The organism is Microbacterium sp. W4I20, assembly GCF_030816505.1.
In the GTDB taxonomy this organism is placed as follows: domain Bacteria; phylum Actinomycetota; class Actinomycetes; order Actinomycetales; family Microbacteriaceae; genus Microbacterium.
In genome coordinates, this window is the sequence record NZ_JAUSYB010000001.1 from 2,765,792 (window position 1) to 2,991,867 (window position 226,076).

211 protein-coding genes, 1 tRNA gene and 4 pseudogenes (1 of these 216 cut by a window edge) are annotated in these 226,076 nt (G+C 69.7%); 135 read left to right on the forward strand and 81 right to left on the reverse strand.

All coding sequences use genetic code 11. From position 1 onward, the window contains the following. Positions 1-131: 131 nt before the first annotated feature. The gene (locus QFZ21_RS13510) at positions 132-941 is read right to left on the reverse strand and encodes an alpha/beta fold hydrolase (protein WP_373426022.1); all 810 of its coding nucleotides are present in this window, start codon (positions 939-941) and stop codon (positions 132-134) included. Between the two features lie 97 nt (positions 942-1,038). Here QFZ21_RS13510 and QFZ21_RS13515 point away from each other — a divergent pair, with 97 nt between their 5' ends. After that, the gene (locus QFZ21_RS13515) at positions 1,039-1,326 is read left to right on the forward strand and encodes a type II toxin-antitoxin system Phd/YefM family antitoxin (protein WP_307378688.1); all 288 of its coding nucleotides are present in this window, start codon (positions 1,039-1,041) and stop codon (positions 1,324-1,326) included. Continuing rightward, complete coding sequence (locus QFZ21_RS13520) at positions 1,323-1,745, forward strand: PIN domain-containing protein (protein WP_307378690.1); 423 nt, start codon at positions 1,323-1,325, stop codon at positions 1,743-1,745. The genes QFZ21_RS13515 and QFZ21_RS13520 overlap by 4 nt, the downstream gene beginning before the upstream one ends. Positions 1,746-1,893: 148 nt before the next feature. On the opposite strand, the gene QFZ21_RS13525 is transcribed toward QFZ21_RS13520, so the two are convergent. From QFZ21_RS13525 to cycA, 13 genes are all read right to left on the reverse strand, one after another. Further along, positions 1,894-3,375: a catalase gene (locus tag QFZ21_RS13525; RefSeq protein WP_307378692.1), complete on the reverse strand. Its 1,482-nt coding sequence runs from the start codon at positions 3,373-3,375 to the stop codon at positions 1,894-1,896. 68 nt (positions 3,376-3,443) lie between these two features. Beyond that, a complete protein-coding gene (locus QFZ21_RS13530; RefSeq protein WP_307378693.1) occupies positions 3,444-3,866 on the reverse strand; it encodes a Fur family transcriptional regulator in 423 nt (140 codons plus the stop codon). A 75-nt stretch (positions 3,867-3,941) separates the two neighbouring features. Then, positions 3,942-4,598: a histidine phosphatase family protein gene (locus QFZ21_RS13535; RefSeq protein ID WP_307378697.1), complete on the reverse strand. Its 657-nt coding sequence runs from the start codon at positions 4,596-4,598 to the stop codon at positions 3,942-3,944. A gap of 154 nt (positions 4,599-4,752) precedes the next feature. Further along, positions 4,753-6,789 carry a hypothetical protein gene (locus QFZ21_RS13540; RefSeq protein WP_307378698.1) on the reverse strand — a complete coding sequence of 679 codons (2,037 nt, stop codon included), beginning with the start codon at positions 6,787-6,789 and terminating at the stop codon, positions 4,753-4,755. Positions 6,790-6,962: 173 nt separating this feature from the next. Then, on the reverse strand, positions 6,963-7,952 hold the full coding sequence (locus QFZ21_RS13545) for a glycoside hydrolase family 130 protein (RefSeq protein ID WP_307378700.1): 990 nt from the start codon (positions 7,950-7,952) through the stop codon (positions 6,963-6,965). Positions 7,953-7,982: 30 nt separating this feature from the next. Further along, on the reverse strand, positions 7,983-8,825 hold the full coding sequence (locus QFZ21_RS13550) for a carbohydrate ABC transporter permease (protein WP_307378701.1): 843 nt from the start codon (positions 8,823-8,825) through the stop codon (positions 7,983-7,985). After that, positions 8,822-9,718: a carbohydrate ABC transporter permease gene (locus QFZ21_RS13555; protein ID WP_307378703.1), complete on the reverse strand. Its 897-nt coding sequence runs from the start codon at positions 9,716-9,718 to the stop codon at positions 8,822-8,824. The genes QFZ21_RS13550 and QFZ21_RS13555 overlap by 4 nt, the downstream gene beginning before the upstream one ends. Positions 9,719-9,722: 4 nt before the next feature. Beyond that, positions 9,723-10,994, reverse strand: a complete 1,272-nt coding sequence (locus QFZ21_RS13560) for an extracellular solute-binding protein (protein WP_307378704.1) — start codon at positions 10,992-10,994, stop codon at positions 9,723-9,725. Next, the gene (locus QFZ21_RS13565) at positions 10,991-12,037 is read right to left on the reverse strand and encodes a LacI family DNA-binding transcriptional regulator (RefSeq protein WP_307378705.1); all 1,047 of its coding nucleotides are present in this window, start codon (positions 12,035-12,037) and stop codon (positions 10,991-10,993) included. The genes QFZ21_RS13560 and QFZ21_RS13565 overlap by 4 nt, the downstream gene beginning before the upstream one ends. Positions 12,038-12,147: 110 nt before the next feature. Further along, the gene (locus QFZ21_RS13570; RefSeq protein WP_307378708.1) at positions 12,148-13,116 is read right to left on the reverse strand and encodes a squalene cyclase; all 969 of its coding nucleotides are present in this window, start codon (positions 13,114-13,116) and stop codon (positions 12,148-12,150) included. Between the two features lie 43 nt (positions 13,117-13,159). After that, positions 13,160-14,086: a DnaJ domain-containing protein gene (locus QFZ21_RS13575; protein WP_307378710.1), complete on the reverse strand. Its 927-nt coding sequence runs from the start codon at positions 14,084-14,086 to the stop codon at positions 13,160-13,162. 127 nt (positions 14,087-14,213) lie between these two features. Beyond that, positions 14,214-15,200: an aldo/keto reductase gene (locus QFZ21_RS13580; RefSeq protein WP_307378711.1), complete on the reverse strand. Its 987-nt coding sequence runs from the start codon at positions 15,198-15,200 to the stop codon at positions 14,214-14,216. A 111-nt stretch (positions 15,201-15,311) separates the two neighbouring features. Further along, a complete protein-coding gene (cycA, locus tag QFZ21_RS13585; RefSeq protein ID WP_307378713.1) occupies positions 15,312-16,775 on the reverse strand; it encodes a D-serine/D-alanine/glycine transporter in 1,464 nt (487 codons plus the stop codon). A gap of 143 nt (positions 16,776-16,918) precedes the next feature. Here cycA and QFZ21_RS13590 point away from each other — a divergent pair, with 143 nt between their 5' ends. Beyond that, positions 16,919-18,418 carry an MATE family efflux transporter gene (locus QFZ21_RS13590; RefSeq protein ID WP_307378715.1) on the forward strand — a complete coding sequence of 500 codons (1,500 nt, stop codon included), beginning with the start codon at positions 16,919-16,921 and terminating at the stop codon, positions 18,416-18,418. 128 nt (positions 18,419-18,546) lie between these two features. Next, complete coding sequence (locus tag QFZ21_RS13595; RefSeq protein ID WP_307378717.1) at positions 18,547-18,942, forward strand: hypothetical protein; 396 nt, start codon at positions 18,547-18,549, stop codon at positions 18,940-18,942. 113 nt (positions 18,943-19,055) lie between these two features. Here the strand turns inward: QFZ21_RS13595 and QFZ21_RS13600 are convergent, their stop codons facing one another. Next, a complete protein-coding gene (locus QFZ21_RS13600; protein ID WP_307378718.1) occupies positions 19,056-19,532 on the reverse strand; it encodes an Lrp/AsnC family transcriptional regulator in 477 nt (158 codons plus the stop codon). Between the two features lie 112 nt (positions 19,533-19,644). Here QFZ21_RS13600 and QFZ21_RS13605 point away from each other — a divergent pair, with 112 nt between their 5' ends. Next, complete coding sequence (locus QFZ21_RS13605; RefSeq protein WP_307378720.1) at positions 19,645-20,904, forward strand: PLP-dependent aspartate aminotransferase family protein; 1,260 nt, start codon at positions 19,645-19,647, stop codon at positions 20,902-20,904. Positions 20,905-20,919: 15 nt separating this feature from the next. Here the strand turns inward: QFZ21_RS13605 and QFZ21_RS13610 are convergent, their stop codons facing one another. After that, positions 20,920-21,390 (reverse strand): acyl-CoA thioesterase, encoded by a 471-nt coding sequence (locus tag QFZ21_RS13610; RefSeq protein WP_307378721.1) that lies wholly within the window; start codon positions 21,388-21,390, stop codon positions 20,920-20,922. Between the two features lie 134 nt (positions 21,391-21,524). On the opposite strand from QFZ21_RS13610, the gene QFZ21_RS13615 reads away from it, so the two are divergent. Together QFZ21_RS13615 and QFZ21_RS13620 are read left to right on the forward strand one after the other, a co-directional pair. Then, positions 21,525-22,139 (forward strand): ClpP family protease, encoded by a 615-nt coding sequence (locus QFZ21_RS13615; protein WP_307378722.1) that lies wholly within the window; start codon positions 21,525-21,527, stop codon positions 22,137-22,139. Further along, a complete protein-coding gene (locus tag QFZ21_RS13620) occupies positions 22,136-22,732 on the forward strand; it encodes a ClpP family protease (protein WP_307378724.1) in 597 nt (198 codons plus the stop codon). The genes QFZ21_RS13615 and QFZ21_RS13620 overlap by 4 nt, the downstream gene beginning before the upstream one ends. 13 nt (positions 22,733-22,745) lie before the next feature. Here the strand turns inward: QFZ21_RS13620 and QFZ21_RS13625 are convergent, their stop codons facing one another. Beyond that, entirely contained in the window at positions 22,746-23,102 is a 357-nt protein-coding gene (locus tag QFZ21_RS13625) for a helix-turn-helix domain-containing protein (protein ID WP_307378726.1), read from the reverse strand. Between the two features lie 311 nt (positions 23,103-23,413). Here QFZ21_RS13625 and QFZ21_RS13630 point away from each other — a divergent pair, with 311 nt between their 5' ends. Both QFZ21_RS13630 and QFZ21_RS13635 read left to right on the forward strand, forming a co-directional pair. Beyond that, positions 23,414-28,564, forward strand: a complete 5,151-nt coding sequence (locus QFZ21_RS13630; RefSeq protein WP_307378728.1) for an Ig-like domain-containing protein — start codon at positions 23,414-23,416, stop codon at positions 28,562-28,564. Further along, positions 28,489-29,019 (forward strand): FxLYD domain-containing protein, encoded by a 531-nt coding sequence (locus tag QFZ21_RS13635; RefSeq protein WP_307378729.1) that lies wholly within the window; start codon positions 28,489-28,491, stop codon positions 29,017-29,019. Before QFZ21_RS13630 ends, QFZ21_RS13635 begins: the two co-directional genes overlap by 76 nt. Before the next feature lie 34 nt (positions 29,020-29,053). Here the strand turns inward: QFZ21_RS13635 and QFZ21_RS13640 are convergent, their stop codons facing one another. Together QFZ21_RS13640 and ribA are read right to left on the reverse strand one after the other, a co-directional pair. Beyond that, a complete protein-coding gene (locus QFZ21_RS13640; protein WP_307378730.1) occupies positions 29,054-29,524 on the reverse strand; it encodes a MarR family winged helix-turn-helix transcriptional regulator in 471 nt (156 codons plus the stop codon). Continuing rightward, the gene (gene ribA / locus QFZ21_RS13645) at positions 29,524-30,183 is read right to left on the reverse strand and encodes a GTP cyclohydrolase II (RefSeq protein ID WP_307378731.1); all 660 of its coding nucleotides are present in this window, start codon (positions 30,181-30,183) and stop codon (positions 29,524-29,526) included. The genes QFZ21_RS13640 and ribA overlap by 1 nt, the downstream gene beginning before the upstream one ends. A gap of 121 nt (positions 30,184-30,304) precedes the next feature. Between ribA and QFZ21_RS13650 the strand changes: the two genes are divergently transcribed. Then, entirely contained in the window at positions 30,305-31,156 is an 852-nt protein-coding gene (locus tag QFZ21_RS13650; RefSeq protein ID WP_307378733.1) for a sulfurtransferase, read from the forward strand. 30 nt (positions 31,157-31,186) lie between these two features. Here the strand turns inward: QFZ21_RS13650 and QFZ21_RS13655 are convergent, their stop codons facing one another. Next, a complete protein-coding gene (locus tag QFZ21_RS13655; protein ID WP_307378734.1) occupies positions 31,187-32,116 on the reverse strand; it encodes a hypothetical protein in 930 nt (309 codons plus the stop codon). A 305-nt stretch (positions 32,117-32,421) separates the two neighbouring features. On the opposite strand from QFZ21_RS13655, the gene QFZ21_RS13660 reads away from it, so the two are divergent. The 3 genes from QFZ21_RS13660 (at position 32,422) to QFZ21_RS13670 (ending at position 34,980) form a co-directional block, all read left to right on the forward strand. Then, on the forward strand, positions 32,422-33,126 hold the full coding sequence (locus QFZ21_RS13660; protein ID WP_307378735.1) for an acyl-CoA synthetase: 705 nt from the start codon (positions 32,422-32,424) through the stop codon (positions 33,124-33,126). Further along, positions 33,123-33,476 carry a hypothetical protein gene (locus QFZ21_RS13665; protein ID WP_307378737.1) on the forward strand — a complete coding sequence of 118 codons (354 nt, stop codon included), beginning with the start codon at positions 33,123-33,125 and terminating at the stop codon, positions 33,474-33,476. Before QFZ21_RS13660 ends, QFZ21_RS13665 begins: the two co-directional genes overlap by 4 nt. Positions 33,477-33,546: 70 nt before the next feature. Then, positions 33,547-34,980, forward strand: a complete 1,434-nt coding sequence (locus tag QFZ21_RS13670) for an MFS transporter (protein ID WP_307378738.1) — start codon at positions 33,547-33,549, stop codon at positions 34,978-34,980. 208 nt (positions 34,981-35,188) lie between these two features. Here the strand turns inward: QFZ21_RS13670 and purB are convergent, their stop codons facing one another. Together purB and QFZ21_RS13680 are read right to left on the reverse strand one after the other, a co-directional pair. Next, positions 35,189-36,538 carry an adenylosuccinate lyase gene (gene purB, locus QFZ21_RS13675; RefSeq protein WP_307378739.1) on the reverse strand — a complete coding sequence of 450 codons (1,350 nt, stop codon included), beginning with the start codon at positions 36,536-36,538 and terminating at the stop codon, positions 35,189-35,191. 29 nt (positions 36,539-36,567) lie between these two features. Continuing rightward, complete coding sequence (locus tag QFZ21_RS13680; protein ID WP_307378740.1) at positions 36,568-37,107, reverse strand: low molecular weight protein-tyrosine-phosphatase; 540 nt, start codon at positions 37,105-37,107, stop codon at positions 36,568-36,570. Between the two features lie 145 nt (positions 37,108-37,252). Here QFZ21_RS13680 and QFZ21_RS13685 point away from each other — a divergent pair, with 145 nt between their 5' ends. Genes QFZ21_RS13685 through QFZ21_RS13700 form a run of 4 tightly spaced genes read left to right on the forward strand, consistent with a single transcriptional unit; the run spans position 37,253 to position 39,471 of the window. Next, entirely contained in the window at positions 37,253-37,516 is a 264-nt protein-coding gene (locus tag QFZ21_RS13685) for a hypothetical protein (RefSeq protein ID WP_307378741.1), read from the forward strand. After that, the gene (locus QFZ21_RS13690; protein ID WP_307378742.1) at positions 37,513-38,802 is read left to right on the forward strand and encodes a hypothetical protein; all 1,290 of its coding nucleotides are present in this window, start codon (positions 37,513-37,515) and stop codon (positions 38,800-38,802) included. Before QFZ21_RS13685 ends, QFZ21_RS13690 begins: the two co-directional genes overlap by 4 nt. Before the next feature lie 49 nt (positions 38,803-38,851). Next, a complete protein-coding gene (locus tag QFZ21_RS13695) occupies positions 38,852-39,070 on the forward strand; it encodes a type II toxin-antitoxin system VapB family antitoxin (protein ID WP_307378743.1) in 219 nt (72 codons plus the stop codon). Then, positions 39,067-39,471 (forward strand): PIN domain nuclease, encoded by a 405-nt coding sequence (locus tag QFZ21_RS13700; RefSeq protein WP_307378744.1) that lies wholly within the window; start codon positions 39,067-39,069, stop codon positions 39,469-39,471. Before QFZ21_RS13695 ends, QFZ21_RS13700 begins: the two co-directional genes overlap by 4 nt. Positions 39,472-39,477: 6 nt before the next feature. On the opposite strand, the gene QFZ21_RS13705 is transcribed toward QFZ21_RS13700, so the two are convergent. The 3 genes from QFZ21_RS13705 to QFZ21_RS13715 are packed head-to-tail and all read right to left on the reverse strand — an operon-like array spanning position 39,478 to position 40,513. Next, the gene (locus tag QFZ21_RS13705) at positions 39,478-39,885 is read right to left on the reverse strand and encodes a phage holin family protein (RefSeq protein ID WP_307378745.1); all 408 of its coding nucleotides are present in this window, start codon (positions 39,883-39,885) and stop codon (positions 39,478-39,480) included. A 52-nt stretch (positions 39,886-39,937) separates the two neighbouring features. Next, positions 39,938-40,303 (reverse strand): type II toxin-antitoxin system death-on-curing family toxin, encoded by a 366-nt coding sequence (locus QFZ21_RS13710; RefSeq protein WP_307378746.1) that lies wholly within the window; start codon positions 40,301-40,303, stop codon positions 39,938-39,940. Between the two features lie 3 nt (positions 40,304-40,306). Beyond that, complete coding sequence (locus tag QFZ21_RS13715) at positions 40,307-40,513, reverse strand: ribbon-helix-helix protein, CopG family (RefSeq protein WP_307378747.1); 207 nt, start codon at positions 40,511-40,513, stop codon at positions 40,307-40,309. 61 nt (positions 40,514-40,574) lie between these two features. On the opposite strand from QFZ21_RS13715, the gene QFZ21_RS13720 reads away from it, so the two are divergent. The 4 genes from QFZ21_RS13720 to QFZ21_RS13735 all read left to right on the forward strand — a co-directional run bounded on the left by QFZ21_RS13720 (position 40,575) and on the right by QFZ21_RS13735 (position 45,322). Beyond that, positions 40,575-41,642 (forward strand): histidinol-phosphate transaminase, encoded by a 1,068-nt coding sequence (locus QFZ21_RS13720; protein ID WP_307378748.1) that lies wholly within the window; start codon positions 40,575-40,577, stop codon positions 41,640-41,642. A gap of 105 nt (positions 41,643-41,747) precedes the next feature. After that, on the forward strand, positions 41,748-42,875 hold the full coding sequence (gene pdhA / locus QFZ21_RS13725; RefSeq protein ID WP_307378749.1) for a pyruvate dehydrogenase (acetyl-transferring) E1 component subunit alpha: 1,128 nt from the start codon (positions 41,748-41,750) through the stop codon (positions 42,873-42,875). Positions 42,876-42,886: 11 nt separating this feature from the next. Then, on the forward strand, positions 42,887-43,852 hold the full coding sequence (locus QFZ21_RS13730; protein ID WP_307381307.1) for an alpha-ketoacid dehydrogenase subunit beta: 966 nt from the start codon (positions 42,887-42,889) through the stop codon (positions 43,850-43,852). Between the two features lie 126 nt (positions 43,853-43,978). Further along, positions 43,979-45,322 carry a dihydrolipoamide acetyltransferase family protein gene (locus QFZ21_RS13735; protein ID WP_307378751.1) on the forward strand — a complete coding sequence of 448 codons (1,344 nt, stop codon included), beginning with the start codon at positions 43,979-43,981 and terminating at the stop codon, positions 45,320-45,322. A gap of 146 nt (positions 45,323-45,468) precedes the next feature. Here the strand turns inward: QFZ21_RS13735 and QFZ21_RS13740 are convergent, their stop codons facing one another. Next, positions 45,469-46,689 (reverse strand): ROK family protein, encoded by a 1,221-nt coding sequence (locus QFZ21_RS13740; protein ID WP_307378752.1) that lies wholly within the window; start codon positions 46,687-46,689, stop codon positions 45,469-45,471. 101 nt (positions 46,690-46,790) lie between these two features. Here QFZ21_RS13740 and QFZ21_RS13745 point away from each other — a divergent pair, with 101 nt between their 5' ends. The 18 genes and pseudogenes from QFZ21_RS13745 to QFZ21_RS13830 all read left to right on the forward strand — a co-directional run bounded on the left by QFZ21_RS13745 (position 46,791) and on the right by QFZ21_RS13830 (position 64,482). After that, positions 46,791-48,134 carry an ABC transporter substrate-binding protein gene (locus QFZ21_RS13745; protein WP_307378753.1) on the forward strand — a complete coding sequence of 448 codons (1,344 nt, stop codon included), beginning with the start codon at positions 46,791-46,793 and terminating at the stop codon, positions 48,132-48,134. After that, positions 48,131-49,102, forward strand: a complete 972-nt coding sequence (locus QFZ21_RS13750) for a carbohydrate ABC transporter permease (protein WP_307378754.1) — start codon at positions 48,131-48,133, stop codon at positions 49,100-49,102. The genes QFZ21_RS13745 and QFZ21_RS13750 overlap by 4 nt, the downstream gene beginning before the upstream one ends. After that, entirely contained in the window at positions 49,102-49,977 is an 876-nt protein-coding gene (locus QFZ21_RS13755) for a carbohydrate ABC transporter permease (protein ID WP_307378755.1), read from the forward strand. Before QFZ21_RS13750 ends, QFZ21_RS13755 begins: the two co-directional genes overlap by 1 nt. A gap of 127 nt (positions 49,978-50,104) precedes the next feature. Further along, on the forward strand, positions 50,105-51,787 hold the full coding sequence (locus QFZ21_RS13760) for a glycoside hydrolase family 13 protein (RefSeq protein ID WP_307378756.1): 1,683 nt from the start codon (positions 50,105-50,107) through the stop codon (positions 51,785-51,787). A 63-nt stretch (positions 51,788-51,850) separates the two neighbouring features. After that, entirely contained in the window at positions 51,851-52,864 is a 1,014-nt protein-coding gene (locus tag QFZ21_RS13765) for a metal ABC transporter solute-binding protein, Zn/Mn family (RefSeq protein ID WP_307378757.1), read from the forward strand. 167 nt (positions 52,865-53,031) lie between these two features. Next, a complete protein-coding gene (locus QFZ21_RS13770; protein WP_307381308.1) occupies positions 53,032-53,832 on the forward strand; it encodes a metal ABC transporter ATP-binding protein in 801 nt (266 codons plus the stop codon). Beyond that, entirely contained in the window at positions 53,829-54,686 is an 858-nt protein-coding gene (locus tag QFZ21_RS13775) for a metal ABC transporter permease (protein ID WP_307378759.1), read from the forward strand. The genes QFZ21_RS13770 and QFZ21_RS13775 overlap by 4 nt, the downstream gene beginning before the upstream one ends. 90 nt (positions 54,687-54,776) lie before the next feature. After that, positions 54,777-55,193: a Fur family transcriptional regulator gene (locus QFZ21_RS13780; RefSeq protein ID WP_307378760.1), complete on the forward strand. Its 417-nt coding sequence runs from the start codon at positions 54,777-54,779 to the stop codon at positions 55,191-55,193. Further along, a pseudogene (locus QFZ21_RS13785) lies at positions 55,190-56,212 on the forward strand (permease); the annotation flags it as partial. The gene QFZ21_RS13780 and the pseudogene QFZ21_RS13785, both read left to right, overlap by 4 nt. Positions 56,213-56,367: 155 nt before the next feature. Next, positions 56,368-57,027 carry a TIGR03943 family protein gene (locus tag QFZ21_RS13790; protein ID WP_307378762.1) on the forward strand — a complete coding sequence of 220 codons (660 nt, stop codon included), beginning with the start codon at positions 56,368-56,370 and terminating at the stop codon, positions 57,025-57,027. Beyond that, complete coding sequence (locus QFZ21_RS13795) at positions 57,017-58,990, forward strand: hypothetical protein (RefSeq protein WP_307378764.1); 1,974 nt, start codon at positions 57,017-57,019, stop codon at positions 58,988-58,990. The genes QFZ21_RS13790 and QFZ21_RS13795 overlap by 11 nt, the downstream gene beginning before the upstream one ends. Positions 58,991-59,005: 15 nt before the next feature. Further along, positions 59,006-59,734, forward strand: coding sequence for a DNA-3-methyladenine glycosylase (locus tag QFZ21_RS13800; protein ID WP_307378765.1), 729 nt, complete (start codon positions 59,006-59,008; stop codon positions 59,732-59,734). Between the two features lie 136 nt (positions 59,735-59,870). Next, positions 59,871-60,107, forward strand: coding sequence for a 50S ribosomal protein L28 (gene rpmB, locus QFZ21_RS13805; protein WP_042540533.1), 237 nt, complete (start codon positions 59,871-59,873; stop codon positions 60,105-60,107). Beyond that, the gene (rpmG, locus tag QFZ21_RS13810) at positions 60,107-60,277 is read left to right on the forward strand and encodes a 50S ribosomal protein L33 (protein WP_046014935.1); all 171 of its coding nucleotides are present in this window, start codon (positions 60,107-60,109) and stop codon (positions 60,275-60,277) included. Before rpmB ends, rpmG begins: the two co-directional genes overlap by 1 nt. Positions 60,278-60,280: 3 nt before the next feature. Next, on the forward strand, positions 60,281-60,586 hold the full coding sequence (rpsN, locus tag QFZ21_RS13815; protein WP_017829734.1) for a 30S ribosomal protein S14: 306 nt from the start codon (positions 60,281-60,283) through the stop codon (positions 60,584-60,586). Positions 60,587-60,927: 341 nt separating this feature from the next. Continuing rightward, a complete protein-coding gene (locus QFZ21_RS13820; RefSeq protein ID WP_307378768.1) occupies positions 60,928-61,752 on the forward strand; it encodes an endonuclease domain-containing protein in 825 nt (274 codons plus the stop codon). 316 nt (positions 61,753-62,068) lie between these two features. Continuing rightward, positions 62,069-62,356, forward strand: coding sequence for an HU family DNA-binding protein (locus QFZ21_RS13825; protein WP_247624225.1), 288 nt, complete (start codon positions 62,069-62,071; stop codon positions 62,354-62,356). A 113-nt stretch (positions 62,357-62,469) separates the two neighbouring features. Beyond that, the gene (locus QFZ21_RS13830; RefSeq protein ID WP_307378769.1) at positions 62,470-64,482 is read left to right on the forward strand and encodes a cytochrome c oxidase assembly protein; all 2,013 of its coding nucleotides are present in this window, start codon (positions 62,470-62,472) and stop codon (positions 64,480-64,482) included. Positions 64,483-64,488: 6 nt separating this feature from the next. Here QFZ21_RS13830 and QFZ21_RS13835 read toward each other — a convergent pair whose 3' ends face one another. Further along, positions 64,489-65,559 (reverse strand): hypothetical protein, encoded by a 1,071-nt coding sequence (locus QFZ21_RS13835; protein WP_307378770.1) that lies wholly within the window; start codon positions 65,557-65,559, stop codon positions 64,489-64,491. Positions 65,560-65,673: 114 nt separating this feature from the next. Between QFZ21_RS13835 and QFZ21_RS13840 the strand changes: the two genes are divergently transcribed. Further along, the gene (locus QFZ21_RS13840; protein ID WP_307378771.1) at positions 65,674-67,095 is read left to right on the forward strand and encodes an ATP-dependent RecD-like DNA helicase; all 1,422 of its coding nucleotides are present in this window, start codon (positions 65,674-65,676) and stop codon (positions 67,093-67,095) included. A 57-nt stretch (positions 67,096-67,152) separates the two neighbouring features. On the opposite strand, the gene QFZ21_RS13845 is transcribed toward QFZ21_RS13840, so the two are convergent. After that, positions 67,153-67,800 (reverse strand): heme oxygenase (biliverdin-producing), encoded by a 648-nt coding sequence (locus QFZ21_RS13845; RefSeq protein WP_307378772.1) that lies wholly within the window; start codon positions 67,798-67,800, stop codon positions 67,153-67,155. 51 nt (positions 67,801-67,851) lie between these two features. Continuing rightward, positions 67,852-68,166 carry a DUF2470 domain-containing protein gene (locus tag QFZ21_RS13850; protein WP_307378774.1) on the reverse strand — a complete coding sequence of 105 codons (315 nt, stop codon included), beginning with the start codon at positions 68,164-68,166 and terminating at the stop codon, positions 67,852-67,854. A gap of 97 nt (positions 68,167-68,263) precedes the next feature. On the opposite strand from QFZ21_RS13850, the gene QFZ21_RS13855 reads away from it, so the two are divergent. The 9 genes from QFZ21_RS13855 to QFZ21_RS13895 all read left to right on the forward strand — a co-directional run bounded on the left by QFZ21_RS13855 (position 68,264) and on the right by QFZ21_RS13895 (position 77,661). After that, positions 68,264-69,454, forward strand: a complete 1,191-nt coding sequence (locus QFZ21_RS13855) for a serine hydrolase (protein ID WP_307378775.1) — start codon at positions 68,264-68,266, stop codon at positions 69,452-69,454. Positions 69,455-69,583: 129 nt separating this feature from the next. Then, positions 69,584-70,600, forward strand: coding sequence for a magnesium/cobalt transporter CorA (gene corA / locus QFZ21_RS13860; protein ID WP_307378776.1), 1,017 nt, complete (start codon positions 69,584-69,586; stop codon positions 70,598-70,600). 154 nt (positions 70,601-70,754) lie between these two features. Then, positions 70,755-71,924, forward strand: coding sequence for an N-methyl-L-tryptophan oxidase (gene solA / locus QFZ21_RS13865; RefSeq protein ID WP_307378777.1), 1,170 nt, complete (start codon positions 70,755-70,757; stop codon positions 71,922-71,924). Between the two features lie 7 nt (positions 71,925-71,931). After that, a complete protein-coding gene (locus QFZ21_RS13870) occupies positions 71,932-72,882 on the forward strand; it encodes an ABC transporter permease (protein ID WP_307378778.1) in 951 nt (316 codons plus the stop codon). Continuing rightward, positions 72,879-73,886: an ABC transporter permease gene (locus tag QFZ21_RS13875; protein WP_307378779.1), complete on the forward strand. Its 1,008-nt coding sequence runs from the start codon at positions 72,879-72,881 to the stop codon at positions 73,884-73,886. The genes QFZ21_RS13870 and QFZ21_RS13875 overlap by 4 nt, the downstream gene beginning before the upstream one ends. Then, on the forward strand, positions 73,883-75,460 hold the full coding sequence (locus QFZ21_RS13880) for an ABC transporter substrate-binding protein (protein ID WP_307378781.1): 1,578 nt from the start codon (positions 73,883-73,885) through the stop codon (positions 75,458-75,460). Before QFZ21_RS13875 ends, QFZ21_RS13880 begins: the two co-directional genes overlap by 4 nt. A gap of 91 nt (positions 75,461-75,551) precedes the next feature. Further along, a complete protein-coding gene (locus tag QFZ21_RS13885) occupies positions 75,552-76,421 on the forward strand; it encodes an ABC transporter ATP-binding protein (RefSeq protein ID WP_307378783.1) in 870 nt (289 codons plus the stop codon). Beyond that, positions 76,418-77,233, forward strand: a complete 816-nt coding sequence (locus tag QFZ21_RS13890) for an ATP-binding cassette domain-containing protein (RefSeq protein ID WP_307378784.1) — start codon at positions 76,418-76,420, stop codon at positions 77,231-77,233. The genes QFZ21_RS13885 and QFZ21_RS13890 overlap by 4 nt, the downstream gene beginning before the upstream one ends. A gap of 2 nt (positions 77,234-77,235) precedes the next feature. Then, positions 77,236-77,661: a cupin domain-containing protein gene (locus tag QFZ21_RS13895; protein ID WP_307378785.1), complete on the forward strand. Its 426-nt coding sequence runs from the start codon at positions 77,236-77,238 to the stop codon at positions 77,659-77,661. A gap of 139 nt (positions 77,662-77,800) precedes the next feature. Here the strand turns inward: QFZ21_RS13895 and QFZ21_RS13900 are convergent, their stop codons facing one another. Together QFZ21_RS13900 and QFZ21_RS13905 are read right to left on the reverse strand one after the other, a co-directional pair. Next, positions 77,801-79,711, reverse strand: coding sequence for a GAF domain-containing protein (locus QFZ21_RS13900; RefSeq protein ID WP_307378786.1), 1,911 nt, complete (start codon positions 79,709-79,711; stop codon positions 77,801-77,803). Between the two features lie 33 nt (positions 79,712-79,744). After that, positions 79,745-80,596 carry an alpha/beta fold hydrolase gene (locus QFZ21_RS13905; protein WP_307378787.1) on the reverse strand — a complete coding sequence of 284 codons (852 nt, stop codon included), beginning with the start codon at positions 80,594-80,596 and terminating at the stop codon, positions 79,745-79,747. Positions 80,597-80,784: 188 nt separating this feature from the next. Here QFZ21_RS13905 and QFZ21_RS13910 point away from each other — a divergent pair, with 188 nt between their 5' ends. From QFZ21_RS13910 to QFZ21_RS13970, 13 genes and pseudogenes are all read left to right on the forward strand, one after another. Beyond that, positions 80,785-82,089 (forward strand): hydroxymethylglutaryl-CoA reductase, degradative, encoded by a 1,305-nt coding sequence (locus QFZ21_RS13910; RefSeq protein ID WP_307378788.1) that lies wholly within the window; start codon positions 80,785-80,787, stop codon positions 82,087-82,089. After that, a complete protein-coding gene (locus QFZ21_RS13915; RefSeq protein ID WP_307378789.1) occupies positions 82,086-83,063 on the forward strand; it encodes a hydroxymethylglutaryl-CoA lyase in 978 nt (325 codons plus the stop codon). The genes QFZ21_RS13910 and QFZ21_RS13915 overlap by 4 nt, the downstream gene beginning before the upstream one ends. Further along, positions 83,060-84,289 (forward strand): CaiB/BaiF CoA-transferase family protein, encoded by a 1,230-nt coding sequence (locus QFZ21_RS13920; protein WP_307378791.1) that lies wholly within the window; start codon positions 83,060-83,062, stop codon positions 84,287-84,289. Before QFZ21_RS13915 ends, QFZ21_RS13920 begins: the two co-directional genes overlap by 4 nt. Continuing rightward, complete coding sequence (locus QFZ21_RS13925; protein WP_307378792.1) at positions 84,286-85,134, forward strand: MaoC family dehydratase N-terminal domain-containing protein; 849 nt, start codon at positions 84,286-84,288, stop codon at positions 85,132-85,134. Before QFZ21_RS13920 ends, QFZ21_RS13925 begins: the two co-directional genes overlap by 4 nt. A gap of 79 nt (positions 85,135-85,213) precedes the next feature. Beyond that, entirely contained in the window at positions 85,214-85,852 is a 639-nt protein-coding gene (locus QFZ21_RS13930; protein ID WP_307378794.1) for an FMN-binding negative transcriptional regulator, read from the forward strand. Continuing rightward, positions 85,849-86,877, forward strand: a complete 1,029-nt coding sequence (locus QFZ21_RS13935; RefSeq protein ID WP_307378795.1) for an ornithine cyclodeaminase — start codon at positions 85,849-85,851, stop codon at positions 86,875-86,877. Before QFZ21_RS13930 ends, QFZ21_RS13935 begins: the two co-directional genes overlap by 4 nt. A 40-nt stretch (positions 86,878-86,917) precedes the next feature. Then, positions 86,918-87,652, forward strand: a pseudogene (locus tag QFZ21_RS13940) (amidohydrolase family protein); the annotation flags it as partial. A 101-nt stretch (positions 87,653-87,753) separates the two neighbouring features. Continuing rightward, positions 87,754-88,389, forward strand: a complete 636-nt coding sequence (locus tag QFZ21_RS13945; RefSeq protein WP_307378797.1) for an amidohydrolase family protein — start codon at positions 87,754-87,756, stop codon at positions 88,387-88,389. Between the two features lie 7 nt (positions 88,390-88,396). After that, positions 88,397-89,977, forward strand: coding sequence for an amidohydrolase (locus tag QFZ21_RS13950; protein WP_307378799.1), 1,581 nt, complete (start codon positions 88,397-88,399; stop codon positions 89,975-89,977). Positions 89,978-90,032: 55 nt separating this feature from the next. Next, positions 90,033-90,290, forward strand: coding sequence for a type II toxin-antitoxin system Phd/YefM family antitoxin (locus QFZ21_RS13955; protein WP_307378801.1), 258 nt, complete (start codon positions 90,033-90,035; stop codon positions 90,288-90,290). Further along, complete coding sequence (locus QFZ21_RS13960) at positions 90,287-90,541, forward strand: type II toxin-antitoxin system RelE/ParE family toxin (protein WP_307378803.1); 255 nt, start codon at positions 90,287-90,289, stop codon at positions 90,539-90,541. Before QFZ21_RS13955 ends, QFZ21_RS13960 begins: the two co-directional genes overlap by 4 nt. 127 nt (positions 90,542-90,668) lie before the next feature. Next, positions 90,669-91,202, forward strand: a pseudogene (locus QFZ21_RS13965) (CaiB/BaiF CoA transferase family protein); the annotation flags it as partial. A 19-nt stretch (positions 91,203-91,221) separates the two neighbouring features. Further along, the gene (locus QFZ21_RS13970; protein ID WP_307378805.1) at positions 91,222-91,809 is read left to right on the forward strand and encodes a CoA transferase; all 588 of its coding nucleotides are present in this window, start codon (positions 91,222-91,224) and stop codon (positions 91,807-91,809) included. A 255-nt stretch (positions 91,810-92,064) separates the two neighbouring features. On the opposite strand, the gene QFZ21_RS13975 is transcribed toward QFZ21_RS13970, so the two are convergent. Further along, complete coding sequence (locus QFZ21_RS13975) at positions 92,065-93,543, reverse strand: CdaR family transcriptional regulator (RefSeq protein WP_307378807.1); 1,479 nt, start codon at positions 93,541-93,543, stop codon at positions 92,065-92,067. Positions 93,544-93,616: 73 nt separating this feature from the next. On the opposite strand from QFZ21_RS13975, the gene QFZ21_RS13980 reads away from it, so the two are divergent. The 7 genes from QFZ21_RS13980 to QFZ21_RS14010 all read left to right on the forward strand — a co-directional run bounded on the left by QFZ21_RS13980 (position 93,617) and on the right by QFZ21_RS14010 (position 102,736). Beyond that, entirely contained in the window at positions 93,617-94,720 is a 1,104-nt protein-coding gene (locus tag QFZ21_RS13980) for a DUF917 domain-containing protein (RefSeq protein WP_307378809.1), read from the forward strand. Beyond that, on the forward strand, positions 94,717-96,291 hold the full coding sequence (locus QFZ21_RS13985) for a hydantoinase/oxoprolinase family protein (protein WP_307378810.1): 1,575 nt from the start codon (positions 94,717-94,719) through the stop codon (positions 96,289-96,291). The genes QFZ21_RS13980 and QFZ21_RS13985 overlap by 4 nt, the downstream gene beginning before the upstream one ends. Before the next feature lie 69 nt (positions 96,292-96,360). After that, positions 96,361-97,950, forward strand: coding sequence for an ABC transporter substrate-binding protein (locus tag QFZ21_RS13990; protein ID WP_307378812.1), 1,590 nt, complete (start codon positions 96,361-96,363; stop codon positions 97,948-97,950). 4 nt (positions 97,951-97,954) lie between these two features. After that, positions 97,955-98,998 (forward strand): ABC transporter permease, encoded by a 1,044-nt coding sequence (locus tag QFZ21_RS13995; protein WP_307378814.1) that lies wholly within the window; start codon positions 97,955-97,957, stop codon positions 98,996-98,998. A gap of 5 nt (positions 98,999-99,003) precedes the next feature. Beyond that, positions 99,004-100,770 (forward strand): dipeptide/oligopeptide/nickel ABC transporter permease/ATP-binding protein, encoded by a 1,767-nt coding sequence (locus QFZ21_RS14000; RefSeq protein ID WP_307378815.1) that lies wholly within the window; start codon positions 99,004-99,006, stop codon positions 100,768-100,770. Beyond that, positions 100,767-101,555, forward strand: a complete 789-nt coding sequence (locus tag QFZ21_RS14005; protein ID WP_307378816.1) for an ABC transporter ATP-binding protein — start codon at positions 100,767-100,769, stop codon at positions 101,553-101,555. Before QFZ21_RS14000 ends, QFZ21_RS14005 begins: the two co-directional genes overlap by 4 nt. Beyond that, positions 101,552-102,736: a M20 family metallopeptidase gene (locus QFZ21_RS14010; RefSeq protein ID WP_307378817.1), complete on the forward strand. Its 1,185-nt coding sequence runs from the start codon at positions 101,552-101,554 to the stop codon at positions 102,734-102,736. Before QFZ21_RS14005 ends, QFZ21_RS14010 begins: the two co-directional genes overlap by 4 nt. A 153-nt stretch (positions 102,737-102,889) precedes the next feature. Here QFZ21_RS14010 and QFZ21_RS14015 read toward each other — a convergent pair whose 3' ends face one another. Then, on the reverse strand, positions 102,890-103,054 hold the full coding sequence (locus QFZ21_RS14015) for a hypothetical protein (RefSeq protein WP_307378818.1): 165 nt from the start codon (positions 103,052-103,054) through the stop codon (positions 102,890-102,892). Positions 103,055-103,059: 5 nt separating this feature from the next. On the opposite strand from QFZ21_RS14015, the gene QFZ21_RS14020 reads away from it, so the two are divergent. The 5 genes and pseudogenes from QFZ21_RS14020 to QFZ21_RS14035 all read left to right on the forward strand — a co-directional run bounded on the left by QFZ21_RS14020 (position 103,060) and on the right by QFZ21_RS14035 (position 108,451). Next, positions 103,060-104,418, forward strand: coding sequence for an MFS transporter (locus QFZ21_RS14020; protein ID WP_307378819.1), 1,359 nt, complete (start codon positions 103,060-103,062; stop codon positions 104,416-104,418). Further along, positions 104,415-105,680, forward strand: coding sequence for a CaiB/BaiF CoA-transferase family protein (locus QFZ21_RS14025; RefSeq protein ID WP_307378820.1), 1,266 nt, complete (start codon positions 104,415-104,417; stop codon positions 105,678-105,680). The genes QFZ21_RS14020 and QFZ21_RS14025 overlap by 4 nt, the downstream gene beginning before the upstream one ends. Further along, a pseudogene (locus QFZ21_RS14030) lies at positions 105,680-106,216 on the forward strand (enoyl-CoA hydratase/isomerase family protein); the annotation flags it as partial. The gene QFZ21_RS14025 and the pseudogene QFZ21_RS14030, both read left to right, overlap by 1 nt. Before the next feature lie 52 nt (positions 106,217-106,268). Further along, on the forward strand, positions 106,269-106,457 hold the full coding sequence (locus QFZ21_RS21115; RefSeq protein WP_373426046.1) for a hypothetical protein: 189 nt from the start codon (positions 106,269-106,271) through the stop codon (positions 106,455-106,457). 71 nt (positions 106,458-106,528) lie between these two features. Beyond that, complete coding sequence (locus tag QFZ21_RS14035; RefSeq protein ID WP_307378822.1) at positions 106,529-108,451, forward strand: helix-turn-helix domain-containing protein; 1,923 nt, start codon at positions 106,529-106,531, stop codon at positions 108,449-108,451. Between the two features lie 36 nt (positions 108,452-108,487). On the opposite strand, the gene QFZ21_RS14040 is transcribed toward QFZ21_RS14035, so the two are convergent. After that, positions 108,488-110,209, reverse strand: a complete 1,722-nt coding sequence (locus QFZ21_RS14040) for an endo-1,4-beta-xylanase (protein ID WP_307378823.1) — start codon at positions 110,207-110,209, stop codon at positions 108,488-108,490. A 125-nt stretch (positions 110,210-110,334) separates the two neighbouring features. Between QFZ21_RS14040 and QFZ21_RS14045 the strand changes: the two genes are divergently transcribed. After that, positions 110,335-110,961, forward strand: coding sequence for an MSMEG_1061 family FMN-dependent PPOX-type flavoprotein (locus QFZ21_RS14045; RefSeq protein ID WP_307378825.1), 627 nt, complete (start codon positions 110,335-110,337; stop codon positions 110,959-110,961). Further along, positions 110,962-111,906, forward strand: a complete 945-nt coding sequence (locus tag QFZ21_RS14050; protein WP_307378826.1) for a PDR/VanB family oxidoreductase — start codon at positions 110,962-110,964, stop codon at positions 111,904-111,906. A gap of 9 nt (positions 111,907-111,915) precedes the next feature. Here QFZ21_RS14050 and QFZ21_RS14055 read toward each other — a convergent pair whose 3' ends face one another. Further along, positions 111,916-112,128, reverse strand: a complete 213-nt coding sequence (locus tag QFZ21_RS14055) for a multidrug transporter (RefSeq protein ID WP_307378827.1) — start codon at positions 112,126-112,128, stop codon at positions 111,916-111,918. After that, a complete protein-coding gene (locus QFZ21_RS14060; protein WP_307378829.1) occupies positions 112,115-113,488 on the reverse strand; it encodes an APC family permease in 1,374 nt (457 codons plus the stop codon). Before QFZ21_RS14060 ends, QFZ21_RS14055 begins: the two co-directional genes overlap by 14 nt. A gap of 219 nt (positions 113,489-113,707) precedes the next feature. Here QFZ21_RS14060 and QFZ21_RS14065 point away from each other — a divergent pair, with 219 nt between their 5' ends. Then, a complete protein-coding gene (locus tag QFZ21_RS14065; RefSeq protein WP_307378830.1) occupies positions 113,708-114,355 on the forward strand; it encodes an MIP/aquaporin family protein in 648 nt (215 codons plus the stop codon). 115 nt (positions 114,356-114,470) lie between these two features. Beyond that, the gene (locus tag QFZ21_RS14070; RefSeq protein WP_307378831.1) at positions 114,471-115,142 is read left to right on the forward strand and encodes a GPP34 family phosphoprotein; all 672 of its coding nucleotides are present in this window, start codon (positions 114,471-114,473) and stop codon (positions 115,140-115,142) included. Positions 115,143-115,156: 14 nt separating this feature from the next. Here the strand turns inward: QFZ21_RS14070 and QFZ21_RS14075 are convergent, their stop codons facing one another. Beyond that, positions 115,157-116,122, reverse strand: coding sequence for an NADP-dependent oxidoreductase (locus QFZ21_RS14075; RefSeq protein WP_307378832.1), 966 nt, complete (start codon positions 116,120-116,122; stop codon positions 115,157-115,159). A 123-nt stretch (positions 116,123-116,245) separates the two neighbouring features. Between QFZ21_RS14075 and QFZ21_RS14080 the strand changes: the two genes are divergently transcribed. Together QFZ21_RS14080 and QFZ21_RS14085 are read left to right on the forward strand one after the other, a co-directional pair. After that, positions 116,246-117,862 carry a LuxR C-terminal-related transcriptional regulator gene (locus tag QFZ21_RS14080; protein ID WP_307378834.1) on the forward strand — a complete coding sequence of 539 codons (1,617 nt, stop codon included), beginning with the start codon at positions 116,246-116,248 and terminating at the stop codon, positions 117,860-117,862. Positions 117,863-118,152: 290 nt separating this feature from the next. Further along, the gene (locus tag QFZ21_RS14085) at positions 118,153-118,758 is read left to right on the forward strand and encodes a hypothetical protein (protein WP_307378835.1); all 606 of its coding nucleotides are present in this window, start codon (positions 118,153-118,155) and stop codon (positions 118,756-118,758) included. A 50-nt stretch (positions 118,759-118,808) separates the two neighbouring features. On the opposite strand, the gene QFZ21_RS14090 is transcribed toward QFZ21_RS14085, so the two are convergent. From QFZ21_RS14090 to QFZ21_RS14110, 5 genes are all read right to left on the reverse strand, one after another. Further along, on the reverse strand, positions 118,809-120,548 hold the full coding sequence (locus QFZ21_RS14090; protein WP_307378836.1) for a glycoside hydrolase family 9 protein: 1,740 nt from the start codon (positions 120,546-120,548) through the stop codon (positions 118,809-118,811). 2 nt (positions 120,549-120,550) lie between these two features. Further along, positions 120,551-121,486: a carbohydrate ABC transporter permease gene (locus tag QFZ21_RS14095; protein WP_307378837.1), complete on the reverse strand. Its 936-nt coding sequence runs from the start codon at positions 121,484-121,486 to the stop codon at positions 120,551-120,553. Continuing rightward, positions 121,486-122,400 carry a carbohydrate ABC transporter permease gene (locus QFZ21_RS14100; protein WP_307378838.1) on the reverse strand — a complete coding sequence of 305 codons (915 nt, stop codon included), beginning with the start codon at positions 122,398-122,400 and terminating at the stop codon, positions 121,486-121,488. The genes QFZ21_RS14095 and QFZ21_RS14100 overlap by 1 nt, the downstream gene beginning before the upstream one ends. Positions 122,401-122,460: 60 nt before the next feature. Next, a complete protein-coding gene (locus tag QFZ21_RS14105) occupies positions 122,461-123,744 on the reverse strand; it encodes an ABC transporter substrate-binding protein (protein WP_307378839.1) in 1,284 nt (427 codons plus the stop codon). 119 nt (positions 123,745-123,863) lie between these two features. Then, complete coding sequence (locus QFZ21_RS14110) at positions 123,864-124,817, reverse strand: zinc-binding dehydrogenase (RefSeq protein WP_307378840.1); 954 nt, start codon at positions 124,815-124,817, stop codon at positions 123,864-123,866. 179 nt (positions 124,818-124,996) lie between these two features. Here QFZ21_RS14110 and QFZ21_RS14115 point away from each other — a divergent pair, with 179 nt between their 5' ends. The 11 genes from QFZ21_RS14115 (at position 124,997) to QFZ21_RS14165 (ending at position 136,875) form a co-directional block, all read left to right on the forward strand. Then, on the forward strand, positions 124,997-126,079 hold the full coding sequence (locus QFZ21_RS14115) for a Gfo/Idh/MocA family protein (RefSeq protein ID WP_307378842.1): 1,083 nt from the start codon (positions 124,997-124,999) through the stop codon (positions 126,077-126,079). A 36-nt stretch (positions 126,080-126,115) separates the two neighbouring features. Next, positions 126,116-127,099 carry an ABC transporter permease gene (locus tag QFZ21_RS14120; protein ID WP_307378844.1) on the forward strand — a complete coding sequence of 328 codons (984 nt, stop codon included), beginning with the start codon at positions 126,116-126,118 and terminating at the stop codon, positions 127,097-127,099. Beyond that, positions 127,096-129,012: a dipeptide/oligopeptide/nickel ABC transporter permease/ATP-binding protein gene (locus tag QFZ21_RS14125; protein WP_307378845.1), complete on the forward strand. Its 1,917-nt coding sequence runs from the start codon at positions 127,096-127,098 to the stop codon at positions 129,010-129,012. Before QFZ21_RS14120 ends, QFZ21_RS14125 begins: the two co-directional genes overlap by 4 nt. Beyond that, the gene (locus QFZ21_RS14130) at positions 129,009-129,968 is read left to right on the forward strand and encodes an ABC transporter ATP-binding protein (RefSeq protein ID WP_307378846.1); all 960 of its coding nucleotides are present in this window, start codon (positions 129,009-129,011) and stop codon (positions 129,966-129,968) included. The genes QFZ21_RS14125 and QFZ21_RS14130 overlap by 4 nt, the downstream gene beginning before the upstream one ends. An 83-nt stretch (positions 129,969-130,051) precedes the next feature. After that, positions 130,052-131,695: an ABC transporter substrate-binding protein gene (locus QFZ21_RS14135; protein WP_307378847.1), complete on the forward strand. Its 1,644-nt coding sequence runs from the start codon at positions 130,052-130,054 to the stop codon at positions 131,693-131,695. Between the two features lie 72 nt (positions 131,696-131,767). Then, positions 131,768-132,415: a ThuA domain-containing protein gene (locus QFZ21_RS14140; protein WP_307378848.1), complete on the forward strand. Its 648-nt coding sequence runs from the start codon at positions 131,768-131,770 to the stop codon at positions 132,413-132,415. Then, the gene (locus tag QFZ21_RS14145; protein ID WP_307378850.1) at positions 132,412-133,182 is read left to right on the forward strand and encodes a sugar phosphate isomerase/epimerase; all 771 of its coding nucleotides are present in this window, start codon (positions 132,412-132,414) and stop codon (positions 133,180-133,182) included. Before QFZ21_RS14140 ends, QFZ21_RS14145 begins: the two co-directional genes overlap by 4 nt. Beyond that, the gene (locus QFZ21_RS14150; RefSeq protein WP_307378851.1) at positions 133,179-134,162 is read left to right on the forward strand and encodes an NAD-dependent epimerase/dehydratase family protein; all 984 of its coding nucleotides are present in this window, start codon (positions 133,179-133,181) and stop codon (positions 134,160-134,162) included. Before QFZ21_RS14145 ends, QFZ21_RS14150 begins: the two co-directional genes overlap by 4 nt. A 1-nt stretch (position 134,163) precedes the next feature. Next, positions 134,164-134,898: a sugar phosphate isomerase/epimerase gene (locus QFZ21_RS14155; protein WP_307378852.1), complete on the forward strand. Its 735-nt coding sequence runs from the start codon at positions 134,164-134,166 to the stop codon at positions 134,896-134,898. Beyond that, positions 134,895-135,998: a Gfo/Idh/MocA family protein gene (locus QFZ21_RS14160; RefSeq protein ID WP_307378853.1), complete on the forward strand. Its 1,104-nt coding sequence runs from the start codon at positions 134,895-134,897 to the stop codon at positions 135,996-135,998. Before QFZ21_RS14155 ends, QFZ21_RS14160 begins: the two co-directional genes overlap by 4 nt. 109 nt (positions 135,999-136,107) lie before the next feature. Further along, positions 136,108-136,875 (forward strand): GntR family transcriptional regulator, encoded by a 768-nt coding sequence (locus QFZ21_RS14165; RefSeq protein ID WP_307378854.1) that lies wholly within the window; start codon positions 136,108-136,110, stop codon positions 136,873-136,875. Between the two features lie 36 nt (positions 136,876-136,911). Here the strand turns inward: QFZ21_RS14165 and QFZ21_RS14170 are convergent, their stop codons facing one another. Further along, complete coding sequence (locus tag QFZ21_RS14170) at positions 136,912-137,871, reverse strand: alpha/beta fold hydrolase (RefSeq protein ID WP_307378855.1); 960 nt, start codon at positions 137,869-137,871, stop codon at positions 136,912-136,914. Positions 137,872-137,935: 64 nt separating this feature from the next. On the opposite strand from QFZ21_RS14170, the gene QFZ21_RS14175 reads away from it, so the two are divergent. Further along, positions 137,936-138,886, forward strand: a complete 951-nt coding sequence (locus QFZ21_RS14175) for a YafY family protein (protein WP_307378856.1) — start codon at positions 137,936-137,938, stop codon at positions 138,884-138,886. 72 nt (positions 138,887-138,958) lie between these two features. Here QFZ21_RS14175 and QFZ21_RS14180 read toward each other — a convergent pair whose 3' ends face one another. From QFZ21_RS14180 to QFZ21_RS14195, 4 genes are all read right to left on the reverse strand, one after another. Next, on the reverse strand, positions 138,959-139,873 hold the full coding sequence (locus QFZ21_RS14180; protein WP_307378857.1) for an N-acetylglucosamine kinase: 915 nt from the start codon (positions 139,871-139,873) through the stop codon (positions 138,959-138,961). Next, positions 139,870-140,910 carry an SIS domain-containing protein gene (locus tag QFZ21_RS14185; RefSeq protein WP_307378858.1) on the reverse strand — a complete coding sequence of 347 codons (1,041 nt, stop codon included), beginning with the start codon at positions 140,908-140,910 and terminating at the stop codon, positions 139,870-139,872. Before QFZ21_RS14185 ends, QFZ21_RS14180 begins: the two co-directional genes overlap by 4 nt. A 22-nt stretch (positions 140,911-140,932) precedes the next feature. Continuing rightward, positions 140,933-142,879: a primary-amine oxidase gene (locus QFZ21_RS14190; RefSeq protein ID WP_307378859.1), complete on the reverse strand. Its 1,947-nt coding sequence runs from the start codon at positions 142,877-142,879 to the stop codon at positions 140,933-140,935. 68 nt (positions 142,880-142,947) lie between these two features. Further along, positions 142,948-143,985 (reverse strand): Gfo/Idh/MocA family protein, encoded by a 1,038-nt coding sequence (locus QFZ21_RS14195; RefSeq protein WP_307378860.1) that lies wholly within the window; start codon positions 143,983-143,985, stop codon positions 142,948-142,950. A gap of 323 nt (positions 143,986-144,308) precedes the next feature. Between QFZ21_RS14195 and QFZ21_RS14200 the strand changes: the two genes are divergently transcribed. The 5 genes from QFZ21_RS14200 (at position 144,309) to QFZ21_RS14220 (ending at position 149,209) form a co-directional block, all read left to right on the forward strand. Further along, positions 144,309-145,442, forward strand: coding sequence for an ABC transporter substrate-binding protein (locus tag QFZ21_RS14200; protein ID WP_307378861.1), 1,134 nt, complete (start codon positions 144,309-144,311; stop codon positions 145,440-145,442). A gap of 64 nt (positions 145,443-145,506) precedes the next feature. After that, entirely contained in the window at positions 145,507-146,391 is an 885-nt protein-coding gene (locus QFZ21_RS14205) for a carbohydrate ABC transporter permease (RefSeq protein WP_307378862.1), read from the forward strand. Positions 146,392-146,400: 9 nt separating this feature from the next. Beyond that, the gene (locus tag QFZ21_RS14210) at positions 146,401-147,300 is read left to right on the forward strand and encodes a carbohydrate ABC transporter permease (protein WP_307378863.1); all 900 of its coding nucleotides are present in this window, start codon (positions 146,401-146,403) and stop codon (positions 147,298-147,300) included. A 41-nt stretch (positions 147,301-147,341) separates the two neighbouring features. Beyond that, positions 147,342-148,718, forward strand: a complete 1,377-nt coding sequence (locus QFZ21_RS14215) for an aldehyde dehydrogenase family protein (protein ID WP_307378864.1) — start codon at positions 147,342-147,344, stop codon at positions 148,716-148,718. Beyond that, complete coding sequence (locus tag QFZ21_RS14220; protein ID WP_307378865.1) at positions 148,706-149,209, forward strand: hypothetical protein; 504 nt, start codon at positions 148,706-148,708, stop codon at positions 149,207-149,209. Before QFZ21_RS14215 ends, QFZ21_RS14220 begins: the two co-directional genes overlap by 13 nt. A gap of 17 nt (positions 149,210-149,226) precedes the next feature. Here the strand turns inward: QFZ21_RS14220 and QFZ21_RS14225 are convergent, their stop codons facing one another. The 3 genes from QFZ21_RS14225 to QFZ21_RS14235 all read right to left on the reverse strand — a co-directional run bounded on the left by QFZ21_RS14225 (position 149,227) and on the right by QFZ21_RS14235 (position 151,959). After that, positions 149,227-149,589 carry a hypothetical protein gene (locus QFZ21_RS14225; protein WP_307378866.1) on the reverse strand — a complete coding sequence of 121 codons (363 nt, stop codon included), beginning with the start codon at positions 149,587-149,589 and terminating at the stop codon, positions 149,227-149,229. Positions 149,590-149,598: 9 nt separating this feature from the next. Further along, a complete protein-coding gene (locus tag QFZ21_RS14230; RefSeq protein WP_307378868.1) occupies positions 149,599-150,609 on the reverse strand; it encodes a winged helix DNA-binding domain-containing protein in 1,011 nt (336 codons plus the stop codon). 99 nt (positions 150,610-150,708) lie between these two features. Beyond that, positions 150,709-151,959 carry an epoxide hydrolase family protein gene (locus tag QFZ21_RS14235; RefSeq protein WP_307378869.1) on the reverse strand — a complete coding sequence of 417 codons (1,251 nt, stop codon included), beginning with the start codon at positions 151,957-151,959 and terminating at the stop codon, positions 150,709-150,711. Positions 151,960-152,020: 61 nt separating this feature from the next. Here QFZ21_RS14235 and QFZ21_RS14240 point away from each other — a divergent pair, with 61 nt between their 5' ends. After that, positions 152,021-152,980: a YafY family protein gene (locus QFZ21_RS14240; protein WP_307378870.1), complete on the forward strand. Its 960-nt coding sequence runs from the start codon at positions 152,021-152,023 to the stop codon at positions 152,978-152,980. 49 nt (positions 152,981-153,029) lie between these two features. Here the strand turns inward: QFZ21_RS14240 and QFZ21_RS14245 are convergent, their stop codons facing one another. After that, positions 153,030-153,347, reverse strand: a complete 318-nt coding sequence (locus QFZ21_RS14245; RefSeq protein WP_307378871.1) for an NIPSNAP family protein — start codon at positions 153,345-153,347, stop codon at positions 153,030-153,032. 106 nt (positions 153,348-153,453) lie between these two features. On the opposite strand from QFZ21_RS14245, the gene QFZ21_RS14250 reads away from it, so the two are divergent. From QFZ21_RS14250 to QFZ21_RS14275, 6 genes are all read left to right on the forward strand, one after another. After that, on the forward strand, positions 153,454-153,666 hold the full coding sequence (locus QFZ21_RS14250; RefSeq protein WP_307378872.1) for a heavy-metal-associated domain-containing protein: 213 nt from the start codon (positions 153,454-153,456) through the stop codon (positions 153,664-153,666). Further along, positions 153,663-154,583: a heavy-metal-associated domain-containing protein gene (locus QFZ21_RS14255; RefSeq protein ID WP_307378874.1), complete on the forward strand. Its 921-nt coding sequence runs from the start codon at positions 153,663-153,665 to the stop codon at positions 154,581-154,583. The genes QFZ21_RS14250 and QFZ21_RS14255 overlap by 4 nt, the downstream gene beginning before the upstream one ends. Next, on the forward strand, positions 154,580-156,853 hold the full coding sequence (locus tag QFZ21_RS14260) for a cation-translocating P-type ATPase (protein WP_307378875.1): 2,274 nt from the start codon (positions 154,580-154,582) through the stop codon (positions 156,851-156,853). Before QFZ21_RS14255 ends, QFZ21_RS14260 begins: the two co-directional genes overlap by 4 nt. Before the next feature lie 114 nt (positions 156,854-156,967). Further along, positions 156,968-157,798, forward strand: a complete 831-nt coding sequence (locus QFZ21_RS14265) for a hypothetical protein (protein ID WP_307378877.1) — start codon at positions 156,968-156,970, stop codon at positions 157,796-157,798. Between the two features lie 55 nt (positions 157,799-157,853). Beyond that, positions 157,854-159,020, forward strand: coding sequence for a MalY/PatB family protein (locus tag QFZ21_RS14270; RefSeq protein ID WP_307378879.1), 1,167 nt, complete (start codon positions 157,854-157,856; stop codon positions 159,018-159,020). A gap of 45 nt (positions 159,021-159,065) precedes the next feature. Next, entirely contained in the window at positions 159,066-160,067 is a 1,002-nt protein-coding gene (locus QFZ21_RS14275) for an aldo/keto reductase (RefSeq protein ID WP_307378881.1), read from the forward strand. 27 nt (positions 160,068-160,094) lie between these two features. Here the strand turns inward: QFZ21_RS14275 and QFZ21_RS14280 are convergent, their stop codons facing one another. Continuing rightward, on the reverse strand, positions 160,095-160,763 hold the full coding sequence (locus QFZ21_RS14280) for a FadR/GntR family transcriptional regulator (protein ID WP_307378883.1): 669 nt from the start codon (positions 160,761-160,763) through the stop codon (positions 160,095-160,097). Positions 160,764-161,040: 277 nt separating this feature from the next. Here QFZ21_RS14280 and QFZ21_RS14285 point away from each other — a divergent pair, with 277 nt between their 5' ends. Next, positions 161,041-162,741: a 2-isopropylmalate synthase gene (locus QFZ21_RS14285; RefSeq protein ID WP_307381310.1), complete on the forward strand. Its 1,701-nt coding sequence runs from the start codon at positions 161,041-161,043 to the stop codon at positions 162,739-162,741. A 7-nt stretch (positions 162,742-162,748) separates the two neighbouring features. On the opposite strand, the gene QFZ21_RS14290 is transcribed toward QFZ21_RS14285, so the two are convergent. From QFZ21_RS14290 to QFZ21_RS14305, 4 genes are read right to left on the reverse strand one after another with little or no spacing between them, the layout of a single operon-like run. After that, positions 162,749-163,432, reverse strand: a complete 684-nt coding sequence (locus tag QFZ21_RS14290; protein WP_307378884.1) for an SGNH/GDSL hydrolase family protein — start codon at positions 163,430-163,432, stop codon at positions 162,749-162,751. A 58-nt stretch (positions 163,433-163,490) separates the two neighbouring features. Beyond that, on the reverse strand, positions 163,491-164,042 hold the full coding sequence (locus tag QFZ21_RS14295; protein WP_307378885.1) for a hypothetical protein: 552 nt from the start codon (positions 164,040-164,042) through the stop codon (positions 163,491-163,493). 56 nt (positions 164,043-164,098) lie between these two features. Then, a complete protein-coding gene (locus QFZ21_RS14300; protein WP_307378886.1) occupies positions 164,099-164,785 on the reverse strand; it encodes an anti-sigma factor in 687 nt (228 codons plus the stop codon). Next, positions 164,782-165,294 carry a sigma-70 family RNA polymerase sigma factor gene (locus QFZ21_RS14305; protein WP_307378887.1) on the reverse strand — a complete coding sequence of 171 codons (513 nt, stop codon included), beginning with the start codon at positions 165,292-165,294 and terminating at the stop codon, positions 164,782-164,784. Before QFZ21_RS14305 ends, QFZ21_RS14300 begins: the two co-directional genes overlap by 4 nt. A 361-nt stretch (positions 165,295-165,655) precedes the next feature. Between QFZ21_RS14305 and QFZ21_RS14310 the strand changes: the two genes are divergently transcribed. Then, on the forward strand, positions 165,656-165,829 hold the full coding sequence (locus tag QFZ21_RS14310) for a CsbD family protein (RefSeq protein WP_307378889.1): 174 nt from the start codon (positions 165,656-165,658) through the stop codon (positions 165,827-165,829). Between the two features lie 63 nt (positions 165,830-165,892). Here the strand turns inward: QFZ21_RS14310 and QFZ21_RS14315 are convergent, their stop codons facing one another. Both QFZ21_RS14315 and QFZ21_RS14320 read right to left on the reverse strand, forming a co-directional pair. After that, on the reverse strand, positions 165,893-166,573 hold the full coding sequence (locus QFZ21_RS14315; protein ID WP_307378890.1) for a histidine phosphatase family protein: 681 nt from the start codon (positions 166,571-166,573) through the stop codon (positions 165,893-165,895). A gap of 9 nt (positions 166,574-166,582) precedes the next feature. After that, the gene (locus QFZ21_RS14320; protein ID WP_307378892.1) at positions 166,583-167,527 is read right to left on the reverse strand and encodes an SDR family NAD(P)-dependent oxidoreductase; all 945 of its coding nucleotides are present in this window, start codon (positions 167,525-167,527) and stop codon (positions 166,583-166,585) included. A 92-nt stretch (positions 167,528-167,619) separates the two neighbouring features. Here QFZ21_RS14320 and QFZ21_RS14325 point away from each other — a divergent pair, with 92 nt between their 5' ends. Continuing rightward, complete coding sequence (locus QFZ21_RS14325) at positions 167,620-168,159, forward strand: TetR/AcrR family transcriptional regulator (RefSeq protein WP_307378893.1); 540 nt, start codon at positions 167,620-167,622, stop codon at positions 168,157-168,159. A 119-nt stretch (positions 168,160-168,278) separates the two neighbouring features. Continuing rightward, positions 168,279-169,493: a cupin domain-containing protein gene (locus tag QFZ21_RS14330; protein WP_307378894.1), complete on the forward strand. Its 1,215-nt coding sequence runs from the start codon at positions 168,279-168,281 to the stop codon at positions 169,491-169,493. A gap of 13 nt (positions 169,494-169,506) precedes the next feature. Here QFZ21_RS14330 and QFZ21_RS14335 read toward each other — a convergent pair whose 3' ends face one another. Both QFZ21_RS14335 and QFZ21_RS14340 read right to left on the reverse strand, forming a co-directional pair. Next, entirely contained in the window at positions 169,507-171,741 is a 2,235-nt protein-coding gene (locus QFZ21_RS14335) for a helix-turn-helix domain-containing protein (RefSeq protein WP_307378895.1), read from the reverse strand. 68 nt (positions 171,742-171,809) lie between these two features. Beyond that, positions 171,810-172,529, reverse strand: a complete 720-nt coding sequence (locus QFZ21_RS14340; RefSeq protein WP_307378896.1) for an alpha/beta fold hydrolase — start codon at positions 172,527-172,529, stop codon at positions 171,810-171,812. 210 nt (positions 172,530-172,739) lie between these two features. Between QFZ21_RS14340 and QFZ21_RS14345 the strand changes: the two genes are divergently transcribed. The 5 genes from QFZ21_RS14345 (at position 172,740) to QFZ21_RS14365 (ending at position 178,255) form a co-directional block, all read left to right on the forward strand. Then, positions 172,740-173,855 (forward strand): helix-turn-helix domain-containing protein, encoded by a 1,116-nt coding sequence (locus tag QFZ21_RS14345; RefSeq protein ID WP_307378898.1) that lies wholly within the window; start codon positions 172,740-172,742, stop codon positions 173,853-173,855. A gap of 75 nt (positions 173,856-173,930) precedes the next feature. Further along, positions 173,931-174,905, forward strand: coding sequence for a Dyp-type peroxidase (locus tag QFZ21_RS14350; RefSeq protein ID WP_307378900.1), 975 nt, complete (start codon positions 173,931-173,933; stop codon positions 174,903-174,905). Continuing rightward, positions 174,902-176,137 carry an MFS transporter gene (locus tag QFZ21_RS14355; protein WP_307378901.1) on the forward strand — a complete coding sequence of 412 codons (1,236 nt, stop codon included), beginning with the start codon at positions 174,902-174,904 and terminating at the stop codon, positions 176,135-176,137. Before QFZ21_RS14350 ends, QFZ21_RS14355 begins: the two co-directional genes overlap by 4 nt. Before the next feature lie 18 nt (positions 176,138-176,155). Then, positions 176,156-177,307, forward strand: a complete 1,152-nt coding sequence (locus QFZ21_RS14360) for an FAD-dependent monooxygenase (protein WP_307378902.1) — start codon at positions 176,156-176,158, stop codon at positions 177,305-177,307. A gap of 111 nt (positions 177,308-177,418) precedes the next feature. Then, a complete protein-coding gene (locus QFZ21_RS14365) occupies positions 177,419-178,255 on the forward strand; it encodes an alpha/beta fold hydrolase (protein ID WP_307378903.1) in 837 nt (278 codons plus the stop codon). A gap of 109 nt (positions 178,256-178,364) precedes the next feature. Here the strand turns inward: QFZ21_RS14365 and QFZ21_RS14370 are convergent, their stop codons facing one another. After that, the gene (locus QFZ21_RS14370) at positions 178,365-180,848 is read right to left on the reverse strand and encodes a X2-like carbohydrate binding domain-containing protein (RefSeq protein WP_307378904.1); all 2,484 of its coding nucleotides are present in this window, start codon (positions 180,846-180,848) and stop codon (positions 178,365-178,367) included. Positions 180,849-180,981: 133 nt separating this feature from the next. Here QFZ21_RS14370 and QFZ21_RS14375 point away from each other — a divergent pair, with 133 nt between their 5' ends. Genes QFZ21_RS14375 through QFZ21_RS14385 form a run of 3 tightly spaced genes read left to right on the forward strand, consistent with a single transcriptional unit; the run spans position 180,982 to position 185,613 of the window. Then, positions 180,982-183,408, forward strand: a complete 2,427-nt coding sequence (locus tag QFZ21_RS14375) for a glycoside hydrolase N-terminal domain-containing protein (RefSeq protein ID WP_307378905.1) — start codon at positions 180,982-180,984, stop codon at positions 183,406-183,408. Positions 183,409-183,415: 7 nt separating this feature from the next. Continuing rightward, positions 183,416-184,408 carry an acetylxylan esterase gene (locus tag QFZ21_RS14380; protein WP_307378906.1) on the forward strand — a complete coding sequence of 331 codons (993 nt, stop codon included), beginning with the start codon at positions 183,416-183,418 and terminating at the stop codon, positions 184,406-184,408. A gap of 38 nt (positions 184,409-184,446) precedes the next feature. Beyond that, the gene (locus QFZ21_RS14385; protein ID WP_307378907.1) at positions 184,447-185,613 is read left to right on the forward strand and encodes an ROK family transcriptional regulator; all 1,167 of its coding nucleotides are present in this window, start codon (positions 184,447-184,449) and stop codon (positions 185,611-185,613) included. A 166-nt stretch (positions 185,614-185,779) separates the two neighbouring features. Here QFZ21_RS14385 and QFZ21_RS14390 read toward each other — a convergent pair whose 3' ends face one another. The 4 genes from QFZ21_RS14390 to QFZ21_RS14405 form a co-directional block, all read right to left on the reverse strand. Next, entirely contained in the window at positions 185,780-187,411 is a 1,632-nt protein-coding gene (locus QFZ21_RS14390) for an extracellular solute-binding protein (protein WP_307378908.1), read from the reverse strand. A gap of 51 nt (positions 187,412-187,462) precedes the next feature. After that, entirely contained in the window at positions 187,463-188,440 is a 978-nt protein-coding gene (locus QFZ21_RS14395) for a carbohydrate ABC transporter permease (RefSeq protein ID WP_307378909.1), read from the reverse strand. Next, complete coding sequence (locus tag QFZ21_RS14400) at positions 188,437-189,411, reverse strand: sugar ABC transporter permease (protein ID WP_307378911.1); 975 nt, start codon at positions 189,409-189,411, stop codon at positions 188,437-188,439. The genes QFZ21_RS14395 and QFZ21_RS14400 overlap by 4 nt, the downstream gene beginning before the upstream one ends. Before the next feature lie 77 nt (positions 189,412-189,488). Next, on the reverse strand, positions 189,489-191,654 hold the full coding sequence (locus tag QFZ21_RS14405) for an alpha-galactosidase (protein WP_307378912.1): 2,166 nt from the start codon (positions 191,652-191,654) through the stop codon (positions 189,489-189,491). Between the two features lie 96 nt (positions 191,655-191,750). Here QFZ21_RS14405 and QFZ21_RS14410 point away from each other — a divergent pair, with 96 nt between their 5' ends. Further along, positions 191,751-192,437: a helix-turn-helix domain-containing protein gene (locus QFZ21_RS14410; RefSeq protein WP_307378913.1), complete on the forward strand. Its 687-nt coding sequence runs from the start codon at positions 191,751-191,753 to the stop codon at positions 192,435-192,437. A 270-nt stretch (positions 192,438-192,707) separates the two neighbouring features. Next, positions 192,708-192,965 carry a hypothetical protein gene (locus QFZ21_RS14415; protein ID WP_307378915.1) on the forward strand — a complete coding sequence of 86 codons (258 nt, stop codon included), beginning with the start codon at positions 192,708-192,710 and terminating at the stop codon, positions 192,963-192,965. Positions 192,966-193,003: 38 nt separating this feature from the next. Here the strand turns inward: QFZ21_RS14415 and QFZ21_RS14420 are convergent. From QFZ21_RS14420 to pdhA (QFZ21_RS14435), 4 genes are all read right to left on the reverse strand, one after another. Beyond that, positions 193,004-193,077: transfer RNA gene (locus QFZ21_RS14420), tRNA-Gly, on the reverse strand. An 82-nt stretch (positions 193,078-193,159) separates the two neighbouring features. Further along, complete coding sequence (locus QFZ21_RS14425; protein WP_307378917.1) at positions 193,160-194,422, reverse strand: dihydrolipoamide acetyltransferase family protein; 1,263 nt, start codon at positions 194,420-194,422, stop codon at positions 193,160-193,162. Between the two features lie 12 nt (positions 194,423-194,434). Then, a complete protein-coding gene (locus QFZ21_RS14430) occupies positions 194,435-195,430 on the reverse strand; it encodes an alpha-ketoacid dehydrogenase subunit beta (protein WP_307378919.1) in 996 nt (331 codons plus the stop codon). Next, positions 195,427-196,551 carry a pyruvate dehydrogenase (acetyl-transferring) E1 component subunit alpha gene (gene pdhA, locus QFZ21_RS14435; protein WP_307378920.1) on the reverse strand — a complete coding sequence of 375 codons (1,125 nt, stop codon included), beginning with the start codon at positions 196,549-196,551 and terminating at the stop codon, positions 195,427-195,429. The genes QFZ21_RS14430 and pdhA (QFZ21_RS14435) overlap by 4 nt, the downstream gene beginning before the upstream one ends. A gap of 131 nt (positions 196,552-196,682) precedes the next feature. Between pdhA (QFZ21_RS14435) and QFZ21_RS14440 the strand changes: the two genes are divergently transcribed. The 3 genes from QFZ21_RS14440 to QFZ21_RS14450 are packed head-to-tail and all read left to right on the forward strand — an operon-like array spanning position 196,683 to position 198,441. After that, positions 196,683-197,297, forward strand: a complete 615-nt coding sequence (locus tag QFZ21_RS14440) for a TetR/AcrR family transcriptional regulator (protein WP_307378922.1) — start codon at positions 196,683-196,685, stop codon at positions 197,295-197,297. Between the two features lie 9 nt (positions 197,298-197,306). Next, on the forward strand, positions 197,307-197,912 hold the full coding sequence (gene dcd, locus QFZ21_RS14445; protein WP_307378924.1) for a dCTP deaminase: 606 nt from the start codon (positions 197,307-197,309) through the stop codon (positions 197,910-197,912). Between the two features lies 1 nt (position 197,913). Beyond that, complete coding sequence (locus QFZ21_RS14450; protein WP_307378926.1) at positions 197,914-198,441, forward strand: hypothetical protein; 528 nt, start codon at positions 197,914-197,916, stop codon at positions 198,439-198,441. On the opposite strand, the gene QFZ21_RS14455 is transcribed toward QFZ21_RS14450, so the two are convergent. Next, complete coding sequence (locus tag QFZ21_RS14455; RefSeq protein WP_307378928.1) at positions 198,425-199,363, reverse strand: alpha/beta fold hydrolase; 939 nt, start codon at positions 199,361-199,363, stop codon at positions 198,425-198,427. The genes QFZ21_RS14450 and QFZ21_RS14455 overlap by 17 nt on opposite strands. Before the next feature lie 73 nt (positions 199,364-199,436). Here QFZ21_RS14455 and QFZ21_RS14460 point away from each other — a divergent pair, with 73 nt between their 5' ends. Beyond that, on the forward strand, positions 199,437-200,084 hold the full coding sequence (locus QFZ21_RS14460) for a TetR/AcrR family transcriptional regulator (protein WP_307378929.1): 648 nt from the start codon (positions 199,437-199,439) through the stop codon (positions 200,082-200,084). 106 nt (positions 200,085-200,190) lie between these two features. Here the strand turns inward: QFZ21_RS14460 and QFZ21_RS14465 are convergent, their stop codons facing one another. Next, positions 200,191-201,000, reverse strand: a complete 810-nt coding sequence (locus QFZ21_RS14465; RefSeq protein WP_307378930.1) for a hypothetical protein — start codon at positions 200,998-201,000, stop codon at positions 200,191-200,193. Positions 201,001-201,103: 103 nt separating this feature from the next. Between QFZ21_RS14465 and QFZ21_RS14470 the strand changes: the two genes are divergently transcribed. Next, a complete protein-coding gene (locus tag QFZ21_RS14470; RefSeq protein WP_307378932.1) occupies positions 201,104-201,670 on the forward strand; it encodes a MarR family winged helix-turn-helix transcriptional regulator in 567 nt (188 codons plus the stop codon). 7 nt (positions 201,671-201,677) lie between these two features. Here QFZ21_RS14470 and QFZ21_RS14475 read toward each other — a convergent pair whose 3' ends face one another. The 3 genes from QFZ21_RS14475 to QFZ21_RS14485 form a co-directional block, all read right to left on the reverse strand. Next, positions 201,678-202,595: a cation diffusion facilitator family transporter gene (locus QFZ21_RS14475; RefSeq protein WP_307378934.1), complete on the reverse strand. Its 918-nt coding sequence runs from the start codon at positions 202,593-202,595 to the stop codon at positions 201,678-201,680. Between the two features lie 19 nt (positions 202,596-202,614). Next, the gene (locus QFZ21_RS14480; protein WP_307378935.1) at positions 202,615-204,021 is read right to left on the reverse strand and encodes an MFS transporter; all 1,407 of its coding nucleotides are present in this window, start codon (positions 204,019-204,021) and stop codon (positions 202,615-202,617) included. A gap of 143 nt (positions 204,022-204,164) precedes the next feature. Next, on the reverse strand, positions 204,165-205,061 hold the full coding sequence (locus QFZ21_RS14485) for an Lrp/AsnC family transcriptional regulator (protein ID WP_307378936.1): 897 nt from the start codon (positions 205,059-205,061) through the stop codon (positions 204,165-204,167). 223 nt (positions 205,062-205,284) lie between these two features. Between QFZ21_RS14485 and QFZ21_RS14490 the strand changes: the two genes are divergently transcribed. The 4 genes from QFZ21_RS14490 to speB are packed head-to-tail and all read left to right on the forward strand — an operon-like array spanning position 205,285 to position 210,843. Then, positions 205,285-206,622 carry an MFS transporter gene (locus QFZ21_RS14490; RefSeq protein ID WP_307378938.1) on the forward strand — a complete coding sequence of 446 codons (1,338 nt, stop codon included), beginning with the start codon at positions 205,285-205,287 and terminating at the stop codon, positions 206,620-206,622. Beyond that, on the forward strand, positions 206,619-208,286 hold the full coding sequence (locus tag QFZ21_RS14495) for an amidohydrolase (RefSeq protein ID WP_307378940.1): 1,668 nt from the start codon (positions 206,619-206,621) through the stop codon (positions 208,284-208,286). Before QFZ21_RS14490 ends, QFZ21_RS14495 begins: the two co-directional genes overlap by 4 nt. Continuing rightward, positions 208,279-209,889: a thiamine pyrophosphate-binding protein gene (locus QFZ21_RS14500; RefSeq protein ID WP_307378941.1), complete on the forward strand. Its 1,611-nt coding sequence runs from the start codon at positions 208,279-208,281 to the stop codon at positions 209,887-209,889. Before QFZ21_RS14495 ends, QFZ21_RS14500 begins: the two co-directional genes overlap by 8 nt. A 3-nt stretch (positions 209,890-209,892) precedes the next feature. After that, positions 209,893-210,843 (forward strand): agmatinase, encoded by a 951-nt coding sequence (gene speB, locus QFZ21_RS14505; protein WP_307378942.1) that lies wholly within the window; start codon positions 209,893-209,895, stop codon positions 210,841-210,843. A gap of 137 nt (positions 210,844-210,980) precedes the next feature. Here the strand turns inward: speB and QFZ21_RS14510 are convergent, their stop codons facing one another. Beyond that, positions 210,981-211,826 (reverse strand): serine protein kinase RIO, encoded by an 846-nt coding sequence (locus QFZ21_RS14510; RefSeq protein ID WP_307378943.1) that lies wholly within the window; start codon positions 211,824-211,826, stop codon positions 210,981-210,983. A gap of 327 nt (positions 211,827-212,153) precedes the next feature. On the opposite strand from QFZ21_RS14510, the gene QFZ21_RS14515 reads away from it, so the two are divergent. Then, positions 212,154-213,344, forward strand: a complete 1,191-nt coding sequence (locus QFZ21_RS14515; protein WP_307378945.1) for an MFS transporter — start codon at positions 212,154-212,156, stop codon at positions 213,342-213,344. On the opposite strand, the gene QFZ21_RS14520 is transcribed toward QFZ21_RS14515, so the two are convergent. Continuing rightward, complete coding sequence (locus tag QFZ21_RS14520; protein WP_307378946.1) at positions 213,334-213,855, reverse strand: 2'-5' RNA ligase family protein; 522 nt, start codon at positions 213,853-213,855, stop codon at positions 213,334-213,336. The two genes, QFZ21_RS14515 and QFZ21_RS14520, sit on opposite strands and share 11 nt — an antisense overlap. Before the next feature lie 163 nt (positions 213,856-214,018). Then, the gene (locus QFZ21_RS14525; RefSeq protein WP_307378948.1) at positions 214,019-214,930 is read right to left on the reverse strand and encodes a helix-turn-helix domain-containing protein; all 912 of its coding nucleotides are present in this window, start codon (positions 214,928-214,930) and stop codon (positions 214,019-214,021) included. A 157-nt stretch (positions 214,931-215,087) separates the two neighbouring features. Here QFZ21_RS14525 and QFZ21_RS14530 point away from each other — a divergent pair, with 157 nt between their 5' ends. After that, on the forward strand, positions 215,088-215,549 hold the full coding sequence (locus QFZ21_RS14530; protein ID WP_307378950.1) for a DUF3817 domain-containing protein: 462 nt from the start codon (positions 215,088-215,090) through the stop codon (positions 215,547-215,549). Between the two features lie 15 nt (positions 215,550-215,564). Here the strand turns inward: QFZ21_RS14530 and QFZ21_RS14535 are convergent, their stop codons facing one another. From QFZ21_RS14535 to QFZ21_RS14545, 3 genes are read right to left on the reverse strand one after another with little or no spacing between them, the layout of a single operon-like run. After that, positions 215,565-216,239 carry a hypothetical protein gene (locus QFZ21_RS14535; protein ID WP_307378951.1) on the reverse strand — a complete coding sequence of 225 codons (675 nt, stop codon included), beginning with the start codon at positions 216,237-216,239 and terminating at the stop codon, positions 215,565-215,567. 10 nt (positions 216,240-216,249) lie between these two features. Then, positions 216,250-216,972 (reverse strand): uroporphyrinogen-III C-methyltransferase, encoded by a 723-nt coding sequence (gene cobA, locus QFZ21_RS14540; protein ID WP_307378952.1) that lies wholly within the window; start codon positions 216,970-216,972, stop codon positions 216,250-216,252. Continuing rightward, the gene (locus tag QFZ21_RS14545; protein WP_307378954.1) at positions 216,969-217,640 is read right to left on the reverse strand and encodes a sirohydrochlorin chelatase; all 672 of its coding nucleotides are present in this window, start codon (positions 217,638-217,640) and stop codon (positions 216,969-216,971) included. Before QFZ21_RS14545 ends, cobA begins: the two co-directional genes overlap by 4 nt. A gap of 173 nt (positions 217,641-217,813) precedes the next feature. On the opposite strand from QFZ21_RS14545, the gene QFZ21_RS14550 reads away from it, so the two are divergent. The 6 genes from QFZ21_RS14550 (at position 217,814) to QFZ21_RS14575 (ending at position 225,324) form a co-directional block, all read left to right on the forward strand. After that, positions 217,814-219,088 carry an ABC transporter substrate-binding protein gene (locus QFZ21_RS14550; protein ID WP_307378955.1) on the forward strand — a complete coding sequence of 425 codons (1,275 nt, stop codon included), beginning with the start codon at positions 217,814-217,816 and terminating at the stop codon, positions 219,086-219,088. Continuing rightward, positions 219,085-220,011, forward strand: coding sequence for a carbohydrate ABC transporter permease (locus QFZ21_RS14555; protein WP_307378956.1), 927 nt, complete (start codon positions 219,085-219,087; stop codon positions 220,009-220,011). Before QFZ21_RS14550 ends, QFZ21_RS14555 begins: the two co-directional genes overlap by 4 nt. Then, complete coding sequence (locus tag QFZ21_RS14560; RefSeq protein WP_307378957.1) at positions 220,008-220,835, forward strand: carbohydrate ABC transporter permease; 828 nt, start codon at positions 220,008-220,010, stop codon at positions 220,833-220,835. Before QFZ21_RS14555 ends, QFZ21_RS14560 begins: the two co-directional genes overlap by 4 nt. A gap of 6 nt (positions 220,836-220,841) precedes the next feature. Further along, positions 220,842-222,062, forward strand: coding sequence for an acyl-CoA dehydrogenase family protein (locus tag QFZ21_RS14565; RefSeq protein WP_307378959.1), 1,221 nt, complete (start codon positions 220,842-220,844; stop codon positions 222,060-222,062). Next, positions 222,059-223,426: an NtaA/DmoA family FMN-dependent monooxygenase gene (locus QFZ21_RS14570; protein WP_307378960.1), complete on the forward strand. Its 1,368-nt coding sequence runs from the start codon at positions 222,059-222,061 to the stop codon at positions 223,424-223,426. The genes QFZ21_RS14565 and QFZ21_RS14570 overlap by 4 nt, the downstream gene beginning before the upstream one ends. Positions 223,427-223,596: 170 nt before the next feature. Beyond that, on the forward strand, positions 223,597-225,324 hold the full coding sequence (locus QFZ21_RS14575; protein WP_307378961.1) for a heparin lyase I family protein: 1,728 nt from the start codon (positions 223,597-223,599) through the stop codon (positions 225,322-225,324). A 43-nt stretch (positions 225,325-225,367) separates the two neighbouring features. Here the strand turns inward: QFZ21_RS14575 and QFZ21_RS14580 are convergent, their stop codons facing one another. Then, positions 225,368-226,076 carry the 3' portion of a MerR family transcriptional regulator gene (locus tag QFZ21_RS14580; RefSeq protein ID WP_307378962.1) on the reverse strand. 98 nt of this gene lie beyond the right edge of the window, so the window shows 709 of its 807 coding nt (coding positions 99-807); its start codon lies off the right edge, out of view; the stop codon is at positions 225,368-225,370.

A 226,076-nucleotide genomic window follows, 5' to 3' on the forward strand; every position in this document is an offset into this window, starting at 1 on the left:
GCCGCGTGTCGTGGCGGCGGCGCGGCGTGGGGAGGCGAACGCCGCGTGGGGAGGAGCGGATGCTGCGGATCCTCAGCCCATGCGTGCGATCTCAGCCCGACGCTGCGGCCCGACCCGGCAGGCACCGTGCGTCAGCCCTCCGCGAGGAACGCCAGCGCGGCCTCTTTGAAGTCCCTGGAGCCGGGGGCGTTGAAGTGGTTCCGGTTCGGGATCTCGAAGAAGCGCCCGTCGCGGGCCGCGGATGCCAGTGCGCGCGAGCCCTCGATGATCGCGTCCTTCGAGCCGGTCGCGAAGAGGATCGGACGGGTCGGGGCATCGTCCGGGTCCGGGTCGATCGTTCCCGATGCCCGCATCCCCTCCGCCAGGGCGACGAGCGCCTGCAGGTCGTTGCCGGGAACCCGCTCGGTGAGGGCGATGTAGTTCTGCGTGGTCTGATCGGCGACCGGTGTCCCGTCCGCGATGTAGGCGCGCACCTGGTCGAGGTCGAGGCGGGCGAGCGGGATGCCGTCGGGCACGCCGCCGAGCACCGCCCGCCCGATTCGATGAGGCAGGTCGCGCACGACCTCCCAGCCCACCCGCGCACCGAGCGAGTATCCGAGGTAGAAGGCGTCGTCGACGAGATACGCGTCCATGACGGATTCGACGTCGGTCGCCAGCGTGCGGATGCCGTAATCCTCGGGCTGATGCGGCTTCGCACTGTGTCCGTGACCGCGCTGATCGAGCGCGAGCACCCGGTACCCGGCTTTCGTGAGCTCGCGCACCCAGCCGGTGAGCACCCAGTTGTCGCGCGCGTTCGACGCGAATCCGTGCACGGCGACGACGACCGGCGCATCGAGGTCGCCCCAGGTGTAGGTCGCGAGGCGGGTGCCGTCGGCCGCGTACACCTGCTGCGGTTCGGGCATGCTGGTCAGGTCGGAGAGAGGGACGGCCACGGCATCCATTCTGGCCTTGTTCGAGTGGCGAGCGGTCGAGGTCGACCGGGCGCGACCGTCCGAGCGCACGTTGTACAGCCATGTACAACGGCGTACAATTCACGGCATGTCGACTGTCAGCGCGAGCATCGCCCGCCAGAGCCTGCCGGCCCAGCTCGATCGCGTAGAGGCCGGAGAAGAGGTCTCGATCACCCGTCACGGCCGGGTGGTTGCGGTGCTGGTCCGTCCCGACGTGCTGGCCGCACGAAGAAGTACTCCGGCCTGGGAGGCCGCGGATCGCATCGACGCGCTGCTCACGCGGGCGCGCAGCGAACCGCTGAAGACGGCAGCCCTGAGCCCTGAGCGGGCTGAAGAACTGATCGAGTCGGTCCGAGCCGACCGGGCGGATCGGTGATCACGGCGCTCGACGCCGATGTGCTGATCTATGCGGCCATCGACGGGCATCCGCTCGGGGTCCGAGTCTCAGCTCTCCTCGCCGAGGCGGCGTCCGGCTCATCGACGACTGACGCCATCGGCTCTGTGCTTCTCCTGACCGAAGTGCTCGCCAAGCCGCTGCGCGAGGATCCCGACTCCGATGAGGCATCCGCGCTCATCAGCCTGCTGAGCCGTCTCGATCTCCGACCACTCGATGCGGCGACAGCGCGACTGTCCCTGGCGCTGTCCGTCGCTTACGGGCTGCGAGCAGCGGATGCCGCGCACCTCGCGACCGCGGTCACCGCCGGAGCCGCCCGCTTCGTGACGAACAACCGCAAGGATTTCCCGAAGACGATCGCCGAGATCGACATCGTCTATCCGGACGAGCTCCCCGGCTGAACTCGCAGCCCCGGGAGGAGTCATCCGGCCGAATTCTCCGCCCGAGAGCGAGAACTCCTCCCGTGCGGGCGGCGACGAAGAGCGGATGCCGGTGGCACCGGCATCCGCTCATCGTGCGCGGGTCAGAGCCCGCAGGTCGTACCCGCGGTCAGACCGCCGCGGGCACCGTGCGGCGCAGCGCCTCGCCGAGCGAAGCGTCCACGTTCGTCCAGTACTGGAAGAACCGCTCGCGGATCTCGTCGATCGTGATCGACTGGCCCTGGCCCGTGAGGGTCTCGAGGAACCGGGCGCGCTGCTCGTCGTCGAAGACCATGCGGTACAGCGTTCCGGCCTGACCGAAGTCGTCGTCGTCGAGGTGCAGGGTGGCCGCGGCGCGCATCAGCTCGCCGTCGCTCTCCCAGCTCGCCTCGACGCCGGCCACCGGGTCGGCCTCGGGTCCACCGGCTGCGCCGAAGGAGTTCGGCGTGTAGACGCGGTGCTCGGCCGGGTTGGCCTTGTACTGCATCTGACCCTCGTGCATGTAGTTGCGCACCTCGGCCGCGTGCGGCTGGTTCACCGGCAGCTGGTTGTAGTTCGCGCCGATGCGGTAGCGCTGCGCGTCGGAGTACGCGAAGACGCGGGCCATGAGCATCTTGTCGGGCGAGATGCCCGTGCCGGGAACCTGGTTGCCCGGCGAGAACGCGGCCTGCTCGATCTCGGCGAAGAAGTTCTGCGGGTTGCGGTTCAGCGTGAACGTGCCGACCTTGATGCGCGGGTAGTCCTTCTTCGACCAGGTCTTGGTGAGGTCGAACGGGTTGAAGCGGTACTCCTTCGCCTCGTCGTACGGCATGACCTGCACGTAGACGTCCCACGACGGGAACTCGCCCGTGTTGATGGCGTCGAACAGGTCGCGACGGTAGAAGTCGGCGTCGGACCCTGCGAGCTCCTGTGCCTCGGCGGCGCCCATGGCCTCGACGCCCTGGTTCGACATGAAGTGGTACTGCACCCAGAAGCGCTCGCCCGCGGCGTTGATCCACTGGTAGGTGTGCGAGCCATAGCCGTTCATGTGCCGCCAGCTGCGGGGGAGTCCGCGGTCGCCCATCAGGTAGGTGACCTGGTGGGCGGTCTCGGGGGAGAGCGTCCAGAAGTCCCACTGCATGTCGGCGTTGCGCAGGCCCGAGTCGCCGAGGCGCTTCTGCGAGTGGATGAAGTCGGGGAACTTCATCGCGTCGCGCAGGAAGAACGTCGGGGTGTTGTTGCCGACGATGTCGAGGTTGCCCTCGGTCGTGTAGAAGCGCAGCGCGAAGCCGCGCACATCGCGCCAGGTGTCGGGGGAGCCCTGCTCGCCGGCGACGGAGGAGAAGCGCAGCAGCGTCTCGCTCGTCGCGCCCGGCTGGAAGGCCGCCGCGCGGGTGTACGCCGAGACATCTTCGGTCACGACGAACTCGCCGAACGCGCCGCCGCCCTTGGCGTGCGGGTTGCGCTCCGGCACACGCTCGCGGTTGAAGGAGGCGAGCTTCTCGACGAGGTAGCGGTCGTGCAGAACCGTGGGTCCGTCGGCGCCGACGGTCAGCGAGTGGGCGTCACTCGGTGCCGGCGTGCCGGTCTGGGTCGTGGTGGCGGGCTTCGCCGTGTCGTGCGGATTCGTCATGTTTCTTCTCCTTCTGCGCGCAGGCGCGACGAGTACCCCTGCCCGGGTGGGCAGGCGGGCGCGTCGGACTACTGCGCGACGTTCTGGCAGCTGGGGCAGAGGCCCCAGAAGGTGACTTCGGCTGTCTGGACGGTGAATCCCCCGGCGGATGACGGGGTGAGGCACGGCGCATCACCGGTGACGCAGTCCACATCGCCGACCGCACCGCAGGCGGTGCAGACGATGTGGTGGTGGTTGTCGCCGATGCGCCGCTCGTAGAGGGCTGCGGAGCCTGCCGGTTCGATCCGGCGGATGAGTCCCGCCGTCGTCAGGTCCGCGAGGATGTTGTGCACCGACTGGATCGACGTCGTCGGAAGCACGTCGGACACGGCGCGGTAGAGCCGCTCCGCATTCGAATGAGCCATGGAATCCAGTGCCGCGAGCACCGCGAGGCGGCCCGTGGTCACCCTCAATCCGGCGTCATGCAACACCGTGTCGAGTGTGGTCTCCATGTCTCCGACCCTACACCTTGTTTTGAATGATTCAAATGAAGGATGCTGGCATATCGGATGGATTCCGGGTGAACGTCAGGACTCCGACGGCGCCAGCGGCAGCTCGAGTCCGTAGTTCCACGACAGGATCGCCGGCTGCTCGCGGTAGAAGCTCAGGACCGAGACGGATCCGGCATCCAGGCTGATCTGCGCGCCGAAACGCGGAGCCAGCCTCAGGTACACGGCCGTCAGGATGCGGAGGAAATGGCCGTGCGCGACCAGCGCGACATCGCCGTGCGACATCGCCGGGAGCACGCGGGTGAGCACGCGCGAAGCGCGCGCGGCGACCTCCTCCACGGTCTCCCCGGGCGTGTCGCCGCGGATGACGCCGTGGGTGAAGGCGCTCCAGTTGTAGCCGAGTTCCTCGCGGATGTCCTTCGTCGTGCGACCCTCGTACCCGCCGTAGTCCCACTCGACGAGGAGCGGATCCACCTCGGCGTGCAGCCCCGCGAGCTCGGCGGTGCGCCGTGCGCGCTGCAGCGGCGACGACAGCACGAGCGAGAAGTCGTAGTCGGCGACCAGGCGGCCGGCGCCGCGGGCGAGATCCTCTCCGCGGGCCGTGAGCGGGATGTCGGTCAGGCCGGTGTGCAGGCCCGCTCGCGACCAGTCGGTCTCGCCGTGGCGCAGCAGCACCAGCTTGCCGGTGGGGTTGTCGGGCGTCGGGCGGTCGGGCAGCGGATCGTTCAGGGGCACACCGCCACCGTAGTCGGGAGGCCGCGGCGCGGGACAGAGGTGCACGATCGGCGGAGGTGTGCACGATCAGCGGACCTATCCGCCACATTCATCCGCGAATCGTGAACGTGTCCGCAGATCGTGACCCGCCGCGTCCGCGCAGACCCCCCAAGCCTCACCGCGTGATGGTGAAACCCTCCCCGCGCACGCGCACCTTGCCGCCCTGTGCGGCCTGCCCCCGCGCCGCACCATCCGCGTCATACGCCTGGCCGGCGCCTCGGGCGAGAGCACGCACGCGCTCCTCGCGCCGCGACCCGTTGGCGTAGAGCACGGCGGAACCGGTCTTCGTCGCGTACACCGCCGTCACCACCCGCGGCTGGATCACCAGCGCGTCGAGCCGCACGTCGCCGCGGCTGGTGCAGCGTACCGTCACCGGCCCGTCGGGCAGGTCGCCGCCGAGCAGCTGGGGCACCAGCATCCCGTCGGCCTCGGTCAGGCCGCGGTCGCCGGTACCGCCCGCCGGCGTCTTCGTGCTCCATACCTTCTTGCGACCGCGGAACACCTCCCACACGGCATCCCCGACGTTCGCGGCCTGCCGCCAGATGAGCCCGTGCAGGATGCCGCCGGCCTCGGTCACGTCGAACTCGGCCCACTCGCCCTTCGCCAGACGCACGAAAGCTCCGCCGGACAGGTTGCCTTCGCCGGTCCACGCGCCGCCCGCCGGGGTCTCGACCACCGCTCCGGGCGATAGGCGCGCCTTCTCGGCGTCGAGCACGCGCAGCCCCGAGAACGAGGTCAGGCCGGTGATCGAGGTCGCGATCTTCGCCACGTCCCGGTTCGCATCGAGCAGCAGCATCGTCAGCAGGCCGTGGATCGTCGACTCCGCTCCGGAGTTCCGGTTCACCCGCCCGTCGGTCTCGACGCCGTCGAAGGTGACTCCGGTCGCCGGGTCGTACACCGGGACGCCGGCGGTGTTGGCCCCGAAGAACCACCCGGCCGCGAGCCCCGCGAGCACGCGCAGCCCCTCGCCGCCCACCGCCGCCGCGGCCAGCGCTCCCGCGACGCGGCCGTGCGCGCCGTACGCGATCTGCGCCTCGGCGGGGAGCGGTGCCCACGCGTTGTTCGGCCCGCCCGACGCGAGCACCTGCGGCGTGAAGCGCCCGGCATCCGCCTTGGCCGCCGCCGTCCAGTCGCGCCGCCGCAGCAGTGCTCCGCCGCGGGCGAGCGCCTCGGGAGCCGCGGCACCCCACGCATGCCAGAAGCCGAGCGATCCGGTCCACGGCAGCACGGCGCCGAACGGCCAGCCCTTCGACGGGTCGGTCGCCATCGCCGCGACACCCTCGCCGTACGTCTGCAGCGCCCGGCGACTGCGGGAATCACCGACCCCGGCCGCGGCGGCGAGGCCGAGCATGGCCTCAGCTGTGGCATCCGCTCCTCCGGCGATCAGCCAGGCGGGCAGCTTGCGTCCGTCGCTCTTCACCCATTGGCCCGCACGCCCGAGCGACTCGCGGCCGAGCGCGTCGAGGCAGAGGTGCAACCGGGCGAGCAGGAAGGCGGCGAACTCGGGGTCGTCGCGCCGGAACGCCGCGTACCCCTCGCCGAACGCCCACACCGAGCGGGCGAGCCAGTACGACTCCGCCGAGTCCGACGGATCGGGCAGCTCGACCGGGATCGCACTGGGGTTGAGCGTGCCGTCCTCCTGCTGCCACAGCACCACGCGGCCGGCGTTCGCACCGCTCGTCGTCTGCAGGAATGCGAGCGAACGCAGCACGTCCCGGGCCTCATCGCGGCTCTGCGCCTCGCCGGTGGCCTTCCAGTCCCGCAGGAACACGATCGCCGCGCGCGCGATGTCGTCGGCGTTGTACGCGCCCTGCGTCCAGTAGCCGGTGACCGCATCGCGCGTGCCGCCGCCGACCGGGCGGTAGCCGCCCGCGCCATCCGTGTCGGCATACGTCCAGGGCGCCCGCACCGTCGGCTGCGTGTCGATGCCGAACGTCGTGTGCGTCGCGCTCGCCGCGACCGGCACCTCGGCGAGCAGGAACCGCAGGTGGGCGAGGTTCGTGAGCCGTGTCCGGCGGGCCGCCTCGAGCGGCAGCGGCCTCACCGCGCCCTGGGTCGTGGTCGTCGCGCCGACGGCGGCATCGACCGGGATGAGGGCGAGAGCGGATGCCGTCGCCGCAATGGTCAGGAATGAGCGTCGTGAGGTGTCCATGTCATCACTTCTTCGTGCTGTCGGTGGATCGGGGGTGGGTAGGTGGAGTGTCGGTGCGACGAATCGCGGAGGTGATGACGAATCACGGAGGAAACGCCGGTGATTCCCCCGTGATCCGTCCGGGCCTCCGTCATTCGTCGGGTCGGTTTCGGGGGTGGGCCGAAGCCCCGGGGTCAGGCGGCTCCGGAACCGGGCTCGCGCAGCGCGCGACCCCAGGGCTCCGCCGGGTCGTGGATGGCCACGGCCAGCGTCGTGTCGGACTGCCCGTAGTAGGCGAACCACTTGTCCTGGAACTTCACGAGACCCTCGACGAAGGTCACGTTCGAGACGAGGCCGTGCATGTCCTCGAAGGTCTGCGGGCGCAGCCACGGCTCCTGCAGGCGCGCGATGACCTTCGTGGGCTCGTCCGGGTCGATCGCGATCTGGCCGCAGCGGTAGTCGACGTCGACTGATCCGTCCTCGTGCACGACCCTGGTCGCTCCGTTGGTCAGGAAAAGCAGCAGCCCGTTGTCGGTGACGACCGGCGAGGTGCCGATCTCAACGAGCGCCTCGTCCCAGGTGCCGGGGGTCGGCGAGTACATCGGGTCGGTGTCGGCGGTGCCCGGCGTCCAGTGGATGAGGTCGTCGCTGGTCGCCCAGTAGATCGCCCCCTCGCCGAAGTACATCCACCATTTGCCGTGCATCTGCTGCGGCACGATCACCCCGGCCTTCGACCAGTTGAAACCGCGGGGATCCATCGTCTTGAACGTGTCGAAGTCGTCGAACAGCGGGCCGTGCTTGGTCCAGGTGCGCAGGTCGGTCGAGGTCGCCAGGCACAGCTGCGCGCTGCGGCGATCCCAGCCGGTGTACGTGAGGTAGTAGGTGCCGTCGATTAGTGCGATGCGCGGGTCTTCGCAGCCGTACGTCTCGTAGTCCTCGGACGGCGAGAGGATGGGCGCATCCTCGCGGGTGAAGGTCACGCCGTCGCTCGAGCGGGCGAGTCCGATGTGGGAGATGATGTCGTCGGCGTGCGCCCGGTAGAGCAGCACGATCTCGTCGCCGTCGACGATCGCCGCCGGGTTGTAGAGGTTCGCCGACTCCCAGCTGTCGCCGCGGGGGCGCAGGATCGGGTTGCCCTCGTAGGGGGTGAACGGTCCGAGGGGGAAGGATGCTCCGGTGAACATGGAAGCCCTTTCTGATGTGGCGGCGCGGGGTCAGCCCTTGACGGCTGCACCCAGGTCGGTGGCGCGGAAGAACCGCTGGAAGACGATGAACAGGATGACGACGGGGAAGGCCAGCGCGGTGGCACCGGCGAGGATCGCCCCGTTGGGGTTGGCGGTGGACTGGGCGACGTTCGAGATGTAGTTCGCGAGAGACACGGCGAGCGGCTGCAACGTCGCATCCTTCGTGATCAGGAACGGCCAGAGGAACTCGTTCCACGGGCCGATGAACGTCACCAGCACCACGGTGACCAATACGGGCTTGATCAGCGGGATCGCGACCGACGTCAGCAGGCGGATCTCGCCGGCTCCGTCGATGCGCGCGGCCTCGAAGATCTCGACGGGCAGCGCCTTGAAGAACTGCACGAAGATGAACACCGCGGTCGTGTTGATCAGGAACGGCAGGATCATGCCGAGGTACGAGTCGCCGAGTCCGTAGCTGCGCGTGATCTGCACGTACAGCGGGATCATCAGCAGCTGGAACGGCACCATCTGCACGAGCAGCATGAGCACCCAGACCACGCCGCGGCCGCGGAAGTCGAGCCGCGCGATCGCGTACCCGGCCAGCAGCCCGAACACGACGGTGCCGAGCAGCACGCCCGCCGTGAAGATCAGCGAGTTCAGCAGGGAACCGGCCAGGTCGATGCGGGAGTCGATCGCGACGAAGTTGTCGACGGTCCAGCCGCTGGTCGGCAGGAGCTCGTTCGGCGCATTCGTCGGGTTCTCCTGGAACGCCCCCACGAGCATGAAGTAGAACGGGAACGCGAATCCGATCGCCGCCACCGTGAGCAGGACGATGCTGAGGATGCGTGGAGCCTTGCTTCTGCGTTTCATCATCGCTCCCTGGTCGCGCGGTTGGCCATGAGCGACAGCATCCCGACGAGGATCACGAGGATCATGCCGATGGCTGCCGCGGTGTCGGGGTTCTGCTGCTGGATGCCCAGCTGGTAGATGAGCAGCACCGGCGTGGAGGACGCCCCGTCCGGCCCGCCGCCGTTCGTGAGCAGGTACGGCTCGGTGAAGAGGTTGGCGCCGGTGATGATCGACAGGATCAGCACGAGCGTGGTTGCGCTGCGGACGCCGGGGACGGTGACGTGCAGGAACCGCTTGAAGGCTCCGGCCCCGTCGGTCTCGGCCGATTCGTACAGCTCCTTCGGCACGTTCTGCAGCGCCGCGAGGTACAGCAGGATGTAGAACCCGAGTTGCTTCCAGGTGACGTAGAGCGCGATCATCGGCATCGCCAGCCCGCTGTTGACGAGCCAGGACGGGTCGGGCGCGAGCGGGCCGAGGATGGTGTTGATCAGTCCGTTGCCGGAGAACAGCAGCATCCAGACGCCGACGAGCGAGACGCTCGCCGTCAGGTACGGCACGTAGAACGCCACGCGGTAGGCGGCCACCCAGCGGATGCCGGTGTTCAGAGCCGCGGCCAGCACGAGCGAGAGCACCGCGGTGAGCGGCACGTTGATCACGAGGAAGATCAGCGTGTTGCGGAACGATCCGAGCACCCGCGGATCGGTCAGCACCGTGACGAAGTTCTCGAAGCCCACGAAGGGACGCTCGGGCTCCGTTCCCGGCGCGGTGAAGAAGTAGTCGTGGAAGGCGATGTAGATCGCGAACGCCAACGGGTAGGCGAAGATCGCGATCACGAAGACGAAGTACGGCAGCGCGAACAGGCCGCCGATCGGTTGCGCACCCAGCCATCGGGTGCGCAACCGTCGGTTGTCGGTCATCAGATCACTCGGCGACGAGCTCGTCGATCTTGGACGAGGCGTTCTTCAGGAAGTCGTCGATGGAGTCCTTGCCGAAGATCACCGCGGGCGAGTAGGCGTCGCGGAACGCCTGCCATGCCTCGACCGAGTTCGGGATGCTGGGCACGTCGGCCGTCGCCTCCGCCTGTTCGGCGAACGAGACGTAGTTCGGGTTGGCCTCGAAGTAATCGGCGAACGTGCCGGTCAGGTCGGTGCGCATCGGCATCTGCCCGGTGGCCTCGAGGAACGCCCCGTCGTTCTCGACGCTGGTCGAGAACTTCAGGAACTCCCACGCCGTGCCCTGGTTCTCGCAGGCCGTGAACATCGAGACGCTCTTCGAGTCGGCGAAGGTGACCGGGTTCTCGCGGCCGTCGCTCGTCGGAACCGGCATGAAGCCGACGTCGACGGTCTCGGCGTAGGACGGGATCGCCCACGGGCCGGCGAGCTGCATCGCCGTGTTACCCGAGGACATCGCGTCGTCGGTCGCGGCCTCGTTCGGGGCGAGCTTGTCCTTGTAGATCGTCGCCCAGAATTCGGCGACCTCGCGTCCGGCATCCGAATCGATCGTGGCCTTGCCGTCTTCGACGAGCATCGTGCCGTCGGTCTCGGCGAGATAGAGCGGATAGAAGTCGAACCACGGCTGGTAGAACTCGCTGGTCGGCGCCGGCCAGATCGCGCTCTGCACGCCGGAATCGACGATCTTCTGCGCGCCCTCGAGGAACGCGTCGTAGGTGTTCATCTGCGGGTCCTCGGGGTCGATGCCCGCCGCGGTGAACAGTGCCTTGTTGTACATGACCATCACGGGGTTCGACTTCCACGGCAGCTGGTAGTAGCTGCCGTCGCTGGAGTACGACTCGACGTCGCCGCCGCGCTCGGTGATGTAGTCGGTGCCGCCGTCGATCTTGCTGAGGTCGACGAGTCCGCCCTGCTTGACCCAGCCCGAGACAGCCGCGGGCGCCACGTTGTAGACCAGGCAGGGGGCGGTGCCTGCGGTGATCGCGGCGGTGATGGCCTCCTCCGACGAGGATCCTGCGGGGATCTCCTGGGCGGTGACCTTCTCGTCGGGGTGGTCGGCGTTCCAGGCATCGACGACGTCCTGACCCCAGCCGACCTCCTGCTCGTTGTTCGAGAGCCAGACGTCGATGGGGCCGGTGCCTTCTGCGCCGCCTTCGCCGCCCCCGCCTCCGCCGCCGGCGGAGCATCCGGTGGCGACGAGTGCGACAGCGCCGATGAGTGCGATTGCACGGATCTTCTTCATGGTGTCCTCCTCGACACGGTGGGTGAGTCTGATGCGGATGATGCGGATGCCGATGACGCGGTGCTCTCGCGGAAGTGCACGACGTTGCAGTCGACGACCTCGGTGCGCGGCTGCGCTCCGAGGATGACCTCGCGCAGGATGCGGGCGGCCGCGCGACCGCGTGCCGCCGGATCCGACGAGACGCTGGTCAGCGCCGGAGAGAGGTGGGCCGACAGGTGGTCATCGTCGAACCCCGAGATCGCGAGGTCGCGCGGGATGGACAGGCCCTGTGAGCGAGCGAACGAGAGCCCGGCGATCGCCATGGTGTCGTTCGAGTACAGGATGGCGGTCGGGCGGCCGGGCAGGGCGAGCAGCTCTTCGGTGAGGTCGCGGCCGCTCGCGGCGGTGAAGTCGCCCTCGCGGAGCAGTTCGTCGGTGCCGAGCTCGCCGATGTACGCGTCGGCCCTGGCGCGGGAGTGCACGTAGTCGAGGGGGCCGGAGACGTGCGCGATGCGTTCATGCCCGGCGGCCCGGAGGTGGGCGACGATCTCACGCACGGGGGCCGCGTCGTCGGTGCGGACGCAGGAGAACGCGGTCGGCTGGTCGTACGCGCCGACGAGGACCGTCGGAAGCGCGAGCTCTTCGAGGAGCGGGACGCGCCAGTCGTCGCTGCGCAGGTCGAGCAGGAGGGCGCCGTCGGCGCGGCCGTGGCTGAGGGTGCGGTAGGCGCGCTCCTCGGCCTCGCGACCGGGGACGACCTGGAGCAGCAGCGCGGTCTCGGTCTCGGCGAGCACGGACTCGACGCCCGAGATGAAGGCCGGGAAGAACGAGTCGTTCGCGATGACCTCCGGGTCGCGGGCCAGCACGACGGCCACGGCGTTGGCTCGGCTGGTCGCGAGGGCGCGGGCGCTCTGACTCGGCACCCAGTTGAGCTTCTCGGCGGCGGCGCGCACCTTGGCGCGGGTCTCTTCCGAGGTCGGGCGGTTGCCGCTGAGGGCGTGCGAGACGGTGGCCTTCGTGACGCCGGCTTCGCGGGCGACATCGGCGATCGTCGTGCGGCTCATGCCACCTCCTCGTGGGTACGTGCCGGCGCACTCACGGGGAAGTTGAACCGGTTTGCACGAGTGTAAACCGGTTTGCGTGGCGCTGTCAACGACCCATTCGAGCGCTCAGGTCAGTGCGCGGCGTCCCACCAGTCGAGAACACGGGTGCCGAACAGGGTCAGCCATCGTGACGGCTCGCCCTCGGGGGCGTCGACGTCGAACCACGTGCGGCCGAGGAGCGGTGCGCCCTGCGTCCAGGCTCCATCGGGCCCGCGGGCCGCCCTGACCAGCGCGACGGCATCGGCGAGCCGAGGATCGGGCTCGGTCCCCTCGGCGAGCGACGCCTCGCGGAAGTGGTCGAGCGCGGTCAGCGCGCTGTACTGGTGCCGGTGCGGGTACGTGAAGTGCGCCACGAAGTCGCCGACCCGCTCGCCGGTCGACTCGCGATACAGCAGCCGCCGCCGCAGGAGGTACTCCTCGCCGCCGTGGCGCGCGTCGCGCACGGAGGTGTCTCCCGTCAGCTGCTCGTAGGCGACCAACCCGCGCAGCGCATTGAGAGTCGAGTGGAACGACGACCTCGTCGAATCGCCCTCCTCCGCCTCGCAGTTCCAGCCGCCGTCGGCGAGCCGGTGAGTCACGAACCACTGCGCGAGCGCGCTCATGTCGAGCCCGAGCCAGGCGCCGGCGGCGAGCGTGTACGAGTTGATGCACACATCGACCTCGCCGCCCCAGAAGGGCAGGTCGTCATACTCCCAGTGGCAGTTCGCGGCGAGCTTCTCGGCCGTCCCGTCGAGGGCTGCCGGGTCCGCACCCCACTCCCGGAGGTCTTTGAGCGACCAACTGGTCGCGACCCAGGGCTGGCCCGGTGTCTCCGCCTCGGCGCTGTCGAAGAAACCCGCGGGAAAGTGTGCGCCGCCGGCCCATTGCCCGTCGGCATCCTGCCGAGCGAGCAACGCCGCGCCGAACCCTTCGGTCGTCACCCGCGCCCTGGTCGCCTCCCAGACCTCGGGCGGCGCGCCGAGCAGATCGCGTTCGACCTGCCATCGCAGCGAGGGGTCGGAGTCGAGCAGCCAGTCCCGCAGTGCCGTCGTGAGCGCCATGACCGCACGCTACTCGCGGGTGGCGACATGCGGAACCCCGAATTCAGGCGAACGTCGTCCGCTGGGTGAGCCGGGTGCGGATGTCGAAGAGCTCGTTGCCGCCGATGACCCGCGCACCCGGCATCCCGCGTCGCAGCAGCAGCGGGAGCGCACTGCGGCGGACCACGACCACCGGCATACCGCGGATGCTGCCGAGCGGCGTGACCGCCTGCGACAGGTCGTCGTCGGGCAGGGCCACGATCGCACCGCTGAAGCGCACGCGGGCGAGCCGGGCGACCGCGTTGATCTGGGCCAGAAGCGTCGTCACCGGCGCGCGGTGTCCGAGACTCGGACCCGTGATCTCTCCGCGCCGGAAGCCGACCACGCCGCCGAAGTCCGCCGACATCACGCCGTACAGCCCCGACGGTCCGAGCACGACGTGATCGAGCCGCTCCGCCGCATCCGTCGCCTGCCCGCCCGAGGCCGCGACCGAGATGCCGTGCCACAGCGTGAAGCCCATGCCGAGTCCTGCGACGACCTGGGCCGTGCCCTCCTCGGCGAGGGCATCCGCGAGCAGGCGCTTGAGCTCCCGCGGCGCGGCGCGCACCAGGGCGGGGGCGTAGGGGTCGGGCACCTCTTCGCCCGTCCATTCCTGCAGCCGGGTCACGTACTGCGCTCGCCGCCAGGCGCCGGGCTCGCCGTACGACTTCGGTCGCGGGCGGCCGTCGGGGCGCGCGGTCGGCGCCCGCCATCCGCCCCACTCCGTCTCGACGCCGATACCGTGACTGCGGTCGTACGCGGCCCGCCCCTCGGGCGTGCCGACCAGCTCCCACGCGCGCTGCACCCGGATGAACACCGCCGCGTCGCCACCGGTGTCCGGGTGCGTCTGACGCAGGCGCAGCCGATACGCGCGCCGAAGCTCCTCGTCATCCGTGGTCGACGCGACGCCGAGCACCTCGTACGCCGAGGCCGAGAGCGGGCTGTCGAACATCGCGCTCCCTCCGTCGCCGCAGCATCCAGGCTATTGCCTGTTCTCCCGCGCTCCGGTCGCAGTTCGTGCTGCTTCCCGGCTGCCCAACCGGCAGCAACTGCGACCGGAACGACGCAAGCCGACACGCTCAGCGGTCGACGTAGCTCATCTGCTGCGGGTTGTACCGGTCGCCCGCCACACCGATCCGGTCCGCGAGCCGGTCGAGGTCGGCGACCTCGTCCGCCGACAGCGCCACCGCCGTCGCCCCGGCGTTCTCGGCGATCCGCGAGGTGCGGCGGGTGCCGGGGACCGGCACGATCCACGGTGCGCGAGCGAGCAGCCAGGCGAGGGCGATCTGCCCCGGGGTGGCCTCCTTGGCCGTCGCGAGGTCGGCGACGTGTCGGACGAGCGCCTGGTTCACCTCACGGTTCTCCGCACTGAAGCGCGGGATCGTGCCGCGGATGTCGCCGTCGCTGAACGCCGTGCTCTGGTCGACCGTGCCCGTGAGGAATCCCTTCCCGAGGGGACTGAACGGCACGAAGCCGATGCCCAGTTCGCCGAGCACCGGCAGGACATCCGCCTCGGGATCGCGTGTCCACAGCGAGTACTCGCTCTGCAGGGCAGTGACGGGGTGCACCGCGTGCGCCCGGCGGATGGTGGATGCCGACGCCTCGGACAACCCGAGATGGCGCACCTTGCCCTCGGCGATCAGTTCGGCCACGGTGCCGGCGACGTCTTCGATCGGCACCTCTGGGTCGACGCGGTGCTGGTAGAAGAGGTCGAGCACGTCCGTCCGCAGACGTCGCAGCGACTCCTCGGCGACGCGGCGGATCTGCTCGGGTCGGCTGTCGAGTCCGACGCTCTTCCCGTCCTCGATCCGCCAGCCGAACTTCGTGGCGATGACGACCTGGTCGCGGATCGGCTCGAGGGCTTCGCCGACGAGCTCCTCGTTGACGTAGGGGCCGTACACCTCGGCGGTGTCGAAGAACGTGACGCCGTGATCGAGTGCGGATCGCAGCACCCCGATCATCTCGCCGCGGTCGCCGGGGTTCGGCCCGTAGCTCTGCGACATCCCCATGCAGCCGAGTCCGACTGCCGAGACCTCGAGGCCCTGTCCGAGAGTGCGTACGTGCATGAGCTGTCCTTCCGTCCGGCGGCCCTCCGTGCGACCGTGCCTTCGACGCTACGCGCGGCCGCGCCGGCGAGGGAGGCCCTGGCGGAACCCCGTTCGGATGCCGCGGCCCGACTAGTGCGCCTCGATCGAGTCGTCGCGCAGGTACCGGATGTGCGCTTCGTGCCGCTTCAGATGGTTCTGCGACTTCCGCACGAACAGCCACGCCACGATCAGCAGCACGAACCAGATCGGCGTCACGAGCAGAGCGGTCAGCGTGTCGGGCTGGGTCGTCAGCGCCCACAGGATGAACACGAAGAACGCGAGCACGACGTAGACCATGAACACGCCACCCGGCATCCGGAACGTCGAGGCGGCCACCTTCTCCGGCCGCCGACGCCGGTAGACGAGGTAGCTGCAGAGGAAGATCGTCCACACGAACATGAAGCACACGGCCGACACCGTGGTCACCATGTCGAAGGCGGTGCCGATGTCGTCGCCCGCATACAGCAGCACCACTCCGGAGAGCAGCAGGATGCAGGAGAGGAACAGGGCGTTCTGCGGGACGCGTCGCCGCGAGAGGCGTCCGAACAGCTGCGGAGCGTCGCCGTCCTGCGCCAGGCCGAACACCATGCGAGAGGTCGAGTAGATGCCGGAGTTCGCGCTCGACATGGCCGAGGTCAGCACGACGAGGTTCACCACGGTCGCGGCGATCCCGAGCCCGGCGAGCGCGAACATCGCGATGAACGGGCTCTCGCCGGCGACATACTCGGTCCACGGCGTCACTGCCATCAGCACGACCAGCGCGCCCACGTAGAAGAGCAGGATGCGGATCGGGATGGCGTTGATCGCCTTCGGCAGGTTGCGCTTCGGGTCCTTCGTCTCGGCGGCGGCCGTGCCGACGAGCTCGATGCCGACGAACGCGAACACCGCGATCTGGAACCCGGCGACGAAGCCCAGGAAGCCGTGCGGGAACATGCCGCCGTGGTCCCAGAGGTTCGAGAAGCTCGCCGTGCCGGCATCGTGCTGGAAGCCGGTGAAGATCATCACCAGGCCCGTGACGATGAGCGCGACGATCGCGATGATCTTGATCAGCGCGAACCAGAACTCCATCTCGCCGAACGCGGCGACGGTGGGCAGGTTCAGGGCGAGCAGGATGACGATCACGAGCAGGCCGGGGATCCACAGCGGCACTCCGGGGATCAGGGCGTCCGTGTACCCGGCGATCGCGATGACGTCGGCGACGCCCGTGACCACCCAGCAGAACCAGTAGGTCCACCCTGTGAAGAACCCGGCCCAGGGTCCGAGCAGGTCGCTCGCGAAGTCGCTGAACGACTTGTACTTGAGGTTCGACAGCAGCAGCTCGCCCATCGCCCGCATGACGAAGAACAGCATGAAGCCGATGATCATGTAGACGAAGATCACCGAGGGCCCGGCGACCGAGATGGTCTTGCCGCTGCCCATGAACAGGCCGGTGCCGATGGCCCCGCCGATCGCGAGCAGCTGGATGTGGCGGTTGCTCAGCGCTCGCCGCAGATGCTGGTCGTCTCCTGCGGATCCGTCCACCCCGACGGACCCGTCCGTGTCGTTCTTCGTCACTTTCTTCCTCCGGTTGTCGTCGACGCCGACGCCGCGGCATCCTCTCGACCGTAATGGGGCGATCGGGTATTCCGTTGCGCCGAATCGATTCGATAAACTGGTCGCTCCCCCGATCACCCCCCAGTTCTGCGAGCCGCTCCTTCATGGCCACCTCTCTCACCACGGGTCGTCCGTGGCGTGTCATCCTCGCCTTCTCCCTTCCGCTTCTCATTGGCAACGTGGTGCAGCAGCTGTACCACTTCGCCGACGCGATCGTCGTGGGTCGCCACCTCGGCGTGAACGCTCTCGCCGCGGTCGGCGCGACCGGACCGTTGCTGTTCGTGCTGCTCGGCTTCGCCTGGGGGCTCACCAGCGGCTTCGCGATCCCGATCGCCCAGGCCTTCGGGGCCCGCGACGATCCGGCGGTGCGACGCTCGGTCGCGACCGGCGTGCTGCTCTCCGGTATCACGAGCGTGCTGCTGACGGTGGTCGCGCCCCTCATCGCCGCGCCGCTGCTCGTCGTGCTGCAGACGCCGCCCGAGCTGATGGCCGAGGCGACGATCTTCACGCAGATCAGCTTCCTCGGTGCGGGTGCGACGATGTTCTTCAACTACCTCTCGGCGATCATCCGCGCGATCGGCGACTCTCGCACGCCGCTGGTGTTCCTCACCGTCTCCTGCGTTCTGAACGTCGGGCTCGTCGTCCTCATGGTCGGACCCCTGGAGTGGGGAGTGGGCGGCGCCGCTCTCGCGACCGTCGTGGCGCAGGCCGTCTCGGTCGTGCTGTGCCTCGAGTTCGTACGTCGCCGCCTCCCGATGCTGCACCTGCGACGTGCCGACTGGCGCATCACGCGCGCCGACCTCGCCGAACACCTGCGGCTCGGGCTGCCGATGGGCTTCCAGGCGTCGATCATCGCGATCGGCACGCTCACCGTCCAGGTGGCGTTGAACACCCTGGGAGCGGATGCTGTCGCCGCGTACACGACCGCGTCGCGCGTCGACAGCCTCGCGGTGGCGCTGCTGTCGTCGCTCGGCCTCGCGGTCTCGATGTACGCGGCGCAGAACCACGGCGGTCGTCGGCCCGACCGCATCCGTCGGGGAGTGGTCGAGGCGACCTGGATGGCGATCATCGCCGGCGTCGTGCTGGGCGGCATGCTGATCGCCTTCGGTGCTCCGATGGTGCGGCTGTTCATCGGCGAGGGCTCCGATGACGTCGTCGACCTCGCCCACCTCATGCTCATCGTCAACGGATGCGGATACTGGGCGCTCGGCGTGCTGTTCGTGCTGCGCGGCGCCCTGCAGGGTCTCGGACACACGCTGGTGCCGACCGTGACCGGGGTCATCGAGCTCGTGATGCGCGTGGGGGCGGCCGTCGTGCTCGGCGCGCTGATCGACTTCACCGGCGTCGCGCTCAGCAATCCGCTCGCCTGGGTCGGCGCGATCGTGCTGCTCGTGCCCGCCTACATCCGCGCCCACCGGGCGCTCGGTCGGCTGCCCATCGAGCCGGCCGAGGCGACCGAGACCTCGGCGATCGCGATCGTCGGCCCCACCGACGGCTCGATGGTCGTCGACGCGGTCATCACCCAGCCGATCACCACGATCCGCGCCTCGCGGCTGCGCCGTCTCACGCTGGGGCGCCGCCGCTCGCACTCCACCCGTCGCTGACGCCCCGGCATCCACCGCCCTGAAAGATCGTCCTGGAGGATGATGCGGATGGGACCTGAGACGGATGGGCCGCCGTCGACACTTGCTTAGTGTCGAAGGGTGCGGAGATTCCGCGGACGGGGGGCGTCATGACCACTTTCAGATTGGCCAGTGATCTCGCGGGAGTCATGCTCCCGATCGGGATCGTCGGTGCGGCGCTCGCCGCCGTCTGCGCGATCGTGGCGGGGATCGCGGTCATGCGCGGCGCCGGAGGGCTCACCGGAGGTGCCGTGGGGCTGTGGATCGTCTTCGCGCTCCTGAGCTTCACGGCATCCTTCGCGAATCAGTGGCTGCCGCTGATCGCCGCGGGCGCCGCCCTGGTCGCGATGCTGACCATCGGCGGCGTCGTCCGCGCGATCGTGGGTGCGACCGAGCACGGCCGCGAGCCGCGGCATCGCACGGCCCGCGTGCCCGCCGCCGCGGTCCAGAAGGCGACGTCTTCACCGGTGCCGGTGTCGACGAGCACCATCGCCGTCGTCCGCTGAGGTGCGGTTGGGTCTCGGGGGCGTTGCCGTACAACATGCGCGTCGCCCACCGCCGAGAGGTCTACCGCTGATGTCGGGATCGAGCGCGCGCGTCTGATCCGTACGCAACGGATTCAGCGCGGGAGCAGCCCGCTCCCGTCGCGCAGCTCGAAGACCAGCTGCGTCTCGGTGCCCCGCACGACCGCGTGCACGGTGATGTGCTCGAGCACGATGTCGCGGAGCGCCGTGGCGTCCTGCACCGCGACGTGCACGAGGAAGTCGTCGACGCCCGCGACGTGGAACACCTGCAGCACCCGCGGGATGCTCACCAGCGCGTCGAACAGGGCGGTGACCTTGGCGCCGGTGTGGTTGGCGAGGCGCACCTTGATGATGGCCTGCAGCGGGAACCCGAGCGCTGCGCCGTCGACGCGGATGCGCGTGTCGCGGATGACCCCGCGCTCCCGGAGCGACCGCACCCGGTGGGCGCAGGTCGATTCGGCCAGACCCAGGCGATGAGCGAGCGCCTTGTTCGTGACCTCGGCGTCGCGGGTGAGGACGGCGAGGAGTTCGAGGTCGATTTCGTCGAGCGGAGTGCCTTGTGCTTTCGACAACGAATGCCTCCCCCTATGGTGTGATCTCGCCCAGAATAGCGAATCAGGTCCGTTTCATGGCGGATGCTGTCGCAGATCAGCGCCGCGTTCGTGTTTCCGGCAACGTGGAGGGATGACTGCATCGCTGCATCCTGACACCGTCGCCGTTCACAGCGGCCGCGCCGACCTCGAAGCTCTCGGGGTGCATGCACTGCCGATCGACCTCTCCACCACGAATCCGCTGCCCGACATCGAGCGCGGGGGCGACTCGTACGAGGCGATGGCCACCGGGGGCCGGCCACCCGCCGACGGAAGCATGGTCTACACCCGCCTGTGGAACCCGACCGTGGCCCGCTTCGAAGACGCGCTCGCCGAACTGGAGCACGCCGAGGCGTCGGTCGCCTTCGCCTCGGGCATGGCGGCGATGACGGCCGTGATCCTCGCTCACACCAACGCGGTCGGCAAGCGTCACGTCGTCGCGGTGCGTCCGCTCTACGGCGGCACCGACCATCTGCTCGCCTCTGGACTGCTCGGCGCCGAGGTCACCTACTGCCATCCGCACGAGGTCGCCGAGGGCATCCGCCCCGACACCGGGCTGGTCGTGGTCGAGACGCCGGCGAACCCGACACTCGACATCGCCGACATCGCCGAGGTCGTTCGTCAGGCCGGCGGCGTGCCCGTGGTGGTCGACAACACCTTCGCCACCCCGGTGCTCCAGAACCCGCTCGATCATGGTGCGGCGATGTCGCTGCACAGCGCCACCAAGTACCTCGGCGGGCACGGCGACGTGATCGCCGGCGTCGTGGCGTGCAGCGAGAAGACCGCGCAGGCGCTCCGGCGTGTGCGGGCGGTGACTGGCGGTCTGCTGCATCCGCTCGGCGCCTACCTGCTGCACCGCGGGCTCACGACGCTGCCCGTGCGCATGCGCCAGCAGCAGGAGAACGCGCGCCGCATCGTGCAGTGGCTGATCGACCGGCCCGAGGTCGCCGAGGTCTTCTACCCCGGACTCGACGGTGATCCGCGCGGAGTCCTCCAGCGGCAGATGCGCGGGACCGGCGCCGTGATCGCGATGCGGATGCGCGGCGGGTATGCCGCAGCATCCGCCATCACGTCGAAGACGGACTTGTTCACGCATGCCGTCTCGCTCGGCGGGGTGGATTCGCTGATCCAGCATCCTGCTGCGCTCACTCACCGGCCGGTGCCGCCCGAGGCGCGCCCCGCCGCCGACGTGCTCCGTCTCTCGATCGGGCTCGAGAACGCCGACGACCTGATCGCCGACCTCGCTCAGGCCTTCGCGGTGGCTTCCGCTCCGTCCGCCCCCTCCGCCGAGCCGCCCCTCCTTGTGCGAGCCGCCCCCGTGAGTGACGCGCTCAACGGGGCGGCTCGCACATAACGGGGCGGCTCGGCGTCAGGTCGGCAGGCGGATCGTTCCGGTGGCGATGCGCTCTGTGGGCATGCGGTCGCGGTTGTACGTGATCTCGCGATAGCCGTGCGGGGTGGGGACGCCGTCCTCGTCGAGACTGACGAACACGATCTTCTCGATGGTGAGGAGGCGTTTCCGCGTGATCATGTTGCGTGCGATCGCGCGCATGGTCAGCGACGTGTGACCGAAGTGGGTCGCCTGCAGGCCGATCTCGACCAGGTCTCCCTGCACGGCCGACGACTCGAAGTTGATCTCCGAGATGTGCTTGGTGACCGCGCGGTAGTTGCCGAGCTGCACGATCGCGTAGATCGCCGCCTCCTCATCGATCCACTTCAGGAGACTGCCGCCGAACAGCGATCCGTTCGCGTTGAGATCCTCGGGCCGCACCCATTTCCGGGTGCGGAAGTTGATTCCGTCTTCCGACCACTGCCACGCCGGAGCATCCTGTTTCGCCATGCCGCCGAGCGTACGAGGGCCGTGAGTCGCGCGTGTTACAGCAGGTTTCGTTCTTCCCCCGCCCTCTGCTCACGGCGGATCTGCCGCAGGCGGATACGGCACCGAGAGCGTGAGAGGCGGCGGATGCTGGGGACATGAGCGAAGACAACCCCATCCCGCAGTTCGGCCCCGAAGCCCGGCGCGCGCTGTTCCACGAGCGGGTGCTCGTGCTCGACGGCGCCCTCGACGACGACAACGGCACGCTGCTCATGACGCAGCTGCTCGCGCTGTCGGCCGAGGATCCGGCCACCGACATCGCCCTCTGGATCCACTCGCCCGGCGGCTCCGTGCCGTCGATGCTCGCGATCCGCGACCTGATGAAGCTGGTGCCGAACGACGTCTCGACGCTCGTGCTCGGCATCGCCTACAGCGCCGGGCAGTTCCTCCTCTCGGCAGGCACGAAGGGCAAGCGGCGGGCCCTGCCGCACGCCCGCATCCTGATGCATCAGGGGTCCGCCGGCATCGGCGGCTCGGCGGGCGAGATCGAGACCCAGGCCGACGACCTCCGGCACATGCGCGACACCGTGCTCGGCCTGATCGCCGCCGACACCGGGCAGCCGATCGAGCGCATCTTCGAGGACTCCCTGCACGACCGCTGGTACACCGCCGCCGAGGGCCAGGCCTACGGCTTCATCGACGAGATCGTCGGCTCGATGGCCGACATCATGCCGCGACGGCGCGCCCGCGTCGGACTGGGGGTCAGCGCATGAGCACCTACTCGATCCCGAATGTGATCGTGCAGCATCCGCGCGGCGAGCGCATCATGGACGTCTACTCGCACCTGCTCGCCGAGCGCGTCATCTACCTCGGCACCGGCATCGACGCGGGTGTCGCCAATGCGCTCATCGCGCAGCTGCTGCACCTCGACGCCGACAGCCCCGAGAGCGGCATCCAGTTCTACATCAACAGCGAGGGCGGGGATCCGGGCGCGGCGCTCGCGATCTACGACACCATGCAGCACATCCGTCCGCGCATCGCCACGACGTGCGTCGGCCAGGCGATCGGACCCGCGGCGCTGCTGGTGGCGGCGGGAGCCCCGGGGGAGCGGTCGGCGCTGGCGCACGCGCGCATCGTGCTGCACCAGCCGGCGGGTCAGTCCCGCGGGGCCATCCCCGACCTCATCCTGGCGGCCGATGAAGTGGTGCGCGTGCGGTCCGACATGGAAGAGATCCTCGCCAGGCACAGCGGGCGCACGGTCGAGGCGCTGCGCGCCGACACCGATCGCGACCGCGTGTTCACGGCATCCGCAGCGCTCGATTACGGACTCATCGACACGGTGCTCGCCCGACGCACAGCCGGCTGAGGGATTCCGCGGCTCAGGCGGCCAGGGCGAACGCCGCGCGTCCGGCGGAGACGAGGGCGGATGCCGGCGCCATGGCCGTCCGCAGCTCGTCGGCGACCGCGCTGGTGAGTTCGATCAGCGACGTCTCGAGGGCGCCGCTGATCGCCGCGATCATCTCGCTCGACGGCTCCTTGAGTCCGCGCTCGACCTCGGACAGATACTGCGGGGAGACGCCGGCCTTCTCGGCCGTCTCGGTGAGGGTCTCTTCGCGTTCATGACGCCGGCGGCGCAGCTGGTCGCCGAGAAGCTGGCGCCACAGCGGCTCGGGGTCGCTCGGCTGGGGACGGCGGTCGGGACGGGGTGCGCGCGGGAACGGGACGATGTCGGCCATGCCTCACGATAGGCCGCGGCATCCGCCCGCTTCGAGGCGTTCTGCTCAGAGCAGAACGCGCAGGCGCGCGTCCGGACTTCCACAGCTGGCTGGAAAAGCGTGAACGCCCGGTTGATAGGTTTCTGCGCGCTGGCGTCACGGCTTTCCTGCTGACGTCCGGCACATGGCCCTGAGTGGGGACGTGGGGGGTAGGGCGGGGAGTGAAGCGATCTGGGGTGGATTTCACTCCCCATCCCTTCGCCCGACAACGAAGAGTGCGGAGTCGACTGGTGATCAACGGGTTCAGAGGGTTCATCCGAAACGCGGGCATCGTGCCTGCGAACACCGAGGATTCGACGGGCCCGCAGGTTCTGCCGTCGCGCAGCATCCGGCGAGGGAAGGCGTCCCGCCCGGTCGCAGTGGTCGCCGCCGCCGTGCTGCTCGCCACCGGGCTGACGGCTGTCGGTGCACCCTCCCCGGCGGCGGCCGCGGCGCCGCTCGCGTGCCTGAACACGGTGTACTTCTCGAATGCCACCGCCGGTAACGTCGGGCAGCTCGACCTCACCACCGGCACCGTGGCCCCCGCGCCCGTCTTCGCGACGCCGGCCGGGGCAGGCGCCGCGACCAACCAGCTCGGCATCGGGGCGGATGGCGCTCTCGCGATCACCGGCACCAGCACCAGCGTCATCGAGTACGCGCCTGCGGCGAGTGCCGAGGGCACGGTCACCTTCGCTCCGAAGACCACCGGCGTCGGCGGCGGCACGATGGGTGCCGTCAATCCGCTCACCGGTCTGTACTACTACGGCGGCTTCGCCGGCGCCACGGTCAACATCTACGTCTATGACCCTGCGACGGATGCTGCACCGGCAGGGCCGGTCGCCTCGTTCGCAGCGGTGAATCCGCCGGGCGCCAACGGCGACATGGCCTTCGACAAGACCGGACGGCTCTACTTCGTCGCCGGCGGCGCGACCGAGGCGGCGCTCTATGTGGTCGACGGAGCGATCCCGACCTCCGGCACGGGGACGACGCTGACGTCCCGCGAGATCTCCCGCGGCTCGACCACTGTTCCCACCAACGGCATCGCCTTCGGCTCCGACGGCTTCCTGTACCTCGGCGGCAGCACCGTGCTGCAGAAGACGAACCCGATCACGGGTGCGCCCACCGGCACGTCGTTCACGCTCACGGGTGTGACGTCGACCGACCTCGGTTCCTGCGCCAACCCGTCATCCGCCACGGTGGTCACCGGATTCGACGGCCCCCGCGCCCAGGACTCCGACCAGGTGCAGGTCACCGTCGACGGCGGTTCGTACGGTCCGCACGGTTCCACCCCCGACTTCCCGGTGAGCACCTCCGGTGGCGACGGCAGCGGGGTTCCCAGCGAGCCCGGCCTGATCCTGCCGGGCGAGACGTACACGGTCCGCCAGACGCCGGTCGGCACCACTGACCTGAACGACTACCGGACCACCTGGTCCTGCACCGACGCGGACGGCACGGTCGTCGCGAGCGGCACCGGCAACACCGCATCGTTCACGGCCCCGGCCGGCACGGACGGCGCCAACATCGTCTGCGCCTTCGTCAACGAGCTGCCGCCGCCCGTGGCTGTTCCGGATGCTGCGCCGGGCCCCTTCGGCTCCCCGATCACGGTTCCCGGTGCGACGAACGACGAGCCGGGCACCGGCACGATCCTTCCCGAGCAGACCGTGTTCACGTCTCCGGACGCGACCGACGGAGGCAAGCGCCTCGTCACCCCGGACGGTGTCTGGACCGTCGGCACCGACGGGCGCATCACGTTCACCCCGGCACCGGGATTCAGCGGCGACGCCGTCACCGAGTACCGGATCGTCGACGACAACCGGCAGACGTCGACCACGACCGCGACCGCCACGGTGCGCCCCGGCCCCTCCGCCGCCGCCGACACCGCGACGACCACGCAGGGGACCAGCATCCAGATCCCCACCCTCGGCAATGACGTGCCCGGGCAGAACGCCGACGGCACGCCGGGGACGATCCCGCCGGCACCCGTCCTCTTCCCGACGACGGGACGGCCGGCCGGAGCGACGGTCAGCGCCGACCGGCGGCGCCTCGAGGTTCCCGGCGAGGGCGTCTACACGATCGACTCGGCCACCGGCGTCGTCACCTTCGCGCCGGTCCCGACCTTCGATGGCCCGACGACCACCCCGGTCGCCTACGGCTTCACCGACAACCACGGCAACCCGGCATCTTCGACCATCACCGTGTCGGTCACCGCGGTGACCCCCACGGCGGTGAACGACTCCGCGAACACTCCCGCCGGCACCCCGGTGACCGTCGATGTCGTCGACAACGACCTGGCGGGCCCCGGCGGCGCGATCGTGTCGACCTCGACCGTGTTCACCGGCACGGGTGCGACCGACGGCGGCAAGACCCTCGTCACCCCGCAGGGCACGTGGCGCGTCACGTCCGGGGGCGAGGTCGAGTTCACGCCGGCCGACGGCTTCTCCGGCACGGCGACGACCCCGTACCGCATCACCGACGAGAACGGCCAGCAGAGCACCGCGAACGTCTCGGTCACCGTGCGCCCGGGCCCCGTCGCCGAGGCCGACGTCGCGTCGACCCCGCAGAACGTCGACGTGGAGATCCCGGTCCTCGGCAACGACGTGCCCGGTACCACGGCCGACGGAGGCCCCGGCGCGTTCGACCCCGACACGCTGCGGTTCTCCGTGACGCCGGGACTCCCGGCCGGCAGTGCCGTGAGCGACGGCGGGCGCGGGCTCACCGTGCCCGGTCAGGGTGTCTACACGTTCGATCCCGCGACCGAGAACGTCACGTTCGACCCCGAGCCCGGGTTCACCGGCCCCGCGACGCCGGTCACCTACACGGTGACCGACTCGTTCGGGAACGACGCCTCCACGACGGTCGGCGTCTCGGTCATCCCGATCACGCCGACGGCGACCGGTGACGCGGCGAAGACCCCCGGCGGGGTCGCCGTGACCATCGATATCCTCGAGAACGACGACCCGGGCGCCCCGTCGGCCCCGCTCGTGCCCGGCTCGGTCGTCTTCCCCTCTCCGGACGCGACCGCGGGCGGCAAGACCCTCGTCGTCCCCGGCGAAGGCACCTGGACCGTCGGCGACGACGGATCGGTGACCTTCGATCCCCTGCCGTCCTTCGAGGGCGAGACCACCCCCGTCCCGTACCGCGTCGCGGATGAGAACGGCAGCACGACCACCGCGGAGATCCGGGTCGTCGTCGGAAGCGGCGCGATCGCCACTCCCGATTCGGCATCCACCCGGCAGAACACCCCTGTCGAGCTCGACATCCTCACCAACGACTTCGCCAGCGATCTCGGCAACCCGTGCGATGCCGGCGAGACCGATGTCCCGGCAGGATGCGACACCGGCGTGCTCGACCCCGCCAGCGCCGGGTTCCCGACGGGTGGCCAGCCGGCCGGCGCGGTCGTCTCGAACAGCGGCCGCACCCTCACCGTGCCCGGGGAGGGCGTGTACACGGTCGACCCCGCCGACGGCACGGTCACGTTCACGCCTGAGCCGGCGTTCACCGGCACCGGCACGAGCGTCGTCTACACCGCGGACGACTCGCTGGGCGCCTCGGTCTCCACGACCATCACCGTGACGGTCACCGCCGTCACACCCGTGGCCGCAGACGACAGTGCGAGCACGTCGTTCGGTGTGCCCGTCACGATCGAGCTGCTCGAGGACGACAGCGCGGGCGACGCCTCGGCGCCTCTGGTTCCGGCCGACACGATCTTCCCGGCCGCGGGACAGCCGGCGGGCGTCACGGTCTCGGCCGACGGCAAGACGCTCACCATCGACGGCCAGGGCACCTTCGTGCTCGATGCCGCGGGTGCGGTCGAGTTCACGCCTGCCGACGGCTTCAGCGGGACCACGACCCCGGTGGTGTACCGCATCAGGGACACGAACGGCACCACCGACGATGCGCGCGTCGAGGTCACGGTGCGCCCTGGTCCCTCGGCGACCCCCGACTCGGACTCGACGCTGCAGGGCGTGCCGGTCACGGTGTCGCCGCTCGGCAACGACGAGCCGTCGCGCACCGCTGACGGTTCGGCCGGCGAGTGGGACCCCACCACCCTGCGCTTCCCGGCGACCGGGCAGCCCGCGGGCGCGCAGGTGCTCGACGGCGGCACGCGCCTCGTGGTGCCGGATGAGGGCACGTACACGGCTGCGGCCGACGGAACGGTCACCTTCACGCCGCTCCCCGCCTTCAGCGGAGTCGCGAGCGTGGTGTCGTACTCCGGCACGGACGAGGTCGGCAACACCGTCACCTCGACCATCACGATCGACGTGACCGCCGTCGCGCCGACGGCGGCGGATGATTCGGCGGTGACGCCGTACGCCACCGCGGTGACCTTCGAGTTCGTGGGCAACGACGAAGAGGGTGATCCCGAGGTGCCGCTCGACGTCGCGTCAGCGGTGTTCCAGGAGACCGGCATCCCCGACGGGCTGACCGCCGAGATCCGCGACGGCGGGAAGACCCTCGATGTCGAGGGCGAGGGCGTGTACTCCCTGCGCGCCGACGGAACGGTCACGTTCACCCCCGCTGACGGATTCAGTGGTGCGACCACCCCGGTGCGCTACACGATCCGCGACGAGAACGGCTCGGCGGCGACCGCGGCACTCCGCGTGACCGTGCGCCCGGGGCCGGATGCGGCTCCCGACGCCGAGAGCACGCCGCAGGACGTGCCGGTGACCGTCGACCTGCTGGTCAACGACCGGCCGGGTCAGCTCGCCGACGGGGAGGAAGGCGAGCTGGATCCGACCTCCGTGGTGTTCACGGTCGCGGGGGCTCCCGACGGCGCGACCGTGGGGGCAGGCGGCAAGTCGCTCAGCGTCCCGGGCGAGGGTGCGTACTTCATCGGCGCCGACGGCCGCGTGACCTTCACCCCCCTCCCGACGTTCCGCGGCACGGCCACCCCGGTCGGCTACGCGGTGACGGATTCGCTCGGGAACTCGGCCGAGTCGACGCTGACCATCACGGTCGCCGGCGTCGATCCGATCGCGCGGGACAACTCCTCGACGACTCCGCCGGGAGTCCCGGTGACGATCGACGTGCTCGGTGATGACTCGCCCGGCACCGGGGGTGCCCCGCTCGACCGCGATTCCCTGCGGATCGTCGACGCCGACGGTGACCTGATCACCGAGCTCACCGTTCCCGGCGAGGGGATCTGGACGGTCGTGGACGGCACGATCGTGTTCACGCCCGAGCCCGGCTTCGCCGGGACAACCACACCGATCACCTACTCGGTCGCCGACGAGAACGGCACGCGGGTCACCGCCACCGTGACGGTGACCGTGGTGGATGGCGCGGCCCCGCCGACGAACCCGCCGACGGACGGCTCGCCGACGACCCCGCCGGGAGGCGCACTGCCGACGACCGGTGGCTCCGTGCCATGGCTCCCGCTGGGTGGCGGTCTCCTCCTGCTGCTCGCGGGAGTCGTGCTCCTGATCCGGCGGCGGTCGGCCTGAACGCCGTCGCCGCCTGCCGAATCCCAGGAGACGGCGTCGGGACCGGCCCACTCGGCCGGTTCCGACGCCGCGGACAGCGGGGGCGCCGCGGAGCGGTCGCCCTCGGCGCCGCGCTGCTGGCGGTGATGGTGCTCGGCGGATGCGCTCCCGCGCAGGGCCCCGCTCCCGCCGTGACGGGTGGGACGAGCGCGCTCGCGGAGCTCACCATCGATGCCTGTCCTCCGGGGAACGGGCCTCTGACTGCTCGCGGCAGTGTGCGGAACAGCGCCGACTCCGCCGCCGACTATCTCGTGCGGGTGAGCTGGCTCGACGCCGACGGCTCGGTGATCACCGCGGGCTGGGATGCGATCGAGGGCCTCGAGGCCGGTGACTCCGCCGAGTGGTCGGTCGATGTCGATCTCGGCGACGTCGACGCGAACAGCTGCACGGCGGCGGTCACGCGCGGCCGTCTCTGACGCTCGGCCCGCATCCGCGGACCACGGCCGACCGCTACAGTGCCGCCGTCACCCCGGGGAGCAGCTTCGACAGGATGCCGCGGAGCTGCATCCGCTCCTCCTCGCTGAGCGGGTCGAGCACGAGCTCCCTGATCTGCGCGACGTGGACCGGCGCGGCAGATCGCAGCAGCTCACGGCCGGCCGGAGTGAGCGTGGCCGAGAGCGTGCGCTTGTCGCTGCTGCACGACGTGCGCGCCACCCAGCCGCGTTCCTCGAGCGAGTCCAGCGCGTGGCTCAGGCGCGACCGGCTCAACCCGGCGATGCGGGCGAGCTCGGTCATCGACACCGTGCCCCCGCTGTCGCCGCCGACGGTGCCCGCCAGCGTCACGAGGATCGCGTAGTGGGCGTGGTTCAGGCCGGTCTCCTTCTTGAGCGCGCGATCGAGCACCTGGGGCAGCAGCTGCACGAAGCGGATCGTCGGCAGCCACGTCTCCATCTCGGAGTCGTCGAGCCGTCGGTCGCTCATCACGCGGCGGACAGGTCGAGTGTGTGGGAGGTGTGATCGCGCTTCGCGCGCAGGTACCGCGAGTTCGCGTCCGACAGGTGCACGCCCGTGGGGATGCGGTCGGTGACGCGGATGCCGAGGGCCTCGAGCTGCAGCGCCTTGTCGGGGTTGTTGCTGAGCAGACGGATGCCGTCGACCCCGAGGGTACGCAGCATCTGCGCCGCGACGGTGTAGTCGCGCTCGTCCTCGCCGTGGCCGAGGGCGACGTTCGCTTCATAGGTGTCGAGTCCGGCATCCTGCAGCGCGTAGGCGTCGAGCTTCGCGTACAGGCCGATGCCGCGCCCCTCCTGACGCAGGTACAGCAGGAAACCGCCCTCGTCGGAGATGCGCTCGACGGCTTCGCGCAGCTGAGGACCGCAGTCGCAGCGCTCCGAGCCGAAGACGTCGCCGGTCAGGCACTCGCTGTGCGGGCGCACCAGGGGTGCGACGCCACCGGCATCCGCTCGCTCCATCGCCGCGCGCCAGTCGCCGAGGCCGAGCAGCAGGTGCTCGCGGCCGTCGACAAGGCCGTCGAAGGTGACCACGTCGGCGGTGGTGGCGAAACCGTCCGGGAACCGCATCGGCACCCGCACCCGGGTGCGCTCGGAGGCGACCGGAACGACCGTTGAAGTTTCAATCATGTGTGGTGCAACGCACGACCACGGATGCTATTCCCCGCCGCCGCGCACGACCGGCGCTCCGCAGATGACGAATGTGTCGCCCCGGAAGCGTTCGCGATCGGCGACTGGGTAGCCTCTCAGGATGAGCAACTTCGTGAGCGTCGACGAACTGGATGAGCTGCTGACCCGCGGTGGTGCGGACGGCGGGGCCCCGGTGCGCGTGATCGATGTGCGGTGGCGCCTCGACCGTCCCGACGGCCATGGCGAGTACCTCGCCGGGCACATCCCCGGAGCCGTGTTCGTGCCGCTCCATACCGAGCTCGCGACGCACGGCGAGCCGTCGGAGGGGCGGCATCCGCTCCCCTCCACCGAGACGCTGCAGGCGGCCGCCCGTCGTTGGGGCGTGAACCGGGGGGACATCGTCGTGGCCTACGACGACGCCAAGGGCCTCGGCGCCTCCCGCGCGTGGTGGCTGCTGCGCCAGGCCGGCGTCGACGCCCGCGTGCTCGACGGCGGCGTGCGCGCCTGGTCGGCGGCCGGGAAGGATCTCGCCACCGACGACGTCGTGCCCGAGCCCGGCGACGTCGTGCTCGAGGACATCGGCGCGCAGGTGCTCAGCATCGACGAGGCCGCCGCGTTCCCGGCATCCGGCATCCTCCTCGACGTGCGTGCTCCCGAGCGCTACCGCGGCGAGACCGAACCGCTCGACCCGGTGGCGGGGCACATCCCCGGCGCGCTCAACGTGCCGATGGCGGCGCACCTCGCCGTCGACGGCACGATCCTCGATGTCGAGACCCTGCAGCGCACGTTCGCCGAGGCGGGCGTGACGGCCGGGACTCCCGTCGCCGCCTACTGCGGTTCCGGGATCACCGCCGCGCACACAGCTCTGGTACTCGCCGAGATCGGCATCGACGCGAAGGTGTTCCCCGGATCGTGGAGCCAGTGGTCGAACACCCCGGGGCGCCCGGTCGCCGTCGGCGATCAGCCGGGCTGACCCGCGCCGCCGGCTACGCTGACTCCGCGATCAGTCGGGCTGGCCGGCTTCGTCCCGCGGGCCGTATCCCCATCGCAGCTCGACCACCCCGGGACCGAACGCCCGGTAGAGCTGGTGCACCGATCCGCTGCGGTTGACCGACACGGGCGTGATGGTGACGCCCGCTGGGGTCTCCACTCGCTCCTCGCACCAGTCCGGGAGGGCGTCGGGGTGGAATCTCGTCCACACCAGCAGCTCGCGGCACTGGCGGGACACCGCATGCCCGGTCTCATGCGTCGGCGGATACCCGGGCGGGTAGGCCACCGACCACTCGACGATCGTCGTGTCCGGCGCGGTCAGCGGTGCGTCCAGCTCGAACAGCACGCCGTGCACCTCACCGCTGGAATGCGAGTACTTCCCGGTGATCCGTCCGCCCGACACCGCGGAGAAGATCGGCGACGTGGTGCGCACCCCGGGGGTGAGTTCGAGGAACGGCGTCGCCCGCACGGTTCCGCTGGTCGCCTGGATCACGCTCCTGGTCACGCTGTACGACAGATTGCCCTCGGCGTCGACGTCGGTCACGGAGTGCGTGGTCACCTCGCGCGTCGGGTCCGGGTAGGCCGTGTCGAGGGCGGCGAACGCCTCCTTGACGGCCTGTTCGACACCCTCCTCGTCGATCGGGAACTGGCTCGGCCCGAGCGGCCCCGTGCGCTTCGTGGACCGCAGGCGCTTGGTGAGGTGCCCGTCCTCGAGCCCGAGGAGCTCTTCGATGTCGGAGAGTGCGGCGAGCGACTGGGCGCCTTCGGGGCGCCGCGCCCCTGAGCGCCAATAGCTGAGCGTGGCCATCGAGACGCGGTTGCCGCGCCGCTTCAGACGCTGCTGCAACCACGACAGCGTCACCTTCTTCGCGTTGATCGCGTCGCGCAGCGCAGCCGCGAAGGCGTCGGCGACGGCCCCGTTCTCGTCATATTCGAAAGTCATCACACGCCTCCTCCGGTATGTGAAGCAAACATCCTTAGAGTGAGCATACGGCCGCACACGCGCACCTCAGGGGACCGGGTGGGCGAGTGAGGTCTTCCAGCTGTGTCGTCGAAGGGCAGGGTGCCCGACCTTGCGGACGACCAGTTCACACAGTGGAGCCCCCCTCGCTGTGTACGTCGTGAAGCCCGGTGATCGATCTGGGGAGATCCACCGGGCTTCACGAACACCTTCGGCACCTCCCGACGCGACGGCTCCTTGCCCCCGCGTAGACTGGAGGCAACACCCCCGGAGGACTCTGGATCGTCATGTCTGCCCCTGCTCGCGCATTCACCATGCGACACGTTCAGCTGCTGCGCGCGCTGTTCGCCGCCGTCGCGGCGCTGATGATCACCTTCTCCTCCGACCACTCCGCTCCCGTCGGCCTCTCGGTCTTCAGCGGCTTCGTGCTGGTCACGGCTCTCGTGCAGGTGCTGGCCGCCTGGCTGGTGCTCCCGGCGGGTTCTCGCTGGTCGTCCGTGCTCCTGGCCGCGATCGGCATCGTCGCCGGCATGGTGAGCGGCATCCCTATCTGGCGCAACGACGACGTGTTCTTCGTCGTCGTCTCGTCCTGGGCGATCCTCAGCGGCGGCGTCGAGCTGCTCTCCGGCATCCGCTCGCGCCGCACGGGTGATCAGCTCTCCCGCGACGCGATCACGGTGGGTGCCTTCGGCATTCTGCTCGGCGTCGTGCTCCTGCTGATCCCCGCCGGGTTCGTCCAGGAGTACACGATCGACAAGGCCGGCACGTTCCTGCTCTCCGGCATCATCCTCGGCGTCGGCATGCTCGGCGGCTACGCGGCGATCGTCGCCGTCTTCCTCGGCATCGCGGGACTCACTCCGCAGCGCGCGGATGCCGTCGGCGGCACGACCGGAACCGTCGGCGGAGCCGACGGCGATGAGGCGGCGGGCGCCGCCGCGGCATCCGGTTCAGATCACAGCGCAGCCTCGGCGGAGCGCGGAGGAGAGCGATGAACGACGAGAAGCCGACCCGTCGGGACATCCTGCGACCGCTGCACCTGCTCGGCATCGCGCTGGGCTGCGGGATCTTCGCGATGATCGTCACCCTGGTCACGACCGGAGCGTTCACGTCGCGCGTCAACATCGCGATCGCGAACGGTTCGTACGACGGCCTCACGCCGGTCGCGCTCGGCCTCGTCGTCGGCGGCGGCGCCTTCATCGCGACGCTGCTGATCCTCGCGATGCTGATGCTCGCCGTCGACCCGGCCGACGTCACGAAGACGATCGACCGCCCCGTGCTGTACGACCCGGAGTCCGACGACGACGCCGGTTCGGAGAAGCCGGGTCCGGTCGCCTCGTCGTGATCCGGCATCCGGCATCGCGGCCGGAAGGCCGATCCGGAATAGTCCAGGCCACGACGGGCTTGTGCCAAGAATGACTGCCTCCGTCGACCGCGCCTCCATCGGACTGCGGTCGGAGCGCGGTCCGGTGCTCGGTGCCCTGATGCTCGCCACGGGGCTGATCGCGGTCGACGCCACGATCCTCGCCACCGCGGTCCCGAGCATCGTGCGGGATCTCGGCAGTTACCAGCAGTTCCCGTGGCTGTTCTCGGTCTATCTGCTGGCGCAGGCCGTGAGCGTGCCGATATACTCGCGGTTCGCCGACACCATCGGTCGCAAGCCGATCATCATCCTCGGCATCGCCCTGTTCCTCCTCGGCTCCGTGCTCTGCGGGTTCGCCTGGAGCATGCCGGCGCTGATCGTGTTCCGCGTCATCCAGGGCCTCGGCGCCGGTGCGGTCGCGCCGATGTCGATGACGATCATCGGCGACATCTACACGGTCGCCGAGCGCGCCAAGGTGCAGGGATACGTCGCGAGCGTCTGGGCGGTCTCGTCGGTGGTCGGCCCCGCCCTCGGCGGTATCTTCTCGCAGCTCGACGCCTGGCGGTGGATTTTCTGGGTCAACATCCCGCTCTGCCTGATCGCCGGATGGATGCTGCTGCGCAACTACCACGAGAAGAAGCAGACCCAACGGCACCGGATCGACTACGCCGGCGCTGTGCTGCTCACCATCGGACTCACCGGAATCATCCTCGGGATGCTGGAGGGCGGTAATGCCTGGGCCTGGGTCTCGGTGCAGAGCGTCCTCTGCTTCGGCGTCGGCATCCTGGCGCTGGCGGGGTTCGTGCTCGTCGAGCGCCGCGCCCCGGAGCCGATCGTCGACCTGCGGCTTGCCGCCCGGCCGCTGATCCTCACGACGACCCTCGTCTCGCTCGGGGTCGGCGCGCTGATGATCGGCGTCACCAGCTTCGCGCCCGCCTACCTCGAGGGCTCGATCGGCATCGCGCCGCTGCTGTCCGGCCTCGCCGTGGCGGCATTGACCCTCGGCTGGCCGCTCTCCGCAGCGAACGCCGGCCGCCTGTATCTGCGGATCGGCTTCCGCCGCACCACGCTGATCGGGATGAGCATCGCCACGGTGGCGGCCATCGCGCTCGCGGCGGTCTCGCCGTGGCCGAACCCGTTCACCGTCGCCGCGGTGGCCTTCCTGTTCGGCTTCGGCCTCGGGTGGAGTGCCGCTCCCACTCTGATCGCCGCGCAGGCCTCGGTCGGCTGGGGCGAGCGCGGCGCGGTCACGGGGATGAACGCGTTCGCGCGGTCGGCCGGCAGTGCGGTCGGCGTCGCCGTGTTCGGGGCGATCTCGAACTCGGTGATCGCGCAGGGGCGCGGCCCCGACGATCCGGACACCATCATCGCGGCATCCGTCTGGGTCTTCGTCGCGGTGGCGGTGACTGCGGTGCTGACTCTGCTCGCGGCGGCGTTCATGCCGAAGGACTCGGTGCCGGAGCGGTCGGGCGAGGTCGACGAGTAGCGGTTCGAGTCGCCCTCGCCCTGCATGACTCAGCAAGAATCGGTCGACGGCTGGCGGTTCGAGCCGCCGGCGCCGTGCACAACTCAGCAAGAATTCGGCCGGAAGGTGCGCGGCGTCGCGGAACGACGCGGACCCCGGTTCCCGACGAGGGCAATCTTGCTGAATTGTGCACGCACGACCGGCGCGACCGGCGCCGCCCGGACCGGGTTCAGCGCGCGAGCTGCTCCGCGATGCCGGTGTACGTCGCGGGCGTCAGGGCGAGGAGGCGCTCCTTCGCGGCATCGCCGATCTCGAGACCCTCGACGAACGCGGCAAGGTCGGCCCCGCCGACGCGGTGTCCGCGGGTGAGCTCCTTGAGCAGCGCGTAGGGGTCGCTGATGGTCGAACGCCCGGCCACGACCTCGGCGCGGATGACCGTCTGGATCGCTTCCGCGAGGACTTCCCAGTTCACGTCGAGGTCGGCGAGCAGCACGTCGCGAGACAGCGAGATCGCGTTGAGGCCGCGGCGCAGGTTGTCGAGGGCGAGCTGCGAGTGCCCGAAGGCCACGCCGATGTTGCGCTGCGTGGTCGAGTCGGTGAGGTCGCGCTGCAGGCGGCTCGTGACCAGTGTCTGCCCGAGCGAGGCGAACAGCGCCCCGGCGATCTCGAGGTTCGCCTCGGCGTTCTCGAAGCGGATCGGGTTGATCTTGTGCGGCATCGTCGACGAGCCGGTGGCCCCTGCGACCGGGATCTGCGCGAAGTAGCCGAGCGAGATGTAGGTCCAGATGTCGGTGGCGAGGTTGTGCAGGATGCCGCCGGCGTGACGCACGCGGTCGTAGAGCTCGACCTGCCAGTCGTGCGACTCGATCTGCGTGGTGAGCACGTTGAAGCCGAGCCCGAGGCCCTCGATGTACTCGCGGGCGATGGTCGGCCAGTCGGCATCCGGATCGGCGGCGAGGTGGGCCGACCAGGTGCCGGTCGCGCCCGAGAACTTCGCCAGATACTCGGATGCTGCGATCTGACCGCGCACGCGCTCGAGACGCCACGCGAAGACCGCGATCTCCTTGCCCATGGTCGACGGCGTCGCAGGCTGGCCGTGCGTGCGGGAGAGCATCGCGGCGTCCGCGTGCTCGACGGCGAGTTCGCGGAGCTTCGCGATCACCGTGTCGAGCGCCGGCAGCCAGACCTGCTCGACGGCGCGCTTCACGGTGAGGGCGTAGGAGGCCGAGTTGATGTCCTCGCTCGTGCAGGCGAAGTGCGTGAGCTCGGCGATGGAGTCCAGCCCGAGGGCCGAGAGCCGGTCGCGCACGAGGTATTCGATCGCCTTGACGTCGTGCTGCGTGACGGCTTCCTTCTCGGCGAGCCAGTCGATCTCGTCCTGACCGAAGTCGCGGTAGAGGGCGCGGAGGCGCTCTTTGTCGGCATCCGGCAGCGGCGTTGTCTCGAACAGCGACCGGTCGGTGAGGGCGATCAGCCACTCCACCTCGACCTCGACACGTGCGCGGTTGAGGCCCGCCTCGGAGAGGAAGTCGGCGAGTCCGGTGACGGCGCCGCGGTAGCGACCGTCAAGCGGGCTCAAGGGCTGCGGCGGGAGCGAAGGCTGGAAAGTCAGGGGAGTCCTCCTGATGAGGCCCCGGAGATTCGGGGCGAGCGGGGGAGACGAAGAGCGGGTTGGAGCTGACGGAACAGGCCCTGAGTCGCCGCCTCAATCATACCGAGCACGGAATCGAACATCTCCGCCCCGGCGTAGTAGGGATCGGGCACGTCGTGCGTCGATGCGTTCGGGTCGAACGCGAGCAGGAGCGTGACCTTCCCCTCTTCATCCTCGTCGCGGGCCCACTCGCGCAGGATCCGTTCGTGGGTGCGATCGAGCGCGACGACCAGGTCGTTGTCGGCGAAGGAGGCCTCGGTGAACTGCCGGGCCCGGTGCTGGGATCCGTCGTACCCGCGTCGCGCCAGGGAGTCGATCGTGCGGTGGTCGGCGCGCTCGCCGAGATGCCAGTCGCCGGTGCCGGCGCTGCGTGACACGATGCGGGACCCCAACCCGTGCCGATCGGCGAGATCACGGAAGACGACCTCGGCCATCGGCGAGCGGCAGATGTTCCCCGTGCAGACGAAGATCACGCGGAAGGGAACCGGGGACGTCACTCATCCATTGTGCCCGCCCGCGGGTGTCCTGCACAGCGCGAACGCGTATCCCGGTTCCTCTCCACAGGGCGGGGATGCCGTCCGCTGTCCACGGGTCGCGGGAATCGGCGCCGGTGGGGGCGTGCGGACGACGGATGCTGGAGCCATGTACTCCTTCGCGAACGTGGACACCGTGTCGACCGACGAACTGCTGGCGTGTTTCGCCGCCGCCCGACTGATCGAGGCGGCCATCGGGGCGCTCGAGAGGGCGGGGGCCGCGCTGGTCCCGCTCATCGACGACTCCGACTGGCAGTCCGAGGCGGTGCGATCGCTGCACGGCATCCTCCTCCTTTTCACCGACCGCACGAGGGTGGAGATCGGCGGTCTGCGACTGCGCCAGAGCGAGTTGGAAACGGTGGAAGTCGCATGAGCGGCGACCTGGAGATCGATCACGGCGGGGTCATCGCGGTCGACTCCGATCAGCTGCGGGATGTCGGGCAGCGTGTGATGGCGCTGGCGTCGATGTATGCGGACGCACGTGACTCGATCGAGCGGGCGCACGAGATCATCAGCGGTCTGCCGACGCTCGGCGGGTATGTCTACCTGGATGGTCTGCGCGTCAACGGACAGCGAGCCGACGAGCTGCGGGTCGACGCCGAGAAGGCGGGGGCGGCGACGCTGCTCACGGCCGATGTGTTCCACGTGGTCGAGCTGCGCGCGCGAGCCGACGCGCTGGAGCTCACCGACGCAGCGGCGGCAGCGGCTCTGCACGCGCGCGTGGATCGGCTCCTCGCGGCCGATGAGCGCCTCGGGCCCATCGCTGACGATCTCTTCGCCGAATGGGAGGCCGAGCGCTTCGAGGGCCTGGGAAGCCAGTGGGACGTCGGCGGCCTGCTGGCTCCCTTCTTCACACTCGGCGCATTGGTCGGCGTGGCGTCGAGGCACGGGCTGATGCTGCCCGGCAAGCCGATGACGGGAACGGCCGATCCGGTGAAGGTCACGCCCGTGAAGACGTCGCATCCCTCCAGTCCGCTGGCGAGTGCCGAAGGAGCATTGAAGCGGATGCCGACAGCGCCCGGGGCGCAGGTCGCGGTCGAGAAGTACACGATGCCCGGCGGCGGGGTCCGCTATTTCGCGTATCTCAAGGGCACGCAGAACTTCCTCCCCTGGGAGGCGGGCGGATCGGAACCGTGGGACATGAAGTCGAACGCCGAGCTGTACACCGGTGCGACCTCGGCGTCGTATCAGGCGACCGTCGAGGCGTTGGAGGCGGCGGGTGCGGGGCCGGGCGATCATGTCGACCTCATGGCCCACTCGCAATCCGGGCTCATCGCCGGTCGCCTCGCGATGGAGAGCGAGTTCGACGTCAAGCTGGTGATGACGGCGGGGAGCCCGGGCGCCCCCACGCTCGAAGAGGATCAGACTCTCGTCCAGCTCGGCCACACCGATGACATGGTCGTCGGCTTCGCCGGTGGCGGGTGGCCGAGCGGAACCGGTTCGCCCGACAGCTTCATCGCCACGCGCGTGGGGGACCCGACCCCCGGGTTGCAGGATGTCATGCTGCGCAGCCACCACGTCGACACCTATCTCGAGACGGCGAGGATGGTCGACGAGTCGAATGACCCTCGGGCTGAGGCGCTCGACGCCTATTGGACTGAACTCGGCACGGCCGTCGACGTCGAGCGCACCGAGTACCACGCCGAGCGGAAGGGGTGACGCGATGGTTCTCTCCGCGGACGGTGTACACAAGGTGTATAACTGGTGTATGGCTCGTACCAACATCGACATCGACGAAGAACTGGTCCGCGAGGTCATGCGTCGCTTCGACCTCTCGACGAAGAAGGAGGCAGTCGACCTCGCACTCCGCCGGCTCGTCGGTGTGCCGCTCACGACCGAGTTCCTCCTGAGCATTCGAGGCAGCGGCTGGAGCGGTGACCTCGATTCCCTGCGGAACGACGCCCCCGCGGCGTGGGGCGCCGAGTGATCCTGGTCGACTCGTCCGTGTGGATCGGGTACTTGCGCGACGATGCGACGCCGGCGGTCGAGGCTCTGGCTTCGCTGCTGTCTGAACCGGCCCAAGTGGGCATCACCGAGCCCGTGATGATGGAGCTGCTCGCCGGGGCGCGACGATCGAACGAGTTGAGGATCGTTGAGGCGGTCGTCAACGGACTACCGCGAATCCCGCTCGCTCCCGCGACCGACCTCTTGGACGCCGCGAGTCTCTGCCGTGCCTCGGCGATGAACGGACATCCGATCCGCAGCATGGTCGACTGCATGATCGCTGCCGTGGCGATCCGGCGCGCGGTGCCGCTTCTGCAGCAGGATCGTGACTTCACGTTCCTCGCCGAGATCAGCCCGCTGCGCCTTCACCCGATCCCGGGCTGAGGCACGTCAGTCCCGGCGACGGGCCTTCTTGCTCTGCGGGCGGAGAATGAAGCCGAAGATGCCGTTGATCACCGAGATGATGAGGGCTGCGAGCACGCCCCACCAGAAGTCGCCGACGGTCAGGCCCCAGCCGAAGCCGCTGGTGATCCACGCAGTCAGCCACAGCAGGAACCCGTTGATGATCAGCCCGATCAGGCCGAGCGTGATGATGTAGAGCGGGAATGCGACGATCTTCACGACCGTGCCGATGATCGTGTTCACGAGCGCGAAGATCGCGGCGACCGCCAGCAGCGTCAGCACGAGCTGCAGCGTCTCGCCGGGCGGGAACGCGGTGATCACCACCTGCAGGGCAGGGATCAGCGTGACCACCCAGAGGGCGAAGGCGTTGACGACGACTCGGATGATGAAGCGCATGGTGCGTCCAGTGTCGCACGGTCACCCCGGCTTGTCAGGGAGGAGGCGCAGGTCAGCGAATGTGCTCGGCGATGAGGCGGGCGATCTCGCTCAGGTCGATCCGGCTCTGCGCCACATCGAGGACAAGATCGAACGCCTCGTCGTTGGTGAATGTCACTTCGTACCCGTTGAGCTCGATGAAGATGAACGTCAGATACAACGAGATCCGCTTATTGCCGTCGAAGAGCGCATGGTTCTGCGCCACCGAACTGATGAGAGCGGCGGCCTTCTCCGGAAATGTCGGGTATGCGTCGACTCCGAACATCCCTGCGGACGGCCGGGCGAGTGCCGAGAAGAGAAGCCCTTCGTCGCGAACATGCAGTCCGAGCTTCGCGATCAGGGCGAGGGCCTGCTCTGGCTCGATGTACTCCGTCGCCATGGGTCAGGCGTCCTCGAGACGCGTGATCGTGTCCGCATACCGTTCGGTGATCCGGTCGGCGATGGAGAGCACGCGATCAGTCTTGCTCTCAGTGTTCGCGAAGCGCGCCGCAGCCTCGATGATCACCGCGTGCTTCGAGATGTGCCGCGCGCGCGCGATCGCCTCGAGCTGAGCGTCGAGTTCTGCCGGGAGCCGCACCGTCATAGCCATACCAGAATGGTACCACCAGGCCCCTGACGCGCGCCATCGCCGCCCTCGTAGAATCAAGCTCGTGACCGACCCGATTCTTCCCCGCATCCGCCCCGCCATCGCCGCCCTCGCGCCGTACCGCCAGGGCAAGCAGGCCGGTCCCGATGCGTTCAAGCTGTCGAGCAACGAGAACCCGTTCGACCCGCTTCCCGCGGTGGCCGCGGCGCTGCAGCACACGACGCCGATCAACCGCTACCCGGATGCGACAGCCGGGCGGCTCCGCGCGCGCCTCGCCGAGCGCTACGGCGTCGAGCCCGACCAGGTGCACGTCGCGGCGGGCAGCGTCTCGATCCTGCACCAGCTGATCCTCGCGACAGCATCTGCCGGCGATGATGTCGTCTACGCCTGGCGCTCGTTCGAGGCGTACCCGAGCCTTCCCCTGGTCGCCGGAGCGACCGGCGTGCAGGTGCCCCTGACCCCCGATTCCCGTCACGACCTCGACGCGATGGCGGATGCTGTCACCGACCGCACCCGCGCGATCATCCTCTGCACCCCCAACAACCCGACCGGTCCGATCATCGACAGCGCCGAGTTCGCGGCGTTCGTCGCGCGCGTTCCGGCCGACGTGCTGATCATCCTCGACGAGGCGTACGCAGAGTTCGTGACGGCACCGGGTGCGGTGAACGGCCTCGCGGAGCGCGCCTTCGAGCAGCATCCGAACGTCGTGGTGCTGCGCACGTTCTCCAAGGCCTACGGGCTCGCCGGGCTGCGGATCGGCTACGCGATCGGACACGAGAAGGTGCTGGATGCCGCGCGCACCACCGGCATCCCCCTCTCGGTCACGTCGGCCGCAGAGAACGCCGCGATCGCGAGCCTCGACGCCGAGCCGGAGCTCCTCGAGCGCGTCGCCGTGATCGTCGAGCGCCGCACCCGTCTCGTCGAGGGCCTCCGCGCCCAGGGCTGGGATGTGCCGGACGCGCAGGCGAACTTCGTGTGGCTCCCGACAGGGGAGCGCACCGACGAGGTCGCGGCCGCCTTCGTCGAGAACGACCTCATCGTCCGGCCGTTCTCGGGCGACGGCATCCGCATCTCCGTCGGTGAAGAGGCCTCGATCGAGCGCGTGCTGGAGGTCGCGGCCTCGGTCCGCTGACCTGTCGCCTGTCGCGGGAAGCCCGGGATTCTCCGGTTTCCCGGCAGATACAAGGGCGTCCTAGGTATGCGTGACCGGGCATGCCGGCGCAGGTAGCGTGTACCCGTGACCTCGTCAGAGACTGAACTCGTCCGCGTCCTGGATCAGGACGGTCGCTTCGCGCCCAGCCCTGCCGCCGAGCAGTATCTGCCGCTGATCGAGGCGATCAGCGATGCGGAGCTCGAGCAGCTCTATCGCGACATGGTGATCATCCGCGCGATCGACACTCAGGCGACGAACCTGCAGCGTCAGGGGCAGCTCGCGCTCTGGCCGCCGAGCCGCGGGCAGGAGGCGGCGCAGGTCGGCTCCGCTCGTGCCGCACGCACCCAGGACACGTTCTTCCCGTCATACCGCGAGCACGCCGTCACCCGCATCCGCGGCGTGGATCCGGTCGACATCATCAAGCTCATGCGCGGCGTCTCGCACGGCGGCTGGGACCCGACCGACCCGAAGAACGGCAACACGCGCCTCTACACCCTCGTGCTCGGATCGCAGGTGCTGCACGCCACCGGCTACGCGATGGGGCTGTCGTTCGATGGACGCACCGGCACGGGCGACCCCGACCGCGACGAGGCCGTCGTCGTCTACTACGGCGACGGTGCGTCCAGCCAGGGCGACGTGCACGAGGCGATGGTCTTCGCCGCCAGCTACCAGGCGCCCGTCGTGTTCTTCCTGCAGAACAACCACTGGGCCATCTCGGTGCCCGTCACCACGCAGTCGCGCGTGCCGCTCGTGGAGCGGAGCGCCGGGTACGGCATCCCCAGCATCCGCGTCGACGGCAACGACGTGCTCGCCAGCTACGCCGTGTCCCGGGTCGCGTTGGAGGAGGCCCGCAGCGGCCAGGGCCCCCGGGCGATCGAGGCGGTCACCTACCGGCTCGGCGCGCACACCACCAGTGACGACCCCACGAAGTACCGGCACACCGACGAAGAGGACATCTGGGCGCTGCGCGACCCGATCGTGCGGATGCGCACCTTCCTCGAGGGCCGCGGCGCCGCGGCATCCTTCTTCGACGATGTGGATGCCGAGGGGGCGGATGCCGCAGAGGACCTGCGCGCCCGCACGGTCGAACTCGGGCCACCCCCGGTGAGCCGGATGTTCGACCACGTGTACAGCGAGCCGCATCCGCTGATCGAGGAGCAGAAGGCCTGGCAGGCGCGATACGAAGCGTCATTCGAAGGAGACAGCAAGTGACCCTCGAGACGATGCCGCTCAGCAAGGCCATGAACGCGGGCCTGCGGAAGGCCATGGAGAACGACCCGAAGGTCCTGCTCATGGGCGAGGACATCGGCAAGCTCGGCGGTGTGTTCCGGGTGACCGAGCACCTGCAGCGCGACTTCGGTGAGAAGCGGGTGCTCGACACTCCGCTCGCCGAGTCGGGCATCGTCGGCACCGCGATCGGCCTCGCCATGACCGGGTTCCGGCCCGTCATCGAGATCCAGTTCGACGGCTTCGTCTTCCCGGCGTTCGATCAGATCACCACGCAGCTCGCGAAGCTGACGAACCGCCACGAGGGAAAGCTATCGCTGCCGATCGTCATCCGCATCCCCTACGGCGGACACATCGGCGCGGTCGAGCACCACCAGGAGAGCCCGGAGGCGTACTTCACGCACACGCCGGGACTGCGGGTGGTGTCCCCGTCGACGCCCAACGATGCGTACTGGATGATCCAGGAGGCGATCGCCTCGAACGACCCCGTGATCTTCATGGAGCCGAAGAGCCGCTACTGGCCCAAGGGCGAGGTCGAGCTCGACGCCTCGGCCGCCCCGCTGCACGCGTCGCGGGTCGTGCGCACCGGCACCGACGTGACACTGGTCGGTCACGGCGCCATGGTCACGACGCTGCTGCAGGCGGCCGCGCTCGCCGAGGCCGAGGGCACGAGCTGCGAGGTCGTCGACGTGCGCTCGCTCTCGCCGGTCGACTACGCCCCGATCCTCGACTCGGTCCGCAAGACCGGGCACATGGTCTACGCCCAGGAGGCGCAGGGATTCACGAGCCTCGGCAGCGAGATCGCCGCGACCGTGATGGAGCGCGCCTTCTATGCCCTCGAGGCGCCGGTGCTGCGCGTCTCGGGCTACGACACCCCGTTCCCGCCCGCGAAGCTCGAGGGCGTGTACCTGCCGGATGCCGACCGCATCCTCGAGGCCGTCGACCGCTCCCTGGCCTACTGACACCGGCTCGCCCATGTTCACAATTCAGCACGAATCAGCGCGGAACCCACGATTCCGCGGTGCGAAGGCGTCCGCCGGAGAATTCTTGCTGAGATGTGAACGCAGCACCTTCCGAAAGGCACGCTCATGAGCACGCAGAACTTCAACCTCCCTGACGTCGGTGAGGGTCTGACCGAGGCCGAGATCGTGGCCTGGAAGGTGGCGCCCGGCGACACCGTCGCGATCAACGACGTGATCTGCGAGATCGAGACGGCCAAGTCGCTCGTCGAGCTTCCGTCGCCGCACGCCGGAGTGGTCAGCGAACTGCTCGCCGCAGAAGGCGCGACGGTCGAGGTCGGGTCGCCGATCATCACCTTCACGACGGCGGATGCCTCGGCAGCGCCGGCGGTCGCCGTGGTCCCGGCTCCCGAGGAGGGCGGCGGCTCCGTGCTCGTCGGCTACGGCACCGGGGGAGGAGCGACCTCGCGCCGCAAGCGTCCAGCCGAGCGGGCTGTGCGCTCGTCGGTCGGCGTCATCGCGAAGCCTCCGATCCGCAAGCTCGCACGCGACCTCGGGGTCGACCTCACCGCCGTCGCCCCCACCGGCGCCGACGGCGAGGTCACGCGCGACGACGTCGTCAAGCATGCGTCGCAGGCGAGTGTGTTCCGCAACATCGAGACCCCGGAGTGGGGCGAGGTGCGCGAGGAGACGGTCCCCGCTCCGCAGAGTGCCCCCGCCGGACTCGCCCGCGGCTTGGCACCCGCGACCGCTGCCGGCACGTCGACCGACGGCCGCACCGAGTCCATCCCGGTCAAGGGCGTCCGCAAGGCCACCTCGTCGGCGATGGTGCAGAGCGCCTATTCCGCCCCGCACGTCACGGTGTGGAAGGAGATCGACGCGAGCCGCACGATGGAGCTCGTGAAGCGCCTCAAGGCCTCGCCCGACTACGCCGACATCCGCGTCTCGCCGCTGCTGATCATGGCGCGCGCCGTGATCTGGGCGGCCCGCCGCACGCCGATGGTGAACGCCGCGTGGATCGAGACGGATGCCGGAGCCGAGATCTCCGTGCGCCACTACGTGAACCTCGGCATCGCCGCCGCGACTCCACGCGGCCTGCTCGTCCCGAACATCAAGGACGCCCAGGACCTCGGCATGAAGGACCTGGCGCGGGCGCTCAACCGCCTCACGCTCACGGCGCGCGAGGGCAAGACCTCGCCGGCCGACCAGCAGGGCGGCACCATCACGATCACCAACATCGGCGTGTTCGGGATGGATGCCGGAACCCCGATCATCAACCCCGGTGAGGCCGGGATAGTGGCCATGGGCACGATCAGCCAGAAGCCGTGGGTCGTCGACGGCGAGGTGCGCCCCCGCTGGGTGACCACGGTCGCAGGGTCCTTCGACCACCGCGTGATCGACGGCGACGGCATGAGCCGGTTCATCGCCGACGTGGCATCCGTCCTGGAAGAGCCGGCGCTGCTGGTCGACTGAACGGCGAGGCTGCGCTCCGTCACCCGGAACGGAGGAGATCTCGCGCTTCGGAGGAGAGAATTCGGCGGATGCTCATCCCATCCGTGAGATCTCCTTCGTTCCTTGCGACCCCTGAGCGGATGCTGCGCCTCCGGACTGCCGCGGGCCTACGCCCGCAGGCTCAGCCGGTGCTCCGCCAGCCGCGGCACGGCCCGTTCCCGCGCGGCTTTCCGCGCGGTCGCCACGGCCCCGACCGAGACGACCTCAGCGCCCAGCGTCGAGGCGAGGATCTCCGGTGCCGGCAGGTGCAGCTCACCCGGCAGGATGCGACGGGCCGCGGCGAGCACGGGTTCGATGCTCTCGGCGACCGCCCCGCACACGATGACGCGCGAGGGGTCGTACATGCTGCCCAGCACGCCGACCACGCGGGCGAGCGTCGCCCCGACGCGCTCGGTGATGAGCACGGCATCCGGATCGCCTGAGGCGGCCAGGGTCAGCACCAGTCGGGGATCGATGCGGTCCTCCGCGGTGAGCCGTCCGAGGGCGCTGTCCGCGTCGATCTCTCCGCTCTCGACGGCGGAGCGCGCCTCGTCCTGCACGGCGTACCGCAGCCCGAAGGCCGAGCCGACGCCGACGATGTGGTCGAACACCACGCCTTCGCCGACGCCGCCGTGGGCGCCATGCAGCACGTGTCCGTCGACGACCACCCCGCCGCCGAACCGTTCGCTCGCGAGCAGGGCGACGTAGTCCCGGCATCCGATCGCGGCCCCGACCGCTCCCTCCGCGACCGCGGCCAGCTGCGAATCGTTCTTGATCTCGACGACGGGAGCCCAGTCGCGCAGCGCCTCGGCGAGGCCCGGGTTGGTGCGTTCCCAGAAGCCCTCGGGATGCGGCGGCGAGATGCCGTTGCGATTCACCGGTGCCGCGACGCCGACGCAGAGCGCGAGCACGTCCTCCCGCGCCACCCCCGCTTCGTCGAGTGCCGCGCCCAGGGCGGCGATGATCGTCGCGCGTCGATCGTCTGCTGTGTGCGTCGGATCCACCTCGACGCGGTGATGCACGAGGGTGCGCTCGAGCGGATCGGCGACGGTGACCGCGAGGTGCGTGTCTCCGGCATCGATGCCGACCACGACGCCCAGATCTTCCGACAGTGCGAAGCGGCGCGCGGGTCGACCGGAGCGGTAGCTGCCCACGGCTCGAGCGTTGGGGAGTTCCCGCAGCACCTCGGCGTCGAGCAGCGTGTCCATCGCGTCGATCGCGGTGGAGCGGGTGAGGGAGGTGCCGGCCATGACCTCGGTCGCGGTGAACTCGCCGGCCGCCCAGGCGAAGTCGAGCACCGCTCCGACGCTCGCGCGTCCGGTACCGAGATCCGCTGAGACCTGTGTCACTCCCCTTGACCTTTCTGTCGTGCCAATGAGAGAGTACCTCTCGACGAAGTAAATTCGCTCACTAGATTTAGTAACCGGATATACGGATCGGAAGGACGATGATGTCTGCGAGACGAACACGTGCGGTGCGGATGGTTGCGGGAGCCCTCGGGCTCACGCTCGTCGGCGCCGCCCTCACGAGCTGCGCTGCCGGCTCGGGAGCGGAGACGATCCGCTTCACCTTCAGCAAACGCGAGGCCATCGAGTTGATGACCGAACTCGTCGCCGAATACAACTCGTCGCAGGACAAGGTGAAGGTCGAGATCGACACCTCGGGCGTCGACGTCGTCTCCGCGAGCTTCGTCCGCGGGAACCCGCCCGACATCATGCTCGCGAACTACAACTACGAGATCGCTCGGTTCGTGCAGCGCTGCGCGCTCACCGATCTCTCCGAGACGAAGGCCGCGGACAGCATCCGCGACGATCTCGGACCGCTCCTCGACCAGTACGGCTCCTGCGAGGGGCGCACCAGCGCCCTGCCGTACTCCGTGATGGCGGCATCCGTCATCTACAACAAGGAGATCTTCGACGAGCAGGGCCTCGAAGTCCCCCAGACGTGGGATGAACTCCTCGCCGTCTGCGACCAGCTGAAAGAGGCGGGCATCGACCCGTTCTACGGCACCTTCAAAGACGACTGGACCGTCGCGCAGGGCTGGTACGACTACACCGCCGGCGGATCGGTCGACGTGATCGAGTTCTTCGACGCGCTCGCCACCGAAGGCGCCGACGTCGGCGCCGACTCCCCGGTCTCGTTCCAGCAGGACTTCGCCGAGCCGATGGAGCGGATGAAGAAGCTGGTGAGCGAGTACACCAATGCGGATGCCGCGAGCCGCGGCTACGGCGACGGCAACCTCGCGTTCGGCAAGGGCGAAGCGGCGATGTACCTGCAGGGGCCATGGGCGTTCAGCGAGATCGAGAAGACCGCGCCCGACCTCGACCTCGGCACCTTCCCGCTGCCGATGACCGACGACCCGGCCGAACTCGGCGTGCGCGTCAACATGGACCTCGCCGCGATGATCCCCGAGGAGTCGAACCACCCCGAGGCCGCCCGCGACTTCCTGGAGTTCCTGTACCTGCCGGAGAACATCCAGGCGTACAACGACTCCCAGCTCGGCTTCACCCCGACGACGGATGCCGCACCCCCGGACGATCCCCGCGTCGAGGGAATGATCGAGTACTACGAGAACGGTCAGATCTACCAGGGCCCGTCCGTCCTCGTTCCGAGGACCCTCCCGGTCTTCAACTACGCGCAGGCGATGGTGCTCGGCGCGTCGACCGAGTCCACCCTGCGGACGATGGACGCCGACTGGGCGCGCATCGCCTTCCGCGCACCGATCCCCACCACCGAGGATTCCGCATCCGGCGAGACACCCACATCCGGCGAGACGGAGGAGTCCACGCCATGACCAGCACCGCTGCGCCGAATCCGGCCGCATCCAACCTCACGAAACCGAACAGCGCGACGACCGACACCACCGCGATCGTCACGGGTGCCTCTCGGAAGCTTCCTCGCAAGAGCAAGCGCGTCGAGCCGATCTACTATCTGTTCCTGCTGCCGACCCTTGTGATCTTCACTCTCGCGATCACGGTCCCCGCGGTGATGGGCATCTTCTTCAGCTTCACCGACTCGATCGGCATCGGCGCGTGGAGCTTCAACGGGCTCACCAACTACGTCGCGATGTTCAGCGACCCGGCGATCCTGCAGAGCTACCTGTTCACCTTCGGCTTCTCGATCGCGACCGTGATCGTGGTCAACGTCGTCGGGTTCCTGCTCGCTGTCGGGCTGACCTCGCGCATCCGCTTCAAGACCGGTCTGAGGACGATCTTCGTGATCCCGATGGTGATCTCGGGCATCATCATCGCCTACGTCTTCAACTTCCTGTTCTCGAACTCGATCCCGGCCGCGGGTGCGGCCACCGGCATCCCGTGGCTCACGACGAGCCTCCTGGCGAATCCCGACCTCGCCTGGGTCGCGATCGTGATCGTGACGGCCTGGCAGGCCGTGCCCGGCACGCTGCTCATCTACATCGCCGGGCTCCTGTCGGTGCCGGGTGAGGTCTACGAGGCCGCCAGCATCGACGGCGCCAACAAGACGCAGCAGCTCTTCCGCATCACACTCCCGCTCGTCGCCGGTTACGTCGTGATCAACGTGATCCTCGGATTCAAGGGCTTCCTGAACGCCTACGACATCATCGTCGGACTCACCAACGGTGGCCCCGGCACCTCGACCCGCAGCGTCGCCATGACGATCATCGCGGGCTTCAACGGCGGCGACTACGCCTATCAGATGGCCAACGCGACCATCTTCTTCATCGTCGCCGTGCTCATCTCCCTCCTTCAGCTCTCGCTGACGCGCGGAAGGAACGCCCTCTGATGTCGACGCAGACCATCACCACCCAGACCGCGGGGAAGAAGCTCCGCATCAAGATGGAACGGCCGAACTGGTCGGGCACGATCATCCTGATCCTGTGCGCGGTCACCGTTCTCCTACCGCTCTACGTGACCATCTCGATGGCGTTCAAGACGACGACGCAGGCGGTCGACGGCAATGCCTTCTCGCTTCCGGCGCCGTTCAGCATCGACGGATTCGTCCAGGCCTGGAACCTCACCAAGTTCCCGGTCGGCGCCGGCATCTCGCTGCTGGTCACCGCCGGCACCGTGATCGCGACGATCGTCCTCGCGGCGTTCGCGTCGTACGCCATCGTGCGCAACTGGGACCGCAAGCTGTTCCGCTGGTCGTTCTTCTACCTGCTGGCGGCGATGTTCATCCCGTTCCCGGTGGTCGCGCTGCCGCAGATCCAGCTCACGGGTCGCGTCGGGCTCGACAACCCCTTCGGCGTGATCATCCTCGCGACGATGTTCCAGTTGAGCTTCAGCGTGCTGCTGTTCACGGCGTTCCTCCGGTCGATCCCGATCGAACTGGAGGAGAGCGCGCGCATCGACGGAGCCACGACCTGGCAGACGTTCTGGCAGCTGATCTTCCCGCTGCTCGCGCCGATGAGCGCGACGGTCGGCATCTTCGCGTTCCTGTACGCCTGGAACGACTTCATGATGCCATCGTTGATCATCTCGGATCCGGCGATGCAGACGCTCCCGGTGCGGCAGAACCTGTTCCAGAGCCAGTTCAGCAACAACTACAACGTCTCATTCGCCTCGTACCTGATGGCGATGGCCCCTGCGATCCTGGCGTACCTGTTCACGCAGCGCTTCGTCATGGAGGGTGTCACGCAGGGCGCCGTCAAGGGTTAGACCCTTCGTCTCGCGGGCTCGCTCAGGGACCGGATCTTCAGCGGGCTCGCTCAGGGACCGGTTCCTGAGCGAGCGAAGCGAGACGAAGGACCGCAAGACCAACGCAACAAGAAGGAGTTCTCCCCTCATGACCGACGCGCTTCTCGTCGAGACCCGCAAGGCCGATGCCGCCGCATGGTGGCGACAGGCCGCCGTCTACCAGATCTACCCGCGGAGCTTCGCCGACGCGAACGGTGACGGGCTGGGGGACATCCCCGGCATCGTCTCCCGCGCCGACTACCTCGCCGACCTCGGCATCGATGCGGTGTGGCTGAGCCCGTTCTACCCGTCTGCGCTCGCCGACGGCGGCTACGACGTGGCCGACTATCGCAACGTCGACCCGCGCCTCGGCACGCTCGACGACTTCGACGCCATGGTCGAGGCGCTGCATGCCCGCGGCATCCGCGTGATCGTCGACATCGTGCCGAATCACAGCTCCGACCTGCACGAGTGGTTCCAGGAGGCGCTCACCGCCGGACGCGGTTCTGCCGCCCGCGAGCGCTACATCTTCCGCGAGGGGAAGGGTGTCGACGGCTCCGAGCCGCCCACCGATTGGGGCGCGGCGTTCGGCGGCGCTGCGTGGGAGCGCGTGGAAGACGGCCAGTGGTACCTGCACAGCTTCGCCGTGGAGCAGCCCGACCTGAACTGGGATCATCCCGAGGTGCGCGCGGACTTCCTCGACACCCTGCGCTTCTGGTCGGACCGCGGGGTCGACGGCTTCCGCATCGACGTCGCGCACATGCTCACGAAGGATCTCACCGAGCCGCTGCCCAGCCAGGCGGAGCTCGACGCGATGGACCGCACCTCGGGGCGGCATCCGCTGCTCGATCGTGACGAGGTGCACGAGATCTACGCTGAATGGCGGGCGGTGTTCAACGAGTACGACCCTCCGCGCACCGCGGTGGCCGAGGCCTGGGTGGAGACGCCCGAACGTCGCGCGAAGTACGCCTCCGCCGACGGCCTGGGCCAGGCGTTCAACTTCGACCTGCTGGTGGCGGAGTTCTCGGCGGAGGAGTTCCGCACCGTCATCGCCGACAACCTCGAGCAGGCGCAGGCCAGCGGATCGTCGACGACGTGGGTGCTGTCGAACCACGACGTGACCCGTCACGCCACCCGCTACGGACTGCCGTCGCTGCGCGGTCGCGCGGTCAAGCAGGGCACGGAGTGGGTCGCGGCGGGCGGTCCTGCCGAGCAGCTCGATCGTGAAGGCGGGCTGCGCCGGGCGCACGCCGCGACCCTCATGCTGCTCGGGCTCCCCGGCAGCACCTACCTGTACCAGGGCGAAGAGCTCGGGCTGCACGAGGTCGCGCAGATCGCGGCCGAGCAGCGTCAGGACCCGGCGTTCCTCCGCGAGGAGGCGTTCGACGGTCTCGGGCGGGACGGATGCCGCGTGCCGATCCCCTGGACGGCATCCGGCTCGTCGTTCGGCTTCGGTTCGGGTGACGCGCACCTTCCGCAGCCGACGTGGTTCGCCGAGTACGCGGTCGATGTCGAGGAGTCCGACCCGTCGTCGACGCTGTCGCTGTACCGCGAGGCGCTGAGGCTGCGGCACCTGCTGCAGAGCGAGGAGCGCCTCGAGTGGGTCGAGACCGGTCGCACCGACGTGCTGCGCTTCGCGCGGCCGAACGGCTGGCAGATCGTGACGAACTTCGGTGCGGAACCGTTCGACCTGGGTGCGGATGCCGATGACGTGGTGCTCGGCACGGTCGTCGACGGTGCTGTGCCGGCGGAGAGCACCGTCTGGATCGCGCCGGCGGGTCTCGTCGACTGATCCCCGTACGAGCGGCGAGGGGCCGAGTTGATAACGGTTCTCATTAGCACGTAGAGTGAGAGCATGAACAAGCCCCTCGCCGCTCTCACCCTCGCCTCCGTCGCTGCACTGGCGCTCGCCGGGTGCGCGGGCACCCCTGCGTCGGGCGGCAGTGACGACGGCAAGGTCCAGGTCGTGGCGAGCACGAACGTCTACGGCTCGCTCGCCGCGCAGATCGGCGGCGACCGCGTCGATGTGACCTCGATCATCACCTCTGTCTCGCAGGATCCGCACTCGTACGAGGCATCCGCACGCGATCGCCTCACTCTGCAGAAGGCCGACCTGGTCATCGAGAACGGTGGCGGATACGACGCCTTCATCGAACCCCTGCTCGAGGGGGTCGAGGGGGCGGCTGTCGTCACGGCTGTCGAGTACGCCCACGACTACCCCGGAGGCGATGCCCACGATGAGCACGCCGACGAGGAGCATGCCGACGACGAGCAGGCGGAAGAGGGCGGCGAGGCGAGTGAGGAGCACGCCGACGAAGGGCACGAGGGTCACGACCACATCGAGGGCTTCAACGAGCACGTCTGGTTCGATCCCGACGCGATGATCCACGTCGTCGAGGAGATCGCCCACGAACTGGGTGAGCTCGACCCGGACGGCGCGGCCGACTTCACCGCTTCCGCTGACGAGATCATCACCGAGCTGGAGGGCTTCGAGGCCGATCTCGACACGATCAAGACCGACGCCGACGGCGCGAACGTCGTCATCACGGAGCCACTGCCGGGCTACATCTCCGAGGCGGCCGGTCTGACCGACGTCACCCCCGAAGGATTCGCCGAGTCCGTCGAAGAGGGCTCCGATGTGGCGCCCGCCGTACTGCTCGGCACCCTCGAGGTCATCGCCTCGGGCGATGTGGCCGCGGTGCTCACGAACGCGCAGACCGGTGGGACCGAGACGGAGCGCGTCGAGCAGGCGGCGAAGGATGCCGGCATCCCGGTCGTCGGATTCACCGAGCTGCTCGAGGACGGATCGTCGTACTCTGAGTGGATGCGTGACGCGATCCAGAGCCTCGCCGCCGCCGTCCAGCCGTGAGCGGGGCGGTCCCCGAGCGGCCGACGCCCCCCTCTCCGGTTCCTGAGCGAGCGCAGCGAGACGTTCCGGTTCCTGAGCGAGCGCAGCAAGACCTTCCGGTTCCTGAGCGAGCGCAGCAAGACCTTCCGGTTCCTGAGCGAGCGCAGCGAGACGAAGGACGCCCTGTCCTGGAGATCGCCGGTGCCTCTCTGCACCGGAACGACCGCGAACTGTGGTCGGGGCTCGACCTGACCGTGCAGCCCGGCGAGTTCATCGCGGTGCTCGGGCCTTCGGGGTCCGGCAAGACCACGCTGCTGCGCAGCATCCTGGGCCTGCAGCCCTTGTCGTCGGGCACCATCCGGGTCGCGGGATCGCCCGTGCATCGGGGCAACGCGCGCATCGGGTACATCCCGCAGCAGCGCTCGCTCGCTCCCGACACCAGCATGCGGGCGCGCGACCTCGTGGCGCTGGGCGTGCAGGGGAGCCGCTTCGGGCTGCCGATCCCGCACCGCGGCGACCGAGCCAAGGTCGACCGTCTGCTCGAATCGGTCGGAGCCTCGCATTTCGCGGATCGCCGTGTCGGTCTGCTCTCCGGCGGGGAGCAGCAGCGGCTGCGCGTCGGACAGGCGCTCGCCGACGAGCCCTCCCTGCTGCTGTGCGATGAGCCGCTGTCGAACCTCGACCTCGCGAATCAGGTCGCCGTGACCGACATCATCGATCGGCAGCGGCGCGAGCGCGACGCCGCGGTGCTCTTCGTGACGCACGACATCAACCCGATCCTGAACCGCGTCGACCGCATCCTGTACATCTCCGGCGGTCGATTCCTGCTCGGCACACCCGAAGAGGTGCTGCAGACCCGTGTGCTCACCGACCTCTACGGCACTCCGGTCTTCGTGCTGCGCGCCGGTGATCGCCTGGTCGTCGTGGGTGTGCCGGATGCCGAGCCGCATCACGATCACGGCGACCACGAGCACGGAGGCGACGCATGATGCCGATGGTCGACTGGAGCGACGTCTTCTCGTTCCAGGACTACGGCGAGCTCGTCGCCCTGCTCGCGAACTCGATCATCGCCGGCGCGGTGCTGGGCATCGTCGGCGGACTGATCGGCGTCTTCGTGATGCAGCGCGACCTGGCCTTCGCCGTGCACGGCGTGAGCGAGCTGTCGTTCGCGGGTGCGGCGGCAGCCCTGCTGCTCGGCGGGAGCGTGGTCTTCGGCTCCCTCGGCGGCGCGCTCGTCGCAGCGATCCTGATCGGCGTGCTCGGCGCCAAGGCCCGCGACCGCAACTCGATCGTCGGCGTGCTGATGCCGTTCGGCCTCGGCCTCGGCATCCTGTTCCTGTCGTTGTACGACGGCCGCAGCGCCAACCGCTTCAGCCTGCTCACCGGGCAGATCGTGTCGGTCTCGAGCCCGAACCTCACCTGGCTGATCGGCATCAGCGTCGTGGTGCTGCTGGGCCTTCTCGTGATGTGGAATCCGCTGCGATTCGACTCGCTCGACCCCGAGTCGGCCGCCGCGCGCGGAGTGCCGACGCGCGCCGTGAGCCTCATCTTCATGGTGCTGCTCGGACTCATCGTCGCCGTCAGCGTGCACATCATCGGGGCGCTGCTGGTGATGGCTCTGCTGGTGACCCCTGCCGCCGCCGCGATGCGGATCGCGGCGGGGCCGGTGTCGGTGCCACTCCTCGCCGCGCTGTTCGGGTTCGTCTCGGCGGTCGGCGGCATCCTGCTCGCCCTCGCAGGCACCCTCCCGGTGAGCCCGTACATCACGACCCTGTCGTTCACGATCTACGTCGTGTGCTGGATCGTGCAGAAGGCGCGAGCGCGTGTGCGGCGGGTGGGCTGAGCGGGTCTGCCCGGCTGTCGGCGGGAACGAAGGATGCGGATGCCGCGATGCTCCCAGCCCTCGCCAACCCCCGCCGCCTAGACTTGACCCATGGCTCAGCGGAACACCTGGCAGCGCGAACGCGTGCGCGAAGCACTCGCCGACGCGCGCGGTTTCGTGAGCGCGCAGAACCTGCATGCCTCGCTGCGGGACGACAACACCGGCATCGGCCTCGCGACCGTGTATCGCGCGCTCGCCGGGCTCGCAGCATCCGGAGACGCCGACTCGCTGCAGAGCCCCGAGGGTGAGGCCCTCTACCGCGCCTGCACCACGCAGGGCCATCACCACCACCTGATCTGCCGATCCTGCGGGCTGACCGTCGAGATCGAGGCTACCGACGTCGAGCAGTGGGCTCACCGGACCGCCGCGCTCCACGGATTCACGGAGGCCGCCCACGTGGTCGACATCTTCGGGCTGTGCACCCCCTGCACCAACAAGCGCGACGCCGAACGGGCAGCGACGGCGTGAGTTCCCCCGCAGGCACGGCGACCCGGCCGGGTCAGCGGCACTCGCATCGCCCGACCCGATCTCCACGCTCCGCCTGGGTCGGGGTGAGCCTCGGCGTCGTGATCATCGCCGCCCTGTTCCTGGTCGATCAGTTCCTGCCCGCGCTGTTCCCGGCGTCACTGCCGTCTCGCGCGCAGGACGGCCTCACCCTCGCCCTGAGCGTGCTGATCGAAGCACTGCCGTTCGTGATCCTCGGCGTGCTGCTGTCCATCGTGGTGCAGGTCTGGCTCCCGGCCGATGTCATCCACCGGTGGCTCCCGCAGCGGGCGTGGGCTCGTCGCGCCGTGCTGTCGCTGCTCGGAATGCTGATCCCGGTGTGCGAATGCGGCAACGTGCCGTTCGCCCGCGGACTCATGATGCGCGGGCTCGCCCCTGCCGAGGCGCTGACGTTCCTGATCGCCGCGCCCATCGTCAACCCGATCGTGATCCTCACCACGCATGCGGCGTTCGGCTGGGACGGCGGCATCCTCATCGCCCGCCTGGTCGGCGGCTATCTGATCGCCAACCTGATCGGCTGGATCTACAGCCTGCACCCCTCGCCCGATGCGCTGCTGACCCGGCGCTTCGTCGACACCTGCGACCGCGTCGCTCACGAGCCGGGCACGCCCGTCAAGCGCAGCCTCACCCAGTTCCTGATCGAGCTGCGCGCGGTGATGCCGGCCCTCGTGATCGGATCGGCGCTCGCCGGAGCGGTGCAGGTGCTGATCCCGCGAGACATGCTGCTCGCGATCGGCTCCAACCCGGTGCTGTCGATCGTCGCCATGATGGTGCTCGCGATGACCGTCGCGATCTGCTCCAATGTCGACGCCTTTTTCGCGCTGTCCTTCGCGTCGACGTTCTCGTCGGGCGCGCTCGTCGCCTTCCTGCTGGTCGGGCCCCTCGTCGACATCAAGATGCTGGCGCTCATGCGCACGACCTTCACCGGCCGCACGCTCGCCGGGATCGTCGGCGTCGTCGTGGCAGCGGCCTTCGCGATCGGGATCGGGGGTGAACGTCTTTGTCTGATCAGGCTCCTTCCCGCGCGCGGGCGCTCGGCACTCGCTGGCTCGGCGTCGGCCTGGCGACCCTCATCGCCGTGGTCACGCTCGGCCTCGGCGTCACCGGACGTCTCACGCTCTACATCAGCCCCGAGTCGGTGTGGTTCGCGTGCGCTGCGGCTGTGGTCACGCTCGCCGGCGCCATCTGGTCGTGCACCCTGCCGCTCGGCGAGGAAGTCGACCACGGGCACGATCACGGAGACGTGGCGGATGCTGCGGACGACGGGCATCCCGCCCGTCGCTCTCCCCGCCGCACCCTCACCGTCGTCGGCGCCGTCACCGGCGGTGTCGTGGCCTCGGGTGTGGTGGCCGCTGCTCTCGTGCTGCCCCCGGCATCCCTCTCGGTCGAACTGGCGATGTCGCGCGCCGGAGAGCAGACCGCGCTCTTCGCCGGGGCCGACACGGTCGCGCTCGGCGTCGCCGACACCTCGACGTTCGGCGTGGGCGACTGGGCGAGCGTGTTCGCTACGGCGACCAACACCACCGCCTACGACGGCGCCGAGGTGAAGCTCATCGGCTTCGTCACGCCCGAGGAGTCGAGCGACGACGGGGTCAACCTCACGCGACTGGTGATCACGCACTGCGTCATCGACGCCCAGACCGCGGCGCTGCCGGTCGCGGTGGATCCGGGTGACTACAAGACCGGCCAGTGGGTCGAGGTCACCGGCACCGTGAAGGCGGATGCCGACGGCGAGCTCCGCATCGATCCGACCGACGTCGTCGCGATCGATGAGCCGAAGGACCCGTATGAGTACTGACGACGACCGCCCCGAGGTGCCCGCCGTCCCGCGCACCCGCGCGGAGATGCGCGCCGCCCGCGAGGCCGCCGAGGCGGAGGAGGCGGAGCGGATCAGTCGCGCGGCCGCACCCGCCGAGCAGGCCGCAGAGCCCGTGGATCAGACGGATGCCGGGCAGGACGAGACTGCTGCCCGTGAAGCTGCTGCCCGTGAGGCTGCTGCCCGTGAAGCTGCTGCCCGTGAGGCTGCTGCCCGTGAAGCCGCCGTGCGCGAGGCCGGCGACCGCGAGATCGCGGAACAGGAAGCTGCCGCGCGAAAGATGGCCGCCTTCGAGGCGGCCGCGCGGGAGGATGTCGAGGCGACCGCGGCTGCTGAGGCCCGCGTCGTTTCCGAGGCTCCTGTCGTTCCCGAGGCCCCCGTCGTTCCCGGGGCTCCCGTCGTTCCCGAGGTCCCGGTCGCCCCCGAACCCGTGCTCATCGGGGCCGAGCCGGCCGCACAACCCGCAGCCGCACGTCCCATTCCGGGGGCCGACACGCCAGATGTCGGACCGGATGCCGCGAAGCGTCCGACATCCGGCGTGTCGTCCGGCGCCGGAACGCCGGCCCCTCGGAGCTCCGCCCCGTCCCGCCGCTTCCTGCTCACGCTGACCGCGGTGATCGCCGCCCTCGTGGTCGTCGGCACGGGCCTCGGCGTCGCGAGCCTGCTGCAGGGACCGCGGCTCTCGGAGGTGCAGGTCGAACCCCGCCAGGCGATCGAGTCTTCGGGCAGCAGGGTCATCCTCACCGCCAACCAGGCGCTCGCCGAGATCGACCCGGAGCAGGTCACGGTCGAACCGGCGGTGCCCTTCACGGTCGATGCCTCCGGCCGCGGCATCGGCGTGCGCTTCACGGTGCCGCTCGACGATTCGACGAAGTACACCGTGCGGGTCAAGGGCGTCACCGGAGCGGGCGGCGGGCCGACGACGGCCCTGACCACGAGCTTCACGACCCCCGCCTCGAGCTTCTTCCTGCTGCGCCGCGACGTCGACGGCGAGGACAAGATCTTCCGCACCGATCTCGCCGGGGACGGGAAGGCGGTGTTCGCGCACGAGCAGATCAACGACTTCCGCGCGACGTCGACGCAGCTGGTGGTCGCGGTGGCCGACGACGACGGCTCGCGGCTGCTGGTGATGGACCGCGACGGCGGGAACGAACGCGAGCTCGAGCTTCCCGGCGACGGATACGTCGGCGCGATCCAGGTCTCCGAGCGTGGCGGACTCGTCGGCTACAACTACTCCGACCGCGAGCTCAGCGACACCGAGGGGCGCGCCAGCGTGCTCGTCACCCAGTCGCTGAGCGGCAAGGACGAGCCGCAGATCATCGAGGTCGGCGACGCCGAGGCGAGCGTGTTCGCCTGGCAGTTCGTGCCCGACAGTTCAGCCGTGCTGTTCATCGACTTCGACGGCGCGCTGTCGCTGGTCGACCGTTCCACCGATGCCGGCGTGCAGTCACTCGGCCTCGCGGCGACCATCCAGGGGATCTCCCGCGGCACCTACACCGCGATCGTCGAACGACTCGACGGGGCCGTGGTCGAGTTGAACCTGGCCGACGGATCCGAGGAGCCGCTCGCGGCATCCGATCCCGACTACGGCACGGCCACCTCGATCACCCCCTACCCGGGCGGCACGCTGCGCCACGTGGTCGCCCGCGACGATTCCGGCATGCCGGTCGGCCAGGCCGTCGTGCGCGTCGACGACGACGGTGCCGCGACCCCGCTGGTCGAGGTGGGGTCGACCGACTCGATCCTCCAGGCGTGCGCGTCTCCGAGCGGTCAGTATGCGGCGGTCGTCGTGGCGCCCGACCTCGCGAACAACCCCTATGACGGCATGCTGCTGCCGCTGCCCGAGTCGGTGGAGACGCACCTGATCGACATGGAGTCCGGCAAGGAGATCGTCGCCCTGACCGGGTTCGACGCCTCCTGGTGCCAGACGGCTCCCCGGTTCTGAGCGACGGGTGATCGGATGCCGCAGCACGAGCTCCTGCGCCGGGCGACCCGCGCGGACCTGAACCACTCGGCCGTCGAGGTCGCCCCGCGGCTTCTCGGCGCGGAGCTGCGCACCTTCGTCGTGCCGGACGGTGTCGCACCGGATGCCGCGCCCGTCGAGGTGCGGCTGCGTGTCACCGAGGTCGAGGCGTATCACGGGCAGGGAACCGGCGAGTTCGCTGACCCGGGCTCGCACGCGCGGATGGGGCCGACGGCGCGCAACGCGACGATGTGGGGCGAGCCGGGGCACCTGTACGTGTACCTCAGCCACGGCATCCATTCCTGCGTCAACGTTGTGGCGGGTCCCGAGGGGCAGGGCGATGGCATCCTGCTGCGGGCCGGCGAGATCGTCTTCGGGACGGATGCCGCGGCTCGGCGTCGCGGTGCGGCGCTGCCGCTCGGCCGCATCGCTCTCCGCGACCTCGCCCGCGGGCCGGGGCGCCTCGGTCAGGCCGTCGGCCTCCGGCATCCGCTGCACGACGGGATCGACGCGATCACCGGGGAGAAGCGGCACGGAGCGCGCGCGGAGCTGTGGCTCGGGAGCCCGCGCAGCGATGTCGCGACAGGTCCTCGGGTCGGCGTCGCGGGGATCGCAGGAACTGCGGCGTTCCCCTGGCGATTCTGGATCGACGGCGACCCGACCGTGTCGCCGTTCCGGTGGGGTCGCGGAGCGGCCGAAGCGGCAGCATCCGCCGTGCTAGACTGACTCTTTGTCTGCGCACACTCCTGTGCGCAGTTCGCATGCCGTGTGGGTTCCTGAGCTTGTCGAAGGGCCCGTGGCGTGCAGACAAGGGATCTTGGGTGGGGCCGTCCGGCCTCACGGTATAGAAGGAGTCACCATCATGGCAGCAGTGTGCCAGGTGACCGGAGCTGTTCCCGGTTTCGGTCACAACGTCTCGCACTCGCACCGCCGGACGAAGCGCCGCTTCGACCCGAACGTGCAGAAGAAGACCTATTTCGTCGCTTCGCTCGGTCGTAAGATCACGCTCAACGTGTCCGCCAAGGGCATCAAGGTGATCGACGTCCGCGGCATCGAGAACGTGGTCAAGGACCTCCAGGCGAAGGGCGTGAAGCTCTAATGGCTAAAAAGGCTCAGGATGTACGTCCGATCATCAAGCTGCGTTCGACGGCAGGAACGGGATACACGTACGTGACCAAGAAGAACCGCCGCAACACCCCCGACCGCCTCGTGCTCAAGAAGTACGACCCGGTCGTCCGCAAGCACGTCGAATTCCGAGAGGAGCGTTGATCAATGGCTAAGAAGAGCAAGATCGCTCGCAACGAGCAGCGCAAGGTCATCGTGGAGCGTTACGCCGAGCGTCGCGCCGAGCTGAAGAAGACCCTGGTCGACCCGAACGCGACCGACGAGGCCCGCGAGGCCGCACGCGTCGGACTGCAGAAGCTGCCGCGCAACGCGTCGCCGGCTCGCGTGCGTTCGCGCGACGTCATCGACGGCCGCCCCCGCGGTGTCCTCACGAAGTTCGGCATCTCGCGTGTCCGCTTCCGTGACATGGCACACCGCGGCGAGCTGCCCGGCGTGACCAAGTCGAGCTGGTAAGCACCCGTACGACGAAAGGGGCGAGGATCTTCGGATCCTCGCCCCTTTCGCGTACCCCGGGGGATGTGCCTGTACCCGGGGGTTGTGCGCCCGCAGCATCCGGGCCTCGCAGCATCCGGGAGGAGAACGCGCCGTTGGGCTGAGTCCTGAGCCCGCGGCCTCAGCCCCAGCGCGCGAAGTCAGCCCGACGATGAGACGGGGGCGGATGCTGCGGAGGGGCCCCCGCGCGAGCGTGATCTGTCGTGCACACCGGGTGCCGGTCGTGCTGCTGTGCACACATCGTGCGGTTCACGGCCGAAGGCCCGGCGGGAGAGCGGTCGAGTCCTGCAGCATCGGTCGGCATGGATGCGATATCTGCCCTGAGGGCGCGCGACGGCGTGGCGAGGATCAACACTCTGCGGCGGGCCGGCGTGAGCGATCACGCACTGCGTTCGGCACGCGAGCGAGGGATGATCTTCTCGGTGTGCCGCGGGTGGGTGGCGCTGCGCGGCGCCGATCGGATGCTGGTCGCCGCGGCACGCCGCGGTGTGGTGCTCAGTTGTGTGACGCTCGCAGCGCGGAGGGGGCTGTGGGTGACCGAGGACTCTCAGCCTCACCTCGCCGCGCCGCCGAGTTCCGGGCACGCGTCCGCTGCGCGGGGAGTCCTGCACTGGAGCAAGCCGGTCTTCCCGCGGGACCCGGACTCCTGCGAGGACTCGCTCGAGAACGCCCTCGTGCTCGTGGCGCGATGCCAGCCGCAGGAGAACGCTCTGGCGACGTGGGAGTCGGCGCTGCGCCTGAAGCTCATCGATCCGGGTGTGCTCGCGAGGGCTCCGCTTCCCGCTGCCGCTCGGCGGATGCTGATCGAGGCGCGACCGTTCGCGGACTCCGGCACCGAGACCATCTTCTTCACGCGGCTCGCCTGGCTCGAGGTGGCGATCACCCCGCAGGTGTGGCTCTTCGGACATCGGGTGGACTTCCTGATCGGGGATCGGCTCGTGGTGCAGATCGACGGCGGGCATCACGTCGGCAGTCAGCGGACGAGCGACATCGCGCACGACGCGTTGCTGAAGCTGCACGGGTACCACGTGATCCGGATCGGGTACGAGCAACTCATGAACGGGTGGCCCGAGGTGCAGCGCGTGATCCTGGCTGCCATCGGTCAGAGACTGCACCTGGCGGGCTGAGGTGCTCGCAGCGTGGGGCTGAGATCGCCTCGTGGGGAGGATCGTCGGCCCCGAATCCTCCTCCCCACCCCGCGAAGTCAGCCCCACACGGGGTGCGGCAGCCCCGAGCGCCCGACGCCGTCGACCTCTGAAACCGGCTGAAATCTGTGACTGGAGTGACGAAAGTGACGTGACACGCCCAGTAATTGCCCAAAACCCGCGAAATGACGCGGAAATGTGGGTGGTGGTTGATACATTCGAGGCGGTCGTAAGACCAGGAGCATCCGCTCCGAACACCCACAACGATGCGACGGGATCTCGTCGCTGGAGGAGTGACATGGCTGACAAGTCCATCACCAAGACCGAGCTCGTCGCGAGCATCGCAAGCGCCACGGGCCAGAGCCAGGCCACCGTCTCCGGTGTCCTCGACGCGCTGTTCTCCACGGTCTCCGACGCTGTTGCCAAGGGCAGCAAGGTCTCGATCCCGGGCTGGATCTCGTTCGAGCAGGTCGACACCGCAGCCCGCACGGGCCGCAACCCGCAGACCGGCGCCGAGATCAAGATCCCGGCCGGCAAGCGCGTCAAGGTGACCGCTGGTTCCAAGCTCAAGGCTGCCGTCAAGTAATCAGACGCACCTTCACGAAGGCCGCCGCCCCCGTATTCCGATACGGCGGGCGGCGGCCTTCGGCGTTCTCCCGCCGGTCGGCCAGGACGGATGCCGCGGCTTAGGCTGGAGGGGTGACCTCCCGCGCCGAGACGACGACCCGGTCCTCGGCGTATCGTGTCGCCGGGATCGCGATCCTCCTCGTCGCGGCGGTGATCGCCGTCGTGGTGGCGCTGCTCGTGGGCGGGGGAGCGAAGGCGCCGCTGCTGCAGGACCCGGGTGTCCTCGTGCTCTGGGGCACGCCCCTGGCGCGGCTGATCATGAACCTCGCGGGCGCGGCGATGCTCGGATCCCTCGTGCTCGCCCTGTTCGCCCTGCGAGCCGGCGAGCGCTCGTTCGACGCCGCACTCAACATCGCCTCCGTGGGCGCAGCCGTCTTCACCGTCGCATCGGGCCTGGCCGGGTTCTTCGCCTTCATGGCGGCGTTCAACCCGAAGCTCAGCATCGAGCGGGAGTTCGGCGCCCAGCTCGGACGCTTCCTGCTCGAGCTGCCGATCGGCCAGTCGTGGCTCATCACCACCATCTTCGGCGCTGTGATCACGGTGCTCGCATTCGCCTGGCGCACCTGGACCCCGACCCTCATCACGGCGGGGCTCGCCGCGGCATCCTTCCTCCCGCTGGCCACGCAGGGCCACGCGGGCGACCTCGCCGGTCACAACATCGCCGTGAACTCGATCCTGCTGCACACGATCGGCGCGGCCGTCTGGCTCGGCGGTCTGCTGCTTCTGGTGCTGCTGCGCGGCCGCGACGACGTCGACGTCCCGCGGCTGGTGGCACGGTACTCGACCCTCGCGATCGCGGCCTTCGCGGTCGTGGCGGTCTCCGGCGTCACCCGCTCGTTCGTCGCCGTCGGTACCTGGGACGCGCTCTGGACGACCCCGTACGGCGCGATCGTGCTCGCGAAGGTCGTACTGCTCGTCGGCATGGGTCTGCTCGGCGCCTGGTATCGCACCCGCCTCATCCCGAAGCTCGAGGGCGCACGTGCGACGCGCTGGTTCTGGATGCTGGTGCTCGGCGAAGTCGCACTCATGGGCCTCGCGTCCGGGGCGGCCGCGGCACTCGCTCGCACGCCACCCCCGACGGGTGAGAGCGCGACGTTCGCGCAGACGCCGGCACAGATCCTGACCGGAGCGACCCTCCCGCCGGAGTTCACCCTCGACCGCTGGTTCTCGGCGTGGAACATCGACGTGCTCTGGCTCGTGGCCGCAGGCTTCGGCCTCTCGTTCTACCTGGTCGGCGTCCTCCGCCTGCACCGCCGGGGCGACCGCTGGCCGATCCACCGCACCGTCTTCTGGGTGCTCGGCGTGCTGATGCTGTTCTGGGTGACCAGCGGCCCCATCAACGCGTACCAGGAGTACCTGTTCAGCGTGCACATGATGGGGCACATGATGCTCTCCATGGCCATCCCGCTGCTGCTGGTCTCGGGGGCTCCGATCACCCTCGCACTACGCGCCATCCGCAAGCGCGACGACGGCACGCGCGGCGGTCGTGAGTGGATCATGTGGGCGGTGCACTCCCCGTTCGCCCGCGTCGTGACGCATCCGTTCGTGGCGGCGGCGATCTTCATCCTGTCGCTCTGGGCCTTCTACTTCACCGACCTGGTGCGCTGGTCGATGTACGAGCACCTGGGTCACGAGTGGATGGTCGTCCATTTCCTGCTCTCGGGCTACCTGTTCGTGATGAGCCTGATCGGCATCGATCCCGTCCCCTACCGGCTGCCGTACCCCGGTCGACTCATCACCCTCATCGCGATCATGGCCATGCACGCGTTCTTCGGCATCGCGATCATGATGCAGGAGGGACTCATGGTCGCCGACTGGTTCGGCGCGATGGGCCGCGACTGGGGACCCTCGCCGCTGGAGGATCAGTACATCGGCGGCGGCATCGCCTGGTCGATCGGCGAGATCCCGACACTGATCCTGGCGATCACCGTCGCCATCCAGTGGAGCCGCGACGACACGAGGCTGCAGCGCCGCAGCGACCGGAACGCCGACCGCACGGGTGACGCCGAGCTGGAGGAGTACAACGCCCAGCTCGCCGCCCTCGCCGAGCGCGACCGGCGCTCCGCCGAGCGCCAGGCCCGCTAGCGCCGGTCAGTCCTCGCTGGGATCCCCCGGGGATCCCACCCGAATCGACGCCGATCCGTCGGGCAGGATCGTGATGGTCCCGTTCACCTGGAACGGCACGTCTTCCGCGACCGGTTCGATGGACCCGTCGAACAGCGACTGGATCTCCACCTCGACGTGCGCCACGGCATCCGCCGCCGGGATCTGCCAGTATCCGCCGTCCGGGGCGACGGTGACCTTCGGCTGCTTCGCGATCGACCACTTCGGCGGTGACGTGATGCGGTTCACGACCTGCAAGCCGAACGGGCAGGCGGTCGGCTGCAGGACCTCCTGGGTCGTGCACTGCGTGAGGAACTCCTCGACCCGCTTCTGCACGACGTCCACGAACTCGTCGGTCGGGGTCGTCTGCACGTCGAGCGGTGTGACGGCGAGCGGGGTGTCGGCCAGCACGCCGGTGCCGGACGATTCCGCGATGGGGGTGTCGACGGTGACCGAGTAGAGTCCCGGCGTGAAGACCAGCAGGGGCAGCGGGTCGAGCGGGGCAGCGGTCGCCCCCGCGGCCGACACCTGACGGCGATCCACCTCGAACCCGTTCACCGCGAAGCGATCCGCGCCGCGCACCGTGAGCTCGACGACCGCCAGCGGGCTGTTCGTGAAGCGCCAGTTCGGAGTCACACCCGCCCAGCCGTCCTGCTCGATCAGGAAGGTGGTGGTGCCCGCATGGCCGCTCGCCTTGTAGCTCACGGTCACGGCGGTCTTCCCGTCGGCGGGCTTCTCGGACTCGACCTTGACGTCGGTCAGCGGGGCGAGCGCGTCGTGGCGGAGCATCGCCTCGGATGCCGCGACGTCGATGTCCGCCTCGTCGAGCGTCTCGCGGTCGACGGCGACGCCAGGCACCCGCAGCGCATCGGCCGCGCGGCCCGAGGAGAGCAGATCGAGGTACCGGGACACGAACGCGGAGGGGCCGTAGAACTGCTGGTAGAGCGTGATGCCGCCGGCGCCGAGAGCGGCGATCAGCAGCACGCCGATGACGGCGAGCATGGCCAGGTCGGCGCCGAGACGGGCGCGTCGTGGCGCCTTCGTCTCCACCTGCAGCATGGCGTCAGTCTAGAAGGGCGTCCTGGGATGACGCCGAGCGTCGGCGATCGTGAACGGATGCCGGGACGTAGCATGGGTGGGCGCCCGTGTCCGACCGCTGCCCCTGTGAGAATCGTGTCCCTTCCCGCCCTGTCCGAGGAGCAGCAAGAGCTGTTCCGGCTCATCGAGGACACCGGCGAGCATGTGTTCATCACCGGCCGCGCCGGAACCGGCAAGTCGACGTTGCTGCAGCACTTCGCGTGGAACACGAAGAAGCAGATCGCGATCTGCGCCCCGACCGGCGTCGCTGCGCTGAACGTCGAGGGGCAGACGATCCACTCGCTCTTCCGCCTGCCGATCGGGCTCATCGGCGATGCCGACATCGATCAGAACGATGCCACCCGCCGCATCCTGAACGCGATCGAGACGCTGGTGATCGACGAGATCTCGATGGTCAACGCCGATCTGATGGATGCCATCGACCGTTCGCTGCGCCAGGCGCGGGGGCGCCGCGGTGAGCCGTTCGGCGGCGTGCAGGTCGTCATGTTCGGCGACCCGTATCAGCTGGCGCCGGTCCCGCCGCGGGGCGATGAAGCGCGCTACGTGCAGGACCACTACCGCTCGTTCTGGTTCTTCGACGCGAAGGTGTGGGCGGGTCCGTGGACCGGGTCCGGCACGAGGGCGGAGGCCCACGGCTACGGCTCGTCCGATCAGGCCGGGCTGTTCGAGGTCGACACCAGGGCCGAACTGCACGTGCGCGAGCTCGTCAACATCCACCGGCAGTCGGACGACGGGTTCAAGGCGATGCTGAACGCCGTCCGCTACGGACGGGTGACCGCCGAGATCGCGGGCGTGTTGAACGCGCAGGGCGCGCGCACACCTCCGGATCCGGAGCCGGGCGAGGTGCCGATGATCACGCTCGCGACCCGCAACGACATCGTGAACAAGATCAACAGCCAGCATCTCGCCGCCCTGCCCGGCAAGGAGCAGACGGCGAGGGCCGAGGTCAGCGGCGACTTCGGTCGGGGGGAGGCCTCGCTGCCCGCGGAGTCGGAGCTGAAGCTCAAGGTCGGCGCCCAGGTGATGTTCCTGCGCAACGACACGGCGATGTCGGGGGAGCCGCCGCGGTGGGTGAACGGCACGATCGGCACGGTGATCCGCATCCTCGGGGGAGCGGTGCGCGTCGATATCGACGGCGAGGAGGTCGACGTCGAACCCGCGGTCTGGGAACGGTTCCGCTACGCCTACGACCAGAACACCAAGAAGCTCTCCCGCGACGTGGTGGCCGAGTTCACCCAGTTCCCGTTGCGGCTCGCGTGGGCGGTCACGATCCACAAGTCGCAGGGCAAGACATACGAGCGCGCCATCATCGACCTGGGATCGGGCGCGTTCGCCCCCGGTCAGACCTACGTGGCGCTGAGTCGGCTCACGTCGCTGGAGGGGCTCTACCTGTCGCGGGCGCTGCGCCCCACCGACATCCGCGTGGACGAGGACGTGCGCCGGTTCATGCGCGAGGCCTGGCTCGCGAAGACGACGCCGGAACTCCCGACGGGCTGAGGCACGGCACGCGCAACGACCGTCCCGGTTCCTGAGCGAGCGCAGCGAGACGAAGGGCTAGGCGGCCGCGCGCGCCCGGTCGAGGTCTTCGAAGAGTTCGGTGTTGAAGCGGTAGGCGAGGAGCACCTCGGCGATCACGCGCTCCCGCTCGGCGTCGTCCCACGGCGCGGCGTCGAGCTGCTCGCGGTATACGTCCTTGAACGCCGACGGGTCGGCGATGTCGTCGAACAGGTAGAAGCCGATGCCGTTGGTCTCGAAGCCGAAGCGGCGTGCCATCACGCGGCCGATGAAGATGCCGCCGGAGAGGTCGCCGAGATAGCGCGTGTAGTGGTGGGCGACGAAGCCGCCGGCCCAGGTCGCCCCGACCTGGCGGATGCGCTCGACGTAGCGCTGCGTGGTGGGGAGGGGCGTGATCCGCTCCCGCCAGTCGGGCCCGAGGAGGAACTCCAGGTCGGCCTCGAGTGCGGGCAGGCGCGTGAGCTTGTCACTGAGGAAGACGGATGCCACCGGATCCTGGCGCATGCGCTCGCCGGCGCCTTCGAGGGCGTCGTAGATGAAGTAGTGCTGCGCGACCAGCGAGATGTAGTCCTCGCGCGACCCTTCGCCCTTCATCAGGTCGGACATGAAGCCAGCGCCCTCGCTGCGGGAGTGCGATCCGGAGGAGCGTTCGCGCAGGGCAGCGGAGAAGGAGAGGATCTCGGACATGAGATCAGTGTAAGGGTTACCTAACCTTGCGCGGAAGTCCCGCGAGGCAGGTCACGCGTGCGGACGCGGCTCGATTCCCAGCCGCGCACACGCCGCGTCGTACACGGCGACGACCTCGCGGCGCACTGCGGGGCGGTCGGAGATGGGGCCGCCCGGCCACTCGACGCGCAGCTCGGAGACCGCGCCGCCGCGGGTGACGTTCCACACCCCGGTTTCGCCGTCGAACCCGGTCATCTCGGCATCCGTGATCTCGGCATCCGAGGACTCGGCGAAGGCACGAGCGATGAGGAGGTTGTCGTCGGTGTGATCGCCGTTCATGTGTCGCAGGACGGCGGTGATCACGTCGGCATCGAAGATGTGGGGCACCCTGTCACCCTAGGACGAGACGGCGGCGGTGGGCACAATGCCGACTTTCAGCATCCGCGTCTTAGACTCGGGAGACACGTCTTCGGGGGTTCTTTCCATGCAACTTCTCTCGTCGCGCCGCTGGCGCGCCGCAGCGGCCGGTGCGGCGCTTCTCGGTCTGGTCCTCACCGGCTGTGCCGCCGAGGACTCGTTCAGCTACCAGCCGCCTGCTCAGGTCGACGGTGCTCTGCCGGATGACACGGTCGCCGCGATGCAGGCGGCGGTCGACAACGCGCTGGTCTCGTCGGGCGCCTCCGGCGCGATCGTGGGCGTGTGGGTGCCCTGGAGCGGCAGCTGGGTGACCGGCGTCGGAACTCAGGGTCGCGACGGCGGCAAGGTCGACACCGACATGTCGTTCCGCATCGGCGACGTGACCCGCCTGATGACTTGCGACGTGCTGTACGCCCTCGCCGACGAGGGCACGATCAAGCTCGACGCGAAGGTCACGAAGTATGTCTCGGGCGTCGCCGACGCGCAGATGAAAGAGGTCACGCTCCTCGATCTCTGCAACGGCACCAGCGGTGCCGGCTCCTCCGAGCCGACGGTCAAGTCGGCCTGGCTGAACACGCCCGAACGCGTCTGGGCGCCGCTCGAGCTCGCCGGCTTCGGACTGGGCCGGGATCGCGTGGCTCCGCACACCACGTTCCGGGACTCCGACGCCGGCTACCTCGTCCTCGGGCTCGCACTGGAGCGAGCCACCGGGAAGACGGCATCCGAACTGATCGCCGAGTACGTGACCGAGCCGCTCGGACTCACCGCGACCGCACTCCCCGGGGCGACTCCCGCAGCGCCGTCGGATGGTCCCGTGCTCGACGGGCACTATCTGCCGGCCGTCGAGGGCGGCTACAGCTGCGCCGCGCCGGTCGACATCACCACCCTGTCCGCGAGCTCCGGATTCACCGACTCCGGCGTGGTCTCGACGATCTCCGACCTGGGTCGCTACATGCAGGCGGAAGCAAAGCAGGTGCTGCGCACCGAGAAGACGCCCGACCGCTTCGGAGCCCCACTCCCGGGTGAGCGCCAAGTCGCCGTCCTGGTATCAGGCCACGGGTGGCGCGTACCTCGTCGGCTCGATGGTCGGCCAGCACGGCTGGACGCCCGGCTACGCCACGGCCGCCTACTCCGACCCCGCGACAGGGTTCACAGTAGCCGTCGTCCTGAACGACTCCACGGGCGGCGCCTCCTTCGCGCAGAAGCTCTCGTGGGAGCTCGCGGCGATCGCGTCGAAGTCGCCGGCGGCGTCAGGTGAGACGGTTCCGGAGTTCGGACTGCCGTTCACGGCCGAGGAATACCGCGATTCGATCACCAAGGCAGCGGTCGCCTGCGTGGCCCCTCCGGTGGAGTGAGCCCGCCGGACGGCGACAACGAAAGAGGCACGATGGCCATCATCGACAACGCGATCTACGTCGACGGCCACCGCACGGAGAACCCGCAGAGCCTGAGCGAGACGTTCGAGCGCATGCGCGAGCGCGGGGGGATGAGCTGGATCGGCCTCTATCGCCCGAACGAGGACGAGATCCGCGAGGTCGCCGACGAGCTCGGCATCCACGCCCTCGTCGTGGAGGACGCGCTCTCCGGTCATCAGCGCTCGAAGCTCGAGCGCTACGGCGACGTGCTCTTCATGGTGCTGCGACCCGCGCGCTACCTCGACGACGTCGAAGAGGTGGAGTTCGGCGAGGTGCATGTGCTCGTCGGGCCCGACTTCGTCGTCACCATCCGGCACGCCGAGGCGCCCGATCTCGGCCGGGTGCGACGCCGGCTGGAGGACGACCCCGACCTGCTCCGGCACGGTCCGGAGGCGGTGCTGTACGCGATCCTCGATGAGGTCGTCGACGAATACGCCCCGGTCCTCGCCGGCCTCGAGAACGACATCGACGAGATCGAGAGCCAGCTGTTCGAGGAAGACGTGGACGCCACGCAGCGCATCTACGACCTCGGCCGGGAGGTCATCGACTTCCAGCGTGCGACGCAGCCGCTGTCGGGGATGCTGGAGGCGCTGCTGCGCGGATCCGACAAGTACCGTGTGAGCGAGGAGCTGCAGAAGTACCTGCGCGATGTGCTCGACCACACGCTGCGGGTGACCGACCGGGCGACGACGTTCCGCACGGTGCTGGACAACGCCCTCACGGTGGAATCGACCATCGTCGCTCGCCGGCAGAACGAGGAGATGCGGCGGATGACGGAGCTCGGCATCCGGCAGAACGACGAGGTGAAGAAGATCTCCGGGTGGGCGGCGATCCTGTTCGCCCCGACGCTCGTCGGCACCGTGTACGGCATGAACTTCGATCACATGCCCGAGCTGCACTGGGCGCTCGGCTACCCGATGGCGATCGGTCTGATGGTCGTGATGGGCGTCGGTCTGTACGCCGTCTTCAAGCGCAAAGGCTGGCTCTAGACCGCCCGACGTCCGCGCGACCGTGGAACGTTTGCACATTCCCGCTCCGTCACTGTGGACGATCGCCCCATGGTCGTGACTTCCTCGCCGCCCGCACACTGACAGCAGCGAGCCGGTGGCAGACGCCGGACGCCGCGAGAGAAGCGGAGCATCCATGGAGTCGTTCGAGGTGGCTGTCGTCGGGATGGGGGCGATCGGGAGTGCGACCGCGTACCATCTGGCACGCCGCGGCGCGAAGGTGGTGGCGCTCGAGCAGTACGAGCTCGGCCATGTGCGCGGGGCCTCGCACGACACCTCGCGGATCGTCCGCACCTCGTACGGCGCCTCCGCCTACGTGCGTCTCGCGCAGTCGGCCTACCGCGACTGGGCCGACCTCGAAGAGGAGTCCGGCGAGCGGCTGCTGACCGTCACCGGCGGCGTGATCCTCATCCCGACGGACGGGCCGTACTCGGCATCCGACTTCACCGTGGCGCTGACCGAATGCGGCGTCGAGCACGAGCTGCTCTCGCCCGCCGAGGTGCAGGCGCGTTGGCCGCAGTTCCGGGTGCCGGAGAACGTCGAGACCGTGTACACGGCCGACACCGGCATCGCCCACGCCTCGCGCACCGTCGCGACACTGCAGATGCGCGCCCGGATGCACGGCGCCGACATTCGCGACCGCACGGCGGTGCTGTCGCTGACCCCGGATGCCGAGGGCGTCGTCGTGCACACCGCGAACGGCGATATCCGCGCCGGCAAGGTGATCGTCGCCGCCGACGCCTGGACCAACACGCTGCTCGAGCCCCTCGGCGCCGCGATCCCGCTCGACATCATGCAGGAGCAGGTCACCTACTTCCACCCGGAGGACCCCGACGACTACGACCGCGCGCGCTTCCCGGTGTGGATCTGGGAGGACGACGAGTGCTACTACGGCTTCCCCACCTTCGGTGAGCCGAGCATCAAGGCGGCTCGCGACGTGTCCGAGAACCGGATGACCCCGGAGCAGCGGTCGTTCGTCCCGTCCCCTGAGCTCACGGCCCAGCTGTCCGAGTTCATGGACGGCCTGATCCCCGGGAAGGGACCGGAGCTGCGCACCGTGACCTGCCAGTACGCGCTGACGAAGGACCGCCGGTTCGTGCTCAGCGCGCTGCCGCAGCATCCCGACATCATCGTCGGTCTCGCCGCAGGTCACGGCTTCAAATTCACGCCGACACTGGGTCGGGTGCTGGCCGAGTTGGCCCTGGACGGCGAATCGACCGACGACCTCAGCGAGTTCGACGCGGCGGATTCGATGGTCCGCGAGCTCGCGGGCGGCGCCGTCAGCCCGTTCCACACCGAGGGGTGACCCGCGGATGACCCGATACATCATCTCCCGCGTCTTCTCCTCGCTCTTCGTCCTGCTCGTCCTGTCGGTCCTGGTCTTCTCGATGGTCCGGATCATCCCGGGCGATCCGCTGGCCGCCTTCGCGGACCCGGCGAACCCCGACCCCGAGAAACTCGACGCGCTGCGGACGCAGCTGGGGCTGGACCAGCCGTGGATCACGCAGTACTTCGTCTGGCTGCTCGGCGTCGTCCAGGGCGACTTCGGCCGCGCGATCACGATCCCCGGCGAGGTGTCCGGCCTGATCGCCACCCGGCTTCCGCTGAGCCTCACCCTCGCGGTGATGGCGACGGTGATCGGCACCGCGCTCGGCATCCCCGCGGGTGTGCTCGCCGCGACGCGGTGGCGCCGGCTCCCCGACACGGTCGTGCGCGGACTCTCGTTCGTGCTCCTCGCCACGCCGCCGTTCGTGCTCGGAACCGTGCTGATCCTGGTCAACTCGCTCACCCTGCGGCTCCCGCTCGTCGGGTACGCCGGCGCCGCGAACGATCCCCTCCGCGCGTTCGGGGTGCTGCTGCTGCCCGCGCTCCTGATCGGCATCGTGCTGGCGGCGATCATCGCCCGGTACACCCGCGGCACGCTGCTCGACACGCTCGGGCAGGACTTCGTGCGCACGGCCAGGGCCAAGGGCGCCTCGCCCGGGCGCCTCGTCACGCGGCACGCGCTGCGCAACGCCCTCATCCCGGTCACCACGGTCATCGGCATCGAGCTCGCAGCGCTCGTCGGCGGGACGGTCGTGATCGAGGCGGTCTTCTCACTTCCCGGCATGGGCTCGCTGCTGCTGACCGGCATCCGCTCGTCCGACTACCCGATCATCCAGGCGACGGTCCTCCTCATCGGCGTCGTCTACGTCGTGATCAATTTCGCCGTCGATCTGCTCTACCCGCTGATCGACCCCAGAGTGAGGGTGCACACGCGATGACCGTCACACGAGAACTCGCCCTCGCGAAGGTCGCGGGCAAGCGCCCGGCCCGCCGCCGCTTCGGCCCCGCGTTCTGGGGCGGCGCCGGCATCCTCGGCGTCATCCTGATCCTCGCCGGCTGGATGAGCTTCTGGCCGATGCACGATCCGTTCGCGGCCTCCGGCCTGCCCCTCACCGGACCCTCGGCCAAGCACTTCCTCGGCACCGACAACCTCGGCCGGGACACCTTCACCCGCCTCGCGCTCGCCGCCAGGACCAGCCTCATCATCTCGGGTGCTGCGGCTCTGCTCGGCGCCGTGATCGGCACGTTCTTCGGCCTGATCGCCGGCTACGTCGGAGGGTGGGTCGACGCGGTCATCATGCGCGTGGTCGACGCCATCCTCGCCCTTCCCGCCATCCTCGTCGCGCTCGTCGTCGGCGTCGTGATCGGGAACGGGCCCTGGCCGCTGATCCTCGCCCTCGGTCTGGTGTTCGCTCCGGGATTCGCCCGGGTCATGCGGGCGCCGGTCATCGCGCTGCGGGAACGCGACTTCGTGCTCGCCGCCACCCTCAGCGGGGTGCGGCCCCACCGGGTGATCGCCGAGCACCTGCTGCCCAACGTGCTCACACCGCTGTTCGTGCAGTTCGCGTCGGTCGCCTCGCAGGTCGTCCTGATCGAGGCCGCCCTCAGCTACCTGGGCCAGGGCGTGCAGGCGCCGGAGCCGTCGGCCGGTCGCATGATCAGCGAGTTCACCCGCTTCATGCAGCTGCAGCCGCTGCTCATCATCCTCCCGTCGCTCGTGATCATCCTGCTCTCGGCGGGGTGGAACCTCCTCGCCGACGGGATGCAGGACTACCTCGCGCCGCGCCGCGAACCCGCGTTCTCGCTCGGCGGACGCTCGAAGCGCCGTTCCGCGCGCCGATCGACGTCCGCCGCATCCGACCGCTCCACCCCTTCCGCGCACGACACCCGAACCGAGCAATCCCGAACACAGCAGTCCCGAACCGAGAAGAGGCCCTCATGAACAGACGATCCTGGGCAGGGACGGCGGCAGCACTCGCCGTCGTCACCCTGACGATCTCCGGATGCTCCGCCGGTGGCGGCGGCAACGGTGCCGAAGAGCCCGCGGGCGATCCGGTCGCCGGCGGCACCCTCACCTGGGGAGTGCCCGCGGAGCCCTCGGCCGGTGGCGTCGACCCGATGGTCGCCTCGGCCATCGCCGCTGAGGTCATCTACTCGATGGCCTACGACACGCTCCTCACCCGCGACGACGACAACAAGATCGAGCCCGCGCTCGCCACTGAGTACGAGCAGGTCGACGAGCTCACCTGGGTGTTCCAGCTGCGCGACGACGTGACGTTCTCGGACGGCACGCCCTTCGACGCGGGAGACGTGGTCTACTCCTTCGAGACGCGCAAGGACGGCGGCACGAACGCCACCTACCTCAGCCTCATGGAGAGCGTGGAGGCGACCGGCGACCACGAGGTCACGTTCCACTTCAGCGCACCGGACGGCACGTTCCTCGACGCGGTCTCGGCCCGCCAGACGTTCCTCATCGTCAGCGAAGAGGGCTACGGCAACGCGACCGAGGAGGAGCGTCAGACCACCAGCTTCGGCACCGGCGCCTACCAGGTGACCGACTGGAGCCAGGGCGTCTCCGTCACGATGGAGAAGAACGAGGACTACTGGGGCGAGGAGCCCTACCTCGACGAGATCGTCTTCGAGCTCTACCCCGACGAGAACACGCTCCTCGCCGCCGTGCAGCAGGGCAGCGTGCAGGCCGCGTCGTTCATCGACGGCAGCCTCGCCCAGCAGGCCGAGCAGTCGGGCTTCACGCTCGGCGACGCCGCGTTCCGCCAGAACCTCGCCATCTACGTGAACCCCGAGGCGGGTCCGCTCGCCGACGTGAACGTGCGCCGCGCCTTCTCGCTCGCGCTGGACCGCCAGGCCCTCGTCGACACGGCCATGCTGGGCAATGCGGGCGTCTCGTTCGTGCCCCCGGCCGGCGACCCCGGAGCGACCGACGCGACGAAGCTGCCGTACCACCAGCGCGATGTGGATGAGGCGAAGCGCCTGCTCGAAGAAGCCGGCCAGCCGAACCCCGAGATCACGCTGAGCTACATGGGCGACGTCGCCCAGGCCCACCACCCGGTCTACGAGATGATGCAGCAGCAGCTGGCCGAGGCGGGGATCACGCTGAACCTCAAGTCGACGCCGCTCGCCGAGATCGCGCCGATCTTCACCACGGGCGAGTCCTGGACCGACCTGGTCGCCATCCCCGGCAGCCCGCGTGCCTCGGCCGCGTTCTACCTGGAGCCGGTCCTGCTCGAGGGCGGCGTGTACAACCACTGGGACGGCAACCCCGACGCCGACAAGGCGCGCGAGCTGCTGAAGGCCGCGAAGTCCGCGGCATCCCCCGAGGAGTACACCGACCTCGTGGCGCAGCTCGCGACCGAGGCGGCCGACCAGGCGCTCGAGTTCGTGCCCGCCGCGGTCCCGGTGTACTTCGAGGTCTGGGACGCGAACAAGCTGCACGACTACGAGAACGACGCGTTCTACTCGCGCTCGGCTCTCGATCGCGCCTGGCTGTCGCAGTGACACCCCGCCCGGGCGTCGGCGCGAACATGCGCGCCGGCGCCCGGGCATCCACTACTTCTTCTTCCGCACCAGAGAGAAAGCCGGGTCGCGCATGACCGACGACGTCGACGCCCTCCGCGTCGAAGACCTCAGCATCTCCTACGGCACCGCCCCGCCGTCGGTCTCCGGTGTGTCCCTGCGCGTGCGCAAGGGCGAGATCGTCGGAGTGATCGGCGAATCCGGCAGCGGCAAGTCCAGCATCGCGCTGGCGATGATGGGGCTGCTGCCCGACTCGGCCCGCGTGACGGCCGACCGTATGACGGTCGCCGGCGCGGAGATGCAGGATGCGACGGAGCGTGACTGGGGGCAGGTGCGCGGCGTGAAGGCGTCGATGGTCTTCCAGGAGCCGATGGCGGCCCTCAACCCGTGCATGCGCATCGGCGCCCAGATCGCCGAGGTGCTGCAGATCCACGGCAAGGCCGACAAGAAGCAGGCCAGGGCGCGCGCCCTCGAGATCCTGCAGCTGGTGCAGATGCCGGATGCCGAGAAGCGGCTGAACTACTATCCGCACCAGCTCTCCGGCGGTCAGCGTCAGCGCGTCGTCATCGCGATCGCCGTGGCCGCAGGCCCCGATCTGCTCGTGGCCGATGAGCCGACGACCGCGCTCGACGTGACCGTGCAGGCGCAGATCCTCGAGCTCATCAAGAGCCTCCGCGACGAGACCGGCATGGGCGTGCTGTTCATCAGCCACGACCTCGGCGTGATCGGACAGCTCTGCGAACGGGTCGCAGTGATGTACCGCGGCCGGGTCGTCGAGTCGGGCTCGGCGCGACGCGTGCTGGAGGATCCGCGGCATCCGTACACCCGCGCGCTGCTCGAGAGCATCCCCCGCCCGTCGGTGCCGGTGCGCTCACCGCTCGCGGTGATCCCGGCGCTCAATGACTTCGCCGAGGCGCCCGCCGAACTCGAGGAGGCCTCATGAGCGGCGTGCTGACCGACGGCGTGCGGACCGACGACGTGCGGAGCGATGACGTGCTCCGGGTGAAGAACATCACGCAGCGCTTCGGGCACGGCGACAACGCCATGATGGCGCTCGACGACGTGAGCCTGTCCGTCCCCCGGGGCGAGACTCTGGGCCTGGTCGGCGAGTCGGGCTCGGGCAAGAGCACGCTCGCCCGCGCGATCCTGCTGATGCGCAAGCCCACGTCCGGAACCATCGAGTTCGACGGTGAAGACGTGACCGGGCTGCGCGGCCGCGCGCTGCGCACCCACCGCCGCCGCATCCAGATGGTGTTCCAAGACCCCAACGACTCGCTCGACCCGCGGTTCACGGTCGCCCGGTCGATCTCGGAGCCGCTCGTCGCCGCCGGTATCGGAGCCAAGGAGCGTCGCCGCCGTCTCGCGGATGCGCTGGATCGCGTCGGACTCCCGATGGACTCGGCCGAGCGCTACCCGCACGAGTTCTCCGGCGGACAGCGTCAGCGCATCGCGATCGCCCGCGCCATGGCCGCCGAGCCCGAGTTCGTCGTGCTCGACGAGCCGACGTCGGCCTTGGACGTCTCGGTGCAGGCGCAGGTGCTGAACCTGCTCGTGCAGCTGCAGAAGGACACCGGCGTCACCTACCTCTTCATCACGCACAACCTCGCCGTCGTGCACCACCTCGCCCATCGCGTCGCGGTCATGCACCAGGGCAAGGTCGTCGAGGAGGGCACCGGCGCACAGGTCATGAACGCGCCGCAGCATCCGTACACCCAGCGTCTGCTGGAATCGATGCCGGTGCTGTACCGGACCTGATCATGAGGATTCAGCGAGCGGGCGACAACGCCCACGTCTGGGAGCTGTACGACGGTGCGGGCCGCATCGGCATCGAGTGGTACTTCCAGGAGACCTCTGCCCTGCCGATCTCGGTCATGCGGTACCACCTCGAACCGGGCGCGGAGGAGGGGCAGCACCACCACCTGGAGGGGGACCCGGACAGCTGCTCGACGAACAGCTCCGACGAGATGTACATCGTGACGCGGGGTGAGGTCGTGATCACCGCGGGCGAGGATCGGCGGACGCTGCGCGCAGGTGATGCCTTCTACGCCCCGGAGGGCATGCAGCACGGGGTGCGAAACGAGTCGGATGCCGTCGCCGAGCTCGTGCTCGTGTTCGGCCCGCGCGGGCAGCATCCGTTCTCCCAGACCGGGGTCGAGGCCTTCGACGCGGAGGCGGAGCGGTAGGGTTCCGCTGCGTCGGGCTGAGAACTCTTCGTCGGGCTGAGGTCTGCGGCTGGATCCTCAGCCCACGCGTGCGTTCTCAGCCCGACGCTGTGGGCGCACAAGGCCACGACCGACCGCCCGACCGACGCAGAACCCGCGCTCAGCCCTGCCCGCCCTGCAGCCTCTCGCGCAACTCGTCGAGTCGCACGGCGATGCCGAGCCGGAACATCCGCTCGTCGTCGCGCCAGTCCGCGCCGAGCACGTGGTCGAGGCGGTCGAGCCGCTGCAGGATCGTGTTGGTGTGGAAGTTGAGGGCTCTCGCGGTGCGGGTGGGGCTCGCGTTGTTGCGCACGAACGCGCGGAGCGTGCCGATCAGGTCGGCGTTGCGCTCGGCGTCGTACTGCCGCACGGCGCCGATCGTGTCGCGCAGGAACGACGACAGCCCGTGGGCGTCGGTGTCGAGCACGGCCGAGTAGGGGAGGAAGTCCTCGACGTGCGCGGTGAGGTCGGTGAGTTCGAGCGCCGCGAGCAGACGAGCCGTGCGCCGGGCGGACAGGAACGCCGCGGGCAGCGGCCCCTTCGCCGGCGGGGGCACGACGACCGCGACCGATCCCTGGATGGCGGATGCGACCTGCGTGCGCAGCCGGTCGGGCTGGACCTCGCCGCGCCCGCCCGCATACGCGGCGACGACGAATCCGCGGTACTCGCCGACCAGGACGCGATCGTCGAACTGCCGCATGACCGCTCGCGCCGCGGGGGTCTGCTGGTCTCCCGCGACGGCCAGTACCAGGAGCGAGTCGAGCGCGGCGAGGTCGACGCCGAGCCGGCGGGCGCGTCGCTCGACGTCGGCCCGCCGCTCCGGGACGTCGTCGAGGATGTCGGCGATCAGCTCGCTGCGCACGCGATGATCGGCACCGGATGCCGCCTCCTGCTGCAGTTCGAGCAGGGCGCCGACCTGGGCCGCCCGTTCGATCGTGCGGAGGTCGACCGCACCGAGCTCGAAGTCGCCGTCGCCGAGCAGCAGCGCCCCGAAGTGGCGGCTGCCCGCGGTGAGGGCCGACACCGCCCGGACACCGCTCCCGGCGACCGGCACGCAGTGACCGTGACGGCGGCTCTCGGCGAGGGCGTCGCGCACCGGCTCGTCGAGCGACAGCATCCCGGGGGAGAGGGGCAGCCCCGCCGCGGCGATCACGTTCTCCTGCGCGTCGATGATCGCCACCGCGCGGCCGAGCGCCGAGGCGAGCGTCTCGGCGACCGGGCCGAAACCGCCCCCGGCGAGCACGGCCTGCACGAGCTCCTGATGCACGGTGTTCGCGCGATCGCGCTCGACCAGGTGTGCCGTGAGGCTCTCGAGGGTGCGACGGCTGGCGTCTTCGGAGAGCTGCAGGTCGCGCAGCGTCTGGGTCGTCTGCAGGATGACGGACGCGTGGTCGGCGACGGCCGACAGCAGTGCGACCTCGTCGGGGGAGAAGCTCTTCTTCTCGCGGTTCGCGACGAAGAGCACGCCGAGCACGTCGTCGCTGGTCAGCATCGGAACGCCCAGCAGTGAGACCAGGCCCTCCGCCGAGACCGCGTCGTCGATGCCCGCGTCGTGCCGGTCGGCGGCGTAGGCGGTGTAGTCGGCGACCCAGTGCGCGGTGCGCGACTCGACGACGACGCTGGCGAGCCCGCGTCCCGGCGGCACCCGGAGCGTCTGGAACGACGCGCTCACCGACCCGCTCGTCTCGCGGACCCGCAGCTCCCGCGTGTCCGGATCGAACTCCGAGAGGTAGGCCAGGTCGACGCCCATCATCTCCCTGGCGCGCTGTACCAGCCGCGCGAGCACGGCGTCGCTGTCGCGCAGCTCGGCCAGCTCCCTGGCGCTGGAGAACAGCGCGGTCAGCTCGTGCTCGCGGCGCCGCAGGCGCGACAGCTCGCGCTGCGCACGCCCGACCCGCTCCGCCAACGCGGTGGCGGCATCGTCGGTCGCGCCCAGACGCTGCAGCGCATCGCTGACCGCGGTGGGTCCGACCAGCTCGGGGTCGTACGCGGCGTCGAGCAGCGCGGCGATCGCTTCGGTGTCCTCGGGCATCACTTCACTGTACGGCGCGATGTGCGACCCGCGTCAGCGGGCGGCGACGGCATCCGCTCTGGCGGCCGTCCGCAGGAGAGCTGCGGCGAGGTCGGGCCACAGCTCGTGCGGGATGAGGTGCCCCATGTCGGCGTGCACCTGCAGCTCGGCGCCGGGGATCGCCTCGGCGATGTCGACGGCCGACGCCCAGTGCAGCACGTCATCCTCCCGGCCGTGGAAGACGACGGTCGGCACGGTCACGGCCGTCAGCGACTCCAGCCGTTCCGGCGCGCGGAACAGCGCCGCCCACTGCCGCCAGAAGCCCTCGGGGAAGTACCCGCGGTCGTACGCTTCGCCGGCGGCTGCACGGTGCCACTCGACCTGCGGATCGAAGGAGCCGAGCCGGGTCGACTCGGCGTAGAGCCCGGCGAACTCCACCGCCTGCTCGCGCGAGACGCGCATCGGAGGAGTGCTCAGGTCGGGCCGCTCGTGCAGCACGTACCGCGGCGACTGCCCGGGGATGGTCGAGAGCAGCCCGAGGCTCAGAACGCGCTCCGGATGCTGGATCGCCAGCATCTGCGCCATCATCCCGCCCATCGAGTGCCCCGCGACGTGGGCCGCGGCGACGCCGAGGTCGTCGAGGATCCGCAGCACGTCCTCCGCCATGTCGGACAGGTCGTACCCGCCGTCGAAGTCATCGTCGCCGCCGAAGCGCGCCGAGAACCCGGTGTCGCGGTTGTCGAAGCGCACCACGCGCAGGCCGCCTTCGGTCAGCATCCGGATGAATCGCGGGTCCCACGAGAGCAGCTGCGCGCCGCCGCCCGAGATGAGCACGAGCACCGGGGCGTCGTCGTCGCCGAACACCTCGTAGTAGAGGCGCACATCGGCGGCTTCGGTGTAGGGCATCGGATCTCCTCACGCGCAGCGGACGCGAGCGACCGCGGTCCGGGATGTGGTGCGAGTCTAGGTCGGCCACCGCCGCAGGCGGATGTGTCATCCGCATACAGCGAGACGCATGCGGTGAGCTTTCCACCCATCGTCGCTCGCCGGTGGCCGCTCCTAGTGTCGAGGTGACCACAGCGCCGAGGATCCGGATGCTGTCACGAAAGAAGGTGGCGATGTCGACCAACAGCCGAATCTCCGGTCTGCGTGACCACACGCCCGACGAGCGGCTCGCTCTCGTCGCGCGCAGCGCGGAGCTCGACCCCGACGTGCTCGACGCGCTCCGGCCCGACGGTGGGCTCGGCCTCGCCCAGGCCGATCACATGATCGAGAACGTCGTCGGCATGATCGGCATCCCCGTCGGCGTCGCCACGAACTTCACGATCGACGGTCAGGATCGCCTGATCCCGATGGCCACCGAGGAGCCGAGCGTCGTCGCGGCCGCCTCGAACGCGGCCCGCATGGCGCGGGCGCACGGCGGTTTCACCACCTCGTACACCGGCGATGTGATGATCGCGCAGATCCAGGTGCTCGACGCGGTCGACCCGCACGGCACCCGGTTCGCGCTGCTCGAGGCGAAGGACGAGCTGCTCGCGCTCGCGAACGAGCAGGACCCGATGCTGGTGTCGGTCGGCGGCGGCGCCTTCGACATCTCGGTGCGCGTGCTCCCCACCCGCGCCGGGGTGCAGGTCATCCTGCACTTGCACGTCGACGTGCGCGACGCGATGGGCGCGAACGCCGTGAACACGATGGCCGAGGCGATCGCGCCGCGCATCGCCGAGGTCGCGGGCACGCGCACGCTGCTGCGCATCCTGACCAACAAGGCCGAGCTGCGCGTCACCCGCGCCCGCGCCGTGTTCGACGCCGAACTGCTCGGCGGGGCGCAGGTGGTCGACGACATCGTCGCCGCGAGCGCCTTCGCCGAGGCCGACCCGTACCGGGCGGCGACCCACAACAAGGGCATCATGAACGGCATCACCGCAGTGGTGCTCGCGACCGGCAACGACACCCGCGCGGTCGAGTCGGGCTGCCACTCGCACGCCGCCCGCAGCGGGCAGTACGCGGCGCTGTCGCAGTTCGAGAAGGATGCCGACGGCAACCTCGTCGGCACCCTCGAGGTTCCCCTCGCGGTCGGTCTCGTCGGCGGCGCGACCCGCGCCCACCCGACGGCCCAGGCATCCGTGAAGCTTCTCGGCGTGCAGACCGCGCGGGAGCTCGCCGCCGTGATCGCCGCGGTCGGGCTCGCGCAGAACCTCGCCGCGTGCCGGGCGCTCGCCGCCGAGGGCATCCAGCGCGGCCACATGACCCTGCACGCCCGCACGATCGCCGCGAGTGCCGGCGCCGAGGTCGACGAGATCGGCGCGGTCGCCGCGCGCATCGTCGCCGACCGCCGCATCCGCGTCGAGTACGCGAAGGAAGTGCTCGAGGAGCTGCGGGCCGGCGGAGCGGGCGCATGAGCGTTCCCGCCCCGACCGTGATCCGCCAGGACGGCCTGCCCTCCCGGGTGACCGTGTTCGAGGTCGGTCCGCGCGACGGTCTGCAGGCCGAGACCGACATCATCCCCGCCGACATCAAGACGCAGCTCTGCCGCCGGCTGTACGCCGCGGGCAGCCGCGACCTCGAGGTCACGAGCTTCGTGCCGCCGACCTGGATCCCGCAGCTCGCCGACGCCGAGGAGGTCGTCGCCGGCCTCGAGGTGCCGGAAGGTGCCCGCGCGGTGGGCCTCGTGCCGAACCTCCGCGGCCTGCAGCGCGCGATCGACGCCGGCATCCGCGAGGTCTCGGTCGTCGTCAGCGCCACCGAGTCGTTTGCGCAGGCGAACCTCAACACCACCAGGGCGGGCGCGATCGACCGGGCCGTCGAGGTCATCGGCGCGGCGACCGCGCAGGGCATCCTGGTGCGCGGCTACGTCTCGATGGTGTTCGGCGACCCCTGGGAGGGGTCGGTCTCTCCGGATGCCGTCGTCGAGGCGGCCGCCGCGCTCCACCAGGCGGGCGCGCGCACCATCGCCCTCAGCGACACGATCGGCGTCGCCACCCCCGGCCACACCGTCGGGGTGATCGAGGAGGCCCTCGCCGTCGGCATCCCCGTCTCGGCGATCGCCCTGCACCTGCACGACACCTACGGGCAGTCGCTGGCCAACGTGCACGCCGCGCTGCAGTACGGCGTCGCCGAGTTCGACGCGTCGGTCGGCGGTCTCGGTCGGTGCCCGTACGCGAAGGGCGCGACCGGTAACCTCGCCACAGAGGACCTCGTGTGGATGCTGCACGGGCTCGGCATCGAGACCGGACTCGATCTCGGTGCCCTGGCCGCGACCACGCTCTGGCTCTCACGCATCCGCAACGTGCGCCCGGCGTCGAATGTCGCCCGGGCGTTCGCGGCGGCCGGAATCGATGCTCCCGAACCCGCCCAGGAGGTCACGCCCGCATGATCGACACCACGCTCCCCGCACCCGGTGCGCTCGCCGGGGTCACCGTGATCGACCTGTCGCGCGTGCTGGCCGGCCCGTACGCCGCGCAGATGCTCGCCGACCTCGGGGCGACCGTGATCAAGGTCGAGAACCCGCGGGACCCCGACGTGTCGCGCGGCTTCCCGCCGTACCTCACCGACGGCGACGAGGAGTTCAGCGCCTACTACGCCCAGTACAACCGCGGGAAGCTCGGCATGGGACTCGACCTCGCCACCCCCGAGGGCAAGGAGGTGCTGAAGGACCTGGTCCGGAACGCCGACGTGCTGGTCGAGAACTTCCGCCCCGGCACCATGGAGAAGCTCGGCGTGGGATACGAGGTGCTGCGCGAGGTCAACCCGCGGCTCGTCTACACCGCGATCTCCGGCTACGGCCGCACCGGGTCGCGCAGCAAGCGCCCCGCCTTCGACAACACCGCGCAGGCGGCGGGCGGCATCTGGTCGATGAACGGCTACGCCGAGCATCCGCCCGTCCGCGTGGGCGTCACGATCGGCGACCTCTCCGCCACCCTGTTCGCGGTCGTCGGCACGCTCGCCGCGCTCCGTCACGCCGAGGCGACCGGCGAGGGTCAGGTGGTCGACGTCGCCCAGGTCGACAGCATCGTCGCGCTCACCGAGACCGCGGTCGTCGACTACACCGTGAACGGTACGGTGGCCTCACCGCAGGGGAACGCGCACGCGTGGGTGCGGCCGTATGAGCTGTTCGACTGCGCCGACGGGCAGGTCTTCTTCGGCGCGTACACCGACAAGCTCTGGAACGCGAGCTGCGACCTGTTCGGCACGCCCGAGCACAAGGACGACCCCGAGATCGACACCATGCGCAAGCGGTTCGAGACCGAGGTGTATGAGCGCCGGGTCAAGCCGATCGTGGCGGGCTGGCTCGCCTCGCGCACCAAGAAGGAGCTCGAGGAGCTCGCCGGCGACGTCGTGCCGCTCACCGCGGTGAAGACGATCGGCGAGGTGGTCGAGGACCCGGGAACCGCCGAGCGCGACATGATCGTCGAGGCCGACTACGGCGACCTGGGCGTGCTGCGCATGTTCGGCCAGCCGATCAAGCTCTCGGCGACGCCGGCGATCCCGTCCCGCACGGCCAACCGCTTCGCCGAGCATGCCGACCAGGTGCTCACGCAGTTCGCCGGCTACGACGCCTCCCGCATCGCCGAGCTGCGTGCCGCAGGAGCACTTCCGTGAGTGCTCCCACGAGCCCGTCCGCCAGCGAAGTCCGTACCGAGCGGATCGCGGCATCCACCGTCGAGGCCTATCGCGGCACCTTCGCCGCCGTCGATCCGGCGCTTGCCGACGGCGATGTGCTGCCGGCCGGCTGGGAGGGCGTCTTCTTCCCGTTCGATGCCGCGCTCGCCGACCTGCGCGCCGACGGCACGCCCGCCCGCGACGGCATCATCCCCGAGATCGACCTGCCGCGGCGGATGTATGCGGGCGAGACGACGGAGTTCCTGCGCCCCATCCGCGTGGGTGACGACGTCACGCGCACCGCGTCGCTCGGCAGCATCGTGGAGAAGAACGGTGCCCGCGGACGCCTGGTCTTCGTCGACGTCGAGCGCGAGTACGCGGTGGGCGGCGAGACGGCCGTGAGCACGGTCTGGCACGACGTCTTCCTCGAGGCGGCGGATCCGGATGCTCCGGCGCGGACGCCCCGGCCCGACCCGGCCGTCGTGGCCGAGGCCGACTGGCAGGAAGAGCTGACTCTCGACGCGCGGCAGCTGTTCCGCTTCTCGGCGCTCACGTTCAACACGCACCTCATCCACTACGACCGCGCCTGGGCCCGCGATGTCGAGGGGCTGCCCGACCTCCTCGTGCACGGCCCGCTCACCCGCATCCTGCTGATGGATGCTGCGCGGCGGAACACCCCGGGCCGCGTGCCCGTCCGTCTCGACGTGCGGGCGACCGCGCCGGTGCTCGTCGATCGGCCTCTGCGCATCGTCGGTCGCACGACCGGCGACACGACCCGGGTGACCGCCGTCGACTCGGACGACGTGGTGCTGGCGACCGCCGACATCACTTTTCGAATCGCGTGAATGGGGTGAAGATCGCCCGTTTAGCCCCCATTCACGCGATTCGAAAAGCTGTGGACCCCACCGACGACCTGGAGCAGTGATGAGACACACCCCCGACTACGTGCTCGACGATGTCGAGGCGATCCGCGCGCTCGTGCGCGAGAACCCGTGGGCGACGATCGTGACCCACGTGCCCGGCGAGGGCCTCGTCGCCTCGCACTACCCGATGCTGCTCGATGAGGATGCCGACGGCATCGTGCTCCTGAGTCATGTCGGCCGCCCCGACGAGCGGCTGCACCGCCTCGGAGATCACGAGACCATGGTCATCATCTACGGACCGCAGGGCTACGTCTCACCCGGCTGGTACGACGTGTCACCGGCCGTGCCCACGTGGGACTTCGCCGTGGCGCACCTGCACGGCACCCCCGAGATCCTCTCCGACGCGGAGAACCTGCAGGTGCTCGACCGCCTCGTCGCGTGGTTCGAGACCCCGCTGCCCGAGCCGTTCCTGATGCATCGCACGCTGGAGAACACCGCGTACGCGGAGCGGATCGTGCACGGCACGGTCGGATTCCGCCTGCGCGTCGACCGGTTCGAGGCGAAGAACAAGATGAGCCAGGACAAGCCCGCCGAGGTGATCGCGAAGATCGTCGCGGCGCTGCGGCGGCCCGGCCCCTACGAGAACCCGAAGCTCGCCGATCGCATCGCGAGCACCAATGGACAGGAGGTGACGGCATGACCGCATTCGTGGGAGTGGCCGACATGGTGGAGTGGATCTCGCGCCGCGGCGCGGAGACGATCATGACCGAGATGGCCGACACGATCGAGGCCGACTTCCGTCGCTGGGAGTCGTTCGACAAGAGCGAGCGCGTCGCGAACCACACGCCCTTCGGTGTGATCGAACTCATGCCGATCAGCGACCCCGACATCTACGCGTTCAAGTACGTCAACGGCCACCCGTTCAACCCCGGCCGTGGGTACCAGACGGTGACGGCGTTCGGTGTGCTCGCCGACGTGCACAACGGCTACCCGGTGTTCCTCGCCGAGATGACGCTGCTCACGGCGCTGCGCACCGCGGCGACGTCGGCGATGGTGGCGCGCAAGCTCGCACGTCCCGAATCGACCACGATGGCGATGATCGGCGCGGGCAGCCAGGCGGAGTTCCAGGCGCTCGCGTTCCGCGGCGTGCTCGGCATCCGCACCCTGCGCATCTACGACGTCGACCCCGCGGCATCCGAGAAATTCGTCCGCAACCTCGGCGCGCGCGGCTTCGACATCACGGTGTGTGGTTCCGCATCCGAGGCGGCATCCGGTGCCGACATCGTCACGACCTGCACGGCTGACAAGGCGGTGGCCCAGGTGCTCACCGATGCCGACGTCACCCCCGGCATGCACATCAACACGATCGGCGGCGACTGCCCGGGCAAGACCGAGCTGGACCCGCGCATCCTCGACCGGGGTCCGGTTTTCGTGGAGTACACACCGCAGACGCGTGTCGAGGGCGAGATCCAGAACGTCGCGGCGGACTTCCCGGTGACCGAGTTCTGGCAGGTGCTCGCCGGCCTCGCGCCCGGACGCACCTCGGCCGATCAGGTGACGATCTTCGACTCGGTCGGGTTCGCGATCGAGGACTTCTCGGCACTGCGGCACCTGCGCGCCGACCTCGCAGGCTCCGGCCTCGACACCGAGATCGACCTCGTCGCCGCGCCCGAAGACCCGAAGGACCTCTTCGGCTTCGCGCACTCGCCCGTGCCCGCGCTCTGACACGCGCCCTTCTGCCGTCCATCCGATCGATCGGAGCACCATGACCGAGCCCGTCACCCTCGCCGGCGTCCGCCCGTACGACGGCGGCGAGCCCGTCGATCTCGTGCTGCGCGACGGGCTCATCGCGTCGATCACTCCGGCGGGTGCCGCCCCGCATGAGGGTGAGGTCGTCGACGCCGGTGGCCGCTGGGTGGGTCCGGGCCTCTGGGACGCGCACGTGCATTTCACGCAGCACGTGAACCGCCGTCGCCGGCTCGACCTGACCGAGACCCGCAGCGCCGACGACGTGCTCGACATCGTGCGACGGGCGCGGGCGGCGGATGCGCCGCTGACCAACGGGATGCTGATGGGCTACGGCTTCCGCGACGGCCTCTGGCCGGTACCGGCGACGCTCGATGCGCTCGATGCGGCGGTCTCCGACATGCCGGTCGTGCTGGTGAGCGGCGACCTGCACTGCGGCTGGATGAACCGCGCGGCGGCGCGCCGGTTCGGTCTCGCGCTCGACGAGACCGGACTCCTGCGGGAGGGCCCGTGGATCGAACTGCTGCACTCGTTCGACGAGGCCTCGTCGCTGCCGCTCGACGCCTACCGCGAGGCTGCCGACGCGGCATCCGCTCGGGGAGTCGTCGGGATCGTCGAGTACGAGAAGACCGACAACGTCACGGAGTGGTCGGAGCGCACCGCGAGCGGGCTCACGAACCTCCGCGCCGACATCGCGGTGTGGCCCGATCTGCTGGAGGCGGTCATCGCCGACGGTCGCCGCACCGGCGACGTGGTCGACGAGCACGGGCTCATCACCTTCGGCCGCCTCAAGGTCGTCGTCGACGGCTCGCTGAACACGCGCGCACCGCGTGGTGCTGGGATCCGTATCCGGGCATGGACCCCGGTCACCCGCACGCGTGCGGGATGGAGAGCGTGCCGATCCCCGAACTGCGGCGACTGCTGGAGCGCGCCCGGGGCGCCGGGATCGAGGCCGCCGTGCACGCGATCGGCGACCGCGCGAACACCGAGGTGCTCGACACGTTCGAGGCGCTCGACATGAAGGGCGTGATCGAGCACGCCCAGCTCGTGCGCGACGACGATTTCGCCCGGTTCGCCGCTCTCGGGCTGATCGCCAGCGTGCAGCCCGAGCACGCGATGGACGACCGCGACGTGGCCGACCGGCACTGGGCCGGGCGCACCGGTCGAGCCTTCGCGTTCGGCTCGCTGCACCGTTCCGGCACCGCGCTGCGCCTCGGGTCGGATGCACCGGTCGCCCCGCTCGACCCGTGGGTCTCGCTCAGCGCCGCGACCGCGCGCAGTCGCGGGGAGCGCGAGGCATGGCATCCGGAGCAGCGTCTGCCGTTGAATGTCGCGCTCGCGGCATCCGCTCGCACCACGGTGGAGGTCGGCCAGCCGGCCGATCTCGTGATCACCGAACGCGACCCCTACTCGAGCGATCGCGACGAACTGCGCGCGATGCCGGTCGCCGCGACCCTGCTGGGCGGCCGATTCACCTGGCGAACGATCTGAGGAAGACATGACCACGACAACCTTCACCAACGGCCGGGTGTTCACCGGCGAGTCCGAGACCGCGTTCGCCTCGGCGTTCCGGATCACCGACGGGCTCGTCGAGTGGGTCGGCGAGGCGGCCGACGTGACGGATGCGGACGCCGTCGACCTCGGCGGCCGCACCGTGCTGCCCGGCCTTCTCGACAGCCACACGCATCCCGCGCTCCTCGCGGGCACCGCGCTCGCCGCTGAGTGCTTCCCGCCCGCCGTGCTCTCGCCGGATGACCTGGTGGCCGTGCTGGAGCAGCATGCGGCCGGCGTCGCCGCGGACGCCTGGGTGCTCGGCCGCGGGTTCGATGACACGAAGTTCCCCGAGGGGCGGATGCCGACGGCGGCCGACCTCGATCGCGTGAGCACCGACCGGCCGGTGCTGGTGTGGCGCTGCGACGCCCACTCGGCGGTCTGCAACACGAAGGCTCTCGAGATCGCGGGCATCACTGCCGACACCCCCGACCCCGACGGCGCCCGCTTCGAGCGCGACGCCGACGGGAAGCCGAACGGGGTGCTGACCGAGCTCGCCGCCGTCGACGCGGTAGTGTCGTTCGTCGCCGCTCCCACCCGTGAGGAGCAGCTCGCGGCGATCGTGTCGATCGGCGAAGAGCTCGCCACCCGCGGCATCGTCGCGGTCTGCGACCTGTTCTCCACGCGGATCGATCAGCCGCTCGCGACCTTCCGCGCCGCGGTCGAGCGGGGGCTCCGCACGCAGGTGGCCCTATACCCCGCCTGGGACCCCGCCGCGCCGCTCGCCGACCTCGACGCCGGCGACCGCGAGGGGCAGATCCGGGTCGCGGGAGTCAAGGTCGTGCTCGACGGCGCCTACTCCAACCGCACCGCATGGGTGCACCAGGCGTACCCGGACTCGTGTGACCACGGTCTGCGCCTGGTGGACGACGCCGATGTGCTGGCCGCGGGCGACTGGGCGCGCCGCAACGGGGTGCAGCTCGCCGTGCACGCGATGGGTGACCGGGCGCTCGACCGGGTCGTCGAGCTCTTCGAAGACGCGGAGCCGTGGCTCGACGGCATCCCGTCAGTGCGCATCGAGCACGCCACGATCGTGAGCGATGCCTACCTCGCACGGCTCACGTCGGCGCGCATGTCGTTCGGCATCGCCACGCACACCGTGTTCTTCTTCGCCGAGTACGACGGGTACGAGAAGGCGCTGCGCGTCGAGCAGGTGCCGGATGCCTACCCGATCGCCCGGCTGTACGCGGGCCTCGGTCCACTCGCCCTCTCGTCGGACCGGCCGGCCACGGCGTGGAGCGGGGCGGACGATGTGATGCTCTCGGTCGAGGCTGCCGTGCGCCGCCGCACCTACAACGGCATCGAGTTCGGGGCCGAGGCCGCGATCACGGTCGCGCAGGCACTGCTGCTGTACACCTCGCGCGCCGCGACGCTCTCACCGCTGACCGGCGTCGGCACGCTCGCGCCGGGCTTCGACGGCAGCTTCGCCGTGCTCGACCGGGACGTGTTCACGGTGCCCGATGACGAGATCGCCGCGGTGCGGGTCGCCGAGACCTGGGTTCGGGGCGAGCGGGTGTTCGTGCGGTGACGCCGTGATCTGAGGATAATCGGCTGTAACGTACATATCCGGGTAGAATGGCGTGATGAGCCAGATCGCCATCACCGATGCTCGAGACCACCTGTCGGAGGTCGTCGACCGCTCCCGGTCCGAGACCGTCTTCCTGACGCGTCGCAATCGTCCGGTGGCGGCGATCGTCAATCCCGATGTCCTGCGTCAGCTCCTCGACGATGCGGAAGAACTCGACGACATCCGAGCGGTCGACGCGGCCTGGGAGGAGACGCGGCAGCTCGATGAGACGCCGATCCCGTGGGACGAGGTCAAGCGCGAGCTCGGCCTGTGACCCACAGGGTCCAGCTGCTCCCGGTCGCCGCTCGCGAGATCCGTAAGCTCCCGCCGGAGGCCAAACGACGAGTCCAGGCCGTGATCGAACTCCTCGCCGAGGAGCCGCGCCCTCCGGCCGCGAAGAAGCTCACAGGGCGACCGGAGTGGCGCGTGCGCACAGGGGACTACCGCATTCTCTATCGCATCGAGGATGACGTGCTGACGGTCGTCGTCGTCGGGGCCGGTCATCGGCGCGAGATCTATCGCTGACCGCGCTGGGCATCGTCATGATGGGGCGATCGCTCATCGGACGCGTCGTCGGGTGTGCGCAGCATCCATCGTCGGCGGATGCCGCGGGCAATAGCCTCGCAGCGATGAACACGCACCGGAGCCGCGCATGACCGACGAGGGAGCGTTCCTGCCGCTCGCCGGCATCCGGGTGATCGACTTCACGCGCCTGCTCGCGGGCCCCTACGCGACGATGACGCTGGCCGAGCTGGGCGCCGACGTGATCAAGGTCGAGCAGCCGGGCATCGGCGATGAGACCCGGCACTGGGGTCCGCCGTTCGTGCACGGCGCGAGCGCCTACTTCCACGCGATCAACCGCGGCAAGCGCAGCATCGCGCTCGACCTGACGGATGCCGCGGACGGCGAGGTCGCGCACCGGCTCGTCGAGTCGGCTGACGTGCTGGTCGAGAGCTTCCGGCCGGGCGTCGCCGAGCGCCTCGGAATCGGCCCGGACGCGATGCGCGGGCGGTTCCCGAAGCTGGTCTACGCGTCGATCAGCGGCTTCTCGCCGAACGGGCCGCTGGCTGCCGAGCCCGGTACGGCCGTCACCGTCGAGGCGGAGTCGGGGCTCATGCACGTGACCGGGTACGAGGGCGCCGACCCCGTGCGCTCCGGGGTGGCGATGGTCGATATCGCGACCGGCATGTCGATGATCAACGGGGGTGCTCGCCGCGCTGCTCGAACGCACGCGCACCGGCGTCGGGCGGCGCCTGGAGTTCTCGCTGTTCGCCACGGCGCTGAGCTCGCTCGGCACGGTGATCGCGGCGACCTCGGCCGGGGGTCCACCGTCGAAGCCGTGGGGCAGTTCGCACCCGTCGATCGTGCCGTACCGGGCGTTCGCGGCGTCCGACGGGAGCGTGGTGCTCGGGGCCACGAACGACGCGATGTTTGCGCGACTGGTGTCGGCGCTCGACCTCGGCGAACCGCTCGGCACCGACCGCTGGGCCGGCAATCAGGCACGCGTTGAAGACCGTGACGAGCTCGAGGCGGTGCTCGCCGCACGGGTGCGCAGCCTCGAGCTCGACGAGGTGGTCGCCCGCCTGAAGGCGGCGCGTGTGCTCGTGGCCCGGGTGCGCAGCCCCGAAGAGGCCGCGGCGGGTGAGCAGGCCGCGGCGCTGGGCCTCATCGAGCACGACGACGGGGTCTCGATCGCGCGGTCGGCCCTCGGCACGAACGGCACCGCGCACCTGCCTCGCGCGCCGCAACTCGACGCCGACGGTGCCGCGCTCCGCGCCGAGGTCGGTGCATAACTCCTCCGGAACGGTCGTTCTCGGGCTGGTTCCGGCCCGATCCGGGGTTCAGCCGCAAGTTCTGGAGGAGTTGTTCACGCGGACTCCGGCTGACCGGCGCCGAGCCTTCAGCCGCAGATTCGGTACCGGCACTGCGGCGCTGCGCGCCGAGGTCGGTGCATAACTCAGCAAGAACGGCTGCTCCGCGGCCGGTTCCGGCAGATCTGCGAATTCAGCCCGACGTTCTGGCTGAATTGTGAACGCGCCGCCGCGCGGCTACCCGGCCCCGAGCAGCCTCACCCGGCACGCGAGCTCGACCGCGAAGCGCACATCCGGGTCGTCGAGGTCGATGTCCAGCTGCTCGCGGATGCGCCGCATGCGGTAGCCGACGCCGTTCGGATGCAGCATCAGCTCCTTGCCCGCGTGCACGAGCGACCGTCCGTGGGCGAGGTACACGAGCAGCGTCCGCACGGCGTTCAGGGCGCGCTCCGGCCCGAGGTCGTCGAGCGGACGCAGCACGTCGTGCAGCAGGTCGCGGCTGATCGGCGAGGCGTACACGTCGAGCAGCACGCGGCGCAGCCCCGTGACGTCGGTGAGCTCGACTCCGCCCAGGCGTCCCGCGGCGATGGCGGATTCCGCGGCGATCCGGGCCTCGGCCGCCGACTGCCGCAGTCCGAGGGCCCCGAGCTTCGGCGTCCCCAGCCCCAGCGTGTACGCCCACTCCGTGCCGGCGAGCTCGCGGGCCTGGTGCTGGATCAGCCGCGCGACCTCGCGCACCCGGCGCTGGTGGTCGCCGGCGCCGTGCTCCTCGGTGCACACCAGCATCAGGTCGTCCTGCAGAAACGCGGCGTGCCACATCTCCTCGCGGGACTCCACCAGCTGCAGCACGAACAGCTCGAGCGCGGGCTGCACGCTGCGTGGTGCCCGAGCCTCGGGATCCGCGGTGTGGGTCGGCGCCAGCCAGGCGACGACGTGCGACTGGGGCAGCGGCAGCCCGAGCCGCGCGGCCTGCCCCACGAAGCCCTCGACGCGCGACGACTCGGCGAGCACGAGCTCGACCAGCAGGTCGGCGCGCGACTGGGTGGGGGCGTAGCGGTCCCGGCTCTGCCGTTGCGCGACGCGCGACAGCAGCGAGGCGATCACGGGGACCGAGACGGTGGTGGCGCCGTCGGTGGATGCCGCGACCAGACGCCCCACGGGTACCTCGCCGATGCACACCGCGTCGGACGACGCCCACGTCACGGTCGGGTCCGCGATCATCGACAGCTCGATGCCGAGGGCTCCGCTGGCGGCGGCGAGAATGCTCTCCGGGGTGCTCTCGGCTGCCGCGGCGGCCTCGGTCGCCGCAGACACCGCGTGGGCACCGCGCATCATCGCCTCGGAGGCGCCGCCCGAGATCGCGCGGTCGATGGTCTTCGCCAGATCCGCGGCGCCGACCCCCGCGGCGGAGAACACCGGCACACCGCCGCGCGTGGCGAGCACGGTGGCCGTCTCGGCGAGGGCGAGGGCGGTCGTGAACACGATGCCGGCGAGTCCGCGCGCGCTCGCCTGCCGCAGCGCGACGTCGATCCGATAGGGCGCCGGCTGCTCGTCGCCCGGGATGATGACGAGCGTGCCGGCGGGAACCGCGTCGAGGCGGTCGACCGCCGCCAGGTCGACCCGGGCCACGACGCGGGAATCGACCGGCCCTGCGACGTGCCGCAGTCCGAGCCGGCTCGCATCGCCCTGCAGCTCTTCGAGCGTGTACTGTGCCATCCGCACAGTATGCCGGGAAACACTGGCCGCTGGGAACATTGTCGGCCGATCCGCCCGCCCGTAGCGTGAGCACATGGCACAGACATCTCCGATCGCGCGCACCGAGCGCATCACCGAGATCACGGTCGACGACGTCGCCGCACTCGGCATCGGCACCGCGATCTTCGGCACCGGCGGCGGCGGAGCCGTCTACACCAGCCAGATCATGGTCGAGAAGGCGCTCCGCGAGCACGGCCCGGTGCGGCTGGTCACCGTCGACGACCTCGGACCCGACGACGTGGTCATCCTCATGTCGGGTATCGGGGCGCCCACGGTGGGCATCGAGATGCTCTCGGCCACCGGCCAGATCCACGACCTGCTGGCCGAGGCGGAGCGCCTGCTCGGTCGCAAGGTCACCACGCTCATGGCGGCCGAGATCGGTGGCGGCAACGGCGTGCAGCCGATCGGTTGGGCCGCGCGCCTCGGACTCCAGGTGCTCGACGCCGACGGCATGGGGCGGGCGTTCCCGGATGCCGCGATGGTGGCGATGAACGTCGCCGGGATCCCGTGCGAGTGGGCGGTGCAGAGCGACGTCGTCGGCAACATCTCGGTGATGAAGACCATCGACCTGCACTGGCTCGAGCGTCATGCCCGCGCGCTCACGGTCGCCAGCGGCTCGATCTGCATCGGCGCGCACTACCCGATGACCGGCGACCAGGTGCGCGGCGCCGTGATCGAAGGCACGGTCAGTGCCTCGATCCGGGTCGGCCACGCCCTGATGTCGTCGTCCGACCCGGTGGCCGCCGTGGCCGACGAGCTCGACGCCCGCGTGCTGATGACCGGCAAGATCACCGACCTCGACCGCCGCACCGCCGGCGGCTTCGTGCGCGGCTCGGTCACGATCTCGGGCACCGGCACCGATCGCGGTCGCCTGCAGCGTCTCGAGCTGCAGAACGAGAACCTCCTGGTGCTCGAAGACGGCGACGTGCTGGTCAGCGTCCCCGACCTCATCACGATCATCGACGCCGAGACCGGTCACGCGATCACCACCGAGATGCTGCGCTTCGGCCAGCGGGTGTCGGTGCTGGCGTGGGCCTGTGATCCGATCTGGCGCACACCCCGCGGACTCGAGCTCGCCGGTCCCGCCGCCTTCGGCTACGACCTCCCGTACGTCCCCTTCGAAGGAGCAGCCCGATGAGCCTCCGTGATCTCTCGATCGGCGTCGACGTCGGCGGCACCAACACCGATGCCGTCGTGCTCGACGGCGACGGTCGGGTGCTCGCCTGGACGAAGCGGGCGACGACGGATGACATCACCGGCGGCATCCGCGCCGGCATCAGCGACGTGCTCGCCGCGATCGGCGACGACCGCTCCCGCGTCTCGCGCGTGATGCTCGGCACCACCCACGCCACGAACGCCATCGTGCAGCGCCGCCAGCTCGATCGCGTCGCGATGATCCGCCTCGGAGCCCCCGCCGCGACCGAATATCCGCCGTTGACCGGCTGGCCCGACGACCTGGTGCGCATGGTGCTCGCCGGCTCCGCGATGCTCGGCGGCGGCCACATGGTCGACGGCACGCCCATCTCGCCGCTCGATCGCGACGGCATCCTGCGCTTCGTCGACGGGCTCGACGACTTCGACGCGATCGCCGTCGCCGGGATCTTCAGCCCCTCCTCGCCCGAGCAGGAGCTGGAGGTCGCCGAGCTGCTGCGCGGACACCTCGGTCAGGACGCCCGCGTCTTCCTCAGCCAGGACATCGGCCCGACCGGCCTGCTGGAGCGCGAGAACGCGACACTCCTCAACGCCGCGCTCTACAGCGTCGCGCGTTCGGTCACCGAGGCGCTCGTCACGGTCGTCGCCGAGGAGGGGCTGGACGCCGCCACCTTCTTCGCGCAGAACGACGGCACGCTGATGTCACTCGACTATGCCGCGCAGTATCCGGTGCTCACGATCGGCTCGGGGCCGGCGAACTCCATCCGCGGTGCCGCCTACCTCTCGGGTCACGACGACGCGATCGTGATCGACGTCGGCGGCACGACCTCCGACCTCGGCGTCGTGGTGGGCGGATTCCCGCGCGAGTCCACGCTGCCGCGCGAGATCGGCGGGGTGCGCACGAACTTCCGGATGCCGGACATCCTGAGCGTCGGCATCGGCGGAGGCACCGTCATCGACGTGGCCTCCGGCCGCGTCGGACCGGATTCGGTCGGCTACCGCATCGATCCCGAGGGCCTGCTGTTCGGCGGCTCCACGCCCACGCTGACGGATGCCGCCGCCATGGCGGGAAGCCCCGTCGCCGGCCGTTCGCTCCCGCCGCTGTCGTCTTCGATGACGGCCGCGCTGGAGGCCGCGCTCGCCGTGGTCTCCGGCCGGCTGGAGGAGGCGGTCGAGCGGCTGTCCCTCGGCCGCATGGACATCCCGCTGGTCGTCGTCGGCGGCGGCGGGTTCCTCGTGCCCGACCACCTCGCGAGCGCCGGACGCATCCTGCGCCCGGATCACGGCGGTGTGGCGAACGCGGTGGGAGCCGCGATCTCGCTCGCCGGCGGCCGCGCCGATCAGATGGCGCCGATGGGCGACCGGGATTCCGCGATCGAACAGGCATCCGAGGCCGCCGTCGCGAAGGCGATCCAGGCCGGCGCCGATCCGCTCCAGGTCTCGATCGTCGAGGTGCTGGAGACCCACGTTCCCTACACCGCGCAGCCCACCGTCAACGTGACGGTCAAGGCCGCCGGTCCCCTCGCCCGGCTCTCCGCCGAGGCCCCCGTCCGCTGACCCGCACGACCCGCACCTCCCGCACTTCCTGCACCCGAGCACTGTCCCACCCGTCAAGAGGAGATAGCAATGAAACGCAGTACCGCACTACCCGTGGCCGCCGTTCTCTCCGCCCTCGCGCTGACACTGGCGTCCTGCGCGGGCTCGCCCGACACGTCCGCACCCTCCGAAGGCGACTTCGTCTCGGGTGGCACCTTCGTGACCGCGGTCGGAGACGACCCCGGCGACCTCAACCCGCTGAAGGCCGTCTCGCCCGACACCTTCGCCGTCGTCAGCCTCGCCTACGAGTCGCTGATCGCCGTCACCTCCGAGGGCGAGCTGGTGCCCTGGCTCGCCGAGAGCTGGGAGGAGACCGGCACCGAGGTCGTCTTCACGCTCAAGGACGACATCACCTGCACCGACGGCTCCGAGTTCACGGCGCAGACCGTCGCCGACAACCTGAACTACAATGCCGACCCCGCGAACGCGACGTTCTCGTACGGCTCGGTCATCGACGAGAAGATCTCGGCGACCGCCGACGGCAACACCGTCACCGTCACGAGCACCGACAACAACCCGTTCCTCGCGGTCAACACGGGCACGATCATGCTCGTCTGCGACTCGGGTCTCGCCGACCCGACCACGATGTCGGATGCCACGGACGGCACCGGCCTCTTCGGTCTGAGCGACATCAAGCCGGGCGACACGTACACGTTCACCAAGCGCGACGACTACACCTGGGGTCCCGACGACGTGACGAGCGAGACCGAGGGTCTGCCCGACACGATCGAGGCCCGCGTCGTCACCGACGAGAGCACCGCCGCGAACCTGCTGGTGTCGGGCGAGATCAACGCCGCCACCATCTCGGGCGCCGACCGTGCCCGCCTGGATGCCGCCGGTCTCACCTTCGCCGGGGTGCGCAACCCCGTCGGCATGATCCTGTTCAACGAGAAGGAGGGCCGTCCGTTCTCTGACCCGCTCGTGCGCGAGGCGCTCTCGACCGCGATCGACCGCGACGAGGTCGGCACCGTGATCGCCGACGGCGAGGGACTGGAGTCCATCTCGCTCGTCACCAAGAACCCGCTGCTGTGCGTGCCCGACGAGCCCACCTGGACGCTGCCCGACACCGACCTCGACCGCGCGGCCGAGCTGCTCGACGAGGCCGGCTGGCTGCTCGAGGATGACGGACTGCGCTACAAGGACGGCAAGCCCCTGAACATCAAGTTCGTCTACAACGCGCCCACCTCGACGCACGCGGCCGCGGCCGAGCTCGTCAAGGAGACGTGGGACGGCCTGGGCGTCACGACCGAGCTCTCCGCGAACGACGCGGCCGCCTGGTCGGAGCAGCTGTACTCGACGGCCGACTGGGACACCGGCTGGGTGCAGATCGCTCCGGGTGGACCGGTGCTGCTCTCGGTCTTCTTCGACGGCGCGACGCCGGACCAGGGCGGACTGAACTTCATGTGGGTCGACAACCCCGAGTACTCGGCCCTGGTCGCCGAGGCATCGAGCGCGAGCCCCGAAGAGGCCTGCGGCATCTGGCAGGATGCGGAGGACGAGCTCATCGAGCGGTTCGACGTGTTCCCGGTGGTCGACAACATCCTGCCGACCTACCAGTCGGGTGCGACGTTCGATCTGCCGAACTTCATCCAGCCCACCTCGATCCGGATGCTCGGCTGACATCATGACGACGATTCCTCCACTCGCGACCTCCGAGGTGGCCGACACCAGTACGGCCGCCCTGGCGGCGCGGGTGGAGGAACGCCGTCTCCGGCGCGGGCTGACCCCGCGCACCGCCTTCCTGCTGCGACGCCTCGGACGCCTGGTCGTCTCGCTCGCCGTCGTGATCGTGGCATCCTTCCTGCTCATGTATCTCGTGCCCGGCGACCCGGTGCGCGCGGCGCTGGGGCAGAGCGCCACCCCGCAGCTCGTCGAGGCCACACGCATCCAGCTCGGGCTCGACCGATCGATGCCCGAGCAGTTCGTGCGGTTCATCGGCGGCCTGTTCACCGGTGACCTCGGCACCTCGGTGCGGCTGCAGCGGCCGGTGGTCGACGTGCTCGCGCAGCGGTTCCCGACCACGCTGCTGCTGGCCGTCCTCGCCTTCGTCATCGCCGTGGTCGGCGCGCTCCCCGCGGGGATCGGGGCAGCGGTGCTCGCCCGCTCCGGCCGCCGGCGCGGACTGTCGATCGCGGTCTCGGCCGTGCTCGGCATCCTCATCGCCGTCCCCAGCTTCCTGCTGGCCGTCGGACTGATCTCGCTGTTCGCGGTGCGGCTCGGCTGGTTCCCGGCGGCGGGCTGGGGCGAACCCGCCGACGTGGTGCTGCCGGTGATCGCCCTCGCGATCGGTCCGATGGCCTACCTCGTGCGCATCGTGCAGGTCGAGATGCTCGCGGTGCTCGACACGACCTACATGACCACCGCCCGCGCGAAGCGACTGCCGCGCCGACTGGTGTACCTGCGGCACGCGCTGCCGAACATCGTCACCGCGTCGCTCACCGTCGGCGGCCTGATCCTCGCCGGGCTCACTGCGGCGACCGTGCTCATCGAGGCCGTCTTCGCCATCCCGGGTCTCGGGTCGATCATGGTGTCGTCGGTCGGGGCCAAGGACTATCCGATGGTGCAGGGCGTCGTCATCGTCTTCGCCCTCATCGTGCTAGGCGTGAACCTCGTCGTCGATGTGATCCTCGCCACCATCGATCCACGCTCGTCGATCACGGAGGGCTGATCCCGATGTCTCTGCGCAAGAAGATCCTCAACCCGACCGCGATCTCGGCGATCGTCGGCAGCGCCGTGCTGGTGTTCGCCGCCGTCGCCGGCCCGACCATCTGGGGCGACGCGGCGACCACGACCGACGTCTCCTCGCGTCTGCTGGGCGCGAGCGCCGCCCACCCGTTCGGCACCGATGAGCTCGGCCGCGACATCCTCGCCCGCGTGCTCGTGGCCACCCGGCTCACGCTGCTGCTGACCCTCGGCGCCACGGCCATCGCGCTGTGCGGCGGCATCGTGTTCGGCCTGGTCGCCAGCATCCTGCCGAAGTACCCGCGTCGGTGGTTCACCGGGCTGCTCGACATCCTGCTCGCGTTCCCCTGGCTGCTCATGGTGCTGTTCTTCACGGTCATCTGGGGCGCCACGGCGACCGGCGCCATGCTCGCGATCGGCTTCGCCGGCATCCCCTCCTTCGCCCGTCTGGTCTACAACCTCGCGGCGTCGGTCTCAGGGCGCGACTACGTGCGGGCCGCGCGGGTCGTCGGCGTCGGTCCGATCGGCGTCCTGCTGCGGCACGTGCTGCCCAACATCGCGAACCCGTTCTTCGTGAACGCGGCAGCGACCGCGAGCGTGACGCTGCTCTCGTTCGCCGGGCTCTCGTTCCTCGGCCTCGGCGTGCAGGCGCCCGCCTACGACTGGGGACGGATGCTGCAGGAGGGGATCCTGCGCATCTACGTCAACCCGCTCGCCGCCCTCGGGCCCGGCATCGCCGTGGTGCTCGCCGGTCTCGTCTTCACCATGCTCAGCGAGGCGGTCGCGGGATCTCGCGGCGCCGGATTCCGGGCGGTCGCCGCACGGGCCGCCGGCTCGGTCACGATCTCGTCGCGCCGTCGGGAGCGCGTGGCGGAGAGCGCCGAGCCGTCGGGGGACACGGTCGCCGAGATCCGCGATCTGCACATCGCGTTCGCGACCGCCGACGGGGGAGTCGTCGAGCGCGTGCGCGGTGTGGACCTGCGGATCGGCCGCGGTGAGATCGTGGGCATCGTCGGCGAATCCGGATCCGGCAAGTCGCTCACCGCGATGGCGCTGGCCGGGCTCCTCGGCGACGACGCCATCGTGACGACCTCGGCGCACACGTTCGGCGACCTCGACATGACCCGTGCTCCCTCGGCCGCCGACCGCGCGCGCCTGGGCGTGGAGCTCGGCATGATCTTCCAGGATCCGCTCACCTCGCTGAACCCCGCGCTCACGATCGGCCGGCAGCTGACCGAGGTGCCGGAGGTGCACATGGGCATGCGGCCGAAGGACGCGCGCGCCCGTGCGGCCGATGCGCTCGACGCGGTCGGCATCCCGAACGCGGCGCAGCGGCTGAAGCAGTACCCGCACGAGTTCTCCGGCGGCATGCGGCAGCGCGCGATGATCGGACAAGCTCTGACCGGGCGCCCGCGACTGATCGTGGCCGATGAGCCCACGACCGCGCTCGATGTGACCGTGCAGCGCCAGGTGATGGGCGTGCTGCATCGGGCGCAGGAGGAGACAGGCGCCGCGATCGTGTTCATCTCGCACGACATCGCGCTGGTCTCGGCGTTCTGCGACCGGGTCGTCGTGATGAAGGACGGCCGCGCCGTCGAGACGCTCGACGCCCGCCGCATCCGCGAGGACGCGCAGCATCCGTACTCGAAGGCGCTGATCGCGTGCCTGCCCGACATGACCAGCGACCGCACGCAGCCGCTGCCGGTGATCCCGCCGGAGCTCGTGCCGGAAGCACTCGAAGACGAGGTGCCGGCGTGAGCGGTTCCGAGGGCGTGAACGCGCTGGAGATCGTCGACCTGAGCGTGCGGTACGGCCGCACACGCGTGGTCGACCGCGTGAGCCTGGCGGTCCCGAAGGGCCGGACGGTCGGACTCGTCGGCGAATCCGGATCGGGCAAGAGCACGATCGCCGCCGCCGCCGTGGGGCTCGTCCGCCCGGAGTCGGGCTCGATCAGGGTCGACGGCGCGGATGCCGTGGGCGGGAACGCGGCCGCGCGCCGCACCCGGCGGCGCATGCAGCTCGTGTTCCAGGATCCGTTCTCCGCCCTCGACCCGCTGATGCCGATCGGTGACTCGATCGCCGAGGCGCTGCGGGCGACGGGGCGGCGGTGGTCCCGCGCGGAGCGCATCGCGCGGGTGCGCGAACTGCTGGCCCAGGTGCACCTCGACCCCGATCGTGCCGGTGAGCGGCCCGGTGCCTTCTCAGGCGGGCAGCGGCAGCGCATCACGATCGCGCGGGCGCTGGCGGGGGAGCCGTCGGTGCTCATCGCCGACGAGGTCACCAGCGCGCTCGACGTCTCGGTGCAAGGTGCGATCCTCAACCTGCTGCGCGAACTGCAGCTCGAGCTCGGCATCTCGATGCTGTTCATCTCGCACAACCTCGCGGTCGTGCGGTACATCAGCGACGAGGTGTGCGTGATGCGGCATGGCAAGCTGGTCGAGGCCGGACCCACCGAGACGCTGCTCGCGAATCCGTCCGACCCCTATACGCAGGAACTGCTCGATGCGGTGCCCGTGCTCGGCGAGAGGATGCAGTTCGGATGACGACACGCTTCGACGAGGCGGCGGAGGATCTCCGCGCCGACCTGATCGCCGTGCGGCGCGAGCTGCACCAGGTGGTCGAGATCGGGCTCGATCTTCCCGTGACCCAGGCCGTTCTGTTGCGCGAACTCGAGGGTCTCGGACTCGAGATCACGCTCGGCACCACGCTGTCGTCGATCACCGCGGTGCTGCGCGGCGGGCGGCCCGGACCCGTGGTGCTGCTGCGCGGCGACATGGACGGACTGCCGGTGGCCGAGGCCACCGGGCTGCCGTTCGCCTCGACCTCGGGCGCGATGCACGCCTGCGGTCACGACCTGCACATGGCCGGACTGTTGGGTGCCGTGCGGCTGCTCGCCGCGCGCCGCGACGAGCTGCCGGGGACCGTGATCTTCATGTTCCAGCCCGGCGAGGAGGGGCAGGCCGGCGGTCGCGTCATGATCGAGGAGGGCGTGCTGGATGCCGCGGAGGAGCGGCCGGTCGCCGCCTACGCGATCCACGTCGACAGTGCCACACCGCGAGGACAGCTCGTGACCCGCGAGGGCGCGATGATGGCCAGTGCCAGCGCGCTGCGGATGGTGCTCCGGGGCACGGGCGGGCATGCAGCTTTCCCGCAGCTGGGTATCGATCCGGTGCCGGTGGCCGCGCAGCTGATCCTCGCCGTGCAGACCTTCGCCGCACGGCGGCTGCCCGCCACCGACCAGGCCGTGATCTCGATCACCCGGCTCAGCAGCGACTCCGAGGCGAGCAACGTGCTGGCGGCGAGCGTGTCGCTCGAGGCCAACATCCGCACGCTCTCGAAGGCCACGCTCGACACCGTGCGCACGCAGCTGCCCGCGCTGCTCACCGGCATCGCCGAGGCGAACGGCTGCGCCCTCGAGTGCGAGTTCTTCGCGTCGTACCCGGTGACGTACAACGACCCGGCCGAGACGCGGGAGGTGCTCGCCGTGCTCGACGAGATCGTCGGCGAGGAGCGCGTGACGCGGCTGGCTGCGCCGTCGATGGCCTCGGAGGACTTCTCGTATGTGCTGGAGGAGGTGCCGGGCGCGCTGGTGTTCGTCGGCGCGGCGCCCGACAGCGGGCCGATGCCCCTGCACGCCGAGACCGCGATCTTCGACGACGCGGTCGTGCCGCTGCAGGCGCGCGTGCTGGCCGAGCTCGCCTGGCGGCGGCTCGAGCGCGCCTGAGGCTGCTTCCGCGGCATCCGCGCCCGCAGCATCCACACCCGCAGCATCCGCGCCCGCAGCATCCGCGCCCGCAGCATCCGCGCCCGCAGCATCCACACCCCCGCCGTGTGGGGAGGAGATCTCCGCGAGGGGCTGAAGGATCTGCCGGATTCTTCAGCCCATCGGCGCGATCTCAGCCCCACACGCGGCGACGGATGCTGTGGCGCACAGCGCCATGACCACGTACTGCTTGTAGTCCGAAGACACATACTCCCGCGCCGCACCTCCGACCAGGCTGGACACTGCCGGCTTCAGCGCGGACGCCGGCGGAAAGGACACCCCTCATGGCCTCGGCATCCACGGCGACGCGCCGCTCACGCGCAGCATCCGGGAGGAACCCCTCGACCGCGCCGTCGCAGATCCGCACGATCGTCGCGTCCAGCGTCGTCGGCACCACCGTCGAGTGGTTCGACTTCTTCGCCTATTCGACGGCGGCGGCGCTCATCCTCAACGGCCTGTTCTTCCCCGACTACGACCCGCTGGTCGGCACGATCCTCGCGTTCGGCGGCATCGCGGTCGGGTACTTCGGGCGTCCGCTCGGCTCGATCGTCTTCGGTCACTTCGGCGACCGCATCGGGCGCAAGCGGATGCTGGTGCTCTCACTGATCCTGATGGGCGCGGCGACCTTCCTCATCGGACTCCTGCCGACGTACGCCGCGATCGGCGTCGCGGCTCCGATCCTGCTCATGGTGCTGCGCTTCGTGCAGGGCTTCGCCCTCGGCGGCGAGTGGGGCGGCGCCGTGCTGCTGGTCGTCGAGCACGCCGAACCCCGCCGCCGTGCGTTCCTCGGCAGCTTCCCGCAGGTCGGCCTCGCGCTCGGTCTCACGCTGTCGACGCTGGTGTTCCTTCCGCTCGTGGCGCTGCCCGGCGACGCGTTCGCCGAGTGGGGCTGGCGCGTGCCGTTCCTGATCAGCGCGGTGCTGGTGCTGGTCGGCCTGTTCATCCGGCTGAAGATCACCGAGACGCCCGAGTTCGAGGAGATGCGGGATGCCGGCAAGGCCGCCAAGGTGCCGCTGTGGGACACCCTCAAGACCCACCTCGCGCAGGTGCTGCTCGCCGCCCTCAGCTTCGCCGTGATCGGCGCCGTCTTCTACATGCTGTTCACGTTCAGCCTCACCTACGGCACCGAGTTCATCGGTCACGAGCGGTCCGAGATGCTGACGATCGCGACGATCTGCTCGGTCCTGGCGCTCGGCGGACTGCCGCTGGCCGGCTGGCTCGCCGACCGCTTCGGCGTCGCGAAGGTCTTCGCTGCGGGCACGATCCTGTCGGTGCTGCTGGCTTTCCCCGCGTTCTGGTTGATCGACACGGGGAGCCTGGCCGCCGCATACGCCGCCTACCTCGCGATGACGATCGCCTTCTGCGCCACCTACGGCACGCTCGGCGTGCTGTACGCGCAGGCCTTCGACGTGCGCATCCGCTACACCGGCATGTCGCTCGCCCTCGGCATCGGCACGATCATCGGCTCGGCGTTCGTGCCGATCATCTACCTCGAGCTGCTGACGGTCTTCGGCGGCAGCTGGGCGATCGCGCTCTACATCGTGGTCGCGGGTCTGATCACTCTCGTCTCGGCCACGCTGCTGCACCGGCTCACCCGTCGCGCCGCAGCATCCGCCCCCGCAACCGAAGGATCCTCTCGATGATCGACGACGCGACGCGCGCCCTGCTGAACACCCTCGGCGGAGTGGATGCCGCGCCCGGCTCCCTCGACGGCGTCGTCGTGCTCGACGTGACGCGGGTGGTCGCCGGTCCGTACTGCTCGATGATCCTCGCCGATCTCGGCGCGACCGTGATCAAGGTCGAGAACCCGGGCGACCCGGACTACACCCGCACGTTCCCGCCGCTGCTCGACCGTGCGGGGGAGGAGCCGCTCAGCGGGTTCTTCGCGCAGTACAACCGCAACAAGCTCGGCGTCACGCTGAATCTCAAGAGCCCGGATGCCGCAGCCGTTCTCGACCGCCTCGTCGAGAAGGCCGACGTGCTGGTGGAGAACTTCCGCCCGGGCACGATGGACCGGCTCGGGCACGGTTACGAGCGGCTGCGCACGGTGAACCCGCGGCTCGTCTACGCGGCCCTCAGCGGGTACGGGCAGACCGGGCCGTACCGCTCGCGGCCGGCGTACGACAACAGCGCGCAGGCGACGGGCGGGCTGTGGTCGATGAACGGTCCCGCCGGCGGCCCTCCGACCCGGGTGGGCACGATCATCGGCGACCTCGCCGCCAGCCTCTACGGCGTCATCGGCGTGCTCTCGGCCCTCCGCCACGTCGAGCGCACGGGTGAGGGGCAGCTGGTCGACGTCTCGCAGCAGGACTCCGTGCTCACCCTCACCGAGAACGCGGTCGTGGCCTACACGGTCGACGGCACGATCCCCGAGCCGCTCGGCAACGAGCATCCGTTCGTCCGGCCCTACGAGCTGTTCCCGTGCTCCGACGGCTTCGTGTTCTTCGGCGGGTACACCGACAAGTTCTGGCGCATCTCGTGCGAGACGTTCGGCACCGCTGCCGACTGGGAGGCGCACCCCGACCTGCACACCATGGCCGCGCGCTTCGACGCCGAGGTCTACCGCACCGAGGTGCGGCCGATGGTCGAGCGGTGGTTCGCCGACCGCACGAAGGTCGAGCTCGAGCAGCTCGCCGGCGACCTCGTGCCGCTGAGCGCGGTGAAGGACATCGGCGAGGTCGTGGAGGATCCGCAGATCGCCGCCCGCGGCATGATCGTGGAGGCCGAGTACCCCGGGCACGGCACGCTCCGCACCTTCGGGTCGCCGGTCAAGCTCGACCGCACCCCGCCCCGGACGGCCGGACTCGCGCCGGACATCGGCCAGCACACGGCCGACGTGCTGCGTGATCTGCTCGGATTCTCGCCGGACGATGTCGAGGCCCTGCGGCAGAGCGGGACCGTCTGATGCCGGGCATCCGTCTCGAGAGGCACGGGGCCGTCGGGCTGATCACGATCGATCGGCCCGAGAAGCTCAATGCGATGACGCTCGCGATGTACGACGAACTCGGTGCCGCGTTCGCGGAGGTGCGCGACGACGCCGGCATCGGCGTCGCGGTGCTCACCGGAGCCGGCGACCGCGCGTTCTGCGTCGGGGCCGACCTCGGCGAGTCGATACCGGCGCTCACCGAGGAGCGATTCGACATCAGCGAGTGGGACGCGGCGCACCAGAAGCACTCGACGCTCGAGAAGCCGGTGGTCGCGGCGATCAACGGCCTGGCCCTCGGCGCCGGCTTCGAGATCATGCTGTCGACCGACATCCGTCTCGCGGCGTCGCACGCCGAGTTCGGGCTGCCGGAGACCGGGGTCGGCGTGGTGCCGGCCGGCGGCACGCTGGTGCGGCTCGTGCGGCAGATCCCCTACGCGTTCGCGATGGACCTGATGCTGCGCGGAGAGCGCATCGACGCCGAGACCGCGCTGCGCTACGGGCTCGTCAACCGGGTGGTTTCCGGCCGCCGATCTTCGCGACGAGGCACTCCGCGTCGCCGAGCAGCTGCTGACGAAGAGCCGCACCGCGGTCGCGACGGTGAAGCGGGCGGTGCGGGCACTGCAGGATCTCCCGGAGGACGAGGCGTTCCGGCTCGAGGCCGAGCTCGGACAGCAGGCGTTCGCGAGCCCCGATGCCCGTGAGGGGCTCGCCGCCTTCGCGGCACGGCGTCCTCCGGTGTTCCCCTCGCATGGCTAGGACGAACCGGCGCTCGTAGACTGCTGTTCACCCGATGAGCATTTCCGTGTGACCGCTGCCGAGGAGGTGCGATGGTCGATCCGACCGCAGCCTCTCCCGGTGCGACGGCGGCACTGGTGCGCGAGGTCGTGTCGGCCAGTCGTTCCGAGCCGGGCGTGGGCACCGCGGCGCTCTCCGCGCTGCTCGCCGAGGCCGACGTCGCTGCCGCCGAGGTCGACGAGCTGCTGGCCTCGGTGCAGGAGTCGCAGCAGCTGACCGCGCGGCTGCGCCGCCGGGCCACCGAGCTCGAGGCGCTGTTCTCGACCGCGCGCGAACTCGTGCGCCTGCAGGACGTCACCGATGTGCTGCGTCGGCTGGTAGAGCGCGCGCACGAGCTGATGGGCACCGACGTCACCTATCTCTCCGAGGTCGACGATGCGCAGGGCGACCTGCGGGTGCGGTACTCGGTGGGCACGGTCACCCCGGAGTTCCGCGATCTGCTGGTGCCGGCGGGTTACGGACTCGCGAGCCTGGTCGCGAACAGTCGCGAACCGGTGTGGGTGCGGCAGTACGCGCGGATGGCGGATGCTCCGCACGACGCCTCGATCGACGCCGCGGTCGAGCGTGAGGGGCTCGTGTCCTTTCTCGGGGTGCCGCTCGCGGTCGGCGACGAGGTGCTCGGTGCCCTGTTCGCGTGCAACCGCTTCGCGCACGACTTCACGCCCGAGCAGGTGCTGCTGCTGTCGGCCTTCGCCGATCACGCCGCGGCCGTCCTGCACAGCGCGCGGGTGCTGGCCGACAGCGCGGCGGCCCGAGCGCGGGCGGAGGAGGCGTACCGGGAGCTGCAGCGGCACCTGGCGGCGACGCAGGTGGCGAGCAGCATCCACGAGCAGCTGACCTCGGCGGTGATGTCGGGTGCGACGGTCGTCGACCTGGTCGCCACGCTCTCGGGTCGACTGGACCGCCGCGTCTGGGCGCTCGATGACGGGGCCCGGCCGCTGGGCGCCTCTCCGGATGCCGTCCGCGGCCTTCCCGCGCGGGTGCTGCTCACCGACGCCGTGCGTGCGAGCCAGCGGAGCGGCCACGCCGCCTCGATCGACCACGACGGAAAGCGCTGGCTGGTGGTCGCGATCCTGGGCGCCGACCGCGTGCTGGGTGCCATCGTCGCGGAGGGCGACGATGCCGAGGTGCCGGCCGACGACGTGGTCCGGCCGACTCTGGAGCGAGCGGCCCACATCGCCGCACTGGTGTCGTTCAAGCGCGATGCGGTGTCGGCACTCCGCGCTGAGCGCAGGGCGCGTACGCTGCTCGCGGCACTCGAGGGGGATACGGCCCGGAACGCGGCCGATCTCGCGGCGGAGCTCTCGGGCGCGATCACGGCGTGCGCGGTGGTCGATGTGCGGGGGCGCGAGGGTGCGCTCACCACCGCGGCCGACGTCGTCGGAGCTGACGGGCTCGTCGCTGTGCGCGGAGATCACCTGCTCGTCGCGTGGGCGGTCCCCGATGCGACCGACGCGACCGAGCGGATGCGCCGCGTGCTCGCCGACCGGTTGCGTGAGCCCGGCATCCGCGCCGTCGTCGCCGCCGTCGATGGCGGCATCCCGTCGCTCCGCATCGCCACCGACCGCGCGACCCGCGACCTGCGCCTGCTCGAACCGCTGGGCATCGGCGGCTCCACCGTGCGGTCCGACTCCTTCGCGCCGTATCACGCGCTCACCTCTGCCGCGCCGGACGCCGTGACCCGCTTCGTCGACGATGTGCTCGGCCGGGTGCGCGAGTGGGATTCCCGGCGCGGCACCGCCCTCGTCGAGACCCTCGGTGCCTACTTCGACGGGGGAGGCAGCCGGCAGGCGGCCGCCACGGCGCTGCGGGTGCACAAGAACACCGTTCAGCAGCGCCTCGAGCGCATCTGGACGCTGCTGGACGGCGACTGGGATGACGCCGAGTATCGGTTCCGCGTGCAGGCCGCAGTGCGGTTGGAGAACCTGCGGGTGCGGTTGGCCGCGGGAGGCTGACCCGGCTTGCGCCGGAACGGTCGTGCCACCCGGCGGTCAGCCCGCGAGCACTCGTCTCACTGCGTCGTACGCAGGTGTCGGCTCGCCGTCGTCGAAGAGGAGGTCGTGGCCCTGGTGCAGGCCGCGGTCGTCGTCGATCCACCAGTCGAACCGATCGTCGACCCCCCACGTCGTGTAGGAGACGCATGCTTCCGAGCGGAGGCAGGCTGCGAGGACCGTGGCGTACTGATCCGCCTGGGCATCCTGGCCCTCGCTGTCCGTGACGTCGTTCTCGGAGATTCGAACGACCAGCCCGGCATCGGCGAAGCTGTCGAATGTGGTGGCGAGATCATCGGCCGAGATGGCATCGGTCTCAAGATCGTAGACGTGAGCCTGAAGGCCCACGCCGTCGATGTGTCCGCCCTGGTCGTTCGTGTCGAGAGCAAGCTGAAGGAGGGCGTCCTGACGGGGACCGGGCACGTCAGCGCCGTTCTCGTTGATGAACTGCCTGACGTTGGGGTCCGCATCGTGAACCGCCTGCGAGACGACCTGCGGGTAGGCCGGTCCGAAGACGCGATGCCAGATGTTCTCCTGCAGACGGGTTCCCTGATCGACGTCGAACGGTTCGTTGACGACGTCGAGCGACGCGAGCCGACCCCGGAAATGCGTGACGACGGTGGTCACGTAGTCGAGCAGAACCTCGGCGCTGGCCTGGCGGTCCTGCTCGGAGCCGGTGGGAAGCTCCTGCATCCAGCGGGGCATCGCCTCGGTGAAGGCGATGGTGTGGCCGTGCACGGCGATTCCCTTGCTCTCCGCGAGGTCGAGGAGGGCATCGGCCTCCTCGAAGGTGTATTCCCCCTGCCGCGGAGAGAGCGCCTGCGGTTTCATCGCGTTCTCCGGGGTGACGGCGCCGAACGCGCCCACGAGGTTGTTCGCGTATTCGGCATCCGAGGCCAGTGGACCGAGTGCCACCGCCGCGCCCATCAGGAAGTCCGGGCGAGCGCGGGCAGCAAGAGCCTGCAGACCATTCGAAGACGGTTCTGCGTCAGCGGCGGCCGGACCGGCGGTGGTCAGGGCAGTACCACCCGGCGCCGCGGCAGTGAGCGAACGGACCGTGAAAGAGCCCTCCTCGCTCGACAACCCCCACCAGAGCTCCCCCGAGCCGAAGACGTCGCCGAGGGGCAGCGCGGACAAGGTTTCGCCGCCGCTCGCGATCTCGAGCCGGTCGCCGGAACGGTGTACCGAGAGCTCGGCCTCGGGGTCGATGACCGTGACGTGCGCGTCGTGCACCGGCTGGGGGTCGGTCACGTCGGGCGGGGGAGAACCGTCGAAGACGGCGATGCGGAGGTCATCGCCGCGGAGGGTGAGCTGGAGACCCGCGGGCTCGATCCGGAACTCGTCCGCGATCACCGGCGGGCTGTCGTAGACGGCCAGGGTCGCGTCGGCGGTCACGTCCGTGAACGACACCCGGAGCGAGAACTCTCCCGAGGCCACCAGATGCGTGCCCGCGAGGTTGATCGGTGGGTTCGGCTGGCCTCCCCCTCCGTCCTGCTCCACGATGCGTCTCCCCGTCGCCGTCACCCGCACACCATCGCCGTCCGCGACGATCCCCGACACGTGCCGCCAGTCCTGCTGCAGCAGATCGATGACGGTGCCCCGCTCGGATGGCGAGTCCGTCGAACCGCAGCCGACCAGGGCGAAGAGGATCCCGGCGGTCGCCATGCTCACGACCGACAGTGCCCTCGGCCGGGTCGCTCCCCGCGGTGTCAGGCTGCCCATGAAGGAGATCGTACTGACCCGCCGGAGGCTGACCCGCCCCCGGTGTTCCCCCGGCACAGTCACCACCCTGTTTGCTGTGACGAAGCGATGCTGACACCGCGGTCGCTGTTGTCTACCGTCGGAGTATGGACGTCCGTGACTTTCGACCCGTCGACCTGGCTGCTCTGCGAGCGAAGATGGGGGAGCCCGACGCCCCGACCACGCAGAAGATCACCGATCACCTCGACGACAACTGCCTGGCGTTCCTCGCGCACTCGCCGTTCTGCTGCCTGTCCACGTCGGATGCCGCGGGCAACTGCGACTGCTCACCTCGCGGCGACTACCCCGGCTTCGTCCGCGCACTCGATGCGCAGACGCTCGTGATCCCCGACCGCCTCGGCAACAAGATCGCCGACTCGATGACGAACATCCTCGACAACGGCCACGTCGGACTGCTGTGCTTCGTCCCCGGCATGACCGAGACACTCCGCATCAACGGCACCGCCACGGTGACCGACGATCCGGCTCTCCTGGCGATGCTCGAACAGGATCACGCCGTACCCGATCTCGCCATCGTCATTCGCACCGAGCAGGTCTACCTGCACTGCGGTCGCGCCCTGCTGCGCGGTGGCCTGTGGGATCCGGAGACCCAGGATCTTGCGGCAGAGGTGCCCAGCTCCGGGCAGATCTGGGCGAGCATGTCGGGCTGGGATCCGACCGTCGGCACCGCGATCGACGATGCGATGGCCGGCGCCTACAAGGTGCTGTACTGAATGCGCTCCCGCGCGGGGATGATCCCCCTCCTCGTCAGCGAGATCGTCCGCGAGACGCCGTCGATCGTGAGCGTGCGGCTCGAGGCCCCCGACGGCTCGCCGCTCCCGCCCTGGGTGCCGGGCGCGCACATCGATGTGCAGCTGATCACGCGGCATGAACGGCAGTACTCGCTGTGCGGCGACCCGGCGGACGTCACGGGATACCGCATCGCCGTGCTGCGCGAGGCGGCCTCCCGCGGAGGCTCGCACTACATCCACTCGTTCCTGCGGGTCGGCAGCCGCGTGTGGGTGCGGCCACCGCGCAACCTGTTCGCCCTCACCGACGCACCGGCCTACCTGCTTCTCGCCGCGGGCATCGGCATCACGCCGATCCTGGCGATGGCCCGTCATCTGGCAGCCGAGGGGGCGAACTGGCGCATGACGTATCTCGCTCGGCGGCCGGAGGACATCGCATTCTCGACCGAGCTCGAGGCGCTCGGCGACCGGGTCACGACGCACGTCAGCTCGGAGCTCGGCCGACTCGACCTGGCGGGACTGCTGGCCGACATCGAACCCGGCACCGCGGTCTATGCCTGCGGCCCGCAGGGCTTCATCGACGCGCTCACCGGACTCGCGGATGCGCTGCCCGAGGGGAGCAGCATCCACGTCGAACGCTTCGAGCCCAAGCCGCGTGAGCACCGGCCGAACGAGACGTTCTCGGTGGTGTGCTCGCGGTCGGAGGTCACGGTCGAGGTTCCGCCGCAGCGGTCGATGCTCGACGCTCTGGCGGATGCCGGAGTGTCGGTCGGCGGCTCCTGCCTGCGCGGCGTCTGCGGCTCCTGCGCCCTGAACGTGCTCGACGGCATCCCCGAGCACCGCGATTCGCTCAACGCCGACGACGACTCGATGACGATCTACCCGTGCGTGTCGCGGTCGACCTCTCGGGAGCTCGTCGTCGACGTGTAGAAGCGACCGCTAGACCTCGTCGTCGGTCTCGACGCCGGGACCGGGGCCCGGGCGCACGGCAGCATCCGGGGCGATGTCGATGCGCGTGTTGCCGTCGTGCTCGCTGACCTCGATGCGCGGTGCGGCGTCGGCTTCGGTGGCATCGGGCGCCGACGTCAGCTGATCGTGACGGTTCTCCTCGAAGGTCTCGTCGTCGGCAGAAGGGTGCTCAGGCGTGCTCATGGGTGTCCTCCGGGTCGTGGTTCTCGTGGGTCGTGGAGTTCGCGGTGCGCGTGCGGCCCCAGCGGGCCAGCAGGAAGAGGATGACGCCGACGACGAGCAGGATCGCTCCGAACAGCCAGACGATCGGTCGCTGCTGGGTGAGGAGCAGGATGCAGGAGGCGATGCCGAGGACGGGCACGAACGTCCAGATGCGGAAGTGGTCGTGCTCGACCTTGTCGCGGCGCAGCACGAGCACCGACACGTTCACGCTGAGGAAGACGAACAGCAGCAGCAGCACGACGGTCTCGGCGAGGGTGGCCAGGTCGCCGACCAGGGTGAGCCCCATCGCGACGAGGGTGGTGGTGAGGATCGCGACCCACGGCGTCTTGCGTTTCGGCAGCACGCGGCCCAGGGTTGCGGGCAGCAGATCCTGCTCGGCCATGCCGTAGGTGAGGCGGCTGACCATGATCATCGTCAGAAGAGCGCCGTTCGCGACGGCGATCAGCGCGATCAGGCTGAACAGCCAGGAGGGGATGCTGACGCCGGTCGCCTCGACGACGGCGAGCAGTGGTCCGCTCGATTCCTGCAGCTCGGATGCCGGCAGGGCGATCGAGCTCGCGAGACCGACCAGCACGTACACGGCACCCGCCGTGAACAGCGCGCCGAAGAGCGCGCGGGGGTACGTGCGGCGCGGGTTCTTCACCTCTTCGATCATGTTGGCGGAGGTCTCGAAGCCGACGAAGGAGTAGTACGCGATCACGGCTCCGGCGAGAACAGCCATGCCGACGCTGGTGCCCTCGGGTGCCTGCGTGACCCGGGACACGTCTCCGCCGCCCCCGCCGACGAAGATCGCGACGACCGCGATGACGATGACCAGGCCGCTGAGCTCGATCGCGGTCATCACGAGGTTGGCGCCCATGGATTCGCGGATGCCGCGGGCGTTCAGCAGCGCGACGACGGCGAGGAAGGCGATCGCGACCGGGATGGTCGGCAGGTCGATGAAGGTGCGGAAGTAGTCGCCGGCGAAGGCGATGGCGAGACCCGCGGCGCTGGTGACACCCGCGGCGAGCATGCTGAAGCCGACGAGGAACGAGACGAGCGGGCTGTGGAACGCACGCTCGGCGAAGACGGCGGAACCACCGGCCTTCGGGTACTTGGTGACGAGCTCTGCGTAGGAGCCGGCGGTGAGCAGCGCGAGCAGCAGGGCGAGCAGGAGCGGTGCCCACAGCATCCCGCCGACCTTCTCGGAGAGCACGCCCATGAGGGCGTAGATGCCGGCGCCGAGCACGTCGCCCAGGATGAATGCGAACAGGAGCGGGCCGGTGATGGCCCGACGCAGGCGGGTCGGGGCCTCGGCCCCGGGCGCGGTCTCGGTGGTCATCCTCGAAAACTACGGTCCCGGAGTCGGGGCGACGATGGGGTTGACAGGGGATGCCGTCATCCTGCTAGCGCTCAGGACTTTCACAGAAACATTGCGCGTCTTATGAGTCTGCTGAAAGCGATCCCGATATATTGGCGTCGCTCGGGAGGCGGTTCGCCGACCTCAGAGCGGGACGATCGAGGGGATCGCCCCACGACCTGAACAGAAACGGGCCATCCCATGACCGGTACTGCACGCAAGGCGCTCGCTGAAGGCATCGCGACCTTCCTCTTCGTCCTCGCCATCATCGCGGCGGTGAACAGCGAGAGCCCGCTGACCCCGCTCGCCATCGGGTTCACCCTGATGGTGCTCGTCTACTCGACGGGCCACATCTCGGGAGCTCACCTGAACCCGGCCGTGTCGGTCGGCGTCTTCCTGCGCGGCGGCCTGAGCGTCGTCGACCTCATCTCCTACCTCGTGGCGCAGTTCGTCGGCGGGGCGCTGGCGGCACTCGCAAGCCTGACCGTCTGGCCGGCCGGCGAGAAGGCCATGGTCATCGAGGTCGGCCCGGCCTTCCTCGTCGAGGCGCTGTTCACGCTGATCCTCGTCTGGGTCGTGCTCAACACCGCCACCGCCAAGGGCACCGAGGGCAACTCGTTCTACGGTCTGGCGATCGGCGCGACGGTGTTCGTCGGTGCGGCGACCGTCGGTTCGATTTCCGGCGGCGGCTTCAACCCGGCCGTCGCGCTGGGCCTGTCGGTCGGCGGCTACTTCGCGTGGAGCTCGCTGTGGCTCTACATCGTCGCCCCGGTCGTGGGCGCGGTCATCGCGGCGCTCCTGTTCCGCGTGCTGAACGCCGACGACGCCAAGAAGATCGCCGGCGCGTAACGTTCCGCTCGAAGCGCCGCGTCCTCTCGGGGGCGCGGCGCTTCGTCGTTCCGGCCTCGCGAATGTCCGCCGCACGGGGGATGCCGTCTCATCTCGCCGTCCGTATCGTGAAGCCATGCTGATCGTCGAGGAACTCCACCTGCTGCTGCTGCGACCGGATGGCCGCGTCGAGAATGCGGCGACCGCGCACCGGCTCTACGGCGAGATCGCCGCGGTCATCGTCGACCTCGCGCTGCACGGCCGTGTGGTCGTGACCGAGGAGAAGCACCCGGTCGTGCACGTCGTGTCGACCGAGCCGACTGGCAACTCGGTGCTCGATGCATCCCTGGCGCGCATCGCACCCCTGACCGGCAAGCGGCTGCAGTCGTTCCTGACGCGCACGAAGATCGATCCGCTCGACGAGGTTGTCGCCTCGCTCGTCGCGCAGGGGGCGCTCGTGCGGGGAGAGCGCGGCTTCTTCGGGCTCGGTGCCGAGCGCACGCCGGAGTCCGATCCGGGGCCGGAGATGCTGCTGCGCTCTCGTCTCGCCGCGGTGCTCGCCGGTTCCGCCGCCCCGTCGCAGGCCGACCTGACGCTGCTCTCCATCCTGCAGGGACTGAATGCCGCGCATTCGATCCTGCGCACGGAGGCGGGTCTCGTCTCGGCGGGTCACCTGAAGCGACGGATCGAAGAGCTCTCCGCACGCTCCGCAGCGGGCGACGCCGTCTCCAAGGCGGTGAACGACGCGGTCACCGCCGCACTGATGGTGGCGATGACGCCGGTGTTCGTCGCCGCGACCATGAGCTGACCGCGGGCTCCCTTTCACCCTCGAAGGGGGTCGGTGACTCCGGTGACGATAACGATCTTCCCGGTCGAGTGGCCGGCGATCGACCGTTCGTACGCGACACGGGCGTCTTCGAGCGGATGCACCGAGTCGATCGGCAGCTCGATGCGCCCGTCGGCGAGCAGTTCGGCGATCGCCGCGAGCTCACGGACTCCTGCGCTCGCCCCGCCGACTCCCCGCACCGGATGGCGCGCGCGTGCGTCGTAGTCGGCGACCGTGTTGATGCGATCCGTGGGAACACCCAGCGACAGCGCAAGCTCGACCGTGCCGTGGCCGACGGTGTCGAGGACCGCGGTCAGTCCGTCGGGAGCCGCCGCGCGCACGGCATCGGCGAGTCCGTCGCCGTAGGCGAGCGGGTGGATGCCGAGCCCCTGCAGCAGCGCGTGATTGTGCGGGCTCGCCGTGCCGAACACCCGTGCACCGCGCAGCACGCAGAGCTGGGCGGTGAGGATGCCGACGCCACCTGCGGCGCCGCTGACGAGAACGACGTCGTCCGCCGTGATCCGCTGCGACTCCACGCTCGCCATCGCGGTGCGGCCGACGACGTTGAGCGCGCCGGCCACCAGGAGCGGGAGGCCGTCCGGCACGCGGACGAGCTGCGCCGGATCGATCACGAGGTGGTCGGCCTGCGCGTGAAAACGGAGGCCACCGAACACACGGTCGCCGATCGCCCAGTCGGTCACACCGTCGCCGAGGCCCTCGATCACGCCCGAGAAGTCGTAGCCGTTGCCCGAGGGCAGGTGGCGCTCGTAGGGGTCGTGCAGAGGCTCGCCGCTGAACAGCTTCCAGTCCACCGGGTTCACGCCCGCCGCCGCCACCCGGACGAGGACCTCGCCCGATGCGGGACGCGGCACGCGCCGATGCTCGATCTCGAGCACCTCCGGTCCGCCGAACCGGTGGAACATCACGCGGCGCGATGAGGCATCCGCGGGTACAGAGAGCATGGGGCCAGCCTAGAAGCCGGCCAGGGTGAAGCGAGGATGAATTCCGTCGGCGCGACCGCGTCGGTGCGACACCGTGGGTCTCGCCCTGAGACGATGGAGTCCACCCGCCATGCTTCATCGCCCATGACTCAGAGTGTCCACGCCTCCGCACCTTCCCTCGCGTCGTCGGGGTCGTCGGGCGTCCCCTCGAACGAGCGCGACATCGGCGAGGTGGATCACCGGCTGCGCGCGGCGATCGCGCAGCAGGACTGGCGTACCGCGGTCTCCCTGGTGGGTGCGCACTGGTCGGCGCTGCTCGACGAGCCGCGCGAACGGCTCGATCACGCCCTGCGCGCCATCCCGCTCGAGGCCTTCGAGCTCGACTCCCGTGCGGCCGCCGTCCGCGACATCCGCCTGCACACCTCCTCTGACGCCGTCGACCGCATGATCGGAGACGTCGCCGTTCCCGACGCCAACGACCTCGCGACCCTCGAAGCGCTCGCGCGGTCGGAGCGCGCCCTCAGCCTGCTCGGGGTGGTCTCGTCACGCATGATCGCTCTTCGCGTGCGGGGGCGGCTGGCCCGTGCCACGCAGCTGGCCGAGCTGGTCGAGCGATTCGGGCGCATCGCGGCCGTGCACCAACCCGCACTCGTCTCCGCCCGGCTGCCCGCCGCCCTGCTCCAGGCCGGCATCACCCGCGGGCTCGCCGACGACATCCCCGGCGCCCTGATCAGCCTGCGCGATGCCTACGAACGCGCGTCCGACTCGCCGGCGGAGTACATCGAGAGGGATGCCGCCGGCAAGTCGGCCTTCTTCCTCGCGCTCGCCGGCGACATCGAGCTGGCGCAGTGCTGGCTCGCGCGGCACGACGAGGCTGCGGCCGTGGAGGGCTGGTTCGGTCCGCGCATCACGCTGACCGCCGATGTCGCGCGGAGTCTGATCGCCATCGAGGGTCTGCAGCGCGATGCGGCCGAGTCGGTGCTGCGCCGACTCGAGCAGCCCGTCAACGCCGAGCAGAGCTGGGGTCCCGGTGTGACCTTCGCCCAGGCGCGGCACGCGCTCGTCTGGGGCGACCGGCTCACCACGATCGACCGGGTGCAGAGCGACCGCCGTCGCTACGCCGACTGGCTCGGCGAGAGCAGCGTCCTCGGGCCTCTGCTCGCGCAGGCCGAGGGCGAGCTGCTGCTCTCGGTCGGGCAGTCGCAGCGCGCTCGTCAGGCGATCGGGTCGGATCGGTCGCAGCCGGCGGTCGCCGTCGCAGAGGCCCGGATCGAGCTCGTCGGCGGTGCTTTCGACCGCGCCGCGCGCCATGCGGCATCCGCTCTGGGGAAGCGGCTGTCGACACGTAACCGGACCGACGCGCTCGCGATCCTCGCCGTCGCGCAGCTGCACCTGTCGGAGCCGGATGCCGCCGTGCAGACCGCCGCGCATCTGAGCGACTCGCTCCAGGCGAGCGGGCTGCGTCTCGCGGGCCTGTCCATCGAGCGCGAGGATCGAGCGCGGCTGGGTCTCGAACCGCTGGATGACGGGCACGGCGCGCGCGAACCGTTCGCGATCGACGATCAGCGGATCCGCATCACGCGGCAGCAGGCCGTGGTGCTGCAGGGGCTCGAGAAGGGCTGGAGCCTGCGCGAGATCGCGACGCACGAGCACCTCTCGCTCAACACCATGAAGACGCACGCCCGGGGGCTCTATCAGCGCCTCGGTGTCACGAACCGCGACGAGGCGATCGCGCGCGCGTACGAGGCCGGCCTGCTCTGACCGCTCGGTCTGCCCTCTCGGACCGCTCGGTCTGACCGCTCGGCCATCACCATCGGTCGCTCGATCGCTCTGACCGCTCGGCCCGCCTGATCGGTCGCACTGACCCCTCGGTCTGTCCCTCGGTCGCAGAGCGCCGTCTTCACCCGGGTTTCACCCGGGTGGGTTTCCGGAGAACCGGGCGGGCCGGCCCGACCGCGTTGTTAGCGTCTTCCGCGGGACTGGGCACTGACGAGCTGTCCTCGTGCGTGCTCGATCGGGTCCGCGCGTACGCAGCAGCGAAAGGCATCGACATGACGGAGACACAGATCGACGGAGCAGCGTCCTCCCTGGGGCGTCGGACGGTGCTCAAGGCGGCGGCGTGGTCGGTGCCGGTCGTCGCGGTCGCCGTGTCGACGCCGCTGGCTGCCGCCAGCGTCGCGGAACCGCAGCCGGCACCGGCAGGCGGACTGTCGGTGTGGCAGGGCGGCACCTCGGTGCAGACGTTCACCGTGGCGTCGCCGAACCGCGTGCAGGTGAACACCGGTCAGACCATCGGGTTCAACGTGATCGACGCCGACACCGGCGAGAACGTGACCGCGGGCACCTTCCGCTCGGGGGCCATCACCGTGACCGTGCAGTGGGGAGCAGGTAACGGTGTGCCCACGCCGACGAGCTACCGCGCCGAGGAGCGCACGCTCAACGGCTGGGTCCGCGTCGGGGCGCTCCCGGCACCGGGAACGTCGGGGCTGGTCGAGTACACCTACACGGGCGTTCTCAACGGCAGCGCGAACGTCGTCTCACTGCCGGTCATCTGGCTCCTGCCGACGGCCGGGGGGCAGCTCACCGAGACGTACGTGAACACCGCGTTGTCCTCGGAGTACATCAGTGAGAAGACGTCGGGCTCGCGCGTTCCCTGAGCGCGCGCTCTGATCGCCGTCAGCCAGCACTGACGGCGCCCTGCTCGCCGTCAGCCCGCACTGACGGCGAGCAGGAACCACGCGGAGTGCGGGATCCACTGCTCCGCCCAGCGCCAGGAATCGGGCCCCTCAGCCGTCTCGGGGGTGAGGAACGCGATGCCGTTCTCGTCGTCGGGGTGGCTGGTGATGCCGTTCACGATCCCGCCGGGCAGGTTGGGGAAGTCCGGGGTGTACTCGACGTTGTTGCGGCCGCGGCCCTGGAGCATGCAGACGTCGAAGGGGTTCCGCCCGAGAACCCAGTGCACCTGGTCGGCCGCGAAGCGGCGGAGCCGCACGCCGAGCTCCGCATCGCACTCCGGGAGAGCGGCGACCGAGGCGGCGGCGAAGGCCAGCGAACCGAGGGTCGCGTTCTCGCCCTGCCACCAGTAGCCGGTGTCGTTCTCGTGCGGGAAGAAGAACGCGTCCTTCGGGGGGCCTCCCCGCGGCTGCACGCGCTGCCGCGGATAGCCGAAGGGGTTGGCGGCAGCATCCGTCCGCTCCACGAGGTCCTGCGCGAGCCGGAGCGCCAGCATCCGCGCCCGCTCGGCATGCGCACCCGAGGGCACGAGCGTCGCGTAGCGCAGCAGCGCGATCATCGGGAGGCCGGCCTCGACGGCCGAGAAGAACGGCCGTCCGTCGTGCCAGGCCTCGAACCAGCCGGCGCCGCCGTCGGATGCTGCGCGGTAGCGCCCGATCAGGGCGTGTGCCCGCCGGTCGGCGGCAGCGGCGAAACGCGTGGCGTCAGCGTCAGCATCCGAAGCCGCCACGAGTTCTGCCGCCGCGAGCAGCGCGCAGTAGTCGTCGACGATCGATTCCGCGCTCCCGGTGAGCTCGCCGCTCTCCAGGTCGAGCCCGAAGAGGTAGGCCTGATTGTGGGCCTCGAGGTCGTCGAACGCGCCGACGGCGGCAGCGAGGTACTCGGCCGAGGTGAAGTCGCCGTGCTCGCTCTCGCGGAACGCGCGGGCGAGCGCCGCGATCGCCAGCCCGCCCCCGCCGCGGTACGACGCGCGATAGCGGTCGGTGCGCACGCTCTCGGGCAGCGGCGCGTTGATCACCCGCTCCTCGAGGCGCTTGGTCAGCGCGTCGAAGATGCCGGTGTAGAAGGCGCCTTCGGGGGTGCGGAATCGCACCAGGAAGTCGGCGCCGAACAGCGCCTCGTCCCGCAGGCGCGCTCCGAGGGCCCGGTGGAAACGCGGATGCCGCACCTGCAGCTGGTCGCGGGCCTCCAGGAACGCCCACGCGCACAGCGGGATCTGCTGTGGGCTCATGGTGGGCGTGTAGGTCAGGTGGCTGAGGAACTTGCTCGTGTCGCCCGACGCGTCGAGCCAGCCGCCGCGGGCGTCGACCGTGAAGCCCGAGTCGTCGCCGTAGCGCAGCGCGGCGGCATCCTTCCGCTCGATCTCCCCGCTCGAGCGTCCGGCCTTGAACGCGAACAGCACGTCGGAGAGGGTGCCGGCGGCGAGCCGTTCCTCGCCGATGACGAACGGTTCCGAGGCGGTGACGTCGTCATCGACGGCGGCCTCGAGCAGGTACCGCCCCGGCTCGTCCGCGGCGTCGAAGTCGACCCGCGAGTACGCGCCGGTCTGCCAGGCGTCGACCGTCGTGGCCGGCGTCGCGGCGAGAGGCGTGCGGGATCCGTCGTCGAGCGAGACCAGCTCCACCCGCGGCGTCGCACCCGCGTGCGACAGCTCGATGAGCGCGGACTTCGGCGCCCCGGTGTCGTAGCCGAGGTGATCGGTGAGGATGCGCATGGTCAGCCCTTGAGTGCTCCGGCGAGGACCGCGTTCTCCATCTTCTCGGCGAACACCGCGTAGACGAGGTAGGCGGGGATGAGCGTGATCAGGATGCCGGCGGCAAGGACACCGTACTGCGCGGCGTTCGCGATCGAGAGCGTCGGCAGTGCCACCTGGGCCGTGCGCAGCGACGCCTCCGGTCCGATGATCACCAGCGAGAAGAAGTACTCGTTCCAGAACGACAGGAAGTTGAGGATCGCGACGACCGTGAGTGTGGGGATGGCGAGCGGCACGTAGACCGACCACAGCACCCGGATGGGGCCGGCGCCGTCGAGCAGTGCCGACTCCTCCAGCTCGGCGGGGACCGCGCGCATCGCCTGGGTCAGCAGGATGACGGTCAGCGGCATGGCGGATGCCGGGAGGAACAGGATCAGGAACTCGCGGGTGTGGAACAGGTGCATCGCGATCGAGAGCAGCACGGTGGGCACGAGCGCCGCGAATCCGGGGATCAGGAACCCGAGGGCGAACACCCGCTCGACCACGCGGCCGATGGCCCCCTTCGAGCGCGCCAGCGCAAAGGCCGCGGGCACCGCGAGAAGGAGCGTGAGCACCTCGGCGCCGATCGTGATGTACGCCGAGTTCAGCAGCGCGGTGCCGAGCGACGCCTGCGAGAAAGCCAGCCCGAAGTTGTCGAGCGTGAGCGGCGTGAAGGGCGAGAACGGCTGGTTGAAGATGTCGGTGTTGCGCTTGAACGCCGAGATCAACAGGTAGTAGAGGGGAGCGGCGAGCAGGATCACGTAGAGCCAGACCCCGGCGTGGGCGAAGTACTTCGAGGGTCCGGTGCGGGCCAGGACGCCGGAGCGGCGACGCCGGCGGGCAGGCGGACGAGGGGCGGATGCCGCGGCGAGAGCGGTCGCGGGGGCGTCGAGCGTGGTGGTCATCGGAGCGTTTCCCATCAGTACTTCTGCCGGAAGGCGCGGCGGATCACGAGGATGCCGACGACGCCGACGATGAACAGCACCACGGCGACGGCCTGGCTGTAGCCGACCTTCGACTGGTTGAAGGCGAAGTCGTACACGAGGAACGACAGCGTGGCCGTGGCGTTGCCGGGGCCGCCCTTGGTGAGCAGCAGCACGACGGCGGCGGAGGAGAACAGGGTCCACAGGAACTGCAGCATCGTGACGACGCCGACGAACTCGCGGCACATCGGCCAGGCGATGCTCCACATGCGGCGGAAGTGCCCGCATCCGTCGATCTCCGCGGCCTCGAACACCGAGGCGTCGATGGAGTTGAGGCGGGCGGCGAGCATGATCGCCGAGACCGACATGCTGCACCAGATGGTGACGATGATGATCGACAGCATCGCGCTGTCGCCGTTCGCGAGCCACGGGCGGGCGAACTCCTCGAGGCTGAGGATCTCAAGGAAGCCGTTGATCATGCCCTTGGGTGCGAAGACGCCGATGAAGACCATCGCGAGCGCGGATGCCGACAGCAGGACGGGGGTGAACATCAGGGCGCGGACGAAGCGGTGACCGCGCGGCTTGAGGTTCAGGTAGTACGCGATCATGAACGCGCCGACCACGACGATCGGCAGCGTCACGACCAGCTGGAGGATCGTGTTCCCCGTGGCGAGCCAGACGATCGGGTCGTTCAGAAGGCGCACGAAGTTGTCGGCTCCGGCGGGGGTGCGCGGGGCGATCAGGCCGCGCCAGTTGACCGTGGAGAAGTAGAACAGGCTGATCAGCGGTCCGAGCGTGAAGACCAGGAACCAGAGCAGCGCGGGGAGCGTCGCCGACAGCTGAAGGAGTTCACCCCGTCGGCGCTTCGCACTGCGCCGGCGGGCGACGAGGTCGGGGGAGAGTGCGGTCATCGAGTGCTCCAGCAGTCGGGAGGGCGGCCCGGCGACATGCGCCGGACCGCCCGGGAGGGGTTACTTCGCGGCGGCGTAGATGTCGTCGACGGTCTGGCAGATCGTCGCGGCGTCGGTGCCGGGGGTGAAGGCGACCGAGGTCGCGCGGTACATCGGGTTGGAGACGTCGGCCGGCACGTAGATGTCGGGCATCACCGGGAAGTCGACGGCCTCGGGCATCTCGGTCAGAGACTGCGCGAGCAGCGGGGAGGTGACGCCGGACGTGTCGCCGCCGAAGTCGGCCACCGGGATGACGCCGCCCTCGTCGAGGATGCCCTTGAGCACGTCGTTGCCGTACATGTACGTGATCAGCTGCTCGACCGCGTCGATCTTCTCCTCGCCGTTCGGGCTGATCCACCAGCCGGCAGACGTCGAGCCGCGGTACGCGAGAGGCTTCTCGAACGGTGCGCCGTCGGCGACCGGCAGTCCGCCGAGCACCGTGGCGCCGGCGAGCTCCTCCGACGCGGACGGATACGCCCACGAGCCGAGCGGGGCGATGGCGGCCTGCCCGTCCATGTACGCGGCCTGCGCCTGGTCGGCCGTGTAGCCCTCGACGCCGTCGACGAACACTCCGGCGTCGCGGAGCTCGACCAGCAGGTCGATGCCCTTCATGGCGTTCGGGTTCTCGCAGGTGCCGCCCTCGGCGTAGACCTGCTTGGCCTCGTCGGTCGACATGAACATCTCGAGGAACTGCAGGAAGATCTTCTGGCCCGACCAGTCGATGCCGCCGAGCACGACGGGAGCGATGCCGGCGGCGCGGAGCTTCTTCGCTGCGTCGATGAGCTCGTCGGTCGTGGTGGGCACGCCCTCGACGCCGGCCTGCGTCAGCAGATCGGTGTTGTACCACCACGGCCAGGTGAAGCCGGAGTAGGGGAAGGCGCGGACGTTGTCCTCGGCATCCGTCCAGTCCACCATCGCGTCCTCGGGGATGCGGTCCGCGATGCCCCACTCCTCGATGTAGTCGTTGACGGGCACGACGGCGCCGTTGATCGCCCAGTCGAGCTGCTTCTCGAGCAGACCGACCAGCAGGACGTCGGCCTCTTCGCCGGCGAGCAGCGAGGTCTCGTACACCTGGTTGAGGTTGTCACCGGACTCGAGAACCTTGACCTCGATGCCGGTCTCTTCCGTGAAGGCTTCGAACGCGGCGAAGAGCGGCTTGTTCTGCGCCTGGCTCGCCGTCCAGTTGGTCTGCACGACGATCTGGTCGGGGTCGCTGGCGGGCTGGCCGCCGGCGCAGCCGCCGAGGCTCACGGCGAGCACGACGGCACTGGCGGCTGCCAGGGGGATGGACACGCGCTTCTGCACGGAAAACCTCCTTGTCTGCCGGTCGGATACCGGCGATTCCCCTGATGGTACTGTTTCGGACTCTAAGTGGTCAATACTGGTATCAAAAGACCCCTAACCAAATCGGTCCGAGCGTGCGATCAGGTGCCGGAGGGGAACACGACGACGCCCTTCACGAAGTCTGCCGGTCGTGACTCCATCAGCTCGTACGCCTGGTCGATGTCCTCGAGTGCGAAGGTGTGTGTGATCAGCGGCAGGTAGCTGAAGCGACCGTCGGCGATCATCGCGAGGCCGTCCGCCATGGCGCGGATCGTACGCGGGCGCTGCGGGGAGAACCCGTTCACGATCGTCGCGCCCTTGTACCAGAGCTCCATGTCCATCGGGGCGTCGCCGGTGTGGTGGTAGCCCACGACGCAGACGGTTCCGTACGGACGCACCAACGCCGAGGCCGTGGTCAGCGCCGAGGTGACTCCGGCAGCCTCGACGACCACGTCCATCCGCTGGTCCCGTCGGCCCGCGGCCGACACGAACTCCTCGGGCAGCTCGTCGGGGTGATGGGCCTCGTGGGCGCCGAGAGCCAGAGCCCGGGCGCGGGCGGCGGGGTTAGGGTCGACGGCGACGAGCAGGCCGGGCAGCCGCGCGGCGGCGAGCTGGATGAGGCCCAGGCCCATGAATCCCAGTCCGACGACCGCGACGCGATCGCCGGGGCGGATGCCGCTGCGCGAGAGCGCCTCCTCCAGGTCGGCCAGTGGCTCGCCGATGACATGTTCCGGAGCGAAGCCGGCGGGCACCCGCAGGATCGAGTCGGCGTCGAGGGCGACCTTCGTCGCGAAACCGTCGCCGCCGAGGCCGGTCACCACGTCGCCCACGCGCCAGCGTCCGTTCGGATCGCCGACCTCGCTGATCCGCCCCACCGTCTCATGCCCCAGCCGCACCGGCTTCTCGGGGGTGCCGTGTTCGCGCCACGGCGTGCGGTCGGAGGTGCAGACGCCGCAGGCCAGCACGTCGATGACGACCTGCGAGGGCGAGGGGACCGGATCGGGCGCGGAGACGACCTCGGACCGGCGGGGACCGATGACCTGGCTGATGAGCATGGAATTCTCCTTCGTCCGGCTGCGCGTGCTCGGCAACCGTTTGTCTCGAATGGACCGCAAGTGGTTGTGCTCATCTTAGAAGCGTATTAGCTTGGCCCTCAGTGGTATTTACATGGACTACTGATAAGGCTCGAAGGAGAGGCCATAGTGTACCAGTGCACTCTGCAGGGCGGGCCGCGATGACGGCGGTCCGCACCGCCGCCGTGATCGGCGCGGGAGCGCAGGGTGCTGTGCACGCTTTCGGGCTCGCGCGCATCCCCGGTCTGCGCATCGTCGCGATCAGCGATGTCGACGCGGATGCCGCCGCCGCGCTCGCGGCAGAACACGGTGCCCGCGCCCACTCCGACCCGCAGTCGCTGTTCGCCGACCAGCCCATCGATCTGCCCATCGATCTGCTCAGCGTCTGCGCCCCGGCGGTCGCCCACCGAGCGATCGTGGATACCGCCCTCGCTCACGGAGTCCGCGCCATCCACTGCGAGAAGCCGATGGCGCTCACCTACGGCGACGCGCGCCATCTGGTCGAGGCCGCAGCGGCGGCCGGCGCCGTGCTCACGATCAACCACCAGCGCCGTTTCGACCGGATGCATCGCGCGGTGCGCGAACTCGTGCGGGGCGGCGACATCGGCGAGCTGATCGGGGCGCAGGGATACTGCGCGAACCTCTTCGACTGGGGTTCGCACACCGTCGACCTGCTGCGCTGGCACCTCGGTGACCCGCGGGCCACCTCCGTGCTCGCCCAGATCGACGTCGCGGCACGCAAACGCGTCTACGGCGCACTGACCGAGACGTCGAGCATCGTGGAGGTGCGCTTCGACACCGGTGTGGATGCCGTGATCACGACCGGTCGCGACGAGCGTCTGCATCCGCTCGGCGACAACGGCATCGTGCTGCAGGGCAGCCGCGGCCGGGTGGAGATCTTCGGCGGGCGTGCGACCGTGCACGCCGACGACCGCGAGCCCCGCGAGATCGCGGAGTCCGTCGATCCCGCCTTCGCCGTCGAGCTCCGCGGCGTCGACCCCGCGGTCATCGAGCAGACGGCGCTCGCGCTCGCCGACCTGGCGGGCGCGCTCGACGACGGTCACGAACCCGTGCTGCACGCTCGCCACGGGCTCGCCGCCGCGGAGATCATCTTCGCCGCGTACGAGTCGAGCGTGCGCCGCGGCACCGTGCACCTGCCCCTCGATGTGTTCGACAACGCCCTGCAGCGCGGACTCGAGCAGGGCCTGTGGACACCCGAGACCGAGATCGTTTCGACGTTCTGACGTGAAAGAGATGTATGCGATGAGAGAGGCCGTGGCATGAGAGTGCTCCTACGGCGAGGGCTGTTCTATCTGATCACCGCGTTCGCGGCGATCACGATCAACTTCTTCCTCCCCCGATTGATGCCCGGCGACCCGATCGAGCGGATGCTCACGCGGTTCCAGGGCAAGCTGAGCCCCGAGGCGGTGTACGCGCTCCGGCAGCTGTTCGGCCAGGGCGACGACAACCTGTGGAACCAGTACTGGGAGTACTGGGGCAACATCTTCACCGGCAACCTCGGGGTGTCGATCAGCGCGTACCCGGCGCCGGTCTCGACCATGATCCTGCAGGGGCTGCCCTGGACGCTGTCGCTGATCGGCATCTGCACGGTACTCAGCTTCGTGATCGGCGTGGGGCTCGGGATGCTGGTCGGCTGGCGCCGTGGCTCGTGGATGGACGGGCTCGTCCCCGCCACCACCTTCATCTCGTCGATCCCGTACTTCTGGTTCGGCCTGATCATGGTCTACGTCTTCGCGGTACAGCTGCGCTGGTTCCCGCTCTCCGGCGGGTACCAGCCGGGGCTCACCCCCGGATTCAACGGCGAGTTCATCGCCAGCGTGTTCTCGTACGGACTGCTGCCCGCCTTCACGATCGTCGTGTCGTCGATCGGCGGATGGCTGCTCGGCATGCGCAACATGATGGTCACCACCCTCAGCGAGGACTACGTGCTGCTCGCCCAGGCGAAGGGTCTGAAGACCCGACGGGTGATGAGCACCTACGCCGGACGCAACGCTGTGCTGCCCTCGCTCGCGAGCTTCGCGATGTCTCTCGGCTTCCTGGTGGGCGGATCGATCGTCACCGAGGTCGTCTTCAACTACCCGGGCCTCGGCTACACCCTCTTCCAGGCCGTGCAGCAGCAGGACTACCCGCTGATGCAGGGCATCTTCCTCGTCATCACGATCACCGTGCTCGTGGCGAACCTCGTCGCGGACTTCGCCTACGTGATGCTCGATCCGCGCACCCGACAGGAGGCCCGCCGATGACGACGCCGCTCACCGCCACGCTCGCCGCCCCGACGCCGCCCGTCAAGAAGGGGCAGGGCCGCAACCTCGACTGGCTGCGGGGCCTGCGCTCCGCCAAGATCATCGTCGGCGGCACGGTCTTCCTGCTCTTCGTGCTCGTGGCGATCTTCGGACCCATGCTCGTCACGACCGATCCGAGCGCTGTCAGCACCGAGGTGCTGCTGCCGCCGTCGCCCGAGCACTGGCTCGGCACGACTCACACCGGCCAGGACCTGTTCGCACAGATGGTCTACGGCACCCGGATCTCGCTGTTCGTCGGTGTCGTCTCGGCGTTCTTCGCCACGGCGCTCTCACTCATCGTCGGACTCACGGCCGGCTACGTCGGCGGCATCGGCGACGAGCTGCTGTCGGTGCTCTCGAACATCTTCCTGGTGATCCCCGGCCTGCCGCTCGTCGTCATCCTGGCCGGCTACCTGCCCAGCACCGGATCGATCGGCATCATCATCGTGATCTCGATCACCGGGTGGGCGTGGGGCGCCAGGGTGCTGCGCGCGCAGACGCTGTCGCTGCGCAACCGCGACTTCGTCGAGGCGGCGCGCGTCGCGGGCGACCGCACGTTCCGCATCATCTGGAGCGAGATCCTCCCGAACATGCTCGCGATCGTCGCCTCGTCGTTCCTCGCGACCGTGACCGGCGGCATCCTGACCCAGGCGGGCCTGGCGTTCCTCGGCATGACCGACGTCACCGAGTGGTCGTGGGGCGGCATCCTCTACTGGGCGCAGAACAGCTCGGCGCTGCTCTTCGGCGCCTGGTGGTGGTTCGTCCCGCCCGGACTCGCGATCGCGGTCATCGGCACGGCGCTCGCACTGGTCAACTTCGGCATCGACGAGTTCGTCAACCCGCGGCTGCGGTCGGCAGGTCTCGGCACGAAGGCCGGGACGAAGACGCAGTTCAAACGCCCCCGTCAGCCGGTGCTCAACCTGCGCAAGCCGCGCCGCGACCTCGACGAGTCGACCGACTTCGTCGCGGGGGAGGCCGTGCTGCACATCTCGCACCTCTCGGTCGAGTACCAGACGCACGACGGCGGCGCCTTCCGCGCCGTCGACGACGTGAGCCTCACGCTGCACCGCGGCGAGATCGTCGGGCTCGCGGGCGAATCCGGTTCCGGCAAGACGACGCTGGCCTACGCGGTCACCCGCCTGCTGCGGCCGCCGGCCGTGATCGCCGGCGGCGACATCGTCTACACGGGCCGCGACGGCGAGCAGATCGACGTGCTCGCGCTCGACGACCGTGAGCTCAAGGCGTTCCGCTGGTCGGAGATCGCGATGGTGCTGCAGTCCGCGATGAACGCGCTTAACCCGGTCATCTCGATCGGGGATCAGATCGAGGACATCTTCATCGACCACGACCTGCGCCTCAGCAGGGAGGAGCGACACCGTCGGGCCGCCGAGCTGCTGCGCACCGTCGGCATCGACCCGATCCGGCTCGCGAGCTACCCGCACCAGTTGAGCGGCGGTATGCGGCAGCGCGTCATGATCGCGATGGCGCTCTCGCTCAAGCCGCGCGTCATCATCATGGACGAGCCCACCACGGCGCTCGACGTGATCGTGCAGCGCAGCATCATCGACGAGATCGCCCGGCTGCGGCACGACTTCGGCTTCGCGGTGCTGTTCATCACGCACGACCTCGGGCTGCTGCTCGAGATCAGCGACCGGGTCGGCGTGATGCGCAAGGGCCGCCTGGTCGAGCAGAACACCCCGGCCGAGCTGCTCGAGAACGCCGAGCACGATTACACCCGGCACCTGCTGAAGTCCTTCCCGAGCCTGCGCGGCGACGCGCCGCTGTCGGGTGGCGGACGCTATGCGGCGAGCGACGGTGCGGCGGATGACCCGTCGGCCGACGGTGCGGCCGACGAGGAAGTGGGAGCACGATGACCACCCTGCATGCGGTGAACCTCACCAAGGACTACCACCTCGGTCGGCGCGGCGAGACGCTGCGAGCGGTCGACGGCGTCTCGTTGAGCGTGCGGCCCGGAGAGACGGTGGCGCTGGTCGGCGAGTCCGGCAGCGGCAAGTCGACGATGGCGAAGATGATCCTGCGCATCACCGACCCCTCGTCGGGGGAGCTGCGGCTCGACGACGAGGTGGTCCCGCGCGGACAGCAGGGCATCCGGCCCTACCGCTCGCGCGTGCAGATGGTGTTCCAGGATCCGTTCGCGTCGCTCAACCCGCTGCGCACGGTCCGCCACCACCTGCGGCGTCCGCTGCGCGTGCACCGAATCGTGCGCGGACCGAAGGAGGAGCAGGTCGAGCTCGAGCGGCTGCTCGACTCGGTCAACCTGTCGTCGGAGTACCTCGACAAGTTCCCGCACGAGCTCTCCGGCGGGCAGCGCCAGCGCGTGGCGATCGCCCGCGCGCTCGCGCCGCGGCCCGAGGTGCTGATCGCCGACGAGCCGGTGTCGATGCTCGACGTGTCGATCCGCATGGAGATCCTCGAACTGCTCGACGCCCTCAAGCTCGAGCGCAACCTGGCCGTGCTGTACATCACGCACGACCTCGCGACCGCCCGGCACTTCTCGAGCCAGATCGTCGTGATGCGCAACGGCCGCGTGGTCGAGCGCGGGCCGAGCGACGAGGTGATCGCGGTGCCGGTGCATCCGTACACGCAGCTCCTGGTCCGCGCGGCGCCCGACCCGCGATCCGAGCCCTTCGTCGTCGAGCTCGACCGGCGCCTGCGGCACCCGGAGGTGCTCGTGAGCGACGCCGATCCCACCGTCGCGGCAGCGGTCGACGGCGTCCACTGGGCCCGCGAGTGGGAGGGCGACGAGAGCGTCGCCCGGCTGCTCGCCGAGAGCCGCATCGACGGGAAGGAGGGCGTCGGCTCGCCGTAGCGAGCGCATCCGCAGTTCCGTATGACCCCTGCAGTGTCTTCCGCAGTCACCGAAACGCAGTCCCCCAATGAAAGGAAGTCGGCATGCCCATGCGCACGTCGAAACGAGCGGCCATCGCCACGATGGCTGTCGCAGCCCTGATCACCGGCCTTGCAGCCTGCGCCCCCGGCGCATCGAACGAGAGCGGAGGCGACACGATCCTCACGGTCGGCCGCTCCTCGGCCTCGGTGCAGAAGGTGTTCAATCCCTACCTCCCCACCACCGCCTACCAGCTCGGCTCCGAGGGCATGATCTACGAGCCCCTCGTGCAGGTCAACACGACCAAGGCGGGTGACTTCAAGCCGTGGCTCGCGACCGAGTGGGAGTGGAACACCGAGGGCACCGAACTCACCCTCCAGCTCCGCGACGGCGTGAAGTGGACCGACGGCGAGGACTTCACCAGCGAAGACGTCGTCTACAGCTACGAGCTCATTAAGGAGCACCCGGAGCTGAACCTCACCGGCATCCAGTTCGACACCATCACGGCGCCCGATGAGAAGTCCGTCGTGCTCACGTTCGCCGCGCCGTCGGCGAACTTCTTCGACAAGATCATCTACCTGAGCATCGTGCCCGAGCACGTCTACGGCAAGATCGACGACGTCGCGGGATACGCCGACGAGGAACCGGTCGGAACCGGCCCGTTCACGCTCGAGAACTTCACGCCGGAGAGCTACACGCTCGTGAAGAACCCGGACTACTGGCAGAAGGGCAAGCCGGCCATCGACGGTCTGCGCTTCGTGCCGTACAAGGACAACACCGCGGTCTCGCAGGCCATGGTGCAGGGCGACGTTGACTGGTGCAGCTGCTACATGGCGAACGTCGAGGAGACCTTCCTCTCGAAGAGCCCCGACTTCCACATCCTGTGGTCGGTCGTCGGCGCCGACGGCCTCATCACGAACAACCAGAGCTTCCCGTTCGACGATCGCGACATCCGCGAGGCCGCGAGCCTGGCGATCGACCGTCAGCAGGTCGCCGACGTGGCCAACCGGCCCGCAGCCACCTGGAAGGGCGGCCTCCCGCTGCCCGTATTCGAGGACGCGATCGCACCCGGACTCGAGGACGAGGTCTACGACTACGACGTCGACGGCGCGAAGGAGATCCTCGAGGGGCTCGGCTTCACGATGGGCTCCGACGGCTACTACGAGCGCGACGGCCAGCAGCTCGCCTTCGAGATCACGATCCCGCAGGCGTTCACCGAGCAGGTCGCTGCCGCGCAGATCATCCAGTCGAACCTCAAGGAGGCGGGCTTCAAGGTCGACGTCAACGGCGTCGCGGTCGAGGCGATCAACGGCATCACCAGCAAGGGCGAGTTCCAGGCCACGATCGGCTACCCGATCGCGACCCAGATCCTCGCGGTGAACCTGTACGACTCGTGGATGAACCCGTCGTACTCGCTGCCGGTCGGCGAGGCCATCCCGACGTACCAGAACATCCAGCGCACCGAGGACCCGGAGATCGCGCAGTACTTCGCCGACTACTTCGCCGCGACCACCGACGACGAGCGCACCGCCGCCGTCACCGGTCTCGAGGAGCAGTTCATCGAGGAGATGCCGTGGCTCGTGCTGTCGTACTACCAGGCCTACGCCGGGTGGAGTGAGAAGAAGGCCACCGGCTGGCCCGAGGAGGGCGACCCGTACTGGGGAGCCTTCGTCAACCCGGTCGTGGCGCTGGAACTGCAGCCCCAGTAACCCGTCGACAGGCTCGGGGGCCCCACGGTCCCCGAGCCTGTCGCACCCCGTATCGATCCGAGGAGAACTCTCTTGTCCACCCGCGCTCTCGTCGTCGTCGGCGGCGACGACATCCACCACGACCTGCTGGGCGCTGCCGGCGTCCTCACCCGCATCGGCGCAGACGCCGGATTCGCCACGGCCCCGGCGGTGGGGATGCAGCGCTTCGCGAACGCCCGCCCCGAGACGGCGGATGCCGGGGTGTTCGTGCTCTACAACTCGGGCGGCCTGTTCCCCGCCGAGCAGCAGCAGGCGCTCGCCGCCGCGGTCGCCGCAGGCTCGGGCCTCGTCGCCCTGCACATGTCGAACGTGATGGGCGACCCGGAGGGCGCCGACCGCGCGTTCTTCGATCTGCTCGGCAACCACTACCTGTCGCACGGCCCCGGCCATCACGAGGGTCGGCATCGCATCGAGATCACGGCGCAGCATCCGATCACCGACGGCGTCGACGACTTCGACCTCTTCGACGAGTACTACGAGTTCGCGTTCGCCGACGACGACCACACGGTGCTGGCCGAGCGCACGCGCGACGACGGGGTGCGCATCCCCGTGCTGTACGTGCGCGAGGTCGGCGAGGGCCGCGTGGTGTATCTCGCGCTCGGACACGACATGCGCTCGTGGGGCGAGCCGCCGGTGCGGCGCCTCATCGCGCAGGCCATGCGCTGGGCGGCTCGCGCATGAGCGCCGCGCTGCCCGGTGCCGCGGTCATGCTCTACACGGTCGACGCGCTGCTCGACGACGACTTCGAGGGCGTGCTCGAGCGCATCGCCGCCCTCGGCTACCAGGGCGTGGAGACCTACGGTCTGCACGGCCGCCCGGCGGCCGACGTGAAGCGGATGCTGAGCCGCACCGGCCTGACCCTCGTGAGCTCGCACGCGCCGTTCCCCTTCGGGGCGGAGGCCGCACGCATCCTCGACGAGTACGCCGAGCTCGGCGCCCCCAACCTCGCCTGGAGCATGGAGGCCGAGGAGTTCGACACGATCGACGCCGTCGAGCGCGGCCTCGAGCGCGTGAACGGGGGAGTCGAGGCGGCGAAGGCCTACGGGATGACCGTGGCGTATCACAACCACCACGCCGAGTTCCGGAACGTCATCGACGGCCGGAGCGCCTACGACCTGCTGCTCGAGCGGCTGCACCCCGACGCACGCGTCGAGTTCGACATGTACTGGGCGGCCGTCGGCGGGGCCTCACCGGCCGAGGTCGTGCGCTCGATCGGCCCGCGGCTGAAGTACGTGCACGTGAAGGACGGCCCGGCGCTGACCTACGGGGGTGACACGCTCGTGCCGATAGGGCAGGGAACGGTCGACGTACTCTCTGCCCTGCGCGAGCCCTCGTCGCTGGAGTGGCACATCGTCGAGCTGGAGACGCTCGACGTCGATCCGTTCGACGCCCTCGACGAGTCGTACCGGTACCTGACCGGCCACGGCGTGACGGCGGGTGCGCGATGAGCGCGCTGCGGGTGCTGTTCCTGGGCGGCGCCGGCATGATCGGTTCCGCTGTCGCGCGCGAGGCCGTGCAGCGGGGGATCGACCTCACGGTCGTGACTCGCGGCGAGCACCAGCGCACCCTGCCGCCGGAGGTCCATGCGATCCGCACCGACGTGCGGGACGCGGCGGCCCTCGATGCGTCGCTCGGCGGGGCCGAGTACGACGCGGTGGTGAACTGGGTCGGGTTCTCCCCGGCGCACGTGCTGCCCGACGTCGACCGTTTCGCCGGCCGCACCGGACAGTACGTGTTCGTCAGCACCTGCTCGGTGTTCGGGCGCCCGGTGCCGCAGCTGCCGATCACGGAGTCCAGTCCGCGTCGGCATCCGGTTTTCGGATACGCCCGCGAGAAGTTGGCCGCCGAGCTCACGCTGGAGGACGCGTATCGCGAGCGCGGACTGCCGCTCACGATCGTGCGGCCCATGCACACCTACGACGAGACCACGATGATCTTCCCCGTCACCTGGACCGCGATCGAGCGGATGCGGCGGGGCGAGGCTTCGGTCGTGCACGGCGACGGCACCTCGCTGTGGACGCTCACCCACTCGAGCGACGTCGCCCGGGCTCTCGTGCCGCTACTCGGCAACGCGCACGCGATCGGCGAGAGCGTCAACCTGGTGAGCGGCGACATCCTCACGTGGGACCAGATCCACACCACGCTCGCTACGGCCGCCGGCATCCGCGATCCGCAGCTCGCGCACTTCTCCAGCGAGTCGATCGGCCGCGAGGTGCCCGGCTGGGCCGAGGTGCTGCAGGAGGACTTCCGACACTCGATCCTCTTCGACACCGCCCAGCTGCAGCGGCTGGTGCCCGGCTACCACCCGCAGGTGTCGTTCTCGGAGGGCGCTCGCCGCATCGTCGCCTGGCATGAAGCGGATGCCGCGCGGCGCGACTTCGACGACGAGTTGTCGGGCGCGTTCGACCGCCTGATCCGGAACGGATGACATGACCGCCCTCTCGATCCAGCTGTACAGCGTGCGCACGGAGCTCGGGGAGCGACGGCCCGCCACCCTGCGGCGCCTGGCCGACCTCGGCTACGCGCGCGTCGAGCCGTACGACATCCTCAGCGACCCGGATCAGCTCGCCCGCGAACTCGCCGGAACCGGCCTCACCGCGCCGACCGCCCACGTCAAGTTGCTCGATGTGCCGCTCGCCCAGGCGCTCAGCGCGGCGCGCACGGTCGGCGTCGAGACGCTGATCCTGCCCTGGGCGGAGCCCGATCTGTTCAACGACCGCGCGGGGGTCGAGTCCCTCGCGGCGCGGATCAACCTGGCGGCCGAGCAGGCAGATACTCAGGGCCTGCGCGTCGGATATCACAACCACGACTTCGAATTCGCGGCGCAGATCGAGGGCCGCCCCGCGTGGGAGGTCCTGGTCGACCTGCTCGACGATCGGGTGGTGCTCGAGCTCGACACCTACTGGGCGAGCGTCGGGGGCGCCGACGTGTTCGAGCTCCTCCCGCGGCTGGGCGCCCGCATCCGATACGTGCATGTGAACGACGAGCCGCCGGAGCCCGACGATCCGCCCACGCTCGGCGTGCCGGTGACCGGGCGCATGCGCGAGGTCGTCGAGCTCGCCGCGCGCATGGTCGAGCTCGTGGTCGTGGAGGTCGTCGTCGACGGCGACCCGCTGCCCGCGGTCGAGCGCAACACCCGGTTCTTCCAAGGGGTGCTGGCATGACCGGCGGACCGGTGCGCGTCGGCATCATCGGCGCCGGCAACATCTCCGACGAGTACCTCACGACGCTCACAGCAGCGCCGGGCATCGAGGTGATCGGCGTGGCCGACCTCGACCTCGCCCGAGCTGCCGCGCAGGCCGAGAAGTACGGGGTGCCGTTCTCTGGAGACACCCCAGGGCTGCTCGCGTTGCCCGGCCTCGAGCTCGTGGTGAACCTCACGATCCCGGCCGTGCACGCGCAGGTCGCGCTCGACGCGATCGCCGCAGGCACGCACGTCTGGGGCGAGAAGCCGCTGACGCTCGATCGGGCCTCCGCCCGTGCCGTGCTCGACGCGGCGGAGGCGGCCGGGGTGCGGGTCGGCAATGCTCCCGACACGGTTCTCGGTCACGGCATCCAGCACTCGCAGCGACTCATCGCCGACGGGCGCATCGGCACCCCGCAGACCGTGCTCACCCTGATGCAGGGACCGGGGCCTGACGCCTGGCATCCGCGCCCGGATTTCCTGTTCGCCCGAGGCGCGGGGCCGCTCTTCGACATCGGCCCCTATTACGTGACCGCGCTGGCGCTGCTGCTCGGCCCGATCGAGTCGGTGCAGGCGCAGGGCCATCGCGCGTTCGACGTGCGCACCGTGCCGTACGGCGATCGTGCGGGCAGCAGCGTCCCGGTCGAGGTGTGGACACACGTCAGCGTGCTGACGCGCTTCCGCTCCGGAGTGGTCGGCACCTCGATCTACAGCTTCGACTCGCCCGTGCGGCGGCAGCTCTTCGAGGTCACAGGGTCGGGTGGCACGCTGACCGTGCCGGTGAGCGGCTTCGACGGACCCAGCGTGCTCGTGCCCTCGGGGCAGCCGCAGCCCGAAGCGGTCGACCTGATGCCCGACGCGTCGGGGAGGCTGCGAGGCGTCGGCGTCGTCGAGATGGCGGAGGCGATCCGCGCCGACCGCGATCCGCGGGCAAGCGGTGCTCTCGCGTTCCATGTGCTCGACACCATGCTGGCGATCGAGGAGTCGATCGAGGCGGGCGGGCCGGTCTCGGTGACGAGCGGTTTCGATCCGGTGCCCCCGCTGGATCCGCAGTGGGACGCGGCCACGGCCACCCGGTGACGGTAGCGCCGAGGACTTAGAATGGTCGCGACTGGTATGGTGCCAAGGCGTGCTGCACACGTACAGAGCTGTACGGTGCAGAGTGAACGACACATCCGAGGGGGCAGGGATGACGAGCAGCATCAGTGAGTCGCCGATTCGTGCGGACTACCCGGAGCCGTTGTGGATTCAGGCCGTGAATCTCATCAAGGTCGAGATCTCGTCGGGCCGGCTCACCGAGGGCATGCGACTTCCTCCCGAGCGCGAGCTGTGCACGCAGCTCGGCATCAGCCGGGTCACTCTGCGCAAGGCTCTGCTGCAGCTCGTCGAAGAGGGCGTGTTGAGTTCTTCGCACGGCCGCGGCTGGTACGTCGCCTCGGCGCCCGTCGCGAAGGAGTGGCCCAACAGCCTGGAATCCTTCAGCGAGACCGCGCGACGGATGGGCCTCGAGTCGACCTCGATCGTGCTCCGCGCCGAGACCGGCCATGCCAGCCTCGATGAGGCCGAGGCCATCGGCGTCGCCCCCGGTACCCCGATCTTCCGGCTGGACCGCATCCGCCTGCTGGATGCGGTGCCCATCGCCCTCGACGCCTCGGTCGTGCCGTCGGCTCTGCTGCCCGACGTCTCGAAGATCGACTTCGCGGTCGATTCTCTGTACGACCTGCTCGACGAATCCGGCTCCGGACCCCAGCGCGCCGACAGCACGGTCGAGGCCCGCGAGGCCGACGGTCAGGCCGCCGAGGCTCTCGGCGTCGCGGTCGGCAGCCCCCTGCTCGTGATGCGCCAGGTCGCGCACGGCCACGACGGACGCGTCGTCGCTCTGTCGACCATCCGCTACGTGGGAGAGCGCTACCGCCTCCGCACGGTCTTCACGCGGGGCACCGGCTCCGGGCGCTGACGCTCGCCAGTCGCGCGCGGAGCCGAGGGCCGGGCCTCAGCCAGGCGTGCCGTCGTGCCGTTTCAGCCACTCGATGATCGCCCGGTTCGTCTCCTCTGGCCTCTCCTGCTGGATCCAGTGGCCGCTGTCGAGGCGGACCTCCTCGACGTGAGGCACGAACTCCGCGAGGTTCGGCGATGGCGCGACCGCGTCGCGATCGCCCGAGATCATGAGGGCGGGCTGGTGGATGATCGGATCGACCTCCCCCAGCAGGTGCCAGTCGCGGTCGAAGTTGCGGTACCAGTTGATGCCGCCGGTGAACCCGGACTCCTCGAACGCTGTGACGTACACGGAGAGTTCGTCCGCGCTCAACAGGGGTTCCCCGAGCGGGGAGTCCGACAGTGCGAGCTCGATCATCGCGTTTCCGGGCTGCGGCGCCTGGAGGGGCTCGTTCCTGCGGTACAGGTTGCGGAAGAACCGCTCCGTATTCGCATCGAGCACCGCATCGGCGACGCCGGGCTGCCGGTTGAAGTGTACGAAGTAGTAGTCGCTGCCGAGCACCTCCTCCATGAACTCGAGCCACGGACGCTCGCCGCGCGCAGGGTAGGGCAGGCTCAGGCAGATCACCTTGTTCACCCTGGTCGGATGCAGCACGGTGAGGCTCCACACGACCATCGCGCCCCAGTCGTGGCCGACGAAGGTCGCGTCCGCATAGCCGTAGTGGTCGAGCAGCGCGACGAGATCGCCCGCCAACTGCGCGACGTCGTACGCCTCGACCTCTGCCGGGTGGGAGGAACCTCCGAAGCCCCGTTGGGTGGGCGCGATCACGTGATAGCCCGCCGCGACCAGCGCCGGCACCTGATGGCGCCAGGTGAAGGCGAGGTCCGGCCAGCCGTGGCAGAGCACGATGGGCCTGCCGGCGTTCTCGGGGCCGGCTTCGAAGACCTCGAGCGTCACGCCGTTCACGGCGATCAGAGTGGGCTCGGGGAAGGGGATGGAAGGAGTCAGTGTGTTCATGCTCTTCACGCTAGGGAGGTAAACAGGTCACCTGATGACCGGTTTATCTGGGAATGTTGTGCTCATGCGAAGCGATCGACTCGTGGCCATCCTGCTCATGCTGCAGCGCCGCGAACAGGTGACGGCCGCCGAGGTCGCCGCCGAGCTCGAGGTATCGGAGCGCACCGCGCGCCGCGACCTCGATGCACTCGCGCAGAGCGGCGTTCCGGTCTACTCGATCCAGGGCCGAGCCGGCGGATGGCGGCTGCTCGGTGGCGGCCGCACCGACCTTTCCGGGCTGACCGCGAGCGAGACCCGTGCCTTGTTCCTCGTCGCCGGCCCTGCCTCGACGGCGACCCCGGCCGTGAGGTCCGCGCTCCGCAAGCTCGTCCGCGCTCTTCCCGAGTCGTTCCGGGACGAGGCCGAGGCCGCGGCATCTTCGTTGATCCTCGACCCGCAGCAGTGGGGCGCCAGGCGGGCCGCGCAGCCGCCTCCGCGTTTTCTCGATGAACTGCAGGACGCCGTGATCCGCCGCGTGCGGGTGCGGCTCGGCTACGTCGACGGCGAGGGCGCGGAGTCCGAGCGGATCGTCCACCCACTGGGCATCGTCGCCAAGGGGCCGTCCTGGTATCTCGTCGCCTACACAGAAGGAGGCAGACGCACCTTCCGGATCGACCGGGTCTCGTCCGCTGCCCCGACCGACGAACCCGTCGTGCTCCCTGGCGCCGTCGACCTCTCCGAGAGCTGGCGGGAGATCGCCGACGACATCGACCGGCGGCGCACATCACGCGTCCAGATCCACGGCACCTGCGCGCCCGACGGGATCGACAAGCTCAGGCTCGCGGTCGGCGACAATCTCGAGACCATGGGCGTCACCGCTGACGGGCGTATCTCGGTCGTGATCCACGGGCCCAGCGAGTACGGGCTCGCGGGGCTTCTCTCCGGCCTCGTCGAATGGCTCGACATCACCGAGCCCGCCGGCGTGCGCGACCATCTTGCGGCCATCGGCCGGGCGCTCACGGAACGCTACGGCTGAACCCGCTCCTTCGAATCGCGCAACTGGTCGATTCGATCCGTGAAAAGCGACCAGTCGCGTGATTCGAAAGGTCTACAGCCGGCTCGCCAGGAACCAGGCACCGGCCACGGGCGGCTCGTGCAGGACGATGAAGCGCAGGTCCGGATGCCGCTGCGCCAGCAGTTCTCGCACGGCATCGGCCAGGCGCGGCTGCGCGGTGATCACGCCGCCGGCCGCGACGACCGCGTCGCCGACAGCACCGCGACGGCGCAGCTGATCGACCAGGCGCACGAGGTGCTCGGCACCGGCACGGATGACGTCGGCGGCGAGAGCGGAGCCCTCATCGGCCGCGCGGAACACGGCCGGTGCGTGCGGAGCCCAGCTCGCCATGGTCGGGTCGTCGTTCACGGCGCGGGCGAGCCGCTCGGCATCCGTCACGCCGAAGTCGGCCAGCAGGGCGCCGAGCAGTCCGTCGTCGGGCTCGCCGTCGTCGTGCGCGAGCAGCGCCGCTTTCGTGGCCTCGCGGACGAGCCCGGCGCCGCCGGCCTCGTCGCCGATCACCCAGCCCCAGCCCCCGGTGACGAGTGCGGCACCCGAGGGGTCGACGGCGACGCCGATCGCTCCGGTCCCGGCGATGAGCCCGAGTCCGGCGTCGAGACCGGCCGCGGGCACCAGCAGCGCGGCGTCGTTCACGCACCGCACCCGGCCATGGCCGCGGCTCCGCAGTGCGGCTTCGAGATCATGGGCGACCTCGGGGTTGTCCAGCCCCTGTGCGCCGATCACCAGCGCGCCGATCGAAGCGCCCGCGGGCAGAGCCCGCCCGAGCACCTCCACGAGCCAGCCCGCTGCGGCATCCGCCGGTTCGGCATCCCACTCCGCCGAGCTCATCACGACGTCGGCGACGAGTGTGCCGTCGGCCGTCGTCGCCCGCACGGCGGCCTTGGTGCCGCCCACGTCCATGCCGACGACGAGTCCCTCGTGAGCGAGGGCGTCATCGGGTGGGGTCACTGCGCGGCTCCGAGCTCTGCGCCGGCATCCGCTCCGGCCTCGACCTTGGTGTCGTCGTTGTGGAACACGAACTCCTCGATCTCGACCCCGCGCGATTCGGCGACGCGGGCCACCAGTCCCTGCAGGAACAGCGCTTCGAGCACCGCCCTCGCGTTGGCGGAGCTGTCGGTCAGCCGCACGACCTCCAGGTGGTCGGCGCTCTCGACGTCGTCGGTCGTCACGAGCACGACGCGGTGTCCGGCGGCGCTGAGCGTGCGCGCCACCCGGTGCTCGCGCTCGCTGCCGAACAGCACATGGGCGCCGTCGCCGGCCGACTCCATCGAGCCGTGCAGGTACTGGCGTGTGCCCATCGCACTCGCCGGGATGCGCGCGACCTCGCGGAACAGCAGCGCACCGGCCTCGGCGGAACCCGTCGATGGTCCGGCGCCGACGAAGTCGAGACTGGGCGCCGACGCGATCAGCGCGGCAGCGCGGTCGACGGAGGGCGCGAGCATGGTGTCAGTCTGGCGGAACAGCGCGGCGAAGTCGTGCCAGGCGGGATCGACCGTGCCCCCGGCCCACGCCTCGGCGAGCATGCTGACCGCCACGACCGTCGCGGTGTAGCCGATCGTCGAGGCATAGCTGTCGGGGATCGAGCCGAGGCCGACGAGGTGGGTGGCCAGGTCGGCGAGCGGCGACGGGACGGTGTTGATCACGGCGTAGCGGAGCGACTCGGGGACGGTCTCGAGCGCCGCGATCGTCTCGCTGCTGCGGCCGCTCTGCGAGACGCCGATGACCGGGTGGTCGCCGGTCGCGAGGGGCAGTGGCGTGCCCCCGGCATCCAGGCGCCAGGCGGTGATGCCGCGCTCACGCAGATGCCAGACCGCCGGGGCGGTCGCGGCGAGACTGGCGCCGATGCCGAGGAAGAGCGGTCCGACCTCGCCGAGCGCTCCTCGTGCGGCGAGAGCCTTGACCTGCTCCTCGATGCGCGGGATCGCCGTCGCGAGCGCGTCGGCCTGACCTGCGGTGGCCTCCGCGTAGCTGATGTATCCGTCCATGTCGTTCCTTGTGCTCGTCCGGTCAATGCCCGGCGTGGTGGTCGTGGTGTTCCGGCGTCATCGCGCAGTGGTCTGCGGCCGCCGGGATGTCGAGAGCGGGGTTGCGCCCGAAGAAGCCGTGCGGCTTGAGCACGAAGCCACAGGTGTCGACCGACATGATCGGCCAGTCCTCGACCCGGGGGAAGTGCGTGAGACCGAACGTGTGCCATAGCACGATGTCGGTGCCGTCGATCGAGCGGTCCGCCGCGACCCACTGCGGCAATCCCGCGCCACCCGGATGCAGGTTCACGAAATCGCCGGCCGGATACAGCTCGTCGGGCTCGTAGGCGGTGACCCACAGGTGCTTCGTGGTGAACGTCGCGCGCTTGTGGATGTCGGACTCGCTGTCGGCCAGCAGCAGCGGCTTGCCCTCGGGGAACAGCATCCAGCCGACCGGCTCGCCGAGGCGATTCTGCACCTCGGTGCTGCCGATGAACCAGGTGCGGCCGGTGAGGTTGTCGGCGATGCGCTGCGCCTCGGACTCGGTGCGCAGCCGCGTGATGCTCTGCGTGAAGCCGGTGCCGTGCGGGTTGTCCCCGCCACGCGGCACCGCGACCGCTTCGATCTCGTCCACCGCGTTCGCGAGGCCGTCGATCGCGACGTCGAGGCGCGCGCTGAACAGGTGCTGGTGGTTCGGGGCGCCGAGTCCCGGAGCGACCTCGGTCGCGTACGGGTAGCCCTTGCCGGGGTGCGCCGAGGTGAAGACGATGCCGGTGGCCTTGACCTCGAACTCGATGGTGCCGTCGAGTCCGAAGTACCAGTAGAAGCCGTAGTCGTAGTTGCCCACGGTCATGAAGAAGCTCACCACGAGGCGGCGGTTGCGGCGGGTCTCGGACGAGCCGTTCCAGTTGTCGGAGTGCTTCCAGAGCACGCCGGCATCCTCCTCATGGATGCAGATGGCCTGACGGACGATGCGGGCGTCGCCGTCGTTCCCCGCCACCACCGCGTCGAGATAGGTGATGTTGCCGACGCAGTCGCAGCCCAGCTCGAGTGAGTTCGCGAAGCCGCCGAACAGGTACTCGCCGCCGTCGAAGAAGTTCTGGAACCAGCGCTGCGGGCTCGGGTCGCCGTAGGGCACGACCATCTCGGCGATCGAGGCGCGGTACAGCACAGAACGCTGCTCGTCGCCGTCGGCGATCGACACGTCGTGCAGCACGAGGCCCTCTCGCTGGTCGAACGACACCTGCACCCGCCAGCCCGCCCAGTCCAGCACGCCGTTCTCGTCGATCGCGAAGCTCGGGCCCTGCGGCTGGGTGATCTCGATCGGCTTCAGCCCCGCGCGATCCGGTCCGCGCCAGGAGGCCAGGTGGTAGTTCCCGTCCTCCTGCGGCACCGGGAGGTCGACGTAGTCGATCACGTCGAGCACCTCGCCGGTGACCACGTCGACCATGACCGTGACTCCATCGACCGGGTGCGCCCAGCCGAGGTCGTCGGGGGTGCGCTGCACGAACGTGAAGCAGCGCTGGATGCGGCGGCCGCGCTCGTCGTCGGCGAGCACGCCGCCCGAGAGGGGGTTGACCCGCAGCTGCGAGAGATCGGTGAGTCCGCGTTTGGCCATCGCCGCGATCCAGCGCTCATCCTGGTGCACGACCTCCTCGACGTAGCCGAACTCGCGGAGCACCACGGGCACGGCGCCGTCGACCTGCGGGTCGAGCTGACGGGAGGAGACCACGGCGCCCGCGGAGGGATCGACCACGACGTCGTGCGAGATGCCCGTGACCATGTCGATCAGGAAGCTGCGCACGAGTCGCGGCAGCCGCTCACCCGCGAGGAGGCGTCGCTTGTCGGGGGTCGCGAGGCCGACGTAGGAGTAGTGCGTGTCGGCAGAGGCGATCCCCGCGGATTCGAGGGCGGCGCGGTTGGCGGCGATCTCCTCGGCAGTCAGCGTCGCGAGCAGCGCGTTCGCGCCGGACGGCAGTGTGGTGGTCATCCTCGGGTGTCTCCTTGTCCTTCGACGGCGGTGTCGGATGGCGGTTGTCTTCCAGTGTTTTGGGCGGTTCAGCGCTCGAGCCGCACCGGCTCCCAGGTGCCCGAGCGCATCGCGCGGTAGCAGGCGTCGAGGATGCAGTTCACGATCCAGCCGTCCTCGAACGTCTCCATCGGCGTGGTGCCGGCGGCGTAGTGGTCGATGAAGTGCCGCATCTGCTGCGAGAACCCGTAGGCGCGGGTCTCCTCCGGCACAGGGTGCACCCACCCGGTCTCGGCATCCGCCTTCTCGACCAGGTAGCCGACCGGCTTCTCGATGAAGCCCCAGACCGGGGTGACCGAGGTGTCGGTGACGAGACGGCCGGCCGTGCCGGTGAATTCGTGGCGCAGCTGCATGCCGCCCTTCTCGGTCCACGACGACTCGATGATCGCGAGCTGGCCGCCGGCGAACTTCAGCAGAGCGACGGCGGTGTCCTCTCCGGTGGTCTTGTCGGTATGCACCATGGTCGAGCCCCAGGCGAAGACCTCGGTCACCGCATTGTCCTTGCCGAAGAAGTGCCTGGCCGACTCCACGGTGTGGCAGCCCATGTCGAGCAGCGCTCCGCCGCCCGCGGTCTCGGCGTCCCAGAAGTGCGCGGCGTGCGGACCGGAGTGCGCCTCGCGGGCGCGCATCGTGAGCAGCTCGCCGATGCCGCCGGCCTGGGCCATCTCGTGGGCCTTCTGCACGTTCGGGGAGAACACCGAGCTCTCGGCGTAGCCGTGCCAGACGCCGGCGTCCTCGACGATGCGGAGGATCTCGGCGGCCTCGGCGCCGGTGCGGGCGAGCGGTTTGGTGCAGATGATGCCCTTGCCCGCCGCGGCTGCGATGCGCACCGCCTCGACGTGGGCCTCGTTGGGCAGGGCCACCACGACGACGTCGATGTCGGGATTCGCGCACAGTTCGGCGATGTCGGTGTAGGTGTGCGGGCTGCTCCAGCGCTCGGCGAAGCGGGCGGCGCGGTCGGCGTCGCGGGAGAAGTTCGCCGCCAGGATCCCGTCGCGCACATCGAGCAGGGAGTCGGCGTACGAGTCTGCGATGAACCCGGAGCCGAGGATGCCGACACGAATCACTGGAGCCTCCTTCAGGCCTGTTGTCCACAAGATACCACTTGTCTTAGAACTGTCTACCATTTTTCCATACCTCTTGCTACCGCATTGAGACCTATATATGCTGACCAGCACCACGCGCCGCCGCAATGGTGTGGCAGATCCTCCCGAGATCGCGCGTCCTTTCAGAGAGAAGGTCATGATGCGCAAAGCCACAGCACCGCTCGCCGCCCTCGCCGTCACCACGCTCGCGCTCGGGCCTCGCCGGGTGCGCCACGGGAGGAGGGGGAGAGGATGCCGACTCGGTCACCCTCACCCTCGGCACCTGGCGCACCGAAGACGCCGCGATGTGGGAGAGCGACATCATCCCCGCGTTCGAGAAGAGCCATCCCGGCATCAAGGTCGAGTACGCGCCGATCGACACCAACGACTACAACGCCGCGATCCAGTCGCAGATCGACGGCGGCACCGGACCCGACGTGATCATGTGCCGTCCGTTCGACGTGAACCGCTCCTGGATCGACAAGGGCTACTTCGAGCCGCTCGACGGACTCGACGCGATCGGCTCGTTCCCGGAGTCGGCGCTCGCCGCGTGGGAGGGCGACGACGGCACGCCGTACTGCGTGCCCGTGGCATCCGTCCTCGCCGGCTTCTACTACAACACCGCGATCTTCGACGAGCTCGGACTCGACATCCCGCAGACGCAGGACGAGTTCGTCGAGGTGCTCGACGCGATCAAGGAGGACGGCACCTACGCGCCGCTCGCCCTCGGCAGCGCCGACGGCTGGCAGCTCGCCTACAACATGCTGTACCAGGTCGGACCGAACGCCTGGAAGGGCGAGGAGGGCCGCCTCGGCCTGATCGACGGATCGAAGAAGCTCACCGACCCCGAGTTCGTCGAGGGCTTCGAGGTCTTCGACTCGTTCAAGGACTACCTGCCGAACGGCTACGAGTCGATCTCCTACGAGGACATGACCCAGCTGTTCACGCTCGGCCAGGCGGCGATCCTGCCCGACGGCTCCTGGCAGATCACGCAGGTCACCTCCACCGGCCTCGACGTCGGGGTGTTCGGCGCCCCGCCCGCCGAGGAGGGCGGCCAGCGGTACCAGCAGGAGATGGCCGACATGGCCTTCGGCCTGAACGCCGCCGGAAAGAACAAGGAAGCCGCGACCGAGTTCGTCGAGTGGCTGGGCACGAGCGAGTTCCAGCAGCTCTACGTGAACAAGCTGCCGGGCTTCTTCTCGATGGGATCCGAGCCGGTCAAGTACGACAACGCCCTGGCTCAGGACTTCGCCGACCTGAAGGAGGGCGCCGAGCTCACCTCCCGCCTGGCGCTCGACCGTCTGAGCGCCGGTCAGCCCCCGCTCGACGACGAGATCTGGCGCGTCGCGCAGCTCATGTTCAACAGCGGACTCTCCGCCGAGGAGGCGACGGCCGAACTGCAGAAGGGCCTCGACTCCTGGTACACGCCCGCGCCGTGAGGCACCGCCGGGGGCGGGTCTTCCGCCCCCGGCATCCCCCCGTTCCCCGAGGGAGAGCATCCGCATGATCCGCACCCCCGCCCGGTACCGCCTGCTGGCGATGTTCGTGCTGCCGGCGCTCGTCGTCTATGTGGCGTTCGCGGTCTATCCGCTGCTGAGCTCGGTCTTCCTCAGCTTCTTCGAGTCGAGCGGACAGACGAGCGCGTTCGTCGGCGTCGCCAACTACGTCGACCTGTTCACGAACCCGACCACCAGCGCCCGGTTCTGGAATGCCCTCGGCAACAACGTCGAGTTCTTCCTCATCCACCTGCTCGTCGAGCTGCCGGTGGGTCTGCTCATGGCGGCGCTGCTCACGTCGGGGCGGCTGCGCCGCTCGGTCGGCCTGTACCGCACGCTGCTGTTCGTGCCGGCGACGCTCTCGGTCGTGATCGTCGGCTTCATCTGGCGGCTCATCATCAACCCGCTCTGGGGCGTCGTCGACTTCCCCCTGCTGGGTCTCGAGTCCACTGCCCTGCCGACGATCTCGCTGATGTCGGTCTGGCAGTACATCGGCATCCCGATGATCTTCCTCTACACAGCACTGCTCGCGATCCCCGACGACGTGATCGAGGCCTCGCGTATCGACGGGGCCGGCGCGTGGACCGCGTTCTGGCGCATCAAGTTCCCGCTCATCGCCCCGCAGTTCGGGCTGATCGTGATCCTCACCTACATCTGGACGTTCAACGGCTTCGACATCGTCTACGCGCTGAACGGATCGGCGCCGGGACCGAACTACTCCACCGACATCCTCGGCACCTTCTTCTACCGCTCGTTCTTCGGATCCAGCGGACAGGTCGCCGACCTCGACCTCGGTGCGACCGTCGCGTCGGTCATCTTCCTCCTCATCCTGGTGACGACCGCCGCCTACTTCTGGGTCGTGCAGCGCCGACTGAAGTCCTACGAGCTCTAGGAGCGCATGATGGCCACCGACACCCTTTCCCGGCCGGCGACGGCTTCCGCCCCGGCATCCGCGCCCCGCACGCGTCCGCGCCGCCTCGCCGACGTCTTCGCCGGGGGCGGCGTGCACCTCGTGTTGATCGTGATGTCGATCTTCTCGGTCGTGCCGATCCTCATCGTGCTGATGAACTCGTTCAAGACGACGCAGGGGATCTTCGGTTCGCCGTTCGCGCTGCCGGATGCCGAGACGTTCAACCTGCAGGGCTACATCAACGTGTTCACGCGGGGGAACTTCTTGCTGAACTACCAGAACAGCCTCATCGTGACGCTGACGACGATCATCCTCACCATCGTGCTGGGCACGCTCGCCGCGTGGGCGCTGGTCGAGTACACGGTGCCGATCACTCCGGTGCTCGCGGGATTCTTCGTGGTCGGCATCATGCTGCCGATCCGCCTCGGCACCGTGCCGCTGATCAAGATCATGACGTCGACCGGCCTGATGGACACGCTGACCGCCCTGATCTTCGTCTACACGGCGATGCAGCTGCCGCTCGCGATCGCACTGATGACGACGTACTTCCGTGCGGTGCCCACCGAGCTCAAGGAGGCCGCGCGCATCGACGGCGCGGGGGAGTGGCGCACGCTCTCGATCACCCTGCCGATCGTGCGGGTCGGCATCGCGGCGGTCGCCTCGATCACGATGTTGCCGGTGTGGAACGACCTCTGGTTCCCGCTGATCCTGGCGCCCAGCAAGGAGAACCAGACCGTGACGCTCGGCGTACAGCAGTTCGTCGGGCAATTCCAGAACGACTATCCGGCGCTGCTCGCCTCGCTGACCCTCGGCGCCGTGCCGCTCGTCATCCTCTTCGCCGTGTTCTCCCGGCAGTACATCGCCGGTCTCACCAAGGGCTACGGCAAGTAAGCCGGCCCGACCACCCCTCGCCACCGATTCAAGGAGTCATCATGACCATCGCGACCATCGATCCGAGCACCGGCGAGCTGGTGCAGGAGTTCCCCGCGCACACGGCCGAGCAGGTGGAGCAGATCCTCGCGAGAGCGGATGCCGCGAACGCGGTCATGGCGCAGACGACCTTCGCCGAGCGGTCGGAGTGGATGCACCGCGCCGCCGACCTGCTCGACGCCGACCTCGAGCAGGCCGCGGGCCTCGCGGTGCTCGAGATGGGCAAGACGCTCGGCACCGCGAAGTACGAGGTGACGAAGTCGGCGAACGGCATGCGCTGGTACGCCGACCACGCGGAAGAGTACCTGGCGGCCGAGGAGCCCGTGCCCGCGGCATCCGTCGGGGCATCCGCTGCTCGCGTCGAATTCCAGCCGCTCGGCACCGTGCTGGCCGTGATGCCCTGGAACTACCCGTTCTGGCAGGTCATCCGCTTCGCCGCCCCCGCGCTGATGGCCGGGAACACCGGACTCCTCAAGCACGCGTCGAGCGTGCCGCAGACCGCTCTGTATCTGGGGGAGCTGTTCGAGCGGGCCGGGTTCCCCGCCGGTGCCTTCCAGACCCTGCTGATCGAGGGGGCTGCGGCATCCGCTCTGCTCGACGACCGGCGTATCCGTGCCGTCACGCTCACGGGTTCGGTGGGCGCCGGCGCGGCCGTGGCGTCGGCGGCCGGGCGCAACATCAAGAAGAGCGTGCTGGAGCTCGGCGGAACGGATGCCTTCGTGGTGATGCCGTCGGCCGACATCGCGCGGTCGGCGCAGATGGGCGCGGCCTCGCGCACGCAGAACAGCGGCCAGTCGTGCATCTGCGCCAAGCGGTTCTTCGTGCACGCCGACGTCTATGACCAGTGGCTCGAGGCCTTCGTGTCGCACATGAGCGCGACCACCGCCGGCGACCCGCGGGCAGAGGGCACGGGCTTCGGCCCGATGGCGACCGCGCAGGTGCGCGCCGACGCGCACGAGCTGGTGGCGGATGCCGTCGCCAAGGGCGTCACGGTGCGGACCGGTGGCGAGCTGCCCGACGGACCCGGCTGGTTCTACCCGGCGACGGTGCTCACCGACGTGACGCCCGAGATGCGCATCTTCCGCGAGGAGTGCTTCGGCCCTGTCGCGTGCGTGTACAAGGTCGCGTCGATCGATGAGGCCATCGCCGCGGCGAACGACTCGGACTTCGGTCTCGCCGCGGGCGTCTGGTCGACGGATGCCGACGAGATCGCTCGGCTGCAGAAGGAGCTGGAGTTCGGCAGCGTCTTCGCGAACGGCAACTCCGCGTCGTTCTTCGGGCTGCCGTTCGGCGGCGTGAAGGACTCCGGCTACGGGCGCGAGCTCGGCTCGTTCGGCATCCGCGAGTTCGTGAACGCGAAGACGGTGTGGACGGCCTGACGACCCTGGCGGCTGCTCCGGTGGCGCCCGTTCGCGAGGGTTCGCCTTCGCGAACGGGCGTCGCCGTCCATATGGCGACGGCCGCGGGAATGCTGGCGCTCATGGTGCCGGTCCTGTTCGCCGGCCACGCCTCGCTGGCGGGTATCGGCGCGACGTTCGCGTACTTTGCGTGGGCGGCGGTGGCCGCGGGGTGGGCGCGGCGCCGGGGAGGCGATGTCGTTCGTGGCGCCGTCGGTGACCCGTTCGCGATGGGACTGCTGATGGCCGTTCCGTATCTTGCACTCGCATTCGGCGGGCACGCCCACGGCGGCGGGGAGACCGCGCAGAGCGGGCCCGTCTCGATGGTGATCATCGGCGTGCTGATCGTCGGGGGATGGGTGGCCCTGCGCGCGGGCGGAGCGAGGGCGGACCGCGGGGGACGGGTCGGTTTCTGGTCGTGCCTGGTGATGTTGCTCGGGATGCTCGTCGCCATGGGCGTCTCTGCCGCCTAGGTGCGCTCCCTCCATCGTCACCGGGGTTGCTTGCGGAGTGCCACGGCGATACCGGCGTCGAGCACGAACAAGACGCACATGGCCATGGCGGAGCGCCGATGATCGCCGCGCACGTACTCGCCTGCGAACACGAGGTGGAGCAGGCTTCGACATGCGACGGCACGCCACCTGGATCGTGACGATCGAGTGGCGATGATCGCGATGCCGAGGCTGAGATCTGCCGCTCCGAGGACTCGGGTGCGTGCCACGCCGGTGCCCGTGAGTCCGAGCCATCGTCGGCCCGTTTCCGGAGCGAAGGTCAGCAGGCCGCCGAGAACCGCCGATACAGTGCCGACTCCGTCGGCGGCGAGGCAGAGGAGAGCGTTCGAGGGAGCCCGCATGACAGAACTCTACGCTCGCGACGTCGTGGAGTTTCGGGTGACCGACGCGATCTCCGCGTCGGAGCCTCCGAGGAATGCGGCGAGGCTTCTGCCTTCCGCGACGAGCGCGGGAGCGTCGTCACCCAACTCCCCGTGGGGGCGGATGCGCACCACATCCCCCTCAAGGGTCCACGTGCCGCGGAAGTATCCATCACTCAGGAACGTCCCGGAACGCGCGCCCGTTCCCGGTGGCAGCGGCACACGCTGGGCGGAGTCGATGATGCGGCCGCGGTCGCGGTGCGACAGGAGCACATTGTCGTACTCGGGCAGGAGCCTCGGCGAGGCCGGATGATCGGCAGCGGGGCGCGGGGCGTCGGGAAGGTCATACAGCAGCTGCCCCTTCTCCGACGCGAACGTCATCAGTTCCGGCGCGAGACGGTCGAAGACTTCTCGAAGCCCGGTAAGACCCGACCAGGCCTGCGCATCGTTCACCGAACCCGGCCCGAATGCCGCCAGGTAGCGGAGCACGACGGCGTCGACCGAGGGTTCCGGATCGAGAGGGCTCCTCACCCATTCCTCCAGAAGCGCGAGCTGTGCTGCGCCCTGCGACACCCCCCAGAGGCCCCGCGGTGTCGGCTGCACGGTGGGCAGCAGGTAGCTGACCGCATACGCCATGGCATCCGCATCGATCTCCGGCCAACGCTCGCGGAACAGCCCGCGAAGCTCCACGCGGGTGCGCGGCCGCTCGGCCAGCAGCTCACGGCCCCAGCGAGTCACCTCCGCCTCCTGCTCTGCCGTGATCATGCTGCGGAAGCCGCCGCAGAATCCTCGGATGATCGCCGGCTCCGTGAGCGGGCGGAGGCGCAGTGCGTCGTCCGCCGTGACCAGGTGCACGGTTCCTCGCATGAGGGTCGTTCGCACGAGGGTCCGATCCTCGATCGCCCGCGACAGGTCGTCGGGCGCGAAGTCGCGAAGGCGGGACCACAGGCCGACGTACGGCGCCAGCGGCGCCTGGCCCTGCATTCCGACCAGGTGCCGCACCGTCTCGACCGTCGAGTGCGTCCCCCCGCTCGAGGAGCGACTGCCGTGCGAGCAGCGCCCTGTTCAGCGCGCGGTCGCTGAGGATCGGACCGGCCATGATCAGCGGTGCCCGTCGAAGAAGCGGCGCATGTCCGCCACGAGGATCTCGGGCACCTCGAGCGCGGGGAAGTGCCCGCCCGAGTCGTGCTCCGTCCAGGATTCGAAAGCGGATGCCGGGTCCACCACGCTTCGCACGGAGAGATCGGCGGCGAAGATCGAGGCCGCCGCAGGCGGAGCCGGAGGAGCCTCCCACCCGCCGGAGGCCGCGGTGTCAGCCTCTGCGTATCCGTCATCGCCCGCGTGCTCGGCGCCCTCGCCGCTCGCGGCAGCATCCGCCATCGCCGCGAACTGCCGATACACCTGCATCCCTTCATACAGCGCGTGCGCAGAGGACCAGCCCGACTGCGTGAACCAGAAGATGCTCACGGTGGTCAGCAGGCGGTCGATGTCGACGGCGTCCTCCGGCAGTGCAGCGGCCGGGTCGGTCCATTCGCGGAACTTCTCGACGATCCACGCGAGCTGCGCCACCGGGGAGTCGTTCAGTCCGTAGGCCACCGTCTGCGGCCGCGTGGCCTGGATGTGCAGGTAGCCGGCGCCGTCATCGCGGAAGGTGTTGAATCGGGCAGCGCGCGCCTGCTCTCCTTCGGGCAGCGCGTCGACGGGAAGCGCGGGCCCCAGCGGGAACGGGCTGGGCCCGTTCACATGCGTCGCGATGATCCGGCCCGGTGCCACCATCGGCAGCATCCCCACGATCCCCGATCCGACATCGGTGCCGTGCGCCAGGAAACGCTCATAGCCGAGCCGACCCATGACCTCGGCCATCGCTCCGGCGACGCGCAGCAGGTCGCCCCATCCGGCATCCGCCAGAGGAGAGAAGCCGTAGCCCGGGAGGGAGGGGATGACGACGTGCACGGCATCCTCTGCCTTCCCGCCGTGGGCCACCGGATCGGTGAGCGGTCCGATCAGGTCGACGAACTCGACGAAGGAGCTCGGCCAGCCGTGCAGGAGGAGGAGAGGCCGGGCCCCCGGCACCTCCGAGCGGACATGCACGAAATGGATCTGCTGGGCGTCGACCTCGGTGACGTAGTGCGGCAGCTCATTGAGGTGAGCCTCCTGCTTCCGCCAGTCGAATCGATCACGCCAGTACTCGGCGAGTGGGCGGAGATAGCTGGTGGGGATGCCTCGATCCCAGCCTGTACCACCGAGGTCGCGAGGCCAGCGGGTCAGCGTGATCCTCTGGTGGAGATCGGCGATCGCCTCGTCGGAGACCTCGATGCGGAAGGGGCGGATGCTGCGCGTGTCATTCGTCATGATCCGACGGTAGAATCTATTGCGGAACGTTAGCTTCCGCAATCCAGAAGACACTGAGATCATGTTGAAGACATCGGAACGACTCCTCCAGATCCTCTCCCTCCTGCAGGTCCGTCCCTTCTGGCCGGGGCGCGCGCTGGCCGAGCGGCTGGAGGTCTCGACCCGCACGATCCGGGCGGATGTCGAGAGGCTCCGTGAGCTCGGCTACCCGATCCAGAGCACCCCGGGGGTCGCCGGCGGTTATCAGCTCGGCGCCGGAGCCGCCCTGCCCCCTCTCCTTCTGGACGACGATGAGGCGATCGCCGTGGCGCTCGGGCTCAGCACCGCCGCCGCCGACGGATCGATCGCCGACCTCGAGGAGGCCTCTCTTCGCGCCTTGGCCAAGATGTACCAGGTGCTTCCCTCGCACCTCCGGCATCGCATCTCGACAGTGCAGTCGACGGTCGTCCCGGTCCCCGCGCATGGACCCGCGGTCGAGCCCGATGTCCTCCTCACTCTCGCCTCGGCGTGCCGCGACGCTGTGCAACTGCGATTCGACTACCGCACGCATTCGGACACGGCGTCGCGGCGGATCGTCGAGCCCTACCGGTTGGCACTGCGCGCCGGGCGCTGGTACCTGCTCGCCTTCGACCTCGAACGCGACGACTGGCGTACGTTCCGCGTGGACCGGCTGACCCCGCGCATCCCGATGGGTCGGCGGTTCACGCCTCGCGAGCTGCCCGCGGAAGGTGCCGCGGATCACGTGGATCGTGGGGTCGCCTCCGCGCCCTGGGGATTCCGGGCCAGCGTCGTGATCCACGCACCGGCCGCCGTGGTCGCAGAGCGGCTGCCGCGAGCGGCGGGCGTGGTCACGGCTCGCGATGAAGAGTCCTGCGTTCTTGAGAGCGGGTCGGACGACCCCGCTGCCCTGCTGCGATACCTGAGCATGCTCGACCTCGACTTCTCGGTCGCCGACGACCCCGCGCTCGCCGCGGAGGCACGCCGACTGGCCGAGCGCTTCGCGCGCGCGGCCGGGGCCTGACTCGCCGTCGCCTCACCGACAGCCGGTCCACGCGGACGTACGCCAGTCGTCAGAGCGCCGTATCCGGCAGCAGCGGCCGCATGAACGTCCGTTCATAGCGCACGACGCATCCGCTCTCGTCGCGGATGCGATCGGCGGCGACGAATTCCGGGTCGACGCCGAAGCGCTCTCGGTAGATCTCGTACTCCGCGAAGGAGGGGAAGGTGAACAGTGCGAGGGCTTCGTCGCTCTTGCCCTCCGACGGCAGGAAGTAGCCGTGATGCATGCCGCCGTGCCGGGTGACGAGCTCCATCCAGGCTTGGGCGAACTCCTCGAACGCCTCGATCTTGTCGGGGTCGACCGTGTACGTCACGACGCAAGTGATCACGGGGCCACGATACTCGCGCCGCGGACAGGGGTTTCGGGAATACCAGGGTGGGGTATACAGTTGTCTCAGATACCCCGGTGGGGTATCTCAAGATCGAGGAGATGACATGGCGACGAACGAGTACCAGGTGACGGGCATGACCTGCGGACACTGCGAGATGTCGGTCCGCGAAGAGGTCGGCCAGATCGCGGGAGTCGAAGACATCCGGGTGAGCGCCCAGAGCGGTCTGCTCTCCGTGACGTCGGCCGCGGACATCGACGACGCGCAGATCCTCGCCGCTGTCGAAGAGGCGGGCTACTCGGCGGTCCGGGCGTCATGAAGACCGGCGCGCGGCTGGCGCTCTTCGGAGCGGGATTGGCGGTGGCGTTCGGCGGAGCCTTCGGCATCGCCGCAGCCGTGGCGCCGGACGAGATCGTTGCAGCATCCGAGAACGGGAGCGACATGGACGAGCACGGAGAAGGACACGAGACGGAGTCGGCGTCCTCGGCATCCGAACTGGCCGGCGCGTTGAAGGGTCTTGCGATCAGCATCGACGGATACGTGCTCTCTCCGATCACCGCCCCGGCGACTGTCGGCGAAGCCGGGGAGCTGAGCTTCCAGATCCAGGATGCGGACGGCGAGCCCGTGACCTCATACACGACCGCGCACGACAAGGACCTCCACCTGATCGTGGCGCGATCCGACGGAAGCCGTTTCGAGCACGTGCACCCGGTGCTCGACACCGCCACCGGCACCTGGTCGGTGCCCTGGCAGTGGGCGGATGCCGGAACCTACCGGGTGTTCGCCGACTTCACGACGGGCGGAGAGGATGCCGCGAACCTCACTCTTTCGCGTCTCGTCCAGGTCGCCGGTGCCTTCGCGCCGGTCGAGTCGCAGCCGAGCAAGATCGACGAGGTCGACGGCTTCACGGTCTCGCTCGAAGGTGACGTGGTGACCGGCTCCGCCAGCGAACTGGCGATCACGATCTCTCGAGACGGCCAGCCCGTCACAGAGCTCGAGCCGTACCTCGGCGCCTTCGGACACCTCGTGGCTCTGCGCGAGGGCGATCTCGCCTTCCTGCACGTGCACGCCGAGGGCGACGAACCCGCAGCCGGCGACACCGCAGGGCCCGAGATCGTCTTCTTCGCCGAGGCGCCGACAGCCGGACGCTACCTGTTGTACCAGGACTTCCAGGTCGACGGCGTGGTGCACACGGCCGAGTTCGTGGTCGACGCAGAGCACGGGGATCACTCATGACCACCTCCGTGCCCCCGGTGGTCGGATCCGGTGTGGAGCTGGAGATCGGCGGGATGACCTGCGCCTCGTGCGCGATGCGGATCGAGAAGAAGCTCAACAAGCTCGACGGGGTCACGGCGACCGTGAACTACGCGACCGAGAAGGCCAAGGTCATCGTGCCGGAGGGGTACGACCCGGCCGCGCTCATCGCCGAGGTCGAGAAGACGGGCTACACCGCGGTGATGCCCGCACCGAAGGGGCAGAAGCCCGAGGCGGGCGGCGGCGAGGGAGACCCGGAGCTGCGCTCGCTGCGCCACCGTCTGATCGGCTCGATCGTGCTGACGATCCCGGTCATCGCGATGGCGATGATCCCCGCGCTGCAGTTCACGTACTGGCAGTGGGCGTCGCTCGCGCTCGCCGCACCCGTGATCGTGTGGGCGGCATGGCCGTTCCACCGGGCGGCATGGATGAACCTGCGGCACGGTGCGGCGACGATGGACACGCTCATCTCGATGGGCACCTCGGCTGCGTTCCTCTGGTCGCTGTACGCGCTGTTCCTCGGCACGGCCGGTATCCCGGGTATGACGCATCCGTTCGAGTTCTCGCTCGCGCCGTCCGACGGCGCCGCGAACATCTACCTCGAGGTCGGCGCGGGCGTGACGATGTTCATCCTCGCCGGGCGCTACTTCGAGAAGCGCTCGAAGAAGCAGGCGGGGGCCGCGCTGCGGGCATTGCTCGAACTCGGGGCGAAAGACGTGTCGGTCGTGCGCGACGGTGCTGATGGAAAGACCGTGGAGGGGAAGATCCCCGTCGAGGACCTGCGCGTCGGCGACGAGTTCATCGTGCGGCCGGGGGAGAAGATCGCGACCGACGGCACCGTGGTGTCGGGCACGTCGGCGGTCGACGCCTCGATGCTGACGGGGGAGTCGGTGCCGGTCGAGGTCGCATCGGGCGACTCTGTCACCGGCGCCACCACGAACGTCGGCGGCCGGATCGTGGTGCGCGCGACGCGCATCGGATCCGACACGCAGCTGGCGCAGATGGCCCGGCTCGTCGAAGACGCCCAGACCGGCAAGGCCGAGGTGCAGCGTCTCGCCGACCGGATCTCCGGGGTCTTCGTGCCGATCGTGATCGTCATCGCGGTCGCCGCGCTCGGGGGCTGGTTGGGCGCGGGCTTCCCGGTCGCCGCCGCGTTCACCGCGGCCGTCGCGGTGCTCGTGATCGCGTGCCCGTGCGCGCTGGGTCTCGCGACCCCGACGGCGCTGCTGGTCGGCACCGGCCGCGGTGCGCAGCTCGGCATCCTGATCAAGGGACCCGAGGTGCTGGAATCCACCCGCACCGTCGACACGGTCGTGCTCGACAAGACCGGCACGGTCACCTCGGGCAGGATGACGCTGGTCGATGTGGTGGTGGAGCCGGGCACCGCTCGTGCCGAGCTGTTGCGTCTGGCCGGTGCTCTGGAGGATGCATCCGAACACCCCATCGCTCAGGCGATCGCCAAGGGCGCGACGCAAGAGATCGGCGCGCGGCCGGCCGTCGAGGGCTTCACGAACCTCGAGGGCAAGGGCGTGCAGGGCGTCGTCGACGGTCACGCGGTGCTCGTCGGCCGTGAATCGCTGCTCGCCGAGTGGTCGATTCGGCTCAGTCCCGAGGTCGCCCAGGCGAAGGCGGATGCCGAGGGCGAGGGCAAGACGGTCGTGGCGGTCGGCTGGGACGGCGAGGCCCGCGGCATCCTGATCGTGGCCGACACGGTCAAGGCGACCAGCGCCGAGGCGATCGCGCAGCTCAAGGCGATCGGTCTGACCCCGGTGCTGCTCACGGGCGACAACGAGGCGGTCGCGCGGCGGATCGCCGCGGAGGTGGGGATCGAGGAGGTCATCGCCGAGGTGCTCCCCGCCGACAAGGTCGACGTCGTCCGCCGCCTTCAGGAGGAGAGCAAGGTCGTCGCGATGGTCGGCGACGGCGTCAACGACGCTCCCGCCCTCGCGCAGGCCGACCTGGGCCTCGCGATGGGCACCGGGGCGGATGTCGCGATCGAAGCATCCGACATCACCCTCGTCCGCGGGGATCTGCGGAGCGCGGTCGACGCGATCCGGTTGTCGCGCAAGACGCTCAGCACCATCAAGACGAACCTGTTCTGGGCCTTCGCCTACAACGTCGCGGCGATCCCGGTCGCGGCGCTGGGGATGCTGAACCCCATGCTCGCGGGCGCGGCGATGGCACTGTCGAGCGTCTTCGTGGTGGGGAACAGCCTGAGGTTGCGCGGGTTCACGAGCATCGCGCGGGGTTGATCGCGAGGCGAACTCCGCAGAACGACACGAACTTCGCAGGGATCCGCACGGAACTCTGCGAAGTTCGTGTTGTTATGCGAAGTTCCGGCTTCGCTCGTGTGACAGATTGAAGCGGTGAACACTTCCGTCCCGCTGGCACCCCCCGCCCGCACGCTCCTCGTCGGCTTCGGCAAGCTCGGAGCCCGTCTCGCGCCGCGCCTGCTCGCGGACGGCGGCGAGGTCTTCGCGTTGCGGCGCAGTGAGGGCGAACTGCCCGAGGGAGTCACCGGCATCCAGGCCGATCTGGCCCGCCCGCTCCACGAGCCGCTTCCAGAAATCGACGCGATGGTCGTGACCCTCCCGCCGCCGGGTGGCGTCGACGGATACCGCATCGCTCTCACGCATCTCGCGGACGCCCTGCCCGCGGCCCCCGCGCGCACCGTGTTCGTCTCGTCGACCGGGGTCTTCGACAGCCCGGCGTCCGATCGCCCGATCACCGAGCAGGATGCTCCGGCGCCGGCATCCGATCGCTCCCGAGGTCTGTACGACGGGGAGCGCGCCGCCATCGAGCTGTTCGGCGCGGTCGTCGTGCGTCCGGCGGGCATCTACGGGCCGGGCCGGGAGTTCCTCCTCCGGCAGGTGCGCGAGCACAACCCCGTCAACCATCGCCGCCGCACGAACCGCATCCACGAGGGGGATCTGGTGCGCGCACTCGACCTCCTGCTGCGGATGCCGGAGCCGCCCTCCCTCGTGCACGCGGTCGACCAGGCGCCCGCCCCGCTGGGCGAGGTCGTCGAGTACATCGCCCGCGAGCTCGGGCTGCCGACCCCGCCCGACGACCCTGCCGCCGCGGCGACGGGTCTCGTGCATGACGGCTCGCTGCTCCTCTCGCTCCTCGGGTACCTGGACTACCCGACGTACGTCGAGGGCTACGCCGAGATGATCGCGGGCGAGCCCGCTGTCTGAGATCCGGGCGAAGATGGAGGAGCGCATCCCCACGCCCGCAACGACAGGAGCATCCATGTCTCTCGCCTCAGACTTCGACGCCATCGAGGTCGAGCACCTTCGTCGCATCGGCGGCCTCAAGTGGTCGATGTTCCCCGAGGCGGTGGGCGCGTTCGTCGCCGAGATGGACTTCGGGGTCGCACCCGGAATCTCGCGCGCGCTGCACACGGCCGTGGATCAGGGAGTCTTCGGCTACCTGCCGACCGCGCTGGCGGACGACATGTCGACCGCGACGGCCGAGTGGTTGCGCGACATGTACGGCTGGAACGTGCCGGCATCCGACGTCCATCCGATCGCCGACGTGATCCAGGGGCTCGAGCTGGCGATGGAGCACTTCTCGCGCCCCGGCTCCCCGGTGATCGTCCCGACGCCGTCGTATATGCCGTTCCTCTCGGTGCCCCCGGCTGCCGGGCGCGAGGTCATCCAGGTGCCGATGACCGTGACCGACGGCCGCTACTCGCTCGACCTCGAGGGCATCGACGCCGCGTTCCGCGCCGGCGCGGGCCTGCTGATCCTCTGCAACCCCTACAACCCGGTCGGCCGGGTGTTCGAGCGCGACGAGTTGCTCTCCGTGAGCGAGGTCGTCGAACGCCACGGCGGCCGCGTGTTCTCCGACGAGATCCATGCGCCGCTCGTGTACGCGCCCGGCGTGCACGTTCCGTACGCCTCGATCTCGGATGCCGCGGCCGCGCACACCGTCACCGCGACCTCCGCATCGAAGGCGTGGAACCTCCCGGGGCTGAAGACGGCGCAGATCATCCTGACCAATGAGGCCGACCGGGCGGTGTGGGAGCCGATCGGGATGATGGCGTCGCACGGTGCGAGCAACCTCGGCGTCATCGCGAACACCGCCGCCTACCGCGACGACCGCGCCTGGCTCGCCGACGTCGTGCAGTACCTCGACGGCAACCGCCGGTTCCTCGGGGAGGCGCTCGCCGCGCGGATCCCCGAGATCGCCTACCGTCAGCCCGAGGGCACGTACATCGGCTGGCTGGATGCCCGCGCGCTCGAACTCGGCCCTCAGCCCGCCGACTTCTTCCGCGAGAACGCGGGCGTCGCGCTCACCGACGGGTCGGCCACCGGGCTGGCCGGTGTCGGATTCCTCCGCTTCGTGTTCGCGACCCCGCGGCCGGTCATCGAGCAGGCCGTCGATCGGATGGCGGATGCCCTCGCCAAGCGCTGAGGCTGGAATAGTTGTACCCGTACCCCTCTCTGAGAAAGCAGAACAATGACGTACATTGCTGAGCCCACCCGGTACGACACCATCCAGACTGCGCGTTCCGGACGGAGCGGGCTGATCCTGCCGCGCGTCTCGCTCGGGCTGTGGAACAACTTCGGCGAGGACCGCACGCTCGAGACGCAGCGGGAGATCCTGCGCCGCGCGTTCGACCTGGGCGTGTTCCACTTCGATCTGGCGAACAACTACGGCCCGCCGGCGGGCAGCGCGGAGCGCAACTACGGGCGCATCCACCAGCTCGACTTCCGGCCGTACCGCGATGAGCTGGTCATCTCCACGAAGGCCGGCTACCAGATGTGGGACGGCCCGTTCGGCGAGTGGGGTTCGCGCAAGACGATGATCGCGTCGCTGGACCAGTCGCTGCAGCGGCTCGGTCTCGACTACGTCGACATCTACTACTCGCACCGTCCCGACCCGGAGACTCCGATCGAGGAGACCATGGGCGCTCTCGCGACGGCCGTGCGCCAGGGCAAGGCGCTCTACGTCGGCATCTCGAACTACTACACACCGGAGGAGACCCAGGCGGCGTCGGCTGCCCTGCGTGCCGAGGGGGTGCCGCTGACCATCCACCAGCCGCGCTACAACATGTTCGACCGGCGCATCGAGGAGGAGGGGCTGCTCGACACCCTGACCGAGCTCGGCGTCGGCGCGATCGCGTTCTCCCCGCTCGACCAGGGGCTGCTCACGGACCGCTACCTGAAGGGCATCCCGAGCGACTCCCGCGCGGCGACCGGCCGGTGGATGTCCGAGTCGAACATCACCGAGGAGTACCTCGACCGGGCGCGGGCTCTGAACGACATCGCCGCATCGCGCGGTCAGTCGCTGGCGCAGCTCGCGATTCAGTGGGTGCTGCGCGACCCCGCCGTCACGAGCGCGCTCATCGGCGCCTCGAGCGTGGCGCAGCTCGAGGACACGCTCCGTGCCCTCGACGGTGCTCCGTTCACCGACGACGAGCTCGCGAGCCTCGACCCGCTGGCGGCAAAGCCCGCGTGAGGTCCGACCGCTCTCGCTGAAATCCGGTCAGAGAAGGCCGGATTTCAGCGTGAGCAGGTGTTCCCGCGCGAGCCTCGCGGCCGATTCCGTGTCGCGGTCGGCGATGGCATCGACGATCCGATCGTGAACGCGCTGATCGTCGTCGCTGCCGTAATCGGAGTGAAGGCGAAGCATCGCGATCATCGCCTGCCTGCTCAGCGGGGTGAAGCTGTCGAACAGTTCGGTGAGCACGGGGTTGTGCGCGGCGGTGACGACGCTGCGGTGGAACGCGATGTCGGCGTCGACGTGCTCCTCGATGCTGGATCGCCGCACTCGCCGTTGCTCGGCGGCCCGCGTGATCGCCCGCATCTCCGCCGGCGTGCGGCGTTCGGCAGCGAGTGCTGAGGCCTCCACCTCGACCGCGACGCGCGCCTCGATCACCGACGCGATGTCCGCGCGCCGAAGCACGTCGCCCCAGTCCTCCGGCGGCTCGAGGGCGATGACGAACACGCCCGAGCCCTGACGGCTCGCGAGCACGCCACGCCCGGCGAGCTGTCGGATCGCCTCGCGGATCGTGGAGCGGCCGACGCCGAGCTGCGGGGCGAGCGTCGTCTCGCCCGGGAGCTTCTGCCCGAGCGCCCACTCGCCTCCGCGGATGCGCGCGAGCAATGCCTCGGCTGCCTGCTCGGCAAGAGGTTCGCGTCGCAACGATGTCATCCCGCCATCATCCCTTATAGCTGCAACTTCTCTACTTGTCTGAGGAGTTGTGTTACCGTTGCCCCATGCTTCACGCGTTCCTCCTCCTTCGCTGCCACGGCGGGGCCTGATCAGACCGGCTCCCCGTCGTGGAGCCGCTCTGCGCGCCGGTCGTCTCACTGAGAACGATTGATGAGGAATCCCACCCATGAACGACCCCGTAGTCTCCCGCTTCACCACGTCGACCGGAATGCTCCCCGACGGTGCGCCGATGTGGAACCGCCAACGCCACTCCTCGATGCCGTCGCATCGCTACCGAGACGTGTACTCGCGGGTCGAGGTGCCGCTCACCGACCGCGACTGGCCGTCACACCGGTTCACCGCGGCACCGCTGTGGGTGCCGGTGGATCTGCGTGACGGAAATCAGGCCCTGAGCGAGCCGATGGACCCTGCGCGAAAGCGCCGCTTCTTCGAGCTGATGGTGCGCATGGGCTACAAGGAGATCGAGGTCGGCTATCCCTCGGCCTCGCAAACCGACTACGACTTCGTGCGGCTGATCGCCGAGACCGAGATCGCGCCCGAAGACGTCACCATCGTCGTGTTCACCCCCGCACGCCGCGACCTCATCGAACGCACGGTCGCCTCGGTGCGCGGCATCCGCAACGAGGTCGTCATCCACATGTACACCGCCACAGCGCCGACGTGGCGCGACGTGGTCCTAGGGCGGGACCGCGCCGCACTGACCGAGCTGATCCTCAGCGGCGGCCGCGACGTGCTCGAGCTCGCCGGGCATCTGCCGAACGTGCGCTTCGAGTTCTCACCCGAGGTCTTCAACCTCACCGAACCCGACTACGTGCTCGAGGTCTGCGACGCCATGACCGGGCTGTGGGACGCGACGCCCGAGCGCCCGGTGATCCTGAACCTGCCGGCGACGGTCGAGATCGCGACGCCGAACGTGTACGCCGATCAGATCGAGTACATGCATCGGAACCTTGCCCGCCGTGACGGCGTGATCCTGTCGGTCCACCCGCACAACGACCGCGGTACGGGCATCGCCTGCGCGGAACTGGCCGTTCTCGCCGGGGCGCAGCGCGTGGAAGGCTGCCTCTTCGGCAACGGCGAGCGCACCGGGAACGTCGATCTGGTCACGCTGGCCCTGAATCTGCACGCCCAGGGAATCGATCCGATGATCGACTTCTCCGACATCGACGAGATCCGCCGCACCGTGGAGTACAGCAACAGGCTCGAGGTGCACCCGCGGCACCCGTATGTCGGAGACCTCGTCCACACCGCCTACAGCGGGACGCACCAGGACGCCATCAAGAAGGGATTCGCCGAGCATCGCGCCCGGGCACGTACGGAGGGCAGGCCGGAGAGTGAGATCGAATGGCGGGTGCCCTACCTGCCCATCGACCCCGCCGACCTCGGCCGCAGCTACGACGCCGTCATCCGCGTCAACTCCCAGTCGGGGAAGGGTGGCATCGCCTACCTCCTCGAAGCCGAGTACGGGATCGAGCTGCCGCGGCGCCTGCAGATCGACTTCGCCCGTCGCGTCCAGGAACGCGCCGACAGCACGGGGCTCGAGCTCGATGCCGCCCAGTTGCTCGAGCTGTTCGAGCACGAGTATGCGGCAGTCGGCGGCGAGGGCGGCGCGGAGCTGCTGACACTGCAGACCGAGAGCTGCGACGGCATCGCGCGCACGAGCGTCAGCATCCGCGTCGATGGCGACGAACACAGCGGCACGTACGAGGATGTCGGTCCGGTGGAGGCGGTCACTGCCCTGCTGCGCGAGCGCGGCATCGACGTCGAGATCGTCTCGCTGCATCAGGCATCGATCGCGCGCGGGAACGACAGCGAGGCACTCACACTCCTCGAGTTCCTCGACGAGACGGGCGCACGCTGGGTGTCGGGCAGAGACCGATCCGTGCTGACGGCGAGCGTGACCGCGGTGCTGCGAGCCGCTCGCACGATCGCACCGCTGGCGGCAAAGCCCGCCTGAGCCAGGCCTACAGCGGCGGGTCGAGCCGCTCGAGCGCAGCATCCATCTGCTCGGCCATGTGCGCATAGCCACGATCGGACGGATGCAGGCCGTCGGACGCCATCCAGCTGTCGGACGACCCGGCGTAGTGCCCGTCGAGCCAGTGGCTGGCGTCGGGGATCCAGTCCGCGCCGATCTCGGCGGCGGCCGCCTCGACCCAGCCGCTGATCACCGTGAGCGATTCAGGACGCTTCTCTGTGTACCAGAACGGCTCGACGACGATGATCCGCGCGGAGGGCAGGGCGTCGCGCAGTCGGACGAGATCCGCGGTGATCGTCTCGTGGATGAGCTCGGCGCGGGACTCGTAGCTGAAGTTGTCGTTCAACCCCATCGTGACGAACACGATGTCGGGCTCCTGGGCGATGACGAGCGCGGGCAGATCGTCTTCACCGAAGTCGCTGCGGTGATTGACGAACCCGAGCCCGTTCACGCTCGGGTTGAACTCGCGCCAGCCGCGGTCGGCGCTGATGACCGTCGACCAGCGCAGTGCGGAGTCGCTCGCGCCGGTACCCAGTGTGTACGAGTCGCCGTAGAAGGCGACGACCGGTCCGCTCCCCGGCGTCGGGGACGCATCGGGTGCCGGCGAGGCGGCGCAGGCACTGAGCCCCAGAGCGAGGGCGGCCACAGAGGCGAGCGATCGGAGACGGCGCATGCTGCTTGTTCGTCGCCGATCGCTCGCCGGATGGGACCGCCTGTCAGAGGAGACCGCCTCAGTACAGCCAGCGACGCTCGTTCACGAAGGGCAGGGACTGCCACCGCGCGCCGAGCCCGGCGACCGAACCGGCGCCGATCGCGGCGAGCAGCCAGCCGACGAGGATGTAGATCAGGTGGTCGTCGACGATCGGGTTGTTCGACAGGGGCAGCATGCTGAGGTAGATGCCGCCCATCACGAGGGTTCCCCCGACGGCGGCGAGGCGCAGGCCGATGCCGGTGATGAGGGCCACGCCGACCGCACCGAGGCCCAGCATGAAGAGGACGTCGACCACCGGGTTGCCCGCGAGCGAATGGAACAGCCCGGAGAGAGCGCCCTCGGTGCTGCCCAGGTAGCCCGCGCTCGGCGACTGACCGGCGAGCACCGATCCCTCGGGCGGCGTCGCGAGTCCGAAGCCGAAGAGCTTGTCGACGAACGCCCACAGGTAGACGAAGCCGAGGGCGATGCGGGTGAGCGTGATGAAGATGCGCGCCGCGGGCGAATCGCGGAGTGCGCGGTCGGGAGCGGTCGCACGGTCGGTCGCGCGGGCGGTCTGGGGTGATGCGGACATGGTTCTTCCTCCGGTTGTGGTGCGGGATTGTGTTGCTGGGGATGGGTGGGGCGGGGTCAGTAGTCGATGGCGGCGAGCAGGATGCCGGAGGGGGTGGCCGACAGCTCGACGCGGGCGATCTGGTCAAGCGACGTGGAGGTCGCCGCCGAGAGTCCGGTCGTGCGCGCTCCACCGTCGCCGGTCCAGGTCGCCACGACGTGCCGCATGCCGGCGCGATCGGTGACGGCGAGCACGTAGTCGTGCCCGGCCGAGATGCCGGCCGGGTAGGTGCAGGACCAGTCGAGGCGCGTGCCCCAGGTGCGTTCGGTCATGGCGAGGTCGGCGTACACGCCGCTCTCGCCGACCGGATCCAGTCGCACGGAGGCGTACTCCGTCTCGGCGACCGTCGTCGGGGCGAAGCCCTGCGTGCCGAGGTAGCCGGCGGCTCCGCCGACGAACACCAGGCCGACCGCGGCGGCGGCGAGCAGCATCCGCGTCTTCCGCTTGCGGCCGCGCACCCGCGCCGCCAGCTGGGCCAGAGAGGCGGGATCGGATGCCGTCGCGTGCGCTCCCGCCGCAGCATCCGCCTGCCGAGGTGTGGCGGGCAGTGCAGCGAGCAGCCCGGGGAGCGGTGCCAGATCGCTCACCGCGCGCCGGCAGGACGAGCAGGCCGACAGGTGGCGCTCGAACTCATGCCGCTCCGTGACGCTCAGGACCCCCATCACGTAGGCCGCATCCCACTGGCTGTACTGGTCGTGGTTCATGAGACGACGCCTCTCTCCTGCAGGGCCAGGCGCAGCGCGCGCAAGCCGTAGTGCAGACGTGATTTGACGGTGCCGGCGGGGATGCCGAAGTCGACGGCGAGCTGGGCGATGCTCTTGCCGCCGTGGTACGCCCCGCTGATGACGGCCTGGTGGTCGGCGGGGAGCGTCGACAGAGCCTCGGCGATGACCCAGCGCTCGAAGAGGCGCTCGGTGTCGTCGTCGTGCGCCTCTTCGGGCATCGTCTCGACGGTGACCTCGCGTCGCCGCCGGGCGCTGCGCAGGTCGTCGGTGACGAGGTTCCGCGCCACCGTGCAGAGCCAGGCCCGCACCACGGGCTCGGGTCGGGTGAGGATGTCGGGGTTCTGCCAGGCGCGCAGCAGCGTCTCCTGCACGACGTCGTCGGCGAGCGCGACGTCGTAGGGCAGCGCGATCACGAAGCCGCGGAGCATCCCGGAATAGCGCTCGTGGATGCCGCGCAGCAGCGCGTCAGCATCCGTCGTCGTCTTCACGTGATCTCCCCCCGGTGCGTGGTGACGCACCTGTGAGAAGAGACGGGGGTGGGGGACGAAAGGTTCAGGCCGGCGTGCAGGATGCCGGAATACAGGTGGTGCGGAGTCTTCGAGGCCGGTGGGGGTCCGCTCAGCGCGCGCCGCACGAGCGGGACCCGGCATGCACACGCTGCGACATCGGCCCTCCCGCGATCGATGTAATCAGAGTGCGTTCCACGCGCGGGCGCGAGGGTGTGAAGGATCCCGGCGGGGGCAGTGCGGGAGGGGGTCGGAGAACTGATCCACACGAATTCGTGACGAATCGTGCCGTGCACACGTCATACCTGTAAGTCATGTTCACCACCGAAGAAAGGAGCTCCTCATGGGACTCGATGACAAGATCAAGAACGCCGCTCAGGACATCGCCGGCAAGGCGAAGGAAGCGATCGGCAACGCGACCGACAACGACAAGCTCGTCGCCGAGGGCAAGGCCGACCAGGCCAAGTCCGACGTCAAGCAGGCCGGCGAGAACGTCAAGGACGCCTTCAAGAAGTAATCGAAGGCCACCCGGATCCGGGGTGGGGTTGGGGGAGGCCCTGCCCACCCCGGATTCGTCGTGTCAGTCGATCTCGTCCGCGGTCATCGACCCCGTCGGGTCCTGCGTCGCGGCATCGCTGGGTGCGTCGAGCTCGGCGCCGCCGATCGGCATCGACTTCCACTCGAGCAGGTGCCAGAGGCCGGCGTCATCGCGCTCGACGACCGCCCCGCCGGTGTTGTGCAGCTCGATGTCGGCGCGGAACAGGTCGTCGACGTTGCGGCAGCGGCTGCCCACCCAGACGCGGATCGCCGCCCCGTGGCTGACGATGACCGGATGCGGCCCGCCCGAGCTCATCGCCCGGTCGACGGCCCCGTCGAAGCGGTCGAAGAACTCGACGCCGTTCTCCGATCCCGGCATCCGCGCCTCCACATCGCCCTTCGCCCATGACCACGCGACGCCGATGTACCGCCGGAATGCGGCCATGCCCGACGCCATCTCGTCGTCACCGGCGTCGATCTCGCGCAGGCCCGCGTCGATCACCGGGGTCAGACCCCGATCTTCGGCGAGCGGCGCGGCAGTCAGTGACGTGCGCGTGAGGGTGGAGACGGAGATGCTGCTGATCTCCCAGTCCCTCAGAGCCTCAGGAAGAGCGAGCGCCTGGCGTTCTCCGAGCGCGGTCAGGCCGGGGCCCGGCGCCTGGGTGTCGAGCAGGCCGAGCTCGTTCGACGGGGTCTGGCCGTGACGGATGAGAAGCAGGCGCATCAGACCATCCTAGAAACCCGACGCGACACCCAGGGGAATGCGGACTCCGGCGATCTTCTCGAGCTGGCCCCACACGCTCTCCGCGAGGTCGGCGGGTGGAGTGCTGGTGCGGGCGAGGGGAGCGATCTTCACCGGCAGCCCCCGCAGGCGCCCGGTGGGGCTGTAGTAGTCACCGCCCTGCGCGGCGGGATCGGTGAGGGCGCGGACGGCTGACCACGCCGCGGTGTCCTTGCCCTGCGCCCATGGTGTGTACGGGTTGCGCTGGTAGGGAGTGGATCGATCGCGGATGCCGACCCGCTCCGGTGTCCTGGCGTCGACCCCGACGCCGGGTCGCACGACGAGGGAGGCGACCGGGAGGCCCGCCGCGCGCAGTCGGCGGTCGAGCTCGAAGGCGAACACCTCGGTCACGGTCTTCGCCTTCGTGTAGGCGGCGATCGCCACGCGGGGAGCCGCGCCGACGTCGTCGACTCCCATCCGGAACTGCTCGACGAAGCCGGTCGAGGTGTGCACGATCCGGCTCGCCGATCCGTTCGACTCGCCGTTGGCCACGAGTGCCGGGAGGACGCCCGCGATCAGACGGACGTTCGCGACGACGTGCGTGCCGAGGAGCAGCGGGATGCCGTCGGCCGTGGTGCCGCGACCGCTGCTCATCGCCCCGCCGTTGAGCAGGATGCCGTCGATGCGCGGCAGGTCCTGGAGTTCGTCGGCGGCGCGCGCCACGGAGTCGAACGAGGCGAGATCGATCACCACAGTCCGCACTGCGGCACCGGGAACCTGCTGGAGGATCGCCGTCTTCGCCACTTGCAGCTTCGGTTCCGAGCGCGAAGCCAAGACGACTTCGGCACCTGTCGCGGCGAGCTGTTCCGCGGCGAAGTAGCCGATACCCGCGGTGGCGCCGGTGACGACGATCGTGCGGCCGGTCTGGTCGGGCAGGTGTGCGGGGTCCCAGTTCATCTCGTCCCTCTGATCCTTTAAGCGGATTATCTATCCGTTTGAGACGGTAGCACAAACGGATGACCTATCCACTTCACTGTTAGGATCGACAGATGGCACAGATCCGATCGGATGCCGCGCGCAGTCGCGCACGGATCCTCGACATCGCACGGACGCACGATGCTGGCTCGCTGCGCCTGAACGACGTCGCTCGGGAAGCCGGCGTCGGAGTCGGAACGGTCTACCGGCATTTTCCGACCGTTCACGCACTGGTCGAGGCGCTCTCCGCGGCGACGCTCGAGCGGATGTCGGTGATCGCGCGCACTGCGGTGCAGCATCCGAATCCGGAGGAAGCCCTCGTCGAGTTCCTCGACGCCGCCCTGGAGCTTCAGCTGCAGGACGGCGGACTGCAGGCGGTGCTGCTCTCTCCCGACGATGAGGACGAGTCCGTCCGCGCGATGAAGATCGAGATCTTCGCCACCTTCGACGGGGTGCTGCAGCGGGCCCGAGAGGCGGGACTGGTGCGCCCGGACCTGTCGATCGTGCAGATCGAGCACCTGATCTGCGGCGTCGAGCACGCCGTGCGCATCGGCGCCCCCGAAGACCGCGCGCTCTTCCTCGACATCCTGATCGCCGGCATCCGCCCGCGCTGAGGCGTTCCGGAGGACGTTCGCGTCGATCCCTCGACATCTGTCGAACGGATGAGGCCGGCGGCGACCGTAGGCTCGGCCTCGCCGGCGGTCCGGTCCGCCGCAGACGAAGGAGCGCCGGAATGGAATCGACGGACCCGACCGCACCGCATCACGAGACGCCGACCCTCGGCAACCCCGACCTGCCGCCGGAGGGCGAGGGCAACACGCTCGCCGATCCGCAGAGCACCGCGATGACAGGACCGCGCAATCCCGTCATCGAGAGTCAGTTCCCCAGCCAGCTTCATGCGCCGGGGACCGACATCAGCACGCAGCCGATGTTCTGGTCGTCGTTCAACATCTCGCCGCGTCGGGTGCAGGCCGGCGGCTGGGCGCGGGAGCTCACACGTCAGGACTTCCACATCTCCGAGGAGATCGCGGGCGTCAACATGTACCTGCAGGCCGGCGGCATCCGCGAACTGCACTGGCATCAGACCGCGGAATGGGCGGTCATGACGCGGGGGAAGTGCCGGGTGACCACCCTCAGCCGCGACGGACGCCCCAGCGTGGAAGACGTCGAGGAGGGCGATCTCTGGTTCTTCCCGGCCGGCACCCCGCACTCGCTTCAGGGGCTGGGACCGGACGGCGCCGAGTTCGTGCTCGCCTTCGACGACGGGGATCAGTCCGAATCGAACACACTGCTGCTCACCGACTGGTTCGCGCACACTCCGCCCGATGTGCTGGCGAAGAACTTCGGGGTGGTGCAGGAGGCCTTCGCCGACATCCCGCTGCACAACCTGTGGATCTTCCCCGGTGACGAGCCCGGCGATCTCGCGCAGGACCAGGCGGATGCCGGAGTCGAGTGGGGCGCCGCGGAACCCATCATCTTCCGCCTCTCGCGCTCGCAGCCGCTGCACGAGAACAGCGGCGGCAGCATCCGGATCGCGGACAGCACCAATTTTCCGCTGTCGAACACGGTGGCCGCCGCGCTCGTCACCGTCGAGCCGGGCTCGATGCGCGAACTGCACTGGCACCCGAACGCCGACGAGTGGCAGTACTACCTGCGAGGATCGGCCCGGATGACCGTGTTCGACACCGGTCCGCACGCTAACACGACGGACTTCCGGCCGGGTGATGTGGGAGTGGTGCGCAAGAACCTCGGCCACTACGTCGAGAACACCGGCGACGACGTGCTCCAGTTCCTCGAGGTCTTCCGTACCGACCGGTATGAGGAGGTCTCACTGGCGAACTGGCTGGCGCACGTGCCCCCGTCGCTGGTCGCCGCGCACCTGAACATCGACGAGGCGACGCTCGCGACGTTCCCGCGGGCGGCGCAGGGGATCACCCCGCTGCGCTGACGCCTACGAACCATCACGGCTGTTCGAGTGGGACCAGCGCCTCGAGGATCTCCGCCGCCCACCAGTCGGGGCGCTCGTGCTCCTCGACCAGATCGAGGGCCTGCCGCAGGTCGAGGCGCGCCTTCTCGTGCTCGCCGAGGCCGAGGTGCGCGAAACCGCGATGCCGGTACGCGCGGGCGAGGAAATCCGACTCGTGCGGGAAGAACGACGCGTCGTCCATGATCCGATCGGCCACGTCGACGGCCTCGGCGTAGCGGCCCAGCGCGAGGAGCGCTTTCGCCGCGATGGCCGTCGTGACGCCGTTCGCCGTGTTCCACTCCCGGAGAGGGAGGTCTGACTCGTGCTCGTCGAGCGTCCGGCGCATCTCGACGGCCTGTGCAAGAGCGCTCTCCGGGTCGTCCTCCATCAGAGTCATGGCGATCCAGTATCGGCTCTGCACCTGCGCCTCGGGGGACGCGTGGGCGATCGCCTCCGCGAGCGCGAGGCCGGCCGACTCCCGTGCTGCCGCAGTCTCTCCTCGCAGGGTCTCGCTCCACGCGACCGAGATGAGCGCCCACGACGCGGCTTCGGGGGCTCCTGCCGTCTCCGCCACCGCGCGCGCACGGACCGCGATCTCCTGCGCGAGGTCGGGATCGCCGTCGAAGAGCGCGAGCTCGAGGGCGGCCATCATCTGCAGCTGCTCGGCCAGCGCCACGCCGTCGCCCAGACGCTCGGCGGCGGTGACCGCGATCTGCGCGACCGTTCTCCAGTGCGGGAAGCTGAGCCATCGCTCGGCGAAGCGGATGAGCGCGCCGGCGGCCGCGAGAACCGGTTCCTGCGGGTCCGTCGGACTGGCCGCGGCGACCTTGAGAGCTTCGAGCCACGAATCGGATTCCGTGGTGAGCCAGTCTCGCGCCGATGCGAGAGTCACATCCCCGGCGCCGGCGGCGGCATCCATCTCCTCGGTGAACAGCGCCATCGTGCGAGTCGTATCGAGCGTCCACCGGCGAAGCCGAGCGCGCTGGGCGTCGATGTCGTCGGCCGACTGCGCCGCGACGAGCTGCTCCTCGGCGAAGATGCGGAGCAGATCGTGGATCCGGTATCGCTCACCGCTCAGCGGCTCGAGCAGAGCGAGGTCGGTCAGCTCGTCGAGGATCTCTGCGGTCGTCTCGTCCTCCAACGGATGCATCGACGCGACCATGTCGGCACGGAACGACGAACCGGTGATCAGCGGGATGCTGCGGAAGACCAGCTGCGATCTCGGGGTGAGGGCGTCGAACGAGAGCGCGAACGTCGATGCGACACGCAGGTCTCCCGCGACCAGATGCCGGAGTCGAGTGGCCTCTGCGCGCAGGCGCGCCGTGTAGTCCTCGACGGTCCAGGCAGGTCGCGACGTGATGCGATTGCCCGCGATCCGGAGCGCGAGGGGAAGGTCGGAGCACAGCTGGGCGAGTTCGTCGAGGTCGCCGCGGGTGCGCTGGGGCTCAGGGATCATCCGGGTGAGGAACGCGATGCCGTCGGGCCGCGCGAGCGGGCCGAGCACGACGCGGCGGGAGCCTTCGAGCCCGGCCAGCGAGCGCCGCGAGGTGAGCACGACCCGCACCGGGTGCGACGCGGTCAGCACCGGTCGAACCTGCTCCTCGACCGTCACGTTGTCGAGGAGCACGGCGAGAGTCCCGGATGCGCTCGCTCGACGCCAGGCGGCGACGGCGTCGTCCATCGTGTCGGGTTCCTCACGGGTGGCGGTCTGTCGGAGGAGTGCCTGGAGCACCTGCAGTGGAGAGAGGGGGAGCGTGTCGGGGCTGTGCACGTTGACGAACAGGACGTCGGTGCTGTCACCCGTCGCGCGATGGAGGGCTTCGAGAGCGACCGTCGTCTTGCCGACCCCGCCCGTGCCGGTGATCAGGATCGGTGTCGACGTCGCGGTGTCCGCCGGTGACAGCATCGCGGCGATAACCCGCATCTGCTCCTCGCGCCCGCTGAAGTCCGGCAGTCGGAGCGGGCGGATCGCGGCGGAGGTGTGATCGCCCGTCGCTCCCCGACGACCGGGACGTGCGGCACCGAGGAACTCGGCCCGCTCTTGTCCGGTGAGCTCGAGACCGTCGGCGAGCGCGATGACCGTGCGTCGCTGCGGGCCGATGCTCTTCCCGCGCTCGATGTCGCCGATGGTTCGCGGGCTCACGCCGGATCGCTCCGACAGGCGCTCGATGGTGAGATCGGCATGCTGGCGTCGGCGGCGCAGGAGAGTACCGAACGGATGCTGCGACACGGGTCCCTCTTCTCCCTAGTCCTGATGAGGAGAGTGGCAGATCAGCAGATGCCGCGCAAAGCCGGACTCTACGGGATCAGATCGGCGGCGGCGTCGAGCAGGAGGTCGACGATCTCCGTCGGGTGGGTGCGCATGACCAGATGCGGCGCATCCAGTTCGAGGATTCGCCGGGCCTGCGCGCGCCGGCATCCGAAGCGCTGCAGGTCGGGATGGATGGTGCGGTCGCCGAGGGAGACGACTCCCCAGGTCGGTCGATGGCGCCAGGCGGCGGTCGGGGCGCGCTCCGACAGAGCGGCGACGGCGATCGGCCGCTGCGAGACCGCCAGCACCTGTGCCTCGTCGTCGGACAGGCCTTCGGCGACGAGGAACGGGAACTGCGGGATGTCGATGCTGAGCTCGGTGCCGACCGTGTCGCGCTCGTCGCGGAAGAGGGCGGCAACCAGGTGACGAGCGATGTCGGCGCGCGGGAAGAGCTCGCGCAGCTCGGCGATGTTCTCGCCGGCGTCGAGCACGTAGCCGTCGATGAACACCAACCCGACGACCTGCGTCGAGGCCCCGGCGACCGCCGCGACGGCGCCGCCGTAGCCGTGACCGACGAGGATGACCGGTCCGTCGATCCGATCGACGACGCAACGGATGTACGCGCAGTCGCCGGCGAAGCTGCGCATCATGATCGGCGGTGCGAGGACCCGATGCCCGCTGCCCAGGAGCCTGAGGGTGATCGGCCACCAGCAGGAGGCGTCGGTGAAAGCACCGTGCACGAGAACGTACGTGAGCGGGGGAGCCATTCGCCTGCCTCGGAACCGGGGAAACAACCCTCTGAAGCTACGTCCGAAGACCACGGGTGAGTTCCGACGGATGTCGTGCACGTCTCGACATCCGTCCGTTGACGCGACGAGCCGGGGCACACCTCCTCGATTTCTGCCTGCTTTCTGCCTGGTGCGCGGCGCCGCGACGCGGTTCAATCGCAGCAACACCACCGAGCAGGGGAGTGTCTGATGACCGATGTCGCCCTCGCACCGCACGGAGACCGCGCAGCCTCTCTCCGGGGAGTCGTCGAGGAGTTGTCCGTGCTCCTCGACCGGACGGTGGTCGTCCACGACGAACAGCGCGCCCTCACGGTGCGCAGCGGCTCGCCGTCGGACGTCACCCGCCACCTGCGGATCCTGACCCCGGTCGAGGAGACGGCGAACGACGAGATCGACCTCGAGACGCCGGTCACCGGGCGCGCCGGGTTCCTCGGGCGCATCCTCGTGCTCGCCGACGAACGACGCCCGCTGCCGCGCGGTCACCTCGATGCGCTGGATGCTGCCGTCTCGCTGGTGCGCGCGGTCCTCGACGATCGCGCCCTCCCCGCCGCACCCGGGCGCGACGAGGTGTTCGCCGATCTGCTCGCCGACCATGTCGCCGTGCGCCGCACGGCCTTCGCCGTCGCGACGGGGCAGCTATGGATTCGCGGCGGCGAGGGAACACGCATCCATGCCGTGCGCGTCGACTCCGCCGTCAGCACCGTCATGCTGGTGGCGATGGGTCGCCGCCTCGCGGCCGCCCGGCACCTTCCCTTCGCCTCTCTGGGCGTGAGCAGGGGCACGCTGTATCTGATGAGCGCACCCTCCGAGGTGCCACTCCACGACGAGATCATCGCGGACGCGGCCGCCCACGGCATTCGCGTTCTCGGCATCGGCACGGCGTCACCGTCGCCGGGCGCGGAAGACCTCTGGGCGGCGGCGCACGAGGCTTCGAGCGCCGCCGAGCTCTCGGCCACGTTCGAGGCGTTCCAGCCGGGCGTCGACGTCGCAGAGTTGGGCGGATGGCTCCTCCTGGCCTCGTCCACGGTCGAGCCCGCGCGGCTGCGAGTGATCTCGCCGGCCGCGCACGCCCTCTACTTCGAGGGCGGTGAGTCGCAGCGTCGCACGGTGGAGACCTATCTCGACGTGAGCGGCAATGTCGTGGCCGCCTGCGAGCTGCTCTTCGTGCATCGGACGACGCTCTACTACCGCCTCGAGAAGATGCCGTCTGTGGTGCGCGACGCACTCGCCGACGGCATGAAGCGCAGCACCCTGCACCTCTCGCTCAAGCTGATCCGGATGTGGGAAGCCACGGGACGCGTGTAGCCATCCTCGACATCCGTCGAGTGCCGACGTGCCGCCGCCCTCGTAGAGTGGACGCCTCACCGATCGGAGGAAGACGTGAGTTCATCTCCTGCGGCTTCGCGTCGCGTCCCCATCGAAGCCCAGACGGTCGATGCGCCGCTCAGCGGCTGCGCCGTGTTCCTCGTGCTGCGGGTGCATGACGACCAGGCGGCGCTCGACACCGTGCGCGACACCCTCGGCAGCCTGGGTGAGGTCGTCAAGAACGTCGCCTTCCGCGACCTGGATGCTGCGCTGTCGTGCATCGCCGGGATCGGGGCTCGCGTGTGGACGCCGCTCACCGGCCGACCGCTCCCGAGCGAGCTGCATCCGTTTCGTCCGGTCGTCGGCGCCCAGCACACGGCCATCGCGACGCCGGGGGACATCCTCTTCCACATCCGCTCGGACCGCCGGGATCTCGTGTTCGAACTGGAACGTCAGCTCCTCGACCTGCTCGCGGGTGCGGTCGACGTCGTCGACGAGACCGTGGGATTCCGATACTTCGACATCCGCGATCTGCTCGGCTTCGTCGACGGCACCGCGAACCCTGTCGGCGCCGCGCTCCCCGAAGCGACGCTCGTGGGAGACGAAGACCCCGAGAACGCAGGCGGCAGTTACGTCGTCGTGCAGAAGTACACGCATCCGCTGCGCGCATGGCAGGCGCTGACCACCGAGCAGCAGGAGGCGATCATCGGCCGCACCAAGGCCGACAACATCGAGCTCGACGACGCCGTCTCCGGCCAGAAGTCGCACAAGACGCTCTCCACGATCGTCGTCGACGGGCAGGAGCACGACATCCTCCGCGACAACATGCCGTTCGGGAGCCCGGGCACCGACGAGTTCGGCACGTACTTCATCGGCTACACCCGTCACCTGTGGGTGATCGAGAAGATGCTCGAGCGCATGTTCATCGGCGACCCGCCGGGGGTGCACGACCGGCTCCTGGACTTCTCGGTGCCGCTCACCGGCTCGACCTTCTTCGCGCCGTCCGCGACGGTGCTCGAGTCGCTGGCGGATGCCGGCTCGGACGCATGAGCGGCGTCTCGCCGACGACCCCTCGGGCTCGCGCCTCGCACGGCGGCGGGTTCTGGATCGTCGCGACCACCTTTCTGCTGGTCATGGCGTACTCCACCGTGCCGACCCCGCTGTACCCGCTGTACCAGGAGCGCGACGGTTTCCCGGTCTGGATGATCACGGTCATCTTCGCCGCCTATGCGGTCGGGGTCGTGTTCAGCCTGTTCTTCGTGGGGCACATCAGCGATTGGGCGGGGAGGCGACGGATGCTGCTCATCGCGGTCCTCGTCTCCGCGCTGTCCGCCGTGCTCTTCCTGCTGTGGAGGACCCCGGAGGGACTCATCGTCGCCCGCCTGATCAACGGCGTCAGCGTCGGGATCCTCACCGCGACGGCGACCGCCCATCTGGGTGAGCTGCGCGCGACGGCCCGACCCGATGAGAACGCCGTCGTCGCCGCCTCGGTCGCCGGCGCCGCGAACCTCGGCGGGCTCGCCCTCGGACCGCTCATCGGGGGACTGTTCGCCGAATTCCTTCCTGCCCCGCTCTTCACCCCGCACGTCGTGTTCCTCGTCATCCTGATCCTCGCCGGGATCGTCGTGACGGGCGTGCCGGAGACGGTGGACCCGCCCACCGACCGGGTGCACTACCGGCCGCAGCGACTCGCTCTTCCGGCCGGTTCGCGCGGTGCGTTCATCGCCGCCGGCTTCGGGGCGTTCGCGGCGTTCGCGCTGCTGGGACTGTTCACCTCTCTCGCCCCGTCGATCCTCGCCGGCACCTTCCAGGAGGGCGACCATCTGGTCGCGGGCGCGACGACGTTCGCCGTGTTCGGCGCGGCCGCGGTCGGTCAGCTGGCGCTCGCGAAGCTGCCGCTCGGGCGTCAGCTGATGATCGCGACCGTCAGTTGCGGCATCGGTCTCGCCGCGGTGGCTGCGGGCGCGCTGGTCCCGCAGTTGGCCGTCTTCCTCCTCGGCGGCATCGTCGCCGGGCTCGGCGTGGGAGTCCTGTTCAAGTCGTCCATCGCCACGGCATCCGGTCTCGCCGAGCCGACGAGGCATGGGGAGACCCTGGCTCTGATCTTCCTGATCGCCTACTGCGGCTTGGCGCTCCCTGTTCTCGCCGTCGGGGTCGCGCTGGTGTTCCTCCCCGAGAATCTCGTGCTCGTCGTCTTCGTCGCGCTGGTGCTGCTCTCGACGGTGGCGGCCGGCATCGCGATGACCCGACGAGCGAAGTCCGGCTCGGCCACCTCTCCGTGAGGATGTGAGGAAGAACCCATGCCTGCACGCTCCCGCTCCACTCTGAACATCGCCGTGATCGGCGGCTCGCTCGGCGGCCTCTTCGCCGCCGTTCTGCTGCACCAGGCGGGGCACACGGTGACGGTCTTCGAGCGATCGACCGAGGGGCTGTCCCGGCGGGGTGCGGGACTCGTGGCGCAGCAGGAGCTCTTCGAGGTGTCGCGTGCCGTCGGCATCCATGTCGACGACAGCTTCGGGGTGGAGGCGTACGAGCGCATCACCCTGGATCGTTCGGGTCGCGTGCTCTCCCGCGATGCCACGCCGCAGGTGCAGCTGTCGTGGGACGTGCTCTACGAGGAGTTCCGATCGCGACTGCCGCAGGAGGGGTATCGGTTGGGAGCAGCTGTGACCGCCGTGCGCACCGACGGCGAGGAGGCGGTGATCGCCTTCGCCGACGGCGCGGAGGCACGGTTCGATCTCGTTGTCGGGGCCGATGGACTGCGCTCCGTCGTGCGCCGTGCCGTGGCCCCCGAGGCGCACGAGAACACCTACGTGGGCTACGTGACGTGGCGCGGCCTCGTGCCCGAGCTGTCGCTGCCGCCGACGTCGGCGCGGACCCTGCTCGAGCGCTTCGCGTTCTTCACCGCGCCGGGTGCGCACATGCTCGGCTACCTCGTCCCGGGGTCGGCCGGGGAGACCCGGCGGGGCGACCGCCGCTACAACTGGGTCTGGTATCGACCTCTCACCGCCGCTGATCTGGCCGCCCTCATGAGCGCGGTGGGTCGGAGTGCGGGGAGCGTGTCCACCGCCCCGGGAGAGCTTCCGCGCACCCTCCGCGACGAACTCGTGCGCGATGCGCACCGCGAGCTTCCGCCGCCGTTCGCCGAGGCGGTCGAGGCAGAGGGCTCACCGTTCCTGCAGGCCATCTTCGACTACGTTCCGCCGCGGATGACGCGGGGCCGGGTGGCCCTGATCGGCGACGCCGCCGCCGTGGTCCGGCCGCATACCGCGATGGGGGCGGCGAAGGCGGCCGGCGATGCGATGACGCTGGCCGCGCTGCTGGGCGAGCACGACGTCCCGCGCGCTCTCGCCGGTTTCGACGCCGACCGTCTGCCGATCGCCCGGGCGATCGCCGACTACGGACGGCGGCTCGGCGCCGGCATCCCCCTCCTCGCGCCGAGCCGCCGCTGATGTCGCCGATCACGCGACAAATGTAGGAGCCTCTGCGACCGGTTCGAGCGTTACCGTGGGAGCGCTCCCCGCTCGAGAGCACACTCGAAACGACACGACTTGGAGACCCTCATGGCTTTTGTGACCACGGATGACGGTGCGGAGATCTACTTCAAGGACTGGGGCGACCGCGACGCCCAGCCCATCATGTTCCACCACGGCTGGCCGCTGTCGGCCGACGACTGGGACGCGCAGATGCTGTTCTTCCTCGAGAAGGGCTTCCGTGTCATCGCCAGCGACCGGCGCGGGCACGGCCGGTCCTCGCAGATCAGCACCGGGCACGACATGGACCACTACGCCAGCGACGCGAACGCGGTGGTCGAGCACCTCGACCTGCGCAATGCGATTCACATCGGTCACTCGACCGGCGGCGGCCAGGTCGCCCGCTACGTCGCGCAGTACGGAGAGCCGCAGGGGCGGGTGGCGAAGGCCATCCTCGTGTCGTCGGTTCCGCCGTTGATGGTGCAGACCGAGGCGAACCCCGACGGCACTCCCGTCTCGGTCTTCGACGGATTCCGCAGCGCGCTCGCCGCGAACCGGGCCGAGTTCTACCAGGCCGTGGCATCCGGGCCCTTCTACGGCTTCAACCGCGAGGGTGCCGCCGTGTCGGAGCCGGTGATCGCCAACTGGTGGCGCCAGGGGATGATGGGCAGCGCGCTGGCTCACTACGAGGGCATCAAGGCGTTCTCCGAGACCGACCAGACCGAGGATCTGAAGGCCATCTCCGTGCCGGTCCTGGTCACGCAGGGCGACGACGATCAGGTCGTCCCCTACCGCGACGCGTCGGTCAAGCAGCACGAGCTGCTCAGCGACTCCACCCTCAAGATCTACGAGGGCTACCCGCACGGGATGCTGACGGTGCACGCCGACGTCATCAACCCCGACCTGCTGGCGTTCATCCAGCAGTAGCGGTTTCGGACCTCGCGGCCGAACGGCGCGCCTCGGGAGACCGGGGCGCGCCGTTTCTGAGCGATCGGAGAGGTGGCGGGCGGCCCGAGAGGCCGCCCGCCACCGACCATCAGCGGGTCACATACGACAGGCCGTCGATGCGGAGCACGTCGCCCGAGGCCTTGACGATCCGGATCGTGTGCTCGCCCTTGCGCAGGTCGGCGCTCGTGAAGAGCGTCTGTCGGCTGAGTCGTGCGTCGCCGTGCAGGTCGATCGTGTCGACCAGCTTGTCGTCGATGTAGATCTCGGCCGTGCCCTGGTCGGGGCCGATGGCACCCGTGAGCGTGACCTTCGATCCCGTGAAGGCGAGCGAGACGGAGGCGCCGTCCGTGCCCGTCCAGTGCACGTCGTCGCGCAGGTCACCGCGGAAGCGGAAGTCCAGCGCCGTGTCACCGTCCGGCAGGGTGGCGAGCAGCGTGCTGCCGATCGTCACCTCGCGGCCGTCGACCGTGTAGTCCGTTCCCGCCGTCAGCGCCTTGCCGCCCCGGAACACCCCGAGGAACTCGCCCGGATCGCGGCCGAGCGTCACGACGGCATCCGCCGGCTGTGCCCGATCGAATGCCACGTGGTCGATGTCGAGCACGCCCTCCTGCACGACGTCGAGCTTGTCGATCAGCATGAACTGCCCCGACTTCTTCACGACCCGCAGGGTGTGGCTGCCGTTCGGCAGATCCCGCACGCCGTAGACGACCTGCTGCACACCCCGCCCCTCGGCCTGGAAGGTGTCGACCGTGTCGACCAGCACGCCGTCGAGGAAGACCTCGGCCTCGCCCTGGGACGAGTGCGTCTCGGTCACCCAGTCGATGCCGGTGCCGACGAACGAGTACTCGAACGCCGAACCGTCGGCCTCGCTGTACTGCACGTCGTCCTGGTAGTCGCCCATGCCGCGGCCGCCGCTACGGCTCCAGGTGCCGCTGTAGACGATGCCGGGGCCGTCGTTGTTGATGCTGACGATGTTCGAGGCGCCGGTCTCGGGTGCTTCTCCACCATCCGACGAGTCGAAGCTCGACACGGTGAGCGCCTGCGTGCGCGCCGGGACCTCCTTGCCGCCGTTGCGGGCCCAGTCCCCGTCGTAGACGAGGCGAGCGTCGTCGTCGTTGAGCGTGATGGTGCTCTTCTTCGCCGGCGTGAAGGTGAACAGGCGGGTGCCGTGGAGCGGCACGTCCTCGGCGACGAACTCCCCGTTCGCGGTGCCGAGGTTCTTCTTGCGCCACAGGTCGCGCACCTTCGCGGAGCCGTCGATGCCGAGGTCGGCGAGCGGGACGGTGATGTCGGCGTCGGTCCGCCCGAGGTTGAACACGGCGACCGTGACCGACCCGTCGGCGTTGACCGCGAACCAGGTCTGTCGCGGGGTGGCCGTCGAGACGGGGTGCGCGGGGCGCCCGGCCTGGTTCACCGCGATGACCTCCTTGTTGGTCAGCAGCTCCAGCCCGTACTCGTCGAGGTTGGTCATGTCGTTGCCGACGTACATCGGTGCGGCTCCCACGGCCCAGAAGGTCGCAGCCGTGCGACGCTCGTCCTTGGTGAGGCCGTCCATCGCGCCGTTGCCGACGTTCAGCGAGTCGAAGTCGTTCCAGCCCGTGCCGGGACCGGCGTGCCGCCACCAGTCGGCGGCCTTGGGGAACAGTCGCGAGATGTTGTCCCACGTGGTGAGCGCCTCGTTCTCGCAGTAGCACTCGACGTCCCAGTCGACGCGCCAGCCGTTCGCGTGTTCCTTCCAGAAGTCGGCGTAGCGGATGTCGAGCGCCCAGGAGAGCTCGAACCAGATGTCGTTGCGCTCGAGCGCCGTCGACCAGGCGGCGACGTCGTCACGGGCATCGATCGACAGGTCGCCGATCCCGGATCCCGGCGTCACACTGTCGAACTTCACGAAGTCGACGCCCCACTCGCCGAGCATGTCGGCGATCGAGTCGATGTAGGCCTGCCCGCACGGGGTCGAGAAATCGATGCGATGCCCGATGCCCCAGTAGTCCGCCTGCTGCAGGGGTCGCTTGACGACGTCGCCCGTGGTGCATTCGGGGGCGCCGGCGATCGGCAGCTCGGCCTCGTAGACTTCGGCCGAGATGCCCGGGATGAAGTACAGCCCCACCTTCTGGCCGTTGTCGTGCACGTGGTCGATCACGGCCTGCAGGCCGTCGGGGTAGAGGGTCTCGCTGGGAACCGGGCGACCGTTGGCGTCGACGCCGCCGTTCCAGCCGGCATCGATGTTGATGTACTCGTATCCGAACTTCTGCAGCTTGTCGTGCATCGCATCGGACTGCGCGATGATCTGCTCGGCGCTGATCCACTTCTTGCCGTCACCGGCGTAGACCTGCATGCTGTAGCTGCTCCAGCCCATGTACGGGCGCGCGCCGAGCGGCTCGTCCGGCCTCGCCGCGGCCGCGGCGAGCGTCGTGGCGGATGCCGTTGCGGCGGACGGCGCTGACGGCGAGGCGGATGCGGCGGGCGCCTCGGAGGCCTGGGCGGACGCGGCTCCCATGCCGAGCGCGAGGGTGGCGGCGGCCAGGGCGGCAGGCCATCTCAGCCTCGGGGTCGGGCGGTCGTTGTGGAACATGTCTTCCTCTCATGGTGGTTCGACGGTGAACCCCGCGCTTCTTCGCACGGTCCCCAGGTGCCCAATTACTTGACACCGGTAATTAATCACGATTAGGTTGATACCGCAAGCAGCCATCTCGTCAAGGAAGACCATGCCGCGTCCCCACCCTGAGACCCGTCCTCGCCCCGTCGAAACGCTGCGTCTGGCGTGGAATTCGCCCGCATCGAGCTGGAACGAGGCCACCCCGTTGGGCAACGGCCGCATCGGCGCGATGCTGTTCGGCGGTGCATCCGGTCGCTATGCCCTCAACGACGCGACTGTCTGGTCGGGCACTCCCGACGGACCCGCCGACGCCCTCCGCGATGTGCGCGCCGCCGGTGCGGGACCCGAGCGCCTGGCCCGCATCCGCGCCGCTCTCGACGACGGCCGCGTCCGCGAGGCGGAAGAGCTGCTGATGGCCTTCGAGGGTCCGTACTCCCAGGAGTTCCTGCCGCTCGCAGACCTCGACGTGCGCATCGAGGATGCCGAGGCGATCGAGCCCGCCCGGGTGCTCGACCTCGACGAGGCCGTGAACACCGAGGAGCTCTCGGTCCCCGGTGGCACTGTGCGTCGCCGCTCGTGGATCTCGGCACCCGCCCAGGCGCTGATCGTGGAGATCACCGCGGATGCCGCGTTCACGGCATCCGTCGGCCTGCGCACTCCGTTGCGCGAGGTGGGATCGACCGTGTTGCCCGACCTGTCCGGCATGACGCTCGACGTCGTGGCGCCGATCGATGGCGCGCCGCTGCACGAGACCGCGGTCGAACCGCCCCTGACCTACGCCGACGACGACTCCGAGGCGTTCGACGCCTTCGCGGCCGTCGCCGTCGCCTGGAGCACCGATGGACTCGCGGAGCGGACGCCCGACGGCGTGACGTTCCGCGGAGCCCGCCGGCTGCTGATCGCCCTCTCCTCTTCGTCCCGCGCCGCGTCGTGGTGGGCCGGCGAAGACGAAGGAGCACGGATCGCCTCTCGCGAGGCGATCCGGAACCACGCCACAGTGCAGTCGGATGCCGCGGTTCGCCGCGGTGCATCGGCACTGCTCGAGGAGCACATCGCCGACTTCCGGCGTGCGACTCCGGCGAGGTTCGCGATCGGCGGCCGGCGGGAAGGCACCTGGGATGTCGATCGCGACATCCTCCACGGCGCCGACCTGCCGTTGAAGGCGACCGTGATCGCCGAGTTCGGCGCGTACCTGCTCGCCTCGTGCTCGCGTGCGGGGAGCCCGGCGGCGAACCTGCAGGGCATCTGGAACGACGAGCTGCAACCCGCGTGGTCGTCGAACTACACGGTCAACATCAACACTGAGATGAACTACTGGGCCGCTCCCGTCCTGGGCATGGATGACGCGTTCGAACCGCTGCTCGCCATGGTCGAGAAGCTCGCCGGGAACGGCGCCGATGTGGCCCGCGACCTGTACGGCGCCCGCGGCTGGGTCGGGCATCACAACTCCGACGTGTGGGGCTGGGCGCTCCCGGTCGGTGGTGGTCACGGCGCTCCGAGCTGGGCGATCTGGATGATGGGGGGCGTCTGGCTCACGCACAACCTCTGGGACGCGTACGAGTTCGGCGGCGACCGCGAGCTGCTGCGCACGCGCATCTGGCCGCTGCTGCGCGGCGCCGTCGAGTTCGGGCTCGACTGGCTCGTGCCCGACGGGGAGGGGCGGCTCCGCACCTCGCCCTCGACGTCGCCCGAGAACTCGTTCTTCGCCCCGGACGGCGAGGGCACCGCGATCGGCCTCACCTCGGCATCCGATCTGCTGCTCCTGCAGAGCCTGTTCGAGCGCGCGCGCACGGCGATCGAGGTGCTGCAGCTCGACGACGACCCGCTCGTCGCCGAGCTCGACGATGCACTCGCCCGTCTCGCCCCCGTCATCATCCGCGCCGACGGCCGCATCGGCGAATGGTCGGCCGACGTCGTGGAGGTCGAACCGCTGCACCGGCACATGACCCCGCTGGTCGGCATCCATCCCCTCGACGTGACGACTCGTGAGCGCACGCCCGAGCTCTTCGATGCCGGCATCCGCCTGCTCGACGCCCGCGGACCGGGTGCCATGGGCTGGTCGTGGGCGTGGAAGATCGCGCTGCGCGCCCGCATCGGCGACGGCGACACCGCGGCGTCGCTGCTCGACGAGGCGCTCACTGCCTTCGACGGCGACGCGATGCGGCACGGGCCGGTCGACGGGTCGGAGTGGGGCGGCCTGCTGCCCAACCTGTTCAGCACGCACCCGCCGTTCCAGATCGACGCGAACCTCGGGTTCCCCGCGTCGATCGCCGAGCTGCTGGTGCAGAGCCACGGCGGCGTCATCCGGCTGCTGCCCGCCCTGCCGTCGGACTGGCGCGAGGGCGACGTGCAGGGCATCCGCGCCCGCACCGGCATCGCGGTCGACCTCGCCTGGAGCGACGGACGTGTGCGCGACGCGCAGCTGCGCAACCTCCTCGACGAGGATCGCGACGTGGTCGTCGAACACGACGGCCGCCGCATCTCGCTCACGGTGCCGGCCGGGGCCACGGTGGAAGTGCTCGCCGATGCCCGCTGAGATCACAATGCCCACTGAGATCCCGCTGCACGGGGAGACGGTGATGGTCGACATGCCGACCACCCAGACCGAACCCGACGACTTCGACGCCTTCTGGGCCGAGACCCTCGCCGAGACCCGGCGCTTCCCGCTCGACGTGACGATCGAGCCGTATGAGACCCGGCTCACCGTGATCGACGTCTTCGAGGTGACGTTCCGCGGATTCGGCGGCACACGCATCCGCGCCTGGCTTCGGATGCCGCGCGGTGCGACCGGGCCGCTACCGGGTCTCGTGCAGCTCTTCGGCTACGGCAACGGGCGGGGCCATGCCCTGCGCGACCTCCGCTGGGCCGCAGCGGGCTACGCCCACCTGGTGGTGGACGCCCGCGGGCAGGGCCACGGCGACACCGACGACGACCACCCCGAGGGCGGTCCCTCGGCCGGCGGCTTCCTCACCCGGGGGCTGCGCTCGCCGCGGGAGTACTACTACCGACGGGTCTATGCCGACGCCGTCCGCGCCGTCGAGGCGCTGCGGTCGCTGGATGCGGTCGATGCCTCTCGCGTCGGGACGGTCGGGGCGAGCCAGGGCGGCGGCATCGCGCTCGCGATCGCAGGGCTCGTGCCGGATCTCGCGGTCGCGATCATCCAGGCTCCGTTCCTCTGCGAGCTCAACCGCGCCGCCGACCTGAGCACCGAGGCGCCCTACGCGCTCCTCACCCAGTACTTCGCCGACCGCCGGCTCGACACCGCCACAGCGCTCGACACCCTGCGCTACTTCGACGGGGTGAACCACGCCAAGCGGGCCACCGCCCCCGCGCTGCTAAGCACCGGGCTGCACGACGGCATCACGCCACCGGCATCCGTCCTCCCCGCCTTCACGGCGTACGCGGGTGCGAAGCGCACGGTGCTCTGGCCGTACAACGGGCACGAAGCCGGCGGCGACCTCGACGAGGAGAACGCCCTCGAGTTCGCGGCGACGCACCTGGGGCCGGTCGACTCCTCCTCCGCACGGCGGGCCTGAGGATTCGCTACCGTAGCCGATAACGACTGAGGAATTCGATGGACCACGACACCGCCGCACGCACCTCCCTGATCCGCTCCGCCTCGGATGCCGGGTCGAAGGTGTTCGCGACGATCCTCACGCGCAGCCCGATCAGCCGCATCGACATCGCGCGGCACACCGGTCTCTCGCAGGCCGCCGTGACGAAGGCCGTCTCGCCCCTCGTGGCCGCCGGGCTCGTCGATGCCCCGCCCGCAGCGCATCGCGACGGCAACCCCGGGCGGCCGGTGGCCCCGGTCTCGATCGTGCCGGAGGCCATGATCATGCTCGGCGTGAAGGTCAACGTCGACGAGATCATCGCGGTCGCCACCGACCTCGGCACCGCCGTGCTCGCGGTGGAACGGCGGATGCTCCCGCAGCATGACCCGGATGCCGCGCTCGAGGCCATCGTCGATGTCGTCAGCGTGCTCGAGGCTGCCCTCGGCGACCGCTCCACCGCGATCGCCGGTCTCGGCGTCTCCGTCTCGGGCGATGTCGACACGCAGGCGGGTGTCGTGCGCGAATCGGCGATCATGGGGTGGCGCGACGAGCCGTTCGGAGCGCGTCTGCAGGAGCGGCTCGGCCGCCCGGTGACCCTCGAGAACGACGTGCACGCGTTGACCGTCGGCGAGCACTGGTTCGGTGTCGGTCTCGGCACGGCGTCGTTCGCGATCGTCACGATCGGCCGCGGCATCGGCAGCGGCCTGCACCTGAACGGCCAGGTCGTCACCGGCGCATACGGCGTGGCCGGCGAGATCGGGCACCTGCCCCTCGCCGACCCGCAGCGGATCTGCCCGTGCGGTCGGCAGGGCTGCGTCGAGGCGGTCGCATCGACCGCCGCGATCGAAGCCGCCGTCTCAGCCGCGCATGGCCGACCGGTCACGATCGACGAGGCCGTGCAGCTCGCGCACAGCGGCGATCGGGCCGCGGAGGCCGCCTTCCAAGAGGCCTCCGCGATCATCGGCACCGCGATCGCGACCCTCGTGAACCTCACGGGACCCGAACTGGTCATCATCGGCGGTGAAGGGGTGTCGAACTTCGACCTCTACGACGCCACGCTGCGCCGTGCCTTCGAGGCGCACGCCTTCGGGGCGGCCGCGCGCTGCCGCATCGTGGTGCGTCCGCACACCTTCGAGGACTGGGCCCGCGGCGCTGCCGCGGCCGCGATCCAGTCCCTCGTGCTCTGACGCGCAGCATCCGCTTTCTCGCCTGTCGGCCTCGATTGGGTCGCTGAGCCGGTCGAAGCGTCGTGTGCGGCACCTTCGACAGGCTCAGGGACCCATGTTCCGGCATCCGCCCCAGACACGGAACTGCCCGGCGGGAGCATCCCGCCGGGCAGTTCTCCTCTGCTGATCAGAGTGCGTCGTAGAGCTTCTGCTGCAGCTCCAGGTAGCGCTCGACGCCGAGACCGTTCAGGTCGTCGATGTACGCCTGCCACGTGCCGTCGTCGTCGATGTCGCGCTGACCGGTGGCGAACTCCGCCTGCGCCTGCGTGATGTAGGTGGCGATGTTCGTCTGCAGCTCGGCGATCTCGGCCGAGGTGTCGGGGTCGGGCCACAGCTTCCCGTCGGGGAAGATGAGGTCCTCGTCGGGTGCGAACGGCTCGTACAGCTGCGTCGCCTCGAGCAGACGCCGCTCGTAGCCGGCGGGCGAGTAGACGTCCTCCGGCACGACCTGCGAGTTGCGGTACTCGAGCGAGTCCCAGTACTGACCCATCGAGCGCCACGAGGCGTTCGAGGTCTCGTCGTAGGTCAGCGGCTTGAACGTCGGGTCCAGCTCGGGGTCGAGCGCGACGTCGCCCTCCTCGGCCGGGACCCAGGCCTCGCCTTCCGGTCCCATCGCGCCGAGCCGGTCGCCCTCCTCGGTCACCAGGTAGTCGATGAGCTTGATCGCCTTGACGCGCTCGTCTTCGGACGACTTGTTCGTGAGCGCGAACATGCCCAGCGGGCTGACCTGAGACCGGTAGGTCGCGAACTGCGTGCCGTCGGGGCCCTTGACCGGGGCGACGGCGTCGTAGTGCTTGTCTCGTCCGTCAGGGGAGTCTGCGGTCACGATCTCGTACGGGTGCAGCACGGCGGCGGCGCCGAGGATCTCGGCATCCGCGTTGTCGCCGAGTGCACGCAGCGCTTCGCCGTTCTGCGTGAAGGATGCCGTGTCGATCAGCCCTTCGTCGGCGAGCGAGGCGATGTACTGCAGGCCCGCGCGCCAGCCGTCGGAGGTCGCCGAGAGCTCGACCTTGCCGCCGTCCATGACCATCGGCGGCGGGCTCGACGGGCTGCCGTACGGCGCGTACGCGAATGCGTTCATGAGGTAGTTGATGATCGGTTCGGATGCCGAGGCGCTGAGTGCCACCTCGTCGGCCTTGCCGTTGCCGTTCGGGTCGTCGTTCTTGAACGCCCGCAGCACCTCGCGGAGCTCCTCGGTGGTCGTCGGCTGCTCCAGGCCGAGGTTGTCGAGCCAGGTGGTGTTCATCCACAGCTTCGAGGGGTAGCTGCAGTGATAGCACTCGGTGAACTGCGTGATCGCGTAGATGTGTCCGTCGGGCGCGGTCACCGACTGCTCCCAGTCGGGCTTCTCCTCGAAGCGCTTCTTGAGGTTCGGCGCGTACTCGTCGATCAGGTCCTCGAGGGGGACGAGTACGCCCTGCTGCCCGTACTTGAGCACCTCGCTGCGCGAGAAGGCGTCGACCCACGGCACGAGGAAGTACGCGTCTGGGTAGTCGCCGCTCGCGAGCGAGACCTGCCGCTTCTCGCCCGCGACGCTTCCGTCGTAGGTGGTGGTCTGCCAGTCGAAGTCGATGTCGAACTTCTTCTCGACCAGCTCGGTGAACGCGTTGTCCTTGAGTGAACCGTTGTCGCCCTGGGGGCCGAACGCGACCAGTTGACCGTTGTCTTCGTCACTCGGCGACGTGCAGGCGGCCAGCGCCGCCGTCGCCAGGGCCAGCACGCCTGCGGCGGCCACCCCTCGGATGATGCTGTGTCTCATTGCCGGAATCTCCTTTGCCCGGTTAATGGTGATGTGGTGGGTCTGTGGGGGTCAGCCCTTGACGGCGCCGACCATGATGCCCTTGTTGAAGTACTTCGCCACGAACGGGTAGGCGACGAGCATCGGGATGGTCGCGATCACGACCGTGGAGTACTTGAGCAGGTCGGCGAGCTCACGGCGTCGCAGCTGCTCGGCGACGTCGCCTCCGCCTCCGGAGTCGTTCAGGATGAGCAGCCCGCGCAGCACGAGCTGCAGCGGCTGCAGGTCGGCGTCGCGCAGGTAGAGCAGGGCGTCGAAGTAGGAGTTCCACTGCATGATCGCGTACATCAGGGCGATTACGGCGATCAGCGGCTTGGCGAGCGGAAGCACCACGGTCCAGAGGATCCGCAGCTCGCTGGCGCCGTCGAGCTGCGCCGCCTCGTAGACCTCGTCGGGAACGGCCGAGCGGAAGTAGACGATGGCGATGATGACCTGCCAGACGCCGATGGCGTTCGGCAGCAGCATCGACCAGCGGGTGTCGAGCAGACCGAGCGACTGCACCACGAGGTACATCGGGATGACGCCGCCGCTGAACAGCATCGTGAAGACGACGCCGCCGGTGATGACCTTGCGTCCGAAGAGCTGCATGCGTGACAGCGGGTAGGCGACCGCGACCGTGCCGAGCACGCTGATGGCGGTGCCGGCCACGGTGTAGAAGATCGAGTTGCCGAATCCGCGGAGGATCGCCGGGTTGCCGAGCGCCTCCGCGTAGCCGCGGAACGTGAAGTCGACCGGCCAGAACAGCACCCGACCCGACGACACGGCCTGGGGACTCGACAGTGAGCTGGCGATGATGTTCAGGAGCGGCATCAGCACGACGAGCAGGAAGACCGAGAGCAGGATGTACGCGGCGACGATGAACACGCGGTCGGCCCTGGTCTCCTTGACCTTCACGCCGCGCGCGAGCGGGTCGCGCCGGCGGCGGGGCTTCTTGTTCTTCGCGACGACGATCTCCTCGGTGAGGAGCGCCTCAGTGTTGATCGTGGTCACCACAGTCCGTTCCCCGTCACTCGCTTGGAGATGCCGTTGACCACGAGCAGCAGCACGAGGCTGATCACGGCGTTGAAGAGTCCGATCGTGGCTCCCAGACTGAAGTTCGCGTTCAGGATGCCGGTCTTGTAGACGTACGTCGGGATGATCTCGGACGTCGAGAGGTTGAGGGCGTTCTGCAGCAGGAACGCTTTCTCGAAGCCGATCGCCATGATGTTGCCGACGCCGAGGATCAGGATGATGGTCGCGGTCGGCAGCAGGGCGGGGATGTCGACGTTCCAGATCTTCTGCAGGCGGCTCGCGCCGTCGATCTTGGCTGCTTCGTAGAGGGAGGTGTCGACCGAGGCGAGGGCGGCGAGGTAGATGACCGCGGAGTATCCGGTCGTGGTCCAGATGTCGGTCGCGACGTAGATGTGCCGGAAGAAGTCTGCATCGGCCAGCAGGTCGACCTGGCCGGCACCGAAGAAGCTGAAGGTGCGGCCCAGCAGCCCGACCCGCGGGGAGAGCAGCAGGATCGTCATCGACACGACGACGACGGTGGAGATGAAGTACGGCGCGTAGGTGACCAGCTGCACGGTGCGGGTGAAGAACCGCAGCCGCACCTCGTTCAGCGCCAGCGCGAGGATGATCGGCAGGGGGAAGCTGGCGATCAGGGTGTAGGCGGCCAGCAGGAAGGTGTTGCCGACGAGCCGCGGGAACACCGGGTTGCGGAAGAGGTTCGCGAAGTTGTCGAAGCCGACCCAGGGGCTGCCCCAGACGCCGTCGATCGGGTTGTAGTTCTTGAACGCGATCACGGCGTTGGCCATGGGGATGTAGCGGAAGACGATGAACCAGATGATGGGGATGAGCAGCAGGAGGTAGAGCTGCCAGTAGCGACGCAGGCTCCGCACGAATCGCGACGGGCGCCGGGTCGCTGCCGCAGGTGTCTCCGCCGCTGTGGCGGGGAGGTCTTGCTCGACACTGAGCGTCATGGCTACCTTCTCGAGGTGGATTACTTTACACCGTAATATAACTCTGGCTCGGGGATTGCGCAACCCTGAGCGGGGCCTCAGTCCTCGACGGCCGTGAGGTGCAGGAGCATCGCCTGGCTGGGGTTGAGCACCGGCAGCGGCAAGCCCTGCTCGAGCACGGCTCCTGTGCAGACGAGGTCGTCCGTCTGCCGCAGCCAGGACGGGTCTTCGACCTGGTGCCGGCTCGCCGCACCGACCTCGTCGCGCACCCGTACGCGGTAGAGCGTCCGGGGGTCGAGCCCCGGGATGGGCACGCGTGGAGTCTGGGCGACGCCGCTGGTCTCGGTGCGGACCCAGGCGAACAGCGCCTCGCGTCGGTCATGCGCGACGATGCCGTGCAGCAGCGCGCCGTCGTCGACAGCGTCTGCGCGAACCGTGACGCCGGAATGGATGAGACCCCGCAGCTCCTTGTACAGCGCGGCCCAGGCGGCGATCCCGCGACGCTCGTCCGCGGTCGCCGCATCGATGTCCCACTCCAGGCCCGCGTGGCCGAACAGGGCGGTGATCGCCCGGAACGAGAACGACGCATGGCGATGCGTGGTGTGGGACTCGGCGGCGCCGATGTGCGAGCCGATCAGCTCGGGTGGCAGCAGGGTCTGTGTCCAGCGCTGGATGCTCTGCCGCTCGACGGGGTCGTTGCAGTCCGAGGCCCAGACGCGGTCGGTGCGCGCGAGGATGCCGAGATCGACTCGCGCGCCCCCGCTCGCGCACGACTCGATCTCGAGCAGCGGATGCCGTCGCCGGAGCTCGTCGAGCACGCGGTAGACGGCCTCAGTGTGTGCCCGTACTCGCCGGTCGCCGCGCACCCCCAGGGCGGCGTGGAGGTCGCGGTTGTGATCCCACTTCACGAAGTCGACGGCGGCCTCGGTGATCACCGCGTCGAGGCGTTCGATCACGTGGGCGGCCACCTCCTCGCTGGAGAAGTCGAGCACGAACTGATGGCGCGACTCGAGCCGGTGGTCTTCGCCCAGGAGCCAGTCCGGATGCTCGCGGGCGAGATCCGAGTCGGGATTGACCATCTCGGGTTCGAACCAGAGGCCGAACTGCATGCCCAGGTCGTGCACCCGGTCGGACAGTGGCCGGAGCCCGCCGGGCCAGACGTCGTCGTCGACGAACCAGTCGCCGAGGCCGGCATGGTCGTCGCGGCGCCCGCGGAACCAGCCGTCGTCGAGCACGAACCGCTCGATCCCGAGCTCGGCGGCTGAGGCGGCCAGGCCGGTCAGGGTGTCGAGGTCATGCTCGAAGTAGACCGCCTCCCATGTGTTCAGGAGCAGTGGCCGCGGTGAGCGGGGGTGGCCGGCGCGGGCACGGATGGAGGAGTGCAGACGCGCGGTGACGCCGTCGATGCCCTCGTCGCTCCAGATGAACAGGGCGTCCGGCGATCGGTGCGTCTCGCCCGGCTGCAGGCGGACCTCGCCGGCGTCGATGAGCTCGCCCGTACCCAGCACGGCGCGATGCACGCCGGCACCCTCGGGGAGGCGTTCGACGAGGGTCTCCTGGTTGCCGCTCCACGCGAGGTGCGCGGCCCAGATCTCGCCGGCGCGGAATCGGAAGCCCGCGGTTCCCGCCATCGTCAGCAGTGACGCGTCGTGTCCGGGGCGGCCGCGCCGGGAGGAGCGCAGCCAGGTGCCGTCGTGGATCGTCGTGCGCTGGGGGCGGCGCTCGTTGGTCCAGCGCCCGGAGAAGTCCAGCACCTCCTCGGCGCGGCCGGGCAGGGGGAGGAGGGCGCGGGCGGCGCGGATGTCGATCTGCCGGTCGGTCGTGTTGCGGATCTCGATCGCGGCGTGCAGGATGCCGGCAGCGTCGAGACGGTAGGCGAACGCCACCTCGGCGAATGATGAGGCGTCACGGAGCGTGAAGCGCACGTCCGACTCCGCGGCATCCGTGGCGATCAGCGTGAAGCCGTCGATGACGGCATCCGCGCTGTCCGCCTCGATCGCCGGCGTTCCCGACCAGCCGTGCGCGCGTCCGGCGGCGATCGAGAACGACCGCGGGATGTCGAGCGAGCTGTTCATCACGGCAGGCGTGGCGGTGGCGAGCATGCCGGCGACGTCATCGTCGCCGAGTGCGCGGCCCCAGTGCACGAGGGAGGGCGTGCCGAAGGAGTCGGCGGCGAACACCACGCTGACCCCCGCGCGGCGAAGGTGCGCGAGAGCGGGCGACCCGAGCGCATCGATGCGCGGAAGGGCGATACTTGACGTCATAAATTAATCATCCGGGTTCGCGCGAGCGCGCGCAAGCCGGAGAGCCGTTCGAGTGATGGATTGACAGTATTATTGTCCTAAAGCAATAATACTGTCATGGTCAAGCTCAGCGTTCCGCAGACTGCCGAACAACTCGGGGTGTCGCAGCAGCGTGTGCGCGCGATGATCGCCGCCGGACAGATCGACGCCGAACGTGTGGCGGGTCGCTGGTTCGTCGAAGCTGCCAGTCTCTCGATGGGACGGCGGCGGCCGGGGCAGCCGTACAGTTCGCGCATCGCGTGGGCGCTCATCGGCGTGGCGGAGGGCGAGCAGCCCTCTCTCTTGTCGCAGTCGGAGCGTTCTCGAGTTCGTTCGCGCTGGCGGAAGCTGATCGAGGATCCCCATGCGGTGGCGTCACTGCCGACTCTCCTGTCCCGCCGTGGTCGCCGGATGCGGTTGTCCGCGCCCGAACCCCTGGGACTGCTCGATGATCCACGCTTCGTCCGTTCGGGCAGAAGCGACACGCGATCGGGCGTGGCCGTCCGCGGCTATGCCGAGGGGTACCTCAGCGAGCGAGACCTGAGCGCTTTCGAAGTCGAGCACTTCCTGGTGCCCGCAGAAGGACTGGAGAACGTGTTGCTGCGGGTCGTCCCGGAGCGCGTCAGTGCACCGATGGTCAACTCCACAGCGCCGTGGCTCGCGGTCACCGCTGACCTCGCCGACGCGGGAGCCCGAGAGCGGCAGCAGGCGCAAGCCTTGTGGGATGGGCAGATCTCCCGAATGGATGCCGGCGACCATGCCTGACATCGTCGTGTTGCCACCCATGACCTCGGCGCAAGAAGCGGGTTCGTGCCGGTCTTCAGTGCTGACAATGTGCAACACAGATGGGTGCGCGGAGATGCTGTCATCGACGTCCTGATTCCCCGTCATCTCGGACTTCGCGCCTCTCGACGCCGCGGTGCGCTCGGTGGGCGAACCATCGAGACTCCTGGCGCACAGAAGGTACTCAATCGGACCGAGAAGATCGCTGTCCGCGCGGGCGACCGCGAGAGCGACGTGCTCCGTCCGAGCCTGGTGGGCGCCATCATCGGCAAGGCTGCCGCTTTCACCGTCATGCTCGATCGGGACCGCGACAGGCACCTCGGGGATCTCGTCGTGCTCGCCAGTCTGCTGCGCTCGTCGGATCTGCGCGGCGCTTCTCTCGATACACGCGAGCGCGCGCTCGTGATCAACGCTGTCGGCGCGGCCCGTGCGAACCCTGCGGCATGGGCATATGTGGCAAACGGTTCGGAGGCTCTCTCGAGGGCCTTGCTACTCACGCGGCGCTCGTGATGACACTGCATCGCGCAGAGGTCGAAGCGTTGATCAGGTGGAGGGGCTGACGGGAATCGAACCCGCGCTATCTGCTTGGGAAGCAGAAGTTCTGCCATTGAACTACAGCCCCGTACCCGCTCGAGGAGCAGGTGCACGCAAGCCTACCCGCCCGCCGCCCGATGGCAAAAGCACGTCGGGCGGCGGGGGATGGCTCAGGCGATGGTGTCCAGCGGATGCTCGAGCAGCTCGGTGAGCCGCGCGAGGAACCGCGCGGCGAGGGCTCCGTCGATGATGCGGTGGTCGGCGGAGAGCGTGTACCGCATGCGGTGCCGCACCTCCACCGTGCCGTCGACCACGGTCGGCTCGGCGCGGGCGGCCCCGACCGCGAGGATCGCGCCCTCCGGCGGGTTGATGATCGCAGTGAACTGCTCGACCCCGAACATGCCCAGGTTGCTGATCGTGAACGTGCCGCCGGACATGTCGTCCGGCGTGAGGCTGCGCTCCTTTGCACGTGTCGCGAGATCGCGGACCTCGCCGGCGATCTGCGAGGCGGGCTTCGCGTCGGCATCCGAGATCACGGGCACGACGAGTCCGGCATCCGAGGCGATCGCGACGCCGATGTTCACCCGCCCATGCTGGAGCGTCTCGCCGCGACCCTCGGGCGAGTACGAGGCGTTCACACCCGGAAAGGCGCGGAGCGCGATCGCGCACGCACGGACCACCAGGTCGTTCACGCTGATCCGCGGACGATCGGACGCGTCGAGCCGGGCGTTGAGCTGCGCGCGCAGCGCGAGGAGGTCGTCGACCATCGCCCCGGACGTCACCATGAAGTGCGGGATGCTCGCCGCACTCTCGGTGAGGCGTCGACTGATCACCTGCCGGGTCTTGTCGAACGGCACGGCGGTCGACTCCCGACGGTCGCCAGGGCCCGATCGCGGCGCGCGCTCCGCGGCGCTCTTGTCGGAATCGGATGCTGCGCCCTGGGGTGTCTCGTCCTGCGACGCGACCTGCTCCAGGTCGGCGCGGATGATCCGTCCGCCCGGGCCGGAACCCGCGATCTGTGTCAGGTCGATCGCGTGCTCCTTGGCGAGTCGGCGCACCAGGGGTGTGGCGAGTGTGCGCGCTTCGGGTTCCACCCGTCGCTCTGCGGGAGCGCGCTCCTCGTCGGCCGGCAATGTGTCCGGCCCGGCCGGCGACGCCTCTGGCTCGGCCGCGACCTCCGCCGCGGGTGTCGACGGCTTCCCGTCATCGAGGTGCGCGATGACCATGCCGATCGTGGCCTGGTCGCCCTCCGGCACCAGGATGTCCTTCAGGATCCCGGCCTCGTAGGCCTCGTATTCCATGGTGGCCTTGTCGGTCTCGATCTCGACGAGGATGTCGCCGATCGCGACCGGGTCGCCGGGCTTCTTGTGCCAGGCGGCGATCGCCCCCTCTTCCATGGTGTCGGAGAGGCGGGGCATGAGGATGTCGATCATCGGAAGGTCCTTCTACGCGCGGTGGTCGACGGCGGCGAGGGTCTGCCGGATGGCGGCGACCACGTCGTCGGATGAGGGGAGCGCCGCGGTCTCCAGCGGCTTGGAGTAGGGGAGCGGCACCTCGGCCATGGCGACGCGACGGACTGGAGCATCCAGCCAGTCGAACGCGCCGTCCGAGATCGTCGCGGCGATCTCGGCGCCGATGCCGTACGTGAGCCAGTCGTCCTCGAGCACGACGGCGCAGTGCGTCTTCCGCACGGAGGCGACGACCGTCTCGCGGTCGAGCGGGCGGAGGCTCCGGAGGTCGACGACTTCGACCGAGATGCCGTCGCTCGCGGCCAGACGCTCCGCGACCTCGAGGGCCACGGCCGCCATCCGCGAGTAGGCGACGACCGTGATGTCGGCGCCTTCTCTGGTGACCGCGGCGCGGCCGATCTCGGCGGGGGTGTCGTCGTCGGGCACCTCGCCCTTCGTGTTGTACAGCGCCAGGTTCTCGAGGAAGAGCACGGGGTCGTCGTCGCGGATCGCCGCGAGCAGCAGGGCTTTGGCGTCGGCCGGGCTCGAGGGTGCGACGACCTTCATGCCCGGCACGAATGCGTAGTACAGCTCGATGTTCTGCGAGTGCGTCGCGCCGAGCTGCTGCCCGCCGCCGCCGGGGGTGCGGATGACGAGCGGCACGCGCGCCTGGCCGCCGAACATGCCGTAGATCTTGGCGGCATGGTTCACGATCTGGTCGAGCGCGAGCAGCGAGAAGTTGATGGTCATGATCTCGACGACGGGTCGAAGACCGAGCATGGCGGCGCCGATCGCGGCACCGGTGAAGCCCTCCTCGGCTATGGGGGTGTCGCGTACCCGCTTCTCGCCGAACTCCTCGAGCAGCCCCGCGGTGATCTTGTAGGAGCCTTCGAAGACGCCGATCTCCTCGCCGAGCAGCAGCACGTCGGAGTCGCGCTGCATCTCCGCGCGCAGAGTGTCGTGCAGGGCCTGGCGGTAGGACATGATGCTCATGCGGATGCTCCGTTCGGGGCGAAGGGTGCGGTGGGCGCGGAGGCGAAGGGTGCGGGGTCGAACAGCGGCTCCCCGGGGAGGCGCCGCGAGTCGTTCGGCACCGGCGTGGCGTAGGTGTAGTCGAAGAGGGTGTCGACCGACGGGTGCGGGCTGGCCTCGGCGAACGCGACGGCGGCGGCCACGGCATCCATCGCCTCCGCGTCGATCTCGGCGATCATCGCGTCGGTGAGAATCCCCTGGCCCGCCAGGCGGGCGGCGAAGGCCGCGACGGGATCGGCGGCCTTGAGCGCTTCGGCCTCCTCCCGCGTGCGGTACTTGGCGGGGTCGACGACCGAGTGGCCTTTCAGCCGTTCGCTGACCGTCTCCAGCAGGAACGGCTTGCCCGCCCGCGCCGACGACAGCGCGGCGGCGGCAGCCTCGCGCACGGCGACCGGGTCGTTGCCGTCGACGCGGGCCGACGCCATCCGGTACGACGCCGCGCGCTTGTAGAGCTCCGGTTCGCCGGAGGCCTTCTCGACGGTCGTGCCCATGCCGAGCCCGTTGTTGACGACCACGTAGACGATCGGGAGGTCCCAGAGCGCGGCGATGTTGAGCGATTCGTGGAAGGCGCCGATGTTCGTGGTGCCGTCGCCCATCACGCAGACGACGGCCTCGGTCCCCGCGCGGTAGTCGATCGCGAGTGCGGCGCCGGTGGCGAGTGGAACCTGCCCGCCCACGATGCCGTAGCCGCCGAGCAGCCGGGCCTCGAGGTCGAACAGGTGCATCGAGCCGCCCCATCCCTTCGAGACGCCGTCGCGGCGGCCGTAGAGCTCCGCCATGATGCGCCCGGGATCGATGCCGCGGCCGATCGCGTAGCCGTGCTCGCGGTAGTTCGTGAACAGGTAGTCGGTCGGCTCCATCGCCGCCATGAGGCCGGTGACCGTGGCCTCCTCGCCGAGGTTCAGGTGGCAGTAGCCGCCGATCTCGGCCTGCGTATAGGCGCGTGCTGCGCGCTCCTCGAATCGACGGATCAGCACCATCTGGCGGTAGAAGTCGAGGAGGTCGCCGGACGCGGTCTCGATCGGTTCTGGGGTGGACGGGGCGGTGGTGCGCTTCCGGGGCGCTGATGTGCGCGCGGCCATTCGGAACTCCTCTCGCCGTGCTCGGGTGGAGCACGCTGCGGGTCGATCGGGCATCGGGTAATAATGACACGATACCGTCTCATTATAGAATGGGAGCCGCTGCGGATCACGCAGCGTGATGCGGAGGGATCATGACGGCCACGTCACCGAGCACGCCGCGCAAGCGCGGGCGTCCGACGGCTGCGGAACAGGCAGAGCGTCAGGATCAGATCCTGGATGCCGCCACGGCGCTGTTCGTCGCGCGCGGGCTCGGTCAGGTGACGATCGACGAGATCGCCGCCGCGGCACAGGTCACGAAGCGCACGATCTACACCTACTTCGGTGACAAGGCGGAGGTGTTCACCGCCGTGATCGAGCGGTTCCGAGGCCGTGCGCTCTCGGAACAGGATGCCGAGCATACGAGCCTGCTCGATGTCGCGGCGCATCTGGTGCTCGTGCTGCACGCCGACGACGCCGTCGGCATGCATCGGCTCATGATCGGCGAATCCGCGCAGTTCCCCGAGCTCGCGGCAGCCTTCTACTCCAGCGGTCCGCAGGGATACATCGCGAGCCTGGAGACGTATCTCGACGGTCGAGCAGCGTCGGCCGAGGCGCTCTTCGGGCTCCTGCTCGGCGAGGCGCACCGTCGTCGGCTGCTCGGTCTCGACCCGGCGCCGACCGAAGCGGCGGCACGGGCTCACGCGCAGAGTGTTCTCGAGGTCTTCAGGCTCGAGGGGGACGGGACCGCGAGCGAGCGCCCGCACTAGGCTGAACCCGTGCTTCTCAGCGATCGCGACATCAGGGCAGAACTCGCATCCGGCCGCGTCGGCCTCGACCCGCACGAGCCGGAGATGATCCAGCCGTCGAGCATCGACGTGCGCCTCGACCGGTACTTCCGGCTGTTCGACAACCACAAGTATCCGTTCATCGATCCCGCGGAGGATCAGCCGGAGCTCACGCGTCTCATCGAGGTGAAGCCGGATGAGCCCTTCATCCTGCACCCCGGGGAGTTCGCGCTCGGAGCGACGTTCGAGCAGGTCAGTCTTCCCGACGACGTCGCCGCCCGGCTCGAGGGCAAGTCATCACTCGGACGCCTGGGACTGATCACCCACTCCACCGCCGGCTTCATCGACCCCGGCTTCACCGGCCACGTCACCCTCGAGCTGGCGAATGTCGCGACCCTGCCGATCAAGCTCTGGCCCGGGATGAAGATCGGGCAACTGTGCTTCTTCCGGCTCACCTCGCCGGCGGAGACCCCGTACGGATCGGGCCCGTACGGCAACCGGTACCAGGGGCAGCGGGGGCCGACGGCATCCCGCTCCTTCCAGAATTTCCACAAGACGGACGTCGGCATCACCGACGTCGGAGCAGTCGGAGGCTGAGATGAGCGACGTCAGCGGCACCAACCCGGACCCGCCGGTCACCCCGGATGAGCCGGAGATCGCGCCCGCCGACGTCGTGATCCCTGCCTACCCGGACGCGCCTGTCACCTCGGAAGAACCGGAGATCGCGCCCGCCGACGTCGTGATCCCTCCGCCTCCGCCCGAGATCCCGATCCCGGAGGGCCTGCTGAACCCGCCGCCCTCGGAGATCCCGGTCGCGGATGCGGTCATCCCGCCTCCGCCACCCGAGACGCTGCGCCGCTCCGACCGGCCGCGCCCGACCCCCGCCATCCTCGAAGGCGACCAGCCGGCCGCCGCCGCCGACGACTGGTCGCAGCCGTCCGTCGCTCCCGAGGTTCCGACGTCCGGCGGCTACCGCGGACTCACGGTCGCGATCTTCGCCTTCCTGTTCGCGCTGCTCGTCGTCGCGATCGTGCTGCTCGCCTATCTCCTGGGCACCGGACGGTATCCGTTCTTCGTCTTCGACGACGCGGCCGCGCTGTCGGTCGTGCTCACGCCGCTGTTCTGACGTCGGCCTTGCCGTCCGGCGCGCTCTCCGCGGGCCGGGTCGGCGGGGTCGTGCCGAGCCGGTCGACGGCCGCGGGGCCGCCGGTCACCATTGCGACGACGGCGTCGAGCGTGGCATCCGCCGACAGCACGCGGGTGTGACCGAAGCCGTCGGTGCGCAGCAGGCGGGAGCGCTCGCCGTGGGCGGCATGGAGGCGCAGCGAGTCGGCATCCGGCATCCGCTGATCGGCGCGATCGTGCACGACCAGCAGTGCGGTGCCGGCGGGGAGCGGATGCTGCGCCGCGTCGTACCGCGCCTGCGCCGTGGTCTCATCGATGCCGAGCCGGCGGTGGAACCGCGCCGTGAGGTTCTCGGCGGTGGCGCGGTCGAGCCGGAACTCGCGGGCGAACTCGCCGAGGAAGGCGGCGGGCCCCGCGGCTCCGGCGATCACCGTGACGGCCGGAGTCGGAACGGTCGAGCGAGCGGCCGCCAGCGCGGCGAGGGCGCCGAACGAGTGGCCGACGATCATCGCGAACGGCCCGTGGATGGCCTGCAGCTGTTCGGCGAGCATCGCCCAGTCGCGGACGTCGGTGCGGCGTCCCTTCGAGACTCCGTGCGCGGGAGCGTCGAACGAGACCACGCGGTAGCCCTCGTAGACGAGTTCGCGCACCAGCGGGGCGAACTGCGAGGCGCGGCCCCGCCAGCCGTGCAGGAGCAGCACGGTCTTCGGGCCGGACCCCCACTCGTAGCCGGTGATCTCGATGCCGCGGACCGTCAGGCTCCGGTGCCGAGCCTCGCTGTGCGTCGTGGCATCCCACTCCCGCACCCGCATACGCGGACCGGGCGCGAAGAACGCGCGGTACGAGAGGTAGCCGGCGAGCGAGGGGGAAAGGCGGGCGGTGGTGAGGATGCTGCGGCCGACCAGTGCGGGCAGGGATGGCATGGGAACTCCTTCGCCGAAAGAATACGAACGATCATACGTATAGTAGGCGAACGATCGTTCGTATACTAGAGGGATGTCGGATACCGCGGTCGTGGACGGGCGAAGGGCGCGAGGGGATGCTTCGCGCCGCGTGGTGCTGCAGAGCGCGACGGACCTGGCGTCGGTCGACGGACTCGACGGCCTGACCATCGGGCGGCTCTCCGAGGCGTCGGGTTACAGCAAGAGCAGCATTGCGACGCTCTTCCAGAGCAAGGAGGGGCTGCAGCTCGCGACGGTCGCGGCCGCCCGGGAGATCTTCGTGGCGCAGATCGTCGAGCCGGCGAGGCAGCAGCCGCGCGGTGCGCGCCGGCTGGCGGCACTCATGCGCAACGGGCTGATCTACTCGCGGGACCGCGTGTTCAGCGGCGGATGCTTCTTCGCGGCGACCGCGGCCGACGTCGACTCGAAGCCCGGGACGGTGAGCGATGCCGTACGAGCCGGGTTGGCGGACTGGTATGCCTATGTCGGAGTGCAGATCGGCTACGCGGTCGAGGCCGGCGAGCTCGAGGTCGACGACATCGAGGTGCTGGCCTTCGAGCTCATCGCGCTCGACGATCAGGCGAACTCGCGCTCGCTGCTGATGCGCGACGATCGACCGTACGCGCTCGCCGCCGCGGCCATGCGGGGTCGGCTGCGCGCCGCGGGTGCCGATGAGGAGACGATCGCGCTGCTGGAGCTGTGAGGATCCTTCGTCTTTTCGCTTCGCTCCTCACTCAGGAGCTGGAACGCACGACGAAACGCCCCACCTGACGTGATGTCGGGTGGGGCGTCTCGCGTTGTGTCGAGTGTCAGGCGTCGCGACCGCGGGTGAACCCGGCGTCGAAGCCGCGCTCGTACGCGTGCTGCGCGTGACGCGCGGCGCGGTGCGGGCCGTGACCGCGGTGGCCGTGGTCGTCGTGGCCGTGGTCGCCGCGGCCGTGCTCGCCGTCCGCGTGGCGGCAGTCGCCGTCGCGCTCGTCGGCGTCAGGGCCGAAGCCGTGACCCGGGCCGAAACCGGGGCCGAAGCCGCGACCCGGACCGAAGCCGCGACCCGGACCGAAGCCGCGACCCGGACCGAAGCCGCGACCGAACGGCCGGCCGAAGCGGCGCGGGAAGCCGTCGCCTTCGCCGCGCTCGCCGAAGCCGCGCTCGCCGCGCTCGCCGAATCCGTGTCCGCGCCGGTGTCCGCGGGGGAGAGGTGTCTCCTCGTCCCAGCCGAAGGCGCGGGCGATCTTCTCGAGGGAGGCGAGGGTGGTGGCCATCTCCTCCTCGGAGACCGCGTCGGTCACCTTGGCGCGGATGCCGTCGACGATGGCGCCGAGGCGTTCCTTCGCGGCACGGCCTTCGTCGGTGAGCGTCCAGCCGTCGCCGTCGGCGGCGATCCAGCCGCGCTCGACGAGGCGGTGCAGCTTCGGGCCGTGCAGCTTGTGGCCGTGGAGCTGACGGTGCGCCGGGACGGTGCCGTCGATGATGTTGAGGATCCGCCAGTCGCGGCGGCTGGCGTGCTCGTTCTCGAAGGCGCGAGCGAAGTCGGCAGCCATCAGGCGGTCGGCGGCCTTCAGCCAGTAGCCGAAGGGGCGGGAGGTGTGGTCTGTGGTGTCAGTGTCAGAGGTGTTCACGGAGTGTCCTTAGATGTCAGAGTGCATGTGGTTGTCACATGTCATGTATATGTAGTGTGACATGCAGTGCGGATGCATGTCAAGTCGCATGTAAAATCGAATCGTGACCTCCGAGACGAACGACCCCGCCGAAGCCATCGCCCAGGCCCTGTCCCGACTGCGCGGTCGACGTCTCGGCGGCGGCCCGGGCGGGCGCGGCCATGGCGGCCCCCACGGCTGGCCCGGCGGCCCGCACGGCGGGGGAGATCACGGCGACCACGGCGAGCACGGCCCGTTCGGGCAGCGCGGCCGTCCCGGCATGCCCCCGTGGATGGCCGACCCGTCTGGTCGCATCGCGGGTCCGGCGCGCATGCGGATGCTCGAGGCGCTCGCCGCGGCATCCGCTCCTCTCAGCGTCAGCGCGCTGGGGGAGGCGATCGGCGTCGATCAGCCGCGCGCGTCGAGGCTCGTGCAGCAGGGGGTCGAACGGGGCTTCGTGCGTCGCGAGGCCGACCCCGACGACGCGCGCCGCACGCGCATCGCCCTCACCGACGAGGGACGCCGAGTCGCGCGCGGCATGCGCGGGGAGCGCCGAGAGATGCTCGCCGGAGCCCTGGCTGCGTTCACCGAGGACGAGCGGGCCGAGCTCGCCCGGCTGCTGAACAAGCTCGCCGACAACTGGCAGCGCTGACCGCCGTCTACGCCCCGGCGAACTCCAGCGACGGCTCGTCGTCGACCGACAGTGACAGCACCACCGTCTCGACCGCGTCGTGCGCCTCGATGCGCCGCTCGACATCGCGCAGCGACCGCGCCACATCGTGCTCCTGCGCGTCGCCGGCGAGGTCGATCTCGGCGACGATGAAGAGTCGGTTCGGTCCGACGTACTCGATGTGCAGGTAGGTGACACGCTCGATCTGCGGCAGCGCGAGCAGTGCGGTGCCGACGCGCGCCCGCAGCTTCGGCGCCGCCGTCGCGCCGACGAGGAACGCGATGTTCCGCCGGATCAGGATGATCGCGACCACGCCGAGCAGCACGCCGACGAGGATGGAGCCGACGGCATCCCACGCGGCGACGCCGGTGATCTGGTGCAGGAAGATCGCGCCGCCCGCGAGCACCAGGCCGATCAGCGCGGCGGAGTCCTCGAAGAACACGGCGCGCAGGGTCGTGTCGCTGGTCTCGAGCACGAAGTCCCACGTCGACGATCCGCGCTCCTTCGCCAGACGCCGCGACTTCAGCATCGCCTGGGTGAACGACGCTCCCTCGAGCACGAACGAGACGCCCAGCACGATGTACGCGATCGTCGGGCTCTCGACCGGTCCGGTCTCGCCGAGCTCCTGGATGCCGTGCATGATCGACACGATCGACCCGGCCGTGAAGATCCCGAAGGCGGCGATGAGCGACCAGACGAACGCGTTGCGTCCGTAGCCGAGCGGATGCCGGGCGTCCTTCGTCTGCGCGCCTCGGCGGTCGGCGATGAGCAGGAAGATCTCGTTGCCGGCATCCGCCCACGAATGCGCGGCCTCGGCGACCATGGATGCCGACGAGGTGATGATCGCCGCGATCGTCTTGGCGACCGCGACCAGGATGTTGGCGACGAAGGCGAGGATCACGGTCACGCGGTCAGGTTACTCCCGATCAGCGCGGCGCCTTCACGGGGAGGAGCAGCAGGAATCCGGCGATCAGGACGATCACGATGCCGAGGATGCCGAATGCGGTCTGGCTGGTCAGCACGATGAGCACCGTCCAGGCGCCCGACGCCATCCAGCTCGCGGCGCGGCCGGTCGTCGCGTACAGGCCGAAGATCTCGCCCTCGCGGCCCGCCGGGGTGACCCGGGCGAGGAACGAGCGGGCGGCGGCCTGCGCCGGACCCACGAACGCGCAGAGGATGAGCCCGCCGATCCAGAAGACCATCGTCCCGCCGTCGCGCAGGAAGAAGACCGCGAGGCCGGCGACCACCATCGAGCCGATCGAGGCGAGGATGATGCGCTTCGGCCCGACCCGGTCGTCGAGTCGACCGGCGAGGATGGTGGAGACACCGGCGATGAGGTTGGCCGCGATGCCGAACACGATGATGTCCTGCGTGCCGAACTTGAACACGGCCGTGCCGATGATCGCCCCGAAGGCGAAGACCCCGCCGAGCCCGTCGCGGAACACGGCGCTCGACAGCAGGTACCAGAACGTCGGACGGGTCTCGGGGTCGCGGTAGAGACCGGCGACGTCCTTCACCAGCAGCACGTATGACTGGAAGAAGCCGACTTTGCGCTCGGGACGCCCGAGGGACGGCTCGGGCACGTTCAGGAAGATCGGGATGCTGAAGATGATGGTCCAGACGGCGCATCCGACCGCGATCAGGCGGTACGCGAGGCCGTTGTCGGTCGACATTCCGAACCAGTCGAACGTGTCGAGGACGACGACGATCACCAGGGCGAGGATGCCGCCGATGTAGCCGAAGCCCCAGCCGAGACCGGAGATGCGGCCGACGTTCTTCGGGTTCGCGATGCCGATGAGCATCGCGTTGGAGTTCACGGCGGCGATCTCCCCGAACACGGATCCGGCGGAGATCAGCGCCACGCCGAGCCAGAACAGCGTCGGCGTCGGTTCGACGAACCACAGGCCGAGCATGCAGATCACCAGGGCGCCGGTGCCGATGCCGAGCCAGAGCTTCTGGCGGCCCGCGGCATCCGCTCGCTGGCCGAGCACGGGAGCGAGCAGCAGGATGCCGAAGGCGGCGATCGTGGAACCCAGGCCCAGCCCCGAGGCGAGGTCGGCCTCGGCGGCCATGCGTGCGGGGTCCGACGGGTCGAGCGCGGCGATGTCGGCGGGGAGGAAGCCCTCGCCCACCAGGTACAGCGCCGTGAACACGAACGTGAGGATCACCGTGTTGAAGGGCTGCGTCGCCCAGTCCCACAGCGCCCACGAGTAGACCTGCTTCTTCGGGGCGGGGGTCTCGCCACGCAGGTCGAGGCCGATCACTCCGACGGCCCCGCTGTTCGCGGTCGCCACGGGCTCGGGCACACCGGGACGCGAGTCAGGTTCGCTCATGCTCGAAGTCTGGCGCTGCCCGGTGAACGGGCGGTGACGGCGCGCCGCACGTGGATGCCGAAGCCGAAAGACCCGCTCCGGTCGCAATATGTCAGCGATCCTGTCCGGTTATCGCTGACATATTGCGACCGGAGCTGAGTGGATCAGTCCGTCCGGAGTGGCCGCAGCGTGCGGGCGTAGTCCTCCTTCAGCACGGCCAGGTGCAGCCACGCCTCGATGCGCGTGACGCCGGGGAGCGCCCGCAGCCGCTCGAGGCTCGCGTACAGCGCACCGGCCGACGGTTCGACGAGCGTCGCGACCGCATCGAACCGACCGAGCGTGCGCGCGGCGAAGTCGACGCCGCGTCCCCTCCGCAGCTCCGCGATCACGGCCTCGTCGTCGTCGCCGAGCGTCATGCCGACCCCCATCGACAGCTGCCGGTGCGCGAGCCCGCGGGCCTCGACGGCGCTGATCTTGATGACGCCCGCGTCGATGAGCCGCTGCACCCGGGTCGCCACCGCCGAGGGCGACAGCCGCACCTCTTCCCCGAGCGCGCGGAAGCTCTTGCGTCCGTCGGCCTGCAGCTGCTCGATCAGCGCCTCGTCGATCCTGTCGAGCGTCACCCCGCCCCGGTACTCCGAGACGAAGAAGCCCTTGATCACGGTCGAGTAGATGATCGTGCTGATGTCGAGCACGCCGCTGATGGCACGGATCTGCGCGAGCAGGTCATGCAGCTCCGACATCGACCCGACGCGGATCTCGGTGACGACGTCGTGCGCCCCGCCGACCGCCGAGACGAGCACCGTCTCGTCGAGGTCGCGCAGGTGCTCGGCGACGAGCTCGACGGTGCCGTCGGTGCGGATCGAGACATGGGCGAGCACGTGCTGCCCGAGGAACACCGGATCGACGGCGGCCACGACCCGCACGGTGCGGTCGTCGAGCATCGCCTTCAGCCGGCCGGCGACAGCAGCGCGCGATTGCCCGAGTCTCATCGAGAGGGAGCGGATGCTGGCGCGTCCGTCCTCTTGCAGAGCTCGGATGAGTTCGGCGTCGAAATCCATGGGCCTCCGTCCGATCCGTCGATTTCCCGGGAAGGCTCACCGTGGGCGACAGATCTCCAGCCTAGGAGGTCTTCGGGAAGACGGGAAGACCACAACTGCACAGCGGACAAACCAATACTCCAGTGAATGCTCTCTTCCGCTGGAGTTCTGCCCTTGCCCGCGGGGCCGCACGGTCGTAGCATCCTCCGGTACCCGACATCTTCCGCAAAGGAGCGGCACACCCATGACTTCCCCCACCACCAAAGGCACGCACAGCCGTGCGCGTCGCGCCGGCATCGCCGCCTTCGTCGGCACCACGATCGAGTGGTACGACTTCTACGTCTACGCGACCGCGGCCGCCCTCGTCTTCGGTCCACTGTTCTTCCCCTCCGGCGACCGCCTCGCCGAGACCGCCGCGGCGTTCGCCACCTTCGCCGTCGCGTTCCTCGTCCGCCCGCTCGGCGGCATCATCTTCGGCCACATCGGCGACAAGCTCGGCCGCCGCACCTCGCTCGTGATCACCCTGCTGCTGATGGGCGCCGCCACCGTGCTCGTCGGCTGCCTGCCGACGTACGAGAACATCGGCATCGTCGCCCCGATCCTGCTGATCCTGCTCCGCGCGATCCAGGGCCTCGCGGTCGGCGGCGAGTGGGGCGGCGCGGTGCTGATGAGCGTCGAGCACGCACCTGAGAAGTCGAAGACGTTCTACGGCGGCTTCACGCAGCTCGGCAACCCGGCCGGCGCCCTGCTCGCCTCGGGCATCTTCGCGATCATGACGCGCATGGGTGACGACTTCATCATCGACGGCGGCTGGCGCATCCCGTTCCTGCTCTCGATCGTGCTGGTCGGCGTCGGGTTCTGGGTGCGCTATCGGGTCGAGGAGACCCCGGTCTTCGAGTCCAAGGTCGAGGGCCGCAAGCAGTCGATGCCGCTGGCCTACGCCCTGCGCACGAACTGGAAGCCGATCCTCCTGGGTATCGGCATCCTCCCGATCTCGACCGGTGGCTACTACCTGGCGACGACGTTCGTCACCGCCTACGCCACCGGGGAGCCGATCTCGGTCAGCGAGCAGGTCATCCTCGACGCGATGACGATCGCCTCGTTCGTGGAGTTCGTCGTGACGCTGCCGGTCGCCTGGCTGGGCGACAAGTGGGGCCGGAAGAACGTGATGTACATCGGTCTCGCCACCTCGGTGCTCACCTTCGTGCCGTTCCTGCTGATCATGCCCGGACGCGTCGAACCGCTGATCTTCCTCTTCGCCTCGCTGGTGCGCATCGCACTGAGCGCGACCTACGCCCCGATCGCGGCGCTGCTCGCGCAGATGTTCCGCCCGCAGGCGCGGTACACCTCCCTCGCTCTGACGTACGGCGTCGGCGCGGCGATCTGGGCCGGATTCTCGCCCTGGTTCGCGACGCAGCTCATCGCCTGGACGGGCAGCATCTGGTCCGTCATCGCGATGTTCATCGGCATGGCCGTGATCGCGGGCATCTGCACGAAGCTCGCGCCGCAGCATTCGGACGAGGCGCCGGTCACCGCATCGTTCACCGCCCGCACCGACACGACCGCGAACAGGCTCCCATGAGAAAGCTCACTCCCTTCGACCGTTCGGCCCAGCAGACGCCTCGGCTGGTCATCGCTCGCGCGATCCACACGGCGGATGCTGCGGCCACCACCGCCACGGCGATGCTGACCGACCGGGGTCGGATCGTCGCGATCGGCAGCGTCGACGAGTGCGAGGCCGCCGCCCACCGTGCCGGCCTCGCACCCGAACGGGTCGACCTCGGCGACGCGGTCGTCGTCCCCGGCTTCGTCGACGCGCACGCCCACCCGCTGATGTACGGGCAGCTGATGACGTGGGTCGACTGCGGGCCCGAGAAGGCCGGCAGCATCCCGGAGATCGTCGCGCTGCTGCAGGCCGCCGCGGCCGAGACGCCCGAGGGGCGGCCGGTGCGCGGCTACGGCTACGAGCAGCGCAACCTCGCCGAGAAGCGGCATCCGTCCCGGTTCGAACTCGACGAGGTCGCCACAGACCGCGAGGTGTATCTGATGAACGCCTCCGGCCACGGCGGCGTCGTCAACTCGCACACGGTCTCGGTGAACGGCGTCGACCGCGACACCCCGAACCCCGACGGCGGCGAGTTCTTCCGCGACGCCGACGGCGAGCTGACGGGAGAGCTGTCGGATGCCGCGTGCAACATCCTCACCGGCGTGCACGGCGTGAAGATCGGCCACCACGGCCCGAACTTCCACCTCGCCGACGAGCCCGAGGAGCACCTTCGCCAGCTGGATGCCGCCACACAGCGCTTTCTCGCGGGCGGGGTCACCTCGATCGGCGACTGCCAGGTCACGCGCCGCGAGTTCGACATGTACCTGCGTCTCGCCGAGGCCGGGCGCCTCGAGCTGCGCGTCTCGATGTACCTGCTGTCGCACCTGCTCGACGAGGCGCTCGAGATGGGGCTCGTCGGCCAGTTCGGCAACGCCCACCTCAGCTTTGCCGGCATCAAGCTCTACGCCGACGGCACGCTCGGCGGCTGGACCGCGTACTTCCCCGACGGCTACGTGGGCGACCCGTGCCGCACGGGTCAGCTCTACCACGAGCCCGCCGAGTACACGGCGCTGATCAGCAAGGCGCACGCCGCGGGCCTCCAGACCGCGACCCACGCGCAGTCGCCGACCGCGATCGAGATGGTTGTCTCGGCGATCGAGGCCGCGCTCGCCGAGCGTCCGGACGCCGACGCCCGACACCGCATCGAGCACTGCGGCCTGCCGACTCCCGAGCAGATCGAGCGGATGGCCGCCGCCGGCATCCGTCCGGTGAACCAGACGCAGCACTACTTCAACTGGGGCGAAGGCGTCGAAGAGGCCATCGGCACGCCGGGCGAGCGCTTCAACCCGCTCGGCGAGTTCGAGCGCGCCGGCGTGCCGTTCACGATCTCGTCGGATGCTCCGGTCGCCGAGCCCATCCCGCTCGAGGCCATCCAGACCGCGGTCACCCGCGTCACGCGTCGCGGGCACAAGCTCGGACCCGACGACCTGCGGGTCTCCGCGCTCGCCGCGCTCCGCGCCCACACGATCGAGGGCGCGATCTCGATCGGCCGCGAAGACGACCTGGGCTCGCTCGAGGTCGGCAAGTACGCCGACTTCGCCGTGTTGTCGGATGACCCGCTGGCGGTCGCCGCCGAGGACATCGCGGCGATCTCCGTGCGCGAGACCTGGGTCGACGGGGAGCGTCGCCATCGTGCCTGATCTCGCCGACGACTTCACCGACACCGCGGGCCGCGCGGTGCTCGAGACCATCCGCGCCTATGGTGTGACCGCGATCTTCGGCATCCCCGGCACGCACAACCTCGAGCTGTACCGACCACTCGCCGATCTCGGCATCCGCGCGGTGACGAACCGCCACGAGCAGGGCTCGGGGTACGGCGCCGACGGTTGGGCGCAGCAGACCGGGCTGCCGGGTGTCGTCATCACGACGTCGGGTCCGGGGCTGCAGAACGCGATGAGTGCCATCGGCACCGCGTTCTGCGAGTCGCGTCCGCTGATCGTGCTGTCGCCGGGAGTGCCGCGCGGCGCGGAGTTCGCCGACGTCGGCACCCTGCACGAGACGAAGGATGCCACGGCCATGGTCGGCGCGATCGCCGAGTGGTCGCGCCGCGTGCAGTCCGCGGCCGAAGCCGTCGAGGCCGTGCACGACGCCTTCACGCTCTTCCGAACCGGTCGCCCGCGGCCCGTGCATATCGAGATCCCCCTCGATGTTCTCGAAGCCCCCGCCGATGTGCCGGCCGAGGCACGTCGATCGCGGGCGGTGCCGGCCCGAGTTTCGGGCGACGCTGACGCGCTGGCGGAGGCCGCGCGCCTGCTGACGGGTGCGCGCACCCCGGTGATCGTCGCTGGCGGCGGAGCGACGGATGCCGCGCACGAGGTCACTTCCCTTGCTGAGCGCCTGGGTGCTCCCGTGCTCACGACGCTCAACGGCAAGGGTGTGGTCGACGAGCGGCATCCGCTCTCCCTCGGCTCGAACCTGCGTCTCGCGGCTGCGCGCGCCGTCGCGGAAGACGCCGACGTGCTGCTCGTGATCGGGTCGAAGCTGGGCGAGGCCGAACTCTGGGCGCCGCGGCTGGAGGCGCGCGGTGCGGTGATCCGCATCGACATCTCGCCGTCGCAGCGCGACAAGAACCTGGCGGCGACCGTCGGGATCACCGGCGATGCCGCGGCCGTCGGCGAGGCGCTGCTCGCGGCTCTCCCCACCGAGATCCGCTCGCCGCGCGACCTGGCTGCGGAGCGCATCGCGATCGCCACCGAGATGCGCGAGACCGCACCGGATGCCGTCGCTCTCGCCGAGCTCATCGTCGAGGCCCTGCCCGACGACGCGATCGTCGCGGGCGACTCCTCGCAGATCGTGTACCTGGCGCTGGGCAGTGTGCTGCAGGCGCAGCATCCGCACTCCCTGCTCTACACGCCGACCTACGCGACCCTCGGTTACGGCCTGCCCGCCGCGATCGGCGCACGCGTCGCGAGCGCCTCGCATCCGGTCGTCACGGTGATCGGCGACGGCGCGCTCATGTTCTGCGTGAACGAGATCGTGACCGCGGTCGAGCAGCGCCTCGACGTCACCATCGTGTGCGTCGACAATGGCGGGTACGCCGAGATCCGGCAGAACGAGGTCGATCGCGGGATGACGCCCGTGGGTGTCGACCTCGTGCAGCCCGACTGGGCAGCATTGGCCACCGCGTTCGGGGCCACCGGCCGCCGCGTCGACCGCCGCGAAGACATCGTGCCGAGCATCCGGGAAGCGATCGCCGAAGGCGGCGTGCAGCTCGTCCACATCCCCGCCGGAAGACAGGACTGACACATGACCGAGAACATCGGACCCATCGACGCCTCCGTGAACCCCCGGTACTCGGGCATCGCGACGTTCGCGCGCCTGCCGCGCATCGAAGACGTGCCTCGTGCTGACATCGCCGTCGTCGGCATCCCCTTCGACTCCGGCGTGAGCTACCGGCCGGGCACGCGCTTCGGCCCGTCGCACGTGCGTGAGTCGTCGCGCCTGCTTCGTCCGTACAACCCGGCGCAGGATGTCTCGCCCTTCGCGATCGCGCAGGTGGTGGATGCCGGTGACATCCCGGTCAACCCGTTCGACCTGACCGAGGCGGTGTCCGAGGTCGAGAGCGCCGCGATCGCGCTCGGCGAGCAGGTGCAGCGCATCGTCACGATCGGCGGCGACCACACGGTCGCGCTTCCGCTGCTGCGCGCCGTCGCGGCGAAGCACGGCCCGGTCGCGGTGCTGCATTTCGACGCGCACCTCGACACCTGGGACACGTACTTCGGCGCCCCGATCACCCACGGCACGCCGTTCCGCCGGGCGAGTGAGGAAGGGCTGATCGACCTCACCGCGAGCTGCCACGTCGGCACCCGCGGGCCGCTCTACTCGAAGCAGGATCTCGAGGACGACGAGCGTCTCGGCTTCTCGATCGTGTCGAGCGAGTACATCGAGGAGCACGGCGTCGAGGCTGCGATCGCGCGGATCCTGCAGCGCATCGGCGACAAGCCGCTGTACGTCTCGATCGACATCGACGTGCTCGACCCCGCGCACGCCCCCGGCACCGGCACCCCCGAGGCCGGTGGGCTCACGAGCCGCGAGCTGCTGCGCATCCTCCGCGCGCTCGGGTCGCAGAACATCGTCGGCGCCGACGTCGTCGAGGTCTCGCCCGCGTACGACCACGCGCAGATCACCGGCATTGCCGCGAGCCACGTGGTCTACGAGCTCGTCAGCCTGCTGGCCGCGCAGGTCGCGCGGCCGTAGCGCCCGGCATCCGTCGTTCGGCAGGGCCCCCGCCCCTGCTCGGGAACCGCCCCCTCCTGCTCGGGTCGCGATATGTCACCCATTTCGGCCTCGGATGCCTGACATATCGCGACCGGAGCCTCACCCGGAACCCGTGCTCACGTATACGAGGCGGCCAGCAGCTCGGCGAAGAGCTCCTCGGCGTCGCACGCGACCCGCCGCCGCGTGAACCAGTCGCAGATATTGACGCAGTCGCGGTGCAGCAGGTCGAGGCCCTGCGGGTTCGCGATGATGTCGACGATCTGCGGCAGGTCGATCACCCGCACGCGCCCCTCGTGCACGAGCAGGTTGTACGCCGACAGGTCGCCGTGCGCGAACCCGGCGGCGGCGAAGATCCGCATGATGTCGACGATCTGCTCGTAGAACCCGGCGAGCTCGGCACGGTCGCTGCGCACCTGGGCGAGCCGCGGCGCGGCCGTCCCGTCGGCATCACCGAGGAACTCCATCAGCACCTCGGTGCCGTTGACCTGCACCGGGTAGGGCACGGGTGCGCCCAGCTCCCACATGCGGCAGAGCGCCTCGAACTCCGCGAACGACCACTGGGCGGCGGCGACCTCACGGCCGTGGCTCGACTTCTTGGCGAGTGCTCGGGTGTCGCGGGTGTTCCGCGTGCTGCGGCCCTCGGTGTAGACCGCTGAGCGGTGGAAGCTGCTGTGCTCGGCAGACCGGTAGCGCTTCGCCGCGAGCAGCGTGCGCTGCGCCGGGTCGTCGGGCACGGCACGCTCGAGCAGGAAGACGTCGGCCTCCTTGCCGGTCTTGAGGATGCCGAGCTCGGTGTCGAGCGCGCCGGCCGAGGTCACGACCCAGTCGGGCCAGGGTTCGGGGCCGCGTTCGGAGGGGGTGACGGCCGGCCAGGTGGACCAGCGCTGGTTCTCGCCGGGCTCGACGTCGGCGAAGAAGAGTTCTGTGTCGAAAGGGGAGGAGGCGTTGCGAGGATCAGACAAGATGTGGCTCCGGAAGAGGAGGCCACGCCAGGGATCAGGAGCGGGTGGCCTCGAAGGGAAGGTGGTCGGCGGTGAGCGCGACAAAGACGGTGTTCATGCCTTCAGCTCCTTCCGCTCGGCCTTCCGGGTGCATCCCGGTGCGCCGTCGAGCCTAGGCCCCTCCGCCGCCCGCGTCCACCCTTCCTTCCGCTCCCGTGGCAGTTGCTGCGGGTTCGAAGCCGAAATGGCCGCAGAAACTGCCACGGGAACGAAAGCGCTCGGACGAATGGTCGGATGCGGCGGACGACCGGTCGGGCACCGGCATCCGGATGCTGCGAAAGTGGAACCATGACCACGACAGCGCCCATCCCGACGACCGCGTCCGCTCGACCAGGGCGGATGCCGTACGGCGGACTCATCGTGGTGATGATGATGAGCTTCCTGCTGGTCACGGCCGAGTTCCTCCCCAACGGCGTCCTCACCGAGATGGCAGCGGAGCTGGGTGTCACACCCGGCCAGGCCGGGCAGACCGTCACCGTGACCGCGCTCGTCGGGCTGATCATCGCACCGACGATCGGACTGATCTTCCCGCGGCTCGACCGGCGCTCGCTGCTCGTATGGATGGCGCTCGCCGCCGCGGTGTCGAACCTGATCGTGGCGATCGCGCCGAACCTCATCATCATCCTGCTCGCCCGTTTCCTGCTGGGCGCCGCGATCAGTGCCTTCTGGTCGATGTCGATCACGGTCGCCGCCCGCATCGCCGGTCCTGAGCGGCTCGGACGCGCGGTCATGTTCACGGCGGCGGGCACCTCGCTCGCCACCGTCGCGGGTGTGCCGCTCGGTGTCATGCTCAGCGAACTCGTCGACTGGCGAGTCGTGTTCGCGATCGCCGGGGTGGTCACGGGTCTGCTCGCGATCGCGTTGCGCGCGCTGCTTCCCTCGGTGCCCGCCGCGCAGGCGTCGAGCCTCCGGCTGCTGGTCGACACGCTCCGGCGGCCCGGCATCAGCCTCGGCATGGTCGGCCACGTGCTGATCGTGCTCGGCCACTTCCTCGCCTACACGTACGTGCGTCTCGCGCTGGAGCGCATCCCGGATGTCGACGCCTCGACGATCGTCGTGCTGCTGGCTCTGTTCGGCGCCGGCGGACTCATCGGCAACCTCGTGATCGGCCTGGTGATCGACCGCACGTTCAGGTTCTTCGCCGTGTTCGCCCCGGCTGTCATCGCCGTGGCCGTCGCCGCGATGATCCTGCTCTCCGGCACCGTTCTCGGCATCGGCATCGTGGTGTTCGTCTGGGGCCTGTTCTTCGCGTCCTGGCTGATCGTCGTGAACACCTGGGTCGGGCACCGGATGCCGGACCGGCTCGAGGCCGGCGGAAGTCTCGTCGTCGTGGGCTTCCAGGGAGCGATCATGATCGCCGCGGGTGTCGGAGGCTTCCTCGTCGACTCGCTGAGCATCGAGCTCGTCTACGCGGTGGGCGTCGTCGCCCTGGTGATCGGGGCCGTCCTGTTCGGCGCCTCCAACCGCATCAAGGCCTGACGGGTCCGAGCGGGAGCTCGGCGCGGCGCCGCCAGATTCCGTCGGGCTGCCGCGTGAGTACGGCGAGTGCGTCGACGGATGCCGCGAACGGCAGCTCAGGCGTGAGCGATGCGGCTATCCGCTGATGCAGCGCCACGGTCGCTGCGCCCGGTTCCGCTCGGGCGATCGTGAGGTGGGGGACGGGATCCGCGAACGCGCCGCCGTAGAGGGGCGACTCGGGGAATTCGCGGCCGAGCTTCTTCATGAGGTTGCGGATCGGCTGGTCGGGGTCCGGGCGCAGGTAGACGGCCCCGGCTTCGAACATCTCGACGCTCGTGAACGAGACCTCGAAGGCGGGGGTCTCCGAAGCGACGTCCTCGAGCCTCTGCAGATCGGCGTCGGTGACGGCATCCATCCACGGATACATCACCGTGATGTGCGGAGGAACCCCCGGCTCATGGGTGCCCTGCCACCACGGCGCGATCAGCCGGGTGAGCTCCGGACGGAACAGCAGGTCGACGGCGCTCGGCATCGCCCGAACCTATCACCGGCGGTGTCGTCTGGGCTCTCCCCGGGCACGGCTTCGGAGGTCGGGGCCGACACCCCGTGGCTGCGACGGCTCGCTCGGCGTGTCTCGCCGTGGCTCCGCAGTTGTGCCCGCGGACGCCGGGAGGGGGCGGATGCCGCGCGGGCGGCTACGCCGGGACGGGGGTGCGGTGGGCGAGGCGCCACGACGACGGCGTCATGCCGGTGCGGCGGCGGAACGCCCGGCTGAACCCCTCGTCGGAGGCGTAGCCCAGCTCGCGCGAGATCTCGGAGACCGGTCGCCCGGCGTCCAGCATCCGCTTCGCCGCATCCACGCGCACCTCGGTGACGTAGTCGGCCGGGGAGCGCCCGATGACGCTGCGGAACCGCTCGGCGAAGGTCGACCGCGACATGGCACCGACGTTCGCGAGGCGTTCCACCGACCAGTCGCGGCCGGGCTCGTCATGGATCGCCTCGACGACGCGGTCGAGGAAGGGGTCGTTCGAGAGCGACGGCCAGCCCACCGGGGCGCAGCCGTTCTCTGCCCAGGCACGGATGACCGACAGCAGCACGGTCGTCGCCATCATGCGGCAGATGACCGGATCGCCCTGACGTGAGGGGCAGGTGTTCGGGTCGACGAGGCCCATGTTCTCGGCCAGCGCCGCCGCGGCCGGCTCGAGCGCGTCGAAGCCGGTGACCGTGATGACATCGGGGAGCACGGCTCGCAGCTGCGACGCGGCATCCGCGAACTCGAGGTCGACGACCATCAGGCTCGTCGCGCCCTCGGCCTCGAGCGCGAAGGGCGACTCTCCGAGTGTGAGGAGGGCATCGCCGGCGACGAGGCGGTCGCGGTGACCGTCGGGATCAATCGTGAGGCGCTGGGAACCGCGATCGACGTCGAGCCGGCAGCCGTCACCGAGCGGCGGGTGCCCGTGCACGCTGCCCTCCGAGATGTACACGAGGGTCAGAGCGCCCGGGGCCAGAGGCAGGAGTGCGCCGGGGGCGAGGGTCAGGCGTCGTGCCACGCCGACGCGCAGATCGACGGCGCCGAGCAGCTGCGAGAGCGCGTTCGCATCGACCATCACCATGCCTCCGGCAACGTCGCAGCATGACCCGGTATTCCAGACTCCGTTTCGAATCGCGCAACTGGGGTCCTGCGTGCCCTGGAATCCCCCATTCGCGCGATTCGAAACAGCTGGGCGCCCGGATACCCTGGAAGGACGCCACCCGAGGAGTCCCGTGTTCCGCACCCCCGACCGCCTGTTCCGAGTTCTCGCGATCGCGGAGGCGATCACCTGGACGATCCTGATCTCCGCGATCATCGCCCGAGCGGTCGGCGCCCCCGGCGTGCTCGTGACCGTGGGCGGCGGCATCCACGGTTTCGTCTTCCTCGCCTACGCCGCGACGGCCGTGCTCGTCGCCGTGAACCAGCGGTGGCATCCGGGCGTGGGCGTGCTCGCCGTCGCGAGTGCGATCGTTCCCTACGCCACCATCCCGACCGAGATCTGGCTGCACCACACCGGCCGCCTCGACGGGGCATGGCGCCTCGACGCGACCGACGACCCGCGCGATCGCCGGTGGTACGACCGGCTGATGCGCTGGTTCCTTCGGCGGCCGTGGGTGCTCGCCGCGCTGCTCGTGGTCGGCATCGTCGCGCTCTACGTCATCCTGCTGCTGGTCGGTCCTCCCGGCGGTAAGTGAGCCCGTCACGCCGACCTACGGCGTGACGATGACCGCGTTCGCCTCGTTCACGAGGTCGAGCGTCGCCGTGGCATCCGCTCCTGTGCAATCCACAATGACGTACAGGCCGACGCCGGTCTGCGTGAAGGCGCGCGCGGCGATCAGCCACGAGCGTTCGTCCTCTTCGCCGACGACCTGTCGGGTCTCGACGCCGCCGGCTCCGCCGACGAGGTAGCTGAACTCCCCGGTCGTCGCGAGACCCGTCACGTCTTCCGTGGGCGAGTCCAGGAGCACGCCGAGGATCGCGTCCGACGAGGCGCTGTCGTCGCCGGCGACGACGGGCACGTCGGAGGTGCGGCCCTGCCAGAACTGCGCGGTGCAGGTGTCGTCGAGCGTGCCGTAGGTCCAGCCGCCGTTGCCGTCGTCGGGCGAGACCGACTTCCAGGCCTCGTCGGTCAGGAATCCGTCGCCCCATTCGATGTAGGCGGTGCTCTCGAGCTCCAGCCCCTCGGCGAAGGTGAGGGTCGACCCTGCGGACGGCTCCTCGGACGGCTCCTCGCTGGGTTCCGGGTCCGGCGACGACGGCCCTCCGGTGGACTGGCCCACCGGGATCTGGGCGTACAGGCATCCGCTCAGCGGGAGCACGGCGACCGCCACGACGGCCGCAGCGGCGAGACGGAGCAACGGGGCGACCTGCGGTGTGCGCGTCATGCCGGTCAGCCTAGTCCGCGGTGTGCAGCGCCACGACGTCTCCGATCACCACCACCGCCGGCGATCGCACCTGCCGCGACGCCGCGAGGTGCGCGATGGTGCCGAGCGTGCCGACGGTGACGCGCTGACGCTCGCCGTAGCCGTCCTCGATGATCGCGACCGGGCAGTCGAGGCGCCGCTCACCGGCGCCCAGCACGTGCGCCGAGTGACCGAGAGTGTGCACGCCCATCAGCAGCACGACGGTGTGGTCGCGCCCGCCCGGCAGATGCCCGACCGGGTCGTGGCCGCTCAGCACCGTGAACGACTCGGCGACCCCGCGGTAGGTGAGGGGGATGCCGGCGACGGCCGGCACCGCGATGGCGCTCGTCACCCCGGAGACCACCTCGACCGGGATGCCGGCGGCCTCGCAGTGCTGCTGCTCCTCGCGGCCCCGTCCGAACACGAACGGATCGCCGCCTTTGAGGCGCACGACCCGGCGACCGGCGGCCGCGAGCTCGACGAGCAGGGCGTTGATGCCGTCCTGCGGCACGGGGTGATGGCCGGGGAGCTTGCCGACGTCGATGACCTCGGCGCGGAGATGTACTCCCTCCGCGGCCAGCTGCGCGAGCACGGTCCGCGCGCCGAGCCGATCGGCGACGATCACGTCTGCCTCCTCCAGCAGCTGCAGGCCGCGCCGGGTGAGCAGACCGGCGTCGCCGGGACCCGCGCCGACCAACGCGACGGAACCCGTCATCGCTCGCGTTCCGCGGCTTCGAAACGCGTGATCACGAGGTCGATGAGAGCCTCGGGCACCGGCCCGCCGTCGAGCAGCGGGAGGGTGAGCACCCGCCCGGCGGCCTGCCGCTCGGCGAGGTCGAAGAAGTAGCCGCGGGCCAGCAGGTAGGTGGCCACGAGGGAATCCGGATGCTGCGCGAGCGCTGTCGGAAGGTCGGGCTCCCGCGCGGCGAGGTAGGCGAGATCCACCTGGCGGCCCAGGTGCGCACGCAGTACCTCGGCCATGCCCTCGGCATCCGTCAGCGAGCGGGGATCGCGGGAGCCGGCCACCGCGAGGATGAGCGGGGCGCCGGATGCGGCAGGCAGCCGCGCCGCGAGCGCGACGGCGAGCCGCGGGTCGGGGCCGAGGGGCGCGGCGACGACGGCATCCGCTCTCGCCTCGACCATTCCGTGGAGGTCGTGATGCACGTGGAATCCGCTCGACAGCAGCAGCGGCACGACGACGACCGGGCCCTCGATCGCCGCGAGCGCATCGACCGCGTCGGGTTCCTGCACGTCAACGAACGCGGCTCGCACCGCGACGTCGGGCAGCCGCGCGGCGACCTCCTCGACGAGCTCGGCGATCGCCCTGGCGCCCGCGACATCGGAAGTGCCGTGCGAGACGGCGAGCAGGGTGGGCCGGGGCATGCCGCGACTCTAGGGCGTCGTTGTGACGGGAATGTTTCGGGCCGCGAGCCTCCCTCCGGTATACCGCCGCGTGACGTTCTGTGTCGAAGATGTCGCGGATGAGGGAACGATGTCACTAGCGTGCGAAGCGGTCACTTCGGCCGGACACTTTCCCGAACACTCGAGGACTTCCCATGCATTCGACCCGAGCACGGCGCGGCGGCGCGCTCCTCCTCACGGCAGGCCTCGCCTTCGGCCTCAGCGCGTGTGCGATCTCCGACGGCACGAGCGGAGGTGGCGGAGGCGGCGACGACAAGACGCTGACCTTCTGGAGCTACTACCAGGGCACGCAGGCCGACTGGCTCGCAGCGCAGGCCGAGGAATTCGAGAAGAACAACCCCGGCGTGAAGATCGACATCGTGAAGACGGTCGGCGACCAGCAGGACCAGAAGCTGCTCGCCTCGGTCGCGACCGGCGACACCCCCGACCTCTTCATCAACAACATCGTGGTCGACTACCCGACGCTCGTCGCGGGCGGCGTCACGGCCGACCTGTCCGAGTACTGGGACGACTTCGCCGACAAGGACCAGTTCTCGGAGTCCGCCACCTGGACGACCGACGACAAGGTCTACAACCTGCTGCCGTTCACCAACCTGATCGGCCTGTACTACAACCAGGACATCCTGAGCGAGGTGGGAATCGACAGCCCGCCGACCACGCTCGACGAGCTGCAGGCCGACCTCGAGATCGTCAAGGCGCACGGCCAGTACGAGGGCATCGCGCTGTCGGGCGCGCCGACGGTCGAGGGCGCCTGGCTGTTCGCTCCGCAGCTGCTCGGACAGGGCATCGACTACTGCAGCTTCGAGGGTCCGGAGGTGGATGCCGCGTTCGATCGCGTCGAGACGTGGGCCAAGGCCGGCTACACCCCGCAGGCCACGGCGACCTGGGACCAGAACGACTCGTGGCAGCAGTTCGCCACCGGCGAGTACGCGTTCGGGATCAACGGCAACTGGCAGCTGGGCAACGCCGCGGAGGCCGAGTTCGAGTGGGGCACGACGCAGTACCCGGCCCCCGAGGGCGGCACCAGCGTCGTCTACCCGGGCGGCGAAGGCTTCGGCATCGGTGCGAACTCCGACAAGAAGGACCTCGCGTGGAAGTTCCTCGAGGAGGCCGTGCTGACGCCCGAGGCCGGTGAGTCGATCTTCACGATCGCCGGATCCATCCCGGTGCGTGCGGATGTCGCCGAGCTCCCCGCCATCAAGGACAACGCGCAGGTGCAGCCGTTCGTCGCCGCCGCGCAGACCTCGGGATCGTGGCCGAAGAACGAGAACACCGCCAACATCCAGAAGGCGCTCGGCGAGGCAGTGTCGAGCGTGATCTCGGGCCAGACCTCGGCGGCGGATGCCAGTGCTGCGGCCATCGCCGACATCAAGGCCGCGATCGAGGACGGCGGCGGCGGCTGCTCGTGAGTTCTCTCGTCACTGAGACAGACGCGGGCCGCCCCACCGGGCGGTCCGCGCTGTCGCGCCTGCTCGGCCGCACGCCGATCTGGTTCCTCGTGCCCGCGATCGGGCTGCTCGCCGGCTTCGCGGTCTACCCGCTGATCGTGCTCGTGCGCATGTCGCTGAGCGACGTCGGACCGAGCAACATCGTCGGAGAGTGGTCCTTCATCGGCCTGCAGAACTTCGTCGAGGTGCTGTCCGACGACGAGATCTGGCTCGCCCTCGCCCGCACGATCGGCGTCGCGTTGGTGCTGCTCGCCTCGAACTTCGTGTTCGGGTTCGTCGGGGCATCCATCCTCTCGGTCGGCGGACGCGTCACCGAGACGGTGCTCGCGGTGATGGTGTTCGTCTGGGCCCTGCCGCCGATCGTCTCCGGCAGCGCCTTCAAATTCCTGCTCGACGACTCCGGCCCGATCAACAGCGCACTGGATGCCGTGGGCATCGCTCCCGTGTCGTGGTTGAGCTCGCCCGACCTCGCGCTGTGGTCGGTCACCGGAATCATCGCCTGGGCCGCGCTGCCCTTCTCGGTGCTGGTCATCCGCGGAGCCCTCATGGCGGTTCCCGTCGACCTGGTCGAGGCCGCAGCCCTCGACGGTGCGGGGTACTGGCGCACGCAGTTCCGGATCGTGCTTCCGCAGCTGCGGCCGACCCTCGGCATCCTGGCCATCCTCACCGTGCTGTACGCGTTCAAGAGCTTCGACTTCTTCTACGTCACCACCAAGGGCGGGCCGGGCACCACGACCAACACGCTGCCGGTACTCGCGTACAACACGGCCTTCTCCGGGTTCGAGATGAGCACGGGCGCCACGATCGCGCTGGTGTCGATGCTCGCGGTGGCGATCTTCGCCGTGCCGTACATCCGCGCCGTCCGCAGGGAGGAGCAGCCGTGATCAGTCGCCCTCTGCGCACCACCTTCCGGGTGCTCGCCCTCGTGCTGGGCCTGGCGTACCTCCTGCCGCTGCTGTGGATCGTCCTCACCTCGTTCAAGACGAAGCAGCAGGTGCTGACCGAGCCGAACGGCATCTTCTTCACCCCGACCCTCGACACCTACGCGAACGTCGTCGGCGACGGGATCGGGGCGATCCTGACCTCGCTGCAGATCGCGATCGCCGTCACGCTCATCACGCTGCTCATCGCCGTTCCGGCCGCCGCGGCGCTCGCGCGTCGGGTGTCGGTCGGATGGAACCGGGTCATCACCGTCTTCCTCGCCGCCCTGCTCGTGCTGCAGATGGTGCCGCAGCCGATGACGGTGATCCCGCTCTACAGCGTGCTCGCGTCGTGGAAGCTGCTCGGCACCCTCGGCGGCCTGATCGTCGCCGACATCGCCCTGCTCCTGCCCTTCGCGATCATGCTGCTCCGGCCGTTCGCGCTGGCGATCCCGAGCGCCCTGTACGAGGCGGCCGAGCTCGACGGCGCCGGTCGCTGGCGCACCTTCCGCTCTCTGACCGTGCCGCTCTTGAGCAACGGCATCTTGACCGTGGTGTGCATCGTGTTCATCTCGGCCTGGGGCGAGTTCGTGTACGCGATCAACTTCCTGCCGCAGGGGATCGTGCTGCCGGTCAGCGGTCTGCTCGCGCAGCAGAACTCGACATACTCCGCCGAGTGGAACAGTCTGATGGCGTTGGCCGTGATCACCTCGCTTCCCCTCCTCCTGCTCTTCGTCGTCTCGCAGCGACGTCTGATCGCCGGGCTGTCGCTCGGTGCTGTGAAATGAGAAACCATGCCTGACCTTTCCCCTGAATTCCTCCAGCGTCTTCGCGATGGCGCGGCAGCGCGCGATCGCGACCGGGAGCTGCCGCGCGCCGAGGTGCGCGAGCTGCTCGTCGCCGGCTTCGGCAGCGCCCGGGTGCCCGCCGAGCACGGCGGTGAGGGCGTCGACCTCGCGACCCTGTTCGCCCGGCTCATGGACCTCGCCGCGGCGGACTCGAACGTGGCGCACGTGTTCCGCGGACACCTCGCGGTGATCGAGATGCAGAACTTCGAGCCGGATGCCGCGCGGCGCGACGCCTGGTACGCCAGGGCCCTTGCGGGCGACCTGGTCGGAAACGCGCAGTCCGAGCAGACGGCGACCTCCGACCTCGCGACGACCCTGACCAAGGTCGACGGCGAGCTCCGACTCAACGGACGCAAGTACTACACGACCGGCAGCATCTACGCCGACTGGATCGACCTGTCCGCCAGGTACCGCGGCGAGGACCACCAGGTGATCGTCTCGACGCGCACCCCGGGCGTCGAGTCCATCGATGACTGGGCAGGCTTCGGCCAGCGGCTCACCGGCAGCGGGACGACGACCTTCACCGACGTGGTGGTCGACCCCGACCTCGTGCGACCGTATGCGCTGGACGACGACGGGTTCCGGCATCCGTACCTGATGGGGTTCTTCCAGCTGGTGCTGCTCGGAGTCGTCGCGGGGATCGGACGCGCGGCGGTCGACGACGCGGTGGCGTTCGTGCAGCCCCGCCGACGGATCTTCGGCTACGGGGGAGAGGCGTTCCCACGCGAGGATCCGCTCGTGCACACCGTCGTCGGCAAGCTGTCGTCGGCGGCGTTCGCCGCGCGGGCGACGGTGCTGGAGGCGGCCCGATCGCTGGATGCGGGGCTCGCCGGGTACCGGGCAGGCGAGCCGGATGCCGCGGCGTTCACCCGCGCGCAGCTCGACGTCTACCGCGCGCAGCAGACGGTGCTTCCGACCGTGATCGAGGCGACCGCGGAGCTGTTCGAGGTCGGCGGCGCGTCGTCGGTCGACACCGGGCGGGGACTCGACCGCCACTGGCGGAACGCCCGCACGATCGCGACGCACAACCCGTCGGTGCAGCGCCTGCGGGCACTCGGCGACTGGGAGCTCAACGGGGTGCTGCCGCTGTTCAACCAGCCGCAGGCATCGGCGTCTGCGGCCGCGTCTGCGTCGAAGGAGTCCACCACGGAAGGCGCCGCGAAGTGACCAAGCAGCTCATCGTCAACCTCTTCGAGATGGCGACGCCGGGGCACATCACGCACGGCCTGTGGCGCCAGCCCGACAACCAGCGCGAGCGCTACGCGGACATCGCGTACTGGACCGAGCTCGCGCAGGTGGCCGAGGCCGCCGGGTTCGACGCGATCTTCCTCGCCGATGTCGTGGGCGCGTACGACGTGTACGACGACAGCTTCGAGCCGGCGCTGGAGCGCGGGCTGCAGATCCCGAACATCGACCCGCTGCTGCTCGTCGCCGCGATGGCGGCCGTGACCGAGCACGTCGGCTTCGGGGTGACCTTCTCGACGACGTACGAGCCGCCGTTCGCCTTCGCCCGCCGGATGGCGACGCTCGACCATCTGACCCGGGGGCGGGTGGGGTGGAACATCGTCACCTCGTACCTGCCGAATGCGGCGCGGAACTTCGGTCTCGCGGACCAGATCCCGCACGACACCCGGTACGAGATGGCCGCGGAGTACATCGACGTCCTCTACAAGCTGTGGGAGGGCTCGTGGGATGACGACGCGGTCGTCGCCGACAAAGAGGGCGGCACGTACAGCCGTGCCGGTTCGGTGCGGGCGATCGACCACGTGGGGGAGCACTTCCGGGTGGCCGGCCCGCACCTGACCGAACCGTCGCCGCAGCGCGTGCCGCTGCTGTTCCAGGCATCCGCGTCGAAGGCCGGCATAGCGTTCGCCGCGCGGAACGCCGAGGTGCTGTTCACGGCCGACCGTCCGCCGGGGGCGCTCGAGCGGAACATCGCCGCGATCCGCGAGGAGAGCGTGCGCAGCGGCAGGCGTCCGGAAGACACGCGCTATGTGGTGATGGCGACCGTCATCGTCGCGCCCACCGAGGAGGATGCGCGGGCGAAGTACGAGAACTACCGGTCGTTCCGCGACCCCGAGGGGGCGTTCATCCACATGAGCGTGCCGTTCCATCCGCTGCAGCATCCGTCCGACATCACGGTGCGCGAGGCGCTGGAGCGCGAGGGGCGGCAGGACGTCATCGATGCCGGCGGGCTGCCGCTGCACCTGACGGTCGGGCAGTTCGCGAGCGCGGTCGACGAGGCCTGGGACTCTCGGTTCCTCGCGGTCGGAACGCCCGCACAGGTGGCCGACACGATCGAGCGCTGGCTCGACGACGACGGCATCGACGGCATCAACCTGCGCCAGTACCACTCGTTCGACACGGCCAGGGACTTCGGTGAGCTGGTGGTGCCGGAACTGCGGCGTCGGGGGCGGATGCGGGAGGCGTACGTGCCCGGCGAGACGCTGCGCGAGCGGATCTTCGGCGAGGGCCCGCGGCTGCCGGAGCGCCATCCGGCGGCGCGGTACCGGGGCGGGAAGAACCTGTAGTTCCGGCCGCGGCGTTGCTGTATCCGGCGGCGCGGTATCGCGGGGGGAAGAACCTGTAGTTCCGGCATCCACCTGCTATATATCGCGACGCCCCGCTCCCTTCGAGAGGATGGTGCGGGTGCGAGCGGATGCTGCGCCGGACGGGGGATGCAGTGTCTGATCATGACGGCGTGAGGGTGAGTCGGCGGACGCTGTTCCGTCTGTCGGGGGCGGCGGCCGTCGGTGCGGTGGTGGGTGTTCCGCTCGCCGGCTTCGGTGCACCGCTGACGGCGGGCGCGGCTGAGGCGTGCAATGCGCTCATGCATCAGGACGGCTTCGGGTCACCGACCGTCGGGTCCTGGCTGGAGTCGGACTTCGACAGCACCTCGCTCCGCATCCCGGCGGGTTCGCGCTGGGACGATGCCGCTCTCTTCAACCCGAGCCGTTTCGCCATCGTTCCGGACCCCGCCGGATCGGCGGAGAGCGTGATGCGGTTCACGGTCCCCGGCAACGGGAGCGCCTACCGGGCCGAGCTCATGCGCAGGCAGCTGAGCTACGGACGCTACCGGTTCACTGTGTCGGTGTTCGTGCCCCAGGACTTCGTCCCGTACCGCTGGGACACGATCGTCGCGCAGTGGCACGCCTTCCGGCTGCCGAACGGGCGGGACACCAACCCGCCACTCGCGCTGTCGATCGACACGCTCGCGCCCGTGTGGGACTTCCGGATCGCTCAGCTGCAGCCGGATCTCACGACCAGGATCACGCGCTACGTCCTGCCGGTCCCCGTCCGATACGGCGCGTGGACCGACTGGTCCTTCGACATCGTCTGGTCGACGCCGACGACCCCCGGCCGCGTGGTCATTCTGCAGGACGGCGCCGAGGTGCTCCGGTTCGACGGAGTGAACAACTACCACCAGGCGTCGTCGCCGTACTTCCAGACCGGGATCTACCGTCCCGTCTGGCGCAACGGTTATGCGCCGACGGCGCCGGTGCACATCTATCACCGCGGCATCACCATTCGCGATCTCACGGCCTGCGCGACGGTGCCGGCGCCGACCGGCGTGCCCGACGCGATGACCAGCGACGGCGAACGCGTGGTGCTCAGCCCTCTCGCGAACGACCTCGCGGTGGGGGCGGCGACGACCGTCGACCCGACGTCGCTGCGGCTGGTCGACGCGGACGGAGCGCTCGTGACCGAACTCGACGTTCCCGGCGAAGGGCTCTGGTCGGTCGATCCGGCGACGGCGCAGGTCTCGTTCGCCGCCGCGGCGACCTTCGTGGGCGCCGTCGATCCGCGGTCCTATCGTGTGCGATTCGTGGCAGCCGACGGCACGTTCCAGACGTTCGGGAGCGAGCTGACCATCGAGGTGCGGCGGGCGGAGATCACGGTGCCGTCAGGTGCTGTCACATCCTCGGGGCCCGGAACCGTCACGCTCACCCCTCTGGCGGGCGTCGGTGATGTCAATGCGTCGACACTGCGGCTCGTCGATCCGCTGACGTCGGAGGAGAGCTCCACGGTCGTGCTCGACGGTCAGGGCGTGTTCGCAGCACCGGGCGACGGAACGGTGGAGTTCACCCCGGAGGTGGGATTCGAGGGCGTGGCTTCGGTGGGGCTGGTCGTCGACGACCGGTTCGATCGTGCGGTGGTCAGTTCTGTGACAGTGTCGGTGATCGACAACCCTCGGCCGGCCGGACTGGCGCCGACCGAGCCGGGACTGTCGGGGGCGTCGCGGTCGCCGGGATCGCCGGGATCGGGTGGAGTCGGGTCGGCCGGGGCCGGCGTACGCGACGGACGGATGCTGGCCGCGACCGGCGGTGCCGTTCCGTCGTCGCTCGTTGCGCTCGGCGTCGGAGCCGTGGTGGCAGGCGCGGCACTCGCGGGGCACGATGCGCGGACGAGTTCACGATCAGCGGACTGATTCTGCGGATTCCTCCGCTGGTCGTGAACTCCTCCGCTGATCGTTACGGTGTCCGCCGCACGGGCTGCTGGAGCTCGGTGACCCAGTCGGCCTGGTCGTCCGACACCGCGCGCACATAGAGCTCGCGGCAGGCGCCGTCGTGGATCAGACCGCGGGCGATGACCTCGGTGTGGATGGCCTGCCAGCTCTCGGCGATCGTGTCCATCGAACCGAGGTGGATGCCGCACACCGCGACCTCGGTCGGCGGCAGCTCGACGATGTCGAAGCCGTCACGGGCGGGTCCTGTGTAGGAGTAGCCCACGATGACCTCCATCCCGTCGTCGATCGTGTCGTACTGCGCGATCGGGGTGGCGAGGGAGCCGGGCTCGTCGCCGATGATCGCGGCCACGGCGTCGAACGAGGGGCCGACGACGGCGGCGACCTGCGGCTGCTCCGCGACGACGTGGCGGATGGCCGCAAGGCGGACGGCGGGCAGCGGCTTCTCGATGATCTCGATCTGGGACATGTGCTTCTCTCTTTCGATGAGGTGGAGCCGCCGTTCCACGTCGACGAGTCGTTCCGCGGCGATCCGGTGCTCCTGTTCGACCTCCGCGCGCCGGATCCGCAGCAGGGCCGCGATGCGCTCCGCGTCGACACCCTGCTCGAGGATCGAGGAGATGTCGTCCAGGCCGAAGCCCAGCTGACGGAGAGCGACGATGCGATGCAGGCGCTCCAATTGCGAGGGGTCGTACGAGCGGTAGCCGCTGAACTCG

Bases quoted from the DNA above. Each gene is read 5' to 3' on its own strand.
- QFZ21_RS14545 (WP_307378954.1), bottom strand. From the start codon at position 217,640: ATGCCCCGGCCCACCCTGCTCGCCGTCTCGCACGGCACTTCCGATGTC.
- QFZ21_RS14490 (WP_307378938.1), top strand. From the start codon at position 205,285: ATGACTTCCCCCACCACCAAAGGCACGCACAGCCGTGCGCGTCGCGCC.
- QFZ21_RS13820 (WP_307378768.1), top strand. From the start codon at position 60,928: ATGGATGCGATATCTGCCCTGAGGGCGCGCGACGGCGTGGCGAGGATC.
- QFZ21_RS13650 (WP_307378733.1), top strand. From the start codon at position 30,305: ATGAGCAACTTCGTGAGCGTCGACGAACTGGATGAGCTGCTGACCCGC.
- QFZ21_RS13530 (WP_307378693.1), bottom strand. From the start codon at position 3,866: ATGGAGACCACACTCGACACGGTGTTGCATGACGCCGGATTGAGGGTG.
- QFZ21_RS13715 (WP_307378747.1), bottom strand. From the start codon at position 40,513: ATGGCTATGACGGTGCGGCTCCCGGCAGAACTCGACGCTCAGCTCGAG.
- QFZ21_RS13515 (WP_307378688.1), top strand. From the start codon at position 1,039: ATGTCGACTGTCAGCGCGAGCATCGCCCGCCAGAGCCTGCCGGCCCAG.
- QFZ21_RS14285 (WP_307381310.1), top strand. From the start codon at position 161,041: ATGCCGTCGCATCGCTACCGAGACGTGTACTCGCGGGTCGAGGTGCCG.
- QFZ21_RS14450 (WP_307378926.1), top strand. From the start codon at position 197,914: ATGAGCGACGTCAGCGGCACCAACCCGGACCCGCCGGTCACCCCGGAT.
- QFZ21_RS13765 (WP_307378757.1), top strand. From the start codon at position 51,851: ATGAACAAGCCCCTCGCCGCTCTCACCCTCGCCTCCGTCGCTGCACTG.
- QFZ21_RS14045 (WP_307378825.1), top strand. From the start codon at position 110,335: ATGGACGTCCGTGACTTTCGACCCGTCGACCTGGCTGCTCTGCGAGCG.
- corA (WP_307378776.1), top strand. From the start codon at position 69,584: ATGGCCATCATCGACAACGCGATCTACGTCGACGGCCACCGCACGGAG.
- QFZ21_RS13795 (WP_307378764.1), top strand. From the start codon at position 57,017: ATGAGTACTGACGACGACCGCCCCGAGGTGCCCGCCGTCCCGCGCACC.
- QFZ21_RS14125 (WP_307378845.1), top strand. From the start codon at position 127,096: ATGACGACGCCGCTCACCGCCACGCTCGCCGCCCCGACGCCGCCCGTC.
- QFZ21_RS14235 (WP_307378869.1), bottom strand. From the start codon at position 151,959: ATGACGAATGACACGCGCAGCATCCGCCCCTTCCGCATCGAGGTCTCC.
- QFZ21_RS14160 (WP_307378853.1), top strand. From the start codon at position 134,895: ATGACCGGCGGACCGGTGCGCGTCGGCATCATCGGCGCCGGCAACATC.
- QFZ21_RS13755 (WP_307378755.1), top strand. From the start codon at position 49,102: ATGTCGACGCAGACCATCACCACCCAGACCGCGGGGAAGAAGCTCCGC.
- QFZ21_RS14315 (WP_307378890.1), bottom strand. From the start codon at position 166,573: ATGCGCCTGCTTCTCATCCGTCACGGCCAGACCCCGTCGAACGAGCTC.
- rpmG (WP_046014935.1), top strand. From the start codon at position 60,107: ATGGCTAAAAAGGCTCAGGATGTACGTCCGATCATCAAGCTGCGTTCG.
- QFZ21_RS13560 (WP_307378704.1), bottom strand. From the start codon at position 10,994: ATGAAGAAGATCCGTGCAATCGCACTCATCGGCGCTGTCGCACTCGTC.
- cobA (WP_307378952.1), bottom strand. From the start codon at position 216,972: ATGACGGGTTCCGTCGCGTTGGTCGGCGCGGGTCCCGGCGACGCCGGT.
- QFZ21_RS14020 (WP_307378819.1), top strand. From the start codon at position 103,060: ATGGCCTCGGCATCCACGGCGACGCGCCGCTCACGCGCAGCATCCGGG.
- QFZ21_RS14165 (WP_307378854.1), top strand. From the start codon at position 136,108: ATGACGAGCAGCATCAGTGAGTCGCCGATTCGTGCGGACTACCCGGAG.
- QFZ21_RS13945 (WP_307378797.1), top strand. From the start codon at position 87,754: ATGGACCCCGGTCACCCGCACGCGTGCGGGATGGAGAGCGTGCCGATC.
- QFZ21_RS13885 (WP_307378783.1), top strand. From the start codon at position 75,552: ATGACCGACGACGTCGACGCCCTCCGCGTCGAAGACCTCAGCATCTCC.
- QFZ21_RS13730 (WP_307381307.1), top strand. From the start codon at position 42,887: ATGCCGCTCAGCAAGGCCATGAACGCGGGCCTGCGGAAGGCCATGGAG.
- QFZ21_RS14455 (WP_307378928.1), bottom strand. From the start codon at position 199,363: ATGCCATCCCTGCCCGCACTGGTCGGCCGCAGCATCCTCACCACCGCC.
- QFZ21_RS14525 (WP_307378948.1), bottom strand. From the start codon at position 214,930: ATGGTCGATGCGAACGCGCTCTCGCAGCTGCTCGGCGCCGTCGATCTG.
- QFZ21_RS13605 (WP_307378720.1), top strand. From the start codon at position 19,645: ATGACTGCATCGCTGCATCCTGACACCGTCGCCGTTCACAGCGGCCGC.
- ribA (WP_307378731.1), bottom strand. From the start codon at position 30,183: ATGATTGAAACTTCAACGGTCGTTCCGGTCGCCTCCGAGCGCACCCGG.
- QFZ21_RS13525 (WP_307378692.1), bottom strand. From the start codon at position 3,375: ATGACGAATCCGCACGACACGGCGAAGCCCGCCACCACGACCCAGACC.
- QFZ21_RS14440 (WP_307378922.1), top strand. From the start codon at position 196,683: ATGACGGCCACGTCACCGAGCACGCCGCGCAAGCGCGGGCGTCCGACG.
- QFZ21_RS14515 (WP_307378945.1), top strand. From the start codon at position 212,154: ATGACCACGACAGCGCCCATCCCGACGACCGCGTCCGCTCGACCAGGG.
- QFZ21_RS14255 (WP_307378874.1), top strand. From the start codon at position 153,663: ATGAAGACCGGCGCGCGGCTGGCGCTCTTCGGAGCGGGATTGGCGGTG.
- QFZ21_RS14380 (WP_307378906.1), top strand. From the start codon at position 183,416: ATGCCCACTGAGATCCCGCTGCACGGGGAGACGGTGATGGTCGACATG.
- QFZ21_RS13800 (WP_307378765.1), top strand. From the start codon at position 59,006: ATGCCGCAGCACGAGCTCCTGCGCCGGGCGACCCGCGCGGACCTGAAC.
- QFZ21_RS14295 (WP_307378885.1), bottom strand. From the start codon at position 164,042: ATGTCCGCATCACCCCAGACCGCCCGCGCGACCGACCGTGCGACCGCT.
- QFZ21_RS13660 (WP_307378735.1), top strand. From the start codon at position 32,422: ATGTCTGCCCCTGCTCGCGCATTCACCATGCGACACGTTCAGCTGCTG.
- QFZ21_RS13875 (WP_307378779.1), top strand. From the start codon at position 72,879: ATGACCGTCACACGAGAACTCGCCCTCGCGAAGGTCGCGGGCAAGCGC.
- QFZ21_RS13705 (WP_307378745.1), bottom strand. From the start codon at position 39,885: ATGCGCTTCATCATCCGAGTCGTCGTCAACGCCTTCGCCCTCTGGGTG.
- QFZ21_RS13775 (WP_307378759.1), top strand. From the start codon at position 53,829: ATGATGCCGATGGTCGACTGGAGCGACGTCTTCTCGTTCCAGGACTAC.
- QFZ21_RS13665 (WP_307378737.1), top strand. From the start codon at position 33,123: ATGAACGACGAGAAGCCGACCCGTCGGGACATCCTGCGACCGCTGCAC.
- QFZ21_RS13620 (WP_307378724.1), top strand. From the start codon at position 22,136: ATGAGCACCTACTCGATCCCGAATGTGATCGTGCAGCATCCGCGCGGC.
- QFZ21_RS14390 (WP_307378908.1), bottom strand. From the start codon at position 187,411: ATGAGACACAGCATCATCCGAGGGGTGGCCGCCGCAGGCGTGCTGGCC.
- QFZ21_RS14360 (WP_307378902.1), top strand. From the start codon at position 176,156: ATGCCTGCACGCTCCCGCTCCACTCTGAACATCGCCGTGATCGGCGGC.
- QFZ21_RS14400 (WP_307378911.1), bottom strand. From the start codon at position 189,411: ATGACGCTCAGTGTCGAGCAAGACCTCCCCGCCACAGCGGCGGAGACA.
- QFZ21_RS14060 (WP_307378829.1), bottom strand. From the start codon at position 113,488: ATGACCACCGAGACCGCGCCCGGGGCCGAGGCCCCGACCCGCCTGCGT.
- QFZ21_RS13780 (WP_307378760.1), top strand. From the start codon at position 54,777: ATGGCTCAGCGGAACACCTGGCAGCGCGAACGCGTGCGCGAAGCACTC.
- QFZ21_RS14155 (WP_307378852.1), top strand. From the start codon at position 134,164: ATGACCGCCCTCTCGATCCAGCTGTACAGCGTGCGCACGGAGCTCGGG.
- QFZ21_RS14010 (WP_307378817.1), top strand. From the start codon at position 101,552: ATGACGACACGCTTCGACGAGGCGGCGGAGGATCTCCGCGCCGACCTG.
- QFZ21_RS14520 (WP_307378946.1), bottom strand. From the start codon at position 213,855: ATGCCGAGCGCCGTCGACCTGCTGTTCCGTCCGGAGCTCACCCGGCTG.
- QFZ21_RS14025 (WP_307378820.1), top strand. From the start codon at position 104,415: ATGATCGACGACGCGACGCGCGCCCTGCTGAACACCCTCGGCGGAGTG.
- QFZ21_RS14365 (WP_307378903.1), top strand. From the start codon at position 177,419: ATGGCTTTTGTGACCACGGATGACGGTGCGGAGATCTACTTCAAGGAC.
- QFZ21_RS13625 (WP_307378726.1), bottom strand. From the start codon at position 23,102: ATGGCCGACATCGTCCCGTTCCCGCGCGCACCCCGTCCCGACCGCCGT.
- QFZ21_RS13930 (WP_307378794.1), top strand. From the start codon at position 85,214: ATGAGACACACCCCCGACTACGTGCTCGACGATGTCGAGGCGATCCGC.
- QFZ21_RS14460 (WP_307378929.1), top strand. From the start codon at position 199,437: ATGTCGGATACCGCGGTCGTGGACGGGCGAAGGGCGCGAGGGGATGCT.
- QFZ21_RS13640 (WP_307378730.1), bottom strand. From the start codon at position 29,524: ATGAGCGACCGACGGCTCGACGACTCCGAGATGGAGACGTGGCTGCCG.
- QFZ21_RS14085 (WP_307378835.1), top strand. From the start codon at position 118,153: ATGACGGAGACACAGATCGACGGAGCAGCGTCCTCCCTGGGGCGTCGG.
- QFZ21_RS13880 (WP_307378781.1), top strand. From the start codon at position 73,883: ATGAACAGACGATCCTGGGCAGGGACGGCGGCAGCACTCGCCGTCGTC.
- QFZ21_RS13540 (WP_307378698.1), bottom strand. From the start codon at position 6,789: ATGGACACCTCACGACGCTCATTCCTGACCATTGCGGCGACGGCATCC.
- solA (WP_307378777.1), top strand. From the start codon at position 70,755: ATGGAGTCGTTCGAGGTGGCTGTCGTCGGGATGGGGGCGATCGGGAGT.
- QFZ21_RS13835 (WP_307378770.1), bottom strand. From the start codon at position 65,559: ATGCTGCAGGTGGAGACGAAGGCGCCACGACGCGCCCGTCTCGGCGCC.
- QFZ21_RS13845 (WP_307378772.1), bottom strand. From the start codon at position 67,800: ATGTCCGAGATCCTCTCCTTCTCCGCTGCCCTGCGCGAACGCTCCTCC.
- QFZ21_RS14290 (WP_307378884.1), bottom strand. From the start codon at position 163,432: ATGCGCCGTCTCCGATCGCTCGCCTCTGTGGCCGCCCTCGCTCTGGGG.
- QFZ21_RS14055 (WP_307378827.1), bottom strand. From the start codon at position 112,128: ATGAGCACGCCTGAGCACCCTTCTGCCGACGACGAGACCTTCGAGGAG.
- QFZ21_RS14205 (WP_307378862.1), top strand. From the start codon at position 145,507: ATGATCCGCACCCCCGCCCGGTACCGCCTGCTGGCGATGTTCGTGCTG.
- QFZ21_RS13905 (WP_307378787.1), bottom strand. From the start codon at position 80,596: ATGCCCTACACCGAAGCCGCCGATGTGCGCCTCTACTACGAGGTGTTC.
- QFZ21_RS14430 (WP_307378919.1), bottom strand. From the start codon at position 195,430: ATGAGCATCATGTCCTACCGCCAGGCCCTGCACGACACTCTGCGCGCG.
- QFZ21_RS14345 (WP_307378898.1), top strand. From the start codon at position 172,740: ATGACCGATGTCGCCCTCGCACCGCACGGAGACCGCGCAGCCTCTCTC.
- QFZ21_RS14375 (WP_307378905.1), top strand. From the start codon at position 180,982: ATGCCGCGTCCCCACCCTGAGACCCGTCCTCGCCCCGTCGAAACGCTG.
- QFZ21_RS13750 (WP_307378754.1), top strand. From the start codon at position 48,131: ATGACCAGCACCGCTGCGCCGAATCCGGCCGCATCCAACCTCACGAAA.
- QFZ21_RS13695 (WP_307378743.1), top strand. From the start codon at position 38,852: ATGGCTCGTACCAACATCGACATCGACGAAGAACTGGTCCGCGAGGTC.
- QFZ21_RS14310 (WP_307378889.1), top strand. From the start codon at position 165,656: ATGGGACTCGATGACAAGATCAAGAACGCCGCTCAGGACATCGCCGGC.
- QFZ21_RS14260 (WP_307378875.1), top strand. From the start codon at position 154,580: ATGACCACCTCCGTGCCCCCGGTGGTCGGATCCGGTGTGGAGCTGGAG.
- QFZ21_RS13900 (WP_307378786.1), bottom strand. From the start codon at position 79,711: ATGCCCGAGGACACCGAAGCGATCGCCGCGCTGCTCGACGCCGCGTAC.
- QFZ21_RS14145 (WP_307378850.1), top strand. From the start codon at position 132,412: ATGAGCGCCGCGCTGCCCGGTGCCGCGGTCATGCTCTACACGGTCGAC.
- QFZ21_RS13870 (WP_307378778.1), top strand. From the start codon at position 71,932: ATGACCCGATACATCATCTCCCGCGTCTTCTCCTCGCTCTTCGTCCTG.
- QFZ21_RS14215 (WP_307378864.1), top strand. From the start codon at position 147,342: ATGACCATCGCGACCATCGATCCGAGCACCGGCGAGCTGGTGCAGGAG.
- QFZ21_RS13920 (WP_307378791.1), top strand. From the start codon at position 83,060: ATGATCGACACCACGCTCCCCGCACCCGGTGCGCTCGCCGGGGTCACC.
- QFZ21_RS14050 (WP_307378826.1), top strand. From the start codon at position 110,962: ATGCGCTCCCGCGCGGGGATGATCCCCCTCCTCGTCAGCGAGATCGTC.
- QFZ21_RS13995 (WP_307378814.1), top strand. From the start codon at position 97,955: ATGACGACGATTCCTCCACTCGCGACCTCCGAGGTGGCCGACACCAGT.
- QFZ21_RS14425 (WP_307378917.1), bottom strand. From the start codon at position 194,422: ATGATCGACATCCTCATGCCCCGCCTCTCCGACACCATGGAAGAGGGG.
- QFZ21_RS14535 (WP_307378951.1), bottom strand. From the start codon at position 216,239: ATGACGCGCACACCGCAGGTCGCCCCGTTGCTCCGTCTCGCCGCTGCG.
- QFZ21_RS14090 (WP_307378836.1), bottom strand. From the start codon at position 120,548: ATGCGCATCCTCACCGATCACCTCGGCTACGACACCGGGGCGCCGAAG.
- QFZ21_RS14480 (WP_307378935.1), bottom strand. From the start codon at position 204,021: ATGAGCGAACCTGACTCGCGTCCCGGTGTGCCCGAGCCCGTGGCGACC.
- QFZ21_RS14210 (WP_307378863.1), top strand. From the start codon at position 146,401: ATGGCCACCGACACCCTTTCCCGGCCGGCGACGGCTTCCGCCCCGGCA.
- QFZ21_RS14275 (WP_307378881.1), top strand. From the start codon at position 159,066: ATGACGTACATTGCTGAGCCCACCCGGTACGACACCATCCAGACTGCG.
- QFZ21_RS14075 (WP_307378832.1), bottom strand. From the start codon at position 116,122: ATGCTCTCTGTACCCGCGGATGCCTCATCGCGCCGCGTGATGTTCCAC.
- QFZ21_RS14240 (WP_307378870.1), top strand. From the start codon at position 152,021: ATGTTGAAGACATCGGAACGACTCCTCCAGATCCTCTCCCTCCTGCAG.
- QFZ21_RS13610 (WP_307378721.1), bottom strand. From the start codon at position 21,390: ATGGCGAAACAGGATGCTCCGGCGTGGCAGTGGTCGGAAGACGGAATC.
- QFZ21_RS13590 (WP_307378715.1), top strand. From the start codon at position 16,919: ATGGCCACCTCTCTCACCACGGGTCGTCCGTGGCGTGTCATCCTCGCC.
- QFZ21_RS14185 (WP_307378858.1), bottom strand. From the start codon at position 140,910: ATGGACGGATACATCAGCTACGCGGAGGCCACCGCAGGTCAGGCCGAC.
- QFZ21_RS14095 (WP_307378837.1), bottom strand. From the start codon at position 121,486: ATGGGAAACGCTCCGATGACCACCACGCTCGACGCCCCCGCGACCGCT.
- QFZ21_RS13635 (WP_307378729.1), top strand. From the start codon at position 28,489: ATGGCTCCCGCTGGGTGGCGGTCTCCTCCTGCTGCTCGCGGGAGTCGT.
- QFZ21_RS13615 (WP_307378722.1), top strand. From the start codon at position 21,525: ATGAGCGAAGACAACCCCATCCCGCAGTTCGGCCCCGAAGCCCGGCGC.
- QFZ21_RS13950 (WP_307378799.1), top strand. From the start codon at position 88,397: ATGACCACGACAACCTTCACCAACGGCCGGGTGTTCACCGGCGAGTCC.
- QFZ21_RS13690 (WP_307378742.1), top strand. From the start codon at position 37,513: ATGAGCGGCGACCTGGAGATCGATCACGGCGGGGTCATCGCGGTCGAC.
- QFZ21_RS14330 (WP_307378894.1), top strand. From the start codon at position 168,279: ATGGAATCGACGGACCCGACCGCACCGCATCACGAGACGCCGACCCTC.
- QFZ21_RS14110 (WP_307378840.1), bottom strand. From the start codon at position 124,817: ATGCTCATCAGCCAGGTCATCGGTCCCCGCCGGTCCGAGGTCGTCTCC.
- QFZ21_RS14225 (WP_307378866.1), bottom strand. From the start codon at position 149,589: ATGCGGGCTCCCTCGAACGCTCTCCTCTGCCTCGCCGCCGACGGAGTC.
- QFZ21_RS14565 (WP_307378959.1), top strand. From the start codon at position 220,842: ATGCCTGACCTTTCCCCTGAATTCCTCCAGCGTCTTCGCGATGGCGCG.
- QFZ21_RS14175 (WP_307378856.1), top strand. From the start codon at position 137,936: ATGCGAAGCGATCGACTCGTGGCCATCCTGCTCATGCTGCAGCGCCGC.
- QFZ21_RS14130 (WP_307378846.1), top strand. From the start codon at position 129,009: ATGACCACCCTGCATGCGGTGAACCTCACCAAGGACTACCACCTCGGT.
- QFZ21_RS14115 (WP_307378842.1), top strand. From the start codon at position 124,997: ATGACGGCGGTCCGCACCGCCGCCGTGATCGGCGCGGGAGCGCAGGGT.
- QFZ21_RS13580 (WP_307378711.1), bottom strand. From the start codon at position 15,200: ATGCACGTACGCACTCTCGGACAGGGCCTCGAGGTCTCGGCAGTCGGA.
- QFZ21_RS13570 (WP_307378708.1), bottom strand. From the start codon at position 13,116: ATGGCGCTCACGACGGCACTGCGGGACTGGCTGCTCGACTCCGACCCC.
- QFZ21_RS14370 (WP_307378904.1), bottom strand. From the start codon at position 180,848: ATGTTCCACAACGACCGCCCGACCCCGAGGCTGAGATGGCCTGCCGCC.
- QFZ21_RS13855 (WP_307378775.1), top strand. From the start codon at position 68,264: ATGCAACTTCTCTCGTCGCGCCGCTGGCGCGCCGCAGCGGCCGGTGCG.
- QFZ21_RS13685 (WP_307378741.1), top strand. From the start codon at position 37,253: ATGTACTCCTTCGCGAACGTGGACACCGTGTCGACCGACGAACTGCTG.
- QFZ21_RS13895 (WP_307378785.1), top strand. From the start codon at position 77,236: ATGAGGATTCAGCGAGCGGGCGACAACGCCCACGTCTGGGAGCTGTAC.
- QFZ21_RS14000 (WP_307378815.1), top strand. From the start codon at position 99,004: ATGTCTCTGCGCAAGAAGATCCTCAACCCGACCGCGATCTCGGCGATC.
- QFZ21_RS13990 (WP_307378812.1), top strand. From the start codon at position 96,361: ATGAAACGCAGTACCGCACTACCCGTGGCCGCCGTTCTCTCCGCCCTC.
- QFZ21_RS13595 (WP_307378717.1), top strand. From the start codon at position 18,547: ATGACCACTTTCAGATTGGCCAGTGATCTCGCGGGAGTCATGCTCCCG.
- QFZ21_RS13510 (WP_373426022.1), bottom strand. From the start codon at position 941: ATGGATGCCGTGGCCGTCCCTCTCTCCGACCTGACCAGCATGCCCGAA.
- QFZ21_RS14070 (WP_307378831.1), top strand. From the start codon at position 114,471: ATGCTGATCGTCGAGGAACTCCACCTGCTGCTGCTGCGACCGGATGGC.
- QFZ21_RS14385 (WP_307378907.1), top strand. From the start codon at position 184,447: ATGGACCACGACACCGCCGCACGCACCTCCCTGATCCGCTCCGCCTCG.
- QFZ21_RS13910 (WP_307378788.1), top strand. From the start codon at position 80,785: ATGCTGTCACGAAAGAAGGTGGCGATGTCGACCAACAGCCGAATCTCC.
- QFZ21_RS13735 (WP_307378751.1), top strand. From the start codon at position 43,979: ATGAGCACGCAGAACTTCAACCTCCCTGACGTCGGTGAGGGTCTGACC.
- QFZ21_RS14150 (WP_307378851.1), top strand. From the start codon at position 133,179: ATGAGCGCGCTGCGGGTGCTGTTCCTGGGCGGCGCCGGCATGATCGGT.
- QFZ21_RS13890 (WP_307378784.1), top strand. From the start codon at position 76,418: ATGAGCGGCGTGCTGACCGACGGCGTGCGGACCGACGACGTGCGGAGC.
- rpmB (WP_042540533.1), top strand. From the start codon at position 59,871: ATGGCAGCAGTGTGCCAGGTGACCGGAGCTGTTCCCGGTTTCGGTCAC.
- QFZ21_RS13670 (WP_307378738.1), top strand. From the start codon at position 33,547: ATGACTGCCTCCGTCGACCGCGCCTCCATCGGACTGCGGTCGGAGCGC.
- QFZ21_RS13825 (WP_247624225.1), top strand. From the start codon at position 62,069: ATGGCTGACAAGTCCATCACCAAGACCGAGCTCGTCGCGAGCATCGCA.
- QFZ21_RS13760 (WP_307378756.1), top strand. From the start codon at position 50,105: ATGACCGACGCGCTTCTCGTCGAGACCCGCAAGGCCGATGCCGCCGCA.
- QFZ21_RS13655 (WP_307378734.1), bottom strand. From the start codon at position 32,116: ATGACTTTCGAATATGACGAGAACGGGGCCGTCGCCGACGCCTTCGCG.
- rpsN (WP_017829734.1), top strand. From the start codon at position 60,281: ATGGCTAAGAAGAGCAAGATCGCTCGCAACGAGCAGCGCAAGGTCATC.
- QFZ21_RS13575 (WP_307378710.1), bottom strand. From the start codon at position 14,086: ATGTTCGACAGCCCGCTCTCGGCCTCGGCGTACGAGGTGCTCGGCGTC.
- QFZ21_RS14405 (WP_307378912.1), bottom strand. From the start codon at position 191,654: ATGACGTCAAGTATCGCCCTTCCGCGCATCGATGCGCTCGGGTCGCCC.
- QFZ21_RS14100 (WP_307378838.1), bottom strand. From the start codon at position 122,400: ATGACCGCACTCTCCCCCGACCTCGTCGCCCGCCGGCGCAGTGCGAAG.
- QFZ21_RS14300 (WP_307378886.1), bottom strand. From the start codon at position 164,785: ATGAACCACGACCAGTACAGCCAGTGGGATGCGGCCTACGTGATGGGG.
- QFZ21_RS13565 (WP_307378705.1), bottom strand. From the start codon at position 12,037: ATGAGCCGCACGACGATCGCCGATGTCGCCCGCGAAGCCGGCGTCACG.
- QFZ21_RS14080 (WP_307378834.1), top strand. From the start codon at position 116,246: ATGACTCAGAGTGTCCACGCCTCCGCACCTTCCCTCGCGTCGTCGGGG.
- QFZ21_RS13545 (WP_307378700.1), bottom strand. From the start codon at position 7,952: ATGTTCACCGGAGCATCCTTCCCCCTCGGACCGTTCACCCCCTACGAG.
- QFZ21_RS14035 (WP_307378822.1), top strand. From the start codon at position 106,529: ATGGTCGATCCGACCGCAGCCTCTCCCGGTGCGACGGCGGCACTGGTG.
- QFZ21_RS14495 (WP_307378940.1), top strand. From the start codon at position 206,619: ATGAGAAAGCTCACTCCCTTCGACCGTTCGGCCCAGCAGACGCCTCGG.
- QFZ21_RS13915 (WP_307378789.1), top strand. From the start codon at position 82,086: ATGAGCGTTCCCGCCCCGACCGTGATCCGCCAGGACGGCCTGCCCTCC.
- QFZ21_RS14120 (WP_307378844.1), top strand. From the start codon at position 126,116: ATGAGAGTGCTCCTACGGCGAGGGCTGTTCTATCTGATCACCGCGTTC.
- QFZ21_RS14170 (WP_307378855.1), bottom strand. From the start codon at position 137,871: ATGAACACACTGACTCCTTCCATCCCCTTCCCCGAGCCCACTCTGATC.
- QFZ21_RS13935 (WP_307378795.1), top strand. From the start codon at position 85,849: ATGACCGCATTCGTGGGAGTGGCCGACATGGTGGAGTGGATCTCGCGC.
- QFZ21_RS14270 (WP_307378879.1), top strand. From the start codon at position 157,854: ATGTCTCTCGCCTCAGACTTCGACGCCATCGAGGTCGAGCACCTTCGT.
- QFZ21_RS14250 (WP_307378872.1), top strand. From the start codon at position 153,454: ATGGCGACGAACGAGTACCAGGTGACGGGCATGACCTGCGGACACTGC.
- QFZ21_RS14135 (WP_307378847.1), top strand. From the start codon at position 130,052: ATGCCCATGCGCACGTCGAAACGAGCGGCCATCGCCACGATGGCTGTC.
- QFZ21_RS14200 (WP_307378861.1), top strand. From the start codon at position 144,309: ATGTGGGAGAGCGACATCATCCCCGCGTTCGAGAAGAGCCATCCCGGC.
- QFZ21_RS14065 (WP_307378830.1), top strand. From the start codon at position 113,708: ATGACCGGTACTGCACGCAAGGCGCTCGCTGAAGGCATCGCGACCTTC.
- QFZ21_RS14550 (WP_307378955.1), top strand. From the start codon at position 217,814: ATGCATTCGACCCGAGCACGGCGCGGCGGCGCGCTCCTCCTCACGGCA.
- QFZ21_RS13955 (WP_307378801.1), top strand. From the start codon at position 90,033: ATGAGCCAGATCGCCATCACCGATGCTCGAGACCACCTGTCGGAGGTC.
- QFZ21_RS13975 (WP_307378807.1), bottom strand. From the start codon at position 93,543: ATGGCACAGTACACGCTCGAAGAGCTGCAGGGCGATGCGAGCCGGCTC.
- QFZ21_RS14355 (WP_307378901.1), top strand. From the start codon at position 174,902: ATGAGCGGCGTCTCGCCGACGACCCCTCGGGCTCGCGCCTCGCACGGC.
- QFZ21_RS13745 (WP_307378753.1), top strand. From the start codon at position 46,791: ATGTCTGCGAGACGAACACGTGCGGTGCGGATGGTTGCGGGAGCCCTC.
- QFZ21_RS14485 (WP_307378936.1), bottom strand. From the start codon at position 205,061: ATGGATTTCGACGCCGAACTCATCCGAGCTCTGCAAGAGGACGGACGC.
- QFZ21_RS14040 (WP_307378823.1), bottom strand. From the start codon at position 110,209: ATGGGCAGCCTGACACCGCGGGGAGCGACCCGGCCGAGGGCACTGTCG.
- QFZ21_RS14320 (WP_307378892.1), bottom strand. From the start codon at position 167,527: ATGAACTGGGACCCCGCACACCTGCCCGACCAGACCGGCCGCACGATC.
- QFZ21_RS14410 (WP_307378913.1), top strand. From the start codon at position 191,751: ATGGTCAAGCTCAGCGTTCCGCAGACTGCCGAACAACTCGGGGTGTCG.
- pdhA (WP_307378920.1), bottom strand. From the start codon at position 196,551: ATGGCCGCGCGCACATCAGCGCCCCGGAAGCGCACCACCGCCCCGTCC.
- QFZ21_RS14280 (WP_307378883.1), bottom strand. From the start codon at position 160,763: ATGACATCGTTGCGACGCGAACCTCTTGCCGAGCAGGCAGCCGAGGCA.
- QFZ21_RS13550 (WP_307378701.1), bottom strand. From the start codon at position 8,825: ATGATGAAACGCAGAAGCAAGGCTCCACGCATCCTCAGCATCGTCCTG.
- QFZ21_RS14325 (WP_307378893.1), top strand. From the start codon at position 167,620: ATGGCACAGATCCGATCGGATGCCGCGCGCAGTCGCGCACGGATCCTC.
- QFZ21_RS14190 (WP_307378859.1), bottom strand. From the start codon at position 142,879: ATGACCACCACACTGCCGTCCGGCGCGAACGCGCTGCTCGCGACGCTG.
- QFZ21_RS13980 (WP_307378809.1), top strand. From the start codon at position 93,617: ATGGCACAGACATCTCCGATCGCGCGCACCGAGCGCATCACCGAGATC.
- speB (WP_307378942.1), top strand. From the start codon at position 209,893: ATGACCGAGAACATCGGACCCATCGACGCCTCCGTGAACCCCCGGTAC.
- QFZ21_RS14340 (WP_307378896.1), bottom strand. From the start codon at position 172,529: ATGGCTCCCCCGCTCACGTACGTTCTCGTGCACGGTGCTTTCACCGAC.
- QFZ21_RS13710 (WP_307378746.1), bottom strand. From the start codon at position 40,303: ATGGCGACGGAGTACATCGAGCCAGAGCAGGCCCTCGCCCTGATCGCG.
- QFZ21_RS13985 (WP_307378810.1), top strand. From the start codon at position 94,717: ATGAGCCTCCGTGATCTCTCGATCGGCGTCGACGTCGGCGGCACCAAC.
- QFZ21_RS13555 (WP_307378703.1), bottom strand. From the start codon at position 9,718: ATGACCGACAACCGACGGTTGCGCACCCGATGGCTGGGTGCGCAACCG.